This is a genomic window from Paracoccaceae bacterium Fryx2 (assembly GCA_032334235.1).
GTDB lineage: Bacteria > Pseudomonadota > Alphaproteobacteria > Rhodobacterales > Rhodobacteraceae > JAVSGI01.
The window spans coordinates 2,249,785-2,478,139 of record JAVSGI010000005.1; the positions used below are offsets into that span (position 1 = coordinate 2,249,785).

The following is a 228,355-nucleotide window of genomic DNA, read 5'->3' on the forward strand; positions in this document are numbered from 1 at the left end:
TCCGGCGGCGGAGCTGCGTGCGGCGGCGCGGCTGTTCGCGCGGGGCGGCAACGGGGCGATCTATTACGGGCTGGGGGTGACGGAGCACAGCCAGGGGTCAACCACGGTGATCGGCATTGCCAATCTGGCAATGCTGACCGGCAACCTCGGGCGGCCGGGTGTGGGCGTCAACCCGCTGCGCGGCCAGAACAACGTGCAGGGCGCCTGCGACATGGGGTCTTTCCCGCACGAGCTGCCGGGCTACCGCCATGTCAAGCACGACGAGGCGCGCGCGGTGTTCGAGGCGCTTTGGGGTGTCACGATCGACAGCGAGCCGGGGCTGCGCATTCCCAACATGCTGGATGCGGCGGTGGAGGGGTCTTTCAAGGGGCTTTACTGCCAGGGCGAGGACATCCTGCAATCGGACCCCGACACCAGGCATGTCGCCGCCGGGCTGGCCGCGATGGACTGCGTGATCGTGCACGACCTGTTCCTGAACGAGACGGCGAACTACGCGCATGTCTTCCTGCCCGGCTCGACCTTTCTGGAAAAGGACGGCACCTTCACCAACGCCGAACGCCGGATCAACCGGGTGCGGCGCGTGATGGCGCCGCGCAACGGCTATGGCGACTGGGAAGTGACGCAGATGCTGGCCAATGCGCTGGGGGCGGGCTGGACCTATACGCACCCCAGCCAGATCATGGACGAGATCGCGCTGCTGACGCCATCCTTCGCCGGGGTTTCCTATGAAAAGCTGGAGGAGGCGGGGTCGGTGCAGTGGCCGTGCGATGAAGAACATCCCGACGGCACGCCGCTGATGCATGTGGATGGTTTCATGCGCGGGCGCGGCAGGTTCATCCGCACCGAATATGTCGCGACGGACGAGAAGACCGGGCCGCGCTTCCCGCTGCTGCTGACCACGGGGCGGATTCTCAGCCAATACAACGTCGGCGCGCAGACGCGGCGGACGGCGAATGTGGTCTGGCACCCCGAGGATGTGCTGGAGATTCACCCGCACGACGCTGAAGTGCGCGGCGTGAAAGAGGGCGACTGGGTGCGGCTGGCCTCGCGCGCCGGAGAGACGACGCTGCACGCCAGGATCACCGACCGGGTGTCGCCGGGGGTGGTCTATACCACCTTCCACCATCCCGATACGCAGGCCAACGTGATCACCACCGACTATTCCGACTGGGCGACCAACTGCCCGGAATACAAGGTGACGGCGGTGCAGATCAGCCCGTCGAACGGGCCGTCCGACTGGCAGGAAAGCTATGCGGCGCAGGCGGCGCAGGCGCGGCGCATCCTGCCTGCGGCGGAATGAGGGTGACCGTGCATCGCGACATGCCGCTATGGAGCCATGGCGCTGGGGACGCCCGGCCGGGCCAGCGCTGCCTGCCCGAGGAGGTGGCGGTCGCGCTGTCCTACAACGGCAGCACGCAGGCGGTGATGATGGCGACCCCCGCGGATCTGGGAGATTTCGCCTATGGCTTTTCGCTGACCGAAGGCATCGCCCGGCCGGAGGAGATCGACAGCGTCACGGTGGTGGCGGCGCCGCGCGGCATCGACGTGCAGATCTGGTTGCGGGGCGATGCGGGCGCGCGGTTGCAGGCGCGGCGGCGGACCATGGCGGGGCCGGTGGGCTGCGGGCTTTGCGGCATCGACAGTCTGGAGGAGGCGACGCGCGATGCGGTGCCGCTGGCGCCCTCGGGGTTTCGCATGACGCCCGCGCAGGTGAAGGCGGCAGTGGCGGGGCTGACCGCGCACCAGCCGCTGCACGACGCGACCCGGGCCGCCCATGCGGCGGCGTTCTGGACGCCCGAGGCCGGGTTCGTCGCGGTGCGCGAGGATGTCGGGCGGCACAATGCGCTGGACAAGCTGGCGGGCGCGCTGATCCGGGGCGGGCTTGGGCAGGATGGCGCGGTGCTGGTGACAAGCCGGGTGTCGATCGACCTGGTGCAGAAATGCGCGGCAATCGGCGCGTCGGTTCTGATCGCGGTTTCCGCGCCAACAGTGGCGGCGGTCGACATGGCCGGGGCCGCCGGGATCACCCTGATCGCCCTGGCCCGGCCGGAGCGGTTCGACGTTTTTACCCATCCCGAACGCGTGGCCGGGGCCACGATGGAGACGCGACATGTCGCCTGACAAGCTGATCTACATGGCCAACCAGATTGCAACCTTCATGATCAGCAAGCCGCATGACGAGGCGGTGGCGGGGCTGGCCTCGCATGTCAACGACTACTGGGAACCCCGGATGCGGCGGCAGCTGTTCGACATTGTCGATGCCGGGGGGGCGGGGCTGGCGCCTCTGGTGATGGAAGCAGCGGCCACGATCAGGCGGCCGCAGGAGGCGTGATGCCCTGAAACGCCGGGCGGCGCTTCAGGGCCGTTCGTCAGGCCAGGTGGTCCACCCGGGCCAGATACTGCGCCAGCGTGCCCACGTCGCCCAGCCAGCGTGCCACAAGCTTCGGGTCGTGCGGGGCGGCGTGGACCCCGGCGGGAATCTCGCGGGCCAGCACCGCCTCGACCGCCAGCGACACCGGCACCGACACGAGCCGCGCCATCGCGGTGCCGCGCGCATCGCCCCAGGCGTCCATCGCCCAGGTCTGGTGCCAGACCGGCACGCCGTCCCGCTCGGCCTTCAGCGACACGAACAGCACCACCCGGTCGGGCTCGCCCTCGGCATAGGCGTGCTCGGCCCAGAAGCCTGTCGCCATTTCGGCCAGGCGGGCATCGCCGCCCGGGCCTTCCAGCGTCTCTATTTCTTCGAATACCGGGGTCCAGGCCTCGGACCAGCCGTTCAGGCGAATGGTGCCGCGCACGAAATCGCGCACCTTCCACGCGGGATCGAAGCGGTAGTCGGCCAGAAACGGCAGGCTGTCGCGGTTCGGGTAAACCTCGAAGGTTTCGGGCAGCGGCAGGGGCGCGGTGTAGGACGTGACCGCATCCCACGGCCGGGAGACGCGCAATTCGGCGTAATTGCGCAAGCTGCGCGAGGCGGAGCGCAGCGCCTTCAGCACGCCGAGCGGCGACCAGCTGAACTTGTAGCGGAAGGCGTTCGGCTCTTTCGGCACGCCGCCGCAGTAAGAGGTGAAGGACAGCACGTTGTCGGCATGGAAGGCCGGGCTGGCGCGGTAGGCCGCCACCAGATCATGCGCCATCAGGTGGTCGATGCCGGGGTCGAGCCCGACCTCGTTGACCGAGCGCAACCCCGCCGCGCGGAACGCCCCGTCCAGCGCACGCATTTCCGGCGCGATGTAGCTGGACGACACGAAGTGCGCGCCCTTTGCAAGGCAGGCCTGCGCGATGGCCACATGCTGATCGGCGGGCAGCATCGACACCGCCACGTCGCCAGGCTGCAGCGCCGCCGTCAGCGCGTCGAGCGTGTAGGCGCGGATGTCGGGGGTCAGGTCGCCCACCGCCTCGCGGGCCTTCTCGACCGTGCGGTTCCACACCGCGACGGTGTGACCGTCGGCGATCAGCCGCCGCAGCCCGGGCACCGAGGACAGGCCGGTGCCGCACCAATGGATGGTCATTGTCGTCTCCTTCAGAGCTTTTCGATATGGCGGTGGTATTCCGCTGCGGCGCGGCCCCAGACGCCAGATTGCAGGTCGGTCAGCGTGGCGAGCGAGGGCAGCAGCTGCGCCGCGTAATCCACGCTGCTTTCGACGGGCAGCAGCGAGGGCAGGTTGTCGATCGCCGTCACATCCAGCACGGGCGCGTCGTGGACGCGCAGTGCCGGGGCCTGCCAGTCGGTCGTGCGGTCATAGACCTTGATGGGCGAGAAATCCGAGGTCGGGTCGCAGGCGATGTCACCGATCACCGACAGGGCGCGCAGGCCGGTCGCCGCACTGGCGGGCACGAAGACCGGGCAGCCGGGGCTGGCGAGGATGCAGTTCAGGAAGATCTCGTGCTGCAAGACCTCGGGGAACGGGCCGCCGCTGGCGGTTTCGGCCATGTCCCATTTCGTCACCGCCACGCCCATCGCGGCGCAGAGGTCGGACGCGCCGGTGCCGACCCGGCCCAGCGCGCCGATCACGATGGCGCGGGGGCGGGCCCCGCCGATGGCGGCCAGTTCGGCGCCGAGATCGGCCAGCAGGGCCGCCTTGCCGGGGTATTTCGCAACCGGGCCGCAGATCGCGCCGTGGCGCTGCGCTGCCCAGCATTTCAGCGCCACCGCCGCCCCGGCATAGCCCGCCCAATAGCCGAACGCGGCCACCCTGCGGCCTTGCGGCGTCACCAGATATTCCAGATCGTAGAGCGTGCCGCCCCCGGCCTTGAAACGCCCAAGAAGCACCTGCCCGGCGGGCTGGCCCTTGTAGGCATGGCCGAACATGATGTGGCGGTGCTTCAGCGGCGTGCCGTCCTCGGGCAGCTCCTTCAAGCCGAAGATGATCGCGTCTTCGGGGGCGTCGGGCCACAGGTTCTCGGCGGCAATCGCGCAGCCCGCCGCGCGGTAACCGTCGATCGGGATGGCGCGGACCGAGCTTTCCTCGACCGTGACCCTGATGCCCGCCGCGATCAGGGTCGCAGCCCCTTCGGGCGTCAGGCCCGCGCGTTCCTCGTTCGGGCGCTGTTCGGCCCTGACCCACAGATGCGTCATGTCTTTGCTACTCCGTCAAGGCGCGATAGCCGCGCCGCTGTGCCTTGCCCTGCCAGCGTTCCGCCGCAAGGCAGGCATCGCGCAGGTTGGAAAACCAGACCAGCAACTGCCGCCCGCGCCGCCCCCGCCTGCCCCATTCGCGCAGCACGGAATATTCGCCGTAAAGGTTGTAGCTGATTTCGACCCGGTAGAAACGCGGGGCGGGGCGCTGGTCGCGCAACAGCAGGAAGTCGAGCATTTGCGGGCTCCGTCTGGTCTTTCGGCTCTCCAGATACCAGATAATGCGGCAAGGGACAGGGGGCGGATGATGCTGGGGCGCAGGGGAGTGATCGGAGCCGGACTGGCGGCGGGGCTGGCGGGGGTGCTGGCGGGGCTCGTGCTGTGGCGGCGGCCGGTCGCGGTGGCCGATACGGTGCTGCCGCCGCCGGGGGGGGCGTTGCGGGTCTATCACCTGGGGCACAGTCTGGTGGGGCGCGACATGCCGGCGATGCTGGCACAACTGGCGGGGCACGGGTTTGCCAGCCAGCTTGGCTGGGGGGCGAGCCTGCGCCAGCACTGGGGGGCAGAGCCGGTGCCGGGGTTCGAGGTGGAAAATGACCATGCCGACCATCTGCCCGCGCGTCAGGCGCTGGAATCGGGGGCGTTCGACGCCGTGGTGCTGACCGAGATGGTCGAGATCCGCGACGCGATCCGCTGGCATGACAGCGCGACCTATCTGGCGCATTGGGCGCAGGCGGCGCGGGCGGGCAACCCGGCGGTGCGGGTGTATCTTTACGAGACCTGGCACCGGCTCGACGACCCCGATGGCTGGCTGGAGCGGATCGACGCCGATCTGGAGCGGCACTGGGAGGAGGCGCTGCGGCGCCCGGCACAGGCGCGGGCCGGGGCGGTGCATCTGATCCCCGCCGGGCAGGTGCTGGCTGCCGTGGTGCGCGCGGCAGAGGCGGGGCAGGTGCCCGGCCTGACCGGGCGCGCCGACCTGTTCGCGCGGGCCGAGGGGGGCGTGGACCCGATCCACCTTGGCGACCTTGGCGCCTATCTTGTGGCGCTGGCGCATTATGCGGTGCTTTATCACCGCAGCCCGCTTGGCCTGCCGCATGTGCTGCGACGGGCCGATGGCAGCCCGGCGGAGGCCCTGCCCGACGCGGCGGTGCCCGTGGTGCAGGCGCTGGTCTGGCAGGTGGTCGGCCGCCATGCCGCCACCGGCCTTGCCCCGCGCCCGGGGCTCTGACACCTTGGCCGCGGCCATCCCGGAGACCGCATCATGTCGATCCTTGCGACCCTGACCCAGATCCTGTTCGTGGGGCACAGTCTGGTCGGGCCCGACCTGCCGCCGCTGCTGGAGGCTGCGTTCGACGCAAAAGGCGCGCATGTCAGGGTGCAGGCGCAGGTGATCAACGGCGCGCCGCTGCGCTATGGCTGGGATCACTCGGACGAAGGCGAGCGGCTGGACGCGCGGGCGGAGCTGGCGCTGGGGGCGACCGACGTGCTGGTGCTGACCGAGGCCGTTCCGCTGGCCGGGCATCTGGAATGGAACGATCCGGCCGGGCAGATGGTGAAGTTCGCCACGCTGGCCCACGACTCGAAGGCCGGGGTGCAGGTGTTCCTGTATGAGACCTGGCACAGCCTCGCCTCCGGCCCAGGTGCCGCGATCCCCGATGATCCGGGCGCTGCGGTGCCGTGGCGCGACCGGGTGGAGGCCGACCGCGTGCTGTGGCAGGGCATTGCCGACGCCGCCTCGGCCCGGCTGCCAGCGCCGGTGCGGCTGGTGCCTGCCGGGCAGGCGATGGGGCTGATGGCCGACGAGATCGCGGCGGGGCGGGTGCCGGGGCTGACCTCGATCCGCGACCTGTTTGCCGACGACATCCACCCCAACGGCAAGGGGTTGTATCTGTTGGCTATGGTGCATCTGGCGGCGATTACGGGGGAAAGCCCGCAGGGCCTTCCCTCCAAGCTGACCCGGGCGTGGCCCAGCCGCGATGCGATCCTGACCGACGATCAGGCGGCGGTGATGCAGCGCGTGGCCTGGGCAGCGGCAAAGGCGCAGCGCGCGCGGGAGGCGGGGCGGAGCGTTGCACCGGCTGCCCCCGTTGCCCCTGCCGTCCCTGCCCCGGCAGCAGCCACCGCCCCGCCCGTGATGACGCCGATCACCAGCCCCCGTCTGGCCCTTGGCCTTTCGGGCGTGAACGACTGGTCGGTGCAGCAGCCGTTTCTCGACGTGATGAAGACCGCCCGGCCCTTCGTCGGCCACCTGCCCGGCCAGTGGGGCGGGATGGAGGATGCGGCGCTGCGCAATGGCGGCTGGCTGGATGCCGACGGCTGGCCGCGCGCGATGCCGCCCGGCGTCACCGGGCTTTCGACGCTGATCCTGACGGAAATGCCCGCCGCGGCCACCAGTCTTGCCGGGCGCTACCGGCTGGCCTATCGCGGGCAGGGCGAAGTGGTGCTGGGAGGGCGGGCGCAGAACCAGATGGCAGCGCCAGGCGCCATCAGCTTCGATTACACCCCCGGCGAGGGGGCGGTGATCGTGACCGTCGCCGCGACCGACCCCGCCGACCCGATCCGCGCGATTTCGGTGGTGCGCGAGGACCGGCTCGACCTCTGGGCAACGGGCGCGATCTTCAACCCCGACTGGCTGGCGCGGATTCGCGGGGCACAGGGCCTGCGCTTCATGGACTGGATGGCGACCAACGATTCCACCCTCGCCCGGCTGAAGGATCGCCCGAAACCCGGCGATGCCACCTGGGCGCGCAATGGCGTGCCGGTCGAGGTGATGGTGGCGCTGGCCAACGACCTTCACGCCGACCCGTGGTTCACCCTGCCGCATCTGGCCGGGGATGCGCTGGTGCGCGCCTATGCCGAGACGGTGCGCGACAGCCTTTCGCCCGACCTTGTGGCGCATGTCGAATATTCCAACGAGGCGTGGAACTGGCAGTTCGCACAGGCGCGGTGGATGGAGGAACAGGGCCGCGCCCGCTGGGGGCGAGACAATACCTGGGTGCAGTTCTACGCCCTGCGCGCCGCCGAGGTGGCCGGGATCTGGGCGGAGGTCTATGGCGATCAGGCAAGGGCGCGGCTGGTGCGCGTGGTGGCGGTGCAGACTGGCTGGCTGGGGCTGGAGAAGTCGATCCTGCAGGCGCCGCTGGTGATCGCCGAAGGCCGCCCGGCCCCGGCCACCGGCTTCGATGCCTATGCGGTGACCGGCTATTTCTCGGCGCTGCTCGGCAGCGATGCCAAGGCGGCGATGGTGAAGGGCTGGCTGGCCGAAAGCCAGCCGGCGGCCGAGGCCGGCGCGCAGGGCCTGACCGGGGCGGAGCGCGACGCCCATCTGACGGCGCACCGCCACGATCTGGCGGTGACGCGGGCGGCACAGGAACTGGCCGACGGGTCGCTGTCGGGCGATGCCGAGGATTCGCTGGCCCGCCTGCTGGGCACCGTGCTGCCGCATCATGCGGCGGTGGCGAAGGCCAACGGCCTGCAACTGGTGATGTACGAGGGCGGCACGCATGTCGTGGGCTATGGCAGTCAGGTCGATGATGCCGAGTTGACCGCGTTCTTCCTGCACCTGAACTATGCGCCCGAAATGGCCGACCTTTACCGCAGGCTGATGCAGGGCTGGCGCGGCCTGACCGATGCGCCGTTCAATGCCTTTGTCGATGTCTATGCGCCGAACAAATGGGGCAGCTGGGGCGCGCTGCGCCATCTGGACGACGACAACCCGCGCTGGCAGGCACTGGCGCAAGGGTGCGAGCGATGCTGAGCGTGATCATCCCCGCCTCGAACGAGGAAGCCTGGATCGGGCGGTGCCTTGCCGCGCTGCTGGCGTCTGACCCGGTGCCGGGCGGGGCAGAGGCGGTGGTGGTCGCCAATGGCTGCCAGGATGCGACGGTGGAAGTGGCCCGGGGTTTTGCCGCGCAGGCGGCGGCGGCGGGCTGGGGCTTCGCGGTGCTCGACCGGGCACAGGGCGGCAAGCCCGCGGCGCTGAACGCGGGCGACCGGGCGGCGCAGGGCGACGCGCGCGCCTACCTCGATGCCGATGTGGTGGTCGGCCCCGGCCTTGCGGCACAACTCGCGCTGGCGCTGGCCCGGCCGGAGGCGGCCTATGCCACCGGCCGGGCGGTGATCCCGCGCCCGGCAAGCCGGGTCAGCCGCGCCTATGCCCGTTTCTGGCAGCGCCTGCCCTTCGCGCAGGGCGCGGCCCCGGGCCATGGCCTCTACGCGGTCAATGCGGCGGGGCGGGCGCGCTGGGGCGCCTTTCCGCCGGTGATCTCGGATGACACCTTCGTGCGGCTGCACTTCCGGCCAATGGAACGGCACCACTGCGCCGCCCCCTACGACTGGCCGATGATCGAGGGCTTCGGCCCGCTGGTCCGGGTGCGCCGCCGTCAGGATGCGGGCGTGGCCGAACTGGCGCGGCTTTACCCCGCGCTTGCCAGTCGCGCCGAGCGCACCCGCCCCACTCTGCCGCACCTTGCCCGCCTTGCCCTGCAAGACCCCGCGGGCTTTGCGACCTACGCCGCCGTGTCGCTGGCCGTGCGCCTGCCCGCAGCCAAGACCGGCTGGACCCGCGGGCGCTGACCTGCCCTTTCTTCTGTTCTCAAATATCCCCGCCGGAGGCTCCCGCCTCTCCGCCAGCCCGCCGCCTCAGGCACAGGGCCCCAGATCGGCCCAGCCGCAGCGCGCGGCCAGCAGGCGCGGGTCGTGCCCGGTGCCCACCGCCATCCCCGCCCGCACCCCGACCGACCGGCGGTCATGCCAGCGGTCGCGCAGCAGATGCAACCCGTGGCGGCTGATCTTGGTGATCGGGGTGCGCAGCGGCAGCGCCGCCGCCCATTTGCGCTGCATGAAGCGGTAGCATTCGGTGAAATCGGCACCCAGCGTCTCGTGATAGCGGTCGTTGTGGATGCAGGGCAGGCCCACGGCCCAGGCACCCTTGCCCGCCGCGCGGGCGGTCTGGGCGATGTCGGTGCCATACATGTGCCAGCCCGGCAGCGCCTCGTCGAACCGCAGGCCCGAGGCGCGGCGCAGCACGATCAGCATCTCGTCGAAGCCCTGCACCGCCGTGGGCGCCAGCGGCACCCGCCCGACGATCGCCCCCAGCGACGACGACCACACCGGCCCCAGATGCGCCCCGTCCACCCCGATGCCAAAGGCCCCGAGCAGGCCCCAATCGGGGTCAGCCGCCGCGACTTCGGCAATCCGGGCGGCAAGCAGCGCGTCCCAGCCTTGCGGCAGGTAAACATCGTGATGCGCGAACACGATGACCGGCGCCGAGGTCGCATCCAGTGCGCGGTTGTACGCGATGGCGGCCGAGGGCGCATCGGCCTCGACATGCAGCGGCGTGGTGCCAAGCAGCGGCGACAGCGCCAGATTGGCGGCAAGGATGGCGGGCGAATGGCTGGCGGCGGCAATGGCGATCTGGCTCATGCATGGTCCGATGCGGTGAAAAGGGCGGCGAGTTTCGCGGCCTCGCGGTCGATGTCGTGGCGCTGGAAGGCGCGGGCGCGGGCGGCGCGGCCCATCGCGGCCAGCCGGTCGGGCAGGGTGGCGGCCAGCGCGTCGATGGCCCCGGCCAGCGCGGCGGCATCGCCCGCAGGCACCAGCCAGCCGGTTTTCCCCGGCAGCACCAGTTCCGGCAGCCCGGCGATGGCGGTGGCGATCACCGGGCGGCCCGACGCCATCGCCTCCATCACCACCACCGGCAGCCCTTCGGCAAAGGACGGCAGCACCAGCGCGTGGGCCTGCGCCAGCGCCGCGCGCACTCCGGCCTCGTCCTGCCACCCCGCCAGCGTGACCTGCGCCCCCAGCCCTGCCGCCGAAATGGCGGCCTCCAGCGTGGGCCGCAACCCGCCGTCACCGACCAGCGTCAGGTGCAGGCCGGGGTGGCGGGGGGCGGCCAGCGCCAGCGCCTCGACCAGAAGGGCGAAGCCCTTCTGCGGCGCCAGCCGCCCGATGGCGACCAGGCGTGGGCCGTCTGCGGGAAAGGCGGCGGGTTCGGGGAAGCGGGCAGGCTGGATGCCGCAATGCACCACATGCAGGCGCGGCCAGAGGTCGGGCGTCACCCAGCGGCACATCTGGCTGCGCCCGAAGCTGGAGACCAGCACGCAGAACGCGGCACGGCGGGCCTTTTCGCCAAGGCTCAGGGCGACTGGGGCGTCGAACTCCTCGGGGCCGTGGGTGGTGAAGCTGTAGCGCGGCCCGCCCAGCGCGTGTGCCAGCATGGCGACGGTGGCGGAGTTGGTGCCGAAATGGGCGTGCAGATGGATGATGCCAAGGGCCTCGCAGCGCCGGGCGACATGCGCGGCCTCGGCCAGATAGACCAGATGGCGCAGCCGCCCGCCCCCGCGCACACCGCAGGCAAGCGCCAGCCGCAGCGCGCCCCACGTCCGGCCCGGTCCCCGCGTCATCCAGCCCAGCGCCGAGGACGCGAGCCGCAGCGGCGGGGTTTCCAGCACATGCTCGGTGCGCGCATCCTCGTCCAGATCTTCTGGATCGACCAGCGCCGCGCGGTCGGAGCGCATGGCGAAACGGTGGACCGTCAGGCCAAGCCGTTCCAGCGCCCGGATTTCCCGCCGGATGAAGCTGTGCGAGGCGCGGGGGTAGGTGTTCACGAGATAGGCGATCTGCACGCGGGCCCCCGGGGTGGTTCGGGGTGCAGAGTGCGCAGCGCCAGGGTTCGGCGCAAGGGGCAGCGGCGCGCGCGGCGGCGATTGACGCCCCGAAAGCCCCCGCCTAGTGTCGCGCGACAGAGGATGCCGCCATGACCGCCGCCCCCCTTCCCGACATGGCCCCGCGCCCCGGCCTGTTCGCCCGGGCGCTGCGCGGGTCGGCGATCACGGCGGGCAGCTATGCGCTGGCGCAGGCGCTGCGGCTGGCATCGAACCTGATCCTGACGCGGCTGCTGTTTCCCGAGGCGTTCGGGATGATGGCGCTGGTGTCGGTGTTTCTGGTCGGGCTGTCGATGTTTTCCGATGTCGGCATCGGCCCGGCCATCGCGCAGAACCGTCGCGGCGACGACCCTTCGTTTCTGAACACGGCATGGACGATTCAGGTGATCCGGGGGCTGTTGCTGTGGCTGGCGACCTGCGCCGTGGCGCTGCCTGCGGCGCGGTTCTACGATGCGCCGGAACTGGCGCTGCTGCTGCCCGCCGCCGGGGTGACGCTGCTGATTTCCGGCTTCAGCCCGACGCGGATCGACACGGCGAACCGGCATCTGCTGCTGGGGCGGGTGACGGCGCTTGATCTGGCAAGCCAGATCGTCGGGATGGTTGCCATGGTGGCGCTGGCGCTGGCGATGGGGTCGATATGGGCGCTGGTGCTGGGGGCGATTGTGGGGGCGGTGGCGCGGCTGGTGCTGATGCAGAGGTTTCTGCCCGGGCCGCGCAACCGCTTTGCCTGGGACGCGGCGGCGGGGGTCGAGCTGATCCGGTTCGGCAAGTGGATCTTCCTTTCCACCGCCTGCGGCTTTCTGCTGGCGCAGGGCGACAAGGCCATTCTCGGGGCTTACCTGCCGCTGGATGCGCTGGGGGTTTACAACATCGGCTATTTCCTTGCGTCGTTCCCGATGCTGCTGGGCGGGGCGGTGACCGGGCGCATCCTGATACCGCTCTACCGCGACCATCCGCCGGGCGCTTCGGCCGCCAATGCCGCACGGCTGCGCCGCCTGCGCCATGGCGTGTCGGGAACCGTGCTGGCGCTGCTGGCGGTGATGGCCTTTGCCGGGGTGCCGCTGGTCGGGCTGCTGTATGACGCGCGCTATGCGGGTGCCGGGGCCATCGTGGTGCTGATCGCCTGCGTGCAGATGCCTGCGGTGATCGGGATGACCTACGATCAGGCGGCACTGGCGGCCGGAGATTCGCGCAGCTACTTTCTGGTGATCGCGCTGAAGGCGGCGGTGCAGACGCTGGCCTTCCTGATCGGGGCCGAAACGGGCGGGCTGGCCGGGGCGCTGGTGGCGCAGGGGGTGGCGCTGGCGGCGGTGCATCCGGCGATCATCTGGCTGGCGCGGCGGCATGGCGTCTGGGATGGCGGGCATGATCTGGTCTGCGCGCTGGCGGTGCTGGTGCTGGGTGGGCTGGCGCTGTGGGTGAATCTTGGGGCTTTGCAGGCACTTGGCGGTTGATCTGGTGGCATTTCTGCAACCGGAGGCTTAAATCCGCCGAAAACTGCCTCAAGCTTTCATCAGTTGCAACTCGGCGCTGACAATGTTGCGAAATCATGGCATCGTTTTCCGGTAAATCGCGGCGGAGGCGGAGGCCCGGTGACATGCTGATTGGTTTGGTTCTGTCTGGTATTCTCTCCGGTCTGGCCGGACTTGCCTGGGCGGTGATGCAAGGGCATCCACTGCCGGTGATTCTGGCCTTCTACCCGCTGGCCGGGTTTTGCGGCACCGCAAGCTTTGTGCTGGTGGTCCTTTGGCTGGGCGGTCGCGCGGAAACGCGGTCGCACGTCGGGGTTCAGGGGCAGGGCTGACCCGCGATTGATTCCGCATCGTGAACAATGAACCGCAGCCTTCGGGCTGCGTTTGCGTTTGTCGGCAGGCATCTGCGGCAAGGCGCGACATGCCCGCGACACCGGCCCCGCACCGAATCGCCGGGGCCGCCCAAGTGCATGTTTCGCGGCCAGTTCAACGCACGGTTGTTAAAAAGGTAAAGGCTACGTTAACATTGGCGCGAGCCGCGAAAAACCGTTGGTTAATCGCAGGCAAACGTGCGACGGGCAAGCGCATGGCTGTCGCCAATGCGGCGCAAATGAAGGTAAAATAAGTCTTGGGGGCGTTCATTTCGAGTGAAGGTCATGCGGCCAGACAAAACGGATTCAGACGACGTTCCCGGCACCCGGGCGATGCCGAAATCCGGCATTGCCGCCCGGGCCGCCACCCGACCCGGGCAGCAGCCCCGGCGATTGTTCAGGGGTAACAGACAATGACCTTCAGTTACCCGGACTTTCTGACTGCGCAATCGGTGCCCGCCGATTGCCAGGATCCGAAGGCCAAGCCGGGCACCGCCCGGCAGCGGCGGCCGGGGCTTTACCGGCGGCTGTTCAAGCGCACGCTGGACCTTGGGCTGATCGTGCTGGCCGCGCCGGTCGTGGTGCTGCTGGTGGCGGGGCTGGCGGTGGCGGTGGCGCGTGACGGGGGCAACCCGTTCTATACCCAGACCCGGGTCGGCAAGGACGGGCGGCCCTTCCGCATGTGGAAGCTGCGCAGCATGGTCACCGATGCCGACACCCGGATGGTCGAGCATCTGGCCCGCGACCCTGCCGCCCGCGCCGAATGGGATGAAACCCAGAAGCTGAAACAGGACCCGCGCGTGACCCGGATGGGCACCTTCCTGCGCCGGGCCTCGCTTGACGAGCTGCCGCAGCTGTGGAACGTGCTGACCGGCGACATGAGCCTGGTCGGGCCGCGCCCGATGATGCCGAACCAGCGCGACCTTTATCCGGGCGACGCCTATTATGCGCTGCGGCCGGGGATCACCGGCTTCTGGCAGACAGCCGGACGCAACCGCACCACGTTCGAGGCGCGGGCCGGTTTCGATGCGGCCTACGAGGCCGACCTGACGCTGTGGACCGATGTGAAGATCCTGACGCGGACGGTCGGCGTCGTGGTGAAATGCACCGGCTATTAGGCGGGGCCTGCCCCGGGGTGGCCTGCAATCCCGGGCAATGCCGGCGGTTCAGGCAATCGCGACGGCGGCGGCGGCCATCACCAGCAGCAGCACGACCCCCCCGCCCAGCAGCACGAAAGAGCGCGGCAGGGCCTGCATCGGCTTCAGCCGGTCGGACAGCGCGGCCCCGCCGCCGCGCCGGGTCGGCGGCTGCCGGATCTCGGGGATCGCGATGACCGGGCGCAGGTCAAGCTGACGTTCCATCTGGGCCGGGGTCCGCACCACCGGGTTGAGCAGGTCGAGCACGAAGGCCAGCAGCAGCGCCATGACCACGCTCGCGACCGAGCCCGCCGCCGCGATCTTCCTGCCGTTGCCGCCTGCGGGATATTCGGGGATCAGGGCGCGTTCGAGCAGGGCGAAATGTTCTGCCTGCTGCTGGTCCTCCAGCCGCAGATTGGTTTCGGCCTCGACGCGGCGGCTGGTGATCAGGTCGTGCTGGGCCTGCAACTGTTGCAGCCGGCGGTCGAAACTGCCCAACCCGCGCTGGATCTCGGGCCGGCGCGCGATGGCGGCCAGCAGGGTTGCCTGACGGCCTTCCAGCGCGGCCTTCTGCTGGCCGACCACCGCGATCTGCGCCGAGAGGTTGGCCATCTGGCGGCGGTCGGTGGCGCGCAGCGGGTCGCGCGTCTCGATCGCGGCGCGCTCGCCGGTCAGTGCCACCAGCGTCTGGTCAAGCTCGCGCAGGTCGGTTTCAAGGCCGGCGAGTTCAGTGCGCCGTTCGGTGTCGGCTTCGGGCAGGGCATCGGCATTGGCGGCCTTGAAGGCGGCAATCTCGGCATCGAGCGCCGCCATGTCCTGCGAGAGGCGCAGGTCTTCCTCGATGAAGAAGCGCAGCGTTTCGCGCACCCGTTCGGCCGCCCCGGCGGTGCTGAGGTCGAGGATGCCCTGCGCGAAATCATTGGCGACGCGCGCCGCCTGTTCGGCATCGGCAAAGCTGGCCGTGACGATCAGGGCAGAAACGCTGGTCGGGGCGCCGTAGGGTTGCTGCCCCGCCGCCGCCACGCTTTGAAACCGGACGGCCGCCCGCAGCGCGGTGATGCGCTGGTCCTGGGTCAGGCCCGGCGCGTCGGAGAACAGGCCGTGGCGGCCGATCACCGCCAGCAGGTTTTCGCGCGTGGTCAGGCGCTGTTCCACCGCCTGCAGGATCTGCGCCGACCGCCCGCCGGAGGTCGCGGTTTCGCCGACGATGGGCGATTGCACCTGGATCACCGCGGCGGCCGAATAGACCTCGGGCTGCATCTTGCCCACGATCAGCGACAGCAGGATGCCGATGCCCGCAACCAGCCCGATCAGCCATCTGCGGCGCAGGATCAGGCCAAGAAGTTCCTCTAGCGATTGTATCTGGCCCATCGGCGGGGTCGGTCCTGTCGTTGTCGGTCGTGTCGTCCGGCTGCCGGTATCGCAGCCCTTTCTGGCCTATTTGCGGCCATATCGGTAACGGTCGTGGTTGCGGTCCTGCGAGCGGTTAAGCACGACGCCCATCAGCGGCGTGCGGGTTTCGAACAGGCGTTCGCAGGCGCGGATGTCTTCGGCGGTGGTGCGGGTGCCGTCGGCCACCAGCAGCACAGCATCCACCAGAGGAAGCATCGACAGCACGTCGTCGCCGGCCAGCGCGGGCGGCAGGTCATAGATCACCACGTCGGGGGCCAGGGTATGCATCATGCTGTCAAGCGCATCGGCGGTGGCGGGTTCCTGCAGCAGTTCCGCGGCGTCGGGCAGCGACTGCCCGTTCAGACCCAGCGCCAGCGTGCGCCCCACCCGGCGGAAATGCGATTCCAGCGGCTGTTCGCCGGTCAGGAACTCGCGGATCGCCGGGGCGTCGCTGATGCCGAGGATGTCGGCAAGGCCGGGGTGGCGCAGTTCGAGGTCGATCAGCGCGGTGCGGCTGGACGGCTTGCGCGCCAGGCTGAGCGCCAGGTTGGCCGCGACGAAGGACTTGCCGCAGCCATGGGTCGGAGAGGTGACGGCAATGCGTTTCCAGCCGCGCGCCGCCATTGCCTGCAGCAGGCGGGTGCGCAGGATGTCGAAGGCGGCGGCGGCGGAGTCGGTGCTGGCGTGGGTGAACAGACCGTTTCCGCCAAGCAGGTCCGGGTCGAGCGTGACCGGCGACAGCGATTCCCAGACCAGATCGGGGCTGGGTGCGGCAAAGCGGAAGGTGTCGGCCAGAGCCTCGCCGCTGGTCGGGGGCTCGGGCTTGGCGGGGGGGGGCGCGGTCTTCTGGCCGGGGCGGAACAGCGAGACGCCCCGTGGCCGCGTGGCCGGCCCCGGTTCCGGCTTGCTGTCGAAACTGTCACCATTCATTTGGGGCTGATCCATATGCAGGGCCCGAAGTGGTTTGGAAATCAATACGTTGATTTTGGCCATCCGGATACTCGGGCTCCTGCTGGGGCACGGCCCGCATGGGCCGTCAGGTAAACATGACCCGCCTCGCAGCAGGCTGACGCACAGGCTTTGCCCGACAGAGATGGGGCCGTTCTGGCCTCATCGCAATGGAATCGCCCGGGCCCCCGCCCAGCATGTTGGTGAATAACAGATAAACACCGCGAAAGGAAGCACGGCACCGTGATCGGCGGGGCGGTTGGGCGTGGCAAAGCCGCAGCGCCGACCCTATGCTGGCACCACCCTGCCCTTGCCGGACGATGCCCCGTGACCGATGCCCCCCTGCCCGCGATGAAGGATGCCGTGGTCGATGCCGTGGTGATCGGCCGCAACGAGGGGGGGCGGCTGGCGGCCTGCCTTGCGTCGCTGCAAGGGCGCGTGCGGCGGATCGTCTATGTCGATTCGGGGTCGGCCGATGGCAGCCCCGATCTGGCGTGCGCGGCGGGGGCCGAGGTGGTGGCGCTGGACATGGGCCGCCCCTTCACCGCGGCGCGGGCGCGCAATGCCGGGCTGGCGCTGCTGGCGGCGGACCCGCCGGATCTGGTGCAGATGGTCGATGGCGACTGCGCGCTGGATGCGGGCTGGCTGCCCGCCGCGCTGGCGGGTTTTGCCGCGCATCCGCGGGCGGTGGTGGTCTGCGGGCGGCGGCGCGAGCGGTTTCCCGGCGCCAGCGTCTACAACCGGCTGTGCGATGCGGAATGGGATACGCCGGTTGGTCCGGCGCTGGCCTGCGGCGGCGACGCGCTGATGCGGTTCGGCGCGGTGATGGCGGCGGGCGGCTACCGCGACGACCTGATCGCGGGCGAGGAGCCCGAACTGTGCCTGCGTCTGCGCCGGGCCGGCGGGCAGGTCTGGCGGCTGGATGCCGAGATGACGCTGCACGACGCGGGTCTGACCCGCTTTGGCCAGTGGTGGCGGCGCAGCCGGCGGGCGGGCCATGCCTTTGCCGAAGGGGCGGCGCTGCACGGGCGCGGGCCGGAACGGCACTGGGTCGCAGAGACGCGCCGCGCGCTGCTCTGGGGCGCGGGCGTGCCGCTGCTGGCGCTGGCCGCGGGGATGGTGCATCCGGCGGGGGTGCTGGTGCTGATGGTCTGGCCCGCGCAGGTGGTGCGGCTGGCGCTGCGCGACGGTGGCCGCGGCTTCGCATGGACCGCCGCCGGGTTCAGCGTGCTGGGCAAGCTGGCCGAGGCGAAGGGCGTGCTGGGCTACGGGCTGGGCCGGCTGCGGCGGAGACGGGCCGGGATCATCGAATACCGCTGATCAGCCCCGCAGCCGCAGGCGCAGCGCGGCGACCATCTGGCCCGGGATCACGGCGGCGCAGGCGGCATAGCGCGGCAGCAGCCGGGCGGGGTCGAGCGCCAGCCGCCACAGCCATTCCAGCGCCAGCCTGCGCATCCAGACCGGGGCGCGGCGCTGGCGTCCGGCCAGAAAATCGAGGCCGGCCCCGATCGAGACAAAACCGACATGCGGCGCGATGATCCGGGCGCGCGCGGCGAAAAGCTCCTGTTTCGGCGCGCCAAGGGCCAGAAGGCAAAGGCCGGCCCCGGCGGCGACCACCTCGGCCATGATCGCCTCGGCGGCCGGGCCTTCCGGGTCGAAGCCGAAAGGCGGCGACAGGGTCAGCACGATCCGCAGGCCCGGCACCAGCGTCTGAAGCCGCTGAGCCGCCGCGTGCAGCGCGTCGGGCGTGCTGCCCACCAGCGCCACCGCCACGCCGCCGCGCACCGCAAGCCGCGCCAGCGGCACCACCATGTCGGACCCCGGCACCAGCGCCACCGGGCGCCCCGCCAGCCGCGACAGCCAGATGATCGGATTGCCGTCGGCCACCACCAGATCCTGCGCGGCATAGGCGCGGCGGAACCTGTCGGACCGGGCCAGCTTGACCAGATGGTCGAGGTTGATGGTGGCAAGCGCAAAGCCCTGCCGCGCGGACAGCCGCGCCGCAACCACCGATTCGAGTGCTGCCCGGTCGGGCAGGTTGACGGCGATCACCTGATGGTCGAAGCGGAATTCCATGGCGCGCGGGTTCCTTGCGGCAAGGCTACTGGATACCACGGCTTTTTCGCGCGCGCGACCCAAAGAGGCAACTGGCCGGTGCGCGCACCCTTGCCTGCCCGAAAACAGATCGCTTCGGGCGCCGCCGGGGTCGGCACCGCATCGCAATTGCCTGAAACCGGGCCATGGATTGCCCGGACCGGAGGACCGTTTCGGAAGCATCGCGCCCCGGCCGACCTTGCCCGCTAATCGCGGCCCTCGGGTCCGGGCCGCCGCGATTGGCGATGGGGGTGCGGGCGTGGTAAGGCCCGTTACAGGAACCGGCGGGCTGCGGCGCGTCACAGCATGAAGGACAGGGCCGCTGATCACGCCGAACCTCTTTGCCTGGGTGATGCTGCTGGTCTGGCCGCTGGTGGCGATGGTGCTGTATCAGCGGCTGTCACCGGCGCGGGCGCTGATCTGGACGGTGCTGGGCGGCTATCTGCTGCTGCCGCCGCTGGCCGCGATCGACCTGCCGATGGTGCCCGATCTCGACAAGGCGTCGATTCCCAATCTTGCGGCGCTGGTTCTGGCGCTGTTTCTGCTGCGCGACCGGATTTCGTTTCTGCCCCAATCCTGGGCCGGGCGGCTGCTGATCGGGCTGTTCGTGCTGAGCCCGTTTGCCACCGTGCTGACCAATGGCGACCCGGTCCCGATCGTGGCCGGGGATCTGCCGGGGCTGCGGATCTATGACAGCGTGGCAGCGGTTGCCAATCAGGCGATTGCGCTGCTGCCGTTCTTTCTGGCGCGCCGCTATCTGGGCACGCCCGAGGCCATGCGCGCCATCGTGGTGGCGCTGGTGGTGGCGGGGCTGGCCTATTCGGTGCCGATGCTGATCGAGACCCGGCTGAGCCCGCAGATGAACGTCTGGGTCTACGGCTATTTCCAGCATGATTTCTTCCAGACCATCCGCTTTGGCGGCTATCGCCCGGTGGTGTTTCTGCCGCACGGGCTTTGGGCCGCGTTCTTCGCGCTGATGGCGTTTGCCTCGGCGCTGATCCTGTTCCGCATCGGGCCGGCAGAGGACCGGCCGCGCCTTGCCGCGGCGGCGCTTTACCTCGGGGTGGTGCTGGTGGCCTGCAAGAGCTTCGGGCCGTTTGCCTATGCGCTGGCGCTGGCGCCGGTGATCCTGCTGCTGGGGCAGCGGGTGCAACTGCTGCTGGCGGCGGCGCTGGCGCTGGTCGTCATCACCTATCCGCTGTTGCGGGGGGCGCATCTGGTGCCGCTGGACGGCATCCTGGCGGTGGCCAGCGACCTCAGCCCCGAGCGTGCCAGTTCGCTGGCCTTCCGCATCGGCAACGAGGAACTGCTGCTGGATCGGGCCAACCTGCGGCCGCTGTTCGGCTGGGGCGGCTATGGCCGCAACCTGATCCTCGACCCGGTAAGCGGGCAGGCGCGAACGATTGCCGATGGCAGCTGGATCATCGTGCTGGGGCTGCGCGGCTGGCTGGGCTACATCGCGGAATTCGGCCTGCTGGTGCTGCCGCTGCTGCTGCTGGGGCGCGAGGCGCTGGTGCAGCGCCGCGCGGCGTTCTCGCCGTTTCTGGCGGTGGTCGCGCTGATCTTCGCGGCCAACCTGCTGGATCTGTTGCCGAATGCGACGCTGATTCCCTTCACTTGGCTGATGGCGGGCGGGTTGCTGGGCCATGCCGAGGCGCTGGCGGCCGCCCGCCGCGCGGCGGGCGTGCCGATGCCCGCGCGGCCAAGCCGGACGATCCTTTAGCCATGCAGGGTTTTCGCCCCCGCGTTCTGGTTCTGGCCGAGGCCGCCAACCCCGAATGGGTCAGCGTGCCGCTGGTCGGCTGGTCGCTGGCCCATGCGCTGCGCGAGGTGGCAGAGGTCCACATCGTGACGCAGATCCGCAACCGCGACGCATTCCTGCGCGCCGGGATGATCGAGGGGCAGGATTTCACCGCCATCGATTCCGAGGCGCTGGCCCGCCCGATGTGGGCGCTGGCGCAAAGGCTGCGGATGGGCGAGGGCAAGGGCTGGACGGTGCTGCAGGCCATCGGCGCGCTGAGCTATCCCTATTTCGAGCGGCTGGTGTGGCGGCAGTTCGGCGCGGCGATTCGGGCCGGGGCCTATGACATCGTGCACCGCGTGACACCGCTGAGCCCCACGGTTTCCAGCCCGATTGCCGCGCGGTGCCGGACCGCCGGGGTGCCCTTCGTGCTGGGGCCGCTGAATGGCGGCGTGCCGTGGCCTGCGGGGTTTGATGCCGAGCGGCGGCGGGAACGGGAATGGCTGTCCTATGTGCGCGGCGCCTACCGGCTGCTGCCGGGGCGGCGGGCGACGATGGGGGCGGCGGCGATCCTGGTCGGCTCGCGCCACACCCTGTCGGAGATTCCGCCGCAGCACCGGGCGCGCTGCATCTGGCTGCCGGAAAACGGCATCGACCCCGCGCGGTTCTGGCGGCAGGCAACGCCCGCCCCCGGGCCGCTGCGGGCCTGTTTCATCGGGCGGATGGTGCCCTACAAGGGCCCCGACATGCTGCTGGAAGCGGCCGCGCATCTGCTGGCAGACGGGCGGATGACACTGGAGATGATCGGCGATGGCCCGATGCTGGCCGACCTGCGGGCGCAGGCGGCAGGCATCGGCGGGGCAGTGCGTTTTCACGGCTGGGTCGATCATGCAAGGGTGCAGGACATCGCGGCGGGCTGCGGGATGCTGGCCTTTCCGTCGATCCGCGAATTTGGCGGCGGCGTGGTGCTGGAGGCGATGGCGCTGGGTCTGGCCCCGCTGGTGGTCGATTACGCGGGGCCGGGCGAGTTGGTGGTGCCGGGAACCGGCTACACCGTGCCGATCGGGCCGCGTGCCGCCATCGTGGCGGCGGTCCGCGCCGAACTGGAACGCTGTGCCGCCGACCCCGCAGGGGTGGCAGCCACCGGGGCGCGGGCGCGGGCGCGGGTCGGGGCGCTGTTCACCTGGCCGCAGAAAGCCCGTCAGGTGGCCGGGGTCTATGCCTGGGTGCTGGGCAAGCAGCCCACCCGCCCCCATATGTTCGACGGGGCGACGCAGGCGGAACCGTTGGCGCGCCTTCCTTAATTTGGTCAGATATGGCAGGTAGCGGTCTAGCGCAGCCAAGCCCCCGTGAAGGTTACATGAGCGCCGATCCGATTCCCGCCGACACTTCCGAAACCGGCATCGCGATTGTCGGCATGGCCGTGCATGTGCCCGGCGCGGCCTCGGTGGGCGAATACTGGGCCAACCTGAAGGCCGGGGTGGAAAGCATCCGGCACCTGACCCCGGACGACCTGCTGGCCGCAGGCGAGGCCCCGGCCCGGATGCGCCAGCCCAACTATGTGCCCAGCGCCGCCCTGCTGGACGGTTTTGCCGATTTCGATGCCGAGTTCTTCGGGTTTTCGCCCAAGGATGCCGCGATCCTCGACCCCCAGCACCGCCAGTTCATGGAAGTGGCGTGGGAGGCGCTGGAAAACGCGGGCCACCCGCCCGAGGCGTTTCCCGGCGCCATCGGCGTCTGGGCAGGCTGCGGCATGGGCAGCTATTTCTACTTCAACCTCTGCTCCAACCCCGATCTGGTCGAAAACACCGGCATGTTCCTGCTGCGGCACACCGGCAACGACAAGGATTTCCTCGCGACCCGCGTCAGCCACATCTTCGACCTGCGCGGCCCCAGCATCAACGTGCAGACCGCCTGTTCCACCTCGCTGGTGGCGGTGCACTATGCGGCGCAGTCGCTGTTGTCGGGCGAATGCGACATGGCGCTGGCGGGCGGCGTCACGGTCGAATTGCCGCAGGGGCGGGGGTATCTGTTCACCGAGGGCGAAATATTGTCGCCCGACGGGCATTGCCACGCCTTCGATCACCGCGCGCAGGGCACGGTTTTCGGGTCGGGCGCGGGCTGCGTGGTGCTGCGCAGGCTGTCGGACGCGCTGCGCGACGGCGACCACATCTGGGCGGTGATCAAGGGCACGGCGGTCAACAACGACGGGGCGGCGAAGGCGGGCTATCTGGCGCCGTCGGTCGACGGGCAAGCCCGCGCGATTGCCGAGGCGCAGGCGGTTGCGGGCGTTACTGGCGAAACCATCGGCTATGTCGAATGCCACGGCACCGGCACCTATCTGGGCGACCCGATCGAGGTGGCGGCCCTGACGGCGGCTTTCCGCGAAACCACCGATGCGGTGGGGTTCTGCAAGATCGGCTCGGTCAAGACCAACATCGGCCATCTGGATGCGGCGGCGGGGGTGGCAAGTCTGGTCAAGGCGTCGCTGGCGCTGCACCACCGGCAGATCCCGGCCTCGCTGGGGTATGAATCGCCCAACCCCGCGATTGATTTCGAGACGAGCCCGTTCCGCGTCAACGACCGGCTGACGGAATGGGCGGGCACCCCGCGCCGCGCCGGGGTCAACAGCCTGGGCGTCGGCGGCACCAATGCCCATGCCGTGCTGCAGGAGGCCCCGGCGCGGGCGGCATCGGGTGACAGCGACTGGCCGTTCCAGATGCTCGTGCTTTCGGCCCGGTCGCGCGCGGCGCTGGATGCGGGGGCGCAACGGCTCTCGGCGCATCTGCGCGCCCACCCCGAACAGCCGCTGGCCGATGTGGCCTGGACGCTGAAACACGGCCGCCGCGCGTTTGAAAAACGCCGGGTGATCGTGGCACGCAGCCATACGCAAGCCGCCGACCTGCTGGAGGGGCAAGACCCGCGCCAGGTGTTCAGCCACGACCATCTGGGCGACGACCCCGAGGTGGTGTTCATGTTCCCCGGCGGCGGCGCGCAGTTCGCGGGCATGGCGCGCGACCTTTACGACACCGAACCCGAGTTCCGCGACTGGATGGACAGGGGTCTGGCGATCCTGCAACCGAAGCTCGACTACGACATCCGCGCGCTGTGGCTGGCCGCGCCGGGGGAGGAGGCCGCGGCGAACGAAAGGCTGCGGCAGCCTTCGGTGCAACTGCCGCTGATCATGATCGTGGAATATGCGCTGGCGAAGCTTTACCAGTCGTGGGGTGTGGTGCCTGCCGCGCTGGTCGGGCATTCGATGGGCGAGAATACCGCCGCCTGTCTGGCAGGGGTGCTGAGTTTCGAGGATTGCATCGGGCTGGTGCATCTGCGCGGGCAGTTGTTCGACAGCATCGCCCCCGGCGGGATGCTGGCCGTGCCGCTGACGGAAGGTGAGCTGCGCCCGCTGCTGACCGGCGATCTGGATCTGGCGTCGGTCAACGCGCCGGGGCTCTGCGTGGTATCCGGCCCCGATGCGGCGCTGGCGGGGCTGACGGAGGTGCTGGCGGCGCAGGGGGTGGACCCGCAGCGCGTGCCGATCGACATCGCTGCCCATTCGCGGATGCTGGAGCCGATCCTGCGCCAGTTCGGGGATTACCTGCGGTCGATCCGGCTGCACGCGCCGACGATCCCGATCATCTCGAACCGCAGCGGCGTGGCGCTGACGGCGGCCGAGGCGACCGACCCCGGATACTGGGTGGCGCATCTGCGCAATACCGTGATGTTCCGAAGCTGCATGGCGACGCTGGCCGCGACCCCCGGCCGGGTGTTCCTTGAGGTCGGGCCGGGGCGGGCGCTGTCGTCGCTGGCGCAGGCCAACGGCGTGCCGGGCGGGCAGGTGATCGCGGCGCTGCGCCACCCCGAACAGGAGATGGCGGATGATGCGTGGTTCATCGCCAGCATCGGCAGGCTCTGGGCCTGCGGCGTCGCGGTGGACTGGGCGCCGATCTGGGGCGATGCGGTGCGCCAGCGCGTGCCGCTGCCGACCTACGCCTTTCAGCGCAAGACCTACTTCATCGCGCCGGGCACGGCCCTGGCGCCGCAGGTGCAGGCCCCCCCGATGCGGTCGGACGACATGGCAACCTGGGGCTGGTTGCCGGAATGGCGGCCCCGCGCCGCCCCCGGTGCGCTGGATGTCGAGGCAGGGCTGCACGATCTGCCGCCGCAGACCTGGCTGATGTTCATGGATGAGGCCTGGCTGGCCGAGGCCTGCGCCGCACCGCTGCGCGCCGCCGGGCATCGGGTGATCACGGTGCGGGCGGGCGACGCCTTTGCGCGCGACGGGCAGGGCGGCTATCTGCTGGCCCCCGAGCAGGGCCGCGACGGCTATGACGCGCTGATCCGCGATCTGGTGGCGCTGGGGCACCTGCCGACCCGTGTGGCTCATTTCTGGCTGGTGACGGCCGGGGAAAGCCACCGACCGGGATCAAGCTTCTTTCACCGCAATGTCGAGCAGGGGTTCTATGCGCTGCTGTTCCTCGCGCAGGCGATGGCGGGCGAGAACCTGCCCGTGCCGCTGCACATCACCGCCGTGACCACCGGGGCGCAGCAGGTGCGGGGCGAGCCGTTGCCCTGCCCGGAAAAGGCCACCCTGCACGGCCCGGCGCTGGTGGTTCCGCACGAATTGCCGGGGGTGACCTGTGCCACGCTGGACGTGGTGTTGCCCGAGGCTCGCAAGGGGCGCGCCGATCTGGCGGCACTGGCGCAGCAGGTTCTGGAAGATCTGACCGCCACCCCCGCCAACAGCGTGGCCGCCCTGCGCGGCGGCAAGCGGCTGGAACGCGGGCTGCGGCGCGTGGTGCTGCCGTTGGCCGGGGACGTGGTGCCGCAGGGTGCGGTGGTGATGATCACCGGCGGCTTTGGCGGCATCGGGCTGACGCTGGCCGAAGACCTGATCCGCCGCAATGGCGCGAAGATCATCCTGATCACCCGCCGACCCTTGCCGGACCGCGCGGCATGGCCCGGCCATCTGGCGCGGCATGACCCGGTCTCGCGCCGCATCCTTGCGCTGCAACGGCTGGAGGCGCTGGGCGAGGTTCTGGTGGCCACCGCCGACGTATGCAACCTTCAGGAGATGCGCGCGGCGGTCGATGCAGGCACGCGGGCCTTCGGGCCGGTTCGCGTGGTGATCCATGCGGCCGGCGTGGTGGATGACGGCCCTCTGATGACCAAGACCCCCGCCGCGGTGGAGGAGGTGTTTGCCCCCAAGCTGCATGGCACGCAGGTGCTGGACCGGCTGTTCCCCGATGGCACGCTGGACCTTATGGTGCTGTTTTCCTCGACCTCGACCGTGACCGGGCCCGCGGGGCAGGTCGACTATGTGGCGGCAAACGAGTTCCTGAACGCCTGTTCGCTTTCGCGCAGCGGCGGCCGAACGCGGGTTCTGGCGCTGAACTGGGGCATCTGGGCCGATGTCGGCATGGCCGCCGAGGCGCTGGCCGACCGCACCGGCACCCGGCCGCCAGCCCCCCGTCAGCCGGTCACGGCGGCGCTGCTGGACGAGGCGACATTCGATCCGGTCGGCCACCGGCTCTACACCGCCCGGCTGGGGGTGGACCGCTGGATCCTCGGCGGGCACCGGCTGCGAGAGGGCGGGCAGGCGCTGCTGCCGGGCACCGGGTATGTGGAACTCGCGGCCGAGGCGCTGGCCGCCGAGGGCATCCCGCGGTTCGAGATCCGAGACCTGACCTTCTTCCGCCCGCTGGCGGTGGAAGATCCGCGCCCGTGCGACATCCGTGTGCGCCTGCGCCGCAGCGACGAAGGCTTCGGCTTCGAGGTGCAGAGTGCAACGCAGGCTGGTGGCCGCTCCGGGTGGCAGTTGCACGCGCAGGCAAGGCTGATGCCGCTGGCCGATGCCCCCGGCCGGATCGACGCAGGCGCGATTGCGGCGCGCTGCCCGCAGGGGACGGCAGACCCGCAGGGGCTGGTGTCGCCGCAAGAGGCGCATCTGGCCTTCGGGCCGCGCTGGCGGGTGCTGACCCGCGCGGCACTGGGTGTTGGCGAAGGCATTGCAGACCTCGCCTTGCCGCAGGCGTTCCGGGGCGATGCGGGCGAGGGCTGGCTGCTGCACCCGGCGATGCTGGACATTGCGACCGGCTGGGCGATGGGGCTGATCGCGGGTTACCTTCCGACGCATCTGTGGGTGCCGGTGTCCTATGACCGCATCAGGGTGTTCGCGCCGCTGCCCGCGCAGATCATCAGCCATGTCCGCAACGCCGGGGCCAACCGTGCCGAAGGGCCGGTCGCCAGTTTCGACGTGACGCTGGCCGATGCCACGGGCGCTGTCTGCGTGGAAATAGAGGGCTTCACCATCCGCAGGCTGGAGGGCGCGCTGTCCCGCGCCGCCGCGCCCGAACTGGAGTTCGACGACGGCCCTGCCAGCCGCCTGTCCTCGCCCGCCGAAGATCGGTTGCTGCACAATCTGGGTCAGGGCATTCGGGCAGGCGAAGGGGCCGAGGCGTTTCGCCGGGCGCTGGCCTGCGGGGGCCCGCAGGTCATCGTCTCGTCGCTCGATCTGCCGACGCTGATCGCGCAAGCCGCTGCGGCGGATGCCATTCGCCCGGACGGGCAAGGCTTCGCCCGCCCCGATCTCGACACCGCCTATGTCGCGCCGCGCAATGATGTGGAACGCACGCTGACCGGGTTCTGGCAAGACCTGCTGGGGGTGGAACAGGTCGGGGTGGAGGATGACTTCTTCGCGCTGGGCGGCCACAGCCTGATCGCGGTGCGGCTGTTTGCCATGGTGAAGAAGGCCTACCGCGTAGATTTCCCGATCTCGGTGCTGTTCGAGGCGCCGACCATCGCCCGCTGTGCGGCGATGATCGGGCAACGCATCGGCCCGGCGGAGGGCGCCGCACTGGCCCCTGTGCGGCGCTTCACCCATCTGGTCGCGATGCACGAACGCGAGGGCGGGCCGAAGACGCCGTTCTTCCTGGTGGCGGGCATGTTCGGCAACGTGCTGAACCTGCGTCATCTGGCCCAACTGCTGGGCGGCGACCGGCCGTTCTATGGCTTGCAGGCGCGCGGGCTTTATGGCGACGCGGCCCCGCACACCACGCTGCCCGAGGCGGCGGCGGATTGCATCGCGGAACTGCGGCAGGTGCAGCCGCAGGGGCCCTACCTTCTGGGCGGCTTTTCCGGCGGCGGCCTGACGGCGTGGGAAATGGCGCGGCAACTGGAAGACTCGGGAGAACAGGTGGCGCAGCTGGTGCTGCTCGACACCCCGATCCCGGTGCGCCCCGCGCTGAGCCGCATCGACAAGGCGCTGATCCGGCTGGCGCAATTGCGCGCGCAGGGGCCGCGGTTCGTGCTGGACTGGGCACGCGACAAGCGCGCGTGGCGCAGGCTTCAGGCGGCGGGCGCGCCGGAGCAGGCCGAAGGCGCCTTCCACAATGCGGCGATCGAGGCCGCGTTCCGCGCTGCGATGCCGGGCTACACCCTGCCGCAGCGCGCCGGGCCGACCACGCTGTTCCGCCCGCCGCTGGACCGGCGCTGGCAAGTCTCGGGCGGGCGCTGGGTCAGCCGGGCGCGGGAATATGTGTTCCCCGACAACGACCTGACCCGCTTCGCCCCCGCCCTTGAGGTGATCGAGGTGCCGGGCGACCATGACAGCATGGTGCTGGAGCCCAACGTCCGGGTGCTGGCCGCCCGCCTGCGCCCGGTGATCGCGGCGGCAGAGGCGGTGCCGGAAGCGTTGGCCCCGGCGTGGCATCCTGCAACGGCGGCGGAGTAGCGCGATGGGCCCGACCCTGCTGACCGTCATCCTGAACTGGCGCACGCCTGACATGACGCTGCAGGCCGCCGAGGCGGCGCTGCGCGAGATGGCGGGCATCCCCGGCGCGCTGACCATCGTCGACAACGACTCGGGTGACGGGTCGTTCGAGAGAATGGCGGCCGAGGTTGCCCGGCGCGGCTGGAAGGGCGGGCCGCACCGGGTGCGGGTGCTGCAATCGGGGCGCAACGGCGGCTTTGGCGCGGGCAACAACGTGGGTATTCTGGCGGGCCTGCCCGGGGGCGCGCGGCCCGATCTGGTGTATATCCTGAACTCCGATGCCTTCCCGGATGCGGGTGCGATACGGGCGCTGCGCGACCATCTGATGGCCCATCCCGGCACCGGCTTTGCGGGCAGCTACCTGCACGGCCCGGATGGCGAGCCGCACCGCACCGCGTTCCGCTTTCCGTCGATCGCGTCGGAACTGGAAGGGGCGGCGCGCTTTGGCCTGATCAGCCGGCTGCTGCACCGCCATGTCGTGGCGCAGCCGATTCCGCAGGCGACGACCCGGGTCGACTGGCTGGCGGGGGCCAGCCTGATGATGCGTCAGGACGTGCTGGACCGGATCGGGCTGTTCGATGAAACCTTTTTTCTTTATTTCGAGGAAACCGATCTTTGCCGCCGCGCCGCCAAGGCGGGCTGGCCGACCGACTATGTGCGCAACAGCATCGTGACCCATATCGGCTCGGTGTCCACCGGGATGAAGACATGGGGCCGCACGCCGGCATTCTGGTTCGACAGCCGACTGCACTATTTCACCAAGACCCATGGCAAAGCCTATGCCGCCGCCGCCACCGCCGCGCATCTGCTGGGCGGCGCTGTGTGGCAGGCCAAACGGCTGGTGCAGCGCCATCGCCGGATCGATCCGCCGCACTTTCTTTCAGACCTGATCCTGCACTACCTTGATGCGGCGCGTCAGGGTTTGACCGGGGGCCCTGCCCCCCGGGCCGGAACAAACCGCCCATAGGGGCCCCGTGCCGTCAGCCCCCTGACGGATAGGAGCGTAGATGAAACCGTTTTCCAGTATCGTCATCGGCAATGAATCGCTGCTGATCCAGTGCAGCGAGATCCTGCTGTCACGCGGCCATGCCATCGCCGCCGTGATCACCCGCAACCCCGACGTTGCCGTCTGGGCGCGGGGGCGCGGGCTGCGGGTCGCGCCGGTGGGGGCGACGCTGGAGGATGTGACGGTGGACTGGTTGCTTTCCATCGCCAACCTGTCGCTGATCCCCGAGGCGCTGCTGGCGCGGGCCACGCAAGGCGCGGTGAACTTCCACGACGGCCCGTTGCCGCGACATGCCGGGTTGAACGCGCCGGTCTGGGCTATTCTGAACGGCGAGGCGCAGCACGGCATCACCTGGCACATGATTGAGGGCGGCATCGACGAGGGCGACATTCTGGAGCAGCGCCTGTTCGACATCGCGCCAACCGACACCGCGCTGACCCTCAACACCCGCTGTTTCGAGGCGGCAATCGACAGTTTCCCCGCCCTGCTGGCCGCGCTGGAAACCGGGGCGCCGCACCGCCGCAAACAGGACCTGACGCAGCGCAGCCTGCACAGCCGCGCCAACCGCCCGGCTGCCGCAGGGCGGATAGACTTTGCCCAGCCGGTGGCGCGCGTGCTGGCGCTGGTGCGGGCGCTGGACCATGGCGGCTATTTCAACCCCCTGACCTGCCCCAAGATCGCCGCGGGCGACCGCGTGCTGCTGGTCGGCGCGGCCGAGGCTGCGGCGGGCTCCGCCGCCCCCGGCACGGTGCTGGAGGCGACCGAGGCGGGGCTGGTGGTGGCCTGCGCCGATGGCGCCGTTCGGCTGGCGCGGATCACCGATCAGGCGGGGGCGGCGGTCTGCCCGAAGTCGCTGGGCGTGGCGTCGCTGCCCCTGCTGACCGCCGACGAAGCGCAGGCGCTGACCGCCGCGCTTGCCGCCGTGGCCCCCGGCGAGGGCGCGCTGCGCCGGGCGCTGGCCGCGCTGGAGCCCTGCGAAGTGCCCGAGGCCACCGCCGCTGCCGTGCCGCTCTGGGCGCAGGTGCCGCTGGCGTTGCCGCCCGGCCTTGCGGGCGACCGCACGCTGGCGCTGCTGGCGCTGGGGGCGGTGCGGCTGTCGGGCAAGCCGCTCGGCGATCTGGCCTATGCCGATGCCGCCGTCCCCGCCCCGCTGGGCATCCTCAGCGGCTGGGTGCCGCTGCGGGCGGGCACCGATGGCACGCTGGCCGGGGCGGAAGCCGCCGTGACCGCAGCCCTTGCGAAAGCCCGGAAGACCCCCGCCTTCCCGCTCGACCTCGTCGCCCGCGACCGTGCGCTGACCGGGCTGGCAACGCCGCAGGTCGGCCTGTCGGAGAACGCCCCCCTGCCCGGCACCGTGCTGACCCTGACCCCCGGCGTGCTGCACTACGACAGCGCACGCCTGTCCGCTGCCGCCGCCGCCGCCCATGCCGCCCGGCTGTCGGTTTTCCTGCACGCCGCAATCGCCGCCCCGGAAACCCCGGCAACCACGCTGCCGATCCTGCCCAACGCCGAGCGCGACCAGGTGTTGCACCAGTGGAACGCCACGGCGCAGGCTCATGACCGCAGCCTCTGCGTGCATCAGGCGTTCGAGCAGCAGGCCGCCCGCACCCCCCACGCCACCGCGCTGGTGTTCGAGGGCGAAAGCCTGACCTATGCCCAGTTGAACACCCGCGCCAACCGGGCGGCGCATGTGCTGATGGGCATGGGGGTCGGCCCCGGCGTGCTGGTCGGCCTGTGCACCCGGCGCGGCCTTGATCTGCTGGTCGGCGCGCTGGCGATCCAGAAAGCCGGGGGCGCCTATGTCCCGATGGACCCGACCTACCCCGCCGAGCGCATCGCGCTGTTCCTGGAAGATTCCGCCTGCCCGGTGCTGGTGACCCAGACCGCGCTGGAAGACATCCTGCCCGAGCATGGCGCAGATGTGCTGCTGATCGACAGCGTCCCCCGGCTGGCCACGGCGCCCGAAACCAACCCCGAGTCCGGCGTCACCCCCGAAGACCTCGCCTACATGATCTATACTTCCGGCTCGACCGGGCGGCCCAAGGGAGTGATGGTCGAACATCGAAACGTGATGAGCTTCTTCGCAGGGATGGACCAGCGCATCGGCCCAGCGCCCGGCGTCTGGCTGGCCGTCACCAGCCTGTCGTTCGACATTTCGGTGCTGGAGCTGTTCTGGACACTGGCGCGCGGCTTCAAGGTGGTGCTGACCAGCGACGAGGATCGCGCGCTGGTCTCGGGCGGGCGGATCGACACGGCGCAGAAGATGGATTTCTCGCTGTATTACTGGGGCAACGACGACGGCGCCGGTCCGAAGAAATACGAGCTGCTGCTGGAAGGCGCGCGCTTTGCCGATACCCACGGCTTCTGCGCGGTCTGGACGCCGGAACGCCATTTCCACGCCTTCGGCGGCCCCTACCCGAACCCCTCGGTCACCGGGGCGGCGGTGGCGGCGGTGACGAAGAACATCGGCGTGCGTGCGGGCTCCTGCGTGCTGCCGCTGCACCATCCGGCGCGTGTGGCCGAGGAATGGGCGGTGATCGACAACCTGACCAACGGCCGCGCCGGTCTTGGCATCGCCTCGGGCTGGCACCCCGACGACTTCGTGCTGCGCCCGGAAAACGCGCCGCCGAACAACCGCGCCGCGATGTTCGCGGCCATCGAACAGCTGCGCCGACTGTGGCGCGGCGAGACGGTCGAGTTTCCCACCGACGGCGGCAAGACCTTCGGCGTGCTGACCCAGCCGCGCCCGGTTTCGCGCGACCTGCCGATCTGGGTGACCACCGCAGGCAACCCCGACACCTGGCGCGAGGCGGGCGAGATCGGGGCGCATGTGCTGACCCACCTCCTGGGCCAGTCGATCGACGAGGTCGGCGACAAGATCAGGCTCTACCACGCCGCCCTGCGCAAGGCCGGGCATGACCCGGCAGACTTCACCGTGTCGCTGATGCTGCACACCTATGTGGCGCGCGACCGCGAACAGGCCCGCGCCACCGCCATCGGCCCGATGAAGGCCTATCTTGGTGCTGCGGCGGGTCTTGTGAAGCAATACGCCTGGGCCTTCCCCGCCTTCAAGAAACCGCAGGGCGTCGCCAACCCGATGGATATCGACCTGCGCACCCTGACGGGCGACGAGGTCGCGGGCATCCTCGATTTCGCCTTCCACCGCTATTTCGAGGATTCCGGCCTGTTCGGCACTGTCAAGGACGCGCTGGCCCGGGTGGAGCAACTGAAGCGCATCGGCGTCACCGAGATCGCCTGCCTGATCGACTATGGCATCGCCCCCGAACAGGTGATGGAGGCGCTCTACCCGCTGGCCGAGGTGCTGCGCCAGTCCAACGCCGCGGCGGGGCCCGCCGCCGACGATCATTCCATCGCGGCGCAGATCATCCGCCATGGCGTGACGCATCTGCAATGCACCCCGTCGATGGCGCGGATGATCGCGATGAACGACGAATCCCGCCGGGCGCTGGCGGGGGTGCAGACCCTGCTGATCGGCGGCGAGGCGCTGCCGGGCGCGCTGGTGGCCGATCTGGCGCGGGCAACCAGGGCCCGCATCCTGAACATGTATGGTCCGACCGAAACCACCATCTGGTCCGCCACCGAACCCGCCGTGCCGGGCGACGGCGTGGTGCCGATCGGCCGCCCGGTCGCCAACACCCAGGCCTATGTGCTCGACGCCGCGCTGCAACCCCTGCCCGTCGGCACGCCGGGCGAGTTGTGGATCGGCGGCGAGGGCGTGACGCGCGGCTACTGGCGGCGCCCGGATCTTACGGCCGAACGCTTCCGGCCCAATCCCTTCGCCCCCGGCCGGATCTACCGCACGGGCGACCTCGTGCGCTGGCAAGCGGATGGGCGGCTCGACTTCCTTGGCCGCACCGACCATCAGGTCAAGCTGCGCGGCTACCGGATCGAACTGGGCGAGATCGAGGCGGCGCTGGATGCCCAGCCCGGCGTCACCGCCTCGGTGGTGCTGGCGCGCGAGGACAGCCCCGGCGACCTGCGGCTTGTGGCCTACCTGACCGGCACCGCCATCGAGACGGCGCTGCGCGGGGCGCTGGCGGCGCAGTTGCCCGACCACCTGATCCCGGCGCATTTCGTCACGCTCGACGCCTTCCCGCTGACGCCGAACCGCAAGATCGACCGCAAGGCGCTGCCCCCGCCGGGAATCAAGGCCGCGCCGGAGGCGTTCGTCACGCCCGACTCCGGCCTGCAGGCGCAGATTGCCGCGATCTGGAGCCATGTGCTGGGCGTGCCGAAGATCGGCGCGAAGGACAATTTCTTTGCGCTGGGCGGCCATTCGCTGCTGGCGGTGCAGGCGCACCGCGAGATGCGCGAGAAGCTGGGCCTGCCGAAGCTGTCGATCACCGACATCTTCCGGTTCCCGACGCTGGCGGCGCTTGCCGCGCATCTGGACGTGGCCCCCAAAGCCGATCCCGATGGCAACGCCCGCGCCGATGCCCGCACCGACGCCATGGCTCGCCGCCGCGCCCTGCGCAGCGGCAGGATCGGCGCCTGACCCCCACCGGCGGTGCCCGCAAAGCACCGCCGGTCCCCATTCATCTTGGCAAAAATATCCCCGCCGGAGGCTCCGCCCGCGACGCCGCCCCGCCCTGTCAGGACCAGACCACATCCCCCAGAAAGATATAGCCCGCGCCGTAGATCGTCTTGATCAGCGTCGGGTTCTTCGGGTCTTCGCCCAGCTTGGTGCGCAACCGCGAGATACGCACGTCCATCGCCCGGTCGAAGCTTTCGCCCGCAGCCCCGCCCAGCGACTCCTGCATCTGCGCCCGCGAGATCAGCCGCTTCGGCGCTTCCAGAAACAGCCGCAGCACCTCGCCCTCGGCGTGCGAGAACGGCACTTCCGTGCCATCGGCCGCGATCAGCACATAGCGGTCGAACTGCGCCACCCAGCCGGCAAAGCGCGCCACCTGCGCCTGGCGTTCCACCCCGGTGCGGCCCTTGCGCAGCCGGGCGCGGACGCGGGCCACCACCTCGGCCGGATCGAACGGCTTGATGATGTAGTCGTCGGCGCCAAGCTCCAGCCCGGTCACCCGGTCCTGCACCTGCGCCCGGCCCGAGATGATGATGATCGCCGCCCCGGATTCCAGCGCCAGCCGGTGCACCAGCGCCAGCCCGTCGCGGTCGGGCAGGCCAAGGTCGACCAGGCAGACATCGGGCGTCACCCGCTTCAGCGACGCCTCGAACTCGGTGGCGCGCCCGTAGCTGGTGGTGCGGAAGCCTGCCTCCTCCAGCGCGTCGGACAGCAGGCGGCGGATCTCGGGTTCATCGTCCAGAATGGCGACATGGGGCGGTTTCATGCGGCGCCCTGCCCCAGAAAGGCGGCAAGGGCACCGGCGTCGAACGGCTTGGTCAGCACGGTGAAGCGGGCGGCGGCGCGGGCGCGCAGGCGGTGCGCGGGCGGCAGCGAGGTCATCAGGCAGACCCGCAGCGGCGGCACCCGTTCGGCCAGCCGCTCTGCCAGATCGACGCCCGAAAGCCTGCCCGGCAGCCCGATGTCGGACAGCACGACCGACAGCCCCGGCAGATCGGCCAGCGCCGCCGCCTCGTCGGCGCTGGCGGCCTCGATCACCGCGTGGCCCATGTCGCGCAGCATCCCGCGCACGGTCTCGCGGATCTCGGCGCTGTCCTCCACCAGCAGCACCAGTTCCGGCGCGGTCGGCGGTTCCACGCGGCGCAGCGGCAGGCGCAGCGTGACCAGCGCGCCGCCGCCCGCACGGTTCTCCAGCCGCACCGTGCCGCCGCAGAGCGTGATCTGGTCATAGACCATCGACAGCCCCAGCCCCGAGCCCTCGCCGCCCTTGGTGGTGAAGAACGGGTCCAGCCCCTGCTGCAAAGCCGCCGCGCTGAACCCCGGGCCGTCATCGGTCACGCTGATTTCCAGCCAGGTGTCGCGCACGGGCCGCGCCGCGACGCGGATGGTGCCGCCCGTCGGCCCCAGCGCATCGCGGGCGTTCAGGATCAGGTTCACCAGCGCATCCTGCATCCCGCCCGCATCAAGCAGGATCGGTGCATCGAGCCGTTCCAGCGCGATCTCCAGCCTTGTGGCGTCAGGCAGGGTGGGCCCCGCCAGAACGCGCAGATCGGACAGGAACGACGCCAGATCGGTGGACACGGGGCGCAACTCGCGCCGGCCGGATATGCTGGCGATGCGGTCCAGCAGCACCCCTCCGCGCCGGGCGGCGGCCAGCGTTGCCGCCACCAGCGCCGGTCCGCCATCGGGCAGGGCCAGCCGTTCCAGCCGCCCCTGCAGGCCGAGGATGATCGTCAGCAGGTTGGCGAAATCATGCGCAAGTCCCGAGGTCAGCTGCGCCGCCAGTTCGCGCTTGCGGGTCTGGGTCAGGGCGGCGCGGGCCTGCGTCTCGCCGGTCACGTCCATCGACAGGATGTAGACGCCGCCGATTTCGCCCCCCGCCCGGTTCCCCGCCTGATCCGGCGTCTGATCCCCCGTCTGATCCGGCGTAAAGGCGGCGCGGATGCGGCGGCCGGACTCGTCGTCGGTGAATTCGAACACGCTGGCCTCGCCCTCCAGCGCCTGCGCGAGGTAGGGCGCGATCTTGTCGAAGGTGCCATCGCCCAGCGCCTCGCGCCCGGTCAGGCCAAGGATGTTGCGCGGCCGCCCCGGCAGCACCGAGGTCAGCCGGCGGTTGGAATAGGTGTAGCGCAGGTCGCGGTTCACATGCGCGATATGGGCGGGCATCATCTCGGTGGTCAGGCGGGTGCGGGCCTCCATCTCGGTCAGCTCGCGCTTGGCCTCCTCCAGCGCCGCGTTGGTCGCGGCCAGCGCGCGGTTGGCCTGGCCAAGCCGTTCGGCATGGGCCAGCAGGTCTTCCGACAACTCCTCGGACCGGGCGCGGAGCAGTTGTTCCTGCAGCTTGATCTCGGTGATGTCGGTATAGACCGTGACCCAGCCGCCCTGCGGCAGCGGCGAGCCTTCGACGGAAATCCAGCGGTTGCCGGGGCGCGGCCGTTCCATGTAGTGCGGCTGGAAGGCGCGGGCGGCCTGCACCCGGGCCCGCACGGCGGCCTCGGGGTCGTCAACCGGGCCATATTCGCCGCGCGCCACCAGAAAGCGGACGGTGTCTTCGAACGAGGCGCCGGGGCTTACCAGCGCCTGCGGAAAGTCGAACATGTCCTGAAACCGCCGGTTGCACACCGCAAGCCGCAAATCGCTGTCATAGATCGACAGCGCCTGCTGGATCAGGTTCAGCCCGGCCTGCATCAGGCCGGTGCGCGGATCGTCGGTCTGCGGCATGAGGCACCTCTGACCCCATGGCTAGCACCCCGGGGGCAGGGCGCGAAAGGCCCAAGCGCCCGCTGTTACAATTCGAAAGGATTGCGAAAAAGTCACGCAAGCTTTGCCCGTCACCGCTAGGGTTGCAAAGGCAGGCGGTCGAAGAATCGCCAAGGCCTTGCCGCAACGCGCGGCGAAGGGAGGATGACGATGGCCACCGATACCCAGGCATTGCCTGAACCCGTTTCCATACCCGCCTTGCTGGCGCGCAATGCCGTGCGATTCCCCGAGATGTCCGCCTACCGCGAAAAGGAATTCGGCATCTGGCAAAGCTGGACCTGGGCGCAGGCGGCCGAGGAAATCCGCGCGATGGCGCTGGGGTTCATGGCGCTGGGTCTGGGGCGGGGCGAGCATGTGGCGATAATCGGCCGCAACCGGCCGCAGCTTTACTGGTCGATGGTGGCGGCGCAGATGTGCGGCGCGGTGCCGGTGCCCCTGTATCAGGACGCCGTGGCGGAAGAGATGGCCTATGTGCTGGACCATTGCGGCGCGCGTTTCGTGGTCTGCGGCGATCAGGAACAGGTCGACAAGGTGATCGAGGTCGAAGACCGCATCCACCACATCGAGCAGGTGGTCTATGTCGACAAGCGCGGGATGCGCAAATACGACCATTCCCGCCTGAACGCGATGGCCGACGTGACCGCCGAAGGCCGCGCCGGGCATTTCCGCTTCGATGCCGAACTTGACATCCGCACGGCCGAACTGGGGTGGGATAGCACCTGCGTCATGCTTTACACCTCGGGCACCACGGGCAAGCCCAAGGGTGTGGTGCTCTCCAACCGCAACATCATCGAAACCTCGAAGAACTCGGCCGAATTCGACCATCTGCGGGCGGGGGACGAGGTGCTGGCCTATCTGCCGATGGCCTGGGTCGGCGATTTCATCTTTTCCATCGGGCAGGCGATGTGGGCCGGGTTCTGCGTCAACTGCCCCGAAAGCCCGGCCACGATGATGACCGACCTGCGCGAGATAGGGCCGACCTATTTCTTTGCCCCGCCCCGGGTGTTCGAGGGGCAACTGACCACGGTGATGATCCGCATGGAAGATGCGGGCCGGGTGAAGAAGGCGCTGTTTCACCGTTTCATGGCGGTGGCGCGCCGGGTGGGGCCCGCGTTGCTGGACGGCAAGCCGGTGTCGGGGGCCGACCGGCTGGCCTATGCACTGGGCGACCTGCTGGTCTATGGCCCGCTGAAGAACACACTGGGCTTCAGCCGCATCCGGGTCGGCTATACCGCGGGCGAGGCGATCGGGCCCGAGATCTTCGATTTCTACCGCAGCCTCGGGATCAACCTCAAACAGCTCTACGGCCAGACCGAGGCGAGCGTGTTCATCACCCAGCAGCCCGACGGGCAGGTGCGGTCCGACACCGTCGGCGTGCCAAGCCCGGGGGTCGAGGTGAAGATCGCCGACAGCGGCGAGGTGTTCTACCGCAGCCCCGGCACCTTCGTCGCCTATTACAAGAACCCCGAAAGCACCGCATCGACCAAGGATGCCGAAGGCTGGGTCGCCACCGGCGACGCGGGGTTCTTTGAACCCGGCACCGGGCACCTGCGCATCATCGACCGGGCAAAGGATGTGGGCAAGATGGCCGATGGCCGCCTGTTCGCCCCGAAATACGTCGAGAACAAGCTGAAATTCTACCCGAATATCCTGGAGGCCGTGGTGTTCGGCGCGGGGCGGACCATGTGCACCGCCTTCATCAACATCGACCTCGCTGCGGTCGGCAACTGGGCAGAACGCAACAACATCGCCTATGCCAGCTATCAGGAGCTGGCGGGCCACCCGCAGGTCTATGACATGATCCGCGGCCATGTCGAGGCGGTCAACAAGTCGGTTGCCGCCGACCCGATCCTGTCGGGCTGCCAGATCCACCGCTTCCTGATCCTGCACAAGGAGCTTGACGCCGATGACGGCGAGATGACCCGCACCCGCAAGGTCCGCCGCAAGGTGATCGAGGACAAGTTCGCCGACCTGATCGACGCGCTGAACGACGGGCGCGACAGCGTCTACACCGAAACCGAAGTCACCTACGAGGATGGCCGCAAGGGTGCCATCAAGGCCACCCTGCGGCTGGAGAATGCCGCCGTGGTGCCGGTATCGGGGCAAAGGATGGCCGCCGCATGAACACCCTGCCGCCCGACAGCTACCTGACACCCGACGGCCGCACCATCGGCCCGGTGATGATGGAAATGCGCAACATCACCCTGCGCTTCGGCGGGGTCAAGGCGATCACCGACATCAGTTTCGACATCCGCGAGGGCGAGATACGGGCGATCATCGGGCCGAACGGCGCCGGGAAATCGTCGATGCTGAACGTGATGTCGGGGTTCTATGTCCCGCAGGAGGGCGAGGTCTGGTTTCGCGGCCAGCGCCGCGCGCCGATGCGCCCCTATCAGGTCGCCCGCCAGGGCATCGCCCGCACCTTCCAGAACATCGCCCTGTTCGAAGGCATGTCGGTGCTCGACAACATCATGACCGGCCGGCTGACGCTGATGCACACCGGCCTGCTGCATCAGGCGCTGTGGTGGGGCCGCGCGCAGGCCGAAGAATCGGCGCACCGCGAGAAGGTCGAGAAGATCATCGACTTCCTTGAGATCCAGCATATCCGCAAGACACCGGTCGGCCGCCTGCCCTACGGGCTGAAAAAGCGGGTCGAACTGGCCCGCGCGCTGGCGGCCGAACCGAAACTGCTGCTGCTCGATGAACCGATGGCGGGCATGAACGTCGAGGAGAAGGAAGACATGAGCCGCTTCATCCTGGATGTGAACGACGAATTCGGCACCACCATAGCCCTGATCGAACATGACATGGGCGTGGTGATGGACCTGTCGGACCGCGTGGTGGTGATGGATTACGGCAAGAAGATCGGCGACGGCACCCCCGACGAGGTGCGCGGCAACCAGGCGGTGATCGACGCCTATCTGGGGGTGGCGCATGACTGACGGGCAACGGGCACACGGCGACAGGGCACGGGGGATGCGACATGCCTGACCAGTTTTTCTACGCGCTGGAGGTTTCGCTCAACGGCCTGATGGCCGGGGTGATGTATTCGCTGGTGGCGCTGGGCTTCGTTCTGATCTTCAAGGCATCGGGCATCTTCAACTATGCGCAGGGTGTTTTGGCGCTGTTCGCGGCGCTGACGCTGGTGGGGTTGCAGCGCGGTCAGGTGCCGTTCGCGCATCTGATCAACGCGGTGTTCGGCACCAATCTGCACAGCTTCGGCTGGCAGTTGCCCGCACTGGTTGCCATCGCGCTGACGGCGGCGGTGATGGTGCTGCTGGCGGTGCTGGTGGAACGCTACATCCTGAAGCACCTGGTCAATCAGCAGCCGATCATCCTGTTCATGGCGACCATTGGCCTCGCCTATTTCCTGGAGGGTTTCGGTGACGTGCTGTGGGGGGCGGACATCAAGAAGATGGATGTCGGCCTGCCGCAGGGCATTTCGGAAACCATCGAGACGGTGACCTACGACCTGTTCGGCTACGGCTTCTTCATCGACCGGCTGGATATCGTGGCGGCGCTGGTGGCGGCGCTGCTGGTGATCAGCCTGACGCTGTTTTCGCAATACACTAAGTATGGCCGCGCCTTGCGGGCAGTGGCCGACGATCATCAGGCGGCGCTGTCGGTCGGGATTTCCCTGCGCTTCGTCTGGGTGCTGGTCTGGTCGATCGCGGGTTTCGTGGCGCTGGTGGCGGGCATCATGTGGGGCACCAAGTCGGGCGTGCAGTTCAGTCTCAGCCTGATCGCGCTGAAGGCGCTGCCGGTGCTGATGCTGGGCGGCTTCACCTCGATCCCCGGCGCGATTGTCGGCGGGCTGATCATCGGCATGGGCGAAAAGCTGTTCGAGTTCTTTGTCGGCCCGCTGGTCGGCGGGGCCACCGAAAACTGGTTCGCCTACGTTCTGGCATTGCTGTTCCTCGTGTTCCGGCCGCAGGGCCTGTTCGGCGAGAAGATCATCGAGAGGGTATGATGTCCCGTTCCCCGCATCGTGAAATCCGGAACCTTGAATTCATGTTGACACAAACAATCCCCGCCCCGTCTACTGCCAGTTCAGTCAGCGCCACTGGCGCTGCCGTCTGGGAGGAGACGCACGATGAAGAAATTCTGTGCCATTGCATGTACAATGGGCTTTTCGGCATTCTGGGTATTCGGCGGGCTGGCGGTGCTGGCGCTGGTCAACGGGCATCCGGTGGGGGCGACCGGTTTGCTGCTGGCCGGCATCGGGCTGGCGGTGGGGGTGATCATGCGCCGCAAGGTGGTGGACATGACGCAGGACATTCCGCTGGGCACCCGCGTGGTCCAGAAGGAAGGCACCTGAGCCATTCGGCGGCCGGGGCGCAGGCCGCTCCGTCCGCCCTGACCGGCGAAAGGGGCTGAGCGATGCTTTACCGCGAGGGCGGCGACTTCAAGACCACCTACGCCGAAGACAACCAGACCTTTCCGATAAAGTTCGACCGGCTGCGCTATTACGCGGTGCTGGTGGTGGCCTTCGGGGTCATTCCGTTCTTCATCAATGACTACTGGGCCAATGCGGTCTTCGTGCCCTTCCTGATCTATGCCATCGCGGCGATCGGCCTGAACATCCTGACCGGCTATTGCGGGCAGGTGTCGCTGGGCACGGGCGGCTTCATGGCCGTGGGGGCCTATGCGGTCTACAAGCTGATGACCTCGTTCCCCGAGGTCAGCATCGCGATCCACGTCCTGCTGGCGGGTCTGATCACCGCGGCGGTGGGCGTGCTGTTCGGCCTGCCCAGCCTTCGGATCAAGGGCTTCTATCTGGCGGTGGCGACGCTGGCGGCGCAGTTCTTCCTGGTGTGGCTGTTCAACAAGGTGCCGTGGTTCTACAACTATTCGGCCTCGGGCCAGATCACGGCACCCGAGCGCACCATCCTGGGCGTGGCGATCACCGGGGCCAACACCAGCGCCGCCGCGAAATACCTGTTCTGCGCCGCGATCCTGTTCGTGCTGGCGTGGCTGGCGCGCAACCTGACGCGCGGCACCATCGGGCGCAAATGGATGGCGATCCGCGACATGGACATCGCGGCCGAGATCATCGGGGTCAACCCGCTGACCACCAAGCTGTCGGCCTTCGCGGTGTCGTCGTTCTTCATCGGGGTGGCCGGGGCGCTGTTCTTCGCGGTCTATCTGGGGGCCGCCGAAGTGGGCGAGGCGTTCGGCATCCAGAAAAGCTTCCTCATCCTGTTCATGGTGATCATCGGCGGGCTGGGCAGCATCTTCGGCAGCTTTGCCGGGGCGGCGTTTCTGGTGCTGCTGCCGGTGTTCCTGAAGAACGTGCTGGTCGGCCTTCTGGGCTGGCCCACCGATCTGGCCGCCCATATCGAGCTGATGATCGTGGGCGGGCTGATCGTCGGCTTCCTGATCGCGGAACCGCACGGGCTGGCGCAACTGTGGCGCGTGGCCAAGGAAAAACTACGGCTCTGGCCCTTCCCGCACTAGGGGCCGCCCAACCACAAGACCGGGCAACCCGGCAGACATTCACACCCTTGGGAGGAGACCAAGCATGAAGAATACCTTCGCAACGCTGGCCGTGCTGGCCATGACCACCGGACTTGCCGCGCCCGCGCTGGCAGACCTGGTGGTGCCGAACCTCAGCTATCGCACCGGCCCCTATGCACCGGGCGGCATTCCCTACGCCGACGGCTTTGCCGACTATTTCACCCTGCTGAACGAGCGCGACGGCGGCATCGGCGGCGAGAAGGTCAGCGTTCCGGAATGCGAAACCGCCTACAACACCGAAAAGGGCGTGGAATGCTATGAGGCGACCAAGGGCAGCGGGGCGCTGGTCTACAACCCGCTTTCCACCGGCATCACCTACCAGTTGATCCCCAAGGTCAGCGCCGACAAGATACCGCTTTACACCCCCGGCTACGGCCGCACCTCGGCCGCCAACGGCAAGGTGTTCGAGTGGGTGTTCAACTACCCCGCAAACTACTGGGACGCCGCCTCGGTGGCGGTGAAATACCTGCTGGAACAGAACGGTGGCAGCCTTGAGGGCAAGAAGATCGCGCTGGTCTATCACAACTCGGCCTATGGCAAGGAACCGATCCGCACCCTGACCGAACTTTCCAGGAAGCACGGCTTCACGCTGGCCGAACTGCCCGTGGACCATCCGGGGCAGGAACAGAAAAGCCAATGGCTGCAGATCCGCCGCGACAAACCGGATTACGTGCTGATGTATGGCTGGGGCGTGATGAATGCCGTGGCGATCCAGGAGGCCGCCAACATCCGCTTCCCGATGGAGAATTTCATCGGCATCTGGTGGTCGGGCGCCGACCATGACGTGCTGCCCGCAGGCGATGGCGCCAATGGCTACAAGTCGCTGGCGATGCACGGCACCGGCATGGATTACCCGGTCTATGCCGACCTCAAGCAGTATGTCCACGATGCCGGCAAATCGGCAGGGGCGGGCGATCAGGTCGGCGGCGTGCTTTACTCGCGCGGCATGTATGCGGCGCTGGTGATCTCCGAGGCGATCCGCAAGGCGCAGGAACTGGCGGGAACCTCTGCCATCACCGCGGCACAGATGCGCGACGGCATGGAGGCGCTGGAAATCACCGAGGAGCGGATGGTCGAGCTTGGCCTGCCGGCCTTCGGGCAGCCGTTCACTGCCACCTGCGAAGATCACGGCGGCCCCGGGGCGGCGATGGTGCAGCAATGGGATGCGACGGCCAAGAAATGGACGCTGCTGACCGGCTTCATCGCGCCCGATGACGAAGTTCTGGACCCACTGGTGGCCGAGGATTCCGCGGCCTATGCCGCCGAAGCCGGAATCACCGAACGCTGCAACTGAGGCGACGAAGACCCCGGACAGGCTCCGGGGTCTTCCCCAACAAAGGTCAGCCCCATGCCCGACACGTCCGAGACCCTGCTTGAGGTCAACAACATCGAGGTGATCTACAACCACGTCATCCTGGTGCTGAAGGGCGTCAGCCTCAAGGTGGCGCGCGGCGGCATCACCGCCCTGCTGGGCGGCAACGGTGCCGGCAAGACCACCACGCTGAAAGCCGTTTCCAACCTGCTGCATTCCGAACGCGGCGAGGTGACCAAGGGCAGCATCACCTATCGCGGCGAGCGGGTCGAGGGGCTGGGGCCATCGGAAATGGTGCGCAAGGGCGTGATCCAGGTGATGGAGGGGCGGCATTGCTTCGAACACCTGACGGTCGAGGAAAACCTGCTGACCGGGGCCTATACCCGCACCCAGGGCGCCGCCGCCATCGCAGCCGATCTGGAGATGGTCTACACCTACTTCCCCCGCCTGCGCGAACGGCGCAAGTCTCAGGCGGGCTATACCTCGGGTGGCGAACAGCAGATGACCGCGATCGGCCGCGCGCTGATGAGCCGACCCGAGATGATCCTGCTCGACGAGCCGTCGATGGGTCTGGCGCCGCAACTGGTGGAGCAGATCTTCGAGATCGTCCGCGCGGTGAACGAAAAGGAGGGCGTGACCTTCCTGCTGGCCGAGCAGAACACCAACGTCGCCCTGCGCTTCGCCCATCAGGGCTACATTCTGGAATCCGGGCGTGTGGTGATGGAAGGGTCGGCGCAGGATCTGCGCGAGAACCCCGACGTCAAGGAATTCTATCTGGGCATGTCGGACAAGGGCCGCAAAAGCTTTCGCGACGTGCGCAGCTATCGCCGCCGCAAACGGTGGCTGGCATGAGGGGGGATACCGACGTGACCCATTTCGACGCGCTGGAAACCCGGTCCGCCGACCAACGCGCCGCCGATCTGGCGCGCGACCTGCCCGCGCTGATCGCCCACGCCAAGTCCGCGCCCGCGCTGGCCGTCACGCTGTGCGGGGTCGATGCGGCCGAGGTGACAGACCGCGCGGCGCTGGCCCGACTGCCGGTGATCCGCAAGGCCGACCTTGGGGCCGCGCAGAAGGCGCATCCGCCGCTGGGCGGCTTTCTGCCGCTGCGGGGGGCGTATGAGCACATCTTCCAGTCGCCCGGCCCGATCTACGAGATCGGCCGCACCACGCCCGACTGGTGGCGCATCGGCCGCTTTCTGCACGGCCTGGGTGTCGGCCCGGACGACATCGTGCAGAACTGCTTCGGCTATCACCTGACCCCGGCGGGGATGATATTCGAATCCGGCGCGCGGGCGGTGGGGGCGGCCGTGCTGCCTGCGGGAACCGGACAGACCGACCTTCAGGTGCGCGCCGCAGCCGACATCGGGTGTTCGGTTTATGCTGGCACGCCCGATTATCTGAAGGTCATTCTCGACCGCGCGGCCGAACTGGGCGAGCGGTTGCAGTTCACCCGCGCCGCCGTCAGCGGCGGCGCACTGTTCCCCAGCCTGCGCCGCGACTATGCCGACCGCGGCATCAATTGCCTGCAATGCTATGCCACCGCCGACCTTGGCAACATCGCCTACGAATCGCAGGCGCAGGACGGGATGATTGTCGACGAGGGCGTGATCGTCGAGATCGTGCGCCCCGGCACCGGCGACCCGGTGCCCGACGGCGAGGTGGGCGAGGTGCTGGTGACCAGCCTGAACCGCGACTATCCGCTGATCCGCTTTGCCACCGGCGACCTCAGCGCCGTGCTGCCGGGCACCAGCCCTTGCGGGCGCAGCAACATGCGGATCAGGGGATGGATGGGCCGCGCCGACCAGACAACCAAGATCAAGGGCATGTTCGTGCGCCCCGAACAGGTCGCGGCCTTCGTCGCCCGCCATGCCGATGTCAGCCGCGCCCGCGTCATCGCCTCGCGCGAGGGCGAGAGGGACGCGATGCTGGTGCAGATCGAGACATGGTCCGGCAATTCGGCACTCTACGAGGGAACGTTACTCGAAACCCTGAAACTCCGTGGTAAGGTCGAACTCGTTCCGCCGGGGTCGCTGCCGAACGACGGCAAGGTGATCGAGGATCGCCGCAGCTACGACTGACCCGGCCCAAAGACAGGGATCAGTGACATGCGTGCAATCGGATGGCGGCTTACGGGCACGGCGGGGATGCTGGCGCTGCTGGCAACCATGGCGGCGGCGGAGGACCGCGCGCTGGTGATCGGCAACCGCAACTACGACGATGCCGCCGACATTGCCGAGGCCGACGCCGCGCTGAAGGCGGTCCCTGCCCTGCAGGCGGCGGGGTTCACCGTCACCTCGGGCGCCGACCTGCCCAGCGCCGCGATGCGCGACCTGCTGTCGGCTTTGCTGGCCGGGCTGAAACCGGGCGACCGGCTGGTGATCGTGCTGTCGGGGCATTTTGCGCAGTCGTCGGGGCAGGCGTTCTTCCTTGGCACCGAAAGCAGCCTGCCCGATCTGGCAACGGTTGCGGCGGTGTCGCTGCCGCTGGCCTCGGTGCTGGAGGTGGCGGCGATGGCCCCCGGCGGCGCGGTCGTGCTGCTGGGCACCGAGACGCGCCGCCTGCCGCTCGGGCCGGGGCTTGACCCGGGACCGGGCGCGCCGCCTGTGCCGCAGGGGGTCACGCTGGTCCAGGGCGACGCCGGTCGCATCGCCGGTTTCGCCACCCGCGCGCTGGGGCAGCGCGGCGTGCCGATGGCCTCGCTGCTGGATGGCAGCCCCGCCCTGACGGCGGATGGCTACCTCTCGCCGCTGACCCCGTTCCGCCCGGCCGATGCAGCCAGCCCCCCGGTCGCGCCGCCCCCGGTGGCCCCGGCGCTGAATGCCGAAGACGCCTTCTGGCAGGCCACCCGGGCGATCAACACCGTGGATGCCTATGCCGCCTACCTGACCCGCTACCCGCAAGGCGCGCACGCCGCCGAGGCCCGTGCCGAGTCTGCCCGCATCCGCGCCGAGCCGGGGCGGCAGGCGCGGCTGGCCGAAGATGCGCTGGCCCTGACGCGCGACCAGCGCCGCACCATCCAGCGCGCGCTGGCGCTGCTGGAGTTCGACCCCAAGGGGATCGACGGGCTGTTCGGCGCAGGCTCGCGCACCGCGATTGCCGGCTGGCAGACCCGCAACGGCGTGCCCGCCAGCGGCTTCCTGACCCGCGACCAGATCGTGCAACTGACTGCCCAGGCCGACCGCCGTGCCGCCGAGCTTGAAGCCGCCGCCGCCGCGCGCCGTGCCGAGCAGGAACGCGAAGACCGGCTGTTCTGGGATCAGACCGGCGCGGCGGGCGACGAGGCAGGCTTGCGCGCCTACCTCAAACGGTTCCCCGACGGGCTGTTCGCCGATCTGGCCACCAGCCGCCTGACCGCGATCGAGGATGCGCGGCGCCAGCAGGCCGCCGCCCAGGACCGCGCCGCGTGGGACCGTGCGACGGCAGGCAACACCATCGCCGGTTACCGCGACTACCTTGCCGCCTTCCCCAAGGGTGCCTTCGCCGCCGAAGCTCAGGCCCGGATCGACACCCTGACCGACGAGGCCGAGGCCGGCCCCGACCGCGCCCGATACGAGGCGACCGAGGCCGCGCTTGGCCTGAACGATCTGGCCCGCAGCCTGATCGAACGGCGGCTTGACGCGCTGAACCTGAACCCCGGCCCGGTCGATGGCGTGTTCGACAACCAGACCCGCCGCGCCATCCGCCGCTTCCAGCGGGAACGGGGCGCCGACGCGACCGGCTATCTGGATCAGGTGACCACCGTGGCGCTGCTGTCGGGCGTTCTGCCGGGAAACTGACCCGCTATTTCGACGCGAAGATCCGGTAATAGGCCCAGTCTGGCAGGATCTGCGCCACGCGGAACAGCCAGGCGAAAGGAACCGGAAAGCTGGACGAAAACCGCTCGCTGTCCATCAGCCGCAGCATGTGGGCGGCGGCGGTGGCGGGTTCCATGATCTGGGGCATGGTGAAATCGTTCTTGTCGGTCAGGCGGGTGCGGATGAAGCCGGGGTTGGCAAGCTGCACCCTGATACCGCTGCCGCGCAGATCGGCGTAAAGGGTTTCGGCCAGCACCATGGTGCCCGCCTTGGCTGCGGCATAGCCCACCGCGCCGGGCAGGCCGCGAAAGCCCGACAGCGACCCGGTGATGACGACATGGCCGCGCCCCCGCGCCACCATGCCGGGCAGCACGGCGCCGACCACCCGGGCGCAGCCGGTGAAGTTCACGTCGCACATCGCCTCGACCTTGTCGGCGTCCCACTCCTGCGCCGTCATCGGCCAGTAGACGCCGGCCAGAAACACCACCCCGTCAATCTCGCCCAGTTCCGCCGCCGCCGCGCGGACCGAGGCGCTGTCGGCCACGTCGACCGTCACCGCCCGCGCCTGGCCGGGCAGCGTGGCCACCGCCGCCGCCAGCCCCTCGGCCGACCGGGCCGACAGGATCAGCTCTGCCCCCGCCGCACTCAGTTTCTGCGCCAGCGCCAGCCCCAGCCCTTCCGAAGCGCCCACCAGCCAGTAGCGTTTTCCTGTGTAGCGGGTCATGCCGTCGCCTCCGTTCCTGCCGCGACCGGCCGCATCGTCGCCACCAGTTCGGCCACCTTGATGCCGAACTTGCGGAACTGGCTGCGGTTCATGATCGTGCCGTTTTCCATCAGATACATCCAGTCGGTGACATCCAGCACATGCCCGCCCGCGTTCGGCTCCAGCCGGATGCGGTAGCGCAGGCGCAGGGCCGGACCTTCGGCCTGCCCGGTGCCGGCGCCGACCAGATCGGGTGCCTCGGCCTGCACCGCACCGTCGTTGCCAAGGCGCAGCGTCCAGCAGCGGTCTTGCGTGGCGCCGCTGTCATAGCGGAAATGCTCGCTCAGGGTGCCGGTGTTGCCTTCCCAGCGCCCCTCCATCGTCGCCACGAAGCGCGAGGCAACGCGGCCCAGCGGCCCGTAGATCACGCCTTCGCACAGGATCGGGCCGTTCAGATGGGCGCGCAGGTCAAAACGCGGCGCCTTGCCCGCGAAATCGGCGGGCTTTTGCGACAGGAAGCCGATGCTGCGCGCCGAAAGCGCCAGCAGGAAAAGCGTCAGCGCCATGCCAAGGGCAAGGACGAGGATATGCGACATGTATCAGGTCTCCGGAACCGGGGTGCGGGCCAACAGCGCGATGGCCAGCAGTTTCAGGGCGCAGGGCAGCAGGGCGTAAAGCATCGTCAGTGTGGCAAGGGCGGATTCGGGGTTGGCGGCGCCGGGGGTGAAGCCGCGCGCCTGCAGCAGCGGCAGCGCCGCCACGGCGGCAAAGGCCAGCGCCAGTTTCGACGCGAAGGACCACAGCCCGAAGGCAGCGGCCGGCGGCGCCCCCTGCCGCGCCAGATGGCGGGCAAAGATCGCGGGCAGCAGCGTCATGTCGGCCCCCAGCGCCGCCCCCGAGGCGGCACAGATCAGCGCGAAGGGCACCACGTCCCCCGCACCCAGCGTCGCGGTGAAGGCGAATGCCGCGACCGCCAGCACCATGCCGGCCATCAGCACCGCCTTGGCACCGAACCGGGTGGCCGCCCGGCCCCACAGCGGCGCCGAAGCCGCAGCCGACAGGAAGAACAGCAGCAGCAGCGGGCCCTCAAGCCCGGGCGCCACCAGCCGACTTTCGACATAGAACAGGAACAGCGTCGAGGTCACCGCAACGGGTGCCGCATTGACCAGCGCCAGAAACAGCAGCCGCCGCGCCACCGGGTCGCGCAGCACGACGCCAAAGCCGAAGGTCGGCGCGGCGGCCCCGCGCCACTCGCGGCGCATCGCCACCGCCGCCACCAGCGCGACCCCGGCAAAGCCCAGTGCAAAGGCGGCAAACGGCCGGTCGGTCGCTGCCGCCAGCGCCACCGGCGCCACGGCGGCAAGCGAGACGCCCAGAAGCGCCCCGCCCTCGCGCCAGCCCGCCAGCCGCATGTGCCCGCCCGGGCCCAGCGTGGCGGCCTTGGCCACGCCTTCGGCATAAAAGGTAATGGTCAGGAAGGAAAACGCCGAAAACAGCACGATCAGCGTCAGCGCGAACCAGGCCAGCGGCGCGATCGGCGGCACCGGCGTGAACAGAGCCAGCATCGCCCCCGCCATCAGCGCCACCGCCCCCGCCACCATCGCCCCGCGCCGGGCGCGCGTCGCCTCGGCCAGCCAGCCCAGCGCCGGGTCCTGCACCACGTCGATCAGCCGCAGCGCGAACAGCACGGCACCCAAGGATGCCAGCGACACGCCATGGTCATCGACATAAACCTTGGGCGCATGGATGTAGATCGGCAGCCCCGCCGCCGCGATCAGCGCCGCAAACAGCGCCCAGGGCAGCAGCGGGGCCCGGACCGTCACTTGGACACTTCGTCCAGCGGCGGCACCGGGCGGCTGCGGTAGCGCGCGCCCTTGATCGCCAGCTTCAGCGCCTGCCAGTGAATCAGCGCCAGCACCCGGCGCGACCCGAACGGCCGCCGCAGGCAGGCGCGCAGGATCGCCATGTTGGTCAGCGGACGGCGCGTGCCGGTCAGCGTTGCCATCAAGCCGCCCTCGCCGTTGGAATAGTCGATCCAGACCCCGACCCGGTCGGGCCGGATGTCGAAGCGGAAGGTATAGCCGCCCTCGATCGGCTGGAACGGCGAAACATGCATCAGCTTGGTGGCCGCCAGCGTGTCTTCGCGCGTGATCGGGGCATGGTTGGGCAGGTGGCACAGGTAGGAATGGCGGTCGCCGAAGGTGTTGGTCACCTCGGCGATCACCGACCGCAGGGCGCCCGCCTCGTCATGGCACAGCCAGAAGCTGACCGGGTTGAACACATGCCCCAGCACGCGCGGCTGTGCCAGCAGCAGCACCTGCGCCGGGGGCGGCAGATCATGCGCCGCCAGGACGTCGCGCACCCATTGCACGCCCCGCCCCTGCCCCCGCAGCCCGCCATGATCGCTATCGTGAAGCGAGGTCAGATTGCCCCGATTCATCGAAAACAGCGATGGCCCGGCGGCGTCTTCGGGGTCGAGCAGCACATAATCGACACTGTAACGGAAGGTGTTGGTCACCGCCCCCTTGCGGCCGTGCCAGGTCTCGCCCCGGACATGCTCGACCGCGCTCATGCCACAACCCCGCTGCGGGCGCGCATCGCGGTGACCACGTCGACGGCGCTGGCAAAGCCGTCCTCGTGGAAGCCGTCGCGCATCCAGGCGCCGCAGAACCAGGTGCTGCGCGCGCCGTTGAAGCCCCGCACCGCCTCGCGAGCGCCTTGCGCCGCCAGATCGTAGACCGGGTGGTGAAAGGTCACCACGTCATGGATCTTGTCTTCGCGGATCGGGCGGTTCGAGTTCAGCGTGACGAACAGCGGGTCATCCTGCGGGATCGGTTGCAGCGAGTTCATCCAGTAGGTCAGGTCGATCCGCGCGGGCGGCGGCCCCTCGGGTTCGACATAGACCCAGCTTGCCCAGGCCGCTTTCAGTTTCGGCATGATCGCGGTATCCGAATGCAGCACCGCCTGGTTCTCCTGATACCGCGCCGCGCCCAGCGCCGCCTGTTCCTGCGGCGTCGGGTCGGCCAGCAACCGCAGCGTCACGTCGGAATGGGTGGCAAAGATAACCTCGTCGAACGCCTCCCATTCGCCGCCCGCAGCGCGGACCTCGACGCCGGTTTCAAGGCGGCGCACGGCGGCAACCGGGGTCGCGGTGCGGATCTCGACGCCCTGCGCCACCATCGCCGCCTGCATCCGCCGGACGTATTCGATCGACCCGCCCTGCACGGTATACCACTGATGCTGGCCGGTATGGCTCAGCAGTGCGTGGTTGTCGAAAAAGGTGATCAGCGCCTGCGCCGGGAAATCGAGGATGCCCTGCGTCGGTGTGGACCAGATCGCCCCCGACAGCGGCAGGATGTAACAATCGCGGAAGCAGTCGCCGGTGCCCAGATCGCGCAGCAGCTCGCCAACCGTCAGGCCGGGGTTCTGCGCCGCCTGCCGGGCGCGGGCGTTGAAGCGCAGCACGTCGCGCAGCATCCCCAGAAAGCGCGGGTTCACGATGTTGCGCCGCTGCGCGAAGATGGTGTTCAGCGACTTGAAGCTGTATTCCAGACGCCCGCCGTCGATCGAGGCGCCAAAGCTCATGTCGCTTTTCACGGTCGGCACGCCCAGCCTGTCGAACAGGCCGACCAGATGGGGGTAGTTCACATGGTTGAACACGATGAAACCGGTATCGACCGGCTGATCGCCGCGCTTGCCTGCCAGCACGGTGCGGGCATGGCCGCCCAGCCGCGCCTCGGACTCGAACAGCACCACAGCATGATCGGTCGCCAGTTGCCAGGCCGCCGCCATGCCGGAGATACCGGCCCCGATGACGGCAACGCGCCGGGACGCATGGTTTGGCATGTCAAAAGACATATGAAGGCAACTCCTGTACTTTGAAGGGATACGCAAGACGCATAAAGGCGGATCACGCCCGGCGCGACAACTTTCCTTTTGTCGCAGTTGATCCAGATGTCACTCTGCGGCGTAAATTGTCCATGATGCTGGATCACACCTTCATGGAAAAACCTGATGCGCCGCTCCACGGGCAAGCCTATGCTATGGCTGCCATGTCAATGTGGCATCAAAGGGGTGGGCCTGTCGTGACAGGATCCGAAGGCAAGTCTTCAGCGGAAACCGATTGGGCGGAAATGCTGTTGCGCGTGCGCGACAATCAGGACAAGGCCGCGTTTGCCGCCCTTTTCCGGCATTTCGCGCCGCGGGTGAAGGGGTTCCTGATGAAATCGGGTGCCAGTGCCGCGCTGGCCGAAGAATGCGCGCAGGACGTGATGGCGACGCTGTGGCAGAAGGCGCATCTTTTCGACCCGTCGCGCGCCTCGGTCGCGACATGGGTGTTCACGATCGCCCGAAATCGCCGGATCGACGCATTGCGCAAGTCGCGCAGGCCCGAACCGGAAGATCTGCCCTGGGGCCCCGAGGCCGAACCAGACCAGCAGGATGCGCTGGAACTTGCGCAGGAAAGCGCCCGACTCGGGGCGGCGCTGGCGCTGCTGCCCGACAAGCAGCGCGCCCTGATCGAGCGTGCCTATTATGGTGATCTCTCCCATTCCGAGATCGCCGCCGAAACCGGGTTGCCGCTGGGCACCATTAAATCACGTATCAGACTGGCGCTGGAACGTTTGCGCCACCAGATGAGTTGAGGCTCCGCATGACGATTCGCCACCACATATCCGACTCCCTGCTGATGGCCTATGCCGCAGGCACGCTGCCCGAGGCTTTCGGGCTTGTTCTGGCCACCCATGTCTCGCTCTGCGACGACTGCCGGGCGCGTCTGGGCGCGTTCGAGGCGCTGGGCGGCGCGGTGATCGACGACGGAACCGGGGTCGGGCTGTCGGATGGCAGCCTTGCCGCCACGCTGGCCCGGCTTGACCGCAAGCCGCCGACCCTGCGCAAGCCGCAGCGCCGTGGCCTGTTTCCCGCACCCTTGGCCGACTACATCGGCGGCGATCTTTCGGCGGTGAAGTGGCGCCCGCTGGGGCTTGGGGTGCGGCAGGCGATCCTGCCGACCGACAGCACCGCCTCGGCGCGCCTGCTGTATATCCCGGCCGGAGAGTCGGTGCCCGACCACGGCCACCGCGGCACCGAACTGACGCTGGTGCTGCAAGGCGCGTTCAGCGACACCACCGACCGTTTCGGCCCCGGCGATCTGGAGATTGCCGACGAAGACCTGAACCATCAGCCGGTGGCCGAGGGCGATGTTGACTGCATCTGCCTTGCCGCCACCGACGCGCCGCTGCGCTTCAGCCGTCTGATGCCGCGTCTGGCCCAGCCGTTCTTCCGGATCTGACAGCCCTGCTTCCGGATCTAGACCGCAAGGCCAACCGCAAGCACGCGCCCCGTGACCCGCACCTCTGTGCGGGTCATCACCAGATCGTGCCGCCCCAGCGCCCGCCCCGCCACCAGGGCCGGGGCCATCGCGAAAAGGCACAACAGACCGCCCGCCGGTTCGGCCATCCCGTCCTGCACGACGCACACCCGTGGCAAGGGCAGGCGGCGCGCCGTCATGACGTTGAAATCCTGCGATGCGGCCGTAACCCCCATGGCCGCCAGCACCACATCGCCGGGAAAGGCCACCGGGCGCAGCGGGTCGGCGCGCAGGTGCAGCGCCCCCACAAGATCGAAACCCGGCCCGTCGATCACCGTGAGGTTTCGCTCCACCCCCGGAAGCAGCGAGAACGGCCCGTCCTCGGCCACCGTCGCCAGCGACAGCCGCCACAGCATCCCGTCCGGCCCGTCTTCGCGCCAAAGCTCGACCGTCTGTCCGCGCCCGTTGGCCCAGGGCATCACCCGGTATCCGGCAGGCGTCAGATGCCTCATTCGGCCGCCTTGGCGATGGCCGGAACACCATCGCCCTGCGCAAGTTCCTCGAAGTCGAAATTGTCCAGCCGACGCGCCCGCCGCGCCGCCTTGTCGCGCGAAATCTTGATGTCCTCGATGTCGCGCACCGCCTGGCCGAAATGGCGGTCCAGGCTTTCGACCCGCCCATCCAGCCGTTCCAGATCGCGGTAAAGCTCGCCCAGTTCGCGCCTTATCGCCCCGGCCTGCTCGCGCATCCGCGCATCTTTCAGCACGGCGCGCATGGTGTTCAGCGTCGCCATGCAGGTGGTGGGCGACACGATCCAGACCTTCAGCGCAAAGCCTTCGCGCACCAGTTCGGGAAAGTTGCCGTGCAACTCGGCATAGACGGCTTCCGAGGGCAGGAACATCAGCGCCCCGTCCGCCGTCTCGCCCTCGATCACATACCTTTCGGCAATGGCGCGGATATGGCTGCGCACCGCGATCTTCATCATGCGCTGTGCCTCGATGGTCTGGCTTTGATTTTCGGCGCGGCGCAGCGCCTCGTAGGCTTCCAGCGGAAACTTGGCGTCGATGGCAATCGGCCCCGGCGGGTTGGGCAGGTGCACAAGACAATCGGCCCGCCTGCCGTTGGAAAGCGTGGCCTGCATCGTGTAGGCATCGGTCGGCAGCGCCTTCTGCACGATGTCGTGCAACTGAATCTCGCCAAACGCCCCGCGCGTCTGCTTGTTCGACAGGATGTCCTGCAGGCTCAGCACGTTGCCCGAGAGTTTCTCGATATTGGCCTGCGCGCGGTCGATGGTTTCCAGCCGTTGCTGCAGGTCGCCCAGACTGCGGGCGGTGCGCAGCGAAGAGCCTTGCAGGCTTTCGCCCATCGCGCGCTGCACTTCGGCCAGCCGCTGCTCCATCACCTGCAACATCGCGCCCTGGCTGACCGCCTGGGTTTCCGAGACATGGTGCAGCCCGCCCGCCAGCCGTTCCTGCCCATCCGACAGCATCTGCACCCGCTGGCCCAGCCAGCCAAGCTCCTGCATCAGGGGGGCATGGGTCCGCCCCGCCGCGCGCAGGATCAGCAAGAGCAGCAGCACCAGAACGGCAAGCACGCCGCCCGTGCCCAGCATCAGCGGGTCATCCCACGCAAGTTCCCATGCCCCGACCCGGATCATCGGCGGCCGAACAGCCGTTCGATATCGGCCAGTTGCAGTTCGACGTAGGTCGGCCGCCCGTGGTTGCACTGGCCCGACAGCGGGGTATCCTCCATCTCGCGCAACAGGGCGTTCATCTCCTCGGCACGCATCTGGCGGCCCGAGCGGACGGAGCCGTGGCAGGCCATCCGGCTTAGCACCGCGTCCATCCGCGCCTGCACCCGCTGGCTGTCGCCCAGATCGTCCAGATCATCCAGAACGTCGCGCAGCAGGGCGGCAGCGTCGATCCGGCCGAGGATCGCCGGGGTTTCACGCACCGCCACCGCCCCGCCGCCGAAGGGTTCGATCACCAGCCCCAGCGCCTTCAGCGGCTCTGCCATTTCCAGCAGCCTTGCGGCCTCCAGCGGCGAAAGCTCGACGATTTCCGGGATCAGCAGCGCCTGCGCCGCGATGCCCGCCCCGTCGCGCTGCCGCTTCAGGCGTTCATAGACCAGCCGTTCGTGGGCCGCGTGCTGATCGACGATCACCATGCCGCGCTCGGTCTGGGCGATGATGTAGTTCTCGTGAATCTGCGCCCGGGCTGCCCCCAGTGGCCGGGCGGTATCTTCCGCCAGCACAGGCTCCACGCGTGCCGACGCTTCGGCAAAGCCGGTCGCCAGCGGCGCCTGAAACTGGAACGCCCGCGTCAGCGCGGCGCCCGACGGCCGGTCCATCTGATAGACCCGCGCCTCGGGCTGGAACGCCGCCAGCGTCTCGCCCGCCACGGTGGTGGAGGCGCGGTGTCCCGCCTGCGCCAATGCCTGCCGCAAGGCCGACACGATCAGCCCGCGCGCCAGCGCCGGTTCGCGGAACCGCACTTCCGATTTCGCCGGATGCACGTTCACGTCGACCCGTTCGCCCGGGCAGATCAGGTTCAGCACCGCCGCCGGATGCCGGTCGCGGCTCAGCACGTCCATGTAGGCGGCGCGCAGGGCACCGAACAGCATCCGGTCCAGCACCGGGCGGCCATTGACAAACAGGAACTGCGCCACCGAAGACCCGCGCGAATAGGTCGGCAGTGCCGCATAGCCGGTCAGCCGCAGCCCGTCATGTTCGGCGTCGATCCGCAGCGCATTCTGCGCGAAATCGGCCCCCAGCACCACCGACAGCCGCCCGTGCAGCGCGTCGAAGAAATCGCCCTGCCCGGGGTCGGCGCGAAACACCACCCGCGCCTCGCCGCCAGACACGTCGCGCAGGGTGAAGCCCGCGTGCGGTTCGGCCATCGCCAGCCGCTTGACCACATCGGCAATCGCCTGCGCCTCGGCCCGGTCGGAGCGCATGAACTTCAGCCGGGCGGGGGTGGCGTAGAACAGGTCGCGCAACTCGACCACCGTGCCGCGCGTCAGCGCCGCCGGGCGCACCGGGTCCATCCGCCCGCCGGAAACGGCAAGGCTTGCAGCCTCGGCCCCGGCGGCGCGCGAAGTCAGCACCAGCCGTCCCACCGCGCCAAGGCTGGGCAGCGCCTCGCCGCGAAAGCCGAAGCTGTGGATGTTCAGAAGGTCCGATCCGTCGATCTTCGACGTGGCGTGCCTGGCCAGCGCCAGCGGCAGGTCGTCGGGCGTCATGCCGCAGCCGTCATCTGTCACCCGGATCAGCGTCTTGCCGCCATCGGCATAATCGACGGCGATCCGCGAAGCCCCGGCATCCAGCGCGTTTTCCACCAGTTCCTTGACGGCAGAGGCCGGGCGTTCGACCACCTCGCCCGCCGCGATCCGGTTGATCGCGGCCTCGTCAAGTTGCCGGATCACCGGGCGTTCGGGGCTTATCTTGGGGGCATCAAGCATCATGCCACCATTGCTAGCATGGCCCGACAGATTCGGCCACAGGCTTGGGTGGCGTCAGTTGCCCGGCTCAAGCCCGGTCGGCTGGCCCACCACCACGAAATGCAGGCTCTCGGGCAAGAGCAGCCGCTTGGCCACCCGCGCCACATCGTCCAGCGTCACCGCCTCGATCTGCGCGTTGCGGGTGGTGGCATAGTCGATCGACAGACCTTGCATCTGCATCCCCACAAGGATGTTGGCAATCGGCCCGTTGCCATCGAAGCGCAGCGGGTAAGACCCGGTGAGATAGGTCTTGGTCGCGGCCAGTTCCGCCTCGGTCACGCCTTCGGTGGCAAGCTTCGCCCATTCGGCCTGCACGATGCCGATGGCCTCGGCGGCCTTGGCGTTGTCGGCCGAAAACTGACCCATCATCGTTTCGGCATGGTCCATTGGCGCAAGATAGGTCGATACGCCATAGGTCAGCCCGCGCTTCTCGCGCACCTCGGTCATCAGGCGGGCCGAGAAGCGGCCGCCGCCCAGGATCTCGTTCAGGATGAAGGCGGCGAAGAAGTCGGGATCGTCGCGCTCGATGCCCTGATGCCCGAACACCACGACCGATTGCGGCGTCGGGAAATCCTGCACCGTCACGCCGCCGCCCAGTTGCCACTCGGCCCGACCGGGCAGCGCAGCGCCGCTGGCGGGCAGATCGCCCAGCAGCCGGTCCAGCAGCAGCCCCAGATCTTCGGCCGTGATGTCGCCCACCGCCGCCACATAAAGCTGATCGCGCACCAGCGCACCCTTGTAGGCCGCGAGGATATCGTCGCGGGTCAGGGCTGCGACCGATTCCAGCGAGCCGTCGCCCGAACTGCCGTAGGGGTGCGCCCCAAAAGCCGCCGCATCGAACACCTGCCCCGCCAGCGCCTGCGGGTCTTTCGCATCGGACCGGATGCCCGACAGCACCTGCCCGCGCACCCGCTCCAGCGCATCGGGGTCGAAGCGCGGGGTCAGCAGGGCGGAGCGCAGCAATTCCACCGCCTTGTCGCGGTTTTCGGTCAGCATCCGGGTTGAAACCGAAAGCGCGTCGGTGCTGGCGCGAAAGCGGAAATCGGCGGCCAGATCGTCGCGCGCCTCGGCAAAGCCCTGCGCGTCCAGATCGTCGGCGCCTTCCTCCAGCAGCGCGGTCATCAGGTTCACCGCGCCGCGCTTGCCCGGCGCATCGAGCGATGTGCCGCCGCGAAAGCGGATCTCCAGCGCGGCAAAGGGAATCTCGTGCGCCTCGACCAGCCAGGCCGTGATGCCGCCGGGCGAGGTGACGGACTGGATTGGCACTTCCGCCCGCAGGGGCAGCGCCAGACAGATCAGCGCGAACGCCAGACGCAGCATCATTGCCCCACCTCTTCTTCCTTCGTCAGCCAGGCGGTCACGGCGTTGCGCCGCTGCAGCACGTCTTTCGCCGCCGCCATCACGTCCTCGGGCGTCACCGCCTGCAGCACGTCGGGCCAGGCCTGCACATCCTCCACCGTCAGCCCGGTGGTCAATGCCTCGCCATAGCGGCGGGCCAGCCGGTTCACGTCATCGCGGGCATAGATTTCCGAGGCGGTGAGTTGCGACTTGATGCGGGCGAAGGCCGCCGGGTCGACGCCGTCCTTCAGGAACTGCGCGATCACCGCATCCATCGCATCTTCGGCCTCTTGCAACGACACCCCCGGCACCGGCACGATGGCCAGCCCGAAGGTCGATTGGTCCAGCGCCGTGCCGTCATAGGACGCAGAGGTGAAAATGGCTTTCGCGTCACCGAACTGCAGCGCCCTGGCAAGCACCGAGGTCGTCCCCGACCCGCCGAGCAGTTCGGCAAGGAAGGTCAGCGCCGCCGCCTGATCCTGCGCGCCCGCCTTGCGCTGCGGCGCCAGATAGCTGCGGTAGACATAGGGCTGCGCCACCCGGGCATCGGCCATCTCCAGCCGCCGTTCCGCCAGTTGCGGCGGCTCGGTCGGGCGCTGGCGGGGGGCAAGGCCGGGGGTCGGCTCCAACGGGCCGTAATGCGTCTCGGCCATGGCGCGCACCGCGTCGGGAGTCACGTCGCCCGCCACCACCAGCACGGCGTTGTTGGGCGCATAGAAGGTCTGGTAGAAGGCCAGCGCATCGTCGCGCGACAGCTTCTCCATCTCGTGCCGCCAGCCGATAATCGGGGTGCCGTAGGGATGGTTCAGGAACTGCGCCGCCCGCACCTGCTCGCCCAGCAGGGCGCCGGGGTCGTTGTCGGTGCGCTGGCTGCGTTCTTCCAGGATCACGTCGCGCTCGGTCGCAACGTCGCTTTCCAGCAGTTCCAGATCGCGCATCCGTTCGGCCTCAAGCGACATCATCAGGTCGAGCCGGTCGGCAGCGACGCGCTGGAAATAGGCGGTGTAATCCCACGAGGTGAAGGCGTTGTCGCTGCCGCCCTGCGCCTCGACCGTGGCGGAAAGCTCGCCCGGCGCCAGATCGTCGGTGCCCTTGAACATCAGGTGTTCCAGAAAATGCGCGATGCCGGAATGGCCGGCCGGTTCATCGGCCGCGCCGACGCGATACCACACCATATGCACCACCACTGGTGCGCGGTGATCCTCGATCACCACGACCTCTAGCCCGTTGGACAGGGTGAAATCGGTCACCGTATCGGCAAACGCTGCCTGCGACAGCGCGAAGGCCGTCAGGGTGCATAGGCCAAGCCTGCGCAATGCCATGGAATTCCTCCGCCAGAGATCAGTCGAAACTAACCGCCCGTCCCGGCAGATCAAGCCCGGCCAACGGCCTTGTGATGGGCCTAGTTCGTCACCGGTGGCGGGGCCGAGGGGTTGCCCGCCCCCGCACGGCGCCAGCGTTCAAGCTCGGCGTGCTGGTCCAGCGACATCGGCGCATAGGCCTTGAAGTAGACGTTCACGTTGAACAGCCGCTCCAGCAGCCGCCCGTCATTCCTGCGCCGGTATTCCAGATCTTCCGCCGCCAGCACCGACCGGATATCCGCCGCACGGCCATAGCGCGAAGCTGCTGCCACGACCGCACCATCCGCGGCCGCCATGCCGCGCCCGGCCTGCGGCTTGCCGCCCAGCGCCACGATGGCATCGTCGAACGGCGTGGGGTCGGTGCGGCTGGCCCCGCCCGGCGTGGGTGTCGGCAGGTCGGTCATGTTTGCGGGCAATTCCAGCGCCTTTGGCGGCAGGATGCCGAACTCGTCCGGCCCCTGGGTCGCAGACCGCAGGTGCATCAGCTTGGGATCCCCCGAGGAACAGGCCCCCAGCGCGATCATCGCCAGTGACGCGACCGCCAAGGCCCCCCGTGATGCCCGCATTCTTTTGCCTCCTTCAGCCTTACATCCCGTCTTTAGCGCAAAGCCCGGGGCGCGTCACGGGGTCTTTCTGCGCGGCGCGCGCCCCCCTTTGCCAGGCGTCTTCCCGCTGTCGGCAAACAGCACCAGCCCGACGGCACCGACGAAGATCGCGATGTCGGCCACGTTGAAGGCATAGGGATTCTCGAAGCCGCAGCACGACATGTTGAGGAAATCGGCCACAGCGCCGAACGGCACTCCCTCGACCTTGCCCGCCAGAAAGCCGTAGACCACGCGGTCCACCACATTGCCCAGCGCGCCCCCGATCAGCAGCCCGGCCGAAACCTGCACCAGCCGCGACGCCTGCCCCTGCGCCACCCAGCGCCAGACCCAGACCGATATGCCAAGCGCCACGGCGATCAGCACCCAGCGCACCACCTCGGACCCCGACGCGAACAGCCCGAAGTTCACCCCCCGGTTCCACGCCATGCGGAAGGTAAGGTAGGGCGGCCACACGTCGATCTGGCCCCGCGTTGCAAGGCCAAGCCCCCAGACCACCGCCAACTTGCTGACCTGATCCAGCAGGAAGACCACCACCGCCGTGATCGCGACCCGCCGCATGTCAGTGCCGGAAATGGCGCTGGCCGGTGAAGACCATCGCCAGCCCCGCCGCATCGGCGGCCGCAATCACCTCGTCGTCGCGCATCGAGCCGCCGGGCTGGATGATCGCCGTGGCCCCGGCCTCGGCCGCCGCCAGCAGCCCGTCGGCAAAGGGGAAGAACGCATCCGACGCCACCACCGCGCCGTGGGTCAGGGGTTGGGGCAGGCCCAGCACCTCGGCCATGTCCTGGCTCTTGCGGGCGGCGATGCGGGTGCTGTCGACCCGGCTCATCTGCCCGGCGCCGACGCCGACGGTCGCGCCGTCCTTGACATAGACGATGGCATTCGACTTCACATGCTTGGCCACCGTCCAGGCAAACAGCAGGTCGGCCATTTCCGCCTCGGTTGGCGCGCGTTTCGTCACCACCTTCAGGTCGCTGGCCGCGACATGGCCGTTGTCGCGGTCCTGCACCAGAAAGCCGCCCGCCACCTGCCGGAAGGCCAGCCCGCCCGACTTGGGGTCGGGCAGCCCGGTGGTGGTCAGCAGCCGCAGGTTCTTCTTGCGGGCAAAGACCGCCATCGCCGCGGCATCCGCGCCGGGGGCGATCACCACTTCGGTGAAGATTTCCGCGATCAGTTCGGCGGTCGGCCCGTCCAGCGCCATGTTCAGCGCGACGATTCCGCCGAAGGCCGAGGTCCGGTCGCAGTCATGCGCCCGGGCATAGGCTTCGGCCAGCGTCGCCCCCCGCGCCACGCCGCAGGGGTTGGCGTGCTTGACGATGACACAGGCCGGCCCCTCGGCCGGATCGAACTCGGCCACAAGCTCGAAGGCGGCATCGGTGTCGTTGATGTTGTTGTAGGAAAGCTCCTTGCCCTGCCACTGCTTCGCTGTGGCAACCCCGGTGCGCCCCGAGCCATCCAGATAGAACGCCGCCCCCTGATGCGGGTTCTCGCCGTAGCGCAGGCTCTGCGCCAGGGTGCCCGCAAATGCCCGCCTGCGCGGCGCGGGTTCCTTCAGCGCATCGGCCATCCAGGTCGACACCGCCGCATCATAGGCGGCCGTGCGGCCATAGGCGGAAAGCGCCAGCTTCTGGCGGAAGGCCAGCGTCGTTGCCCCCTGCCGCGCCGCCATTTCGGCCAGCAGTGCGGGATAATCCGCCGGGTCGGTGACCACGTTGACGAAGCGGTGGTTCTTGGCCGCCGCCCGGATCATCGCCGGGCCGCCGATGTCGATGTTCTCGATGCAGTCGTCGTAAGAGCCGCCGCGCGCCACCGTCGCCTCGAACGGATAGAGGTTGACCACCAGCAGGTCGATCGGCTCGATGCCATGCGCGGCCATCGCCAGCAGATGTTCGTCGTCATCGCGCAGCGCCAGCAGGCCGCCATGCACCATCGGGTGCAGCGTCTTGACGCGGCCATCCATCATCTCGGGAAACCCGGTCACCTGCGACACGTCCTTCACCCGCAGGCCCGCCGTGCGCAGCGTGTGCGCGGTGCCGCCGGTGGAGATCAACTCGACCCCCGCCGCCGCCAGCGCACGCGCCAGATCCAGCAATCCCGATTTGTCAGAGACCGACAGAAGCGCGCGGCCGATGGGCACAAGGTTCGTCATGGGCAAATTCTCCAGATCAGGCGCGGAATGGGGCATCATCCCGGTCAAGGTCGCGAATGGCCAGCGGAGTATCCTGTGCTTTCGCCAAGGTCCAGCCGATCCGCGCCTCAAAGTCCTGCACGACGCCGCTCAGCACGATCTGCCGCGTCGCGCGCGGCTTCAGACGGCCCTTTTCCAGGTAAACCGAAGGGTCCAGCGTCAATATGCCCGCGCCGTCATGCCGGAACACCCAGATTTCGCCGCTTTTCAAGGCAAGCGACACCGCGGCCCCGCCCATGTCGAGCGCGGCATCGACATCGGGGTGCAGATGAAACCTTATGGCAAAGCGCACCCCGGCCAGTTTTGTTCGGGTCATCACCGCCTCGAAGCGGTGCCGCTCGGCCGGGCTTACGGCTGACAGCCGGTCCACCCCCACCAGCTTGCGCCCGTCGGCGGCCAGCATCAGGTCGCGGGCATGGGTCAGCCCGTGGGTCGGGGACCAGCCGTCGTGCGCCAGGTTCCACTGCGTGCCGCCCCCTCCGGCAGATGGTCGCGCCACGATCACCCGCGCCCGGTCCACCAGCACATCGCGCGACGCCCCCGCACCAAGGCGCGACGACGAGAACCCCTCGATTGCCAGCGTCGAATGCGACGGCGTCGCCCGCCCCGCCCGGTGCCACTCCGGCCCGAAGGGCGCACCCGACCCGCAGCACACGATCAGCGGCCGCCGCCCCGAGGTCAGCTCGAACGCCAGCGTCGAGGCATGGGCCAACGCACCGGCCCGCCCGCCCGGCGGCGCCTCGGCATCGACGATGACCGAGGTGCGCCCGCCCGACATCCGCGCGAACCCCATCGCCAGCCCCGAGGCCACCAGCGCCCTGACCCCGGCATGGGACAGCGCATGATCCAGCCGCCCCTCCAGCCCGCGCCCGCCGCCGTGAAACCGCGCCAGCCCGCCATCGGCATGGCGCAGTGCCCGCAGCGTTGGCGCGATGCGCTCGATCGCCGCCATATGTGCCTCGGGCACCCGCCGCCCGGCCTCGCCCAGCGCCTGCGCGGCCCAGGTCAGCAGGGTGAAAACCTCCAGCAACCCCTCGGGGTTGCGGGTCGGCAGGCCCCCGGCCACGTCGATCTCGGCAGCACATTCCCGCGCCAGCGCCGCCACGGCCGGGCCGATGCGCCCCTCCATCCCGGTCAGCGCCAGCCCGGCATGGATCAGCCCTGTCAGCGCCTCGAAGCGCGGCAGGCCGGGGGCCGCCCCTTTCCAGCGCCGCGACAGGAACACCGTCTGGCGCGACAGCGTGCCGTAGAAGGCCAGCGCCTCGTCCCGCTCGCGCCCGTTCAGCAGGAAGATCGCATGGTTGATCCAGCGGATCAGCCGCCGTCCGGTCAGATCGGGCGTCCAGCCCGGCCCGGTGCCACGCCCGAAGCGCGCGACCCAGTCGCGCGTCCACCCCTGCGCCCGCGTCCGCGCCGCGCCGTCGCCCACCGCAGCCAGATCATCGAGCCAGCCGAAGCCATGCGCCTCGGCCGCCCCCGCCGCGTCGGTCAGCGCCAGATCCCAGGGTGATGCACCCGGCGCCTCGATCAGCGTGCCCGCGAACATGAAATTCCCGGCGATCAACTGCTTGCCCCGGGAAAACAGGCCGATGCTGCGCGGCTCGGGCTGGCTGATGAACCCGGTCGCGGGCCGTGCAAAGGCAGACCGGCGCGCTTCCAGCCGGTTCATGAACCGCGTCCGCCGCGCCTCTAACCCCTCGCCATGGGTCACGCCCGTCCTGCCTCGCTTGCTGAGCCCCGCCTTCGCCCGGTTCGGGGTCGTTGGCCCGGACCATAACGGCGGCGCGGCATACTGTCACCGCAAAACGCCCCGCCGCCCCTTGCCATTCATCTTGGCTGAAGTATCCCCGCCGGAGGCTCAGCCTTCCCCGCCAACCCGCAGCCGGGCGATGAAGAACCCGTCCATCCCGCCGCGGTCCGCCCAGTAGTCCGGCCGCAGCCGCAACCCGCCCGCCGCCGTCACCCAGCCCGGCTCCACCCCGGCAAGCGCAGGCCGGTCCACCACCAGCCCCGGATGCCGCCGCAAGGCCGCATCAAGCTGCGCCTCGCCCTCGGCGGGCAGCAGCGAGCAGGTGCAGAACACCAGCCGCCCGCCGGGGCGCAGCCAGCCCAGCGCCCGGTCGATCAGCCGCGCCTGAAGCTCGACCAGCACCGCCAGATCGCTGCCGTCCTTGATGAACGGCAGATCGGGGTGCCGCCTTATCGTTCCGGTCGCCGAACAGGGCGCATCGAGCAGGATGGCGTCGAATGCCGCCTCCGGTTCCCAAACCAGCGCGTCGGCCACCACGATTTCGGCGGCCAGACCGGTCCGCGCCAGATTTTCCCGCAGCAGCGCCAGACGCGGGCCCGAGATGTCGAGCGCGGTGACAGATGCCCCCGCCGCCGCCAGTTGCAGCGCCTTGCCGCCCGGCGCGGCGCACAGGTCCAGCACCCGCTCGCCCGCCACCGGGGCCAAGAGCTTCACCGCCAGCGCCGCGGCGGCGTCCTGCACCCACCACGCGCCCTCGGCAAACCCCGGCAGGGCAGAGACCTGCCCCGCCCCCGCCATCCGCAGGCTACCGGTCGGCAACGGCACCGCCCCCGGAATCTCCACGCCATCGCCCCGCAGCGTCAGATCGACCGGCGGCACCTGCGCCTGCACGGCCTCCATCGCCACCACCGCCTCGCGCCCGTATGCATCGACCAGCGGCTTGCGCAGCCAGAACGGCATCCGCTGCGGGGGCAGGCCCGCGAACAGCCCGGCCCCGTCGCCCAGCTTGCGCAGCACCGCGTTCACCAGCCCGGCGAAATGCACCGTCCGCCGCCCGCGCCGCACCTGATCGACCGCCGCATTCACCACGCCATGCGGTGCCGCATGTTCGACCGCAAGTTCCACCACCGCCAGCCGCAGCACGTTGCGCACGGTTTCCGGCGGTTCCTTGCGCAGATGCGGTGCCAGCACCCGGTCGGCCTGTTCCAGATGCCGCAGCACCGCCAGCGCCAGCCGCTGCGCCCGCGCCCGGTCCGATGGCGTCAGCCCGGCCAGCGGCCCCTGCGGCTCGGCCAGCAGTTGCGACAGCATCGCGCCCTCGTCCAGCACCGCATCCAGCAGTGCCACCGCCGCCATCCGTGCCGCCAGCCCTTCGCCCGCCATTCCCCGCCCCACCTTGTTCCCGATCAGGCGCGGCGTATATCATGGGGCACCGCTGCACAAGGAAAGCCCCGATGCCCGAACCAGACCTGCCGCCCGCCGCCCTGCGCGCCCTGGCCGAAGCCGAGGAACGCCGCAAGACCGCCGCAGAGGCGCTTCCCAGGGAGCTTGGCGGCCGCAACGGGCCCGACCCGGTGCGCTATGGCGACTGGGAAAAGAAGGGCCTCGCCATCGACTTCTGACCCTAGCGCAGTTTCAGGTCGGCCGTATCGCCCCGACCTTCATCCGCGATGAAGCGCAGCGTGTCGCCCTTGCGCTGCACCACCTGACAATTCTGCGCCAGCAAGCGGCTGCCGAACGCCATCTCGCGGCAGAAATACCCGCCCGCCCAGTTCCATGCCCCGGTGACCGGCCGCCCGAACGCACGCCCCGATATTCCGCCCTCTGGCGTCACCGTCAGGCTGATCCCGAACTGCGTCAGCGCCTTGCCGGACACCAGCCGGACGAAATCAGCCCGTTCGCGCACGGGGGCAAAGCCGTCCGCCGCCACCGGCGCTGGCAGCAACAGGCACAGACACACCGCAACACCCGCCCTGATCATGGCACTCTCCACCGCTTTGACGAAACGATACGCAGCGCGGCGCGCGGCAGATGCCCCGGCGGGTAACACAACCCCGTGACTGCGCTAAAGCCCCAGCACATCCACCATGTCATATTCGCCGGGCCTGGCCCCCTGCCCCCACAGCGCCGCCCGCAACGCCCCGCGTGCGAATATCGCCCGGTCGGTGGCGATGTGGCGCAGCACGATGCGCTCGCCCTCGCCCGCGAAGATCACGTCATGCTCGCCCACGATGTCCCCCCCCGGATCGCCGAGAACCCGATCGCCCCGGCCCCGCGCGGCCCGGTGATGCCGTCGCGGCCCGATTCGCGCACCGCCGCCAGATCGACGCCGCGCCCCTCGGCCGCCGCCTGCCCCAGCATCAGCGCCGTGCCGGAAGGGGCATCGACCTTCCTGCGGTGATGCGCCTCGACCACCTCCACATCCCAATCGGCATCCAGCGCCTGCGCCACCTTTTTCGTCAACTGCACCAGCAGGTTGACGCCAAGGCTCATGTTCCCGGCCCGCACGATCACGGCGTGGTGCGCGGCCCATGAAATCCGTTCCAGGTGTGCAGGCTCCAGCCCGGTCGTGCCGATCACATGCACCGCCCGCGCCTGCGCCGCGAGGCCCGCAAAGGCCACCGTCGCCTCGGGGGCGGTGAAGTCGATCACGGCCTGCGCATGGGCAAAGGCCTCCAGCGGGTCGTCGGTGACCCGCACGCCGATCGCCGCCCCGCCCATCGCCTCGCCCGCATCGCGGCCGACCCAAGCGTTGCCCGGCCGCTCGACACAGCCCACCAGCCGCGCCTTGCCTGACGCCAGAACCGTGCGGATCAGCATCTGCCCCATGCGGCCGGAGGCCCCCGTGATCACGATACCCGGCAGATCGGTCATGGCATTCTCCCCCATTTCCCGCCCCGTTTAGCGTCATCCGCAAGCCTGCGCAAAGCCCGCCGTTGCAGGAACGCCCGAAACCCCCTAAATAGCCGCCATGGCAAAGAACCCCTCCCCCAGCACCGCCCTGCGCCAGTTGCGCGTCGGTGAAATGATCCGCCGCACGTTGTCCGATGTGCTGAACCGGGCCGAGATCCACGATCCCGACCTGAACCGCATGTCGATCACCGTGGGCGAGGTGCGGCTGTCGACAGACCTGAAGATCGCCACCGTGCATGTGATGCCGCTGGGCGGCGTCGATGTCGAGGGTGCCATCGCGGCGCTGGTGCGCAACAAATACGAGCTGCGCCGCCGTGTCGCCAAGGACATGACGCTGAAATACGCCCCCGACCTGCGCTTCCGCCCCGACGAGACCTTTTCGCGGCTGGATGAAACCCGCCGCCTGTTCGCGGATGAGACGGTGCAGCGCGACATCGCGGCCAAGCCGGAAGATGACGGGGATGCGGTTTAAGGCGCTGTTCGCGCTGGCCGTCGCCCTGCTGCCGCAACTGGCGCAGGCCGATGGCTGCCGCGACATGGTGCATGACGGGCAAGGCTACACTGTGTGCGAAACCACGGCGGTTGGCGACGTGGCGCTGTTCCACACCACCCCCGATGGCACGCCCTACGGCAGCTTCGCCCGGATCGACGCCGAACTCGCGACCCGCGGCAAACGGCTCGGCTTTGCGATGAATGCCGGCATGTATCACCCCGACCGCGCGCCGGTCGGCCTGCTGGTCGAGGGCGGCACCGCGCGCGGACGGCTGGTCACGGCGGCCGGCCCCGGCAACTTCGGCCTGCTGCCCAACGGCGTGTTCTGCGTCACCGACCGCTTTGCCGTGATCGAATCGCGCCGCTTCGCCGCCGACCCGCCCGCCTGCCGCGAGGCCAGCCAGTCCGGCCCGATGCTGGTGATCGACGGCGCGCTGCACCCGCGTTTTCTGGTCGATTCCGACTCGCGCTATGTCCGCAACGGCGTCGGCGTCAGTGCCGACGGGCGGCGCGCGGTGTTCGCCATCTCGCAGGGCGCGGTGACGTTCCACCAGTTCGGCCGCCTGTTCCGCGACGGGCTGGCCCTGCCGAACGCGCTCTACTTCGACGGCAGCATCTCGCGGCTTTACGCGCCAGAGCTTCGCCGCAACGACATCGGCTTTCCGATGGGGCCGATCGTCGGGCTGGTTGTGCCCAACTGACCGACGGTTGACGCGCCCCGCCGCAGCCGATAGCACGCGGCTTTCGCAGCAACGGGGGTCATCATGGGGCGCAAGCGCAAGGGCCGGGCGGTATCGGGCTGGCTGGTGGTCGACAAGCCCGCAGGCATCACCTCCACCGCCATCGTCAACAAGGTGCGCTGGGCGTTCGAGGCGCAGAAGGCAGGACACGCGGGCACGCTCGACCCCGCCGCCACCGGCGTGCTGGCCGTGGCGCTGGGCGAGGCGACCAAGACCGTTCCTTTCATCACCGACGCGCTGAAATGCTACCGCTTCACCGTGACCTTCGGCGCCGCGACCACCACCGATGACGCCGAGGGTCTGGTGATCGCCACCTCCGCCAGCCGCCCCACCGATGCCGAGATCGAGGCGGCACTGGCCGCCTTCCGCGGCGAGATCATGCAGACCCCGCCGCAGTTTTCCGCCGTCAAGATCGACGGCGAGCGCGCCTATGATCTGGCGCGCGACGGCGAGACCTTCGACATCGCCGCCCGCCCGCTGTGGGTCGAAAGCCTGACGCTGATCGCGCGCCCCGATGCCGACCATGCGGAACTGGAAATGGTCTGCGGCAAGGGCGGCTACGTCCGCGCCATCGCCCGCGATCTGGGGCAGGCGCTGGGCTGCCTTGGCCATGTGCAGCAGTTGCGCCGCACCTGGTCGGGCCCGTTCGATGCCGACAAGGGCATCAGCCTGGAAACCATCGAGGAACTGGCCCGGACCGAGGCGCTCGACGCCCACCTCCTGCCGCTGGAGCTTGGCCTGACCGACCTGCCCGAACTGCCCGCCACCCCCGAAGGCGCCGCCCGCCTGCGCAACGGCAACCCCGGCATGGTAATCGCCTCCACCGCCGAATATGGCGACGAGGCCTGGGCCAGCTATCAGGGCCGCGCCATCGCGGTCGGCATCTACAAGGCGGGCGAGTTGCACCCCAGCCGCGTGTTCAACGACTGAACCCGGCCCGACAACAGACCGGGGGCCAGCCCCCGGACCCCCGGGATATTTGGACCAAGGTGAAATGGGCAAGGAATGGCGCTCTTTTCCTTTCTTCTTTTTCCAAATATCCCCGCCGGAGGCTCCCACCTCTCAACCCGCGCCGCAGGGTCAGAATGATCACCCGTACCCATATCAAGGGCGACGCCCCCTCCACCGCGGTCTATTCCGACTGCGAACGCTATCGCTACCTGCTGACCCGGACGTGGGAGCCGCAAGGACGCAGGGCGCTGTTCGTGATGCTCAACCCCTCGACCGCGACCGAATTCCAGAACGACCCGACGGTGGAACGCTGCGAACGACGGGCGCGGGCGCTGGGGTTCGGGGCCTTCCGCGTGACCAACATCTTCGCCTGGCGCGACACCGATCCAAAGAAGATGCGCGCCGCCGCAGACCCGGTCGGGCCGGGCAATGACGCGGCAATCGTCGGCAGCGCGGGCTGGGCCGACTTGATCCTCTGCGCCTGGGGTGCCCATGGCGCGCATCTGGGGCGGGGGCAGGCGGTGGCGGGCCTGCTGCGCGCCACGGGGCGGCCGCTGCACCACCTCGGGCTGAACCAGGACGGGCAGCCGCGCCATCCGCTGTATATCGGCTATGACCGCCAGCCCGAACCCTGGGCATGACGGGCTTGCATCCTGCGCCATCCTGCCGCAGCCTGTTGGAGAAAGGCAGGACCGCATGACCACGATCCCCGGCTTTACCCGCACGCCCGTCGCGACCAACGGCATCACCCTGTCGGTGCAGCAGGCCGGGCGCGGCGCGGCGCTGGTGCTTCTGCACGGCTATCCGCAGAACGGCATGTGCTGGAGCAGGGTCGCCCCCGCGCTGGCCGAATGTTTCCACGTCATCATCCCCGACCTGCGCGGCTATGGCGAAAGCGATGCCCCGCCCGACGATGCCGACCACACCGCCTATTCCAAGCGCGAGATGGCGCGCGACATCGTCGGGTTGCTGGATGCGCTGGGCATCGACCGGGCGATGGTGCTGGGCCATGACCGGGGCGCGCGCGTCACCTACCGGCTGGCGCTGGATCACCCCGACCGGGTCAGCCGGGTCGGCATCATCGAGATCGCGCCGACCTCGGAATACTGGGCTGCGTGGAACGCCCGGATGGCGATGGCCGCCTATCACTGGACCTTCCTTGCCCAGCCCGCCCCGCTGCCGGAACGGATGATCACCGCCGATCCGGTAGCCTATGTCGACTGGACGCTGGCAAGCTGGACCGCGTCGAAGACGCTGGCACCCTTTCCGGCGCAGGCCTTGGCGGCCTATCGCAAGCAGGCGCAAGACCCGGCCCGGATCGCCGCGATGTGCGCCGACTACCGCGCCGGGGCCACCACCGACCGGCGGATCGACGAGGAGGACAGGGCCGAAAACCGGCGCATCGCCGCCCCGCTGTGCTTTCTGTGGGGGCGGCACGGCTTTCCGGCGCGCACCGACGACCCGGCGGCCATCTGGCGGCGCTGGGCCGAAACCGTGACCGATGCCGCCTGCGAGTCGGGCCATTTCGTCATGGAAGAAGCGCCCGAGTCGGTGCTTGCGACCTTCCTGCCGTTCTTCGTGGCCGACCGGCCCTAGACCGGCAGCGCCGCCGTCAGCCGGATCGTTGCGGCGGTCAGGCCCGCCCCGCCCTGCACCAGCGCCAGCGGCAGCCCGTCAAGCAGCACCATGACATCCTCGGCATCCCCTGCCGGTTCCAGCGTGATCTGCGGGTCGGGATGCGCGGCCGGGTCATAGACCACCATGATCTCGTCCTCGGCTGCGTCGTAGTCATGGATATGGGCGAAATCGCCCGTTCCGAGCCAGTCGTTCAGCACGAAGAGGTCGGCCCCGTCGCCGCCCGCCGCATGGTCGCCGTCGCCCGCCACCAGCCTGTCATTCCCGGCGCCGCCGTTCAGGAAATCTATCTGACCATCGGCCACACCGCTGTCCAGCGTGTCAGCACCGTCACCGCCATCGAGCGTGTCGCTGCCGGTCCCGCCCAGCAGCATGTCATCGCCAAAGCCGCCGGTCAGCCAGTCGTCGCCCGCACCACCGATCAGCGTGTCGTTGCCGTCGCCGCCCAGCAGTTCATCGGCCCCGGCGCCGCCGTCGATCAGGTCAGCCCCTTCATGGCCGAAAAGCCGGTCATCGCCGTCATTGCCGGTCAGCCAGTCGTCGCCATCCTCGCCATGCAGCACGTCGCTGCCGGCACCGCCCACCAGCGTGTCGGAACCTGCGCCGCCGAACAGCTGGTCATCGCCGTCGCCACCGTCGATCAGGTCATCGCCGCCACGGCCGCCCAGCTGGTCGGCCCCGGCCCCGCCGGTCAGGGTGTCATCGGCTTCCCTGCCGGTCAGAATGTCATCGCCCGCGCCGCCCGCGAGGAGGACCGGTTCATCCTCGGGGTCGGGAATGTCGTCGGACACGGCGGGGTTGTCGTCTTCGAATTCCAGCCCCGGGTCGGCGGATTCGTCGCCGGCCCAGTGCCCGTCAAGCCAGTCCAGCATGCTGCCGCCGCTGCCGGACCCGCCAGCCGCATCTTCCGGCGGGGCATCCTCCGCTTCTTCGCCGCCTTCCGGGCTCGCCCGGTTCAAGGCCGTATCGGCCACGACCCCTGCGAACCATGCCCCCAGCAACCCCAGCAATCCCAACACGGCAACACCCCCGATCCACACCATTGACCCGGCAGTCGCCCCGTTAACCACAAATGGGCCTAACCGACTGCAATACCGTGACTTTATGCCAGACATCATGGCATGAAAGCGGCAGGACTGCCAGCGTTTAGCGGCGTTTCGATCAAATGTCGCACGATCTGCCCGCCCGCTGCCGGGGCAAACGGGAAATGCCGCTTCCCTTTTCGGCCAATTTCCCCTATACGCGCGCATCTGCCGCAGTTGGCGGAGCCTGCACAAGGGCCCTGCTGGACGACATCCCGGCTCGTGCCGTCACACTCAACTCCAAGGAGATTCCGATGTCGATCACCGTCGAAGAAAAAGCCCGCCTGATCAGCGAATACGCGACCAAGGAAAAGGACACCGGCTCGCCCGAAGTCCAGGTCGCCATCCTGTCCTCGCGGATTGCCACGCTGACCGAACACTTCAAGACCCACAAGAAGGACAACCATTCCCGCCGTGGGTTGCTGATGATGGTGGCACAGCGCCGCAAGCTGCTGGACTATCTCAAGGGCAAGGACGAAGGCCGCTACACCGCGCTGATCGCGCGTCTGGGCCTGCGTCGCTGACGACACGCCGCGCCTCCGGGGGAAACCCCGGGGGCGCGACAGCATTTCGACTGTCTTTTCACCCCCGGAATGACCGGGGAACGGCCCTTGCCACCGGGCTCCATGGTGCGGGTAGCGGAAAAGAGACGGGGCCACGGGCAATACGGCCCGTACGCAATCAGGCCGGGTGGAGGGTCCTCCGGCCAACATAGGAACGCAGATGTTCAACGTTACGAAAAAATCCATCCAGTGGGGCGACGAGACGCTGACGCTGGAAACGGGCAAGGTCGCCCGTCAGGCCGACGGTTCGGTGATCGCCACTCTGGGCGAAACCAGCGTCATGGCCAACGTCACCTTCGCGAAGTCGGCCAAACCGGGGCAGGATTTCTTCCCCCTGACCGTGCATTATCAGGAACGCTACTACGCGGCCGGCAAAGTGCCCGGCGGCTTCTTCAAGCGCGAGGCGCGTCCTTCCGAGAAAGAAACCCTGACCTCGCGGCTGATCGACCGTCCGATCCGCCCGCTGTTCGTCGATGGGTTCAAGAACGAGGTTCTGCTGATCGTCACCGTGCTGTCGCACGATCTGGTCAATGAACCCGACATTCTTGCCATGATCGCGGCCTCGGCCGCGCTGACCATTTCCGGCGTGCCCTTCATGGGCCCGATCGCCGCTGCCCGCGTCGGCTTCACCCAGGGCGCCTATGTCCTGAACCCCGATGTCGAAGACATGCAGAAGCTGCGCGACAACCCGGCCCAGCGGCTGGATCTGGTCGTGGCCGGCACCAAAGACGCCGTGATGATGGTGGAATCCGAAGCCTATGAGCTTTCGGAAGACGAGATGCTGGGCGCGGTGAAGTTCGGCCATGACGCGATGCAGCCGGTGATCGACCTGATCCTCGACTTCGCGGAAGATTGCGCGAAAGAGCCGTTCGACTTCCAGCCCGCCGACTATTCGGGCCTTTACGCATCGGTCAAGGCTGCGGGCGAGACCGCGATGCGGGCCGCCTTCGCGATCAAGGACAAGCAGGCGCGCACCAACGCCATCGACGCCGTCCGCGACACCGTGAAAGCCGCCCTGTCGGCCGAAGACCTTGCCAACGAAAATCTGGGCTCCTGCTTCAAGAAGCTGGAATCCTCGATCCTGCGCGGCGACATCATCAACGGCGGCGCGCGCATCGACGGGCGGGATACGAAAACCGTCCGCCCGATCGTGTCGGAAACCGGCATCCTGCCGCGGACCCACGGCTCGGCGCTGTTCACCCGCGGCGAAACCCAGGGCCTCGTGATCACCACGCTGGGCACTGGCGAGGATGAGCAGATCATCGACGCGCTGCACGGCAATTCGCGTTCGAACTTCCTGCTGCACTACAACTTCCCGCCCTACTCGGTCGGTGAAGTCGGCCGCTTCGGCCCCCCCGGCCGCCGCGAGATCGGCCACGGCAAGCTGGCATGGCGCGCCTTGCAAGCCGTGCTGCCCGCCGCGACCGACTTCCCCTACACCATCCGCGTCGTGTCCGAGATCACCGAATCCAACGGTTCCTCGTCGATGGCTTCCGTCTGCGGCGGCTCGCTGTCGATGATGGATGCTGGCGTGCCGCTGAAGGCTCCGGTCGCTGGCGTGGCGATGGGCCTGATCCTGGAAGACGACGGCCGCTATGCCGTGCTGACTGACATCCTTGGCGACGAGGATCACCTCGGCGACATGGACTTCAAGGTGGCCGGCACGGCGAACGGCATCACCTCGCTGCAGATGGACATCAAGATTGCGGGCATCACCCCCGCGATCATGGAACAGGCGCTGGCGCAGGCGAAAGACGGCCGCCTGCACATCCTGGGCGAGATGGCCAAGGCGCTGACCCAGGCGCAGGCCTTCAGCGAATACGCCCCCAAGATCGAAACGCTGACCATCCCGACCGACAAGATCCGTGAAGTGATCGGCTCGGGCGGCAAGGTCATCCGCGAGATCGTGGAACTGTCGGGCGCCAAGGTCGACATCAACGACGACGGCATGATCAAGATCGCCTCGAACGACGCGAACGCGATCAAGCGCGCCTACGACATGATCTGGTCGATCGTGGCCGAGCCGGAAGAAGGCAAGGTCTACACCGGCCGCGTGGTGAAGCTGGTCGATTTCGGCGCCTTCGTGAACTTCTTCGGCAAGCGCGACGGTCTGGTGCATGTGTCGCAGATCGCGTCCAAGCGCCTGCAGCACCCGAACGAATACCTGAAGGAAGGCCAGGAAGTGAAAGTCAAGCTGCTGGGCTTCGATGATCGCGGCAAGGTCCGGCTCGGCATGAAGATGGTCGATCAGGAAACCGGGCTGGAGATCAGCGAAAAAGCGCAAAGCGAAGCCGAAGCGTAAGGCCTCGCACCGCACATCCTGGGGCCCCGGCGGTAACGCCGGGGCCTTTTTGCATCACCATTGCATCACCCGGTCGCAGCCTTCGCCTTCGGCACTGGCCCGAATCGAAGATTCATCAAATCCTGTTGTCTCATCTTGACCGAAGGTTGGCCCAATGCCCTTTTCCCTTGCCCCCACCCGCCGCCAGTTCGTGACGACCGGCCTTGCCGCGCTGGCCGCCACGCCGCTTGTCGGCCGCCCGCTTGCCGCTGCTGCCCCCGAAGGGTGGGTGCTGCCCGAAGAACACCTGCCGCGCATCGTCCGCCTCGGCACCAGGCTTGACCCTTTCGAGCTGCACGTGGACCCCAACAGCTTCGCGCTTTACTGGACACTGGAAGGCGACAAGGCGATCCGCTTTGCCGTGGGCGTGGGGCGCGGCGACCTTTACCTGCCGGGCGTGTTTCACGTCGGCGCCAAGAAGGAATGGCCAAGCTGGACGCCGACCAGGGAAATGATCGCCCGCGACCCCGGCCACTACGCGAAATACGCCGACGGGATGCCGGGCGGGCCAACCAACCCGCTGGGCGCCCGCGCGATCTACCTGTTCGACGAGGTGCGCGGCGATACCTTCCTGCGCATCCACGGCACGCCCGAACCGTGGACGGTCGGCTCTGCCGTCTCGAACGGTTGCGTCCGGCTGGTCAACGAACATGTGTCGGCGCTTTACGACATGGTCCCGCTGGGGGCCCGCGTCGTTCTGCACACCAAGCGCGCCGCCTGAATCCGGACCTGCCGCCAACGCCGGCACTGGCCGACGAACCCGCATCAGGCCGACGGCACACAGGATGGGCCTTTGCGCCATGCAGCGTCGCAACCGGGCTGGCGTCAGGGTCGGGCCCTGCTAGACTTGGCCGTCACGCGGGGCCCCGGCGCCGTCAGGCAAACCCGCCGCCCGCCCGAGCAGGATCAGCACCATGATTGAAAAACGCGACTTCTACATCAACGGCCGCTGGGTCGCCCCGGTCACGCCGCAGGATTGCGTGGTGATCGACCCGTCGACCGAAGACCCCTGCGCCGTGATCAGCCTCGGGTCGGCCGCCGATGCCGACGCCGCCGTTGCCGCCGCCCATGCCGCCTTTCCCGCATGGGCCGCCACGCCGCCCGCCACCCGCGCCGGATTCGTGCGCGCGATCCTTGCGCAACATGAAGCCCGCGCCGACGAAATGGCCGCCGCGATCAGCCTCGAAATGGGCGCCCCGATCGACATGGCGCGCGACAGCCAGGCGCCCTGCCTGCCGTGGCACCTGAAGAATTTCCTCACCGCCTTCGAGCAGATCGAGTGGGTCCGCCCGCTTGGCCCGCACGCCCCGAACGACCGCATCGCGCTGGAACCGATCGGCGTCGTCGGGCTGATCACGCCGTGGAACTGGCCGATGAACCAGGTCACCCTCAAGGTGATTCCGGCGCTGCTGGCGGGCTGCACCTGCGTGCTGAAACCTTCGGAAGAATCGCCGCTGTCGTCGCTGCTGTTCGCGGAATTCGTGCATGACGCAGGGTTGCCCGCGGGCGTCTTCAATCTGGTGAACGGCGACGGCGCGGGGGTCGGCACCCGGCTCTCCAGCCACCCCGATGTCGAGATGATCTCCTTCACCGGCTCCACCCGGGCGGGCAAGGCGATTTCGGCGGCGGCGGCGCAAACGCTGAAGCGGGTGGCGCTGGAACTGGGCGGCAAGGGCGCCAACCTGATCTTCGCCGATGCCGACGACAGGGCGGTGGAACGCGGCGTGCGCCACATGATGAACAACTCTGGCCAGTCGTGCAACGCGCCGTCGCGGATGCTGGTCGAACGCCCGGCCTACGACCGCGCGGTGACCATCGCGGCCGAGGTTGCCGCGTCGATCCGGGTCGGCTCGGCGCATGAACCCGGCCGCCACATCGGCCCGGTGGTGAACAAGCGCCAGTGGGACCAGATTCAGGGCTACATCCAGACCGGCATCGACGAGGGCGCGCGTCTGGTGGCGGGCGGGCCGGGTCTGCCCGATGGCTTCAACCGTGGCTTCTATGTCAAGCCCACGGTCTTTGCCGATGTCGTGCCCGGCATGACCATCGAGGCCGAGGAGATCTTCGGCCCGGTGCTCTGCATCCTGCCCTTCGACACCGAGGCCGAGGCGGTAGCCATCGCCAACAACACTCCCTACGGCCTGACCAACTACGTCCAGTCCGCCGACGGCCCCCGCCGCAACCGCCTCGCCCGCGCCCTGCGCTCCGGCATGGTCGAGATGAACGGCAAGTCACGCAGCGCAGGCGCACCGTTCGGCGGCGTGAAATCCTCGGGCCGCGCCCGCGAGGGCGGCACCTGGGGCATCGAGGAGTTTCTCGAGGTCAAGGCGATTTCCGGGTGGGACAGCGCCGCCGGGTAGCTGCCCTGCCTCGCGCCTTCATGCTTGCAACGCCTGACTTCAGGCTGCAGGTCGGGCGTTGAGACAAAATCCTTGCAAAGGATTTTGCAAGGATTTTCCCGGAAAATCCTTGGTCGCGCCGCCCGCCGCTTCTGCCATGGTCGGCGGCGGGTGCCTCCGGCGGGGATATTTATGCAAAGATGAACGGGGGTCAGAACGGGCAGGGGGAGGAGTAGGTGATGCTCTTGCCGCTTTCGGGGTGACGGATGCGCAGGCTTTCGGCATGAAGCATCAACCGGGGGAATTCGCGGGCCGGGCCTTCGGCATAAAGCGGATCACCAAGGATCGGGTGGCCGGTCTCGGCCATGTGGACCCGCAACTGGTGGCTGCGCCCGGTCTGCGGCATCAGCCGCACCCGGGTTTCCCTGGGCAGGTATTTCACCACCCGCCAGTCGGTGACCGCAGCGCGGCCGGTCTCGTGGTTGACGTGCTGGCGCGGGCGGTTGGGCCAGTCGACGGTCAGCGGCAGGTCGACCCTGCCCTCCGTCGGTTCAAGCCGACCCCAGAGACGGGCGAGGTAGATCTTCCGGGTCTGGCGTTTCTCGAACTGCTGGCCGAGGGCTGCCTGCGCGCTGCGGGTCAGGGCGAAGACCATGACGCCAGAGGTGTCAAGGTCCAGGCGGTGCACCAGCAGTATCTCGGGAAAGACGCCGCGAAGGCGCTCGATCAGGCAATCGGCCTTTTCCTCGCCCTTGCCGGGCACCGACAGCAAGCCCGCGGGCTTGTCCACCAGCACGAGCTGCGCGTCGTGATGGATCAGCCGCAGGGGCACATCGGGTGGGGTATAGGTAAACTCGGTCATGCGCGGGGCATAGCGCAAGCCGGGGCGGCGGCCAAGGCGCAGGTTTCGCCGCCGAGCGAGCGGGGCAGGGTGCGGGTCGCAACGAAGGCCGAGGAACCGTCGTCGGCTTTCAGCGGGGGTCGTGTCGCGGAAGTGGTGGAAACCGGATGGCGGCGCAGTCTCCAGGAGAGTTGGCACCACCCGACCGGCGGCGACCGCCAGAGAGACGGAGGGTCGTCCTGCCATCGGTCCGAAGGCCGGCCCGAGCGCCTTGACTGCGGTTTCCGACAGCAGGGCCCTTCAGCCACCGCCCGACGCGCCGGGGTCAGGCCCGATCAGGGACCGAATGCGGGCGAGCGTCCGCCCGACGATCGAAACGATCTTCGGAAAGGAGTCTGCCGGATTGCGCGGCCACATGCGCGGCGGTCGCGGCGACGGGAGGGCCAGGGACCATCGTCACGGGCACCGCGAGCGGCCGCTGACCGGCGCGGTTGGCACGAGGACGGTGCGCTTGCCGCGCGCCCGTATCGGGACCGAGGACGGCTAGGCGGCCGAATGGCGGTCGAAGGCCGCCACGACCGCGCGGATACGAAACGCGCCAGATCATGCTGTCCTGCGGGGAAACCGTGCCCCGCTGCTCTGGGCGCTGCCGGCCTCGGGCCTGATCCACAAGCGAAATGTTGACTGCGTGCGAGGAGGCCCCGCCAGGAAATCTCCACCACAACACGGCCCCGGCGGGTGGCGCCATGGACTGGCGTTCAGTCGAGCACCAGTTTCGCGGCAAGGCCGCCGAACAGCAGCGCGGCGAGTTTGTTGAGGGCACCCATCCGCGCGCCCAGCGCCCGCCCGGCGTAACCCGCCAGCACGCCGTAACCCGCCGTCACCAGGGCACCGGTAAAGGCGAACAGGCAGCCCAACGCGACGATCTGCTGCCAGACCGGTCCGAGCGCGGGATCGATGAACTGCGGCAGGAAGGCCAGGATGAACAGCACCGGCTTCGGGTTCAGCACGTTCGACAGGATGCCGCGCCGGAAGGCACGGGCGGCCGACGGGGTGCCGCTGCCGGGCGCCAGCGTGCCCCCGGCACGCCAGGATTTCACCGCCAGCCAGAGCAGATATCCGGCCCCGATCCAGCGGACCGCATCAAGCGCGGCGGGGTGGGCGGCGATCAGGGCCGAGACCCCGAGGGCGGCGAGGGTGATGTGCCAGAGCACGCCGACCCCCGCCCCGAACCCCGCCATCGCGCCGACCCTGGGGCCGCCCTGGATGCCGCAGGCCGTGGCGAAGATCATGTCGGCGCCGGGGGCGAAATTGACGACGAGCCCGCCGACGAGAAAGGCGAAGAACTGTTGCGGCGGCATGGCGAGCAGGAGGTCGATCATCGGGCATCCCGGAAAAAGATGCTGCAACATCTGCGGTGGCGGATGAAAGTGCAAGCGCGGGTTTCGGGTGTGGCGGCGGGAGGCGAGCGGCGGGAGGCGAGCGGCGGGCCGCGACCGGACTTCTTTCACGCGTGAAAATCGGTTCAAGCCATTGCTTTGCCGATAATTTATTGGGGGCATCAAGGTTCTGTAAACCTTTTGCCGCCGTTCCTGACAGGGCGGGGCGGCAGGCCCTTGGCGGCGGGGGTGGCGGCGGCACCGGGAGCCCAAAATCCTTTGAAGGATTTTGCAAGAGTTTTTGCGAAACTCTTGGGTCGGGGTGGCGGGCGGCGCGGGCGGATGGCCGGCGGCCGTGTCGGCCTGGGGGTCAAGCGCCCGGCGATTGCGGCAGGCCGTCGTCGATCCGGTAATGGTCGCCCTTGTCGGCGGTGAAGATGTGGTTGGCGAGGCGGCCGCCGGTCGGGCCGTCGATCGCCCCGGCCTCGGCCGAGAAGGCGCCGTCGGCCGCCCGGAAATACAGGCTGGAGCCGCAGGCGGTGCAGAAGCCGCGTCGGCCGCCGTTCGGGCTGGCGCATTCGGCCAGGGCGTCGCGTGACTCCCATGTCAATTGCGCCTCTTCGGCGTCGAACGAGGCGGAGAAATGGCCCGAGGTCTTGCGGCACTGGCTGCAATGGCAGGCAGTGATGGTGCCCGCCGGACCCGGCAGTGAAAAGCGGTTGGCCCGGCAGAGGCAGGCCGCGTGCAGGGTTTCGGGCTTCGCGGCGGGCGGCGGCGGCGGGCCTTCGGGGGCGTAATAGTCGCCCGCGTCTTCGGTGAAGATGTGTTCGACGCCGTGCAGCCCGGTGGGGGCGTCGAGCGCAGCGGGGGCGAAGCTGATGCGGTCTTCGCCGTCGGGCTGCCAGAACAGGGACGCGCCGCACTTGCCGCAGAAGCCTCGGCGGGCGGTGGGCGAGGCGCGGAACCATCGCAGCCCCGCGTCACGGGTCAGGCGGAAGGCGCCGAGCGGCACCGAGCTGGCGGCCCAGAAATGACCGGAAGTCTTGCGGCATTGCGTGCAGTGGCAGGCGACGACCGGGCGCAGCGGGCCGGTGACCTGAAACGCGACCGCGCCACAAAGGCAGCTGCCGGGGATGGAATCATCCTGCATGGCGGAAGGTTTCGGCCAGAATGGCGGCAAGCTCTGCCGCGTCGTGGTCGGTGAAGGCGGCGGGGGTGTTGCTGTCGAGATCGAGCACGCCCAGCAGGCGGCCCTCGCCGTTCAGCACCGGCAGCACCAGTTCGGACCGGGTGGTGGAGGCGCAGGCGATATGGTCGGGGAAGGCATCGACATCGGGGACGACGAGCGCGGTGCGCGTGCGCGCCACGGCGCCGCAGACGCCGCGTGCGAAGGGAATCACCAGGCAGCCGTGGCCCCCCTGATAGGGGCCGATCTTCAACAGATCGGGCGCCGTGACGCGGTAGAACCCGGTCCAGTCCGACAGAGGGTGGCTGTGATGCAACTCGCACGCGACGGTGGCCATCAGGGCGACGGTATCGGTTTCGCCGTGGCAGAGGGCGGCGATCCGGGCGGCGAGGTCGGGGTAGTCGGGTTGGGGCTGGGCGGGTTGGGGATGGTCGGGTTGGGTCTGATCGGGGGGCATGGAAGGGCTTTCTGGCGGGAAGGCCGGGGGGCTTTCTGCCCCCGGACCCCCCGAGGATATTTGGGCAAAGGAGAAAGGGAAAGGGTTCCGGGACCAATTCGGTTTGTTCTGGTTCCGACAGGCTCCGGGCTCAGGGTCTTTCGATCGCGATGGCTGTGCCTTCGCCGCCGCCGATGCAGATGGTGGCGATGCCGCGTTTCAGGCCGCGGCTCTCCAGCGCGTGCAGCAGGGTGACGATGATGCGCGCGCCGCTGGCGCCGATGGGGTGGCCCAGCGCGCAGGCGCCGCCGTTGACGTTCACGCGGTCGTGGGGGAGGGCGAGATCCTGGATGAAGGCCATCGGGACGACGGCGAAGGCCTCGTTCACCTCCCACAGGTCGACGCTGGCGGCGGGCCAGCCGAGGCGGTCCAGCAGCTTGCGGGCGGCCGGGATCGGGGCGGTGGGAAAGCGGGCCGGGGCCTGGGCGTGGCTGGCGTGGCCTGCGATCCGGGCGCGGACCGTCAGGCCGGACGCTGCGGCCGTGGCGGCCGAGGCAAGCACCAGCGCCGCCGCCCCGTCGGAGATCGAGGAGGAATTGGCGGCCGTGACCGTGCCGCCCGCGCGGAAGGCGGGTTTCAGGCCGGGGATCTTTTCGGGCCGTGCGGTGGCGGGCTGTTCGTCGGTGGTGACGGTCGTCTCTCCGGCACGGGTCTTGACGGTGACGGGGGCGATTTCGGCGGCAAAGGCCCCCGAGGCCTGGGCGTCGAGCGCGCGTTGCAGCGAGGCCAGCGCGTAGGCATCCTGCGCTTCGCGGCTGAAGCCGAATTCGGCGGCGCAATCTTCGGCAAAGGTGCCCATCAGGCGGCCCTTGTCATAGGCATCCTCCAGCCCGTCGAGGAACATGTGGTCGAGCGCCTGGGCATGGCCGAGCCGCGCGCCGCCGCGCAGTCTGGGCAGCAGGTAGGGCGCGTTGGTCATGCTTTCCATGCCGCCCGCCACCAGCAGCCCGGTGGCCCCCAGCGCGATCCGGTCATGTGCCAGCATTGCCGCCATCATGCCCGAGCCGCACATCTTGTTCAGCGTGGTGGCGGGGACGCCTTCGCCAAGGCCGGCGGCAAAGCCCGCCTGCCGCGCGGGGGCCTGCCCCTGGCCTGCGGGCAGCACGCAGCCCATCAGCAGTTCTTCGACCTGCGCCGCATCGAGCGGCCCCAATGCGGCGCGAATCGCCGCACCGCCGAGATCGGCCGCCGGAAGCCCGGCGAACACGCCCTGAAACCCGCCCATTGCCGTGCGCGACGCGCCCACGATCACCACATCCTGCATCCCGTTTCCTTTGCTGTGACGGTTACCGGATGGTAACGCCTGCGCCCTACTCTGCAAAGCCATGGTCAGACAGAGGACGGGAAACATGCAACTTGTGGCAGAGCCGCGCGGCGACATCCTGATCGTGCGCGCGATGGAGGACCGGATCGACGCGGCGGGGGCCATCCAGTTCAAGGACCGGATGCGCGAGATTACCCAGCATCCCGCCCCACGGGTGATCCTGGACCTTTCGCGCGTGGCGTTCCTCGACAGTTCGGGGCTGGGGGCGGTGGTCGCGGTGATGAAGCTGCTGGGGCCGGTGCGGAAGCTGGAACTGGCAGGGCTCTCGCCGACGGTGGAAAAGGTGTTCCGGCTGACGCGGATGGATTCGGTCTTTACCATCCACCCCGCCGTGCCGGAGGGGCTGCGGGATGCCGTCTGAACCGGCAGCGGGCGGAGGCCGGGCGGGTGGACGGGGGGGCATGGCACCCGGCGGCACCGGCGGGGCGCAGGAGGGGCCGACCCGGATCGTCATCCCGTCTGACCCTCTGGCCGTGCGGGCGGCGCTGCGGACGCTGTTCGACACCCTGCTGCTGCGCACCATGCCGGAGGACGACCGCAGCACCGCGCAGATCGTGCTGGCCGAGGCTCTGAACAACATCGTCGAACATGCCTATGCCAACAGCCATGGCGAGATCGAGGTGACGCTGTCATTGCAGCCGACCGGGCTGGATTGCCGGATCGTCGATTTCGGTCATCCGATGCCGGGCGGACACCCGCCGGACGGGTCGTTGCCGCCGATCGGGCCGGAGGACACGTTGCCGGAAGGCGGCTTTGGCTGGCACCTGATTCGCAGCCTGTCGCGCGATCTGAACTACGACCGGGTCGATGGCTGCAACCGGCTGAGCTTTCGGCTGGACACCGGGCGCTCCGGGGCCTGATGCTTGGGGCGGGCGGCCGCTGGCGCGTGGCTGAGGTGGGCGGAGGGGCGGCGCCCGGGTTCGGTTCGGCGCTGTCCCGCGCGTGGGGGCGGCCTCCGTGGCGGGTTGGCGCTGGTTGTCGGCGGAAGGCGCGGGTTTCGACGGACCACGATTTCCGGGCGAGGGGCGCTGGCGGGTGGGTGACCGGGGCGAGATATTGCTGGCGGGTGGCTGACCTGGGCCGCTGGAGCCTGGCTGATGGGGGCGGAGAATCGGTGCCCCGGGGGCGGTTCCGGTTCGGCGCTGTCCTGCGTGTGGGGCGGCTTTCGTGGCAGGTTGGCGCTGGTGGTGGCGGAAGGCGCGGCCTCGGGGTGATCACGCCTTCCGGGGCGGGCGTCAGAATGTCAGGGCAAAGTGGTCGCCCATGTCGGGCTGGTCGCCGGTGATCTTCGACTTCACCAGTTCGAAGGCAAAGCCGAGGGCGCCCGAGGTCAGCCAGACCTCGCCCGACTTCGGGACCATCCTGACCAGACGGATGTCGGGATCGTCGATGCTGTCGAACCAGCTGCCGGCGATCGGGTTCCAGAGCTCCTCGAGCTTGGCACGGTCGGTCACCAACGTGGCAGAACCCTCGATGCGGGCATGGATGTTGCTTTCGCCGGTCACGATCAGCGATGCATCGGCCTCGCCGCGGGTCACTTCATCGACAATGCCGGTACCCTGCGCGGTGATGAACCAGATGGCCCCGTCGGCCTTGCGGGCGTAGGGCGACATCGGCACGTGGCGGGCATTGCCTACGGCCAGCATGGCGGAGTGCACGCCTTCCATTTCTTTCCAGAACTTTTCGACCGACATGGGAAACCTCTTTCGCAGACACGGGGACCAAGCCGCCAGAACGGTCATGCAGTCACAACGCCGGGGCGGCGGGCGGGTTCCTCTGCCCGCAGCGATGATCGGTTTCGGGCCGGCTGGCGCAGGCATGGGGCTGCCCGTTCCGATGCGCCGGAGGGAAGGCCCCGCCCGCCGGTCTGCCCCCGCCGACCCGCGGCGCGCGCCCCGGGAAGGCACGCACGCGCCCCCGGTCGTGCTGCATGGTCTGTTGAAAGAGGCCGGCCATGCGGGCCATGGGCCGGGCCGGTGCGGCACCGCGCCATCGACAGGGCGATGCCGTGCGTTCTGGCAATGGGGTGGGCGCGGCGGGGTTGCGGGCCGACCCGCCGGGCGCGGCGAACCTGCCGGGAGATGGGAAGCGGCTTCCTTCCCGAAGGCGTGGCGGGGCGACGTGGCGGGGCAGGATGCAGGGCCGACACGCAAGTGCTTGGAAATCGGGGGCGCGCCCCATAGGATCGCGTCGAAACCAGGGAGACATAGAATGCGCGACTTCCAGCTACCCGGCCGGTCGGCCGTTTTTGCCAGCAACGGCATGTGCGCCACGTCGCATCCGCTGGCGGCCAAGGTCGCCATCGACACGTTGCAGGCGGGCGGCAATGCGGTCGATGCCGCGATTGCGGGTGCCGTGCTGCTGGGAATCTGCGAGCCGCAGATGACCGGGATCGGCGGCGACTGTTTCGTGCTGCTGAAACCGGCGGGGGAGGAGCGGGTCGTGGCGCTGAACGGGTCGGGGCGCGCGCCCGCGGGCCTTTCGGCGGCGGCGATGCGCGAGCGGGGCCTGGCGGCGGTGCCGCTTTATGCCCCCGAGGCGGTGACGGTGCCGGGGGCGGTTGACGCCTTCTGCCGGCTGTCGGCAGACTGGGGGCGGCTGGGGCTGGCCGCTGCGCTGGCCCCGGCGATCCGCTATGCCGACGAGGGCGTGCCGGTGGCACCGCGCACCGCGTTCGACTGGGCGGCCGCGGCCCCGCAATTGCAGGGCGATGCGCGCCGCTGCTACCTGCTGGACGGGCAGGCCCCCACCCCCGGCCAGACCTTCCGCGCCCCCGGCCAGGCCGAGGTGCTGCGGCGCATCGCGGCAGAGGGCCGCGCCGGGTTCTACGGGGGCGAGGTAGCGGAAGACATGGTGGCCTCGCTTCAGGCGCTGGGCGGCAGCCACACGATGGAGGATTTCGCGGCCACCGCCTGCACCTACACCGATCCGGTCGCGGGGACCTACCGGGGGATCGAGCTGGTCGAGCATCCGCCGAACGGTCAGGGCGCGACCGCGATCCTGATGCTGAACATCCTGGCAGAGTTCGACCTGGCGTCGCTGGACCCGTTCGGTGCCGACCGGGCGCATCTGGAGGCCGAGGCGGCCAAGCTGGCCTATGATGCGCGCAACCGCATCATCGCCGACGCCGACCACACGACTCGGATCGCGCACATGCTGGCGCCCGAAACCGCGCGGCGTCTGGCGGCGCTGATCGACCCGCAGCGCGCGATGGCTGCGGCGGCACAGCTGACAGAGGCCGTGCACCGCGACACCATCTATCTGACGGTGGTGGACCGTGACCGGATGGCGGTTTCGCTGATCTATTCGGTCTATCACGCCTTCGGGTCGGGCCTTGCCTCGGCGAAGTTCGGGGTGAACTTCCAGAACCGCGGTGCGGGATTCGTTCTGACCGAAGGGCACCCGAACGAGGCGGCGGGCGGCAAGCGGCCGATGCACACCATCATTCCGGGGATGCTGCGCCAGAACGGCCGGGTGACGATGCCGTTCGGCGTGATGGGCGGGGCCTACCAGCCCTGCGGCCATGCGCGCTTCGTGACCAACATGGTGGACTTCGGGCTGGACCCGCAGGCCGCCATCGACGCGCCGCGCTGCTTTGCCGGGCCCGAGGGCATGAAGGTCGAACGCGGCTATGCCCCGGCGGTGGCTGCGCGGCTGGCCGAGATGGGCCATGCGGTGGCAGAACCCGAAGAACCGATCGGCGGGGCACAGGCGATCCTGATCGAGGATACGGGCGTGTTGCAGGGGGCATCGGACCCGCGCAAGGACGGCTGCGCGCTGGGCTACTAGGGCCGTTCGGGGTGGGCGCCGCTCAGTTCAGCTGGAACTGCAACGGGTAGCGCCCATCCTCGAAATCGCCGAACAGGTCGCCGAGGTCGGGGTGGTCGACCGGCTCGCCGGTGTCGTCGGGCACAAGGTTCTGTTCCGAGACGTAGGCGACGTAATAGCTTTGGTCGTTTTCGGCCAGCAGGTGGTAGAATGGCTGGTCCTTCGACGGGCGGCTTTCCTCGGGGATGGCGTGATACCATTCCTCGGTATTGGAAAACATGGCATCGACATCGAACACCACGCCCCGGAAGGGGTGCTTGCGATGGCGCAGCACCTGCCCGAGGTGGTATTTGGCCTGGCTCTTGAGCATCATGTCGAGTCCCCCGAGCATGGTTGATAATATGTTGTGACGGGTCTTGTCCATCTGACAGGTTGTCGTCGCGGCGAAACAGTCTGTGACGCCGGGGCCGACAGTCTGTCAACCCGGGAACGCGTGCCGCGAAGGCACGCTCTCGGAGTTCTGATCGCCGGACCGTCCCTGCCCCATTTCCCCGGCCGTGGTTTTGCCCTAACGTGGCGGAAAACAAACGTACGAGGGGCGAATGAGCAGACTTCTCCGTGCGTCGATCCTGTTGTTGTTCCTCGCATCCTGCGGGGGTGGCAATTTTTCGGCGCCTCGTGATCTGGACAACGCGTGCAGCATCGTGCGCGAACGCCCGACCTATTTCCGCGCAATGAAATCGACCGAGCGGAAATGGGGCATCCCGGTGCATGTTCAGATGGCTACGATTCATCAGGAATCGAAATTCATCGGAAACGCCCGCACGCCGCACCGCTTTGCGCTGGGCATCATCCCGATGGGGCGGCAAAGCTCGGCCTATGGCTACAGCCAGGCGCTGGACGGGACGTGGGAGGAATACCAGGAAGAGGAACGCCGCCGCAGCGCCAAGCGCGACCGGATCGAGGATGCCACCGATTTCATGGGCTGGTACATGAACGCGTCGACAGAGCGGCTGGGCATCGCGCGCACCGATGCGCGCAACCAGTATCTGGCCTATCACGAAGGGCGCACCGGCTTTGCCAACGGCAGCTACAACGCGAAAAGCTGGCTGGTGGATGTGGCCGACAAGGTGGCGGCCCGGTCGGAAAGATACCGAGCGCAACTGGGCTCCTGCGGCCGCTAGGCCGCAGGCCGGTCACGTCACCCGCCGACCGCAGGCCGGTCACTTCACCCGCTTGTCGGTCTCGTTGGTGATGCTGAAAAGCGACGGCGGCAGGTCGCCGCCCTTGGTCATGTCGCCCAGGATCACCGTGGTCTGGCCGCCCGCGTCGTCGGTGATCACCCATTGCCGCAGCTCGGTCGGGTTGGCGGTGAACACCAGTTCGATCGTGCCGTATTCGGGGAACTCGGGGTCTTGCGCCATGACGCGGGTGGTGGTGCCATCCTCGCGGTGCCCCACGACCATCTTCGCCCGACCAAGATCGACCCTAGCGTCGAGGATCAGGTTCAACGGCGTGCGCTTCAGCGGGTATTGTTCCGGCGGCTGGTTCGACTTGGCGTCGAAGATCGCCACCTGACCGCCGCCCGCCATCACCAGACTGCGGTCGGGCGGGGCGTATTCGAACCGCACCCGGCCCGGGCGCTTGATGAACAGCCGGCCGGTGGTGATGGTGCCGTCGGCGTTCACCTGCGTGAAGTCGGCCTGCGCCGTGGTCAGCCCGTTCAGGTAACCCGACAGGGCCGACAGGGGGATCTTCTCGGCCGCTGCGGGCAGCGCGAGGGCGAGGGCGGCCACCGGGGCCAGAAGGAAGCGGAACATTTTCATCCCCTGAACATAAGCCTTCCCGCGCCGCGCCGCACCCCCGCCCGCATCACAAGGCAGCGATGCCCCGAACATTGTTGCCCGTCACTGTTCCGGCAGCAGGATCTCGCGCTTGCCGACGTGGTTGGCGGTGGTGACGACGTGGTTTTCCTCCATCTGTTCCACCAGCCGCGCGGCCTTGTTGTAGCCGATGCCCAGCTTGCGCTGGATGTAGGAGGTCGAGCACTTGCGGTCCTTGGCCACCACGGCCACCGCCTGATCGTAAAGCGAATCGTCGGCACTGTCGCCGCCAAGCCCCAGCACCAGGTCGATGTCGTCGGCCTTGTCGTCATCGACGCCTTCGACGACACCCGACATGTAGGTGGGCGGGCCGTAGGATTTCAGGTGGTTCACGATTTCCTCGACCTCTTCATCGCTGACGAAGGGGCCGTGAATCCGGGTGATCTTGGCGCCGCCCGCCATGTAGAGCATGTCGCCCATTCCCAGAAGCTGCTCGGCCCCCTGTTCGCCCAGGATGGTGCGGCTGTCGATCTTTGAGGTGACCTGAAAGCTGATCCGGGTCGGGAAGTTGGCCTTGATGGTGCCGGTGATCACATCGACCGAAGGCCGCTGCGTCGCCATGATAAGGTGGATGCCGGAGGCGCGGGCCATCTGCGCCAGCCGCTGGATGCAGGCCTCGATTTCCTTGCCCGCGACCATCATCAGGTCGGCCATCTCGTCCACCACCACCACGATGTAGGGAATGGTGACGGGCTGGAACTCGTCGGTCTCGAACACGGGTTCGCCGGTGTCGTCGTCAAAGCCGGTCTGGATGGTGCGCTTGAACAGCTCGCCGCGCGCAATCGCCTCGCGCACCCGGCCGTTGTAGCCTTCGATGTTGCGCACACCCATGCGCGACATCTTGCGGTAGCGTTCCTCCATTTCGGCCACGACCCATTTCAGGGCGACAACCGCCTTCTTCGGGTCGGTGACCACCGGCGACAGCAGGTGCGGGATGCCGTCATAGACGGAAAGTTCCAGCATCTTGGGGTCGATCATGATCAGGCGGCATTCCTCGGGCGACAGCTTGTAGAGCAGCGACAGGATCATGGTGTTGATCGCGACCGACTTGCCCGAGCCGGTGGTCCCGGCGATCAGCAGGTGGGGCATCTTGGCGAGGTTGGCGACAATGGGTTCGCCGCCGATGTCCTTGCCCAGCGCCAGCGGCAGGCGCATGGCAGAATCACCGAAGTCGCGGGCGGACAGGATCTCGCGCAGCACCACCTTTTCGCGGGTGACGTTGGGCAGTTCGATCCCGATCACGGTGCGGCCCGGCACGGTGGACACGCGCGCCGACAGCGCCGACATGGACCGCGCAATGTCGTCGGCAAGGCCGATCACCCGGCTGGCCTTCAGCCCCGGAGCGGGCTCAAGTTCATACATCGTGACCACCGGACCGGGGCGGACGCTGACGATTTCGCCCTTCACCCCGTAGTCATCCAGCACGTTTTCCAGCATCCGGGCGTTTTCTTCCAGCGCCTCTTCGGAAAGCTGGTGGCGCTGGATCGTGGCCGGGTTCGACAGCAGGTTGAGCGGCGGCAGTTCGTAGGCGGGCACCGGTGCCGGTTCCTCGAACTTGAGCCGCGGTTGCGCCTCTTGCGCGGCCTTGCGCGACAGGGGCACGGGCTTGCGCGCGGCAGTCTGCACGACGCGCCGGGGTTCCGCGGCCAGCATCGGGCGCGGCAGGACCGGGGTCGGGTCGTAGTCGGGTTCGTCTTCCTCGATGCCGTAGGGCGGGCCGACATCGGCGCGGTAGCTGTCGTCGATGTCGGTCAGGTCGGCGGCGTCGGCCACGTCTTCGGTCAGACCTTCGTCATCCTCGTCGGCCCAGACCTGCGGCTGCGGCGCGCGCAGGGGCGGTTGCGCCACACGCGACAGCACCGCACCCGTGGCCTGAAGGGCGGCCAGCGGCGGGGTGGCGGCGCGGGTGGCGGTCAGCACCGGGGTCATGCTGCGCGGGGCCGCAACCGGGGCCGGGGCGACCACGGGCGGTTCGGGCGGCAGTGCCATGGGCACGCCGCGCCGCGTGTCGGCAATCAGCGGCTGCGGGCCGCGCAGCCGGGCCACGGGGGGTTCGCGCCGCGCCACGGCGGCCTGGATGACCGACATCGGCGTGGCAAGGGCCGAGCCATTGCGCACGCGCGACCGGATCACGTCGTTGATGCGGGCCTTGATGCGGTCTTCGCTGGGCAGGTTGGCGTCATAGGCGTGGGCCGACAGACCGGGCTCTACCAGTTCGGGTTCCACGACGCGGCGCATCAGGCCCGGCATCCGGGCCAGCAGGCCAAGCTTTTCGCGCGGCGCGGGCTGGGGGTCCGCGTCGGGGTAGCGCGGCTCGGCGCGCAGGTTGACGGGGCGGCCAAAGCCTGCCGGATCGGGGGCCGCCGGGGCGGCAACCGGGGGTTCGGCGGCCCGGCGCAGGACGCTGCGGCGGGGCTCGGCCACGACGGGGGCGGGGGCTGGGGCGGCGGCGCGGTTGCCTGCGCGGCTGGCGGGGGCGGCGGCAAAGCCGGGCGCCGGCTCGAACGCCGGGGCCGAGGTGCGGGCGGCCCGCGCCTCAAGCGCCGCGATGGCGCGGGTGCGCAGCCCGTCCTGCAAGGTGGCGGCGGCGCGGGCGGTGCCAGTGGCCCCTTGCCCCGCGAGTTTCATCGCAGCGGCATAGGTGACGACCAGCCCGACCAGCAGAAACCGCCCGATGCCGCGCAGCTCGCGGCCGTCGAAGCCGGTGACGAACAGCCCCATCGCCACCAGCGCCGCGCCCGACATCAGCGACATGATCTTCAGCCCGAACCCGGCCTGCACCGGGGCCACGCCCAGCGCAGCCCCCAGCACGGTGTCGCCGAACAGCCCGCCGAGGCCAAAGGAATGCGGCCACGCCGCCCCCGGCACATGGGTTGCGGCATAGACCGAGGCCAGCGCCACCGCGATCACGGCAAAGACCACCCGGCTCAGCGCACGGTCCTCGCCGCGGTGCGTGACATAGCGCACGCCCCAGGCGGCCAGCACGACCGGAATGCCCCAGACCCCCTTGCCGCCGATGATCATCAGCGTCGAGGCCACCGCCGCGCCGAACCGGCCGAGCAGGTTCTGCGCTTCCTGATCGGTCGCCACCATCCAGCCCGGATCGTCGGGGGTATAGCTGCCCAGCAGCAGCGCAAAGCACAGCGCCAGCGCCAGCAGCCCCATGCCCAGCAGCTCGCGCCCCCGGCGTTCAAGCACCGCCTGCATGTTCTGGTCCAGAAGCGGATCGCGCTGCCTGATCTGATAGGATGCCATGTCTTGCCGTCCTCACCCGTATAGGCAGTCGCGAAGCCGGATCAGCCCGCGCTGCATTTCGTCTTTTGGGGCCACCAGGGCGACCCTTATGTATCCCGCGCCGGGGTTGTCGCCCGCGACATCGCGCGAAAGGTAGGCGCCGGGCAGCACCCGCACCCCCGTCTCGCGCCACAGTTTCAGGGCCGCCGCCTCGCCGTCAGGCACCGGCAGCCACAGGAAGAACCCGCCCTCGGGGGCAAGATAGCCCTGCATCCCGGCAAACACCCGGTCGGCCAGATCGAACTTTTCCTGATAGAGCGCGCGGCTGGCCGCCACATGCGCCTCGTCGTTCCACGCTGCCTCCGACACGCGCTGGATCGGCAGCGGCAGGGGCGCCCCGGCAAAGGCGCGCAGTTGGCGGATGCGGGCGATGCCTTCGGGACCGCCCGCCACGAAGCCCGAGCGCAGGCCGGGCAGGTTCGACCGTTTCGACAGCGAGTGGAAGGTATAGACCCGCTCGGGGTCCGCCCCCCGCGCCGCCGCCACCTGCAATACCCCGGTCGGCGCGGTTCGGCGCCAGATGTCGGAATAGCATTCGTCTGCGAACACCGCGAAATCGTGCTTTTCCGCCAGCGCCAGCAGGTCGGCCCAGTAGTCGGCCGAGGCCACCGCCCCCTGCGGGTTGCCGGGCGAGCAGAGGTAGGCAATCGCCACCCGGTCGAGCAGCGCAGGGTCGAGCGACGCATAGTCGGGCAGAAAGCCCGTCGCGGCGGTGGCGGGCACATAGACCGGCTCGGCCCCCATCGCCAGCGCCGCCACGGCATAGACCTGATAGAACGGGTTCGGCATCAGCACCACCGGGCGCTGGCCATGCTTTTCCTCGACGCAGAGCGCCACGGCCGCATTGAACAGCCCCTCGCGGGTGCCGTTCAGCACCATGATCCGGTCCTGACCGACCTCGACGCCATAGCGCCGCCCCAGCCAGCCGGAAATCGCCGCCAGCAGTTCCGGCGTGCCGTCGTTCGGCGGATAGACCGCGAAACCGTCCAGATTCGCCGCCAGCACCGGGCCGACGAAATCGGGCATCGGGTGGCGCGGCTCGCCTATCGTCATCGAAATGGCCTCGCCGCCGGGCGCGTGCGCGTCCAGCAGCTTCCGCAGGCGCGGAAATGCGTAATCAGGCAAGTTCGAAAACCGCTCGGGAAACACCATTGACTGCCTCATCATCGGGGTCGTTTCGCCCCGTTTTGTCCACGATAGTCGGTCCCTGCCGCCCGGTCCAGAAAAACGCAGCATGAATCGAGACTTGGGGCGGACGATTGTGGCTTTTGGGCCCTCAGCCCAGCGCGCGCTCTGCCGCGACACCCAGCCGCAGCAGCCGCTCCTCCGCCCCCGGTGCCGCCATCAGGCTGATGCCGCACGAAGGCTGCCCGGTCGGCAGGGTCAGCACGCAAAGCCCGAACATGTTGCCGACCCGGGTGTTGCGCAATGCCAGCAGGTTTTCGGTGACATGGTAATCGTCATCCGCCAGAAGCCGCGCCGCATCCGGCGGCAGAATCGGAGAGGTCGGCAGGATCACCGCGTCATATGCGGCGGTCTTTTCCGCCCAGATCGCGCGCAGCGCGTGCAGCCTGCGCCAGCCCGCCACATGGTCGCAGGCCCGCACGCTCGCACCCGAGCGGAATCGCTCAAGGATGCGGGGGAACATCAGGTCGGGGGCGGCCTCGATGGTGGGTGCCCAGATCCCGTAAGCCTCGGCGGTGAACAGAATCCCGGCCAGCGCCATGGCTTCGGTGACCTCGGGCACCGTGCCCCGCTCGACCCGCGCCCCCGCCGCCGCCAGCCGCGCCACCGCATCGTCAAAGCCCCGGGCCGGGCCGTCGCGCAGATCGTCCAGCGCTACGGTTTCCAGCACCAGAAGCCGCGCCCCCGCCAGCGTTGCCCCGCCCAGATCGGCCGCCCGCCCGCCTTCCAGCGCCGCCAGCAGCAGCGCGCAATCCTCGACCGAACGCGCCAGCGGGCCGACGGTATCGAACGTCTCGCACAGCGGCACCACGCCCTTCAGCGATACCCGGCCCGCCGTGGTCTTCAGCCCGACAAGGTCGTTCCACGCCGCGGGAATCCGCACCGACCCGCCGGTGTCGGACCCGATCGCCGCCGGGGCCAGCCCGAAGGCCACCGATGCCGCCGCCCCCGACGACGACCCGCCGGGCACGGCCTTCGGGTCGTTGACGCAGGGCGGCGTGGCGGTCACCGGGTTCAGCCCCAGCCCCGAGAAGGCCAGTTCCGACATGTGGGTCTTGCCCAGACACACCAGCCCCTGCGCGGTGGCGGTCTCCAGCACCTCGGCATCGCGGTCGGGCACCCGGCCCTTCAGCAGCGCCGACCCGGCCTCGGTCGCGGCGCCCGCCGCGTCGAACAGGTCCTTCCACGACAGCGGCACCCCGTCCAGAAGCCCGATCCGCGTGCCCGCCTTGGCCCGCCCCGCAGCCGCCATCGCCATCGACCGTGCCCGGCGCGGCGTGGTGCGGGCATAGATCCGGGCGGCGTCGGGGTGGGCGGCGATGGCGTCGAGAAACGCCTCGGTCAGTTCCACCGGGTGGATCTTTCCGGCCCCGATGCCGCGCCCCAGATCGCCCGCCGTCATCCACAGCCAGTTGCCGCCCATCACCATCCCCTTTGCCGTTTGCCAGACGGTAGCGGCCCCGGCCCTTATGGACAATCCCGCAGACAAGGCCATATTGAGGCTCATGAAACATGATGCAGACATCCTGATTGCCGGGGGCGGCCTGAACGGCCCGGCGCTGGCGCTGGCACTGGCGCAGGGCGGCCTGTCGGTCACGGTGATCGATTCCCGCCCCGCCCCGGCCCGCGCCGAAACCGGCTTCGACGGCCGCGCCTATGCGCTGGCCATCGCCTCCAAGCGGCTGCTGACAGTGCTGGGCATCTGGCGCGCCGTCGCTGAAAGATCGCAGCCGATCCTCCAGATCAAGGCCAGCGACGGGCGGGCGGGTCAGGGGCCCGCGCCGTTCTTCCTGACCTTCGACGCGGCGGAAATCGAGGAAGGCCCGATGGGCTTCATGCTGGAGGACCGCTACCTTTACGGCGCCTTCCTTGCCGCGATGCAGGCCGAACCGCGCATCACCCTGCTGTCGGGCGAAACCGTGGTGGCGCAAGAGGTGGCGGCTGGCGGCGTCAGCATCACGCTGGCCTCGGGCCGGGTGCTGACCGGTCGGCTGCTGGTCGGCTGCGACGGGCGCAGCAGCGGCGTGGCCCAGCGCGCGGGCATCAAGCGCACCGGCTGGGGCTATGGGCAGACTGCTCTTGTCACCGCCGTGGCGCATGAAAAGCCGCATCACGGCATCGCGCACCAGTTCTTCATGCCGGCCGGGCCGCTGGCCATCCTGCCGCTGCCCGGCAACTTCTGTTCCATCGTGTGGAGCGAATCCGATACGACCGCCGCCGCGATCCAGGCGCTGCCCGACGATCAGTATCTGGCGGCGCTGCGCCCACGCTTCGGCGACTTCCTGGGCGAGATTTCCCTGGCCGGCGCGCGCTTCACCTATCCGCTGAACCTCACACTGGCCAACAGCTTCGTGGCTCCCCGCCTCGCACTGGTGGGCGATGCGGCGCATGGCGTCCACCCCATCGCGGGGCAGGGGCTGAACCTTGGCCTGCGCGACGTGGGTGCGCTGGCGCAGGTGGTGATAGAGGCGGCGCGGCGCGGCGAAGACATCGGCGCGGTGGATGTGCTCGACCGTTACCAGCAGTGGCGCCGGTTCGACGCCACGGCGCTGGCGCTGGGGATGGATACCGTCAACCGGCTGTTTTCCAACGACAACCCGATCCTGCGCGCCGGGCGTGACCTCGGCCTTGGCCTGGTGAACGCCGTCCCCGGCCTGCGCCGCCGCTTCATTCGCCAGGCGGCCGGGCTGACCGGCGACCTGCCCAGACTGCTGGCGGGCCAGCAGATCTGACCCGCAATCCCGGCGCCCCTGCCGGTTTCTTCTTGGAAAAAATACCCACGCAGCCGCCTTCCCCGCAGTGCCGCCTCAGTCCAGCTGGCGGGCTTCCGACACCACCATGATCGGAATCCCGTCGCGGATCGGGAAGGCCAGTCCCGCCGCCTTCGACACCAGTTCGTGACGCTCGGCATCGTAGCTCAGCATGGCCTCGGTCAACGGGCAGACCAGAGCTTCCAGCATCCGGCGGTCGATGACGGTCGTTCCCGCCACCGTCGGCGCGGCCACGGTCAGGGCGGGAACGTTCGGGTCGGTCATTGCATCATCTCTTCACCAGAGCCGCCGCGCAGCGCGAATTCGATCAGCGTCACCAGCGTCTCGCGCCGAGTCGAAAGCGAGGGCGCTTCCAGCAGCGCCTGCTTGTCCTCGGGTTCGAACGGGCACAGCATCGACAGCGAGTTGATCAGCAGTTCGACCTCGGCCTCCTTCAGGCTGCCCCAGTCGGTCGAAAGTTCCATCGCTTCGAAATAGCGTCCCAACTGGTCGAGGAACATGGCGCGGCGAAAGCCGGGGTCTTCCTCGGCCCCGCCCAGATCGCGTCCGAACGGCGCCCAGTCCACCGTGCAGCGGCGATAGGGCGAAAAGCCCTGGACCTCGGTCAGCACCCGGAAGCGCGAGATGCCCGACAGCGTGACCATGTAGCGCCCGTCCTCGGTCTCGGAAAAACCGGTCAGCCGTCCGGCGCAGCCGATCGCCTGCAGGCGCTTTTCGCCCGACCCCGGCACGTCGCGCGGCTGGATCATGCCGATCAGCCGCCCGCGGGTTTTCATGGCATCCTCAAGCATCTGCAGGTAGCGCGGCTCGAAGATGTGCAACGGCAACCGCGCCCGGGGCAGCAGCAGCGCGCCGGGCAGCGGAAAGACGGGAATCGTGTCGGGGAGGTCTGCGGCTTTCATCATGGGCCACAACCTAGCGTGCGGAACGCATCAGGCAAATATCATCGACGACAAGCGGCGGCGTCCTTTCAGCACGATGGGGTCCTGGGGCTTCAGCGCCTCGAAGATGGTGAAAAGCTGGGTCCGGGCCGCACCGTCGTTCCACTCGCGGTCGCGGCGGAACAGCTCAAGCAGGGTGTCCACCGCCTCCTCGACCTTGCCCGCGGCGTGAAGCGCCAGCGCCAGGTCGAACCGGGCCTGCTGGTTGTCCGGCTCGGCCTCGACGGCGGCGCGCAGCTCGGCCTCGGGGCCGGCCTTTGCGGCCTGCCGCGCCAGTTCGATCTGGGCCCGCGCGGCTTCGATTTCCTTGGCCCTGGCGATCGCGGCAGGTGCGGCGTCGGCAAAGGCCTGTGCCTGATCAACGTCGCCCAGCGCCAGATGCGCCCGGATCAAGCCGCCATAGGCCACCGCATTCGCCGGGTCTTCGCCCAGAATCGCGGCAAAGGTCTCGGCGGCATCGACCGCCGCGCCTTCGGCCAGCATCGCCTCGGCCACTTCAAGCGCCTCGGCCAGCCCGCCGTCCCCGGCCAGCGCCGCGATCTTGTCGACGAACTTCTTCACCTCCGACGGCGGCAGCGCACCCTGGAAGCCGTCAACCGGCTGGCCGTTGAAGAACGCATAGACGGTGGGAATCGACTGGATGCGCAGTTGCGCGGCAATCGCCTGCGCCTTGTCGACGTCGATCTTGACCATCCGCACCTTGCCGCCCGCCGCCTTGACGGCCGCTTCCAGCGCCGGCCCCAGCGTCTTGCACGGCCCGCACCACGGCGCCCAGAAATCGACGATCACCGGCACTTCGCGGCTGGCGTCGATCACGTCGATCATGAAGGTGGCCTCGGTGCCGTCCTTGATCAGATCGCCCGCAGGCGCAGCGGCCTTCGTCGCCGCCTTGTCCCCAAATCCGAACATCGCATTCCCTTTCAGGCTGAAACTTCGCCCCTATATGCGCATCCGCCGCGCAAAGGCCAAGGGGCAATGACGCGCCGCCCCCGGTCATTCATCTTGGCAAAAATATCCCCGCCGGAGGCTCCGCCGCTGAGGCAGCCCCCCGCCGCCGGGCGTCACAGATCGAAGGTCGAGAACACCGGCACATGGTCCGACGGCTGCACCCAGCCGCGCGCCGGGCGCAGGATGCGGCTGGAATGGGCGGCGCCCGCAATGTCGGGCGTGGCCCAGATGTGGTCGAGCCTGCGGCCCTTGTCGGCGCTGTCCCAGTCGGCCGCGCGATAGGACCACCAGCTGTACAGCAGCCCCTGCGGAATGTCCTGCCGGGTGATGTCGACCCAGGCCCCGGCCTCCATCACCGCGTGCAGGTGATCGACCTCGATGGGCGTGTGCGACACGATCTTCAGCAGCGCCTTGTGGCTCCAGACATCATCCTCGCGCGGGGCGATGTTCAGGTCGCCCACCAGTATCGCGCGGTCGGGCTTTTCCCAGCGGCACCAGTCGCGCATCTGGGTCAGGTAATCCAGCTTCTGGCCGAACTTGGCATTCAGTTCGCGGTCGGGGATGTCGCCGCCGGCCGGCACATAGCAGTTGTGGATCGTCACGCCGTTTTCCAGCCTTGCGGCAACATGGCGGGCATGGCCGAGCTCGGCAAAGTCGCGCTCGCCCGCATCCATGATCGGGCGCTTCGACAGGATCGCGACGCCGTTGTAACCCTTCTGCCCGCGCGCCACCATGTAGCGGTAGCCCAGCGCCGTGAACTGATCGACCGGGATCTTGTCGAGCGGGCATTTGCATTCCTGCAGGCACAGGATGTCGGGGCTTTCCTCGGCCAGCAGGCGCAGCACCAGCCCCTCGCGCAGGCGAATGGAATTGATGTTCCAGGTGGCGATGGTCAGGGTCATGGGGTGCGTCCTCGTGCCGGTCGCGCCGACCCTAGGGGGCCGGACGCCGCCGCTCAACCCGTGCCAGGCCGCAGGCAAGAAAAAACCCGGCCAAGTATGGCCGGGCAGGTCCAACAGGGAGGTGATGCTAGGAAAACACCAGATCGGCAGGATTGGAACTGATCTGAATCAGGAAACGATGATTCATATATACCTGTGGTTGAAAAGCCACGAGCGGCGACCGGCGAAAAGCGCCAGATACGGAAAAAAAGGCCGGGCACAAGGCCCGGCCAGGTCCAACAGGGAGGAGGGCACTGTCATGACCCCGACAGTGCAAGGGGAACCCTTGGTGCCACGCTCAGCCTTGATCCTTAGTATACCTTTAATTCCGGCAACACCTGGACCTTAGGCTACCAACCGGTAGCCGCCGCTTTCGGTGACCAGCAGCCGGGCGTTCGACGGATCGGGCTCGATCTTCTGGCGCAGGCGGTAGATGTGGGTTTCCAGCGTGTGCGTGGTGACCCCGGCGTTGTAGCCCCAGACCTCGTGGAGCAGCACGTCGCGCGCCACCACCCCTTGCGAGGCACGGTAAAGAAACTTCAGGATGTTGGTTTCCTTTTCCGTCAGGCGGATCTTCTTTTCCTTCTCGTCGATCAGCATTTTCTGGGCCGGCTTGAAGGTGTAGGGTCCAAGCTGGAACACCGCGTCTTCCGATTGTTCATGGGTGCGCAACTGCGCCCTGATCCGCGCCAGCAGCACCGGGAACTTGAACGGCTTGGTCACGTAGTCGTTGGCGCCCGCATCCAGCCCCAGAATGGTGTCGGCATCCGAATCATGCCCGGTCAGCATCAGTATCGGGCACTTGACCCCGACCTTGCGCATCCGGCGGCACAACTCGCGCCCGTCGGTGTCCGGCAGGCCGACATCCAGGATCACCAGATCATAAAGCGCGGCCTTCGCCTTCTCCATGCCCTCGGCGCCGGTGGCGGCCTCGAACACGTCGAAGTCCTCGGTCATCACCAACTGTTCGCTCAGCGCCTCGCGCAGATCGTCGTCATCGTCCACCAGCAGGATTTTCCGAAGCGATGCCATTGGTTTGCCTCCGTTGATACCAATCCAGATGCGCGCTGTTCACCGATCCGGCAAGACTTGCGACAGTTTCCTCACGCGGACGTGTCGTATCGGGGGGATATGTTTCAATTTGCTTCAGCACGGAATATGGATGGGCGGAAAGGACGCCGCATGACCCTTGCCCCCAGCATCGTCGAACGCCTGACCCGCGCGCGGGGCGATCTGCGCATGGGGGTGCCGGTGGTGCTGACCGATGCCGGGGCGGCTGCGCTGGTGGTGGCGGTCGAATCGCTGTCGGCCCCGCGTCTGGCCGACCTGCGCCGCCTTGGCGCGCCGGAACTGGCGCTGACGGCACGGCGGGCCGAAACGCTGAAGGCGCGGGCCTATGACGGCGATCTGGCGCGAATCGCGGTGCCGAAGGATGCCGGTCTCGACTGGCTGCAGGCGCTGGCCGACCCGGCCGACGATCTGGCGGTGCCGATGAAGGGGCCGCTGCGTTCCTTGCGCGACGGGGCAGCCGACCTGCACCGCGCCGCGATCCTGCTGGCGAAATCGGCGCATCTGCTGCCCGCCGCACTGGTCCTTCCGGTGGCCGACGGGCCGGGGCTGGCGCTGGCGCAGAACCTGACGCTGATCGCGCTGGCCGAGGCCGCGCCCGAATTGCTGCGCGCCTCGCCGCTGCATCAGGTGGTGTCGGCGCGCCTGCCGATGGCGGCCTCGACCGCCGGGCGGGTGCATGTCTTCCGCCCCGAGGATGGCGGCGAGGAGCATTACGCCATCGAGATCGGCCGCCCCGACCGCGCAAGGCCCGTGCTCGCCCGGCTGCATTCGGCCTGCTTTACCGGCGACGTGCTGGGCAGCCTGAAATGCGACTGCGGCCCGCAATTGCGCGCGGCGCTGGCGCAGATGGGGGCCGAAGGCGCGGGCGTGCTGCTTTACCTCAATCAGGAGGGGCGCGGGATCGGGCTGGCCAACAAGCTGCGCGCCTATTCTTTGCAGGATCAGGGGTTTGACACCGTGCAGGCCAACCACCGGCTGGGGTTCGAGGATGACGAGCGCGACTTCCGCCTTGGTGCCGCGATCCTGCGCCGCATGGGGTTCGGCGCGGTGCGTCTGCTGACCAACAACCCGCGCAAGATCGCGATGATGCAGGCCAACGGCATCACCGTCACCGAACGGGTGCCGCTGCATGTCGGGCAGACGGCGCAGAACGCGGGCTACCTTGCCACCAAGGCCGCCAAGTCGGGGCATCTGCCATGACCCGCGCCGACATCGTGGTGACCCGCTGGGGCGCGCGCTTCATGGGCCGCCGCTTCGCGTGCAGCATCGGGCGGGGCGGCATCCGCCTGCCCAAGCGCGAGGGCGACGGGGTGACGCCCGCAGGCACGCACCGGATTGTCGGGATGCTCTACCGCCCCGACCGGCTGGCCGCCGCCACCCTGCCGGGCTGGGCGCTGCCGGTCGGGCCGGGCGACCTGTGGTCGGACGACCCGGCGGACCCGGATTACAACCTGATGGTCCGCCGCCCGCACCCCTTCGGCCATGAACGCCTGCGCCGCGCCGACCCGCTTTACGACCTGATCCTGATCACCGACTGGAACTGGCCCGAGGCCACGCCCGGCCATGGCTCGGCAATTTTTGTCCACACATGGCGCAAGCCTCGCCACCCCACGGCGGGATGCGTCGCCTTCGCGCGGGCCGACCTGTTGTGGATCGCCCGGCGCATCCGGCCGGAAACCCGGCTGATCATCGGCTGAAGTGGCTTCCCAAACCGCTTTGGGCCTTCTATCCTGCGGCAAATACGGAGACTGCCATGCCACGCCCAGCCACCCGCCCCGGGGACGAGATTTTTGACCTGCGGCTGGCCCGCAGCGCGCCCGACCTGTGGCCGATGCTCGACGAACTTTACGGCACGCGGGCCGACTACCCGGCCTTCCGCAAGGCGCTGCTGAAGGCGCTGCGCGACGGGTGGGATGCGCGACCCGCCGACCTGCGCCATCTGGACCTGAAGCGCGATCTGGAGCCCGACTGGTTCCTGCGCCCCGGCATGGCGGGCTATGTCTTCTACATCGACCGTTTCAACGGCACCCTTCAGGGCGTGCTGGACAGGCTCGATTACCTCGAAGACCTCGGGGTCACGCTGGTCCACCTGATGCCCTGCCTGAAACCCCGCCCCGGCGACAGCGACGGCGGCTATTCGGTGATGGACTACCGCACCATCAACCCCGCCTTCGGCACCATGGCCGATTTCGAGACCGTGGCCGCCGCCCTGCGCGAACGCGGCATCAGCCTGTGCGTCGATCTGGTGCTGAACCACACCGCCAAGGAACATGGCTGGGCGAAGAAGGCGGCGAAGGGCAACCCGAAGTATCAGGACCACTACCTGATGTTCGACGACGACACCCTGCCGAAGCAATACGAGAAAACGCTGGTCGAGGTGTTCCCCGCCAATGCGCCGGGCAGCTTCACCCACTACCCGGAAATGGGCAAATGGGTCTGGACCACCTTCAACGAGCACCAGTGGGATCTGAACTGGGCCAACCCGCAGGTGTTTCTGGAAATCGTCGGCATCATGCTGCATCTGGCGAACAAGGGCGTCGACGTGCTGCGGCTGGATGCGGTGGCCTTCCTGTGGAAACGCCTCGGCACCCGCTGCCAGTCGGAGCCGGAGGTTCACATTATCCTGCAGGCCCTGCGCGCCTGTTCGCGCATCGCGGCCCCCTCGGTGATCCACCTGGAGGAAGCCATCGTCGCGCCGGCCGAAATGCTGCCCTACCTCGGGCGCGGGCGGCATGACGGGCGCGAGGGCAACCTTGCCTACCACAACAGCCTGATGGTGCAGTTCTGGTCGGCACTCGCCACCCGCGACACCCTGCTGATGACCCATGTGCTTGCCAGCCATTTTCCACAACGCCTGAACAACGCGACCTATGCCACCTACATCCGCTGCCATGACGACATCGGCTGGGCGGTGACCGACGAGGATGCGGCCGCGGTCGGCCTGTCCGGCCCGGCGCACCGGGCGTTCCTGTCGGCGTTCTACGAGGGCCGCTTTCCCGGCAGCTTTGCCCGGGGCGTGCCGTTTCAGTCCAACCCGGCGACCGGCGACCAGCGCATCTCGGGCAGCCTCGCCTCGCTGGCGGGGCTGGAGGCGGCGGCGGGCGATGCCATTGCGGTCGCGACCGCGCTGCACCGGATCATGCTGGGCCACGCGCTGATCGCCGCCTTCGGGGGCATCCCCCTGATCTACATGGGCGACGAACTGGCCACGCTGAATGATCCGGGCTACCGCGACCGGCCCGACCACGCGGACGACAGCCGATGGATTCACCGCCCCCGGATGGATTGGGCGGTGGCCGAGGCACGCAATGCGGTCGAGGACAGCCCGGCCGCGCGCATCTTCCACGGCACGAAACACATCCTCGCCCGGCGCAGGGCGACCCCGGCGCTGCATGGCGCGGTGCCGACGGTGATTGCCGATACCGCCAACCCGGGCCTTTTCGCCTTCACCCGCCCGGCGCCCACCGGCACGGTGCTGTGCCTGTTCAACTTCACCGAAGACTGGCAAAGCGTGCCCGAGACCTGGGCCCGCGCGCAGGGTGCAAGCCTGATGCACGACGCCCTGTCCGACCTGCCGGTGACGCCGCATGGCGGGCGGATCGTGCTGCCGCCGCACGCAAGGCTGTGGCTGACCTGAGTCTAGCCGTAGTTGCGGGCACCAAAGATCGCGCTGCCAACGCGGACATGCGTCGCCCCGGCGGCAATCGCCGCCTCGAAGTCGCTGCTCATGCCCATCGACAGGCCCGCCAGCCCGTTGCGCGCCGCCAGTCCGGCAAGTGCCGCGAAATGCGGGCTGCTGTCTTCCCCCTCGGGCGGGATGCACATCAGCCCGGCCAGCGGCAGGTCGAGCGCGCGGCAGGTGGCGATGAAGCCATCGGCATCGTCGGGCAGCACGCCCGCCTTCTGCGGCTCGGCCCCGGTGTTGACCTGCACGAACAGCGCGGGGCAGGTGCCGCGATCCTGCGCCAGCCGCGCCAGCCTTTCGGCCAGCGACCGCCGGTCCAGTGTGTGGATCGCGTCGAACAGGTCCAGCGCCGCCTTGGCCTTGTTGGTCTGCAACGGCCCGATCATGTGGACTGCAACCGGCCCGAACCGTGCCCGCAGATCGGGCCATTTCGCCGCAGCCTCCTGCACATAGTTCTCGCCGAACAGCCGATGCCCGGCCTCCAGGACCGCCTCCACCCGCTCCAGCGGCTGCACTTTCGAGACGGCGATCAGCTGCACCGTCCCCGGCGCACGGCCGGCAGCAGCCTCGGCGGCGGCGATGCGGGACTGGATAGACTCAAGCGACATCGTCAGGCCCGATTCCCAGTGCCTCGTAAAGCTCGTCAAGCTCGCCCGGATACCTTTGCCACGATTTCATCGAACTGGCATAGATCGGCTGGCGCACCTGAAAGACGCTCAGCGTTTCGACCCGGCGGGTGTTCTGGTGGAAGTTCAGGCAGCTTTCCTCCCACTCCATTCCGCAAGCCGCGATCAGCGCGCGCGACTGCGCTTCGGGTTCCGCCACCAGCGCCTCGTACCGCACCTCGTAGAAACGCCCCGGCATCCGGGCGCGCCAGAAGTCGATCAGTTCCACGAACAGCCGGTAATAAAGGCCCAGATCGCGCAGGTTGTAGGCGTAAAGGTGGGTGCCTTCCAGAAACACGTTCTTGTAGATCGACAGCAGCGTGTCGCGCGGGTCGCGGCGCACCACCACAAAGCGCGCGGCGGGCAATGCCTGCGCAAGCACCCCCATGAAGGCATAGGTCTGGATCGACTTGTCGCTGATCTGGATCGCCTGCGGGAATCGGGTGCGCAGCGCGGCCTCGTAGCGGTGGCCCAGATCGACGATCTCGGCGGCGGGAACCTGCCCGATCGGGGTGAAATTGCCGCGCCCGTCGCCGCACAGCGTCCTGAACGCCTCGCGCGCACCCACGCCGATCTCGCCCGCGCCGGTGACGCGGCTGTGGCTGGCGATGATCTGTTCGACCAGCGTGGTGCCGGACCGCGGCATCCCGGTGACAAAGATCGGCGCATAATCCGTCGCCCCCGGCAGCGGCTCTGGCAGGGTGAAGCCGTCGAAAGCCCGCATGATGCCCTCGATCTCGCGCCGCAGGGTGGCGATGTCGAACGGATGTGCCTTGCGCATCAGCGCGTTGGCGGTGTGCAGGTAGGGCATCACCCGGTCGTGGCGCTTGTTGTCCTCCATCACCTTCGACAGGGCGAAACCGAAGCCCATCCGCGCCTCGTCCGACAGGCCGGGGGCGTCGATCCGCGTTTCCATCTCTGCCACCATCGGGTCGTCGAGCCCGATCTTCTTGGCGGTCAGGAACAGCCGGTACACGTCGCCCGCATCGGGATCGACCGTTATGGCGTGGCGAAACAGCGCCTCGGCGGCATCGAACTTGCCCTGCCCCTGCAACAGCAGCGCCTTGCGCACCAGGAGTTGCAGATGGTCGGGCGCCAGCGCCAAGCCGCGGTCGTACCAGTCCAGCGCCGCGTCTTCCTCGCCCTGCGCCGCCATCAGCTGGCCCAGCAGCAGCAGGGTTTCCGGCCGCCGGGGGTCAACGTCCAGCGCCGCCCGCAGCGCGGATTCGGCCGAGGCATAGCTGCGCGCGGCCAGCAGTTGCCGCCCCAGCATCACCTGCGCCTCGGCAAGCTTGGGGTCAGCCTCGACCGCGCGTTTCAGGGCGGCGACGGCGGCGATCTTGTCGCCCTTGTCGAGCCACAGCTTGCCCAGGTTCCTGTGCGCCAGCGCCAGTTTGGGCGACAGCGCGACGCTGCGTTCCAGCGCCGTCTGCGCCGCATCCAGCCGCCCCAGCGCCAGCAGCGCATGGCCGAGGTTGTTCTGCGCCTCGGCCCAGTCGGGCGCGAGCCGGGTGGCGATGCCGAACGCCTCTGCCGCCGATTCGGGCTTGCCGAGGTTCATCCGGGCATTGCCCAGCACGTCGGCCACCAATGCGGCATCGGGCGCGCGGGTCAGTATCGCGGCGGCGCGGGCTTCCGCCTCGGCCATCCTGCCTGCGTTGAACAGATCGAGCAGCGCCTTCACCTCGGCCGGGGCGGCGCGGCCGATGCCGGGGGCCTTGCGGGCGGGCGTGCCGGTCAGCCGGTCCTGCAGGGCGATCAGCAGTTTCGGCGGCAGTTTCAGCGCCTTGGCGCGGGCCAGCAGATGCCGGGTCAGCGCGGGGTCGGCGGCCAGTGCCGCGGCCTCGGCCCAGCCCTGCCAGATCGCGGCCTCGGCCGGTTTCAGGCCGGCCGCGCGTTCGAAATGCGCGGCGGCGCCCGGCCCGTCGCGCCCGGTCAGCGCAATGCGGCCAAGCTGGAAATGCACTTCGGCAATGTCGGGCTTGACCGTCAGGATCCGGCGGTAGGTTTCCGCCGCCTCTGCCACCTGCCCCTTGCCCTGCTGCGCCAGGGCATCCTGATAAAGCCGGGTGATCTGCTGCGGGCTGAGCGGAAGCATGGGCGGCACCTTCTTTTCTTGCCGCAGCCGCGGCGGGCTGTTCTTGCCGCAGCGGGGCGGGCTGTTCCTGCCGCAGCGGGGCGGACCTTCGGCGCGGCCTAGCATGGGGCGCGCGTCTCTTTCAACCGGCGGCGGGCAGGCGGAAATGAAAAGAGCGGGCAAATGCCCGCTCTCTCCACAGAACTTGCGTTCAGATCAGAACGACAGGCCGAGACCGACCGAGAACTGGTTCTGGTCGCCAGCAGTGTCAGCGTCCACGTCGGAGCCGAAGCCCGCCATGACAACCGCGCCGCCGCCCAGATCGTAGTTCACAGCCAGACCGAAGCCATCCTGGTCAGCGCCGACATCCGGGGTGAACTTGCCGTAGTTGACTTCCATCGACAGAGCGCCGGTGGCGTAGCCGAGCATCACGCCCATGTGATCGCCGTCGTCGCCGGCGAGCGGGCCGTCGAACTGCGCGTAGGTCGCACCCGCACGGAAGCCTTGCGCCATCGTCGCCATGGCGCTGACACCGACCACGTCGAAGTCGCCGTTGGACTGGTAACCGAAGCCGGCTTTCACAGCGGAGCCGCCCAGATCGCCGGACCATGCAAGGCCGAGGCCCATGGCAGCGTCGCCCGAAGCAGGGGTATCGGTGTCGTCAAGTTCTGCCGAGACGGCAACCGCGAAGTCGCCGAAGGCATATTCGTAACGGGCAACCTGACCGTCATAGATGCCGTCGAGGCCGCTGTTGGTGTTGAAGCCGCTGTTGGTGTTGAAGCCGCTGTTGGTGTTGAAGCCGACGTGGGTGGTGTGGTCGTCGGCCAGCGTGGTCAGGGTCGACATTTCGATCATGGCCCAGTCGAAGGCACCGTCGGTGTCGCCGAGGGTGACCTTGCCGAACGCACCCGACACGAACACCGACGAGTCGTTCTCGCCCGACAGGATGCGGGCTTCGCCGCCGCCGGTTGCGTCGATCGAGTCGCCGTTCAGTTCGTCGAGGTCGATCGTCGCGCCGAAGGTCAGGCCGCTGTCGGTTTCGCCGGACAGGGTGAACTTGACGTCGATGTCATTCCAGAACTGGGTTTCGATTTCGGAGCCGCCGAAGATCCCGATTTCGGCATAGCCCGACAGAGCAACTTCAGCCGAGGCGGCGCCAGCAAAGGCGACCATGGCCGTGGTAGCAAGAAGAATCTTTTTCATCGTTTTCCCTCGTTGTATCAAAGGTGCTGCCCAATTCAGGGGAATCCGAATTGGGTATGCCTCTGTTTCCATCCTTGGGGCCTCGAATGCAATCGACACGAGGCAGGGCGCCGGAAAGACGTAACCGATGGTGCAGCAATGCCACAGTCGCGGCGCCACCCGGTTTGCCGCCGGAACCGGCACCGGAGCGGGCCCCGGCCGCTTCCCCGCCGGGCCGCAAAAGGCTGCGGACGGAAAAGCCTTGTTCGGCCCATAAGGCTCCGCTAGACAACGGATTACGAGAAACGGGGGACCTGATGACCTTGAACCGCCTCGCGCGCGCCGCCCTGACAGGTGGCCTTGTGTTGACGCTTTCGGCCTGCGGCGGCGGTTTTGCCATCGGCGACAGCGGCCTGTTCGGCCGCCGCCAGAGCGTGGGCCTGCCGTCCGAGGCGCAGGTGCAAAGCCGCCAGGCCGCCGAGGCCCAGCGCGCCGCGGTCGCAAGGCTGGAAGACAACGGCAACAGACGCTCCACCGTCTGGGACCTGTTCTCGAACTCGGCCGACCCCAACACCACGGTCGAGGTGAACAAGTATCTCTGGAACGCCTCGCTCGACGTGCTGAACTTCCTGCCGATTGAATCGGTGGACCCGTTCACCGGGGTGATCGTCACCGGCTTCGGCACGCCCCCCGGCGGCGGCGGTTCCTACCGCGCCACGGTCTATGTGCAGGATCCGGCGCTTGACGCGCGCTCGCTGAAGGTCAGCCTGGTGTCGCGCGGCGGCGGGGCCGTGTCGCCCGAAACCTCGCGCGCGGTGGAAGACGCCATTCTGACCCGTGCGCGCCAGTTGCGCATCCGCGACAGCAAGCTCTGACGGCCGGCGCCGGGGCTCTGCCCCGGACCCCGGGATATTTTGGCCAAGATGAAACGGCGCCGGGCTGGACCTTGGGCTGCGGCTCGGTGTAATCCGGCCCGGTATCGCATGAACATGAGGCCGCAATGTCCCGCTATGATCCCGCCGTCACCGAAGCCGCATGGCAGGCCGCCTGGGATGCGGCGGGGGTGTTCACCGCGAAGCGCGACCCGCTGAAGCCGAAATACTACGTGCTGGAAATGTTCCCCTACCCCTCGGGGCGCATCCACATGGGGCATGTGCGCAACTATACCATGGGCGACGTGGTGGCGCGGCAGAAGGCGGCCAGCGGCTACAGCGTGCTGCACCCGATGGGTTGGGACGCCTTCGGGATGCCCGCCGAGAATGCCGCGATGGAACGCGGCGGCCACCCGAAAGACTGGACCTACGGCAATATCGCCGACATGCGTGCGCAGATGAAGCCGCTGGGCCTTTCCATCGACTGGAGCCGCGAGTTTGCCACCTGCGACCCGGAATACTACGGCCAGCAGCAGGCGATGTTCATCGACATGATGGCGGCCGGGCTGGTCTACCGCAAGAATGCCGTGGTGAACTGGGATCCGGTCGACATGACGGTGCTGGCCAACGAACAGGTGATCGACGGGCGCGGCTGGCGCTCGAACGCGGTGGTGGAACGGCGCGAGCTGACGCAATGGTTCTTCCGCATCTCGGATTATTCCGAGGAGCTGCTGAACGCGCTGGATGGCCTGAAAGACTGGCCCGAGAAGGTGCGGCTGATGCAGGCCAACTGGATCGGCAAGTCGCGCGGGCTGCAATTCGCGTTCGAGACCGTGGGCGCGCCTGAAGGGTTCGAGACGCTGGAGGTCTATACCACCCGCCCCGACACCCTGCTGGGCGCCAGCTTCGCCGCGATTTCCGCCGATCACCCGCTGGCAAGGGCGCTGGAATCCGAACCGGAGGTGGCGGCCTTCGTGGCGAAATGCCGCTCTGGCGGCACCTCGGCCGAGGAGATCGAGACCGCCGAGAAGATCGGCTATGACACCGGCATCCGCGTGAAGCATCCGCTTGATCCGGCACGGGAGTTGCCGGTCTGGATCGCCAACTTCATCCTGATGGATTACGGCACCGGCGCGATCTTCGGCTGCCCGGCGCATGACCAGCGCGACTTCGATTTCGCCAGCAAATACGCCTTGCCGATCCCGCCGGTGTTCTGCGCCGAAGGGGCGGAGGAATCCGTGCTGGCCGAAGCCTACGTCCCGATGAAATCGGAGCGCGTGCGCTACCTGCGCGGCTTTGCCGGGGCGCCGGTGCAGACCGGCGAAGAGGCCGTGGCCGCCGCGATCGCCCATGCCGAGGCCAAGGGCTATGGCCGCGGCGTCACCAACTACCGGCTGCGCGACTGGGGCATCTCGCGCCAGCGCTACTGGGGCTGCCCGATTCCGGTGATCCACTGCCCGGCCTGCGGCGTGGTGCCGGAGGCGAAGGCAAACCTGCCGGTGCGCCTGCCCGACGACGTGACCTTCGACGTGCCCGGCAACCCGCTGGACCGCCACCCGACCTGGCGCGACTGCACCTGCCCCAAGTGCGGGGCGGCGGCGCGGCGGGAAACCGACACGATGGACACCTTCGTCGATTCGTCCTGGTATTACGCCCGCTTCACCGCGCCCCACGCCCCGACGCCGACCGATGCCGCGGACGCCGACTACTGGATGAACGTCGACCAATACATCGGCGGCATCGAGCACGCGATCCTGCACCTGCTCTATTCCCGCTTCTTCGCCCGGGCGATGTACAAGACCGGCCATCTGCCGCTGAAGGCGATCGAGCCCTTCAACGCCCTGTTCACCCAGGGCATGGTGACGCACGAGACATACTCCATCGTCGACAAGGTTTCAGGCCGCGTCAAATGGCTGAATCCGGATGAGGTAGAAGCTTCTGCCGATGAAGATGGGCGCCGCAAGTACAGGCTAAAAGCAGAGGTAGGGAGGGTTCGAATCTCCGGCCAATCTGTATCGATGGTGCTTAGGGACAGCGAAGGAAAGGTCTTATCTCGCGATAGTTCCGAAGCTGATCATGCGAGCGAAGATATAGTTGTAGTCGGCCCTTCGATTAAAATGTCGAAATCCAAGAAGAACGTGGTCGATCCGGTCAGCATCATCCAGGCCTTCGGCGCCGATACCGCACGCTGGTTCGTGATGTCCGACAGCCCGCCCGAACGCGATGTCGAATGGACGGCCAGCGGTGCCGAGGCGGCGTTCCGCCATCTCGGCCGGGTCTGGCGGCTGGCCGACGAGATCAGCCGCGCCGACACCCCCGCCACCGCCGAGGATGCCGCCCTTGCCCGCGCCACCGCCCGAGCCATCGCCGAGGTGACGCAGGGCATCGAGGGCTTCGCCTTCAACAAGGCGGTCGCCAAGCTTTACGAATTCACCAACACCCTGTCGCGCAGCACGGCGGGGGCGCAGGCGAAACGGCAGGCAATGCAGACCATGGCGGTGCTGATGCAGCCCATGGTGCCGCATCTGGCCGAGGATGTCTGGGCGATGCTGGGCGGCGCGGGGCTGGTGGCGCAAGCTGCATGGCCGGTGGCCGACCCTGCCCTGCTGGTGGAAGACAGCGTGACCCTGCCGATCCAGATCAACGGCAAGCGCCGGGCCGAGATCACCGTGCCGAAAGACATGCCCGCAGCCGAGGTCGAACGGCTGGTGCTGGCGGATGCCGACGTGATCCGCTTCCTTGGCGGGGCCGCGCCGAAAAAGCTGATCGTGGTTCCGGGGCGCATCGTCAATGTCGTCGCCTGACCGCCGCACCCTGCTGGTGATGCTGGCCGCCCTTGGCGGTTGCGGCTTCACCCCGGCCTACGCGCCGAGTGGCCCGGCGGCGGGGTTGCAGGGTGCCATCCGCGCCGCCGACCCCACCGACCGCAACGCCTTCGATCTGGTCGACCGGCTGGAAGAGCGGCTGGGCCGTCCGCAGGCGCCGCGCTTTGCGCTGACCTACCGCATAGAAACCGATGCCATCGGCGTCGGCATCACGCCGGAAAACGCCACCATCCGCTACAACCTCACCGGCTCGGTGGACTGGGTGCTGACCGAAAACGCCACCGGCAAGCGGCTGGCGGGCGGGCGGGTGGACAGCTTCACCTCATACTCCGCTACCGGCTCCACCGTGGCGGGCCTTGCCGCCGAGGAAGACGCCGCGACCCGCCTGATGCGCATCCTGGCCGACCAGATCGTGTCGCGGCTGCTTGCCACCTCTGCCACCTGGGCTGCCGGATGATCCTGAAGGGGGTCGAGGCCGGGCGCTACTTCGCCAAGCCCGATCCGGCGCGGGCGGGCCTCCTGATCTGCGGGCAGGACGCGATGCGCGTGGCGTTGCGCCGGCAAGAGGTGATCGCGGCGCTGATCGGCCCCGAAGGCCCCGCCGAAATGCGCCTGACCCGCATCGCGGCGGGCGATCTGCGCCGCGACGGCGCGCTGCTGCTGGATGCGATCCGCGAACAGGGCTTCTTCCCCGGCCCGCGCGTCGCGTTTCTGGAGGATGCGACCGACACGCTGGCCCCCCTCGTCGATCTGGCGCTGAAAGACTGGCGCAAGGGCGATGCGACCATTCTGGTGACGGCCGGCAACCTCACCGCCAAGTCGGCGCTGCGCAAGGCGTTCGAGGGTCACCCCAACGCCTTCGCCGCCGTGCTTTACGACGAGCCGCCCAGCCGCGAGGAAATCGAATCATCGCTGGCGAGGGCGGGCCTTGCCCATATCGAACGCCCCGCGATGGCCGACCTGACCGCCCTTGCGCGCGATCTTGACCCCGGCGATTTTCGCCAGACCCTTGAAAAGATTGCGCTCTACAAGTTCGGTGACGCCACGCCGCTGACCTCGGAAGACGTGGCCGCCTGCGCCCCGGCGTCGATCGAGGCCGAGGTCGACGACGTTCTGCACGCCGTGGCCGACGGCAACAGCGCGGCAATCGGCCCGCTGATGCGGCGGCTGCAGGGGCAGGGCGTGCTGCCGGTGACGCTGTGCATCGGCGCGCTGCGCCATTTCCGCAGCTTGCACATGGCGGCGGCCGACCCCGGCGGCCCGGCGGCGGGCATCGCGCGGATGCGCCCACCGATCTTCGGCCCGCGCCGCGACCGGATGCTGCAACAGGCGCAAAGCCTTGGCCTGCGCAATCTGGAAACCGCGCTGGCGCTGCTGGTCGAGACTGACCTCACGCTGCGCTCCACCAGCCGGGCGCCGGCCATGGCGGTGATGGAACGCGCGCTGATCCGGCTGGCGATGGTGCGGCGCTGAAGCGTGATGCGGAAACGGGGCATCCGGTTTTCCTCGTCAATCACGCGACCGCCTGAACGCTAGCGCAGATCGCGGGCGTCGCGCCACATGCTCAGCGGCAGCAGCACATTCGGCGCATGGCGCATCAGGGCGTGCAGCGGAATCGGCGCAACCGGCCCGCAAGGCACCGGCAGGTCGCCGGCCTCTGCCCCCGCGGCCCAGTCGGCCAGCACCACGCCCAGTTGCGTCGACATCGCGATGCCGCGCCCGTTGCAGGCGATGCCCGCCATCAGCCCCGGCGCGGGCGTCATCAGGTGCGGCAGGAAATCGGGCATCACCGCCGCCATCCCCGACCAGCCATGGCGCAGCGGCGGCAGGTCCGGCAGCCCCAGCATCCGCGCCATACGGCGGTGAATCGCAACCGGCACCCGCCGCGCCGCGCCGGGGCCGAGGATGTGCATCCCGCCCGTGATCAGCCGGTTTTCGGCGTCGAAGCGGAAGGTGAACAGGTTGCGCCGGGTGTCCGACACGCATTGCCCGCCGGGCAGCAGCCGGTCGCGCACCGCCGCAGGCAGGGGGTCGGTCGCGATCTGGAACACCCGCAGCGGAAAGAAACTTTGCGCCAGACCCGGCACCAGCCCGCCGGCATGGGCATTGGTCGCCAGCACCACCCGCGCCGCCCGCACCTGCGCATGGGGCAGGCTCGCCCGCCAGCCGCCGTCCGTCGCGGCCAGCGCGCCCACCGGGCTGTCCTCGAACAGCCGCACGCCCGCCGCCACCGCCGCCCGCGCCAGCCCGCGCGCAAAGGCCACCGGGTTCAACACCCCGCCGGAACGGTCGATCCAGCCGCCCAGATACCCCGGAACCCCGGTCAGCGCCGTCACCTGCGCGGCGTCCAGCGCCTCGGCCGGACGCCCCAGCGCGGCCCACTGCCGGGCGCGCGATTGCGTGCGGGCCAGGGCCTCGGGCGCATGGGCGGGTTGAATCCAGCCGCTTTGCACCGCGTCGCAGGCGATGCCGTGCCGCGCGACCAGCCCGAACACCAGATCGGCGCTGCCCGCCGCAAAGGCGTTCAGCCGCGCCCCCCGGTCGGGCCCCAGCCGCGCCACCACCGCCTCGGGGTCCACCTTGGCGAAGTTCGGCACCACGAAGCCCGCGTTGCGCCCCGTCGCCCCCCAGGCCACCCGCTGCGCCTCGACCAGCACCACGCGCAGGCCGCGTTCAGCGGCATGAAGCGCGGTGGAAAGCCCAGTGAAACCACCGCCCACCACCAGCAGATCGGCCTCGATCTCGCCCAGCGGCGCATCGCCGGGCGGCAGCGGCGCGCTGACACCATGCCACAACGTTGCGGGGTCCGGCTGCCTCATCGCCTGCGCCCCCCGAAAAAGCCCTGCGGCCGCCACACCAGGATCAGGCACAGCATCACCCCGATCGCCACGATCTGCAGCGCGGCACTGCGCGCCTGCCAGTCGCCCGGCACCAGCGCCGAGGTTGCCGCCCCCGACCCGACCCAGATCGCCCAAACCACCACCGCCCCCAGCAGCGCCCCACGGTTCGACCCCGACCCGCCGACCATCAGCATCGCCCAGACCTGAAAGGTCAGCGTCGGCAAGTAGCTGTCGGGCGAGATGAAGCCGATGAAATGCGCCTGCACCGCCCCCGCCAGCCCCATCACCGCGCCCCCGGCGGCAAAGGCCTGCACCCGGTAGGACCGCGCGCTTTTCCCCAGGCTGACCGCTGCCCGCTCATCCTCGCGCAGCGCCCGCAGCACCCGGCCCCACGGGCTGCGCGACAGATGCTCCAGCGCCAGATAGGTCGCCAGCGTCACCCCCGCCACGACCCCGAGGTTGAGGAAGTTGAACAGCACCGGCTGATCCGCCACCCCGGCAAAGGGCCGCGGAATGAAAGCCACGCCGAACGGCCCGCCCGTCACGCCTTGCGCGTTCAGCGCCACCAGCTGCACCACCACGGCCACCCCGAAGGTGGTGATCGCCAGATAATCCGCCTTCAGCCGCAAGGTGGCAAAGCCGGTCAGCGCCGCCGCCAGCCCCGCCAGCGCCATCGCCCCCAGCCAGCCCGCCGCAATCGGCAAGCCGAAGCCGCCGAGCCGGTCGGCCACCTCGGGCGTTGTCAGAACCGCCGAGGTATAGGCCCCGATCGCCACGAACCCCGCGATGCCGACGTTGAACAGCCCCGTCAGCCCCCATTGCAGGTTCAGCCCCAGCGTGATGATCCCGAAGATCAGCGCGGTGGACAGGAAGAACGCGCCATAGCCCAGAAGATCGATCATCGCTCCGCCACCCCGAACAACCCCTGCGGCCGTGCCAGCAGCACCGCCATCAGGATCACGAACGCCACCGCCGCCCGCCATTCCGCGCCGATGAACTGCACCGCCACCGCCTCGGATAGCCCGATGATCAGCCCGCCCAGCACCGCGCCGGGCACCGACCCGATCCCGCCCAGAATCGCGGCGGCAAACATCGGCAGCAGCATGTCCAGCCCCATCAGCGGCCTTATCTGCACCAGAATCCCCACCATGATGCCCGCCGCACAGGCCAGCGCCCCGCCCAGCATCCAGGTCGCGCGCACCACGCGGGCCACATCCACCCCCACCACCCGCGCCAGCGCCGGGTTCTGGCTGACGGCCCGCATCTCACGCCCGGTCTGGCTGCGGGTGATGAACAGGTGCATCGCCGTCACCAGTGCCGCCGTCACCCCCAGCAGCACCGCCTGATCGGGCGTGATGCGGATGCCCGCCCCCACCGGCACCGCCATCTGGATCGCCCGGCTGAAATACTCCGGGCGCGAGGTGAACAGGAACTCCAGCAGGCTGCGCAGCGCCATCGACGCGCCGAAACTGGCCATCACCACGATGATCGCCTGCCCCCGGTCGCGCAGCCGCGCAAACAGCAGCCAGTCCAGCGCCAGCGCCATGCCGCCGGTCAGCGCCATCGCCGCCAGCCCCGCCACGATCAGCGGCCAGCCGAAAGACAGCGCGCCGATGGGCGCCGTCGCCCCCGCCACCGCGCCGATGCCCCCCACCAGCACCAGCGTGCCATAGGCGCCCCAGGCCATGAAGTCGCCATGTGCGAAATTGGAAAACCGCAGGATCGAATAGGTCAGCGTGACGCCAATCGCCCCCAGCCCGATCATCGACCCGGCAATCAGCCCGTCCAGCAGGAATTGCAGGTTCATGACGCCTCCTTGCGGTGCCCGAGGTAAAGTTCGGCAATCAGCGGGTCGTCCCACAGGGTCGAAGCCACCCCTTCATGCGCCACCCGGCCCTCGACCAGCACATAGGCCCGGTCTCCGATGCCCAGTGCTGCCCGCGCATTCTGTTCCACCAGCACGATGGTCAGCCCGGCGGCACGAATCTCGGCCAGCCGGGCAAACACCATCGCCACGAACTTCGGTGACAGCCCGGCCGAGGGTTCATCCAGCATCAGCACGCGCGGATGCACGATCAGCGCCCGCGCCACCGCCAGCATCTGCCGCTGCCCGCCCGACAGGCTGCCCGCCATCAGCCGCCGCTGGCGGGCAAGGTCGGGGAACAGGGTGAACATCTCGTCGATCCGGCCCGCCACCTCGGCGCGCGGCAGCACCCCGCCCGAAACGCGCAGATTGTCCTGCACCGTCATCAGCGGAAACACGTTCTCGGTCTGCGGCACGAAGGCCAGCCCCTGCCGCACCATGCGGTGCGCCGGGGTGGCGGTGATGTCGGCGCCACCCAGCAGCACCTGCCCGCCGGTCACCGGGACCAAACCGGCAATCGCCTTGATCAGGCTGGATTTCCCGGCTCCATTGGGGCCGAGGATGACAACGATCTCCTGTTCCATGGCTTGGATCGTCGCCCCGCGCACGATGGACAGGCCGGGTTCATACCCCGCCACCAGCCCCCTGACCTCCAGCAGCGCATTCATGCCGCACCGCCGAGATAGGCTTCGATCACCCTCGGGTCGCGCGCCACATGATCGGGCGTGCCCTCGCACAGCAGGCTGCCCCCGGCCATCACCAGCACCCGCCCGCACAGCCGCGTCACCATGTCGATGTTGTGCTCGATCAGCAGGAAGGTCACGCCGCCCGCGTTGATCGCCCTGATGCGGTCGATGATCACCTCCAGCAGCGTGGCGTTCACCCCGGCCGCCGGCTCATCCAGCAGGATCACCGCCGGGTCCGCCATCATCACCCGCGCCAGTTCCAGAAGCTTGCGCTGTCCGCCCGACAGCACGCGCGCAGGTTCCCCCGCCAGCCGCCCCAGCGCCACCAGATCCAGCAGCCCCCGCGCCTTGTCGCGCGCGTCGCGTTCCTCGGCGGCGATGCGGCGCACCCTGGTGAAGTTTGCCCAGAACCGCTCGCCGGTCTGGCCCTGCCGCGCGATCAGCATGTTGTCCATCAGCGAGAGTTCGGGAAACGGGCGCGGAATCTGGAACGTCCGCCCCAGCCCGCGCGTCACCCGGCGGTGCGCCGCTTCGCCCGCGACCTCGGCCCCCTGCAAGCGGATCGACCCGGTCGTGGGCACCACCGACCCCGCCAGCAGATCGAACATCGTGGTCTTGCCTGCACCGTTCGGCCCGATCAGCCCGACAATCTCGCCCGCCTGAACCGCCAGCGACATGCCGTCCACCGCCCGCACGCCGCCGAACCGCTTGGTCACATCGCGCGTTTCCAGAACCGGCGGGGGCATGGACACCTCTTGTAAGTTGATCTGTGATCACACTTGATTTGATCACGATATGCAGGCTTAATATTCAAAGCAAGATGATTCCGCCGCAAGGGCAGCACCGCGCAATGAACGACAAGACAGGCATCACTCTGGCCCCGGTGGGCCGCGAAACCGTGCAGGACCGGGTCTATTCCGAACTGCGCCGCGCCCTGATCGGCGGGCTGTTCGCCCCGTCGCAGGTGCTGACCATCCGCAGCCTGGCCGACGCGCTGATGACCTCCACCATGCCGGTGCGCGAGGCGCTGGGCCGCCTGATCACCGAACAGGCGCTGGAGGCGCTGCCCAACCGCACCATCCGCGTGCCGCCCATCACGCTGGCCCGGATCGACGACCTCTTGCGCGCCCGCGCCCTGATCGAGGGCGAGGCGGTGGTGCTGGCGACCCCGCGCATGACCCCCCGCCTGCTGACCACGATCCGCGAGATCATGGCCGAATGGGAAAGCCTGCGCATCGGCGGCAACCCGGCCTCGGTCAACCGCGAGGTCACGCTGAACCAGGCGTTCCACTTCGCCATCTACCGCGCCTGCGGGTCCGACGTGCTGATCCCGATGATCGAAAGCCTTTGGCTGCAATCGGGCCCCTGCACCCGCGCCGCGATCTTCGCATTTTCCGACGCGGGCGAAAAGGACGCGGGGCGCTTCCACGTCGCCATCCTTGCCGCGCTGGAGGCCGGCGACGCTGCCGCCGCCCGCGCAGCCCTGGTGGCCGACATCAGCCGCCCGTTCGCCTTCCTGCGCGACAAACTCAACGCCGAAGGGGCCACCCCATGAAGTTCCGCATCTCCGAACCCCGCTCCGGCCTGTCGGTGCTGGCCGAACTGCTGCCCGCCAAGGCCCCCGACAACGCCGCCTTCCTGTCGCGCTATCTCGAAACCCCGCGCACGGTGCCCGGCCTTCATGCCATGTGGACAGGCCCCGAAATCTCCTGCCCTGTCCCACCCGCGCATCTGGCGGGGGCCGGCTGGGCGCAGGCCCTTCCGCCCGAAAACGCCACCCTGCACCCGCAGCCCGGCGACGTGGTGCTGGCCTATGTTCCGGCCCGCGTCTGGGGGGGCAACCCCGACCCGATCTACGACATCGGCCTGTTTTACGGCCCCGGCGCGCGGATGTTCTTCCCGATCGGCTGGCTCGCCGGGTCGGTGGTGGCGCAGGTGGTCCCCGAAGACCGCGCCGCCCTTGCCGCCGCCTGCGGCCGCATCCGCCAGACCGGCGCCTGCGAGATCACCTTCACGCAGGAGGGCGCCGCATGACCGACGACTTCGAGCTTTACGACCTGCGCGTGGAAATCGTCGCCCCGCCCGGCGCAAAGCTCTACTGCGGCAAGGCGGGCGACTGGTTCGAGCTGCGCGGCGAACAGCTGCACCTGCCGCCGGGGCAAGGCTTCTCGATCTACTCGCTGGCGGCGCTCCTGCCGCTCTTGCCCGCCAAGCAGCGCATGACCCACCCGCACGACTGGATGACCTCGGATGCCGAGGTCGCCTGCCCCGACCCGAACTGCCCGTCCCGCCTGCGCATCACCCGCATCGGCACGCGCCGCTTCAGCCATGCCGAAACCACCGCCGTCCCCCTGCCGGAAGGGCCCGCCCCATGACCGTCCCCACCATCGAGCTGCGCCCCGGCTACCACATCTCGCGTGTCATCCGCGGCGGCTGGCAACTGGCCGGCGGGCACGGCCCGGTTGACCGCGCCGAAACCATTGCCGACATGGCGGCCTTCTACGAGGCGGGCATCGTCACCTTCGACTGCGCCGACATCTACACCGGGGTCGAGGATCTGATCGGCCAGTTCCGCATCCGCCACGGCGCCGCCGCGCTGGACCGGCTGCGCGTGCAGACCAAGCTGGTGCCCGATCTGGCAGACCTTGCCACCCTGACCCGCGACTCGGTCCGCCGCATCATCGACACCTCGCTGAGGCGGCTTCACATGGACCGGCTCGACCTCGTGCAGTTCCACTGGTGGGATTACGCGGTGCCGCGCTACCTCGAGGCGCTCGGCTGGCTCGATGACCTGCGGCGCGAGGGCAAGGTGCTGCACATCGGCGCCACCAATTTCGACACGCCGCGCACGCTGGAAATCCTTCAGGCGGGCATCCCGCTGGTGTCGATGCAGGTGCAATACAGCCTGATCGACGCCCGCCCGGAACGCGCCCTGGTGCAGGCGGCGCTGGCGCATGACATGCACATCTTCGCCTTCGGGTCGGTCGCGGGCGGCTTTCTGGGCGACCGCTGGCTGGGCCAGCCCGAACCGACAGGCCCGCTGGAAAACCGCTCGCTGACGAAATACAAGCTGATCATCGACGATTTCGGCGGCTGGGCGCTGTTCCAGACCCTGCTGCGCTGCCTGCGCACCATTGCCGACCGGCACGGCTGCGACGTGGCGACCGTGGCCAGCGCCGCGATGCTGTCGCGCCCTGCGGTGGCGGCGGTGATCGTCGGCGCGCGCAACCGCAGCCATCTGGCGCAGAACGTGGCCATCGCGAACCTCGCCCTGACCGCGCAGGACCATGCCCAGATCGCCGCCGTGCTGGCGCGGGGCCAGACCCCGGAAGGCGACACCTTCACGCTGGAACGCGACCGCCACGGGCGCCACGGCCAGATCATGAAATACAACCTCAACAAAGCGTCCTGACCGGCCGCCAATTCCGCCGGACAGACTGACCCGGCGGCCCCGACAACAGGCCCCCTCAACAGATAGGTTCCCAGATGAAGACATCCCTGATTGCCATGCTCTCGGCACTGGCGCTGACCCCGATCGCGGCCAATGCCTGCGACATCACCATCGGCCTCGTGCTGGAACTGACCGGCCCGGCGGGCGAATACGGTCAGGCCGGCGCGAAATCGGTCGAAATGGCGTTCCGCGACCTGAACGACGCGGGCGGCGTTGCGGGCTGCATGTTGAAAACCGACACCCGCGACAGCCAGACGCAAGGCAACGTCGCGGTCGATGCGGCAACGCAACTGGTGCAGGTCGGCAAGGTGCCCGCCATCATCGGCGGCATCATCTCGCCGATGTCGATCCCGATCCTGACCTCGGTCACCGGCCCGGCGAAGATATTGCAGGTCTCGCCCGCCTCGTCGTCACCGACGCTGACCGCGCTGGGGCGCGAAGGCAAGACCGGCGGCATCTTCTTCCGCACCATCACCTCGGACGCGCTGCAAGGCGTGGCGGCGGCGAAATACGCGCTGGACCAGGGGATGAAGAAGATCGTCATCATCCACCAGAACAACGACTTCGGGGTGAATCTGGTCCGGGAGTTCACCGCCCCCTACACCGCGCTGGGTGGCGAGGTGATCTCTGTCACCCCCTACAACGCCAAGCAGTCGAGCTATGCCTCGGAAGTCACCGCCGCGATGGCGGGCGAACCGGATGCGCTCTACCTGATCTCCGATCCGGTCGATGGCGCCACCGTGGCGCGGACCTGGATCAGCCAGGGCGGCGTGCAGAAATTCCTGCTGAACGACGGGATGAACAGCGACGACTTCATCGCCTCGGTCGGGGCAGAGTATCTGGGCCAGGCCTACGGCACCTCGTCGGGCACCAACCCGACCCCTTCGACCGAGTATTTCAATGCCAACTATCAGGCGTTCTCGGGCATCGACCCGGCAGCCCCGGCGGCCGACCGGTCCTATGACGCGGGCGCGCTGGTCGGTCTGGCCATCGCCATCGCGGGCGGCCCCGATGCCGCAAGGCTGCCCGACGCGCTGCGCCGCGCGGTCGATCCGGCGGGCGAGGTGATCCATGCCGGCAAGGACGAATTCACCCGCGCGCTGGGGCTGATCGCGGAAGGCAAGGCGATCCGCTACGAAGGCGTGATCGGCCCGGTGAACTTCGACGAGTATGGCGACATTTCCGGCCCGTTCCGGCTGTGGCAGATCGTCGATGGCAAGGTGACCACGGTGGGCGAAATGACCCCCGCCGATGTCGATGCCATCAAGGCGCAGACCAACTGACGCCCCGCCGCCGGGGGCGATGCCCCCCCGGCGGCACCACGCAAGGTTGACAGCCCCGCCCCGCCCCCCGATCCTGCGCGCATGGCCTTCACCCTGCGACAGTTGCAGTTCTTCATCGCCGCCGCCGAACAGGGCTCGGTGTCGCGGGCGGCACGGGTGCTGTCGATCTCGCAATCCTCGGTGACCGAGGCGATCCGCGCGCTGGAGGATGACCTTGGCGTGAGCCTGTTCGACCGCCAGGCCCGTGGCATCGACATCACCCACCGCGGCTCGGCCTTCCTGCGCCATGCCCGCCAGATCCTCGCCGACGTTGCCACCGCCCGGATGGCGTTTCAGGATGATGTCGAACCCGCCACGGGCCGGCTGTCGCTGGGGGTGACCTCGCTGGTGGCGGGCTATGTGCTGTCGGACATCCTGTCCCGCTTCCGCCGCGCCCATCCGCAGGTCGAGCTGAACGTGATCGAGGACAACGGCGAGTATCTGCAGCACCTGCTGATTGGCGGCGAGCTGGACGTGGCGGTGCTGCTGACCTCGTCGGTGCGCGACCGCATGGCGCTGCATGTCGAGACGCTGCTGGTCTCGCCCTACCGGCTGTGGCTGCCGCTGGGCCACCCCCTTGCCCAGCAGGAGGCGATCGCGCTGGACGAACTGGCGGGCACGCCGCTGATCCAGCTGATGGTGGACGAGATCGAGGAAAGCACCCGCCGCCTGATGGCCGCCCTCGCGGTGAAGCCGCAGATCGCCTTCCGCACAAGGTCGGTCGAGGCGGTGCGGTCGCTGGTCGCCACCGGGGCCGGCCTCGCGATCCTGCCCAGCCTCGTCTACCGGCCCTGGTCGCTGGAGGGCGACCGGATCGAGATCCGCGACGTGTCGGGCGACCTGCCGACGGTGCAGGTCGGCCTCGCCTGGCGCCGCGGCGCACCGCTGAGCCCGCCCGCGCTGAACTTCATCCGCTCGGCGCAAAGTGCCATTCCGACGCGGTGAGCCGGCCGCCGCCGCCGGGGCCATCGAGACCCCGGCGGCGGCTTGGGTCACGATGCCCGGCGCCGGGTTGGCGGAGAGGCAGGGGGGGGTATTTGGGCCAAGAAGAAACCGGGGGCGGTGGTATCGGGTAAACCGATGGCTTCGTTCTGCGTTTTGATATTGCGAAGCCTTGTGCAGTCGCCCTACCGTTCGGGCAAGCCGGAAAACCGGTCCTTGCGTGTTGCGCGGGATGAACCAACGGGGAGTGTGAGAATGAAGACCATGAAACTGCTGGGCACCACCGCCCTTGCGCTGCTGACCGGCCTGGCCCCGGTGGCGGCCCAGATCACCGAGATCGGCGCGCTGGAGGGGCAGGTGAACATCGTCGCCTGGCCCGGCTACATCGAGCGCGGCGAGACCGACAAGGCCTTCGACTGGGTGACGAAGTTCGAGGCCGACACCGGCTGCAAGGTCAAGGTCAAGACGGCCGGCACCTCGGACGAGATGGTGGCGCTGATGAACGAGGGCGGCTTCGATCTGGTCACCGCCTCGGGCGACGCCAGCCTGCGGCTGGTCGCGGGCAAGCGGGTGCAGCCGATCAACGTGGACCTGATCCCGTCCTGGTCGGCGGTGGACGACCGGCTGAAGGACGCGGGCTGGCACACGGTCGACGGCGTGCACTACGGCGTGCCCTACATGTGGGGCCCCAACGTGCTGATGTACAATACCGAGGTCTTCCCGGAACCGCCGACCTCGTGGAACGTGGTGTTCGAGGAAATGACGCTGCCCGACGGCAAGTCGAACAAGGGCCGGGTGCAAGCCTATGACGGCCCGATCCATGTGGCCGACGCGGCGCAATACCTGATGACCCACAAGCCCGAGCTTGGCATCACCTCGCCCTACGAGTTGAACGACGCACAGTACAAGGCCGCGCTCGACCTCTTGCGGGTGCAGCGCACGCTGGTCAGCCGCTACTGGCACGATGCCTTCATCCAGATGGACGATTTCAAGAACGAGGGCGTGGTGGCCTCGGGCACCTGGCCGTTCCAGGTCAACCTGCTGAAGGCCGACGGCTTCCCCGTGGCCTCGGTGATCCCGGCCGAAGGCGCCACAGGCTGGGCCGACACCACGATGCTGCATGTCGATGCCGCCCACCCGAACTGCGCCTACAAGTGGATGGAACATTCGCTGTCGTCGAACCTGCAATCCGATCTCGGCGTGTGGTTCGGCGCCAACCCCAGCGTGCCCGCCGCCTGCACCGACGGGCGCGGGCTGCTGACCGCAGAGCTTTGCACCGCCAACGGGATGGACGATTTCGCCAAGATCCGATTCTGGACGACCCCGGTCTCGAAATGCGCCCAGGGCGAGTGCGTGCCCTATTACCGCTGGGTGTCGGACTACATCGGCGTGATCGGCGGGCGGTAACGCCGCCCCGCTCCCGGCCGCTGCAACGGCCAGACTGCCGCCAGAACGGCGGGGTGCCCGACCGGGCGCACCCCGCCGACCGCCGGAAGGCTGCGCCCCTGCGCCGCCTGCGGCCCTTTCAGGACTTGATGCATGACTCCCGCCGTCGAATTCGCTGCTGTCTCGCGCCATTTCGGCCCCATCCGGGCGGTGGATCACCTTGATCTGACCATCGCGGAAGGGTCGTTCTTCGCCATGCTCGGGCCGTCCGGCTCGGGCAAGACCACCTGCCTGCGGCTGATCTCGGGGTTCGAGAAGCCGACCCATGGCGCGATCCGCATCTTCGGGCAGGATGTGTCGAACACCCCGCCGAACCGGCGCAACGTCAACACGGTGTTTCAGGACTATGCGCTGTTTCCGCACATGAACGTGCGCGACAACGTGGCTTATGGCCTGATGGTCAAGGGCATGGGCCGCGCGCCGCGCCATGCACGGGCCGAGGAAATGCTGGCGCTGGTGCATCTCGACACCTACGGCGACCGCAAGCCCGGCCAGCTTTCGGGCGGGCAGCGGCAGCGGGTGGCGCTGGCCCGCGCGCTGGTCAACGAACCCCGGGTGCTGCTGCTCGACGAGCCGCTGGGCGCGCTCGACCTCAAGCTGCGCGAGGCGATGCAGGACGAGCTGAAGGCCCTGCAGCGCCGCCTCGGGCTGACCTTCGTCTTCGTGACCCATGACCAGAGCGAGGCGCTGAGCATGGCCGACAACCTCGCAGTGTTCAACCACGGCCGCATCGCCCAGATCGGCACGCCCGCCGAGGTCTACGCCCGCCCCGCCACCCGCTTCGTCGCCGATTTCGTCGGCTCGTCGAACGTGCTGCCGCCCGCGCTGACGCAATCGCTGGGCGGGCCGCCCCGTTGGTCCTCGCTGCGCCCCGAGGCTCTGCGGCTCGTTGCACCCGAAGGCGCGGCGCTGGCCGGGCCGGTCGCGGCGCTGCGCTTTCTGGGCGCGGGCACGCGGGTGCAGGTCGAAGTGCCGGGGGCCGAGATCGGCGTGCTGGTGGCGGCAGGTGCCCCGCTGCCGGAACCGGGCGCCATGGTCGGCCTCGCCTTCGATCCCGCCGCCCTGCACGTGATGGCCGAGGCATGAGCGGCCCCTGCCTCAAGGCGCGCGCCGCCAGTGCCGCAATCCGCGACAGCGCCGGCCGAGGTGGCTCGATGCCACCGAGGCCGGCTCCTCCGGCCCGGGGGCGGCGATGACCGACGTGCGCATCATCCTGGCCGCACGGGGCCCTGGCGGACATCGCTGTCGATCCCGCCGCGCTGAATGGAAGGGCCGAGCCATGACCCGCCTGTCCCGCAGCCGAAGCCGCCGCCCTCGGTGGCATCGAGCCACCTCGGCCGGCGCTGTCGCGGTTCGCGGCGCCTGCGGGGTGCGGCGATGAGCGACGCGCGCGCCATCCTGCCCGAGCGCGGCCCCGGCGACCGGCTGACTGCCCTGTTCTGGCGGCGGCCCGGCGTGCTGCTGGCGCTGCTGATCACCCCGCCGCTGTTGTGGCTGGGGGTGGTCTATCTCGGGTCGCTGGCGGCGCTGCTGCTGCAAAGCTTCTACTCGATCGACGAATTCTCGGGAATGATCGTCGAGGAATTCACCCTCAAGACCTATGGCGAGCTGTTCCGCCCGTCCAATTTCGACATCATACTGCGGACCCTTCTGATGTCGGCTGCGGTCACGCTGGGGGCGGCGGTGATGGCCTTTCCCATCGCCTATTACGCCGCGCGATATGCCCGAGGCCGCTGGAAGGCGGTGTTCTATCTCGGGATCATGCTGCCCCTGTGGTCGTCCTATCTGGTCAAGGTCTATGCGTGGAAGCTGATCCTCGCGCGCGAGGGCATCATCACCTGGGCCGCCGATGCCATCGGCGCGGGCGTGGTGATCGACGCGGTGTTGTCGCTGCCCGGCGTCGGGGGCAATTCGCTCTCCACCAGTTTCATCGGCACCTGGTCGGTGTTCATCTATGTCTGGCTGCCCTACATGATCCTGCCGATGCAGGCCGCGCTGGAGCGGGTGCCGGTCTCGATGCTGGAGGCTTCGGCCGACCTTGGCGCCAGCCGGGCGCAGACCTTCCGCACGGTGGTGCTGCCGCTGGCGATGCCGGGGGTGATTGCCGGGTCGATCTTCACCTTTTCGCTGACGATGGGCGATTACATCATCCCGCAGATCATCGGCACCTCGGCCAATTTCATCGGCATGGCGGTGTATCAGTTGCAGGGCACCGCCGGCAACCTGCCGCTGGCCGCCGCCTTCGCGGTGGTTCCGATCCTGATCATGCTGGCCTATCTGGCGATGGCAAAACGGATGGGAGCGTTCGATGCCCTCTGACCGCCGCGCCCCCCTGTCGCTGACGCTGGCCGCCATCGGGGGGCTTTTGTTCCTGCACCTGCCGATCCTGCTGATCTTCCTCTACGCCTTCACCACCGAGGAGCGGACCTACCAGTTCCCCCCGCCCGGCCTGACGCTGAAGTGGTTCGGCGTCGCCTGGGCGCGCGAGGACATCTGGCCGCCGCTGCTGCTGTCGCTCAAGGTGGCGGCGATGTCCACCGCGCTGGCGCTGGTGCTGGGCACGCTGGTCGCCGCCGCCATGGCGCGGACCCGGTTCTTCGGGCGCGAGCAGATTTCGCTGCTGATCATCCTGCCGATCGCGCTTCCCGGCGTGATCACCGGCATGTCGCTGCGCTCGGCCTTTTCCATCATGGACATCCCGTTTTCCACCCTGACCATCATCCTCGGCCATGCCACCTTCTGCATCGTCATCGTCTACAACAACGCCGTCGCCCGCTTCCGCCGCCTGTCGGGCGCGGTTGTCGAGGCCTCGGCCGACCTTGGCGCCAACGGCTTCCAGACCTTCCGCTACATCCTCTTGCCCAACCTCGGCTCGGCGCTGCTGGCAGGCGGGATGCTCGCCTTCGCGCTGTCCTTCGACGAGGTGATCGTGACCACCTTCACCGCGGGCCAGCAATCCACCCTGCCGATCTGGATGCTGAACGAACTGGTGCGCCCGCGGCAGCGCCCGGTGACCAACGTGGTCGCCATCGTGGTCTTCGTGGCCACCTTCCTGCCGATCCTGATCGCCTACACCCTGACCCGCGGCGGTTCCGAAACCGCTGGCGGCGGCAAATGAACGGAGCCTGCCATGACCGACACTGACCTCATGATCGCCAACCGCTTCGAGCCCGGCGAGGATGCCGCCGAGCCGATCCTGAACCCGCGCACCGGCGCCCTGATCCTCGATGTGGCCGAAGCCTCCGCCGACCAGATCGACCGCGCGGTCGCCGCCGCGCGCCGCGCCTTCGACGGCTGGTCGCGCAGCACCCCCGCCACCCGCTCCGCCGCCCTGCTGCGCATCGCAGACCGCATCGAGGCCGAGGCCGAAGCCTTCGCCGCGCTGGAGGCGCTGAACTGCGGCAAGCCGATCGGCGCCGCGCTGAACGACGAGATTCCCGCCATCGTCGATTGCTACCGCTTCTTCGCGGGTGCGGTGCGCTGCCAGACCGGCGCGCTGGCGGGCGAATACCTTGCCGGGCACACCTCGATGATCCGGCGCGATGCGGTGGGGGTGATAGCCTCCATCGCCCCATGGAACTACCCGCTGATGATGATGGCCTGGAAGATCGCGCCCGCCATCGGTGCGGGCAACACCGTGGTCTTCAAGCCCTCGGAACAGACGCCGCTGACCGCGCTGAAAATGGCCCGCATCCTTGCCGAAGAACTGCCCGAAGGCGTGGTCAACGTGATCACCGGGCGCGGCCACACCGTCGGCTCCACCCTGATCAACCATCCCGGGGTGGACATGATCAGCCTGACCGGCGACGTGGCGACCGGCAAGAAGATGCTCGACGCCGCAGCGAAATCTGTGAAACGCACCCACCTTGAACTGGGCGGCAAGGCCCCGGTCATCGTGTTCGACGATGCCGACATCTCGGAAGTCGTCGAGGGCCTGCGCGCCTTCGGCTTCTACAACGCGGGGCAGGACTGCACCGCCGCCTGCCGCATCTACGCCGGGCGCAAGGTCTATGACCGGCTGGTGGCCGACCTGACCACCGCCGTCGCCTCGATCCGGCTCGGCAACGCCGACGATGCCACCAACGAGATCGGCCCGCTGATCAGCCTGCGCCAGCGCGACCGGGTTGCCAGCTTCGTCAACCGCGCCCGCGACCTGCCCCATGTCGAAATCACCACCGGCGGCGCCGCGATGGACGACGGCTTCTACTACCAGCCGACCGTGGTCGCCGGCGCCCGGCAATCCGACGAGATCGTGCGTCGCGAGGTGTTCGGCCCGGTCGTCTCGGTCACCCCCTTCTCCGACGTGGAAGAGGCCGTCACCTGGGCCAATGATTCCGACTATGGCCTCGCCTCGTCGGTCTGGACGCGCGACGTCGGCCGCGCCATGGCGACCGCCGCTCGCCTGCGTTACGGCTGCACCTGGGTGAACACCCATTTCATGCTGGTCAACGAAATGCCGCACGGCGGGCTGAAGCAGTCCGGCTACGGCAAGGACATGTCGTCCTACGCGCTGGAAGATTACTCGGTGGTGCGGCACGTCATGGTCAGGCACGGCTGACACGGCAGCGGCGTCATGGAATAAAAGGGCGGGGAACACCCCGCCCTTTCCTGCACTTGCGGATTTCGCGGAGAATGGGCGCTGATTTCGCGCGATCGTGGGCACGCGTTTCGCGCCATTCTGGGCAGTCATTTCACGGGATCGTGGGCAGGCTGGCCGACGCTTTCATGGAGTCAGGCTTGAACGATTTGGTCAAGCTTTTTTGTGACGGCGGAGCGCCTGCGCAGGCTTTCACCTGAGAGGGTGAGGCGGTGTGCGTTGTGAACGAGGCGGTCGAGGATGGCATCTGCGAGCGTTGGGTCGCCGATGGCTTCGTGCCACTGGTCAACGGGGAGTTGGCTTGTGACGATGGTGGAAGCGCGGCCGTGGCGGTCTTCGAGGATTTCCAGCAGGTCACGGCGCTCCGGGGCGGTGAGGACGGCGAGGCCCCAATCGTCAATGATCAGCACATCCATGCGGGCGATGGTTTTGAGGATGCGTTCATGGCGGCCATCGCCACGGGCCAGAGCAAGGGCCTCGAACATGCGCGGCGCACGTTGATAGAGGACGGGCCGCCCATCCCGGCACGCCTTGTGGCCAAGGGCGCAGGCGATCCAGCTTTTGCCCAAACCGGTCGGCCCGGTTATCAGCAGGTTCTCGTGCCGGGCGATCCAGCCGCCATCGGCAAGATGCGCCATGACACTGCGGTCAAGACCACGTGGGCTGCGCAGGTCCAGATCCTCGACGCTGGCATCTTGGCGCAGAGCCGCAAACTTGAGCCGGGAGGCCAGTTTCTTGGTGTCGCGCTCTGCAGCCTCGCGGTCGACCAGCAGGCCGAGACGCTCTTCGAACGAGAGGGCGTCGAAGGCGGTTGACCTGCGTTGTTCTTCGAGCGCCGATGCAATGCCGGTCAGGCCGAGCGCCAACAGTCGGTCGTGGGTGGGATGGGTCAGCATTTTAGTCCTTTCTCAATGGTAATAGCTGCCGCCACGAATGTTGGCGTGCTGGAGGGGGGCGACCTCTTCGGAGCCTTCCAGGAAGGCGCGATCGAGGCCGGTCTTGAGGATCGAACGAATGGAGGTGACGGTGCGGGCCCGGATGGTCACACCCCGCTGGCAGGCCGCATCAACGCGCTCCGGCCCATAGGTTTTGACCAAGGCCAGCACACCCAGGCAGGTGCGGAACCCCTGTTCAGGATGGGGGCGGTCAGCCATCACCATCTCGCAAAAGGCGGCGACGGCGGGGCCGGTCTTGGTTGCCTGCGCCAGCATTCTGGCCGGGGTCCATTCGGCAAAGCGACGATGGGCCGATGGCATATGGTCGGCCACGGTGACATGGCTGCGCCGCCCCGGGGTGCGCACGTGGCTCGCAACCCTCTGACCACGATGGAATATCTCGACCGTCTGGCCGCTTGTGCGAACATCGACCTCTTGTTTGATCAGCGCGAAGGGCACGGAATACCATGAGCTGTCGACCTCAACGTGATAGTCGGGTGCCACGCGGGCGCGCTTCCAGCGGGCGAAGACATAAGGTTCGGGCGGTAGGGGCTGAAGATTGGGCCGATCCAAAGTGGCAAACAGATCGGCGCGGCTGGCGCCATAGCCGCGCATCACGCGCATGTTCAACTCGTCCAGCAGCCGCCGGATCGCCACGTTCAACTCGGCCAATGAGAAGAACCGGTGGTTCCGCAGCCGCGCCAGAATCCAGCGTTGTGCCACTTGGACAGCCACTTCCACCTTCGCCTTGTCCCGGGGTTTGCGCGGCCGGGCGGGCAGAACGGCGGTGCCATAATGCGCCGCCATCTCGGCATAGGTCCGGTTCAGCCCCGGATCAAACCGGTCTGCCTTGATCACGGCGGACTTCAGATTGTCCGGAACCACCGCCTTTGGCACGCCGCCCAGAAAGGCGAACATCCGGATATGCGCGAGGATCCAATCTTCCAACCCCTCCGATGCCACCGCCTCGGCATAGGTGTGATTCGATGCCCCCATTGCCGCCACGAACAGCTTCATGGCCCGCGCTTCGCCGGTCGTGGGGTCGATCACGTCGATGGTGTCGCCGGCAAAGTCGACGAACACCTTCTCGCCGCCCACATGTGTCTGGCGCATCGTCGGGCGCACCCGACCCTTCCAAGCCTCGTAATGCGTGCAAAACCAAGTATAGGCAAAACCCCCGGGGTGCGCGGCACGGTATTCTTCCCAGAGCAGCATCCGCGTCACCCCAGGGCGGCGCAACTCGCGGTCAATCTCCGCCCAGTCGGGCACAAGCCGCTCCGCGTCCGGCACCGTGGGCGGGGCTGGAAACAAAAGAAGTTCAAGGCTGTCGTCATCGATCCCCTCCGGCAAGGGCCACGTGAGCCCGGCATGACGCGCCCGTTGGGTGTAGCTTCCGACGCTCCCCTTGCTCAGACCGAGGGAAGCGGCAATGGACCGCTCGCTCAGGCCTTGCCCAAGCTTCAATCGCAAAACATCTCGTATCCGGCGCATGTTCAATCGTCCTGTCGGCATCAAGCCACCCCTTCATTCCTGAAGGCGCAACTATCCTCAATTTGCCGACCAGACCTGCCCGCGATCCCGCGAAATCAGTGCCCAGCTTCACGCGAAATGACTGCCCATGATCCCGTGAAATCGATGCCCACCATCAAGCGAAACACGCACCTGCACTGGCAAAAAGGCCACTCGGTACGTCTCGCACTCTACAACGGGGTCACTCGATAACTGGTATCACTCGTATCAAGGCAACTCAGTAAATCAGGGAGTCATACAGCCCGTAGGCCGCCTGACGTGTCTGCAAGGCCCGCGATGCGCCGGTGTCGCGGGCATAGGCGCTGATCGCGGCATAGGTGCCGGGGCCGAACGACCCGTCGATGCCGCTGCGGTAATACCCCTGCTGCGCCAGCCGACGCTGGATCGCAGCGCGCTGCGACCAGGAATAGCTGTTGAACGCCTGCGCGGCAGGGGTCTGATAGATGCTGCTGCTCGCCACCGGGGCCGGATGCCGATACTGCGGCTGCGGCTGCGGATAGTAGCGCGGCTGCGGTGCCGCGTAATACTGCGGCTGCGGGGCGGGCTGATAGCGCGGCGCGGCGGAATACTGCTGCGGCGCCCTGTTGTAGCGCGAGTTGTCGTAGATCTGCTTGATGATCAGCGCCGCAGCGGCGCCTTGAACGAAGTTGCGCTCGTTGTCGCCGAAGGCATGGGCGGGGGCCGCCATCGTGGCGGCAACGGCAAGCGCGGTGATGGCAGCGACGGCAGTTCTTTTGACAGCGGGCAGCATGTCGTGTCCTTTCAGGTGGAATCTTCTGGCCTCACCCTGGCCCCCTGCCGCGATGTCATGCAATTTCACCCTGCTGCTATCCGATAACAACACGCGCCCGTGATTGTTCCGCGCCTGCGGGTGGTTTTCTGCGGCCGGATTCGCGGGCAACAGCCCCGGCCCGTCAGGGGCCAGGGCGCAGCCGCAAACCCTTGCGCCGAAGGGGATTCAGCGCAGAAGGCGCAGCCGCTGACCGCGCCCGAGGGAGTTTGCCCCAGACCCGCCCCGGCCGCCGGCCCCGCCGCTCACCGATCGGCGATGCCGAACAGGTGCCGGAACACCGTGCCGCCCAGAAACCGGTTCATGCCGACGAAATACGCGATCATCAGCACGAACAGCGCAAAGGCCGGCAGGCCGGTCAGCAGAAAGCCGCCCTCTGTCCTGCCCCCGGTCAGCCCGGCAATCCCGTAGCCGCCCGCGACGAACACCAGCAGAAAGTCCAGCACGCCCGCAATCACCCGCTTCCACAGCGGCCCCTTCCCCCTGTCCGTTTCCATCGCCCTCTCCCTCGTCGGCACCGGGCGAGATGGCCCCGCATCCGCCGGATCGCGGCATCATCCCGCCGCCGCCGCCGCATTGCAACGTTGCCAGCCGCCGCCACAGCCGGCACTGGAACCGGTAAAATGCTAACCTTTCCAACAACATGCCGGGCCAGCGCCAAACCTGCGGCAATGTGCCCCGACCCGTGCGCCGCCCCCAGCCCCCCGTCCCGGCCCCCGCCCCGGCCCGGCACTCCGCGTAGCCCGGCGGCCGGGGTCGGCAAAGGGATCAGGCTGTCCGCCATCCGCATTCCTTCGGGTGCAGAAAATGCGCTGCGGCGGCACGCCACCGATTCGCGCCGCCCTACCGCCAGCCGTGCGGCCTGCGGGCGGTCCGGCCGCTCCGGCGCGGATAGATCCCCTCGCCCGGCGAAACCCTGAACGATTCGTTAACGCAGCAAAAGTTATCGTTCTCAATCATATACATAAATCAGTTTTCACGCGTGAAAATCCGCCGCGTGCCGCCCCGCCCACAGCCCGGTCGCCAGACACCCGGTCAGCAGATATCCCCCGGTCGGCGCCTCCCAGTCCAGCATCTCGCCGCAGACGAACACCCCCGGCAGCGCCTTCAGCTCCAGCCCCGCCGTCACCGATACCCGCGCCACGCCGCCCGCAACCGAGATCGCCTCGTCCATCGGCCGCGGCCCGTCCAGCGGCACCGGCAGCGCCTTCACGGCCAGCCCCGGCGGCATCCCCCGCCCGAATTCCTGCACCAGCCCGACCGAAACCGCCGCCAGCCCCAGCTTGCGCAGCCGGTTCGCAACCGTCTCTCCCGGCCGCATCCGGGCCAGACGGGCGGCGACCTCCTCCTCCGACAGGTCGGGCAGCAGATCCAGCACCAGCCCCGCCCCCTCGCGCAGATCGCGCGACACCGCGTAGATCCCGCCCCCCTCGATCCCGCGTGCGGAAATCACGAACTCCCCCCGCTCCCGCCTCCCCGCCACGCACAGCGCCGCCCCCTTCACCGGCACCCCGAAGAACCGCGCCATATGCGGCGACCACGCGACCTTGAAGCCGACATTGGCGCCGCGGAACGGCACGACCTCCACCCCCCGCCCGGCCAGCCACGGCACCCACGCCGCGTCCGACCCCAGCCGGGCCCAGCTTGCCCCGCCCAGCGCCAGCACCGTCACCCCCGGCCGCAGCACCTGCCGCCCCTCCGGCGTCTCGAACGCCAGCCCGTCCCCTTCAAACCCGGCCCAGCGCCAGCGGGTCCGCAACGCCACCCCCTGCCCCGCCAGCCGCCCCAGCCAGGCCCGCAGCAAAGGCGAGCCCTTCATCGCCACCGGAAACACCCGCCCCGACGATCCGGTGAACACCTCCTGCCCCAGCCCGCGGCACCAGTCCTGCACCGCCTGCGGCCCGAACTCGGCCAGCATGGGCGCCATCCAGTCGCTGTCATACTGCGCGGCGAACGCGGCCGCTTCCTGCGCGCGGGTGATGTTCAGCCCGCTCTTCCCCGCCATCAGGAACTTGCGCGCGGGGCTCGCCTTCGCCTCGCAGACCAGAACCCGCCGCCCCGCCGCGACCAGCGCCCCGGCGGCCATCAGCCCGGCCGGCCCAGCCCCGATCACCAGCGCGTCCATGCCGTGCTGACCAGGCAATGCCATCCCCAGTTCCGGTTGCCGATCCATGCCCTTCCCCACCTCCGAGATGCCGCCCGTTCCAGACCGGAACCACCGCCACTTTTCATTCTTCTGTTTCTCAAATATCCCCGCCGGAGGCTCCCCGCCCATCCGCAGGAGCTTCCGGCGGGGATATTCGAGAAAAGAAGAAAGCACGTCAGCCCTTGGGGCGCAGCCGGTCCAGCAGGGCCGAGTGCAGGCCGGGGGCGGCGGCGAGCACGCCTGCCGATTGCGGGTGCGGCGCATTGTAGCTCAGCGGTGCGCCCTCGCGGTCGGTCACGCGGGCGCCGGCGCGGCGCGCGATCAGGTCGCCGGCCGCGATGTCCCATTCCCAGGCGTCGCGCAGGGTCAGCATTCCGTCATGCCGCCCTTCGGCCACAAGGCAAAGCCGGTAGGCGAGCGAGGCGCGGAAGCTGCGCTTCAGGTCGGGCACGCCGCCGGGCCAGTGCTCGGGGGCGAGGTTGGGGTGGGTGGCCAGCAGCGTGGCGCCGTCGATGCCGGGCCTGGCGCTGGCCTGGATCTGCTGGCCGTCGCGCAGGGCGGGGCCGCCTTCGGTCGCGGTATACAGGCGGTCGAGCGCGGGCAGGTAGACCACCGCCGCCACGATGCGGCCGCCCTCGGCCACGGCCAGCGAGTGGGCGAAGGTATCCTCGCCCGCGATGAAGGCGCGGGTGCCGTCGATCGGGTCGATGATGAAGACCCGCGCGCGGTCCTGCCGGGCGGGGCTGTCTTCGCTTTCCTCGGAGAGCCAGCCGTAATCGGGGCGGGCGGCGCGCAGGCGCTGGGCCAGCATGTCGTTCACCGCGAGGTCGGCCTCGGTCACCGGGCCCGCGTCGGCGGCCTTGTGCCAGACCTTCGGGCCCTGCTTCCAGTGCCGCATCGCGATGCGCCCCGCGGCCAGCGCCGCCTCGGTCAGCAGGGCGAGGTCACGCGCCGGCAAGGGTCATGCCTTCCACCAGCAGGCTGGGCACGCGGGTGCCAAGGTGGGCACGCGCGTCGTTGGCGGGGGTGATGTGCATCAGCATGGCGCGCAGGTTGCCCGCGATGGTGCATTCGTTGACCGGGCCGGTGATCTCGCCGTTCTCGACCCAGAAGCCGCTGGCGCCGCGGGAATAGTCGCCGGTGGTCGGGTTGATCGACGATCCGATCAGCGAGGTGACCCAGAGCCCGGTGCCCATGCCCGCGATCAGGTCTGCACGGCTGGCGCTGCCCTGCGTCAGGTCGATGTTGGAGGTCGAGGGCGAGGGCGGCGAGGAGGTGCCGCGCGAGGCGGAGGCGGTGCTTGCCATGCCAAGCTTGCGCGCGGTCGCAAGGTCCAGCGTCCAGCCGGTCAGCACCCCGTCCTGCACGATGGCGCGGCGGCGGGTGGCAAGCCCTTCGGCATCGAACGGGCGCGAGCCGCCGATGCGGGGGCGCAGCGGGTCTTCGATCACCGACAGGCCGGAGGGCAGCACCTGCTGGCCCAAGGCGTCGCGCAGCCAGCTTGACCCGCGCGCCACCGAGGCGCCGTTCACCGCCGACAACAGGTGCCCGATCAGCGACGAGGCGATGCGTTCGTCGAACAGCACCGGATAGCTGCCGGTCACGGGTTTGCGTGCCCCGGCGCGGGACAGGGCACGCTCGGCGGCCAGTTCGCCCACGCTTTCGGCGGTGGGCAGGTCGGCGTGGTGGATGCGCGATTCCCCGGCCCAGTCACGCTCCATCCCGGTGCCAGTGCCGGTGAAGGCCACGGCGGACACCGAGCGCGAGGTGCGGGCGTAGCCGCCGGAAAAACCGTTGGAGGCGGCGAGGTGGACGCGGCGCAGCGAATGGGCGGCGCTGGCCTCGACCTGGGTGATGCCGGGGCGAGCCATGGCGGCGGTCTCGGCGCGGCGGGCGTCGTCTTCCAGTGCGGCGGCGGCGGGTTCGGCGCCGGGGTCGCAGAGGTCGAGCGCGGCCAGATCCCAGCCCTGCGCCAGCTGCTCGGGGTCGGCAAGGCCGGCGAAGGGGTCTTGCGGCGCCTCGCGCGCCATAGCCACGGCGCGCTCGGCCACCGCCGCGATGGTGGCGGGCGAGGTGTCGGACACCGAGACGCAGGCCTGCCGCCCGCCCATCAGCACCCGCAGCCCAAGCTCGATGCTTTCGGCGCGTTCGGCCTGTTCCAGCCGCCCGGCGCGGATGTCGACCGAGACCGAGGCGCCATCGACCGCAATCGCATCGGCACTTTCGGCCCCGGCACGGCGGGCGGCGTCGAGCAGGGCCTGGGTCAGGGATTCGAGGCGATCTGTCATGGGCTCTCCTTGCCGGGATGCGGCGGATGGTCGGCGGGCGCACCGAGCGGCATCGTTCTTCGACAAATTCATGTTTCCGCGGCGAGATTCAAGGTGTCGCCGTGTCTGCAGGTGAACACAATGCGAGCCGCCAGCAAAAGGGCCGCCCCCGGAGCGGAGGGCGACCCGATGGCGGTGCGCGGATTTGCGGCCTATTTCAACTGCATTCCGTTGGCGAAGAAACTCTTGTCCTTGAATTCCAGCGTCGAGGTCATGGTGTCGGGCTGGCCCTCTACCATCTTGGCAAACATGCCCAGCATCATCCGCGCGCCCATGATCTGATCTTCGGGGATCAGGCCCATCGAGGCCAGATTGTCGAGCAGCGCATTGCCGCCCGTCAGCTTCATCTCGATGGTGCCGGTCGGGGCGGGCATTCCTGCATAGGTGGCCAGATCGCCATTGTCGAAGGTCAGCGCGCCGGACCCGGTCAGCTCTGCCCCGGTGGCCTTGACCTGAAGGCTGTTGACCTTCAGCGCGTGCAGTTCGCCCGGAGGGGCGTCGCCCAGGGCCGCCATCTGCGCGGTGTCCATCAGGTCGACCGTCAGTCTGGCGGTGCCGGTGGTATCGAGGATCACGGTCAGCGGGTCGCGCGGCAGGGTGCCGGCCGGGTCGAACATGCCCCAGACATCGCCCGGAAGCGACAGGTCCACCAGCCGGGTCAGCAGCGCGAAATCGGTCGGGGTGTCGGATTTCGAGATCGGCATCAGCAGGTTGAACGCGGCATCGGCATAGGTGACCACCAGTTCCGGGAAGGGGATGGTGGAGCCCGAGAGCGCCATCGACGCGCCCTTGACGCCGCCGCCGTAGTTCATCCGGGTCTTGTCCATCGCGAAGGTGAAGCTGCCGCCTTCGACGCTGGATTTGCTGGCCATCCGGTCGGCGGCGTCGGCAAAGTCGAAGTCATAGCTGGCCGCGCCGTAGGTGAAGCCGCCTTCGGTGGCAAAGCCCGCCGCCAGCGCGGCCGGCATGTCGGCCATGTCGGTCGCGGTGCCCATCGTGCCCGAGGAGGTGCCCGCCAGATCGGCCACATCGACCGTCAGGTTGAAGGTGCCGCCCTCTTCGGGGTCGGTGAAGCCCGCGACGACGCCGATGGCGGCGGCCGAGAAGCTGCTGCTCAGCGCCTTGGCGACCTCACCGGTCAGGATGTAGTTGCCCGCCATGCCGGTCAGCGTCAGGTCGAAGGCCGCGTTGATCTTTTCGGCATCGACGCCGTCGATTTCCGTCAGGCTGATGCCGATGGTCGGCGCGTTGAAATCATAGCGGGTTTCGGTGGCCGACCCGCCTGCGATCATCACCAGCCCGGGATGGCTGACGGTCAGTTCGATCTCGGTCGGCTTGGTGACGGCAGGGGTTTCAGGGGTGGTTTCAGGGGTGGCTGCGGTGCTGCTGTCCGTGGTCTCGACGATCATCGACACCGGATACTCGTCGGACATGACGATCTCGACCCGGCCGTCGCCCATGTCGCGGAAGGTCACGTCGTCGATGGTCAGATCGAAGCTGGCACCCTCTTGTTGCGAGGAGATGTTCAGCCCGGTGACCCGCAGCGCATCTCCCGACCGCACGGCGCTTTCTGCCGTCATTTCCTGCCCGTAATGGACACCCATCGCTTGCCAGTTCGACCAGACCTCTTCGGGCGTCACATCGGCCAGCGCCGAATTGCCGGCAACAAGGGCGACAAGGGCGGTGCTGCCTGAAAATTTCCAGTCTCTCATAACGTGGCCTTCCTGATGGCAAATGATGGCGCAGCATCCGCCCTGAGGTTTTCGGGGTCAAGGGATTCCGTGCCGGGCGGCGGCAGGCAAACGGCTTTGTCATCCGCGCCACCGCTTTTCCGCCGAAGCGCCGGGTTCAGTTTGCAGTTGTGCGCGGTGCGGGCCCGTGCTGATGTGGCGGCGGTTCGGTCTTGCGGAGGGTTGCATGAAGCCGGTCATGTTTGAAAACAACGGTATGGGAACCGTCGGCGGCTTTGCGGCCCGCGGCGCGCGGACTGTCGGCTGCCCGGCGGCGGTGCGCCATGTCTGATCACGCGGGCGAGACGGCGGGCGCGGCGGCGGGCGGGACGGCGGGCGGGACGGCGGGCGGGACGGCGGGCGAGACGGCGGGCGGGCTGATCCGGGTCGGCGTGGTGGGCGGGTTGTGGACGGTGACGCTGAACCGGCCCGACAAGGCCAATTCGCTGACGCGGGCAATGCTGGAAGGGCTGGACGACGTAGTGGCGCGCGCGGGGGCCGAGGGCGCGCGGGCACTGGTGCTGACCGGGGTCGGGCGGGTGTTTTCGGCCGGGGCCGACCTGGACGAGGCACGGGCGGGGCTGGCCACCGATGGTGTCTGGGAACGCCTGTCGGGGCGGCTGGCCGCCCTGCCCGCGCTGACGATCTGCGCGCTGAACGGCACGCTGGCGGGCGGGGCGATGGGCATGGCGCTGGCCTGCGACCTGCGGCTGGCGGTGCCGGGGGCGAAGGTGTTCTACCCGGTGATGAAGCTGGGCTTCCTGCCGCAACCATCGGACCCGGCGCGACTGGTGGCGCTGGTGGGCCCGGCGCGGGCCAGCCAGATCCTGATGGCGGGGGCGAAGGTGCCGGTGGAGGAAGCACAGGGCTGGGGGCTGATCGACCGCGTGGTGTCGCCCGACATGCTGCTGGCCGAGGCTGCGGCGCTGGCGGCGGATGCGCTGGGGGCCAGTGCGGCGCATGTGGCGGGGATCAAGGGACTGATCCGGCGCTGAGCGCGGCCGGCGGCGGGTTGGCCGGGATGCCGGACGCTCCGCGGGGGATATTTGGGCAAAGATGAAATGGGGTCGGGCGGTCTGGTGGCCGCAATGGCCGCGCTTGACGCGCGGCCATGGGCATTGTGATTACACCTTGGGTTTGCGCGGCGGGGTGAACCGCTTGCTGGTGTCCTTGGCGTCGATCCGCACCGGGGCGGGCTTGGCCTTGGCAAAGGCGGGCTTGCCGAAGGTCTTGCCCGCCGGGCGATCGGCACCGGCGTGCGACTTGAACCCGGCAGACCGGGCCGGGCCGTCGGACGGGCCGTGGCTCTTGAACCCGGCCGAACGCGGCGCGGCGCCCTCGGGCTTGTCTTTCCAGCGCGGCTTGGCGGCCGCATCGCCTTCGGTGCGGGGGGCGTAGGGTTTCTTGTCGCCGTCCTCGCGCTTGACATAGGTCTTGCGCGGGGCGTCGGCGCGGGCGGCGTAGGGTTTCTTGTCGCCATCGTCACGCTTGGCGTAAGGCTTTGGCGCATAGGGCTTCTTGTCGCCGTCCTCGCGCTTGGCGTAGGGCTTGGCGGCATAGGGCTTCTTGTCGCCGTCCTCGCGCTTGACGTAGGGCTTGGCGGCATAGGGCTTTGCGCCCTCCTCGCGCCTGGCATAGGGCTTGCGCGGGGCGTCGTCGCTGGCGACGTAGGGGCGCGGCGCGTCATCGACCGGCGACCACGGCTTCTTCGCCGGTTCGTCGCGTTTCACATAAGCCGGGCGCGGAGCCTCGGCCGCAGAATCGGGCTCGCGCTTGACGTAGGGCTTGCGCGGGGTTTCCACGTTGCCGTCGTCATCCAGCCGCACCGGGCGCGGCACGTAGGCGGGCTTTTCGCGGACCGGTCGGGGGGTTTCTTCGGCATCGACCGGGGCCGGGCGCGGCGCGGGGGCGCGGCGTTCCGGGGAAGGACGGTCGGAGGCGGGCTTGCGCGGGCTGCGTTCGGGGCGGTCCATCGACGGCTCGCCCTGCATCCGCAGCATGGTCACGCCGGATTCCAGATCCATGCCCTGACCGAACTTCGACGCGACCGAGGCGCCGATCTGCACGAAGGTTTCGTTTTCCTGCACGCGGATCGCGCCGATCTCGTTCTTGGTGATGTCGCCCGCGTCGCAGATCTTGGGAAGTAGCCAGCGCGCCTCGGCGCGGCCTGAACGGCCGACCGAGATGGTGAACCACACCGAGTCACCAAACTCTGCGCGCTCGCGTGCGGCGGGCTGGCTGCCGGGTGTGGTGTCTTGCAGCACCTCGGGGGCCGAGCGGCCTTCGCGCCACAGCCGCACGAAGGCGGCGGCGGCCTGTTCGGGGCCGAACTGGTCCAGCAGGGCCTTGACCATCGCGGCATCGTCGCCGATCGGGGCCTGCAGCGCCGGGTGGTCAAGCAGGCGCATGTCGTCCTTGGCCGAGACTTCATCGGCCGAGGGGGCCTTGGCCCATTCGGCCACGACCTTGGCGCCTTGCAGCAGGCGCTGCGCCTTCTTGAATTCGGCCGGCGTCACGATCAGCGCCGAGACGCCCTTGGACCCGGCCCGCCCGGTGCGGCCCGAGCGGTGCAGCAGCACCTCGGAGTTCGACGGCAGGTCGGCGTGGATCACCAGATCCAGCCCCGGAAGGTCGATGCCGCGCGCCGCGACATCGGTTGCGATGCAGACGCGGGCGCGGCCGTCGCGCAAGGCCTGCAGCGCGTGGGTGCGTTCCTGCTGGGAAAGCTCGCCCGACAGCGCCACGACCTGAAAGCCGCGGTTGCCCATGCGGGCGAGAAGGTGATTCACATTGACGCGGGTCTTGCAGAACACGATGGCGGCGCGGGATTCGTAGAAGCGCAGCAGGTTGAAGATCGCGTGTTCGCGGTCGCGGGCCGAGACGTTCAGGGCGCGGTATTCGATGTCGACATGCTGGCGCGCCTCGCCCTGGGTCTGGACGCGCAGCGCGTCGCGCTGGAAATCCTTGGCCAGTTCGGCAATGGCTTTCGGCACGGTGGCGGAAAACATCAGGGTGCGGCGCTCGGCAGGGGCGGCCTGCAGGATGAATTCCAGATCCTCGCGGAAGCCGAGGTCGAGCATCTCGTCGGCCTCGTCCAGCACCGCGGCGCGCAGGCCCGACAGATCAAGGCTGCGGCGTTCGATGTGGTCGCGGAGGCGGCCCGGGGTGCCGACCACGATATGCGCGCCACGGTCGAGCGCGCGCTTTTCGGTGCGGTAGTCCATGCCGCCGACGCAGGTCGCGATGATCGCGCCGGTTTCGGAATAAAGCCAGTCAAGCTCGCGCGCCACTTGCAGCGCCAGTTCGCGGGTCGGCGCGATGATCAGCGCCATCGGCACGTCGGCAAACAGCAGCCGGTCGGCGCCGGCCAGCAATTCGTCGGCAATCGCCATCCCGAAGGCCACGGTCTTGCCCGAGCCGGTCTGGGCCGACACCAGAAGGTCGCGCCCGGCCACGCCATCGGCCAGCATCGCGTCCTGCACGGGGGTCAGGGATTCATAGCCCCGGGTGGTAAGGGCTGCGGCCAAGGGCGCAGCAATGCCCATCGTTTCGATCATGTGTTCTGCCTAAGAAAGGGGGGCACGCCGAGGTGCCCGTTGAGCGGCGCCCAATTCCCCTTCGCGGCCGGGCCTCCCTGCCCCGCCCCCCGGAATCTCGGAGCCAAGCGCGGCTGATACAGGCAATGGAACGGTTTGTATAGGAAAAAGGCCGTCAGCCCAGCGCACGGTCCAGCGCGGCATCAAGCGGGGCCCAGTCGTCCAGCACCAGCCGCACCGGCAGGGTCAGCACCTTGGGGCGAAAGGCGTCGGGCAGGCGGACGGCGTCCTTCTCGGTGGTGACAAGCTGGGCGCGCAGAACGGTCGCCTCGGTTTCCAGCCGCAGCAGCAGGCGGGTGGACAGCGGTTCGTGATCGTCGAGCGCCACGGTGCGGACCAGCGTCGCCCCCTCGCCGCGCAGGGTGGCGAAGAACTTCTCGGGGTGGCCGATGCCGGCGAAGGCCAGCAGCCGCTCGCCTGCCCAGTCCATCCCCATGGCCACCGGCGCAAGGCGGCCGGTCAGGTGCGGCACCGGGCTGAAAAGGCCCGCGGCAAAGGCCGCCTGTGCCGCCGGATGGCCGATCGACAGCAGGAAATCGGCGCGGGCAAGGCCGGTGGCGACCGGTTCGCGCAGCGGGCCTGCGGGCAGGCAGCGGCGATTGCCGAACCCGAGCACGGCATCGACCACCACGATCGACAGGGTTTTCTCGACTGCCGGATTCTGGAACCCGTCATCCAGCAGGATCACTTGCGCCCCCGCAGCCTCGGCCGCCTGGACCCCGGCCGCCCGGTCGCGCGCCACCCACGCCGGGGTGAAGGCGGCCAGCAGCAGGGGCTCGTCACCGACATCGGCCGCCTTGTGGCGCGCCGGGTCCACCCGCAGCGGGCCGGGCAGGCGGCCGCCGTGGCCGCGCGACACCACATGCGCGGTGAGGCCGCGCGCCGCCAGACGTTCGATCAGCGCGATGGCGGTCGGCGTCTTGCCGGTGCCGCCTGCGTTCAGGTTGCCGATGCAGATCACCGGCACGGCAGCGCGGTAGCCGGGCGCCCGCAGCCGGAGCGCCGTGGCCGCTGCATAAAGCGCGCCAAGCGGGGCCAGCAGCCGCGCCGAAATCGCGGGGCGGTCGGGCGGGGTGAACCAGAAGCCGGGGGCGCTCATCAGGCCCTCCCGTCCATCAGGTGGCGGATCAGGGCCAGCGCGCGCTGCGTCGCCTCTGCCCCGGCGGAGGTGACACCCCAGGCCGCCTGCGCCAGCCGCGCCGCCCGGTCGGGCGACAGAAGATCCGAAAGCGCCTCGGACAGATCGCCCGGCGAGGCGACCGGGCGCACCGCCCGCGCCGCCCCCAGACGCCCGAACAGCCCGCCGAACGCCCCGACACGCGGGCCGTGGATGATGGCTGACCCCAGCGCCGCCGGTTCCATCGGGCTGCGCAGGCAGCCCTGCGCATTCAGGCTGCCGCCAAGGAAGGTGATCGGGGCCAGCCGATACCACAGCCCGAATTCCGCCGTGGTGTCAGCGATGTAGACGGTGGTTTCGGCGTCGGGTTCCTGATCGGCGGCGCGGCGGGCCACGACCCAGCCTTCCTCCGCCTCCATCCGCGCCGACAGGGCAAGCGCGCGCGCCGGGTCTTGCGGCACCACGATCAGCAGCAGCCGGTGCGCCATCCGCAGCGCGGCGCGATGCGCCTCCAGCACCGCCGTTTCCTCGTCTTCGGGCAGGCTGGCCGCCAGCCAGACCGGGCGCGAGGCCAGAAGGCGGGTCAGGGCGGCGCGCTCGGCCTCGGTGCAGGGCAGCGCGGCGCTGGGTTCCTCCATCCGGCCGGTGGTTTCGGCCTTTGCCCCGGCGCGGCGGAAGGCGCGTGCGGCCGGTTCGTCCAGCGCCTGCACCATATGGAATTGCGACAGGGTGCTGCGCATCAGGCCGGGATACCAGCCGTCGCGTTCGCGCAGCAGATAGGGCGCGCGGCCATCCAGCAGGATCAGCGGCACGCCGGCGTCCTGCGCTTCGTGCAGCAGGGCGGGGCGCAGCTCGCCTTCCGACATCACGCCGATCTCGGGGCGCCAGTGGTCAAGGAAGGCCCGCGCCTCGGCCGGGGTTTCGTCGGGCGGAAGCTGCCAGATCACCCCCCTGGCCCCCGGCGGCTGCGGGCAGGTGAGCAGCACCGCCAGACCATCCTCGGCCATCAGTCGCCGCGCCAGTTCGACCATGGTTCGGGCGGCATCGGCATTGGGCGCGTGCAGCCATGCCAGCCTGCCGCCTGGACGGGCGGGGCGCTGCACGGGCGCTGCCCCGTCGGCGTGGTCGCGCCGCGGGGCCGCCAGATTGTAGAGGGTCAGCCCGATGGAATGTGCCATGACGGCGCGGGTCTCAGGCCCCAAGCTCCTCGGTTGACGAGCCCGATTCGGCCTCGTCGCGCAGGCGGTGGATATGCGCGATGTAATAGCGCATGTGGGCATCATCTACGGTGCGCTGCGCCGCGGCCTTCCAGGCGCTGAACGCCGTGGCATAATCGGGGAACATGCCGACGACATGGATGGCTTTCACATCCTTGAAGACGTTTTTCGTCGGATCGACAAGTTCGCCACCAAACACAAGGTGAAGACGCTGGGCCATGGGTGCATTTCCTGCTGCAAAGGTTGGCGCACCCTAGACGATGCGCGCGGCGGGTCAAGCGAAGGCGGGCGTCAGGGCGCGTCGCCCAGCACTTCGGCCTGATGTTCGCCCAGTTTCGGGGCGGCGCGGTCCAAGGCCATATCGGCCCCGGAAAACCGGAAGGGCGAGCGGACGCCGGGCAGGCCCTGCACCTCGATCCGCAACCCGCGCGCAATGATCTGGGGGTCGGCAAACACCTCGGCCAGATCGTTGATCGGGCCTGCGGGCACGCCTTCGGCCTCGCAGGCGGCCAGCAGGTCGGCCTTGCTGCGCAGGCTGGTGGCGGCGGTCAGCCGGTCGGTCATCGCGGCGCGGTTGGCGATGCGGTCGGCGTTGGTGGCGAAACCGGGGGCGGTGGCCATGTCGGGCAGGCCAAGCAGCGCGCAGAGGCGGCGGTATTGCCCGTCGTTGCCGGTCGCGATGATGATCCAGCCATCGGCGCAATCGAACACCGCATAGGGGGCCAGGTTGGGGTGGGCATTGCCCATCTTCTGCGGCGCGGTGCCGGTGACGAGGTAGTTCATCGCCTGATTGGCCATGACCGAGGCTGCCACGTCCATCAGCGCCATGTCGATCTGCTGGCCCTGCCCGGTGACGGTGCGCTGGTGCAGCGCGGCAAGGATCGCGGTGGCGGCATAGACGCCGGTGAAGATGTCGGTCACCGCGACGCCGACCTTCTGCGGCTGGCCGTCGGGTTCGCCGGTCACGCTCATCAGCCCGGCCATGCCCTGGATGATGAAATCATAGCCCGCGCGATGGGCATAGGGGCCGGTCTGCCCGAAGCCGGTGATCGAGCAATAGACCAGCCGCGGGTTCACCGCCGCCAGCCCCGCATAGTCCAGCCCGTATTTCGCCAGCCCGCCGACCTTGAAGTTCTCGATCACCACATCGGCGTCGGCCACCAGACGGCGCACGGTTTCCTGCCCCTCGGGGGTGCGGAAATCGACGGTGACCGAGCGTTTGCCCCGGTTGGTCGCGTGGAAATAGGCGGCCGAGCGGTCGCCGTCACGCTCGATGAACGGCGGGCCCCAGCGGCGGGTGTCGTCGCCTTCCGGGGCCTCGACCTTGATCACGTCGGCACCCAGATCGGCCAGCGTCTGCCCGGCCCAGGGTCCGGCCAGAATCCGCGCCAGTTCGATCACGCGGATGCCGTGCAGCGGGGCCGCCATGGTCACTTGGCCAGTTCGGCGTCAAGCAGGGTTTTCAGCTCGCCGTAGCTCATGTTCGGGTGCAGCGTGCCGTTGATCACCAGCGCGGGCGTGCCCTCGATCTTGTCGGCGGTGGCGTTGGCCTGGAAGGCCGCGACCATCGCCTGCGCCATGGCATTGTCTTCAAGGCAGGCGGAAATCGTCGCATCCTCCATGCCCGCCTTGCGGCCGATCTTCTTCAGGTTTTCGACCACCACGGCAGAATCGTCAGAGGCCGCCCATTCCTGCTGCGTTTCGAACAGCATCCCCGCGATTCCGAAATAGCGCATCTCGCCGCCGCAGCGCGCCACGATCGAGGCCCAGAGGCCATAACGGTCGAAATAGACCTCGCGGAAGACGAACTTGATCTTGCCGGTGTCGATGTAATCGGCCTTCAGCGGCTTGAACACCGCCTGATGAAAGGTCGCGCAATGCGGGCAGGTGTAGGAGGCGTATTCGGTCACCGTGACCTTTGCATCGGGGTTGCCCAGCACCAGTTCGGGCACCTCGGGCACCGCGGCGTCGGCGGGCGGGGTTTCCTGCGCCTGCGCGGCGCCCATGGGCAAAAGCGATGTCTCGGCCTGCTGCGACCGGCTGCCGGTGAACCAGAGCCCGAAGGCAGCCACCGCGCAAACGGCCACGGCCGCGATCCCGAATTTCCTGATCATGTTCTGCCTCATTGTGCCTTGTGGCGAGTTAAGAAGTTTTGCGCCAGCGTTTCAAGGGCTGAGCGCAGCCCGTCGTCCTGCACGCCGCCCGCGACCTCGGCGGCCCGGGCCTTGATGGCCGGGTCGGGGGGCGGGGTCTGCGTGGGCGCGGGGGCGAAGCCGGCCTGCCCTTCGGCAAAGCCGGTTGGGGCGGTTTGCGTCAGGATGACGCGCGAAATGGCGTTGTAGCCGTAGCAGGCATTCACCCGGTCTTTGACGGCGGGAAGCTGCATCTGCACCATCGGCGCCTCGGCCGAGCGGGTCAGCAGGGTCAGCGTTGCGCCGAAACCTTCGCGGGCATAGCCGATCCTGACCGGACGCGTGCTGCGCGCCAGATCCTCGCCCACGATCTCGGCCCATTGCGTCAGCAGGCGCATGACCGCGAAGCCGCGCTTTTCGCCCGCCGTGCGGATACGGTCCTTCAGCAGCCCCGAGGCCGGTTCAAAGCCGCCCATCCGGCGGGCTGGGGGCGAATGGGGCGTTCCTGGGGCGCGGGCCATCTGGTTTCATCCTTGCTTGGCGCTAATGTAAGCGGCAGCGGGCGGGTGCTGCCAGAGGAATGGCACCGGAAGGGGCATAAAGATTGCGTGACGAAGGAAGCATGGCGGGCGCGGCGCTGCTGGAATGGTATGACCGGCACGCCCGCGCGATGCCGTGGCGCACCGGCCCGGCGGACCGGCAGGCGGGGGTGCGCCCCGACCCCTACCGCGTCTGGCTGTCGGAGGTGATGCTGCAACAGACCACCGTCGCTGCGGTGCGCGACTATTTCCACCGCTTCACCGCGCGCTGGCCGACCGTGGCCGCGCTGGCCGCGGCCGAGGATGCCGAGGTGATGGCCGAATGGGCGGGCCTTGGCTACTACGCCCGCGCCCGCAACCTGCTGAAATGCGCCCGCGCCGTGGTCTCCGACCATGGCGGCCGCTTCCCCGGAACCCGCGACGGGTTGCTGGGCCTGCCCGGCATCGGCCCCTATACCGCCGGCGCGGTGGCCGCGATTGCCTATGACGAGGCTGCGGTGGTGGTGGATGGCAACGTCGAACGGGTGATCGCGCGGCTTTACCGGGTCGAGGTGCCCCTGCCGCAGGCCAAGCCGGCACTGACCCGCCTTGCCGCGGCGCTGACGCCCGATCTACGCCCCGGCGACCATGCTCAGGCGATGATGGACCTTGGCGCCACGATCTGCACCCCGCGCAACCCGGTCTGCGGCCTTTGCCCGCTGAACGCTTTCTGCGTCGCGTTCAGGGCGGGGGTGCAGGCCGACCTGCCGCGCAAGGCCCCAAAGCCGGACAAGCCGCACCGGGCCGGGCACGTCTGGATCGCGCGGCGCAGCGACGGGGCGTGGCTGGTGGAACGACGGCCCGACCGGGGGCTGCTGGGCGGGATGCTGGGCTGGCCCGGCACCGGGTGGGATGGCGCGGGCGGCCCCGCCCCGCTGGCCGCCGACTGGCAGGCGGCGGGCGAGGCGCGCCATACCTTCACCCATTTTCATTTGACATTGCAGGTCTGGCGGGCCGATGTGCCGCAGGGCGCCAACCCCGAGCGCGGCCACTTCCTGCCCGGCGACGCGTTCCGCCCCGGCGACCTGCCGACCGTGATGCGCAAGGCGCTTTCTGCGGCACATGCAGCACTCGGTCACAGTTGAGCGCAACCGAACATGCACCTACCGTCCGCCCCGGAAACGTGAGGGCACGAAGGAACAATAACCGATGGCCACAATACCCTCGGCGCAGGTTGCGCAACTGAAATCGGCCCTGCCGTTCTGGCTGTCGCTCGGGATGATCCCCTTGGCGCTGATTGGCGCGACGGTCGGCGGCTGGACCGTGGTGATGCTGCCGGTCTACGGCTGGATCATGGTGACGCTGCTCGACGCCATTCTGGGCCGCAACGAAGACAACCCCGACACCGATACGCCCGAGGCCGACCTGTTCTGGTATCGGCTGGTCACGATGATCTGGTTTCCGATCCAGTTCGTCACGATTTACGGCATGATCTGGTGGGTGACGCACACCGACCACCTGTCGACGCTGGAAACCATCGTGCTGTTTTTCGGCGTGGGGGTGATTTCGGGCACGGTCGGCATCGTCTACTCGCATGAACTTCTGCACCAGCGGAACAGGCTGGAACGCTGGCTGGGCGACCTGCTGCTGGCGACGGTGCTTTACAGCCATTTCCGCACCGAGCACCTGCTGGTGCATCACCGCCATGTCGGCACCCCGCGCGACGCGGTGACGGCCCGCTACAACGAGGGTTTCCACCGCTATTTCTACCGGGTGCTGCGCGATACCCCGCGCTCGTCCTGGAAGGCCGAAACCCAGATGCTGGCCCGCGCCGGGCGCAGCCCCTGGCACCCCGGCAACCCGTTCTGGCGCTATGCCATTCTCCAGGCGGCGGCGCTGGCGCTGGCGCTTTACATCGGCGGCTGGGCCGGGCTGGCGCTGTTCCTCTTCCAGGCGTTCATCGCGGTGTGGCAGTTGGAGCTGACCAATTACATCGAGCATTACGGGCTGACCCGGCGGCATCTGGGCGAGGGGAAGTATGAACATGTGCTGCCGCGCCACAGCTGGAACGCCTCGCAGCGCGCCTCGAACTGGCTGCTGATCAACCTGCAACGCCATTCCGACCACCACTACAAACCCGACCGCCGCTTCCCGCTGCTGCAGACCTATTCCGAGGATGACGCACCGCAACTGCCGTTCGGCTATCCGACGATGACGACGCTGGCGATGGTGCCGCCGCTGTGGCGGCGCTACATGAACCCCAAGGTCCGGGCGTGGCGGCGGAAATACTACCCGGACATCACCGACTGGGCACCCTACAACAAGGCGCTGAACCCCGAACCCGGCCTGCTGGCCTGACCGGCCGCCGCGCCATCATCCGATGTGGAAGTTGATGGCGCGGCACGCCGACAGGACAGGCTCCAGAAACCCTTCGCGCGGGTCGGGGCGGGTGTCTGGCGGCACCAGGCTGGTGCCGTAGCTTTCGGCCAGCGCGCGCAGGTCGGCCGCCGCCGCATCGTCGCGGCCGGTGATCCAGATCGAGCCCGCGACATAGCTGCAATCATAATCCTCGGCGCGCTGCCCGAAATAGTCGTAGGGCGCGATCAGGATGGTGCCGGGCCGGGCCTGCGCGATGATCCGGCGTTCCAGCCGTTCCAGCAGGGCGGCATCATCCATCGGCTGATAGAAGTAGATCACGTCGTAGGCCGCATAGCTCTGGAAGGTCAGGGCATCGTCGAGGATGATCCGGCAGCGCGCGGCATTGGTCACCCTCAGGATCTGCGAGGCGGCATCGGCATAGCCGGGGTCGTATTCCAGCCCGTCGGGCCGGTCGAACACCTGGGCGGCCAGCAGCAACGTGATCCCGATGCCGCAGCCGACATCCAGAAAGCGCAGCGGCCCGGCCCGGCCCTGCGCCATCGCCACCCGCCTGGCGGCATGGGCATGTTCCAGAAACACCGAGGTGTTCAGCGGGATGTCGGGATAGCAGCCATAGTCGCGCGCCTCGGCATTCTGCGTCAGCGGGTTCAGCAGGCGATGCAGCGAGCGATGGACCCGGTTCAGCGCGTCCAGCTGCTGCGAGGCCATGTCCCACAGCGGCGGCGGAGGGGCATAGAGCGGCTGGCCGTGGTCTTCGGCGATGCGGACAAGCTGGTCCGCCAGCAGGTTCATCATCCGGAGCCGCCAGCCGACCCCCTCGAAAAAGCGGGGCAGCGGGAGGTCGGGCTTTCCGGGGGTCGGGGCGACCAGCACCGGCGGCACGGCCGGGCCGGGCTGGGCGTGGACGAACTGCATGCACTGCATGTTGTAGAAGTTGAAGACCGACCCGAGCTTGCGTCGCAGGTCGGTCATGCCGGCGATCCGTTCCAGAAGGGCCGCGCGCTGTGCCTGCGTCGCGGGGCGCACGATCAGCCGGGCACAGTCCTGGGCGCGCTGGGCCAGTTGTTCTTCTATCCGGTTCGCAGCGGCGCGGTATTCTTCAAGGTCTTCGGCCATTCATCCACCCTGGCACGGCTTTTTCCGGCGACGCTAGCATGGAATCGGCCGGTCACGCAGCAAGTTGTGCATCAAGGTGAAAAAGCCCCGCCATGCGCGCCGCACGGCGGGGAGTCGTGCCGCGGGCGGGCCGCGGCAGGCAATGCGGTCGGTAAAGCGGGGGTCAGTGCGGCAGGCCGGCCTGATCGGCCTCCATCTCGGCACGGATCTGCTGGCGCAGGATGTCGATGGGAATCAGCTTGCCGTCGCGCTTGAAGTGCCAGTAGGTCCAGCCGTTGCAGCTTGGCGCGCCTTCCAGATGCGCGCCGACCTGATGGATCGAGCCCTTCACCTCGGTGCCGACCAGCGTGCCGTCGGCGCGCACCTTGGCAATGCCCCCGCGCGGCGAAAACAGTTCCTCGCCCGGGCGCAACATGCCGCGTTCGACCACCTGCCCGAAGGGCACGCGCGGCTCGGCGCGCTTCGAGCCGGTGATTTCCAGCGCCGATGCGTCGAAGCGGCGCACCCTCTCCATCCGTTCGGCGGCGACGCGGCGATAGGCCTCCTCGCGCTCGATCCCGATGAAGTCGCGGCCCAGCATCTTGGCCACCGCCCCTGTCGTGCCGGTGCCGAAGAACGGGTCGAGCACCACGTCGCCGGGGTTGGTGCTGGCCACCATCACGCGGTGCAGCAGGCTTTCGGGTTTCTGCGTCGGATGCGCCTTGTCGCCCGCCGCATCCTTGATGCGCTCGTGCCCGGTGCAGATCGGCAGCACCCAGTCGGACCGCATCTGCACGCCTTCGTTCAGCGCCTTCAGCGCCTCGTAGTTGAAGGTGTATTTCGCCGCCTCGTCGCGGCTGGCCCAGATCAGGGTTTCATGCGCGTTAGTCAGCCGCTTGCCCTTGAAGTTCGGCATCGGGTTCGACTTGCGCCACACCACGTCGTTCAGGATCCAGTAGCCCTGATCCTGCAAGGCCGCGCCGACGCGGAAGATGTTGTGATAGCTGCCGATCACCCAGATCGCCCCGTTGGGCTTCAGCAGGCGCCGTGCGGCGGCCAGCCAGTCGCGGGTGAAGCGGTCATAGGCGGCGAAACTGGCGAACTGGTCCCAGTGGTCGTTGACCGCATCGACCTTGCTGTTGTCGGGGCGATGCAGGTCGCCCCGCAGTTGCAGGTTGTAGGGCGGGTCTGCGAAGATCAGATCGACGCTGCCTTCGGGCAGGCCGTTCATCACCTCGATGCAGTCGCCCGCAAGGATCTGGTTCAGCGGAAGCGTTGCCGCTTCTGCCGGTCTGGTCTTGGTCGCCATGTGCTGCCTCTGTCCCCGGCTTTTTGTGCCGATTTGTTCAGGACAGGATGAGTCATTGGCGATTCGCCGTCAAATTCTTTTTTGAATCAAGGGCTTAATGATCTTCTTGATACAAGATGTTGTGGACGGGGCGGAACGAACGCCTATGGTGTGGGGTCACCCCAAGATCTTGCAGCGCGGCCAGATGCGCTTTGGTCGGATAACCCGCGTTTTGCGCCCAGCCGTAACCCGGATGCTGTTGCGCCAAATCCACCATGATCCGGTCACGCGCCACCTTGGCCAGGATCGAGGCTGCGGCAATCGACACACACCGTGCGTCACCCTTTACAAGCGCGCTTGCCCGGCAGGTCAGCCCGCGCGGGATCAGATGGCCGTCGATCAGCGCATGGTCGGCAACGCAGGGCAGGCCCGCCACCGCCCGCTCCATCGCCAGATGGCTGGCGCGCAGGATGTTCAGCGCGTCGATTTCGGCAACCGAGGCATGGGCGATGCAGGTCTGGGCCTGCGACATGATCAGGTCGAACAGCGCTTCGCGCTGGCGGGCGCTCAGTTTCTTGCTGTCGTTCAGCCCGGGCGGAATGCTTCCGGGAAACAGCCGCACGGCGGCAGCCGTCACCGGCCCGGCCAGCGGCCCGCGCCCGGCCTCGTCGACACCGATGACAAAAACCGCCCCCCCGGCAAGGGCGGCGGCTTCATGGGCAAAGTCGGGGGCTGGGTCGGGGGCTGGGTCGGGGTGCGATGACATGCGCAGAGGAAACCCGATCCGGCCGCAAATGGAAAGAGGGGGAAGCTGCTCACCCTTCCCCCTCAGGTGCGGGGCACGACGCCCCGGCCGCGCCGACGCCTAGCGCCAGCGCCGCTGTTCGATGCGGAACCCTGCGTTCAGCAGGCAGTTCTGCGCATAGACCCGGGTGCTGCGGCCGCGGATATACACGCCGCGGCCGCAATTGGCCGGCAACCGGGCCCTGACGCCGTTGTTGCGCAGGCAGGGCTCGGGATAGACCACGCTGCTGCGATAGCCGTCGATCTGCATGGCGCAGACGGCGGGCAGGGACGGGGCATGGCCGTGCCAGTAGGGCGGCGGGGCGGGATGGACCGGCGGCTTGGGGTAGGGATGGTGCGGATAGGGGGGCGGCAGGACGGGATGCCCGATCGGCGGGCGGGGCTGCGGCTGGTAGGGGAACGGGTTCGGCGGCGGGGGCCGGTGATCGTCGCGGTCGCTGATCGCCGTGCCGATGATCGCGATAGCCGCAAAGGCCGCAAGCGCCTTGGCCAGATCGTCGTTGTCGGCATGGGCCGGCAGGGTTGTCCCGGCCATCAGGCCAAGGGCGGTGGACACCGCGACCAGCGTTGTGGTCATCCGCCGGAAGATCGACGGCCGGTTCTGGGGCATCCGGCGGCGGGATGCCAGAACGGTTTCGGCCAGGATCTCGGAAGGTCTGGGGGCTGTGGACATTTCAGCTTCCTTTCGGGGTGTCGGCCGACACGACCACCGTGCCGGGCTTGATGCGCCAACCCTCGCCCCGCCCCGCCGGGACAGGCAATATCGCCACCCCGTCATGCGATAGCAGCCCGCCACGGCCCGCTTGTTATTGAATATCAGCGGCCCGCGGCGCAGGGTGCACAGGTTCCGACCCACCGGCCAGATCACTGGAGCCCCGCATGAAACCCCTTGCCCCCACCGCCGCCCTTGCCCTTGCCGCAGTGCTGATGCTGGCGGCCCCGGCGCGGGCCGACTGCTATGCCGACTACAAGGCCAAGCAGGATTCCCCCCTGCGCCTGCACTATGGCGTGGCTCAGGTGCCCGACGGGGCCTGTGCCGGGCGGGGTGCCGCCGCCGCCAACGCCCTGGCACCCCGGCTTGCAGCAGCGGGCTGGACTCTGCTCAACATCCTGTCCACCTTCGGCCCCGAGGGTCTGGAAGAAAGGAAAGCCAGTGCCGGAGACTATTTCCTCCGCTTCTGACAGCCTGCGGGCGGGCAACCGGGTGGTCGCGGGCGGCATTGCCGCCATCGTGCTGATCCTGCTCGGGGCGGCGATCTTCCTGTTCCTGAACCTGCCCGACGCCAACGCCTTCAACGCCCGGGTCGAGCGCATCTTCGTCGAGAACGACGACCTGCGCGCCGGAGCCGAGATCAAGCTGCTGGAGATTCTGGCGCAATCGGGCACCTCGTTTTCCGACGTGCTGGCCAGCTACCGCATGGTGATCTTCGTGCTGCTGGTCTTTGCCACGGCGCTGTTGCTGGCGGCACTGGTGTTCCTTGTCACCATCATCGCGCTGAACCGCCGCATCTCGGCGATCCAGCGATCCGGCATCCAGGTTTCCAGCCTGCTGATCAGCCGCGAAAGCCGCGCGGTCTATATCAACGACATGGAGTTTGCCCTGACCGAGGCCGCGATCGAAACCCTGTCGGTTCTGGCCGAGGCGCGGATGGATGACGAGGTGATGACCGGCGCCCAGATCGAAGGCGTGATCTCGGGGCGCGACCCGTCGGACTGCGACGAGGCGGCGGGGGCGACCCGCGTCAAGCGGCTGCGCGACACGCTGGGCAACCAGCTGGTCAGCGAGTTGCTGGTCAAGACCATCGCCCGGCGCGGCTATGTGCTGGCGGTGGGCAAGGATGTCATTCGCATGATGTGCGCGGGATTTTTCGTAGAAAAATCGCGCATCCTGCACCGGGTCATTGCCACGGGCGAAAAGTCGCAGGAAACTGGGCCTTCGGGACTTGCTTTTTGCGGGTCCAAGTCATATTCATCTTTATGAATATTATTCCCCGCTGCCCAGCGAAGGACACATCATGCGATTCTCCCTCCCGGCCGCCCTGCTGACCCTGCTGCTGCCGCTTGCCCTGCACGCCGAACCCCTCGCCCCGGTGACCGTGACCGAGTGGAAGGCCGTCTATGGCCGGATCGAGGCGCGCGACCGCATTCCCGCCCGCGCCCGGCTGGGCGGCACGCTGGTGCGGCTGCTGGTGGCCGAGGGTGACGAGGTCACCGCCGGCCAGGTGCTGGGCGAGGTGGTCGATGCCAAGATCGGCTTCCAGCTTTCCGCCATCGACGCGACGCTGCAATCGCTGGATGCCCAGCTTGCCAATGCGCAGACCGAACTGACCCGCGGCGAGGATCTGCTGGCGCGCGGCGTCACCACCGCGCAGCGGCTGGATGCGCTGCGCACCCAGGTCGACGTGCTGAACGGCCAGATCGCCGCCACCCGCGCCGACCGTCAGGTGATCGAGCAGCAGGCGCTCGAAGGCACCGTGCTGTCGCCCATCGCGGGCCGCGTGCTGGATGTGCCGGTCGCAACCGGCGCCGTGCTGATGGCGGGCGAGGTGGTGGCAAGCATCGGCGGCGGCGGCTTCTATTTGCGCATCGCGGTGCCCGAACGCCACGCCGCCTTTCTGGAGCAGGGTGCGCCCATCGGGATCGAAACAGCCACGGGGGTTGCCACCGGCACGCTGGCCCGCATCTATCCGCTGATCGAGAACGGCCGCGTCGTGGCCGATGTCGAGGTGCCGGACCTTCCCGATGCCTTTGTCGATGCCCGCGTGCTGGTGCGCGTGCCGGTCGCCACGCGGCAGGCCCTGCTGGTGCCACGCGATGCCGTCACCACCCTGTCCGGTCTCGATTTCGTCGAAACCGAAAGCACGGCCGGCCCGGTGGCGCGCGCCGTCGTGCTGGGGCAGGGCCACGACCGCGACGGCCGCGCGATGGTCGAGGTTCTGTCGGGCCTGCAAGCGGGCGACGTGGTGATCGGCCATGAGTGAAGGACCGAAGAAGGCCCTTGGCCTCGCGGGCGGCCTGACCCGCGCCTTCATCGCCTCGGCGCTGACCCCGCTGTTCATTCTGGCCGCGCTGGCGGTGGGCCTCGTCGCGCTGGCCTCGCTGCCGCGCGAGGAAGAGCCGCAGATTTCCGTGCCCTTGGTCGACATCCACATCCAGGCCCCCGGCCTGCGCGCCGAGGATGCGGTGAAGCTGATCACCGAACCTCTGGAAGGCATCGTCAAGGGCATCGACGGGGTCGAGCACATCTATTCCCAGACCCGCGACGACAGCGCGATGGTCACCGCGCGCTTTCTGGTCGGCACCTCGTCCGATGCTGCGATCCTGCGGGTGCATGACAAGATCCGCGCCAACCTGGACCGGATTCCGGTCGGCATCCCCGAGCCGCTGATCTTCGGGCGCGGGATCGACGACGTCGCCATCGTTTCGCTGACCCTGTCACCGAAACCCGGCAGCACCGGCATTACCGCCAACGACCTGACCCGCATCGCCCGCGAGCTGCGCACCGAGGTTGCCAAGACCGCAGATGTCGGCCTTACCTACATCGTGGGCGAAGCACCCGAGGCGATCCGCATCGCGCCCGACCCGGAACGGCTGGCGCTCTACGGCGTGACGCTGCAACAGCTTGCGGGCAAGGTTTCGGCCGCCAACCGCTCGCTGACCACCGGCACGCTGCGCGACGCCGGCGACTCGGTCGCGCTGATTGCCGGTGAAACCCTGACGGCCCCGGCGCAGATCGCCAACCTCTTGCTGACCACGCGCGACGGGCGACCGGTCTATGTCGCAGACGTGGCCGATGTGGCTTTCGTCGCAGATACGTCCGACCTGCTGATGGCCTCGGTCTCCAGGGCCGAGGACGGCACGATTCTCCGCGCCCCCGCCGTGACGCTGGCCGTTGCCAAGCGCGCCGGGTCGAATGCCGTCGTCGTTTCCGAGGCGATCCTGCACCGGATCGAGGCGCTGAAGGGCAGCCTGATCCCCGACAGCATCGCGGTCGACATCACCCGCAATTACGGCGAAACGGCCAACGAAAAGGCCAACGAGCTGCTGTTCCACCTCGGCCTTGCCACCGTGTCGATCGTGGCACTGGTGCTGCTGGCAATCGGCTGGCGCGAAAGCATCGTGGTGGCCATCGTCATCCCGGTGACGATCCTGCTGACGCTGTTTGCCGCCTGGATCATGGGCTACACCCTGAACCGCGTCAGCCTGTTCGCGCTGATCTTTTCCATCGGCATCCTGGTCGATGATGCCATCGTGGTGATCGAGAACATCGCGCGGCACTGGGGCATGGGCGACAAGCGCCCCCGCGCCGAGGCGGCAATCGACGCCGTGGCCGAGGTCGGCAACCCGACCATAGTCGCCACGCTGACCGTGGTCGCGGCGCTGTTGCCGATGCTGTTCGTCTCGGGCCTGATGGGCCCCTACATGAGCCCGATCCCGGCCAACGCCTCTGCCGCGATGATCTTCTCGTTCTTCGTGGCGGTGATCATCACGCCCTGGCTGATGCTGAAGATCGCGGGCGGCGCCAAGCTGGCACATGGCGACGGCCACGGCGCTGAACCGGGCGGCCGTCTGGGGCGGATCTACACCGCCGTGGCGCGGCCGCTGCTTTCCAGCAAGGGCGTCAGCCTCGCGTTCCTCCTGATCACGGCGGTGCTGTCGTTCGGGTCGCTGACGGCGCTTTATACCAAGGATGTCACGGTCAAGCTCTTGCCGTTCGACAACAAGTCGGAACTCTCGGTGGTGATCGACCTGCCCGAAGGCGCCACGGTCGAGGCGACCGACCGTGTCGCGCAGGAGGTGGCCGCCGTGGCGCTGGGCCTGCCGGAGGTCACGCTGGTGCAGACCCATGCGGGCACCGCCGCCCCCTTCAACTTCAACGGGCTGGTACGCCATTCCTACCTGCGGGCAGAGCCGCAACTGGGCGAGGTGCAGATCACCCTCGCGCCGAAGGCCGAGCGTGACCGCGCGAGCCATGACATCGCGCTCGACCTGCGTCTGGCACTGAACGCGCTTGACCTGCCGCCGGGCACCAGCCTGAAAACCGTCGAGCCGCCACCCGGCCCGCCGGTGCTGGCCACCCTGCTGGCCGAGATCTACGGCCCCGACGCCGAAACCCGGCGCGCGGCGGCGGCGAAGGTGCGGCAGGCGTTCGAGGCGGTGCCGTTCATCGTCGATGTCGATGACAGTTTCGGCACCCAGCCCCGCCGCCTGCGCGCCACCGTCTCGACCGACGATCTGGAATTCTTCTCGGTCGAGGAATCCGACGTGTTCGACACCATCGAGATCCTGAACGGTGGCCGGACGGTCGGCTATTCGCACCGCGGCGACGGGCGCCACCCGATCCCGATCCGGATCGAGCGGCCCAAGGGCGACCGGGTGATGGACGAACGCTTCCTCTCCACTCCCATTCCGGCCAACGTGCTGCCCGGCGCGCGCGGCGTGGTGGAACTGGGCGACGTGATCCGCGTGGCGGAAGAGCGCGCCTCCTACCCGGTGTTCCGCCGCAATGGCCGCGACGCCGAAATGGTCATGGCAGAGTTGGCGGGCGATTTCGAGGCGCCGCTTTACGGGATGCTGGCGGTCGAGGCCGAACTAGACAAGATGGAGTGGGAACCCGGCACCAAGCCGGTGATCAGCCTGAACGGCCAGCCCGAGGATGAAACGGTCACCACCCTGCTGTGGGATGGCGAATGGGAGGTGACGTTTGTCACCTTCCGCGACATGGGGGCGGCCTTCGGCGTGGCGCTCTTGGGAATCTACATCCTGGTGGTGGCGCAGTTCGGCTCGTTCCGCCTGCCGCTGGTGATCCTGACGCCGATCCCGCTGACCTTCCTTGGCATCGTGTTCGGCCACTGGCTGTTCGGAGCGCCTTTCTCGGCCACCTCGATGATCGGCTTCATCGCGCTGGCGGGAATAATCGTGCGCAACTCGATCCTGCTGGTCGATTTCATCCGGCACGCCGACCCGGCCCGCCCGCCGCTTGACGTGCTGATCGAGGCCGGGGCGATCCGGTTCAAGCCGATCCTGCTGACGGCGATTGCCGCGATGATCGGGGCGGTGGTGATCCTGGCCGACCCGATCTTCCAGGGGCTGGCGATCTCGCTGCTGTTCGGGCTGCTGAGTTCCACGCTGCTGACCGTGCTGGTGATCCCGGCGATCTACCGCGTGTTCAAGACCTGAGCCTCTGCCGCCACGTCGGCGCGCGACTTGCGCCCGCGTTCGGTGGCCGATTTCAGCTGGCCGCAGGCCGCCATGATGTCCTCGCCGCGCGGGGTGCGGATCGGGCTGGCATAGCCTGCGTTATAGATGATGTCGGCAAAGGCATGGATGCGGTTGCCGCTTGACCGCTTGTAGGGCGCGCCCGGCCATTCGTTGAACGGGATCAGGTTGATCTTGGCCGGGATGCCCCGGATCAGCTCCACCAGACGGTGCGCGTCTTCCTTGCTGTCGTTCACCCCGTCGAGCATGACGTATTCGAAGGTGATGCGTTCGGAGTTGGTCAGGCCGGGGTAGTCGCGCAGCGCATCCAGCAACGCCGCGATGTTCCATTTCTTGTTGATCGGCACCAGCCTGTCGCGCACCTCATCAGTGGTGGCGTGGAAGCTGACGGCCAGCAGGCAGCCGATTTCCCGCGCGGTGCGGGCAATTTCCGGCACCACGCCCGAGGTCGACAGGGTGATGCGCCGGCGCCCAAGGGCGATGCCCTCGTTGTCCATCACGATCTTCATCGCGTCGCGCACGTTGTCGAAATTGTAAAGCGGCTCGCCCATGCCCATCAGCACCACGTTGCTGATCAGCCGGGTTTCATCCTTGGGCGCGCCCTGCACCGGCCATTCGCCCAGATCGTCGCGCGCCAGCATCACCTGCCCGACAATCTCGCTCGCCGTCAGGTTGCGCACCAGCTTCTGCGTGCCGGTGTGGCAGAAGGAACAGGTCAGCGTGCAGCCGACCTGGCTTGAAATGCACAGGGTGCCACGGTTTTCCTCGGGGATGTAGACGGTCTCGACCTCGTGCCCGCCCGCGATGCGCACCAGATACTTGCGGGTGCCGTCGGCGCTGATCTGCCGTGTCACGACCTCGGGCAGCGTGATCACGAAGTTCTCGGCCAGCAGCGCGCGGAAGTCCTTGGCAAGGTTGGTCATGCCCGCGAAATCGCGGATGCCCCAGTGGTAGACCCATTGCCAGATCTGCCCGACCCGCATCTTCGCCTGCCGCTCCGGCGTGCCTGCCGCGATCAGGGCGGCGTGCAACTGGTCGCGCGTCAGCCCGACGATGTTCACCGGGCCGCCCTCGGACAGCTTGCGCGGTATCGTCAGCACGTCTTGCGTGATCGGGGCATCGGGGGCCATCGCGGGGAATCCTTGCAGGTGAGCGCGTCATATAGGCGATCTGCGCGCCTTTGCCAAACCCCCGCTGTTTTCAGACCGAAACCGAGCCCCGCACCGCCTCGCGCCCCAGTTCCGCCTTGGTGCCCGCCAGATCGACCGCGCCGCGTTTCAGCACATAAAAACGGTCGGCGAGGCCGTAGGCGAATTCGAAATACTGCTCGACCAGAATGATCGCCATGTCGCCCTTGGCGCGCAGGTGTTCGATCACCCGGCCGATCTGCTGGATGATGTTGGGCTGGATGCCCTCGGTCGGCTCGTCCAGCAGCAAAAGCTTGGGCTTCATGATCATGGCGCGGGCGATGGCAAGCTGCTGCTGCTGCCCGCCCGACAGATCGCCGCCACGGCGGTGGCCCATGTCTTTCAGCACCGGGAACAGGTCATAGATATCCTCCGGCACGACATGCTCGGCGCGGGGCAGGCAGGCAAAGCCGGTTTCCAGATTCTCGCGCACCGTCAGCAGCGGAAAGATCATCCGGCCCTGCGGCACGAAGCCCAGGCCCCGCCGCGCCATGCCCTGCGGCGGCAGTTTGGGGAGGTCTTCGCCATCGAAAGTCACCCGCCCGCCCGAGCGCGGATGCGCCCCGGCGATGGCCTTCAAGAGGCTGGTCTTGCCGACGCCATTGGTGCCCATGATGCAGGTCACCTCGCCCGCCCGCGCCTCCATGTCGATGCCGTAGAGGATTTGCGACCCGCCGTAGTGCAGCGTCAGACCTTCGGTTTTCAGCATCAACCCCGCCCCAGATAAACGTCGATCACTTCCGGCGTGCGGGTCACATGATCAAGCGAGCCTTCGGCCAGCACCGCGCCTTCGTGCAGCACGGTGACCCGGCAGTTCAGGCGGCGCACGAATTCCATGTCATGTTCCACCACCACCACGGCGCGGGTCTTTGCCATGTCGACCAAGAGCCGCGTGGTGTGCTCGCGTTCGGCCAGCGTCATGCCGGCCGCGGGTTCATCGACCAGCAGCAGCCGCGGTTCCTGCGCCAGCAGCATCCCGATTTCCAGCCATTGCTTCTGGCCGTGGCTCAGTTCGCCCGACTTGCGGTCCAGCGCGTCGGCCAGACCGACCTCCTCGGCCAGCGCCTGCACGCGTCCGTGATCTGCGGGCGTGGCGCGCCAGAACAGCACCCGCCACGGCGCGCGCGCCGCCCGGAGCGCCATCATCAGGTTGTCGGCAACCGACTGATCCTCGAACACCGTCGGGCGCTGGAACTTGCGGCCGACCCCGGCGCGGGCGATCTGCGCCTCGGACATGTTCAGCAGCGAGACCGAGCGTTCGCCGAAGGTCACGGTGCCCTTGTCGGGCCGGGTCTTGCCGGTCACGATATCCATGAAGGTGGTCTTGCCCGCGCCGTTCGGCCCGATCACCGCGCGCAATTCCTGCGCGCCGATGCTGAAGGACAGGTTGTTGATGGCGCGAAAGCCGTCGAAGCTGACGCTGACGCCCGAAACCTCGAGCAGGGCGGTCATTCGACGGCCTCCTTTTCCTGCAACGCCCCGGCGTCGGGACCAAGGGGCGCGCCCTTGCGGTCGGGGCTGCGCAGGCCCGACAGCGCATCGACCAGCCCGGCCAGCCCCTTCGGCGCGTAAAGCGTGACCAGCACGAACGACAGGCCGAGCACGATCTGCCACCAGTCCACCCACTTCACGACGTAGAAACCAAGGTTGAGGTCGGGCGCCCGCCCCCCGGTGAACCAGCTTGACAGCAGGCTGACGAACACCGCCCCCACCACCGCGCCATAAAGCCGCCCGCGCCCGCCGATCGCCACCCAGACAGCAAGATAGATCGAGGCGATCGGCGCCATTTCCGCCGGGTTGATGATGCCCGCCTGCGGGTAGTAAAGCGCGCCTGCGATGGCGGCGATGATCGCCGTCAGGGTGAAGATGAACAGCTTGTAGCCCTCGACCGAATAGCCGAGAAACCGCACCCGCTGTTCATCGTCGCGGATGGCGCGGATCACCGAGCCGAACTTGCCCGACACGACGAAGGCCGAGAGCATGTAGCCCAGCGCCAGCGCCAGCGCCGAGGCCCAGAAGAACCAGACCGACAGCACGTCCTGCCCCACCGCATCGGCGCCGGGGATGTTCTGCAGCCCCGACAGCCCGTTGTTGCCGCGCAACCCGGAGTCGTTCTGGAAGAGGTAAAGCGCCAGCGCCAGCGTCATCGCCTGCGTCAGGATTGACAGGTAAACCCCGGTGACCCGGCTGCGGAACGCAAGCCAGCCGAACACCGCCGCCAGCACCCCCGGCACCAGCACCACCAGCGCCAGCTGCGCGGGCAGAGAGCCCGCAAAGGCCCAGACCGCCGGAATCTCGGACCCGCCGACCACGCCGAAGATCTGGGTGCCGATGCCGGTGCGGATTTCTTCCGGCGTGGCGGGCAGGCCGCCGCCCGACAGCGCCTGCACCACGATGCCTTCGGTGCGGGCATACATCAGCCACATGCCGATCATGTAGCCCCCCAGCCCGAAGAAGGCGAAATGGCCCAGGCTGAGGATGCCCGCGTAGCCCCAGACCAGATCCATCGCCAGCGCGATCAGGCAGAGGCACAGCGTCTTGCCCAGCGTCTTGATGAACGAGGTGGAAAGGAACGAGACGCCATAGGCCTCGGACAGCAGGGTGACGGCGAGGGTGAAGATCGCGAGGATTGCGAGAAAGACCAGCACCGAGGGGTTGCGGGACAGGAAGCCTTGGGTCATGCGCGCCTCCAAGGGCAGGACCGGGGGGCCAGCCCCCCGGACCCCCCGGGATATTTGGGCCAAGATGAAGGGGGAAGGCAGGTCACGGTCAATCTCCCGCCGCGCGGCCCTTGAGGGCGATGATGCCCCTTGGGCGGAACTGGATGAACAGGATGATGAACAGGATCATGTAGGTCTGCGCGGCAAGGGTGTTGGAGGGGTTGAACCACTCGATGCCCTTCTGCAGGAAGCCGATCAGCGCCGCCCCGGCCAGCGCGCCCCAGATGTTGCCGACGCCGCCCACCACCACCGTCATGAAGCTCTGCACGATGTAGTCGGAGCCGAGTTCGGAGGTGACCTTGGCGAAGAGGCCGATGGCGACGCCCGCGACGCCCGCGATGCCGGAGCCGAGGCCGAAGGTCAGCATGTTGATGCGGTCGGGGTTGATGCCCATGCTGGCGGCCATCGACGGGTTCTGCGTTACGGCGCGGACCTCGAGCCCGATGCGGGTGCGCTTCATGATGAACAGTAAGACCGCAAGGAAGACCAGCGCCAGCACGAAGATCGCGATGCGGATGTAGCTGATCGACACCACGTCGTTGAAGGTCAGCGCGCCATCAAGCCAGCCCGGCGAGGTCAGCGGGCGGGCCTGGGTGCCGAAGATGTTCTTGGCGAGTTGCTGCAGCGCGATGGAGATGCCGAAGGTGGCCAGCAGGGTTTCCAGCGGGCGCTTGTAGAGGTGGCGGATCACCAGCCGTTCCATCGCCACACCGGCCGCAAAGGTGACGATGAAGGCCGCGGGCAGCGCGACGAGGATCGAGATCGTGTAGTCGGCGATCAGTTGCTGCACCACATAGCCGGTGTAGGCGCCCATCATGATGAATTCGCCATGCGCCATGTTGATCACCCGCATCACCCCGAAGGTGATGGCAAGCCCGATGGCGGCGAGGAAGTAGATCGAGGCCAGCGACAGCGCATCGAGCGCGAGGTCGGCCGCCTGCATGGCACCCACGGCCATGCCGATACGGTCCAGCGCGGCGCGGGCGGCATCGGTTACGGCCGGGTCGGGCTCGGTGTAGACATCGAGGAAGCGGTGCGCGGCCAGCGCGGCGGCGACCTCGTCATCGGTGGCGGCGGTGGGGACGGTGCCCGCCGCCTCCAGTGCCGTATAGGCGCGGTCGCGGGCGGGCTGGCTGCCCAGTTCCGCCACCGGGATGCCGGCCACCGCGCCGTCGCGGATGTTGGCGATCAGGGCGCTGCGCTGTGCCTCGGGCGTCAGGCGGGCGGGGGCGAGGTTGGCGGCGACCAGCAGGGCGTAGGCTTCGACAGGCGGAATGTCGGTGCCGGGGGTCAGGGTGGCCGCGATGTTGGCACCTTCGGGGGCGTCGCCCGCCACGGCGATGCGGGTGGTGGCCAGCAGCGGGTTCAGCGCGGCGCGCAGGTCAAGCCCGAGGTCGGCGCCGAAGCTTTCGATGGCCGCCACCCGCGCCGCATTGTCGGGATCGAAGCGCAGGGTCAGCAGGCGTTCCAGCCGGGCCTTGCGCGCGGCAAGACCGGGGTCGGGCTCGGAAGCGACCGAGGCGCGCAGCGGGGCAAGGTGGGCTGCGTCTGGGTCGCGGGCGATCGAGGTCAGCGCCTCGGCCCGGCGTGCCATGACGGGATCGGAAAGCTGGAACTGCACCAGTGCCGTGGCGATCAGGCCGCGCACGCCGGCATTGGGTTTCAGGTCGGTGATGTCGGATTTTGCGGCCGTCCCGGCTGCGGTGCCCGCCAGATCGGTCAGCGCCCAGCCCTCGGCGTCGGGCGCCAGCAGGAAGAACGCGCCATCTGACTTGCGGATGCCGAGGGACTTGGCCACCCACGCCTCCAGCACCTTCTGCGCCACCGGGTCGCCGCTGTCGGCAAGCGCCGCGATCACGGGGCCGATGGTCTGGCGCGAGGATTTCTCGATCAGGGCGCGGTTTTCGGCCAGCAGGGCCGCCGCCTCTTGCGCGCGGGCCGGGCCGTGCAGGGTGAAGCACAGGAAAAGGAGGATCAGGATCAGGCGCATGAGTCCCCCATGGGTTGGCGGGAAGGGGCCGGGGCGGCCCCTTCCGGTCAGATCAGTAGTTGGACTTGATCTGGACGCAGGTCTTGGTCTCGGTGTTGTACATGCCGCAATCCAGCGTCGCCCAGTCCGACTCCAGCACCTTCGATTCCGGCAGGAAATCGGTCCAGGCGTCGCCCGGAACGGGTTCGGTCTGGCTGATGATGTCGAACTGTCCATCGGCCTGAATCTCGCCGATCAGCACCGGCTTGGTCAGGTGGTGGTTGGGCAGCATCTTGGCGGTGCCACCGGTCAGGTTCGGCACTTCAAGGCCATACATCGCGCTGCGCACGGCGTCGACATCGGTGGTCCCGGCCTTCTCGACCGCCTGCACCCACATGTTGAAGCCGATCACATGGGCTTCCATCGGGTCGTTGGTCACGCGCTTTTCACCGGCGAAGGCTTTCCACTTCTTGATGAATTCGGCGTTGATCGGGGTATCGGCCGACTGGAAGTAGTTCCACGCCGCAAGGTGGCCGACGAGGTTCGAGGTATCCAGCCCCGACAGTTCCTCTTCGCCCACCGAGAAGGCGACAACCGGGATGTCATCTGCCGAGATGCCCGCGGCGGCCAGTTCCTTGTAGAAGCCGATGTTGGCATCGCCGTTGATGGTGGAGATCACACCGACCTTCTTGCCGTCGGCACCCAGCGCCACCACGTCAGCCACGATCTTCGACCAGTCGGAATGGCCGAACGGCGTGTAGTTCACGAAGATGTCTTCCTTGGCGATGCCCTTGGACACGAGGTAGGCTTCAAGGATGTTGTTCGTGGTGCGCGGATAGACATAGTCGGTGCCCAGCAGCGCGAACTTCTGCACGCCAAGCTCGTCAAGGAAATAGTCGGTCGCCGGAATCGCCTGCTGGTTTGGTGCGGCCCCGGTGTAGAACACGTTCTTCGAGCTTTCCTCGCCCTCGTACTGCACCGGGTAGAACAGCAGGCCGTTCAGTTCCTCGATCACCGGCAGCACCGACTTGCGGCTGACGCTCGTCCAGCAGCCGAACATCACGTCCACATTCGACACCGTCATCAGCTCGCGCGCCTTTTCCGCGAACAGCGGCCAGTCTGAGGCCGGGTCGACCACCACCGCCTCAAGCTGCTTGCCCAGCACGCCGCCCTTGGCGTTCTGCTCGGCGATCAGCATCAGCATGGTGTCCTTCAGCGTGGTTTCCGAGATTGCCATCGTGCCCGACAGCGAATGCAGCACGCCGACCTTGATCGTCTCGTCCTGCGCCTGGGCCGCGGTGGCAAGCGTCAGCCCCAGGGCCGCGCCGGTCATGTATCCCCTGAATGCGTTCATGTTTTCCCTCTCCTGAAGCCGCCTGTCCGCGTTGGCATCCGGGTTTTTCTGGCAGCGTGCGTGGTTGCAACCGGTGCGGGGTCGTGACCCTCGCCCCTGCAGCAGAACCGTGCCGCCACATTGCGGCAAGCAGGCAGAGGGTCAGGGTGCGGCGGCCATCCGGCTGTCCGGAAAAATGCCGAAAATTTTCGCGGCTATCCGGAAAATGACGGAAAATTGTGCGCTTCGACGGAATCGGGCGATTCGCGGCCTGTCAGCCGAGCCTGTGCACCTGTGCGCCGGGGCAAACGCGGGTCGCAAGGTCGCACAGGTGGCGGTGGTGCGTCAGGTAGATCACCTGCCCCACCTCTGCCATGCCCGCCAGCAGGGCAAAGGCTTCGGCAGAGCGGTCGTCGTCGAAGGTTTCCATGATGTCGTCGGCGATGAAGGGCACCGGCGGGCGGGCGCGGGCAAATTCGTGATACCCCGCCACCCGCAGCGCCAGATAAAGCTGGAATCGCGTGCCCTTTGACAGTTCGCGCGCCAGTTTCGAGCCACCGCCCCCGGCCACGGCCACCAGCACGTCACGGTTGTCCTCGGGCTGGGTGGCAAGGCCGGTGTAGGCGCCCCGGCTGATGGTGCGGAAGGCATCCGACGCGCGGCGCAGCATGGCCGAGCGATGGCTGTCGCGGTAGGCGCGCAGCGCGTGGTCCACGGCAAGGATGCCAAGGCGCTGGCGCAGGTGGCGCTCGGCCTCGTCCGCGATCGACAGGATCACGGTCTGGCGCCCCTCGTCCAGCCGGGCCACGGCATCGTCGCCGCCGATGGCGTCAAGCTGGCGCCGCACCTCGGCCCGCGCGGCAAAGGCGTGCTGCGCGGCGGTGGCGCAGGCGGCGGTCTCTGAGGCCAGCCGGGCCTGGTCAAGCTCAAGCGCGGCGGGGTCGGCACCCGCCAGATCGGCCAGCGCCGCCGCCAGATCGTCGGTCCGCAGGGCGGCGCGGATGTCCTGTTCCAGTGCGCCGCACTGGCCGCGCAGATCGTCGCGGCGGCGGCACGCGGCCAGCGCCTCGTGCAGCGGTGCGGCGCCGCCGACGCCGAAGAACCCCGCCATCTCGTCGATCCGCGTGACCAGCGCGGCGCTGCGGGCAGACAGATCGGCCTGCCGGGCAAGGGCGGCCTGCAGGTCCGCCCCGGACCGGGCCAGCGCCTTTGCGGTATCCAGTGCCGCGGCGCGCCGCGCCACAATCTGCGCCCACAGCGCCGCGGGCTCGCCCCCCGGAAGCGCCAGCGCCGCCGCAAGGGCCAGCACCGCCCGCCCGAACGCATCGCGGTTTGCCGCCATCTTGGCCACGCGGTCGGCCAGGCTGTCGCGCATCGCCACCGCGCGGTCGAGCGCGTCGAGCACCGTCAGCGTTTCGGCCGCCGCAGCCACGCCGGGGGCGGCCTCTGCCAGCCAGGTGTCGGCGCAGGCTGCGACCCAGGCATCGGCCCAGTCGCGGTCGGCGGTTTCGGCATCGGCCATTGCCTGCTGGCGCCGGGCTAGGTCGCGCCGGGCAAGGGCTGCGGCCTCCTGCCCGGCGGCATGGCGGGCCCCGGCGTCGGCCAGTGCCTGCGCCTGCGCGAACAGCAGGTCGAACGGGGCCGGGGCCACGCCCAGCGCCGCAGCCAGCGCCAGTGCGTCGCGGGAAAGATCGGCAAGGGCCGCGTCATGCTCTGCCGCGGCGCGGCCGAGGGCGGTCAGGGCGTCCAGCGCCTGATCGCGAAGGGCCAGCCAGTCGCGCAAGGCCGCCGGAGTCATGTCGGCGGGCAGGTCGGGCGCCAGGCGCGCCAAGGCTTCGGCCAACTGGGTGGCAACCTCGGCGCGGGCGGCCAGCGCCCGGTCCTGCGCCGCCTCGGCCGTCGCGATCTCGGCGCGCAGCACGGCCAGCGCCTCGCGCGCCTGCGCGGCGCGGCTGGCCTCGGCCCCGGCGGCGGCCTGCTTTCCGGTGATCAGGTCATCACGGCGCAGCGCGGTCTCGAAGGCATCGGCCGAGGCGTCGGTCAGCGCCTGCCGGTGCGCCGCCCAAAGCCGTTCGCGCAGGGCCCTTGCGGCAGCGGGGTCGGGCAGGTCGGCGTCGGTCGCCGTCAAAGCCTGCACCCCCGCCTCCAGCCGCGCCGCCTCGGCGCGCAGCCGCGCCAGCATCGCCCCGGCTTCGGCCAGCGCCCGCTCTGCCGCCTCGGCCTGCTGCGCCCAGCGGGTCAGGCGGTCCGTGGCCGGTCGCTCCATCGCGGGCAGGTCGGCGGCGGCACCCGCCCAGGGCCGCAGCGCCGCCAGCCTCGGGGCCAGCGCCGCCTCGGCCAGCGCCACCTGCCGCGCCGCCTGCCGCAGCGCCTGTGCCGGATCGCGCGCCCGCAGCCCCGCCACCAGCAGCGTCAGCGCGCCGGACGCCACCGCATCGCCCGCACCCACCAGCGCCGCCTCTGCCTCGGCCAGCCGGTCCCGCGCCGCCGCCGCTTCCGCCACCGCCGCCCCCAGCCGCGCCTCGACGCCCGACCGCGCGCCGATCAGCCCGCGCAGCGCCCCCACCGTCGCCGCAGGCAGCACCAGCGCGCCCGGATCGCGCCCTGGCTGGCCCAGCCGGTGCAGCAGACCCGCCACCGCCTGCCCCGCCGCCGCGGCCTCGTCGCGCCGCTTCGGCAGGTCGCGCTCGGCCTCAAGGTGGCCGGGCAGCAGCGCCTCGGCAGCCTCGATCTGCGGCAGCAGCGCCAGCAGTCCCTCGTCGGGCACCAGCCCGGCCCGCAGCGCCTCCAGCCCCGCCACGTCAAACGCCGCCTGTTCCAGCAGCGCCTGCGTCGCCGCCTGATCCTGCGCCAGACCGGGCAGGGCCTCGGCCCAGCCGGGTGGCGGCTCGGGCATGTCGGCCAGCGGTGCCAGATCCGCCTGCAGGCCGCGCAGGCGGGCAAGGCCGGGCAGCACCGCAAGCACGCGGCGCACCGCATCAAGCTGCACCTGCGCCGCCGCCTGTGCCGACTGCGCCGCCTGCCAGTCGGCCTCGGCCTGTGCCAGCGCCTGCGCCAGCCTCGCATGGTCTGTCGCCTGAGTATCCAGCCCCTTGCGCTGATCCTCCAGCGCCACAAGCCTGGCCTTGAGTGCGGCGAGCGCGGTCTTGCTGGCGCGCGGCCGGTGAAAGACTTCGGCCTGCTGGCGCGCCCGGTCGAGCGCGGCGCCCAGCCCCGACAGCCCGGCACTGGCGGCAAACAGCAACTGCCCCAGATCGCCCTGGCTGGCCAGAATGCTTTCGCCGCCCGCCTCCAGCGTCTCGTCATCCAGCGAGAACATCGCCTGGTAGCCGCCCCGGTCGATCCCGCCCAGCGCCGCCTGCACCACCGCCTCGGGCAGCACCGCGCCAGAGGCATCCTGCAACGCCCCCTGCTTGCGCTTCAGCCGCACCAGTTCCTGCACCTGCCCGCCCAGATCGAGCGCCGCCCCGATCCGCATCGTCGGGTAATCGTGCAGGAACTTGTAGGGGCTGCGGTCGGGGATGCCATAGAGCAGGTCGAGCCAGGCACAGAACAGCGTCGATTTCCCGGCCTCGTTCGGGCCGTAGACGATGTGCAGGTCGGGCGTGCCGGGGGTGGCGCCGAAATCCACCACCCGGTCGGTGAACTTGCCGTAGCGCGTCAGGTCAAGCCGGTTGATCCGCATCCCGCCCCCCGTGCAATGCGGCCAGCACCTCGGCCGCCCCGGCCTGCATCAGGTCGGCGCGCGCGGCCGCGATGCGGTCCGGGTCATCGCCCGGCACGGCCGCCAGACCGGGCGGCAGCGCCCGCAGCAGATCGGCGGGCAGGGCGCGCAACTCGCGCGGGAGGGCGCGCAGCAGCTCGTCGGTGACCTCGGCCCCGGCCTGCACCAGCCCGGCGTCGCGCGGATCGATCAGCGCCGCCAGATCGGCCAGCGCATCGCCCACCACCGCCCTTTCGCCCGCCTCGGTCAGGTTTTCCAGCTTGTCGATCCAGACCGAGCCGAGGCTTTCGGCCACCGCCACCGCCTCGTTGCCCATCAGGTCGCCGTCGCGCAGCAGCCGCCAGGCCAGCGGCGTCCGCCCGGTCAGCATCGGGCGCAACACCAGCTGGTCTGCCGCGTGATCGCGCCGCGCGGCGCGGACCGCCTGACCCAGCGCCGCGACCAGATCGGGCCAGCCTTCCAGCCCGTCCACCGCCACCGGCACCCGCTCGAACCGCACCGCCGCCGTGTCGCGAGTCTCGGTCAGCACGCGGCCATCGTCGGTCACCGTCACCAGCGTGACCGATTTCGCCCCCGCCTCGCCGATGTCGCGGCCCTGCGGCATTCCCGGCATCACCACCGTGCAGCGCCCGGGATATTCGGCCCGCACATGCACATGCCCCAGCGCCCAGTAGTCGAAGCCCGAGGCTTGCAGGTCGGCCAGCGCGCAGGGGGCGTAAACGTCATGCCCTGCCGCGCCGCCCAGGCTGGTGTGCATCATCCCGATGTTCACCGCCCCCGGCACCGGCGGCCTGAACTTGCCCAGCAGGCTGTCGGGCGCCTGCGGGCGGGCAAAGCTGATGCCGTGAATCGCCACCGGGCGGCCGCCGGTTTCCACCATCCGCACCTCGGCCCGCGCACCGAACACCGTGACCGACGGCGGAAACACCAGCTCGGCCGTGATCCTGGACATGGCGTCGTGGTTGCCGCGGATAAGCCAGGTCGCAACCCCCGCCGCCTCCAGCCGCGCCAGCTGCGCCAGCAGGAACCGCGCGGTCTTCATCGAAGTCTGCGCCCCGTCGTAAAGGTCGCCCGCGATCAGCAGCGCATCAACCGCCTCGGCCAGACAGAGGTCGATGATCCGCACGAAGGCGGCACGGGTGGCGGTGCCCACCGCCTCCGACAGCGCGGTGTCGCGCAGCGCCAGCGATTTCAGCGGCGAATCCAGATGGATGTCGGCGGTATGGATGAAACGGAAGGGCAAGCGCCAGACCTCGGGCCGAAGGGGCCGACCCGCACTGTCACCCGCGCCGGGGCCGAATGTCAAAGCGGTTTGCCGCGACCCCTGCGCACGGCCCCGGGTGCAGACAGGCAAAAGGCGGCCCGCAGGCCGCCCCGTTCCCGCCCGATGGTCAGGCAGTCATGCCGACTTACTTGCAGCGTTTCTCGGCCTCGTCCATCGCGGCGGTGAAGCCGCGCAGGCTGAACGTGTCCTTGGTCTGGGTGCCCTTGCCCGACCGGGCCGACAGCACCGCCGTCGTGCCCTTCTTCATCGAGGCGAGCAGCGCCGCGTCGTCGCCGGTGCTCGCGGGCCATGCCCATTCGCCTTCGGTGAACAGCTCGTAGGTCGTGTTGTCGATCGCCACCGAAACGGTGGACCCCGGCGCGAACGGGTAGCCGCCCGAGAACGAGATCTCGCCCTTGGCCCCGGCACCGGGGCGGAAGGTCACGAACAGCAGGATGTCGCCGCGGCGCACCGAGACGGTCTTGCCGTCACGGGTGTTCACGGTTTCCTTGGGGCTCGATACGCCCCAGCACTCGGTTGCCTTGGCCGCGCCCTTCGGTTCGGTGAACACGCTCCAGTCGGTCTTGGTGGCGACGCGATTGGTCGATTCCTGCGCGATAGCCCCGGTTGCTGCCAGTGCGATGATTGCGCCGCCAAGGGCGCGCGCCAGAATGGATGTCATATTTTCACAGCCTCCAGCTGCCTTCTGCCTCTGCCCGACCACTGTCGCTTGCAGCGCGACCTTTTCCTGTAGCGCAGGGCAATTCAACTCGATATCCCCTCCATAACGCAAAACCGGCATGCCTTGAAAGCCCCATGGGCATAAAATCGCGCATGTGTGAGAGGGGACAGCATGGCACAGGCGATTCCGATGGTCGAAGCATGGCGCGGCGGGATGCTGGAAAGCAGCCATTCCGGCCACGCGGTGATCTGCGACGCGGCAGGGCATATCGTCGAATCCTGGGGCGACCCCGAGGCGGTGATCTTCCCGCGCTCATCGTGCAAGATGCTGCAGGCGCTGCCGCTGCTGGAAAGCGGCGCGGGGGCCGGGCTGTCGGATGCGCAGGTGGCGCTGGCCTGCGCCAGCCATCAGGGTGCCGCGCTGCACACGGGCATGGTGACACGCTGGCTGGCCGATCTGGGGATGACCGACGCCGACCTGCGCTGCGGATCGCACGAACCCTATGACCGCGACGAACGCGACCGCCTGATCCGCGCGTTCGAGGCGCCCTGCCAGATCCACAACAACTGCTCGGGCAAACACGCGGGCTTCCTGACGCTGGCGCGGCATCTGGGTGCGGGGCCGGAATACGTGCGGCTTGACCATCCGGTGCAGCGCGCCGTGAAGGCCGCCTTCGAGGAGGTAACGCGCGAGCAAAGCCCCGGCCACGGCATCGACGGCTGTTCCGCGCCGAACTTCGCCACCTCGCTGCATGGTCTGGCCCGTGCCATGGCGTTCTTTGCCGCCGCCCCGGACGATGGCGACGCCCGCGCCCGCGCCGCCCACCGCCTGACCCGCGCGATGGCCGCCCACCCCGACCTGGTGGCGGGCGAAGGCCGGGCCTGCACCGAGCTGATGCGCGCCATGGGCGGCCGCGTCGCGATCAAGACCGGGGCCGAGGCGGTTTTCGTCGCCATCCTGCCCGAACAGCGGCTTGGAATCGCGCTGAAGATCACCGATGGCGCCACGCGCGCCGCCGAAGCGGCGATTGCCGGGCTGCTGGTGCGCCTTGGAGTGCTGGACGCCGACCACCCCGCCACCCGCAAGCGGCTGAATGCGGTGCAGCGCAACTGGAACGGGCTGGAAACCGGCATGTTGCGGCTGGCGCCCGGTTTCCTGCCGGGCTGAGCGCACGCAAGAACCCCTGCCCGCCGGGGTTTCCCTCGGCGGCAGGGGCCTTTTGGTGCGCAGCAAGTGCGTCCGGCGACCCGAACTGGGTGGGGGCGAAAGATCGTGCCGCCGGACGTTCGTTACTCGCTACCCCTTTCTTTTCGCCGGCGATCCGGGCGGGGCCTGGGCGCTGCTGCGGCGGTTGCGGGGTGTTTTCGCGGCAGGAATGCGGCAGGGGATGCAGGCTTGCTTTGCCGGATTCCGGCGGTAAGCTTGTCCGATGATCGCGCCGACCCCGTTCCCTCTTTCCGCCACGCTGCACGAGCAGGTCAGCTTCGACCGGCGCGAGCTGGGTCTGATCCTGTCGCTCTACGGCCGCATGGTGGCTTGCGGCGAATGGCGCGACTACGGCATTTCTTGCCTGCGCGAATATGCGGTGTTCTCGGTGTTCCGCCGGTCGGCCGAAAACCCGCTCTACCGGATCGAGAAGCACCCGAAGCTGCGCGTCCGGCAGGGGATCTATGTGGTGCTGGGCATGGATGGCCAGGTGCTGCGCCGCGGGCATGATCTTGCCGTGGTGCTGCGGGTGCTGGAACGCAAGCTGATCGGCCCGGTGGACTGACCTCAGGGGCGGCGGCGTGCGATCACCGGGCCGTCGCCCCCGGCGGCGATGCGGGCAATGGCGGCCTTGGTATTCTCGACCACCACGGCCATGAAGGCGCTCGTGGCGTGAATCATGAAATCGGCATTCATCGCCATCGCGACATGGCCCTTCCAGAACAGCAGGTCGCCGCGCTTCAGCACCGCCTTGTCGGCCAGCGGCGCGCCAAGCGCCTGTTGCAGATCGCTGTCCGACGGGCAGGGCGTGCCGCAGGCCAGCAGGGACGCCTGCACCAGACCGGAACAATCCAGCCCCGCCCGGCTGTTGCCGCCCCAGAGATACGGCGTGCCGAGGAAGACCTGCGCGATGGCAACCGGGTCGGCGTGCCACTGGCCCAGCGGGCGCAGGTGCCGGGTCGGCACATAGCCCGCCGTGGTCTGGCTGAACCGCGGGCCTTCCGCCAGAACCGTCAGCCGCGCGCCAAGCGTCAGGGCGCCGAACTGCGGCGCCCGGATGTCCGGCGCGGGGTAAAGGTGGCTGGCGGGCGCGGCGAGCCAATGGGTGGGCGTCGTGGCGGGACCCAGCGCCGCCTCGGGCAGATAGCCGCAATGGCCGTCCTTGACCGACTGGCCGAAGGCATGGCCTTCGTGCCGGTCGATCACCAGAAACCCGTCGCCCAGCAGCAGCTGCCGGTCGCGCGGCCCGCCCGGCTCCACCCGCAGATCGACCAGCGGGCGGATCACGCTGGCAGCCTCGCCTGTCGTGAAGCGGGGGGCATCGACTTGCCCGCGCAGGCTTTCCAGCGCGGCGCGGGCATTGGCGGGGGTCAGGCGGCGATCCATGCTCACAACCCCAGCATCTGCGGCAGCGCCTGCAGGACAGCCCGCGCCCCCTGCCCCACGCCGCCCTTGGGCCGGGCCGGAGCCTCTACGGGCGTATGGCCATAGATGTCGAAATGCAGATAGCGCGGGCAGGTGACGAAGCGGCGCAGGAACAGTGCCGCCGTGATCGACCCGGCAAAGCCGCCCGAGGGCGCGTTGTCGAGATCGGCGATGCCGGGTTCGATCATCGGTTCATACGGCGTCCAGAACGGCAGCCGCCAGACCGGATCACGCACCGCCGTCGCTGCCGCCTGCAACGCCTGCGCCACGCCCTCGTCATCGGTGTAGAACGGCGCCAGATCCGGCCCGACCGCCACCCGGGCCGAGCCGGTCAGCGTCGCCATGGAAATCAGCAGGTCGGGGCCTTCCTCGTCGGCAAAGGCCAGCGCGTCGCCCAGCACCAGCCGCCCCTCGGCATCGGTGTCGTTGACCTCGACCGTCAGGCCCTTGCGCGAGGTCAGGATATCGCGCGGCCGCATCGCGCGCCCCGAAATGGCATTCTCGACCGCTGGCACCAGCACGCGCAGCCGCACCGGCAGCCCCAGCGTCATGATCATCTGCGCCAGCCCCAGCACGGTGGCTGCCCCGCCCATGTCCTTCTTCATCAGGTGCATTCCCGATGTCGGCTTGATGTTCAGCCCGCCGGTGTCGAAGCACACGCCCTTGCCGACCAGCGTGAGGCGCGGCCCCGCGCGACCCCAGCGCATGTCGAGAAGGCGCGGCGCGCGGTCTGACGCGCGGCCAACCGCATGGATCATCGGAAGGTTCTGCGCCAGAAGGTCGTCGCCGCGCACCACGGTCGCTTGCGCGCCATGCCGGTCGGCAAGCGCCAGGAACGCGGCCTCCAGCTCGGCGGGGCCCATGTCGGAGGCGGGCGTGTTGATCAGATCGCGCGTCAGCCATTCCCCCGCCGCGATGGCCAGCAGCCGCGCCGCATCGCAGCCTTCAGGCGCCTTCAGCCGTGGCAGAACGGTCTTGGCCGCGCGGTAGCGGTCGAACCGATACTGCGCCAGCAGCCAGCCCAGCGCGGCTTCGTCCCGGTCCTCGGGCGCAAGGTCATGCTCCAGATGCCAGTCGCCCGCAGGCAGCAGCGCCACGGCCCGCGCCAGCCCGAACCGCCCACGCGACCGCGCCTTGGCGGCGCCGCGCCCCACCACGGCCCCCGCCACGCCGCCCTCGGGTGTCGGCAGCAGCCGCACCTCGCCCAGGCCCGCCTCGAACCCCGAACCGGTCAGCCAGCCTGCCACCGCCTGCGGCTGCCCCGCCAGCCAGTCGCCCAGCCCTTCTGCGGCAACGACATGCAGCGGGCGCGAGGCTTCGGCGGGATCGGCGAATTCAGGGGGCATGACAGGTTCCGGGCAAGGCTGCGTTGCCGCGAAGCCTAGCCTTTCCACCGCCGCCCGCAAGGGCCGATGCGAACCTGCCCGCCACGCTAAAGCGACTGGTCGAGCAGATCCTTGTCCGACGCGAGCGAGCGTTCCGCCACCCGCAACAGCCGCGCCCAGACCGCCGCGAACGCCGTGGCATCGCTGCTTTCCAGGCAAAGCCGCACATCGCCCGCCACCAGCCCGAGACTGACCATCCCCAGATGTTCCGACATCCGCTGCAACCGGCGCAACTGGCGTGCCAGATCGGTCAGGTCATGCGCGCGCACCTGCTGCGCCAGCCCCGCCATCGTCAGCGCCAGCTCGGCCAGCGCCCGCGTCACCACCTGTTCGGCCGCCGAGGTGCCCATCCCGCGATACATCGCGGCGATCGGTTCCGCATCCTGGCGCACCCTGTCTTTCGGTCGAAGGACCGTTACCGTGCCTGTCATTTCACCACACCTTCCACGTCTCACCCGAAGCCGACCCTGCGCCGCCATGTTGAACAAAAGGTTGCCCGCGCTGGAAGAAACCTCTCGAATTTTCCCGATCCCGCGCTTAGGAAGGGCGGCGACCCGAACGGAGACTGTCGATGGACCAGGCCAAACCCCTGCCCGCATATCTGGTGCACCGCTATCTTGGCTGGCGGGCCACGACCTATCAGGACAACAAGGCCTGGTATCGCCGCCTGGCCAGCAGCGGGCAGCATCCGCGCGCGATGGTCATCTCCTGCTGCGACAGCCGGGTTCACGTCACCTCGATCTTCGGGGCGGACGAGGGCGAGTTCTTCATCCACCGCAACGTCGCCAACCTGGTGCCGCCGTTCAACCCGGACGGCGAGTATCACGGCACCTCGGCGGCGGTCGAATACGCGGTCACGGCGCTGGGGGTGGCGCATATCGTGGTGCTGGGGCATTCCAACTGCGGCGGGGTCAAGGGCTGCCACGACATGTGCTGCGGGCAGGCGCCGGAGCTGGAGCTGCGGTCGAGCTTTGTCGGGCGCTGGATGGACATCCTGCGGCCGGGATACGACCGGGTGGCGCATCTTCCGCCCGAAACCCGGCCCCGGGCGCTGGAGAAGGAGGCGGTGGTGGTCAGCCTGGAAAACCTGATGACCTTCCCCTTCGTGCGCGACGCGGTCACCGAGGAAAAGCTGACCCTGCACGGCTTGTGGACCGATACCGGCGAGGGCGGGCTGGAACAGTATGACCCGGCGCAGGGCTTTGTCGGGGTGTGAGTTTCACGCGTGAAAATCCGTGCATGACATTGGTTTTGCACGATTTTTCTGCCTCCGTTAACCCAATTGCAAGAGTTTGCGCCGCCCCGCGGGGCGGGGTTTTGCGTTTGCCTGCACGCAAGGCGCCGGTTAACCATTGCGCAACCATGGCGTGGGCTCGTGGAGCGCGGGCAGCGGGGCGGGCGTGAATGACCAATCACCTGTATTACGGCGACAATCTGGCGGTGCTGCGCGACAGCATCCGCGATGCCTCGGTCGACCTGATCTACCTTGACCCGCCGTTCAATTCCAACGCCAGCTACAACGTGCTGTTCAAGGGGCCATCGGGCAGCGAAAGCGCGGCGCAGATCGAGGCTTTCGACGACACCTGGCACTGGAACGACAGCGCAGAGGCGGCGTGATGCGGTCGGATCCGCATCAGCCCAGTTTTGCCTTTGCTGCGAAGGGAACGACTAGCGGAAGTACATTTGATTGGGAGTGGTTTGCGTAGGTTTCCCATGTCGGCGTGTATTCGTCCGACTGATTTCCCCATACAGTCCAACCGACACGCGGACCCCGCGCGAACATTTCCAGTCTCGGTCCGTTACTGCAACCTTCGATGAGCTGGTATTGCTCGTCCGGTTTTCGGCTATGCTCGCGCTTTTGCGACGAAATGATATTCTCTTGGGTTCTGCCGAGTTGCATGGTTCGGGCATTTTTCCCCCTTACCCCGAACAACAATACCTCAGTGACATTTCGGAAGTAAAAGCCCACACCACGACGGTCTGGGCCGCCATCTTTTCGTATCTTGTACCAGATAATATTGCTTTTATAGCTGAAACCCCAATTTTCCATAACCTTCAGGCCATCCGGCAGCAGCGCGTTCGGCACCCACAGGTACAAGTGCGCCGTATCTGCTACAATGGCCTCAACCGGAAGATCGCAGATCTCGCGGAGATTCATAGTCGGGTATCGTGACAATCTTTTGTGTTCGGGAGCCATTTTTCCCGTTCTGTTCTGAAACTGCCACGGCGGGTCAGCCAGAACGGTGCGGTATTTTGTCTTACCCGCTCTCTCCAGAAGATCATCAGCTGCAGTGATCATTACAGATCCTCCACGAATAGGGACTTCTTGATTCCGAAAACCAGTATCGGGCAGCCTGCGCCACCGCCACCTTCGATTCTTGGCAGCAACTTGGACATATGGGTCGTGGAGTTTCCATAGGATGATCCTCGCCCAAGCTGGTTAAAAATGTCTTGAAGTTCGTCAGCACGCGTTATGATGATACCGACACTTACGGCCCGCAAATCGAACAGCAGGCGGAAGTTGTTAAGATCTCTGTCGAAAAAAGGATCCTTGTTGTTCCATTCGATCTCGAGTGCCACGCAGTTCTTGAAACAGTCAATTTTATGGGTCGGGGAATCGAGTCTGGCACCATCGACCTCGAAAGCTGTTTGAAACTGTTTCTCTACCCAGCCGCGTTCCAAGAGAAACGCATCAATGAATCCAGAAAGCTTGGATTTGTTTCCGCCCCCAATCGTGACCCAGGACTTCTTCAGACGGAAGGCAGAAAGCAGGTCCAGTAAGTCCTGCCATTCAGAAGGGTAGTCTTGAGACAGGATAGCACTGGCGTGGCGCCATTCGTGGCATTCGTAGTTTTCTGCGACGAACAATGGAAGGCGATCGCTCAACATCTCGTACCTCCCGGGAGAAGCACTAGCTTAGGTAGTGGGGACTCCATGTGCAAGTCACTTTCAGAAGCCTGACCGCCCGGCGCGACGACACGTTCCGGAGCGCGGCGCGCGAGGAGGGCCGGGGGGCACAGGGGGCGCTTGACCTGTGGCCGCCGCCGGGGCTGACCCCGGCGGCCGCGCGGCTCAACCCTTCTTGAGGCAGCGGTTGCCCAGCACTTCGGCGATCTGCACGGCGTTCAGGGCGGCGCCCTTGCGCAGGTTGTCGGACACGCACCACAGGTTCAGGCCGTTGTCGATCGTGCTGTCCTGACGGATGCGCGAAATGTAGGTGGCATAGTCGCCCACGCATTCGACCGGGGTGATGTAGCCGCCGTTTTCGCGCTTGTCGATCACCATGACGCCGGGGGATTCGCGCAGGATGTCGCGGGCCTCGTGTTCGTCAAGGAAATCCTCGAACTCGATGTTGATCGATTCCGAATGGCCGACGAAGACCGGGACACGGACGCAGGTCGCGGTGACCTTGATGTTCTTGTCGAGGATCTTCTTGGTTTCCGCGACCATCTTCCATTCTTCCTTGGTCGAGCCGTCGTCAAGGAACACGTCGATGTGCGGGATCACGTTGAAGGCGATCTGCTTGGTGAACTTTTTCGGCGCGACTTCCTGACCGGGGACGTAGATGCCCTTGGTCTGGTTCCACAGCTCGTCGATGCCTTCCTTGCCGGCGCCCGAAACCGACTGGTAGGTGGAGACCACCACGCGCTTGATGCGGGCACGGTCGTGCAGCGGCTTCAGCGCCACGACCATCTGCGCGGTGGAGCAGTTGGGGTTGGCGATGATCATCTTGTTCTTGTAGTCGTGGATCGCGTCGGCGTTCACTTCCGGCACGATCAGCGGGATCGCCGGGTCGTAGCGGTAGAGCGACGAGTTGTCGATCACCACGCAGCCGGCGGCGGCGGCGCGGGGGGCGTAGATCTTCGTCGCTTCTGACCCCACGGCGAACAGCGCGATGTCCCAGCCGGTGAAGTCGAAGGTGTCGAGGTCGCGGGTCTTGACGGTCTTGTCGCCAAAGCTGATCTCGGTGCCCAGCGACTTGCGGCTTGCCAGCGCGGCAATCTCGTCCACCGGGAACTCGCGCTCGGCGAGGATGTTCAGCATTTCGCGGCCCACGTTGCCCGTGGCGCCGGCGACGACGACTTTGTAGCCCATCGGACCCTCCTTCACGTCGGAATGACGCGGTTCCTTAGCGCAACGGGGGGCGGGGGGAAAGGGCTATCGGTGCAGGGTGAAGCGGGGGTCGGTGGCGAGCAGGCCTTCGGTGAAGGCACGCTCGGCCGCGAAATCGTGCGGGGTCTGGTCGGCGCGGCGGCGGCCCGAGAGCGACTGGCTGGCGAAGAAGTCGAAGCCGTGGAGCGCGATGGCGGCGGCGGAGGAGCGGGCCAGGAGGTCGATCAGCATCAGGCCGGTGGTGGGGGGGCGCCGAGGGTGGCGCGGAGGCGGTGGAAGTCGGGCAGCGGGTGCAGGTGGAAGCCGGGGGAGGTGGCGACGGCGAAGGGCAGGCGCTTGCGCTTGTGCGACATCCACAGGATGCGGGCGGGGGCGAGCCGGGCGAGGTCGGCGGCGGGGATCGACGTGGCAAGGGCCAGGATGTCGGTGCGGCGGCCGTGGCTTTGCGGCGCGGGCATCGGGGCGCGGTTGATGCGGATCACGAGGTCGGCGGCGTCGATGGCGGCCCCCTCGCGCCGGTCCGACAGGCTGCGGGCGTTGCCGACGATGGCGACGGATTTTCCCGCAAGGCTGGCGAGCAGGGCGGCTTGCGGTTGCGACAGCGCCTGAAGCGAGGCTTCGCGGCGCAGGGTGCGGGCGAGGAGGAAGCCGAGGCGGGTCATGTGCGGCGGGGGGTGGCGCTTGCGGTGGCGGCGGAGCCTCCGGCGGGGATATTTGAGAACAGAAGAAGGGGGGCGGGGGTTGACTGGCGCGGGGCGGGGGCGGGGGCCTCCGGCGGGGATATTCGGGAACAGGCGCAGGGGTGGGTCATGCGGGGGTGTCCCCTGGCTGAAGGCGTTGCACCCGGGGATGGCGGAGGAGCCTCCGGCGGGGATATTTGAGAACAGAAGAAGGGGAAGAGGGTCGGTTGCGGCCCGTGGATGGGGGAGGGGTGGTCATGCGGGGGTGTCCAGCAGGCGGCGGTAGAGGGTGATCAGGGCGGCGGCTTCATCCTCGATGCGGAAGCCTGCGCAGACGTGGGCGCGGGCGGCGGCGCGCAGGGTGGAGCCCAAGCCGGGGTCGGACAGCAGGCGGGCGGTGGCGGCGGCGAGGGCGGCGGGGTCGCCGGGGGTGACCAGATCGCCGGTGATGCCGGGCAGCACCAGTTCCGGAAACGCGCCGACGCGGGTCGCCAGCACGGGGACGCCACAGGCCATCGCCTCCAGCGGGGTGAGGCCGAAACCTTCCCAGCGCTGGGGTGCGATGTAGAGGTCGAGCACGCGATACCAGTCGGGCATGGCATCCACCGGGACTTCGGGCACGAAGCGGATGCGGTCTTGAAGGCCGGCGGCGGCCACTCTGGCTTGCAGCGCCTCGGCCATTGCCTGATGCGCCGGAGTGGCGCGGCCCATCACCAGCGCCACGGCCTGCGGGGTGGCGGGCAGCAGCGACAGCATCGCGGTGACGAAATCGCCGGTGCCCTTCTGGTCGCGGATGCGGCCGTAGCAGCCGATCAGCAGCGCGTCTTCCGGCAGGCCGAGGGTGCGGCGCAGGGCGGCGGGGTCATCGGCCGGGCGGAAGGTGGCGGTGTCGATGCCGTGCAGGATCACCGTTGCCGGGCGGTCGAGATAGCCCGCCGTCCGGCGCGAGGTGGCAACCAGCGCATCCATTTGCGCGATCAGCCAGCGGGTGTATCCAGTGTGGTGCCGTTGCGAGGCGGAGGTGAACAGCAGCCGCAGGCGGCGGCGCAGGAAGTGGCGCAGGAAAAGGCCCAGCAGCATTTCGGTGTTGCGCCGTGCGTGCCAGACCCGCCAGCGGTCGCGCGGCAGGAATGCCATGCGCCACAGCGGCAGATGCGGCAGGGCGGCGGGCAGGCCCGGGCCGGTGGCGACGATGCCGATCGCGCGGGCCTGCACCGGCACGAGGCGGGCGATGGTGGCCGTGACGCCGGACAGGCGGCGCTTGAGGTTCGGTGCGATGACCTCGATCTGGGAAATGGGGGTGGGCATCGGAACCTCCGGTCTGCCCGTGACTAGCGCAGAACGGGGCGGCGGGGAAGGCGGTCAGTCGGTGCGGTCTTTCGACCAGAGGTAGGTCAGCGACCCGGCCAGCAGCAGGAGCGCCAGCAGGCCGAAAAGCGCGGCATAGGGCGCCTCGGGCGGCACGGGGCTGATGGCGGCGTGCAGGCGGCCCATGCCGATCTGTGCCACGCCGATGGTGCCGATGCCGAACAGGTTCAGAAGCGTGACGCCGCGCCCCACCAGATGCGGCGGGAAGAAGGCGCGGCCGTGGGCCATGATCATCGGGAAGGTGGCGCCGAAGAAGCCGACGCCCGCCAGCAGCGCGACCGTCAGCCAGCCTCCCGCCGCGGGCAGGGCCCAGAGGGCGGCAAGGCAGGCCGCCGCCGCCATGTTGCCGCCGAACACCAGCCATTTGCGCGTGCCCAGCACCCGGTCGAGCGGGCCGTAGGCGAAGTTGCCCGCCACCATCGCAAGGCCCATCACCAGCGTCACCTGCCCGATGCCGGCCGCGCCGGCGCCGAACACGTCGGTGTAGTAGGGGCCGACCCACAGCCCGCGCAGCGCGGCGGCGGGCATGTAGTTCACCGACATCATCGCGAGGATCGGCCAGATCAGCGGCATCCGCAGCAGGTCGAGCAGCGACCCCTTGGGGCCGCCCGTCACCCGCACGGGGTCGCGCACCAGCGCCGCGATGCCCAGCGCCAGCACCCCCGACAAGAGCGCCAGCGCCAGCAGCGTCTCGCGCCAGCCGAAGGTCTGCACCGCCCATGCCAGCGGCATCGAGCCCGCGATGTTGCCAAGCGAGCCGATGCCCAGCGTGGCGCCCGCCAGCGTTCCGAAAACCACCGGCGAATACTGCCGCGCGAAGATGTAGTAGCTGGCCATCAGCACCGGCGAGCAGCCGATGCCGATCAGCGCCATGGCAAGCGTGATCGCCCCCGGCCCCTGCGCCAGCCCGAACACCAGCGCGCCCCCGGCCCCGCCAAGCCCGAACAGCACCGCCGCCGTCAGCCGTGGGCCGACCCGGTCGAGCGCCCAGCCGACCGGAAGCTGCATGGCGGCGAAGGTCAGGAACCACACGCCCGAGGCCATCGCCAGATCCTCGGCGGTGGCGCCAAGCTCGGTCTTCAGCAGCGGGGTCAGCACCGCGAGGAAGGCGCGGTAGAACTGGCTGAGCACATAGGCCAGCACGAGGCTGGCAATTCCGGCTTTCATGATGGTCCCCCCGTTCGCGGGCGGACATTGGCGCGGCGGAGCGGCGGGGGCAAGGGGGATTGCCCGGTTTTCAGGCGGTTTGCAAAGCGAGCGGGCGCTCGCGGATCGGAAGGTGGACCACCGCCGAGAAGGCGCCGACGCCGACGCCGATCCACCACACCATCGTGTAGTCGCCGGTCAGGTCATACATCCTGCCGCCGAGCCAGACGCCCATGAAGCTGCCGATCTGGTGGCTGAGGAAGACGAAGCCGTAAAGGGTGCCCATGTAGCGCAGCCCGTAGATATGCGCGACGAGGCCCGAGGTCAGGGGCACGGTCGCCAGCCACAGCGCCCCCATGAACAGCGAGAACAGGAGCACGGTCGCGGGGGTCATCGGCGTCAGGATGAAGGCGGCCGAGACCAGCGTGCGGGCGATGTAGATGCCGGTCAGCAGGTACTTCTTGGAATACTTGCGCCCCAGCCAGCCAGCCGTGACGGTGCCCGCGATGTTGGCAAGGCCGATCACCGCGATCGACACCGCGCCCAGCGCCGAGGTGGTCTTGATGCCCATCGCGGCCAGCGGGCCGGTGGGGTCGATGGCGCCGCACATCTCGGTCACGAAGGCGGGGAAGTGGGCGGTGATGAAGGCAAGCTGATAGCCGCAGGAAAAGAAGCCGACGAAGATCAGGATGAAGGACGGGTCGCGGAAGGCGCGGATCAGGACGGTGCCGAGCGATTCCTCAAGCTCGGCCCGTGTGGCGAGGGTGGGAGTGCGCAGGAAGGGCAGCGCGAACAGGGTGGACAGCACGACGGCGGCGAAGATCAGGAACACGGTCTGCCAGGGGAAGATTTGCAGCAGCGCCTCGGCCACCGGGGCGCCGAACACCTGCCCCGCGGAGCCTGCGGCGGTGGCGATGCCCAGTGCCAGGCTGCGGTTGTCGGCGCTGGCGGCGCGGCCGACCACGGCGAGGATCACCCCGAAGCCGGTGCCCGCGATGCCGAAGCCGACGAGGATTTCCAGCAACTGGTGCTGGCCCGGTGTGATGGCATAGCTGGAAAGCACGAGGCCCGCCGCATAGGTGAAGGCCCCGGCGATGATGGCGCGGCGGTCGCCGAAACGTTCGGCCAAAGCGCCGAAGATCGGTTGGCCGATGCCCCAGGCGAGGTTCTGGATGGCGATGGCCATGCTGAACTCGGACCGGGCCCAGTTGAACTCCTCGGCAATCGGGATCTGGAACACGCCGAAGCTGGCACGCACGGCAAAGGACAGCATCAGGATGACGCAGCCCGCCACGAGGACGGGGGTGAAGACGGGGGCTTTGGTCATGGCAGGCTCCGGTTCGCGGTTGCACGGTGTGGCGGGCGCGGTGCCGGGTCAATGGGGATTTTGTGATGTGCAGGATACCGGATTTTGATGGCGGGAGGGCGGAAGGGGCGGAGCCTCCGGCGAGGATATTTGAGAACAGAAGAAGGGGCCGGGTTGTGTCGGGCGCGGCACTCGACCATGCTGCGCTGCAACAACGGATGGGGTGCGGGATGCGGGAATGGTGGCGGGGGTCGGTGACCTATCAGGTGTATCCGCGGTCATTCCAGGACAGCGACGGCGACGGGATCGGCGATCTGCGCGGGATCACGGCGCGGCTGGAGCATGTCGCGGGGCTGGGGGTCGATGCGGTCTGGCTGTCGCCGGTGTTCCGGTCACCGATGGCCGACATGGGGTACGACGTGTCGGACTATACCGACATCGACCCGCTGTTCGGCACGCTGGAGGATTTCGACGCGCTGCTGGTGCAGGCCCATGCGCTGGGGCTGCGGGTGATCATCGACCAGGTGCTGAGCCATTCGTCGGCGGAGCATCCGTTCTTTCGGGAAAGCCGGGCTGACCGGGTGAACCCCAAGGCCGACTGGTATGTCTGGGCCGACCCGCGCCCGGACGGCACGCCGCCGAACAACTGGGTGTCGGTGTTCGGCGGGTCGGCATGGGAGTGGGACGCGCGGCGGCGGCAGTATTACCTGCACAACTTTCTGGCCAGCCAGCCGGATTTCAACTTTCACAACCCGGAGGTGCAGGACTGGCTGCTGGGCGTCATGCGCTTCTGGCTGGACCGGGGGGTGGACGGGTTCCGGCTGGATACGGTGAACTTCTATTTCCATGATGCGAGGCTGCGGTCGAACGGGCCGGAGCCGCGGGCGGAAAACCTGCCTGCCGTGAACCCCTATGACATGCAGGACCATATTCATTCCAAGACGCAGCCCGAGAATCTGGCGTTTCTGGAGCGGATGCGGGCGCTGCTGGATGAATACGACGACCGCGCGATGGTGGGCGAGGTCGGCGAGGGGCCTGCCCGCGCCTTGCGGGTGATGGCCGAATATACCGCCGCGGGGCGGCTGCACATGGCCTATTCGTTCGACCTGCTGGGCAACGATTTCACCGCCGCGCATTTCCGCAGCAGGGTGGAGGGGTTTTTCAAGGCCGCCCCCGATGGCTGCCCGTGCTGGGCCTTTTCCAACCACGACGTGATCCGGCATGTGACGCGCTGGACGGCGTTCGGCACGCAGGACGATCTGGCGCGGCAGGCGGCGGCGTTGCTGCTGAGCCTGCAGGGGTCGGTGTGCCTCTATCAGGGCGAGGAACTGGGGCAGACCGAGACCGACATCGCATATCACGAACTCACCGACCCGCCGGGCTTCACCTTCTGGCCCGACTACAAGGGCCGCGACGGTTGCCGGACGCCGATGGTCTGGGATGCCACGCCGCAGGGCGGCTTTACCGAAGGGGTGCCGTGGCTGCCGGTGAAGCCGCCGCAACTGGCGCGCAACGTGGCGGGGCAGATCGGGGTCGCCGGGTCGGTGCTGGAAACCTGTCGCGCGATGCTGGCCTTCCGGCGGGGCAGTGCCTTGCAGGACGGGCAGAGCCGGTTCTTCGACCTGCCCGAGCCGCTGCTGGCCTTCGTGCGGGAGGCGGCGGACGCGGCGGTGCTTTGTGTGTTCAACCTGTCGCCCGAGCCTGCCGTGGTGCAGGTGGCCGGGGTGGCGGGGCTGACGGGGCTGGCGCAGGCGGCGGTGCTGGATGGCGGCACGCTGGCGCTGGGGGCGAACGGCTTTGCGTTTCTGGCGGTCAGCGGCGCGGTGACGGTTGCGTGAGCCGGGTCACAGGATGACGTGCGGTTCGGGCTGGCCGCGACCGATGCCGGGGGCGGCGAAGGTCTGGCCCGCCAGCGGGTAACGCTCCAGCGCCTCGGGCGACATGCCCTGCCGGGCGGTGGTGCAGTAGAGCGTGGCAAGATCCGCGCCACCGAACGCGGGGCAGGAGGTGTGGGGTGCCGCAAAGGGCACGCTGCGCAGCAGGCGGCCGTCGGGGGCATAGGCCGCGACCCGCCCTGCCCCCCACAGCGCCAGCCACAGGGTGCCCGCGGCATCGACCACCGCGCCATCGGGGTTCAGCCGTTCGGCGGCAAGGTCGAGAAACACCTGCGGGTCGCCCTGCGGCCAGCCGTCGGGATCGAGCGCCACGCGCATCACCTGCCGCAGTTCGGTATCGCAGAAATGCGCGTGCCGACCGTCGGGCGTGAAGCAGATGGCGTTCGAGATGGTGATCGAGGCAAACAGGCGGCGCAGTTCGCCCTTGTAGAAGCGGTAGATCGCGCCCTGCCCTTCTTCGGCCTTCTTGCCCATCGTGCCGATCCAGAAACCGCCCTGCAGATCGGCGCGGCCGTCGTTGGGCCGGGTGCCGGGCCGGTCCGCCTCCAGCGGGCAGAGATCCTGCCGTGCGCCGGTTTCGACGTTGAAGCGGAACAGTGCGGTTTCCGAGGCGATCAGCAGGTGGTCGTGGTCGATCCAGCCCGCCGCCGAGACGTTTTCGGCAAAGGCCCATGCGCGCGGGCCGGTGGCGTCGCGCGACAGCAGTCGGTTGCCGGTGATGTCGAACCAGAAAAGCTGGCGGCGGGTCGGGTGCCAGAGCGGGCCCTCGCCCAGGGTGCATTGGCGGGAATCGAAAACCGGGGTCATGTGAGGACCTCGTCACAGGCTTGCACCAGGGTGGCGGCGCGGGCGGCGATCTCGGCCACGCCCATGCCGGGGGAATAGAGCGCGGCGCCGACGCCGAAGCCGCTGGCCCCGGCGGCGACCCATTGCGCGAAGTTGGCGGGGCCGGCGCCGCCCACGGCATAGACCGGCGTGGCGGGGGGGAGAACGGCGCGGATGGCCTTCAGCCCATCCGGGCCGATCAGGCTGGCGGGAAACAGCTTCAGCCCGTCGGCACCGGCGTGCAGGGCGGCGAAGCATTCGGTGGGCGTCATGACGCCCGGCCAGCTTTGCAGGCCGTGCGCCCTGGTGGCGGCGATTACCGCCGGGTCGCAGTTGGGCGACACCACCAGCGTGCCGCCGACATCCGCCAGCCGGGCGACCTGATCGGGGGTCAGCACGGTGCCCGCGCCGATGGTGGCTTGGCTGCCGAAGGCGCGCACCATTGCCGCGATCGAGGCGAAGGGGTCGGGCGAGTTGAGCGGCACCTCGATGGTGGTGATGCCCGCCGCAATCAGGGCTTCAGCGACCGGCACGGCCTCGGGAGGGGTCAGGCCGCGCAGGATGGCGATCAGCGGGCGGGTCATCGGCGCTCCAGTGCGGTGGCAAGGCCCGCGATGACGCAGGCGGCGGCGGGCCAGGTGCGGCTGGGGGTGCCTTGCAGGGTCAGGGCGGTGGCGTAGGTGGTGCAAAGCGGCTCGGCCCCGACCAGGATCACCTGCTGGCCCAGCCACCACGGGCGGGCGGCGGCAAGCTCGATCCCGATCAGCAGGCCCGACAGGCGGGCCCGGGCAGCGGCGGGCGAAAGGCCCGACAGCAGGCTTTCGGCGCGCAGGGCGAACAGGCGGGCGGCAATGCTGGCGGGATGCGACTGCGCGTCGGACAGGGCGGCGGCGAAGGCGCCCGCGTCCCAGCCGTCGCCTGGCATGGCGTGGCGCAGCACGGAACCCTGCGACAGCAGCGCGAACAGCTCGCCCGTCATGAAGGTCTGGAAGCCCACAACCTCGCCCGCGCTGATCTGCGCCCATTTGCAATGGGTGCCGGGCAGGCAGATCACCCCGTCGAACGCCGGATGCAGGGCAAGGGCGCCCGCGATCTGGGTTTCCTCGCCGCGCATCACGTCGGCCGGGCGTTGCTGGGAAAGGCCGGGAACAAGGCGCAGGTGCAGGCGCGGGTCTTTGGTCGGCACCGGGATCAGGCGGGCGGGGTCGAGCGGGGCGCAGGGCACCGGGCGGTAGGGGGCCTCGACCCAGCCCTGGCGGCTGCCGACCATGCCGCACGCGAGGACGGGCGTCGGGCGGGTCAGCCAGGGGCCGACCAGGCGCAGCAGGGCGGGTTCGAACTCGGCCGGGGAAAGGCGGGACATGCCATCGTCGGAGGACGCCTCGGCCAATGTGACGCCATCGCACGTCAGGGCGAAGGCGCGAAGGCGGGTCGTGCCCCAGTCGATCGCGATCCAGTCGGGGGAAGCGGCGGTCATCCGGTCACCACCACGCCGCCGTCGATCACCAGAGCCTGGCCGGTCATCATCCTGGAGGCGGCAGAGGCGAGGAAAAGCACGCCGCCGGTGATGTCATCGGGCACCAGCGTGTCGGTCAGGCACTGGCGGGCGAGGTGGGCCCGGAGCGCCTCGGGGGTGACCCAGAGATCCTTCTGCTTTTGCGTCATCACCCAGCCGGGGGTCAGGGTGTTGACCCGGACGCGGTCGGGGCCGAACTCGCGGGCAAGGCTGCGGGTCAGGCCGTTGATGCCGGAGTTGGCGGTGGTGTAGGCCGGGTAGCCCGCGTTGCCCATCATGTAGCTGATCGAGGAGAAGTTGATGATCGACCCGCCGCCCGCCGCCTGCATCCCGGGAATCACCGCCTGCGCCGCGAAGAAACAGGCCCTGAGGTTGATCGCCATCGATCTGTCCCAATAGTCGGGCGTCACGTCGAGGGTGGCGTGGCGCTGGTCGTTGGCGGCGTTGTTGACCAGCACGGTGACCGGGCCATGCGCGGCTGCGGCCCCTGCAATAGCGGCTTGCAGGGCGGGCGTGTCGGTGATGTCGCAGGGGATGAACAGCGGGCGGTTGCCGGTGCTGGCGGCCATCTCGTCGCAGAACGCGGTGGCGTCGGAGCGCTGCACGAAGGCGACGCGCGCGCCCTGACGCAGGAACGCCTCGGTCAGCGCGGCGCCGATGCCGGACCCGCCGCCGGTGATGAACACCGATGCGTCGGCAAGGTCGGGGTAGCGGGGCGGATGGGACATGGATGGGGCCTTGGCGCTGGGCGTGGCGGAAGGGGCGGAGCCTCCGGCGGGGATATTTGAGAACAGAAGAAGGGCAAGGGGCGTGGGTGGATGCGGCAAACCATGCGGCCCGGTGGCGGGACCTGTCAACTGCACGCGACGCGGCGGTGCCGACGGCAGGCCGGGGGCAATGCGCCCGAGGGGCCGCGCCGGGCTTCGGACAGCCGGGTGGTTCGGTGGGCGGAGAGGGATTTTTCGTAGAAAAATCGTGGCGGGTCAGTCGGCGAAGTGGCGGGTGCCGCGCGATCGGGCCAGGGCGATCTGGTGCTGGCGCTCGCGGAAGCGGGCGCGGTCGGCGTCGCCGTGTTCGCTGAGGCAGCGCGGGCAGGAGACGCCTTCCTCGTAATCGGGGCTGGCGCGGTCCTCGGGGGTGACGGGGCGGCGGCAGGCGTGGCAAAGGGCGTTCTCGCCCGGTTGCAGCCCGTGGCCGACCGAGACGCGGGCGTCGAACACGAAGCATTCGCCCTGCCACAGGCTTTCCCCGGCAGGCACGTCTTCGAGGTATTTCAGGATGCCGCCCTGCAGGTGGAACACGTCTTCCACCCCCTGCCCCAGCAGCCAGTTGGTCGATTTCTCGCAGCGGATGCCGCCGGTGCAGAACATCGCGATGCGCTTGTTGTGGAAGCGGTCCTTGTTGGCCTGCCACCAGGCGGGAAAGTCGCGGAAGGCGCGGGTGCCGGGGTCGACGGCGCCCTGAAACGTGCCGATGGCTACCTCGTAGTCGTTGCGGGTGTCGATCACCGCCACGTCGGGGGCGGAAATCAGCGCGTTCCAGTCGGCGGGGGCGACGTAGTGGCCGACGCGGGCGCGCGGATCGACATCGGGCTGGCCCATCGTCACGATCTCGCGCTTCAGGCGGACCTTCATGCGGCCGAAGGGCATGGTGGCGGCGGGGCTTTCCTTCCACATGAGGCCGGCGCAGCCCGGCAGGGCGCGCAGATGCGCCAGCACCGCGTCTATGCCGCCCCGGTTGCCCGCGATGGTGCCGTTGATGCCCTCGCCCGCCAGCAAAAGCGAGCCCTTGACGCCCTGCGACTGGCACAGCGCCAGAAGCGGCGCGCGCAGCGCGTCGGGGTCGGGGAAGCGGGTGAAGTGGTAGAGCGCGGCGACGGTCAGCATGGCTGGCTGATTGGCCCCGACGGGGCGGAAATGCAAGCCCCTGCCGCCCGGCCCGCCCGCGCTGTTGACGCAGGGCCATTGACGCAACATCCTGCGGGTCTTACCCACAGTCATGAAACTGTGAAGGAAGACGCCGATGCGACCCGCGACCGAAGCCCTGATCGTGATCGACGTGCAGAACGATTTCTGCCCCGGCGGGGCGCTGGAGGTCGCGGGCGGCGATGGGATCATCCCGCGGATCAACGCATTTCTGGGCGGTTTTGCCGTCAAGGTGCTGACGCAGGACTGGCATCCGGCCGACCATGCCTCTTTCGCGGCCAACCATCCGGGGGCGGCGGCGTTCTCGGTCTTGCCGATGGCTTACGGGCCGCAGGTGCTGTGGCCGGTGCATTGCGTGCAGGGCACGCGCGGGGCGGCGTTTCATGACGACCTGATGACCGACGCCGCCGACATGGTGATCCGCAAGGGGTTTCGCCCGGAGATCGACAGCTATTCGGCGTTCTTCGAGAATGACCGAACGACGCCGACCGGGCTGGAGGGCTATCTGCGCAGCCGGGGGGTCACGGCGGTGACGCTGGCGGGCCTCGCCACCGATTTCTGCGTGGCTTATTCGGCGCTGGATGCCGCGCGGCTGGGCTTTGCGGTGACGGTGGTCGAAGGGGCCTGCCGGGCGATCGACCTTGACGGCTCGCTGGCCGTGGCGCGCGACCAGATGCGCGCCGCCGGCGTGACGCTGGACGCCTGAGATGGTCGATATCGCAACCCGCGTGCACAACCACAAATGGAAGATCGACCCCATCGTCCGGTCGTTGCTGGATACCGATTTCTACAAGCTTCTGATGTGCCAGTCGGTGTTCCGCAACAAGCCCGACACGCAGGTGACATTCAGCCTGATCAACCGCACGAAAAGCATCCGGCTGGCCGACCTGATCGACGAGGGCGAGTTGCGCGAGCAGCTTGACAATATCCGCACCCTGCGGCTGAGCCGGGGCGAAAGCACCTTCCTGCGCGGCAACACCTTCTACGGCAAGCGCCAGATGTTCCGCCCCGACTTCATGGAGTGGTTCGAGCGGCTGCAACTGCCGCCCTACCATCTGGAAAAGCGCGACGGTCAGTATGAGTTGACCTTCGAGGGGTCGTGGCCCGAAGTGATGATGTGGGAGATTCCGGCGCTGGCGACGCTGATGGAGCTGCGTTCGCGCGCGGTGATGAACAGCATGGGGCGGTTCGAGCTGCAGGTGCTCTACGCCCGCGCCATGACCAAGCTGTGGGACAAGATCGGACGGCTGCGCGCGATAGACACGCTGCGCATTTCCGATTTCGGCACGCGGCGCAGGCATTCCTTCCTGTGGCAGGACTGGTGCGTGCAGGCGATGATCGAAGGGCTGGGGGCCAAGTTCGCCGGCACCTCGAACTGCCTGATCGCGATGCGGCGCGAGGTCGAGGCGATCGGCACCAACGCGCACGAACTGCCGATGGTCTATTCGGCGTTGGCCAATTCGGATGCGGAACTGGCGCGCGCGCCCTATCAGGTGCTGGCCGACTGGCACGAGGAGCATGACGGAAATCTGCGGATCATCCTGCCCGACACCTATGGCACGCAGGGCTTCCTGGACCGCGCGCCGGACTGGCTGACCACCTGGACCGGGATCAGGATCGACAGCGGCGACCCGGCGACGGCGGGCGAGACTGCGATTCGGTGGTGGACCGACCGGGGCGAAGACCCGCGCAGCAAGCTGGTGATCTTTTCCGACGGGCTCGACATCGGGAAGATCGAAGAACTGCACCTCCGCTTTGCCGGGCGGGTGAAGGTGTCGTTCGGCTGGGGCACCATGCTGACCAACGATTTCCGCGGGCTGGCGGCGGGCGATGCGCTGGCGCCGTTCTCGCTGGTGTGCAAGGCGGTTTCGGCCAACGGGCGGCCGACGGTCAAGCTGTCCGACAACCCGAACAAGGCGATGGGGCCCGCCGACGAGATTGCCCGCTACAAGCGGGTGTTCGGCATCGGCAAGCAGGTGGCGCAGGAGGTGCTGGTCTAGGCCAGCATCCAGTCTGCAACCATCACCGCCCGCGCGATATGGCTGCGGTGGATCGGGTCGTCGTGGGCAAGGCGCGGTGCCGTCCAGCCGACCGATGCGAGGGTGCGGGCCAGCGTGAACCAGTCCACCAGCTCGGCATCGACCGGGCGCAGGGTGGTGTAACCCGCGATAAGCGCCTGCCGGATGGCAGGGTAGTGCGGTTCATAGAGGTTCTGCGACAGCACGGTGCCCAGATCGTAGGGGCGGAAGCCGAGGCCGGAATCGTCGAAGTCGATCAGGGTCAGCGCGTCGCCCCGCACCAGCACGTTCTCGCGCAGCACGTCGGCATGGATCGGGCCGAAATCGGTCGCGGCATGGGCGGTCAGCACATCATGCAGGGCAGAGCGGGCGGCGCGCAGGGTGGCGGCCTCGGGCGCGGTCAGCGCCGGATGTTCCCAGAAGCGGCCCCAGAATGGTGCTTCCCCCACAAGCCCCTCGATATCCCAGCGCGGGCGGCTGAAATCTGCTGGAAGATCCAGCCCGTCGGTCGCGGTGTGAACTTCGGCCACAAGGCAGCCCAGTGCGTGGTGCCGGGCGGCCTGTTCGGCGGCGGTGCCGGGCAGCGGGCAGCCGGCCTCGCCCAGCGGCGCGCCTTCCACCCAGGCCAGCGCCGAGGCCATCTGGCCCCCGGGCAGTTGCACCAGCAGATCGCCCGATCCGGCCGCCAGCGGCGCCGCCACCGCCACCCCGGCCCGCGCCAGCGCGTCGCACCACCACAGTTCCGACCGGATCGCCGCCGCACCCTGATAGCCCGGCCGGTGCAGCCGCAGCGCGGCGCGGCGCCCGCCGGGCAGCGCCATGGAATAGACCGCATTCTCGCGCGCCCGGATCAGGCGCAGGTCGGTGCCGCCCCAATGAGCTGCGGCCTGTGCGGCCAGCGTCATGCGGGCACCGGCGTGGTGCGCAGGGCAGCCTCGAGCGCGTCCATCAGCAGGTCGGCATGGTCGATCCCGAAGGGCATCGGCGGGCGGATCTTCAGCGCGTTGCCGTGCCGCCCGATGCGGTTCAACAGGAAGCCACGCGCCACCATCGCCTCGACCAGATCGTCGACGAATGCCGTCGCGGGCGTCATCGCCGCGTCGGTGACGAACTCGGCAGCGAAGAACAGCCCCGCGCCGCGCACCTCGGCCAACAGCGGATGGCGCAGGGCGTGCATCCGGTCCATAACATGCGCGCTGGTGGCGGCGGCGTTTTGTTGCAGGCCTTCGTCGGCGATCACGTCCAGCACCGCCAGACAGGCCGCCGCCGACACCGGATTGCCGCCGAAGGTGTTGAAATAGCCGAACGCCTGCCGGAAGGCCGCCATCACCTCGGGCCGCGCCAACACGGCGGCGACCGGGTGGCCGTTGGCCATCGGCTTGCCGACCGTCACCACGTCGGGGGCAAAGCCGAGCGCGTCGTGCCCCCAGAAATGGCTGCCGACCCGGCCGAAGCCGGGCTGCACCTCGTCGGCCAGCACCAGCCCGCCCGCGGCGCGAATCACCGCCACCGTGGGGTCTAGGAAACCCGCAGGCAGCGCGGGTAGCCCTTCGTTGGCAAACACCGGGCACAGCATCATGCCCGAAAAGCCGTGGCCCGCCGCCTCCAGTTCGGCAATCGCGCGGGAAATGTTGGCGGCGAAGGCGTCCGCCTGCCCCGCCAGCGTGCCCCCGACCGGGCGCAGGCTGTCGGGGGCGGGCACCAGCCGGACATGGCCGGGATAGCCGCCGATCGGCGGGCGGCGGGTCGAGAGCGCCGAGACCGCCGCGGTGTTGCCGTGATAGGTGTTGTCGGTGGCGATGATGCCGGTCTTGCCGGTGACCGCCTGCGCCATGCGCAGCGCGATGTCGTTCGCCTCCGACCCGGTGCAGACCATGATCGCCTGAGACAGGCCGTGCCCCAGCGTGGCGGTCAGCCGCTCGATGTAGTCCAGCACGCCGTCATGCAGATAGCGGGTGTGGGTGTTCAGCGTGCCCGCCTGCGCGCAGATCGCCTGAACCACGCGCGGGTGGCAATGCCCGACATGGGGCACGTTGTTGTAGCAATCAAGGTAGCGCCGCCCGGCGGCATCCCAGAGCCACACCCCCTCGCCGCGCACCACATGCACCGGGTTGCGGTAGAAGGTGGGCACGTTCGGCCCCATCAGCCGGGCGCGGCGGTCCAGCATGTCTTGCGTATCGGGGGTCATTCGTCCTCCACCACCTTGCCACGGCCGGCCTTGATCTCGCCGCGCACCGCCTTGGCCACCAGCCGCCGCCGCTGGCTGCCCAGCGTGGGGCGCGTCGCCACCCGGCGCTTGGGTGCCACCACGGCCTCGCGGATCAGCTCGACCAGCCGTTCCTGCGCCAGTTCGCGGTTGCGCGCCTGGCTGCGGGTTTCCTCGGCGCGGATCACGATGGCGCCCTCGTTGGTCCAGCGCCGCCCGGCCAGCCGCTTCAGCCGCGCCTTGACCGGCGCGCTCAGGTTCGGGCTGCGCTCGGCCTCGAAGCGCAGTTCCACCGCGGTTTCGACCTTGTTCACGTTCTGCCCGCCCGGCCCGGAAGACCGCGAGAAATTCTCGCTCAGTTCCCAGTCTTCCAGGCTGATGGTGTCGGTGATGCGCAACATGGCGGCAACCTAGCGGTTTTTCCGGGGAACGGAACGCCTCCCATTTCATCTTGGCAAAAATATCCCCGCCGGAGGCTCCGCCGGCGTGGCGCGGAACCGCCGCCGCAGAAAGAGAAAAGGTCGCCACGATGGGCGACCTTTTCCGAGTTGCAAGGAGATGAGCCAGTTAGGACATTGGCCCAATCAACGGTCAATTTCCAGAGGGCTGCCCCTGGGGAACGCTCCCGCTGACTGTCCCGACGCGTCTCTCCAATATCACTCTAGACACTGGATCACCTCCTTTCAAATGGTTGCCGATATGGGTAAGTTGGCACAGATTTTGTGTTTGTCAAAAGATTTTACGCAACCCGTGCGGTCAACTTTGCGACAATCAGGCGGAACGGCAACAACGCCACGATTGCCAGTGCCAGCTTGACCCCCCAGTCGGCCACCGCCAGCGACACCCAGAGCGGCGCAAGCGGCCCAAGACCCAGCAAAGGCAGGGCTTCGCCCGCCCAGGACACGTCGTTGCCCGGCTCCAGCACGGTCAGCGTCGCGGAAAATGCGATGCTGAAAAACAGGGCAGTGTCGAGCGTGGCGCCGAACAGGGTCGAGATCAGCGGCGCGCGCCACCACGAACCGGCACGCATCCGGTCGAACACAGCCACATCAAGCAGTTGCGCGGCAAGGAACGCGGTGCCCGAGGCCAGTGCGATGCGCAGCGTGACCAGGGGGCCGAACTCGCCGATGATTTGCGTGCCGATCAGCGAGCAGGCCACGCCGACGGCGAACCCCGCCAGCACCACGCGGCGGGCGGCGGGGGCGCCATACAGGCGGTTGGTCAGGTCGGTGACCAGAAAGGCGAAGGGATAGGTGAAGGCGCCCCAGGTCAGCCAGGGGCCGGCCAGGAACTGCACGAGGATGTTGGAGGCCAGCACGATGGCGGCCATGGCAAGGATGCCGGGGATCAGATGTCGGGTCATTTCTCATTCCGTTTTGACAAGGTCGCGGAGACTTGGCCCCTGAAGGGACGCGGCGGCTTAGCGCCGCCGGGGCGGCGGTGTCAATCGGTAACGCGGTATTCGACCAGTTCGGTGCGCAGGAACAGGCTGAAATTGTCGTCGGCAATCATCGTCAGCCGCAGCGCGCCCGCGGCGTCGCGCCAGACCGACAGCCCCTCAAGGTTCTGGTGCCGCCCGGCGGGGGTTTCCAGCAGCAATTCCTCGGCAGCGATGCCCTGCGGCCCCAGCGTGAAGCGCCGCACCCGGCTGGCAAAGCCCATCAGCCCGCGGAACTGGCGTTCCAGCAGGTAGAGCCTGCCGTCGGGGCCGAAGTCGGCGGCCACCGGCAGGAAAGATCCGACGCGGGGAATCGTGAACGGCTGATCCCAGTTGCCGTTGCGGAAGCGGTAGACCGGGAAGGGCTGCCCGTCGCCCCCCGAGCGTTCGGGCAGGGTGTAAAGGCTGCCCTGCGCGTCGATCGCCAGCGCCTCCAGTGCCGAGTTGCGCTGAAACCGGGCAAAGCCCGTCGGGGTTGGCAGGTTTTCGGCCGACCCCGAAAGGCTTGCATAGCGCAGCACCCGCGCCACCCCCTCGAAAGAGATGTAGGCGGTGCCGTCGGGGGCGATGGCCAGACCTTCGCTGTCGGACCGGGCTGCGGCAATCGGGGCTTCCTCCCGCCCCTTCAAGAGCCGCATCGGGGCGGCCTCGACCGAGGCGATGCGGCCCTGCGCGTCGCGGATCAGGCGACCCTCGGTCCAGGCGCCACGGTCGGACAGGGCGACGAAGCGGCTGCCGTCCGCCATGACCTCTATCGCCGAAAAGCCGCCGAAGCGGTCGGCGCTGCTGTGCCAGACGTAGCTGCCGAACAGACCGGCGGGCACCAGGGGGCCAGCGCTGCTGTCCAGCGCCAGTGCCAGCAGCATCCCCGCGATCAGCGCGAGGCGAGAACGGCGGCGCATTGCTGGGGCAGATCTGCCATGGTGAATTCGCGCGGGGTCTTGGCGCGCGGGGCGGGGGTCTTGGGCTTTTTCGACGGTTTCGGCGGGTTGAGGTAGTCGGTCACCCACCAGGCCAGCGTGTCGTCGCAGCCGTTGCCGCCGTTGGAAAGGTCGGCCACCGTCGGCGTCTGGGTATCGCACAGCCGCGCCCCCCTGGGGCATTTCAGGCGCACATGGAAATGCGTGTCATGCCCGGCCACCGGGCGGATCTTCTGCAACCACGCCTTGTCCTTCGCGGTGGCGGTCCGGCACATCTCTATCTTGACGGCGGCGGCGACGAAGATGCGGTCCACCCGCGGGTCGGACGCGGCGGCGCGCATCAGGGCGTGGTGCCGCGCCGTCCAGTTCGACGTGACCGACCGCTGGTCGGCCGAGCGCACCGGGATCGAGCTGATCTTTTCACGCTCGGCACGGCTCAGGTTCAGCCGTTGCGGCGGCAGCATCCAGACATCGGCATCCAGCCCGATCTGGTGGCTGGCGTGGCCCGAGGTCATCGGCCCGCCGCGCGGCTGGCTGATGTCGCCGATGTAAAGCCCGGCCCAGCCGATCTGCGTCGCCGCAACGCTGAGCCCCTGAAGATAGTCGATCATCACCGGCTGGCCGTAGTTGCGGTTGCGCGACAGGCGCATGGCCTGCCATGTCGGCCCGGTTTCGGGCAGTTGCACCAGACCTGCGGCGCAGCCCCGGGCATAGCTGCCGATCGGCATCGGGTCTTGCCGGCTGGGGGCATCCTTGGCGCCGAACAGCTGGTTCGCCAGCGCCTGTGCCGCGGCAGGCACCGGCAGGGCAAGCCCGGCAAGCAGGGCAAGAAGGCAGAGAACGCGGGTCATGTCTTACCGTTCGCCATTGGGTTTCACCCAGAGTAGCAGAACGAGACCCACAAGGAACAGGGCGATCAGCGGCGTGATGCCGAGTTGTTGACTGCCGGTGATGTCGGTCACCACCCCGATCGACAGGGGCGCGATGAACGAGGTGGCCTTGCCCGCAAGCGCGTAAAGCCCGAAACTTTCGGTGATCTTTCCGGGGTCGGACTGGCGGACCATCATCGTCCGGCTGGCGGTTTGCAGGGCACCCCCCGCCGCGCCGATCATGCCGCCCAGCACATAGAAGGCAATGTCGGGCAGGCGGCTTTCCGCCCCCACCGGCAGCCCGAACACCGAGGTGCGCGAAACATAGATGATCCCCACCGCCACCAGCGTCAGCACGATGACGCAGAAGACGATCACCGGCTTCGGGCCGAACCGGCTGTCGGCCTTGCCGCCGAGCCAGGCGAACAGCGCGCCGGTGATGGTGCCGAGGATGCCGAACAGGCCCACATCGGTCACCGACCAGCCCAGCACCCCGGCCGCGTAGATGCCGCCGAAGATATACATGCCGTTCAGCGCGTCGCGGTAGAACATCGACGAGGCGAGGTAGGCGAACAGGCTGGATCGTTGCGGCAGGCCGCGCAGGGTGGCGCGCAGTTCGGGTATGGCGCTTGCGGCGGCGGCGCGGATGCCCATCGCGTTCGGGCGCCTCGGCTCGCGCACCCACAGGAAGAACGGGATCATGAACAGCGCATACCAGAGCGCGGTCAAGGGCCCGACCGACCTTGTGCCCTCGCGCATCTCGGGGTCGAGCCCGAGGATCGGCGCGATGCCGATGAGGGTGGTTCCGGTGGCCTGTTCGGCCAGCAGCGTCAGCATCAGGATCAGGGAAACCATGCCGCCCAGATAGCCGAACGCCCAGCCGGTGCCGGAAATGCGGCCGATCTCCTTTTCCGAGCCCAGATCGGGCAGCATCGCGTTGGTGAAGGTGGTGGCAAACTCCATCCCCACCATGCCCAGCGCGAAGGACAGCATGACGAAGATCAGGTTCACGTCACCGGGGGCCGCAAACCACAGCCCCGCCGCCCCCAGCACATAGCACAGCGAGAACAGCCAGATGAACGCCATCCGCCCGCCCGCCTTGTCGGCAATCGCCCCCAGCAGCGGCGAGAGCAGCGCGATCACCAGACCGGCCCCGCCGACGCCGTAGCCCCACACCGCCTGCGCCGTGCCGCCATCGCCCAGGATGTCGGCCATGTAGGGTGCGAAGATGAAGGTCAGCAGCAGGGTGTTGTAGGGCTGGCTGGCCCAGTCGAAGAAATACCAGCCCCAGATCCGTTTGCGCGCGCCCGTCATGCCATCCCCCGCTGTTTTGCGCGATCAAGCCCGAAATGCCGCGGCCATGCAAGCACGCCGCGGGGGTGCGGCGCCGGCGCAGCGGGGCTGGACGGGCCTCAGCGCAGCGGCGGCCAGGGGCGCTCTGCGTCGCCCGCGATCCAGGCCTGCACCCAGCCGGGCAGGGCCGGGCTTTCGGGCGGCTGGCCGAGGGCGGCCATCACCTGTTCGGGCGGCACGATCCCCGACTTCGACGTGACGGCAGACCGCAGCAGCATGTGGCTGGTGCAGTCGCCGCCCTTCCACATGCTCTGTTCCATGTAGATGAAGCGGGCATCCCAGCCGATGCAGCGGCTGTGCATCTCGACCCGGTCCCACAGGCGGACCCGTCGGCGGTAGCGGGTGGTGTTGCCTGCCACCGTCATGCCCCAGCCTTTGGCTTTCAATGCGGCGTGCAACCCGGTGCGCTGGCCCAGCGGAATCCGGCCCAGGTCGTAAAGCGTCAGGGTGCGGCCGTTGTTCAGCTCCAGCCACGGGTCAAGATCCTGCGGCCAGCAGCGGTGGTGGCTGACGTGGGTGCCAAGAACCGGCAACGCCGGGGCGCTGCGGAACTTCCACAGCTCCTTGAACATGCGGGCATAGGGATACATCTCGGGCTCCTTTGCCCCCCGGTGCCGCAGTGCGGCACTCGGGTCAAGCGGAACGCTGCGGAAACGGTTGCCCTTTGGCCTGTGCGGCGATACCTGTGCACCATCCCATGTGCCCGGAGCCGCCGACATGACCTCTGTCCTGCAAATCCTGCTGCTGATCCTTGACGTTCTCCAGTTCATCATCCTTGCCCACATCATCATGAGCTGGCTGATCAATTTTTCGGTGCTTAACCTGCGCCAGCCGCTGGTGGCGCAGATCTGGGACGGGCTGAACCGCCTGCTGGAGCCGGTCTATTCCCGCGTGCGGTCGATCCTGCCGTCGATGGGCGGCATCGACCTTGCGCCGCTGCTGGTGCTGCTGGCGGTCTATGCCCTGCGCATCGTGCTGATGAACAACGCGGCGGCTTTCGCTTAGCCGGGCCTTGGCCGGGGCCTCCGGGCCCGACGATCTTCACGCTTTCTTCAGCTTGTCCGGTGAAAACCGGACAAGTTTAATGATTCTCGAAACACGCAGGCCCATGGCACAACCGGCACTACCGCGCGACCTGTTGGCTTCGGTCTTCGGCTTTTCCGAGTTCCGCCCGGGGCAGGAGGAGATTGTCGATGCCGTGCTGGCCGGGCGCAACTGTCTGGCCATCATGCCGACCGGGGGCGGGAAGTCGCTGTGCTTCCAGTTGCCCGCGCTGTGCAGCCCCGGCGTGACGGTGGTGATCTCGCCGCTGATCGCGCTGATGCGCGACCAGGTGCGGGCGCTCAGGGCGGCGGGGGTCGAGGCGGGGGCGCTGACCTCGGGCAACACCGACGAGGAAACCGGCGACGTGTTCGCGGCACTGGATGCCGGGCGGCTGAAACTGCTTTACATGGCGCCGGAACGGCTGGCCTCGCCCGGCACGCTGCCCTTGCTGCGGCGCATCAGGACCGGCCTGATTGCGGTGGACGAGGCGCATTGCGTCAGCCAGTGGGGCCACGACTTCCGCCCCGACTATCTGCGCATCGGTGAACTGCGCCGCGCGCTGGGGGTGCCGCTGGCCGCCTTTACCGCCACCGCCGACGAGGAAACCCGGACAGAGATCATCGCGCGCCTGTTCGACGGCGAGGCCCCCGCCACCTTCCTGCGCGGTTTCGACCGGCCGAACATCCATCTGGCCTTTGCGGTGAAGGACAATCCGCGCACCCAGATCCTCAAGTTCGCGGCGGCGCGGCGCGGGCAATCGGGCATCGTCTACTGCGGCACGCGGGCCAAGACGGAAACGCTGGCGCAGGCGCTGGGCGAGGCCGGGCATCTGGCCTGCCACTATCACGGCGGGATGGAGGCGGAGGAACGGCGCCGCGTCGAGATCCGGTTTCAGCGCGAAGACGGGCTGATCGTGGTGGCGACCATCGCCTTCGGCATGGGCATCGACAAGCCCGACATCCGCTGGGTGGCCCATGCCGACCTGCCGAAGTCGATCGAGGGCTACTATCAGGAAATCGGCCGCGCCGGGCGCGACGGGGCGGCGGCGGAAACCCTGACGCTCTACGGGCAGGACGACATCCGCCTGCGGCGCAGCCAGATCGACGAAAGTCCCGCCCCCGCCGACCGCCGCGCCGCCGACCATGCCCGGCTGAATGCCCTGCTGGGTCTGGCCGAGGCGATGGGCTGCCGCCGCAAGGTCTTGCTGGGCTATTTCGGCGAGGTGTCGGCGCCTTGCGGCAACTGCGACCTCTGCGACCGCCCGGCCGATGTGTTCGACGGCACCGAGGCGGTGCGCAAGGCGCTGTCGGCCATCCTGCGCACCGGCGAATGGTTCGGGGCCGGGCACCTGATCGACATCCTGACCGGCAACGCCACCGCCAAGGTGCGCGAGCGCGGCCACGACCAGTTGCCGACCTTCGCGGTGGGGCGCGACCTGTCGAAACCGGCCTGGGGCGCGGTGTTCCGCCAGATGATGGGGCGCGATCTGGTGCGCCCCGACCCCGAACGCCACGGCGCGCTGCGCATGACCGATGCCGCCCGGCCCATATTGCGCGGCCAGGAGGCGGTTTCGCTGCGCCGCGACACGATTGCCAGTGCCGGGTCGGGGCCGGTGGTGAAATCGCTGGTGGCAGAGGCCGATGCGGGGCTGATGTCGGCGCTCAAGGCAAAGCGGCGGGCGCTGGCCGAGGCGGCCTCGGTGCCCGCCTATGTGGTCTTCCCCGACCGGACGCTGGCCGAAATGGCCGAACGCCGCCCCGCCTCGCTGGACGAGATGGCGCGGATTTCCGGCGTGGGGGCCAAGAAGCTGGAAAGCTACGGTGCTGCGTTTCTGGCGGTGATCAACGGCGCGGCCGAGGGGGTGCATCCGGCGCGGGCGCGGCTGGCGGGGCGCGATGCGGGGGCGGTGTTCGACCGGCTGGCCGAAACGCAGCTTCGGCTGGCGCGCGGCGAGGATGGCACCGGCAAGCCGCTGAGCCTGTCGCAGAACGTGCTGCGCCGCATTGCCGAGGCGCGGCCCTCGACCCTGTCCGATCTGGACCGGGTCGGCGATCTCGGGCCGCAGAAGATCGAACGCTTCGGCGCCGCGTTTCTGGCGGCAATTCACGAAGGCTGAGGAGGCTGGCGATGCTGACCGTGATTTCCCCCGCCAAGCGGCTGGACGAGGCGCCCCTTGCCGGGGCCGAGATTACGCGGCCCGCCTTCGGAGCCGAGGCGCTGGAACTGGCCGCCGTGGCGCGCGGGTTGACGGTGGCCGACCTGCGGCGGCTGATGGGTATTTCGGAACCGCTGGCGCGGCTGAACCGCGACCGCTTTGCCGGGTTCGCGGCGCAGGCGGAAAAGCCCGCGATGCGGCTGTTCGCGGGCGACACCTATGCCGGGCTGGAGGCCCGGACGCTGGACACTGACGCGCTGCGCTGGGCCCAGGGTCGGCTGCGCATCCTGTCGGGGCTTTACGGGCTGCTGCGGCCGCTGGACGCGATCCGGCCGCACCGGCTTGAAATGGGCAGCAGGCTGGCGAACCCGCGCGGGCCGGACCTTTACGCCTTCTGGGGCGACCGCATCGCGCGGGCGCTGGATGCGCAGGCCGATGCGGTGGGCGCGCGGGTGCTGGTGAACTGCGCCTCGGCCGAATATTTCGGCGCGGTGGACCGGGCGGCGCTGCGGCTGCGGGTCGTGACGCCGGTGTTTCTGGAGGACCGCGAGGGCGAGCCCAGGATCGTCAGCTTCTGGGCCAAGAAGGCGCGGGGGGCGATGGCGCGCTTCATCGCGGAGCACCGGCTGACCGACCCCGCCGACCTGCGCGACTTCGCGGCCGGCGGCTATCGCTATGACGCCGCCCTGTCGGACGGCGACCGGCCGGTGTTCCTGCGCCCGGCTCTGGTGCAGACCGCCTGAGGAGCGGGGGTGACGGCCGGGGGCTCACGCCTCGGCCTCGGCCTGCACCGGCTGGGCGTCGGTCGGGCAGAAGTCGGCCAGCGCCTCGATGATCGCGGTCTTGCGCAGCGGTTTGGTCATGTAGCGGTCGATCCCGGCGGCGAGGATGTCATCGGCGTCGCCGTCCATCGCGTGCGCGGTCAGGGCCACGATCGGCACGTGCCGGCCGGTGTGCGCCTCCAGGCTGCGGATGGCGCGGGCGGCCTCGCACCCGTCCATTTCCGGCATCGAGATGTCCATGAAGATCATGTCGGGCCGCAAGGACTGGAACAGGTCGACCGCCTCGCGGCCATTGCCCGCAAAGGTCAGCTCGATGTCGAGATCCTTGACCATCTTGCGGAAAACCAGCTGGTTGGTGCGGTTGTCTTCGGCCGCCAGCACCCGCATCAGCCGACCTCGCGCGGGCGCTTCGGGTTCCGCCGGCGGGGCGGGTGGGGCAGGCACCGACAGGGCCTGCAGGCGGCGGTAGAGATCGGACCGCAGCAGGGGTTTCTGCAACACGGCGGTCAGGGCCGCCGCCCCGGGCCCTTCGCGCGCGCCGGTGGAGTTCGACGACAGCAACACGATCGGCATGGTGAACCCATCGGCGCGCACCTTGGCGGCCAGCGCCACGCCGTCCATCTCGGGCATGTCGTGGTCGGTCAGCAGCACGTCGAAGTCGCCATCCTGCGCCAGCACGGCCAGGGCTTCCGCCCCAGACCGGCAGAGGGTGACCCTGATGCCGCAGGTCGACAACTGGCGTTCGAGGATGGTGCGGTTGATGAACTGGTCATCGACCACCAGCGCGCGGTCCAGCGTCACCGGCACCTGCGGCTGAACCGCATCCTCGGCCACCGGCAGCGACAGCCGGAAGCCGAAGCACGAACCCTTGCCCGGCTCGCTGTCTACCCAGACCGCCCCCTCCATCCGTTCGATCAGGCGCTGGGTGATCGCGAGGCCAAGGCCGGTGCCCTCGAACTTGCGGTTGGTTTCGCTTTCCACCTGATTGAATTCGCCGAAGATGTGGTCAAGGTGTTCGGGCGCGATGCCGATGCCGGTATCCTCGACCGAAACGTGCAACTGCTGGCTGCCGGGCTGTGTCTCGATGCCGACGACGCGGATCAGCACATGGCCTTCATCGGTGAACTTGACCGCGTTGCCGATCAGGTTGGTCAGCACCTGACGCAGCCGCCCGGGGTCGCCGATATAGCGGGTGGGCAGGAACAGATCGAAATCGACCATCAGGTCCAGCCCCTTGGCGCGGGCGCGGGGTTGCAGCAGCATGGCAACCTCGTGGATCGTGCGTTCCAGATCGAAAGGTTCGGGGTGCAGCGTCAGGCGTTCGGCCTCGATCTTGGAATAGTCGAGAATGTCGTTGATGATCACCAGCAGCGCCTCGCCCGAGGAGCGGATGGTTTCCGCGAACAGGCGCTGGTCTTCGGTCAGGGTGCTGTCGCACAGCAGTTCGGCCATGCCGACGACGCCGTTCATCGGCGTGCGGATCTCGTGGCTCATGTTGGCGAGGAAGGCGGATTTGGCGCGGTTGGCGGCCTCGGCCGCCAGGCGTGCAGCCTCAAGTGCGGCCTGCTGTTCCTTCTGGGCGGTGATGTCGACGCGCAGGCCGACCCGGCCGCCATCGGGCGTTTCCTTCTCGATCACCCGCAGCCAGCGGCCGTCGGTCATCTGCTGTTCGAAATCGTCGCTTTTCGCCTTGCGGCGCTCCAGACGCTCGGCGATCCATTCATCCTCGATCCCCACCGCATCGGCATAGGCGCCCCGTTCCAGCCCGTAGCGCAGGATCGATTCGTAGCTGGCCCCCTGCACCAGTGCCTCGGCGCTTTCGGGGTAAAGATCGCGGTAGCGTTGATTGCAGGTCATCAGCCTGTCCCCTCGGTCAAAAAGCACGAATCCGTCCGGGATCGCCTCGATCGCGGCCCAGATTCGCATCTGTTCAGTGATGTCGAGCGCGAGGCAGACCATGTCGCCGTCGCGGGATCGGTGATCGACCAGCCGCACCCAGGTGCCGCTGGCAAACTGCACCACGACAGGCTCGATCGGGTCGTCATCCCAGCGGGCCAGCATTTGCGCCGACCAGTCGGCAACGCTGCGTGCGCCGATGTCGACCAGGCCGGTATCGCCCGAAATCTGCAGGATTTCCTCGTAGCCGATGCCGGGGGCGACCTTTGTGCTGTCAAACATCGACAGGTAGGCGCGGTTGGCCGCCACCAGCCTGCGCTTTGTGTCGAACACGGCGAAGCCGTCGCGGATGGTGTTGATCGAATCCCACAGCCGCCGTTCGGCCATCACCGCTGCGGTGTGGGCGCGGTCGAGGTCCGTCAGGAAGCGCGAGTTCTGGCCCTTGAGCTCCTGCGCCTCGGACAGGGCGGCGTGGACGACGTGGCGCTGTTCGACGATCTGGTCGGACAGGGCGCGGGCGTGCAGCGACAGCTTTTCATTGGCCGCGAAAAGTTCTCTGCTCTTGTGTTCGAGCAGGCGTTCGGCGGCCAGCCGCGCGCGCCGTTCCTTGGCCAGCCTTTCTGCCATTTCCATGCCCCGATGCGCCCCGCCGCCTGCCTGTCACCCCGGTGAAAGCCTGTGCTTCTGCCCCGGCTGATCCGCACCTTCGGACAACAAGATGAAGCAAGTCTTAATGGAACAAAGCGCAAACCTGGCCGAGAATCCTTGCCATGCCGGTTTCCGGCGTGCCAGTCTCCTGCCGTCCCCTGGGAGGAATTTTCATGCGTGTCCTGTCGTTCGGCCGTCTGGCGAGTGTGGTCGGTATCGTGTGTCTTGCGCTGTCGGGGGCGGCCGTGGCGCAGGATCTGGTGCCCGCAAAGCGGATCGCGCTGAGCCAGGACACCGACTATCCGGGGGGCGACATCGCCACCATGCTCGACACCACGCTGGAGGCTTGCGAGAAGGCCTGCCTGTCGAACCGGCTCTGCACCGCGTTCACCTTCAACACCCGCAACGGGTCGTGCTTTCCGAAGTCGGCGGCCGGAGAAGGGACGTTCTTTCAGGGGGCGTTCTCGGGCCGGGTGCTGACCGCCGAACCGGGAATCGAGGCGCGCGCGCGGGAGCGGCGGGCCGATTTGCGCTTCCTGCCCGACTGGGACATTGCGGCCGCTACGGAACAGGCCGCCGGGCTGGGCAACCAGCACACCACGGGGGCGTGGAGCGCGGAGGAGCATCTGGCCTCGGCCAGCCAGTCGGAAGCGGAAGGCAATTTCGACATGGCGGCGCAGTTCACAGGGGCCGCGCTGAACCTGTCGGATGACGCGGGAACCTGGGTCGAGTATGCGCGCCGCCTGTTCGAGGCGGGCAACCGGAACACGCAACAGCAGCGCGCCTTCCACGACCGGGCGTTTTGGGCCTCGGTGAACGGCTATCTGCGGGCCGAGGCGCCGGGGCTGCGCCACACCGCGCTGGTGCAGATGGGGCTGGCGCTGGAGCGGATCGACCGCGGGCGCGACACGGTGCAGGCCTACCGGCTGGCGCAATCGCTGCAGGCGCGCGACGATACCGGCGCTCTGCTGGATGCGGCGGTGGGCAAATACGGCTTCCGCATCACCGAACACGAGGTGCAGTCCGATTCCGCCCGCCCGCGGATCTGCGCGACGTTCTCCGAAGATCTGGCCACGGCGGGCGTCGATTACGGCAGTTTCGTGCAGATGCCGGAAACGGGCATGACGGTCACCGCAGGCGGCTGTCGGCAGTTGTGCGTCGAGGGGCTGAGCCATGGCGCCCGCTACACCGTGACCTTCCGCGAGGGGCTGCCTGCGGCCGACGGGCAGAGCATGGCAAAATCGGTGCCGATCACCGCCTATGTCCGCGACCGCAGCCCCGGCGTGCGCTTTCCGGGGCGGGCTTACGTGCTGCCGAAATCGGGCAGCGCCGCCCTGCCGGTGGAAACCGTGAACGCCGAGAAGCTGGAACTGACGCTTTACGCCGTGTCGGACCGCAACCTGCTGCGATCCTTGCAGAACGACTATTTCGGCACGCCGATGCCGGAGTATCAGGAGGGGTCTTTCTCGGGCGAGGTCGGCTCGCAAATCTGGACAGGCACCGCCACGGTGGGGATGGAGGTCAACCGCGACGTGACCACCCGCCTGCCGCTGGACGAGGCGATTGCCGGGCTGCCTGCCGGGATCTATGCGCTGAAGGCCGCCGTGCCGGGGGTGGACCCCTATGTGGTCGGCGCGGCGTGGCAGTGGTTCGTGATTTCCGACCTTGGCACCACCACGATGAGCGGCGTTGACGGGCTGCATGTCTTCGTGCGCTCGCTGGGCACGGCGGCGGCGAAGCCGGGGGTTTCGGTCGAGTTGCTGTCGCGCGCCAACGCGGTGCTGGGCACGGCGGTGACCGATGAAATGGGGTATGCGCGGTTCGAGCCGGGCCTGACGCGCGGCACCGGCGGGGCCTCGCCCGCGCTGGTGGTGCTGCGCGAGGGGGAAAGCGACATCGCCTTCCTGTCGCTGACCGACCCCGAGTTCGACCTGTCGGATCGCGGCGTCGAAGGGCGCGAGCCTGCGCCGCCGGTCGATGTGTTCCTGACGACCGACCGGGGCGCCTATCGCGCGGGCGAGACGGTCTATGCCACGGCACTGGCGCGTGATGCAAAGGCGGCGGCGCTGCCGGGCCTGCCGCTGACCGCCGTGCTGAAGCGCCCGGATGGCGTGGAATATTCGCGCGCACTGGTGGCCGATGGCGGGGCGGGCGGGCATGTCTTTGCGCTGCCCGTCGCCGGGTCGGCGCCGCGCGGCGTCTGGCGGCTGGAAGTGCTGGCCGATCTTGCGGCCGAACCGCTGGCGGCGCGCACGTTTCTGGTCGAGGATTTCCTGCCTGAACGGATCGACTTCGACCTGACGCTGGCCGATGGCCCGCTGCGCCCCGGCGCTGTAGCACCGCTGACGGTCGATGCGCGCTACCTGTTCGGCGCGCCGGGGGCCGACCTTGCGATCGAGGGCGAGGTGCTGGTGCGCGAGGCCAAGGATCTGGCAGCCTGGCCCGGCTATGTCTTCGGGCGGCAGGACGAGCCGTTCAACGCGCGGATGGAGTCGCTGCCCGGCGGGGTGCGCACCGATGCCTCCGGGCAGGCGGTGCTGGACATGGCGCTGCCTGCGGTCGAAGCCGCCGACCGGCCGCTGGAAGCACGGGTGACGGTGCGGGTTGCCGAAGGCTCCGGCCGCCCGGTGGAACGGCAGGTGGTGCGGGCCCTGACCCCCGCCGCGCCGATGATCGGGGTGAAGCCACTGTTCGACGGCGTGGTGGCCGAGGGTGCCGAGGCGCGCTTTGCGCTGGTCGGGGTGGGCGCGGACGAGGCCGCCGCGCCGATGGCGGTGACGTGGGAGCTGACGCGGATCGAGACCCGCTACCAGTGGTATCAGAGCTTCGGTAACTGGAACTGGGAACCCGTGGTCAGCAGCAGTTTCGTGACCGAAGGCACGGCGACGCTGGGCGCGGGCCCGGTGGAGATTGCGGCCCCGGTGCAATGGGGCGAGTATCGACTTACGGTGACCCGCAGCGACGGTGCTGCGGCCGAAACCACGACGCGGTTCCATGCGGGCTGGTATGCACCCGCCGATACCACCGCGACGCCCGACACGCTGGAACTTTCGCTCGACCGACCGGCCTACAAGGCGGGCGACACGGCGGTGCTGCGGATCGTGCCGCGCGCGGCGGGCACGGCGCTGGTGACGGTGCTTTCCAACCGGCTGGTTGCGATGCAGGCGGTCGAGGTGACCGAGGGCGAGAACCTGATCTCGCTGCCCGTCACCGACGACTGGGGCGCGGGGGTCTATGTCACCGCCTCGGTGCTGCGGCCGATGGACGTGGCGGCGGGGCGCAACCCGGCGCGGGCGCTGGGGCTGACCCATGCAGCGGTCGATCCGGGCGCGCGCAAGCTGGTGGCAACGGTGGAAACCGCGCCCGAGGCCGCACCACGCGGGCCGATGGAGGTGGCGGTGAAGGTCGAGGGCATCGCGGCGGGCGACACCGCCTATGCGACGATTGCGGCGGTGGATGTCGGCATCCTGAACCTGACCGGTTTTGAGAGCCCCGATCCCACGGGGCACTATTTCGGCCAGCGCAAGCTTGGGATCGGCATCCGCGACGTTTACGGGCGGCTGATCGACGGGCTGAACGGGGTGCAGGGCGTGGTGCGCTCGGGCGGCGATGCCGGGGCCGGGGCGCGGTTGCAGGCACCGCCGCCGACCGAGGAACTGGTGGCCTATTTCACCGGGCCGGTGCAGGTGGGGGCCGATGGCTATGCCCGCGCCAGCTTCGATCTGCCATCGTTCAACGGCACGGTTCGGGTGATGGCGGTGATCTGGTCCGACACGGCGGTGGGTCAGGCCGAGGCGGACGTGCTGGTGCGCGACCCGGTGGTGGTGACCGCCAGCCTGCCGCGCTTCCTGTCGCCGGGCGACGAAAGCCGCCTGCTGCTGGAAATCGTTCATGCCAGCGGGCCTTCCGGGCGGATGGGGCTGGATGTCACGGCCAATGGCGTGACACTCGGCTCCGTGCCCTCGGGCTTCGATCTGGGCGACAAGGCGAAGGCGGTGTTTGCGGTGCCGCTGACCGCCGGTGCGGTGGGGGTGCAAAGCGTCGATGTGGCGCTGACCACGCCGGACGGCAAGCAACTGAAGAAGCGCCTGCAGATTCCGGTTCAGGTCAACGACCCCGAACTGGCGCGGACCAGCCGGTTTAAACTGGCGCCGGGGCAGAGCTTTACCTTCGACGCCAACGTGTTTGCGGGGCTGGCCCCCGGGTCGGGCAGCGCCACGCTGGCGATCGGGCCGTTAGCCCGGCTGAATGCGCCGGGTCTGCTGGCCGCCTTGGACCGCTACCCTTACGGCTGCACCGAACAGATCACCTCGAAGGCGATGCCGCTGTTGTATTTCGACCAGGTGGCGCAGGCGATGCAGCTTGGCGGGGCTGATAACATCGCGCAGCGGATCAATGAGGCGGTGGCCGAGATCCTGACCAACCAGACCTCGGAAGGGGCGTTCGGGATGTGGCGTCCGGAATCCGGCGACATGTGGCTGGATGCCTATGTCACCGACTTCCTGTCGCGCGCCCGGGCGCAGGGCCATGCGGTGCCGGACGGGGCCTTCCGGCAGGCGCTGGACAACCTGCGCAACCAGGTGAACTACACCGCCGATTTCGACAGCGGCGGCGAAGGGCTGTCCTATGCGCTGATGGTGCTGGCACGCGAGGGTGCGGCGGCAGTGGGCGATCTGCGCTACTATGCCGATGTGAAGGGCGATGCCTTCAGCACGCCGGTGGCACAGGCCCAGCTTGGCGCGGCGCTGGCCTCCTATGGCGACCAGACGCGGGCGGATGCGATGTTCCGCCGGGCCGGGGCCAAGCTGACGGCGCTGCCGGGTGCAGAGACCGATCAGGTGTTCCGCATCGACTATGGCACCCACTACCGCGACGCGGCGGCGGTTCTGACGCTGGCGGCAGAGGCCGGGTCACAGGCGGTTGACCGGGCGGTGCTGACCGACCGGATCGCCGCGCGCGGCACCGGGCTGTCCACGCAGGAGGCGACCTGGGCCCTGCTGGCGACCAACGCGCTGATCGACCGGCCGGGCACCGAGGGACTGACCATCGACGGCGCCGCCCCGAACGGCCCGCTGGTGCGGGTGCTGGAGGCGCAGGCGGCCTCGGTTCCGGTGGTGGTGGCCAATGGCGGCACGGCGCCGACCACGCTGACGGTCACGACCTACGGCGTGCCGTCGGAACCCGAACCGGCGGGCGGCAACGGCTATGCCATCACCCGCAGCTACTACACGCTGGAGGGCGAGCCCGCGACGGTTGACAGCGTGAAGGCCGGCACCCGGCTGGTGACGGTGCTGGAGGTGACGCCTTTCGGCAGCGGCGAGGCGCGGCTGATGGTGGCCGACCCGCTGCCCGCCGGGTTCGAGATCGACAACCCGAACCTGATCAAGGGCGGGTCGATCTCGGCGCTGGACTGGCTGGGGCTGGAGGAGGATGTGGCGCACAGCGAGTTCCGTCAGGACCGTTTCCTGACCGCCGTGAACCGCACTGACTCCACACCGTTCAGGCTGGCCTATGTGGTGCGGGCGGTTTCGCCGGGGGTGTTCCACCATCCGGCGGCTTCGGTCGAGGACATGTACCGCCCTGACTTCCGTGCCCGCACGGATGCCGGACGCATCACGATCAACGAGTGATGCGCGCCCGCTGGCTTTTGTCGCTGGCCGCTGCCCTTTGGGTGGCGGCCGTGGTGCGCGATGCGGGGGAGGAATGGGTGCTGGCGACGGTGTTGCCGCCCTTGGCCGTGGAAACGTCGGTCGAGGTGGTGGACCGCAACGGCGCCCTGCTGCGCGCCTATACCGTGGCCAACGGTCGCTGGCGGCTGGCGCTGGAGCCGGGCGCGGTGGATGCGGGGTACCTGGCGATGCTGGTCGGCTACGAGGACCGGCGGTTTCATGACCACGGCGGGGTCGATCTGCGCGCGATGGCGCGGGCGGTGGCGCAGGCGGTGTGGCATGGCCGGGTGATCTCGGGCGGGTCAACCCTGACGATGCAGGTCGCGCGGCTGCTGGAGGAAAGCGGCACCGGCAAGGTGGCGGGCAAGCTGCGCCAGATCCGGGTGGCGCTGGCGCTGGAGCGGCGGTTGGGCAAGGACCAGATCTTGCAGCTTTACCTGCATCTGGCGCCCTATGGCGGCAATCTGGAAGGGCTGCGGGCGGCGACCCTGTCGTATTTCGGCAAGGAGCCGTGGCGGCTGACCACCGCCGAGGCGGCGCTGATGGTGGCCATTCCGCAATCGCCCGAGGCGCGCAGGCCCGACCGCGCGCCGGGGTCGGCCTTGGCGGCGCGGGGCCGCGTGCTGGGGCGGGCGGTGCAGGACGGGGCGCTGGCCGCCGATCAGGCGCTGGCGGCGGGAAGCGAGGCCGTGCCGCAGGCGCGCCGGCCGTTCCCCGCGCTGGCGCCGCATCTGGCCGACCGCGTGCGCAGGGACGCGCCGGGCGCGGGGCGGGTGCAGGTGACGCTGGACCGGGGTTTGCAGCGGCAACTGGAGGCGCTGGCTGCCGAGGCCGTGGCCGGTCAGGGCGACCGGTTGCAGGTGGCTATCGTGGTGGCCGACCACCGCTCGGGCGAGATTCTCGCCTCGGTCGGGTCGGCGGCATACCGGGCGGATGCGCGGCAGGGGTTCGTGGACATGACGCGGGCGCTGCGCTCGCCGGGCTCGACGCTGAAGCCGCTGGTCTATGCGCTGGCCTTTGACGAGGGGCTGGCGCATCCCGAAACGCTGATCGAGGACCGGGCCACCGACTTCAACGGCTATGCGCCGCAGAACTTCGACCGGATCTTCCGCGGCACGGTGCGGGTGCGCGAGGCGCTGCAACTGTCGCTGAACCTGCCGGTGGTGGCGCTGACCGAGGCTTTGGGGCCTGCGCGCCTGCTGGCAGCGATGGAGCGCGCCGGGATGCGGGCCGAGGTGCCGGGCGGCCAGCCGGGGCTGGCGGTGGCGCTGGGCGGCGTGGGGGTCACGCTGGAGGACATGGTGCAGCTATACGCGGCGCTGGCGCGGGGCGGCGTGGCGCTGCCGCTGCGGGTGACGGGCGAGGGGGGCGAAGGCGCGCGGGTGGTTTCGGCCGTGGCGGCGTGGCAGGTGGGTGACATCCTTGCCGGGCTGGCCCCGCCGCCGGGGGCGCCTGCCAACCGGCTGGCCTACAAGACTGGCACCAGCTACGGCCACCGCGACGCCTGGGCGATCGGCTATGACGGGGCGCATGTGGTGGGGGTCTGGATGGGCCGGGCCGATGGCACGCCGGTGCCGGGGGCGTTTGGCGGCGATCTGGCGGCGCCGGTGCTGTTTCGGGCCTTCGCCCGGGTGACGCCCGCGCTGGTGCCGCAGCCCCCTGCCCCGCCCGCGACCCTGCTGGTGTCGAACGCCGCGCTGCCGCAGCCGCTGCAACGCTTCCGGTCGCGCAACGCGGCGTTTCAGGTCGCGGCGGACGCGCCGGTGGTGGCCTTTCCCCCCGACGGGGCCGAGGTGGAACTGCTGCCCGAGGGGCTGCTGGTCCGGGTGCGCGGCGGGGCGGCGCCGTTCACCTGGCTGGCGGACGGCGTGCCGCTGGTGGTGGCGCTGCGCGGGCGCGAGGCGGTGCTGCCGATGCCGGGGCCGGGCTTCGTGCAGTTGTCGGTGGTCGACGCGCAGGGAAGGTCGGCCCGCGCCTTCGTGCGGCTGCACTAGCCGCGCGGGCGGAACCGGGGTTTCACACCCCCCCTGCCCGGCCATGGGCCGGGCGTTCTGCGCTGAAAACCTTCCACCGGAAGGTTTTCCGGGCGCGCATCACCGTGGGGTATTTGGACCAAGAAGAAGCGCAGTGGAGGTCAGATCCGCTCGATCGCCAGCGCGATGCCCTGGCCGCCGCCGATGCACATGGTGATCAGGGCGCGGCGGGTGCCGGTGCGTTCCAGCTCGTGAAGCGCCTTGACCACCAGCAGCGCGCCGGTGGCGCCGACCGGGTGGCCCAGCGCGATGGCGCCGCCGTTGGGGTTGACGCGTGCGGGGTCGAAGCCGAGGGTGGCGCTGACGGCAAGGGCCTGGGCGGCGAAAGCCTCGTTCGATTCGATCACGTCGAAGTCGGCAACGGTCAGGCCGGTACGGGCCAAGAGCGCCTCGACGGCGGGAATCGGGCCAAGGCCCATCACCTCGGGGCGCACGCCGGCAATGGCGTAGCCGGTGATGCGGGCGCGCGGGGTCAGGCCCTGGCGGTCGGCGGCATCGGCGCGGGCGAGGACAAGGGCCGCGGCGCCGTCGTTGATGCCGCTGGCGTTGCCCGCGGTGACGCTGCCGGTCTTGAGGAAGGCCGGGCGCAGGCCCGCCAGCGCGTCGAGGCTGGTGGCTTTCGGATGTTCGTCCTGGGCGAACGACACCGCGCCCTTGCGCGAGGCGATCTCGACCGGGACGATCTGGCTGGAAAAGCGGCCCTCGGCTATGGCGCGGGCGGCGCGGGTCTGGGATTCGAGCGCGAAGGCGTCCTGGGCCTCGCGGGTGATGCCGTGCCCGGCTGCGACGTTCTCCGCCGTGACGCCCATGTGGCCGGTGCCGAACGGGCAGGTCAGCGCGCCGGTCATCATGTCGACGGCCCCGGTGTCGCCCATCTTCTGGCCGAAACGGGCGGTGGTCAGGGCGTAGGGGGCGCGGCTCATGCATTCGGCACCGCCGGCCAGCGCGAAGTCGGCGTCGCCGAGCATCAGCGACTGGGTGGCCGAAACGATGGCCTGCGCGCCCGACCCGCACAGCCGGTTGACGTTCATCGCCGGGGCGGTTTCGGGCACGCCGGCCTGCATCGCGGCAACGCGCGACAGGTACATGTCGCGCGGCTCGGTGTTGATGACGTGGCCGAACACGGTCTGGCCGATGGCGGCGCCGGGCAGGCCCGCACGCTCCAGCGCCGCCTTCGCGGCGACGGTGGCAAGCTCGATCGGGCTCACGCCGGACAGCGCGCCGCCAAAGGTGCCGATGGCGGTGCGGGCGGCAGAGAGGATAACGATGTTGGTCATTTGGAAACCTCGGGTTTGTGACTGTCGGGGGCTGCGGCGGCGAAGGCCGGGTTGAAATGCAAGGTGTCAAGGATTGCCGGGATACGCGAGAAGGACGCAACGTCCACCCGCCGGTGCCGGGCGTTGCCTGCCTGCGGCACCGGGCAGATGTCGGCAAGGCTGACGATCCTGCCGCGGCGGAAGCGGCCGGTGGCGGGTTCGTCGAGCATCCGGTCCGGCGCCTTCCGGCCGCGGGTGCTGGGATGCTGCATCCGGCCTTCGCCCGTGACCGCCGTGCCCGGGGCCGCGGCGGCGCGGGTCCGGGTGCGGCCAGCCGGATCGGGAAGCCCGCGCAGCGCGTCTTGCGCAGGTGCTCCGGGATGGCGGGCGATTGCGTCAGGGTCAGCCCGGCGACCGGCAAAGCCGCGCCTGCCGGACGAAGCGGCGACCGCAGGCTGGCAGGGCAGAAACGCGGCTAGGTCGAAACTGCTCAAGGTATGGCTCCGGGAAATCGGGCTTTCTGCATTGGTGCAGGAAAGGCAGGCGGCGCGCAAGCCTGTGGGGGCGGTTGACAGTGGCCGCAGGCCGGGCGATGGCGGCGCCTGCAGATCGGGGGCGGATGATGCGGCAACTGGTGGGAACGAACGCAGGCTTGCTGGTCGTGGGGCTGCTGAGCTTCGTGCTGATGGGGGCGGGGCAGTCGATGTATGGCCCCGCGCTGCCAGCCTTTGCCCGGATGTTCGCGCTTGGCGGCAACGAGGTGGCGCTGCTGGTGTCGGCGCATTGGGTGGGGGCGGCCGTCGGGGTGACGGCCATGTTCCTGCGCGCCGACAAGGTGACGCCGCGGCTGATGCTGGCGCTGATGGCGCTGGGGGCCGGCATGGTGGCATCGGGGTTGCACTGGGGGCTGGTGCTGCTGGGCGCGGTGGTGTTCGGCGCGGGCTACGGAGGCTCGACGACGATCTACAACCGCCGCTTCCTGATGCGCTTTGGCGCGCGCGGCCCGGCGATGCTGAGCCTTCTGAACGCGGTGTTCGGCATCGGGGCGATTGGCGCGCCGCTGGCCTTCGTGGCACTGGGCAGCGACACGCGGCTGGCCTACGGGCTGGTGGCGGTGCTGACGGGGCTGGCGGTGCTGGGAGCGGGCGCGGCCGGCCCCGCCGAGCCTGCCACGGCAACCGCCGGGAGGTTTTCCTTCCGGCCGGGCATCCTGACGTTCGGGGCACTGGCGATCGGGGTCGAGGCCAGTCTGATCGGGCTGGGGCCGGTGGCGCTGATTGCGGCGGGCGAGACCGAGGCGCGGGCGGCGGAACTGCTGTCGCTGTTCTTCGTCGCGTTTCTGGCGGCACGGCTGGGGCTGGTCTGGGTGTCGGGCGCGCTGGCGCCTTTCACACTGTTCACGCTGGCGCTGGGGCTGGCGGGGGGGCTGGCGCTGGGGGCGGCGATGGTGGACGCGGCACTGTTCTTCGTGGCGCTGGGGGTCTGTGCCGGCATGTTCTTCCCGGCGTTCTACGTCTGCGCCTCGGTGCGGATGGGGGATGATGCGCGCGTGTCGGCCACCATCATCGCGGCCGGGCTGGCGGGGGGCATCGTCTGCCCGCTGCTGCTGGGGGTGCTAATGGCGCGGTTCGGCGACGCGGTGTTCTTCTGGGTGATCGCCGGGATGACGCTGGCGGCCTTTGTGGCGGGGGTGCTGGCGCTGGGCCGGATGAACCGGCCCGAACCGGCGCCGGGGCGCGAAGCCTGATCCCTTCGCCGTGCGCGCGGTGCAGGATCGGCGGCCGGGAAAGCCTGACGAAGGTATTCGACGCCATGCCGGGGGTGAAGTAGGGTCGGCACGCAGGCACATGTTGGAGGCGGGGCAAGAGATGCTGTTGAGATCATGGGTGGAAAGCGCAAACTTCGCGACCACCGACTTTCCGTTGAACAACCTGCCCTGCGGGGTGTTCTCGGTCGGGCACGACGCGCCGCGCTGTGGCGTGGCGATCGGCGACATGGTGCTGGACGTGACGGTGCTGGAGGAGGAAGACCTTCTGGTCGTGGCCGACCAGCCGGTGTTCGACGTGCCGTTCTGGAACGACTTCATGGAGCTTGGCCCTGACGCTTGGGCGGATTTTCGTGCGCAGGTGACGGGGTTTCTTGCCGAAGGCGCAGCGAAGCGGTTCCTGCTGGAGGATTACCTGCTGCCCATGGCGGAGGTGCAGATGCACCTGCCGTTCCTGGTGGCGGAGTTCACCGATTTCTTCTCGGGGCGAAACCATGCGGTCAACGTCGGCGCGTTGTTGCGCGACCCGGAAAACGCGCTGCCGCCGAACTGGCTGCATCTGCCGATCGGGTATAACGGGCGGGCGTCGTCGGTTGTGGTTTCGGGCACTGACCTGCGCCGCCCGCTGGGCCAGCTGAAGCATGCGGGCGCGGATGTGCCGCATCTTGGCCCCTCGAAGCGGTTCGATTTCGAGCTGGAACTGGGCGCGGTGGTGGGGCAGGCCAGTGCGGGCATGGTGTCGGTGGCAGAGGCCGATGCGATGATCTTCGGCTATGTGCTGCTGAACGACTGGTCGGCGCGCGACATCCAGGCGTGGGAATCCCAGCCGCTGGGGCCGTTTCAGGCCAAGGCGACGGCCACCACCATCAGCCCGTGGATCGTGATGGCGGCGGCGTTGCAGCCGTTCCGCGTGGCCGGGCCGGTGCGCGAGGTGCCGCTGCTGCCCTATCTGCGCGAACCGGGGCCGATGCTTTACGACATCGCGCTGGAGGCGGCGCTGACGCCGGAGGGCGGGGACGAGACCGTGCTGGCGCGGACAAACCATGCCGAGATGTATTACTCGGCGGCGCAGCAGCTCTGCCACCACACCACGTCGGGCTGCCCGATGACGGTGGGCGACCTGCTGGGGTCGGGCACCATCTCGGGTGCCGGGAAGGACCAGCAGGGCAGCCTGCTGGAACTGAGCCGGGGCGGCAAGGAGCCAGTGGCGATTGCCGGGGGCAGCCGCTGTTTCATCGAGGATGGCGATACCGTGACCCTGCGCGGCGCGGCGCTGGGCGAAGGCTACCGCATCGGCTTCGGGACGTGCAGCGGGCGGGTTCTGCCTGCGCCAGAGGTGCCGGACTGGGCAAGATGACCGGTCTGCGCGGCGGATGACGCTGCGAAACGGCTAGGGCCGCAGCGGCACGCGGCCGGTTTCGGTCAGGTGGAACACCTCGCGCCCTTCCAGCACCACGGCCGACAGCGGCCCGCCGTAGGCCGCGCCGCTGTCGAGATTCAGGCGGTTGCCGTAATGGGTCGGCCGGTCGATGGCGGTGTGGCCGTGCACGATCAGCGCGCCGTGGTCGCGGGTGTCGGAGAGGAACGGCTCGCGGATCCAGACGAGGTCGGTTTCGCTTTGCCGCTCCAGCGGGATGCCGGGGCGGATGCCCGCGTGGACGAAGACCGCCGCACCGCGCCGGAAAGAGGTCGGCAGGGTTTCGAGAAAGGCGCGGTGGCTGGCAGGCACCACCGCCTGCGCATCGGCCAGCACCGGGGCCAGCGGGCGTTCGCCCGCGTTCGCCACGCCATAGGAGGCCAGCGTCGTGACCCCGCCGATCCGGGGATGCAGGTAGCCGAGTTCGGGACGCAGGCCGGGATCATGTGCCTTGAGGTCAGTCAGGTAGAGCGTGAACATCCGGTCGTGGTTGCCTTTCAGCACCACCCAGTTTTCGCCCGCGGCGATGCCCGCCCGCAGGTATTCGACCACGCCGCAGCTGTCGGGGCCGCGATCGACCAGATCACCGACATGGATGATCGGCGCGTCGGCATCGCCGATGGCGGCGCGGTCGGCGGCGATGCGCGCGTGCAGGGACTTCAGCTTGTCGAGATGGCCGTGGATGTCGCCGATGGCATAGCTGCGCATGTCCGGTCCGCCTGAAGGGGAAGGCCGGGGGCGCTGCCCCCGGACCTCCGGGATATTTGGGCCAATGTGAAAGGGCAAGAGGTGTCGGCCCCCTGCCCCTCAGTATCGCGGTCAGGACCGCGACGGATCAGGCAACGTCGAATTGCAGCGGTTTGACCTGCTGGAACATGCCGGTGCCTTCGAGCGTTTCGACCACTTTCGGGTCGATCGCCTGATCGAGGTAGAGGATCGCGATGGCCTCTTGCCCGATCCCGGAGCGGCCGAGGGTGAAGTTGGCGATGTTGACGCCGTTCTTGCCCATCGTCATGCCCAGAAGGCCGATGATGCCCGGCACGTCCTCGTTGGTGGTGTAGAGCATGTGTTCGCCGATTTCGGCGTCGATGTTGATGCCCTTGATCTGGATGAAGCGCGGCTTGCCGTCGGAGAACACGGTGCCCGCGATCGAGCGTTCGCGCAGGTCGGAGACCACGGTGAGCTTGATGTAGGCGTCGAAGGTGCCGGTCTTTTCCTGCCGGGTGGTCGAGATCTGGATGCCGCGTTCCTTGGCGATGATGGGTGCCGAAACCATGTTCACATCCGGGTTGGTGGCCTGCATCACCCCGGCGATGGTGGCGCAGTTCAGCGCCGCGAGGTTCATGTTGGCCACCGTGCCGTCGTAAAGCACGTTGATCGCCTTGATCGGCTCGTCGGTCATCTGGCCGACGAACGACCCGAGGTGGCTGGCGAGCTTCAGCCAGGGGCCCATCACGGCCGCCTCTTCAGCGGTGACAGAGGGCATGTTGAGCGCGTTCTGCACCGCCCCGGTCAGCAGGTAATCCGACATCTGCTCGGCAACCTGGAGGGCGACGTTTTCCTGCGCCTCGGTGGTGGAGGCGCCGAGGTGCGGCGTGACCACCACGTTGGGCAGGTTGAACAGCGGCGAATCGGTGGCGGGTTCGACCGCGAACACGTCGAAGGCGGCGCCGGCGACATGGCCGGAGTTAAGCGCCTCGGCCAGGGCCGCCTCGTCCACCAGACCGCCGCGGGCGCAGTTGATGATGCGAACACCCTTTTTCGTCTTTGCGAGGTTTTCGGCCGACAGGATGTTGCGGGTCTTGTCGGTGAGCGGGACGTGCAGGGTGATGAAATCGGCTCGGTGCAGCAGCTCGTCAAGCTCGACCTTGGTGACGCCCAGCGTTTTCGCGCGTTCCTCGGACAGGAAGGGGTCGTAGGCCACGACCTTCATGTGCAGCCCGACAGCCCGGTTGCACACAATGCCGCCGATGTTGCCCGCGCCGATCACGCCGAGGGTCTTGTTGAAAAGCTCCACCCCCATGAAGCGCGATTTTTCCCATTTGCCGGCATGGGTGGAGGCGTTGGCCTCGGGCAGTTGGCGCGCGACGGCGAACATCATGGCGATGGCATGTTCGGCGGTGGTGATCGAGTTGCCGAACGGCGTGTTCATCACGATCACGCCTTTTTTCGAGGCGGCCGGGATGTCGACGTTGTCGACCCCGATGCCCGCGCGGCCGATCACCTTGAGGTTGGTCGCCAGCGCCAGCAGCTTTTCGGTAACCTTGGTGGCCGACCGGATGGCAAGGCCGTCATACTGGCCGATGATTTCGGCCAGCTTTTCCTTGTCCTTGCCGAGTTTCGGCATGTAGTCGACCTCGACCCCGCGGTCGCGGAAGATCTGGACGGCGGTTTCGGAAAGTTCGTCGGAAACGAGAACGCGGGGGGCCATGGCGGGCTCCTGTCAATGAGGGATGGGGATCGGTCGCGGGAAACGGGGCGGGGTTTGGCCCCGCCCGCAGGTCAGGCGACCCTGGCCAGTTCGGCGATTTCGGCGTGGAACGCGTAGGCGATCCACGGCATCAGGGCTTCGACATCGGACGCTTCGACCGTCGAGCCGCACCAGATGCGCAGGCCGGGAGGCGCGTCGCGGTAAGCGCCGACATCCAGGGCAACGCCCGCCTTTTCCAGCCGCTTGGCCACGGCCTTGGCGAAGGCGGCGCCGTCGGTGATGCGCGGGTCGGTGAACTTCAGGCAGACCGAGGTGGTGGAGGCGGTGGCGGGATCGACCGCGAGGTTGGCGATCCAGTCGTTGGCAGCCACGAAGGCCGCGACGACCGCGGTATTGGCCTCGGCGCGAGCGACCAGGGCGGGCAGCCCGCCGATGGCCTTCGCCCAGTCGAGCGCCACGAGGTAGTCTTCCACCGCCAGCATCGACGGCGTGTTGATGGTCTCGCCTTCAAAGATGCCTTCGATCAGTTTGCCCTTCGCGGTCAGCCGGAAAATCTTGGGCAGCGGCCAGGCGGGGGTGTAGCTTTCCAGCCGTTCCACCGCGCGGGGGCCAAGGATCAGCATGCCGTGCGCGCCCTCGCCACCCAGCACCTTCTGCCAGGAGAAGGTGACGACATCGAGCTTGTCCCACGGCAGGTCCATCGCAAAGGCGGCCGAGGTCGCGTCGCAGATGGTCAGGCCGGCGCGGTTGGCCGGAATGGCATCGCCATTGGCCAGACGCACGCCCGAGGTGGTGCCGTTCCAGGTGAAGACCACGTCCTTGTCGAAATCGACCTCTGCCAGATCGACGACCTCGCCATAGGCGGCCTTGCGCACCGTGGCGTCGAGTTTGAGCTGCTTCACCGCGTCGGTGACCCAGCCTTCGCCAAAGCTCTCCCAGGCCAGCATTTCCACCGGGCGTTGCCCCAGCAGCGACCACATCGCCATTTCGACCGCGCCGGTGTCGGACCCCGGCACGATGCCGATGCGATAGCCTGCGGGCACGCCGAGAATCTCGCGCGTCAGGTCGATGGCGCGTTTCAGCTTGGCCTTGCCGACCGAGGCGCGGTGCGACCGGCCGAGCGGCGCGTCCGACAGCATGTCCAGCGAATATTGGGGGATCTTGGCGCAGGGGCCAGAGGAAAAGCGCGGATTTGCCGGGCGCGTGGCCGGTGCTTGCAGATCAGACATGGTATCCTTCCAGATAAATGCCCCCCGGTGGGGAGGGGTGTCCCACCGATGGGTCTAAGCGCGGCGGCGGGGTGGCACAAGCCGGAAAATCATCGTAAAGCGCCGCATCGCTGTGCGAAAGCGACGCAGCGTTCCCAGACCGGAGCCGCCATGTTCATTGCCACCCTGCTGACCGACCCCGCCCGTCCCACGCTTGACCGCACCACGGTCGAGTCTCTGCGCAATGCCTGGGGCGGGGGCGAGGCGGTGTGGCTTGACCCCGGCGTGGCGGCGGAGTTTGCCGTGGCGGCCATGCCCGCGAACCGCTGGGAGGCGTGGCAGGGCTTGCAGGGGCTGGGCGTCGATCTGGTGGTGCAGGCGGCGGCGGGGCGGGCCAAGCGGCTGCTGCTTGCCGACATGGACAGCACGATGATCCGGCAGGAATGCATCGACGAACTGGCCGACGAGGCCGGGGTCGGGGCGCATGTCGCGGGCATCACGGCGCGGGCGATGAACGGCGAGTTGCCGTTCGAGGCGGCGCTGCGCGAACGTGTGGCGCTGCTGAAAGGGCTGCCGGAGGCAGTTATCGAACGGGTGTTCGCCAATCGCATCACGATGATGCCCGGCGGGCGGGAACTGGTGGCGACGATGAAGGCGCAGGGAAGTTACGCCGCGCTGGTGTCGGGCGGCTTCACCGCCTTCACCCGGCCGGTGGCGGCGGCGCTGGGGTTTGACGAGAACCGGGCGAACGTGCTGCACATCGCGGGCGGGGTGCTGACCGGGACGGTGGCGGAACCCATTCTCGGCCGCGAAGCCAAGGTGCAGGCGCTGGAGGAGATTTCCGCCCGGCTGGGAATCCTGGAAGCTGACGTGCTGGCGGTGGGGGATGGGGCGAACGATCTGGGGATGCTGGGGCGCGCCGGGGCCGGGGTGGCGCTGCACGCCAAGCCCAGCGTCGCGGCACAGTGCGACATCCGCATAAACCACGGCGACCTGACGGCGCTGCTGTTCATCCAGGGCTACAGCCGCGCGGAATTCGCCGCGGCCTGAACATGGCCCTCCGGTGCGGGCCGCGCCGACGAGACCGCCGGCGGCCTGTCGACCGGCCGCGCCCTGCCCGGCCGACCCGGCCGGCCCCGGGGCCGGCGACATTCCTACTGCCCCCAGCCCGCCGCCTGCATTTTCCGTAACCTGCTGGCGGTGCGTTCGAATTCGAACGAGCCGGTGCCTTCGATATACAGACGTTCCGGCTGGTCGGCGGCGGAACAGACCAGCCGCACCCGGCCCTCGTAAAGCGCGTCGATCAGGGTGACGAAGCGTTTCGCCTCGTTGTAGTTCGAGGCGCAAAGCTGCGGAATGTCTTCCAGTATCAGCACCCGCACCGCCGCGGCGATCGCCAGATAATCGGCCGGCCCCAGCGGGCGCGCGCACAGATCCCAGAACGAGGCGCGCCCCACCCCGTTGGCGAAACGCGGCAGCGTGATCTCGCGGCCGTTGACCGGCAGGTGCAGCGGCTGGCCGGGTGCCCCGCCGGTCAGATCTGCCCAGATCGCGGTGATGGCGGGGCCAGACTTGCCCGCCGGGGTGAAATAGACCTGCGCCCCTTCCAGCCGGTGCTGGCGATAATCGGTCGGGCTTTCCAGTTCCCGAACGATCATTCGTTCACGCAGCAGCGCAATGAACGGCAGGAACAGAGCGCGGTTCAGCCCGTCCTTGTACAGATCCTCGGGCGGGCGGTTCGAGGTGGTGACGATCACCACGCCCGCCGCCAGAAGCCGCTCGAACAGCCGCCCCACGATCATTGCATCGGTGATGTCGTTGATCTGCATCTCGTCGAAGGCCAGCAGGCGCACGTCGCGGATCACGCTGTCGGCAAAGGGGGCTAGCGCATCCTCCACCCCCTTCTTGCGGGCGGCGTGCATGGCGCGGTGGACCTCTTGCATGAAGGCATGGAAATGCACGCGGCGCTTGGCGGCAATGGCGGTGGCGTCGGTGAACAGGTCCATCAGCATCGACTTGCCGCGCCCGACCCCGCCCCAGAGGTAAAGCCCCTTCGGCGGGGTCACGGGGCGGGAAAACAGGCCGGCAAAGCGCCCGGTGCGCCGTTCCGGCTGCGCCTCCAGCCAGGCGCGCAGGTCTTCCAGCGCCACGAGGACGCCGTGCTGCGCGGGGTCGGGGCGCAGGTCGCCGGTTGCAACGCGGGTCTCGTAGATTTCGGTCAGGGTCTGGCGCATGGCGTCCCATAGCGCGCCCGGCCGGGGGAGAAAAGCCCGCGCCGCCGCCCGAGCATTGGCATTCCGGGCGGTTCTGGCTATGGTCCGGCAGCGCCCGGCCGGGGCGCGTGCCCGGAAAGCTTGCCCATGACCCTGCAACCCCCCCACCCCTCCCTTGTCATGCTCAGCGGCCAGCGCGTGCTGCGAACGGAAGCCGAGGCGCTGCTGCTGCTGGCCAACCATCTGCCGCCCGATTTCGAGGCAGCGGTGCGGCTGATCTTTGCCGCCACGGGCCGGGTGATCGTGTCGGGCATCGGCAAGTCGGGCCACATCGGGCGCAAGATCGCGGCCACGCTGTCATCGACCGGGACGCCCGCCTATTTCCTGCACGGGGCCGAGGCGAGCCACGGCGACCTTGGCCTGATCGCCGCCGATGACGTGTGCATCCTGATTTCAAACTCGGGCGAGACGGCGGAACTGCGCGACGTGATCGCCCATACCCGCCGCTTCAAGGTGCCGCTGGTCGCGATTTCCAAAAGGGCCGAGAGCACCCTGATGCAGGCTGCCGACCTGCGCCTGCTGCTGCCCGACGCACCCGAAGCCTGCCCGATCGGCATGGCCCCCACCACCTCGACCACGCTGACGCTGGCGCTGGGCGATGCGCTGGCGGTGGCGCTGATGGAGCTGCGCGGCTTCAAGCCAGAGGATTTCAAGGTGTTCCACCCCGGCGGCAAGCTGGGGGCGCAGATGATGCAGGTGGCGGCCCTGATGCACAAGCGCGACAGCCTGCCGCTGGTCAACGTGGGCGCCAGCATGAGCGAGACGCTGCTGGAAATGACCTCGAAGGGCTTCGGCGTGACGGCGGTGGAGGACGGCGGGCGGCTGGTCGGCGTGGTGTCTGATGGCGACCTGCGGCGCAACATGGCCGACCTGATGACCCGCACCGCCGGACAGGTGGCGACGCGCCATCCGGTGACGGTGCGCTCCGACGCGCTGGCCGCCTCGGCGCTGGCGATCATGAATGACCGCAAGATCAATGCGCTGGTGGTGATGGACGGCGACGACCTGCCGCTGGGCATCCTGCATATCCACGATTGCCTGCGCGCGGGCGTGGCCTGAGACACGAAGGGACTTCACGATGACACAAAGGATCGTCACGGTCGGCGACATTCCCGTGGGGGGGCTGAACCCCTTCATGCTGATCACCGGCCCCTGCCAGCTGGAAAGCCTGGATCACGCCCGGATGATGGCCGGCCGCATCGCTGAAGCCTGTGCCCCGACCGGCACGCGCTTCGTGTTCAAGGCAAGCTATGACAAGGCCAACCGTTCCTCGATTGGCACCGAGCGGGGGCTGGGCATCGAGAAGGGGCTGGAGATTCTGGGCCGCATCCGCGAGGAATTCGGCTGCCCGGTGCTGACCGACGTGCACGAGGCCAACCAGTGCGCCACCGCCGCCACGGTCTGCGACGTGCTGCAGATACCGGCGTTCCTGTGCCGCCAGACCGACCTTCTGCTGGCGGCGGGCGAAACCGGGCGGGTGATCAACGTCAAGAAGGGCCAGTTCCTGGCACCGTGGGACATGGGCAACGTGGCCGCCAAGATCGCCAGCACCGGCAACCAGAACATCCTGCTGTGCGAACGCGGCACCTCGTTCGGCTACAACACGCTGGTCACCGATTTCCGCGGGCTGCCGACCATGGCCGCCACCGGCTACCCCGTGGTGTTCGACGCCACCCACTCGGTGCAGCAGCCCGGCGGGCTGGGCGGATCGTCGGGCGGGCAGCGCGAGTTCGCGCCGGTGCTGGCGCGGGCGGCCTGTGCGGTCGGCATCTCGGCCCTGTTCATCGAGACGCATCAGGACCCGGATCACGCCCCATCGGACGGGCCGAACATGATTCCCATCGACCAGATGGCCGGGCTGATCGCCACGCTGCGCGCCTTTGACGGGCTGGCGAAGGCCACCGGTGTCATGGGGGCGTGATGGGCACGGGTCTGCAAGGCTGCGGCAAACAGTCCTCTGACACTGTGCCGCGCATGATCATTGCCAGACGCGGGCAAGATTGCGATGATGCCGGAAACAGACGGTAACGCCGGTCGCGGATCGGCAACCGGAAGGACCGGAGGCTGCCATGGCGCTTGTGTCGTTGCTGCGGAATCTGACCTTGCGGGTGCTGGTGCTCGGCATTCTGGGTCTTGCCCTGCCGATGGCCGCCACCGCCCAGTCTAACCCGTTCGAGGGCGGCTGGACGCTGCAACCCGAGGCGTCGTCGCTGCGTTTCCAGTCGGTCAAGAACTTGACCAAGATCGAATCCAGCGGCTTCGTCACCTTCACCGGCGCCATCGAGCCTTCGGGGGCGGCCAGGATCACCGTGCTGCTCGACTCGGTCGATACCAAGATCGACCTGCGCAACGTGCGGATGCGGTTCCTGCTGTTCGAGACCTTCCAGTTCCCCGAAGCGATGATCGAAACCACCATCGACCCGGCCTGGGTGACAGATCTGGAAACCGTGCGGCGCAAGACCGTGCTGTTGCCCTACACGCTGAGCCTGCATGGCGTGACCAAGGCGTTCGAGGCCGAAGTGACCCTGACGCTGATCGACGCCAATCTGGTGGCGGTATCCACAGCCGCGCCGATTCCGGTGGCGACATCGGATTTCGCGCTCGACGATGGCGTGCGCAAGCTGGAGGAGGCGGCGACGGTGGCCATCGTGCCGTCGGCCACCGTCAGCTTCGATTTCATCTTCGCACGCAACGGCACGGCGGCGGCGACCCCTGCTCCTGTCCTCGAACAGCCCGCCGCCGTGGCGCTGGAAGCGGCGGGCGATTTCGACCCCGAAGCCTGCAAGGGCCGGTTCGAAGTCCTGTCACGCTCGGGCAACATCTACTTCCGCGCAGGCTCTGCCCGGCTCGACCCCCAAAGCGCGCCGCTTCTGGACAGTCTGGCCGACATCATCGCGCGCTGTCCCGGCATGACCATCGAAGTGTCGGGCCACACCGATGCCGACGGCAGCGAGGCCACCAACCAGCGCCTGTCGCAGCAGCGCGCGGAATCGGTTGCGGCCTATCTGGCGTCGAAAGGCATCGAGCCAGGACACATGGTCTCGGTCGGGTATGGCGAGGCACGCCCGGTTGCGGGCAATGACACGGCGGAAAACAAGGCGCGCAACCGCCGGATCGAATTTGCGGTGGTCAATGGATGATGTGAAGATGACGATGCGTGCGGCATTGCTTGTCCTGCTGGCCTGGGCCGCCCCTGCACTGGCAGAGCCGCGCTTCGCACTGGTGATCGGCAATGGCGCCTATCAGGCGGTGGCACCGCTCGACAATGCCGTGGCCGATGCGCAACTGATGGCCGGCACGCTGGAACGCAAGGGATTCACCGTCACCCTGCTGATCGACACCGGACAGGCAGACCTGAAACGCGGCATCGGTCAGTTCGGCCGCCAGCTGCGCGAGGCGGGGGCGGATGCGACCGGACTGTTCTACTATGCCGGGCATGGCGTGCAGTCGTTCGGGGCGAACTACCTGCTGCCGGTCGATGCCAGCCTGACCGATGCCGCCGACCTGGGGCTGGTGGGCGTGCCCGCCGATGCGATCCTGCGGCAGATGTATTCGGCCCGCAACAAGACCAACATCGTGATCCTGGATGCCTGCCGCAACAACCCCTTCGCCGCGATCCCCGATCTGGGCGACAACGGGCTGGCGGAAATGAAGGCGCCGACCGGCACATACCTCGCCTATTCCACCGCGCCCGGCGCCGTGGCGCTGGACGGGGCCGACGGCAACAGCCCCTTCACCCGGGCACTGGCCGCCGAGATCGACAGCCCCGGCGCCCCGATCGAACAGGTGTTCAAGCAGACCCGCGTCGCCGTGCTGGCCGCCACCAACGGGTTGCAGACGCCGTGGGACACCTCGTCGCTGACAGCGTCGTTCAGCTTTACCCCCGCGGTCGTGCTGTCGCCCGAAGAACTGGCCGCGCGGCAGCTCTGGGATTCCGTGCGCGAAAGCCGCGACCCGGTGCAGATCATGCTGTTCCTGCGCGGCTAGCCGGGGCTATTCCGCGACGGTCGAGATGAAGAAATACACCCATTCGCCCTTGAAGTCCGGCGTGGCGGCGCGCTGACGGGCCACCTCGGCGCGCAGGGCCGCAAGGTAGGGCTCGGCCGGTTCGACCATCGGGCGCGGGGTGTCGAACAGCGGGGCAGAGGTGGCGAAGGCCACGGCGATTTCCTGCCCGAAGGGCGGCGCGATCGTCAGGTTCAGCGCGGGCACGCCGGGGCTTTCCTTTCCGACGGTCAGCACCGCCTGCGGCGGCACCAGACGCTGCGGCACGACCTCGTTCGGTTGCAGGTGGATCACGTTGCCTGCCGCATCGAAGTACAGGGGCGGGGCTGGGTGGCAGGGTCCGGGCGTCGGGGCGTTGCGTCGGCACGCTGTCGGCGGCGGAAGCCGATGGTGGCAGCGGGTCGGCGGGCAGGTCTGCCGGGGGCAGGTTCGTGGCGGCGGCGGGCATCGGGGCGGCCGTGGCGGATGGCGGCGCACCTGCCACCAGCCGCGCGGGCATGGGGGGCGGAACCGCAAGGGCTACGCCCGCAGGCAGTTCGTCGGCAGTGATGGCAGGCGGCGGAGGTTCGGCCACAACCCGTTGTGGCGCCGGGGGCGATGCGCTCAGGGGGGCCGCGGCGGGAGCTTCGGCCCTCAGCGGTTTCGGCTGCGGCAATACCGCGGCGAGGGTCGCGGCCGGGGGTGGCACCGCGTCAACCGCCGGGGGTTCGGGTGCGGGCATCTGCGCCGCAGCGGGCAGAGGCAGGGGGGCGGCAGGCGCCGCGGGCGAGGCGAGCGCGGGCAACGGCGGGGTGCGGGGGGCCGTGGCGGGGGTGGCGGGCGGTGGACCCAGCGGGGCGGCGGCAGCGGCCCGCGGCCGCAGCGCCGTGGCCTGCGAGACCGGAATGGCGCCTTCCGCAACCGCAGCGCCTGTGGGCGTTTCGCGGGCGGCGGGCTCGGACGGGGGCGGCACGGCGGCGGCAATGCTGCCCGGGACCTGCTGGGCCGCGAAATCGAGCCTCGCTTCGGGCATCGGCTGGGGCGGGAAGGGCTGCGGCTGCACCGCCACCAGCAGCACCGCCACCAGCCCGCCATGAGCGGCCAGCGACATGGCCCCTGCCACCGGCCAGACCGCGCCGCCCCGGTCTCGCCCGCCCCGGTCTGGCCCGCCCCGGTCCGCGCCATCCTCGGCAGACAGCGCGGCCATCACCCGCCCTCCGGCATGACAACCAGCACGATATCGCGCGCGCCCAGCGCCTCGATCTCGGCCACCAACGGCAGCAGGTGGCGCAACGGTCCGGCATGATGTGCGTTGATGCGGATCAGCAGGCCAGGGTCTGCCTTCAGCGCATCCGCGACCCCCGACACCAGAGCGTCGCGGTCCAGCGCCACGCCGTCCAGCGCCAGATCGCCGGCTTGCGAGACGGAAACCGTGGCCCCGCCACCCGGCATCACGCTGCCGCGCGACGCCACGGGGGGCAGCACCTCGAACGGCGCGGTCGCGTCCATCCGCCCGATCAGCAGAAAGAACACCAGCAGGAAGAACACCACGTCGATCAGCGCGATGATGGTTTCGGGGGCCCGGCGCTGCGGGCGGCGGCGCAGTTTCATGGGGCCGCCTCCAGCCGCAGCAGGCGCAGGCGCGTCACGCCGGCGCGGGTCACGGTATCGAGCAGGGTCACCAGCGCCTGCGCGTCGGCCTGACCCGAGGGCAGCACAAGCACCGACGTGTCAGGCGCCTGCGCCATCCGGGCGGACAGCAGCACCACCAGCGCCCCGGCATCCAGCGGCCGACCCTGCACCCTCGCCACGCCGTCGGGTCCAAGGCGGATCAAAAACGTCCCGCCCGGCATGCCCGGGGCGGCCGCAGGGGCGGCGGCCCTTTCGGCCACCGGCACCATGCGCAGGTCAAGGAAGGTCGAGGTGACCATGAAGAAGATCAGCATGATCATCAGCACGTCGATCATCGACACCAGCGAGATCGGGTTGGGCGGGGCTGTCGGGCGGCGCAGCTTCATCGTCCCCCCTCGGGCGCGTCAGCGCCGCGCTTCCTCCAGCGTGAACAGCCGGCCCACGGCGGCCTCGATCAGCAG

Annotated in this window: 197 protein-coding genes and 3 pseudogenes (2 of these 200 running past the window's edge); 86 read left to right on the forward strand and 114 right to left on the reverse strand. The window is 68.8% G+C overall.

The window, feature by feature from the left end; genetic code table 11:
• The 3 genes in view from fdhF to RNZ50_20195 are tightly spaced (at most 20 nt apart) and all read left to right on the forward strand, a layout consistent with a single transcriptional unit that may run on beyond the window.
• Positions 1–1,300, forward strand: partial view of a formate dehydrogenase subunit alpha gene (fdhF, locus tag RNZ50_20185; GenBank protein MDT8857312.1) — the end only. Its footprint begins 1,577 nt before the window's first position; 1,300 of the gene's 2,877 nt are visible here — the last part of the coding sequence; its start codon lies beyond the left edge, outside the window; it ends in the stop codon at positions 1,298–1,300.
• A 20-nt stretch (positions 1,301–1,320) separates the two neighbouring features.
• Entirely contained in the window at positions 1,321–2,121 is an 801-nt protein-coding gene (gene fdhD, locus RNZ50_20190; protein MDT8857313.1) for a formate dehydrogenase accessory sulfurtransferase FdhD, read from the forward strand.
• A complete protein-coding gene (locus RNZ50_20195) occupies positions 2,111–2,332 on the forward strand; it encodes a formate dehydrogenase subunit delta (GenBank protein ID MDT8857314.1) in 222 nt (73 codons plus the stop codon). The genes fdhD and RNZ50_20195 overlap by 11 nt, the downstream gene beginning before the upstream one ends.
• Before the next feature lie 37 nt (positions 2,333–2,369).
• On the opposite strand, the gene RNZ50_20200 is transcribed toward RNZ50_20195, so the two are convergent.
• From RNZ50_20200 to RNZ50_20210, 3 genes are read right to left on the reverse strand one after another with little or no spacing between them, the layout of a single operon-like run.
• Positions 2,370–3,512, reverse strand: a complete 1,143-nt coding sequence (locus RNZ50_20200) for a saccharopine dehydrogenase NADP-binding domain-containing protein (GenBank protein MDT8857315.1) — start codon at positions 3,510–3,512, stop codon at positions 2,370–2,372.
• Between the two features lie 11 nt (positions 3,513–3,523).
• Positions 3,524–4,579, reverse strand: a complete 1,056-nt coding sequence (locus RNZ50_20205) for a saccharopine dehydrogenase (protein ID MDT8857316.1) — start codon at positions 4,577–4,579, stop codon at positions 3,524–3,526.
• Positions 4,580–4,586: 7 nt separating this feature from the next.
• A complete protein-coding gene (locus RNZ50_20210) occupies positions 4,587–4,817 on the reverse strand; it encodes a WGR domain-containing protein (protein MDT8857317.1) in 231 nt (76 codons plus the stop codon).
• A 69-nt stretch (positions 4,818–4,886) separates the two neighbouring features.
• Between RNZ50_20210 and RNZ50_20215 the strand changes: the two genes are divergently transcribed.
• The 3 genes from RNZ50_20215 to RNZ50_20225 are packed head-to-tail and all read left to right on the forward strand — an operon-like array spanning position 4,887 to position 9,157.
• Entirely contained in the window at positions 4,887–5,810 is a 924-nt protein-coding gene (locus RNZ50_20215) for a hypothetical protein (protein ID MDT8857318.1), read from the forward strand.
• Between the two features lie 33 nt (positions 5,811–5,843).
• On the forward strand, positions 5,844–8,339 hold the full coding sequence (locus RNZ50_20220; protein MDT8857319.1) for a hypothetical protein: 2,496 nt from the start codon (positions 5,844–5,846) through the stop codon (positions 8,337–8,339).
• Entirely contained in the window at positions 8,333–9,157 is an 825-nt protein-coding gene (locus tag RNZ50_20225) for a glycosyltransferase (GenBank protein MDT8857320.1), read from the forward strand. Before RNZ50_20220 ends, RNZ50_20225 begins: the two co-directional genes overlap by 7 nt.
• 66 nt (positions 9,158–9,223) lie before the next feature.
• Here the strand turns inward: RNZ50_20225 and RNZ50_20230 are convergent, their stop codons facing one another.
• Both RNZ50_20230 and RNZ50_20235 read right to left on the reverse strand, forming a co-directional pair.
• Positions 9,224–10,006, reverse strand: coding sequence for a hypothetical protein (locus RNZ50_20230; protein MDT8857321.1), 783 nt, complete (start codon positions 10,004–10,006; stop codon positions 9,224–9,226).
• Positions 10,003–11,208, reverse strand: a complete 1,206-nt coding sequence (locus RNZ50_20235; protein ID MDT8857322.1) for a glycosyltransferase — start codon at positions 11,206–11,208, stop codon at positions 10,003–10,005. Before RNZ50_20235 ends, RNZ50_20230 begins: the two co-directional genes overlap by 4 nt.
• A gap of 131 nt (positions 11,209–11,339) precedes the next feature.
• Between RNZ50_20235 and RNZ50_20240 the strand changes: the two genes are divergently transcribed.
• The 3 genes from RNZ50_20240 (at position 11,340) to RNZ50_20250 (ending at position 14,208) form a co-directional block, all read left to right on the forward strand.
• On the forward strand, positions 11,340–12,701 hold the full coding sequence (locus RNZ50_20240) for an oligosaccharide flippase family protein (GenBank protein ID MDT8857323.1): 1,362 nt from the start codon (positions 11,340–11,342) through the stop codon (positions 12,699–12,701).
• A 95-nt stretch (positions 12,702–12,796) separates the two neighbouring features.
• The gene (locus tag RNZ50_20245) at positions 12,797–13,051 is read left to right on the forward strand and encodes a hypothetical protein (GenBank protein ID MDT8857324.1); all 255 of its coding nucleotides are present in this window, start codon (positions 12,797–12,799) and stop codon (positions 13,049–13,051) included.
• A 452-nt stretch (positions 13,052–13,503) separates the two neighbouring features.
• On the forward strand, positions 13,504–14,208 hold the full coding sequence (locus tag RNZ50_20250; GenBank protein MDT8857325.1) for a sugar transferase: 705 nt from the start codon (positions 13,504–13,506) through the stop codon (positions 14,206–14,208).
• A 48-nt stretch (positions 14,209–14,256) separates the two neighbouring features.
• Here the strand turns inward: RNZ50_20250 and RNZ50_20255 are convergent, their stop codons facing one another.
• Both RNZ50_20255 and RNZ50_20260 read right to left on the reverse strand, forming a co-directional pair.
• Positions 14,257–15,597 (reverse strand): Wzz/FepE/Etk N-terminal domain-containing protein, encoded by a 1,341-nt coding sequence (locus tag RNZ50_20255; GenBank protein ID MDT8857326.1) that lies wholly within the window; start codon positions 15,595–15,597, stop codon positions 14,257–14,259.
• 66 nt (positions 15,598–15,663) lie between these two features.
• Entirely contained in the window at positions 15,664–16,563 is a 900-nt protein-coding gene (locus tag RNZ50_20260; GenBank protein ID MDT8857327.1) for a CpsD/CapB family tyrosine-protein kinase, read from the reverse strand.
• A gap of 354 nt (positions 16,564–16,917) precedes the next feature.
• Here RNZ50_20260 and RNZ50_20265 point away from each other — a divergent pair, with 354 nt between their 5' ends.
• The gene (locus RNZ50_20265; protein MDT8857328.1) at positions 16,918–17,886 is read left to right on the forward strand and encodes a glycosyltransferase; all 969 of its coding nucleotides are present in this window, start codon (positions 16,918–16,920) and stop codon (positions 17,884–17,886) included.
• Here the strand turns inward: RNZ50_20265 and RNZ50_20270 are convergent, their stop codons facing one another.
• Complete coding sequence (locus RNZ50_20270) at positions 17,887–18,642, reverse strand: WecB/TagA/CpsF family glycosyltransferase (protein MDT8857329.1); 756 nt, start codon at positions 18,640–18,642, stop codon at positions 17,887–17,889.
• 370 nt (positions 18,643–19,012) lie between these two features.
• On the opposite strand from RNZ50_20270, the gene RNZ50_20275 reads away from it, so the two are divergent.
• From RNZ50_20275 to RNZ50_20295, 5 genes are read left to right on the forward strand one after another with little or no spacing between them, the layout of a single operon-like run.
• Positions 19,013–20,383 (forward strand): hypothetical protein, encoded by a 1,371-nt coding sequence (locus RNZ50_20275; protein ID MDT8857330.1) that lies wholly within the window; start codon positions 19,013–19,015, stop codon positions 20,381–20,383.
• A gap of 2 nt (positions 20,384–20,385) precedes the next feature.
• Positions 20,386–21,705: a glycosyltransferase family 4 protein gene (locus RNZ50_20280; GenBank protein ID MDT8857331.1), complete on the forward strand. Its 1,320-nt coding sequence runs from the start codon at positions 20,386–20,388 to the stop codon at positions 21,703–21,705.
• Positions 21,706–21,761: 56 nt separating this feature from the next.
• On the forward strand, positions 21,762–28,133 hold the full coding sequence (locus tag RNZ50_20285; GenBank protein ID MDT8857332.1) for an SDR family NAD(P)-dependent oxidoreductase: 6,372 nt from the start codon (positions 21,762–21,764) through the stop codon (positions 28,131–28,133).
• Positions 28,134–28,137: 4 nt separating this feature from the next.
• On the forward strand, positions 28,138–29,139 hold the full coding sequence (locus RNZ50_20290; protein MDT8857333.1) for a glycosyltransferase family 2 protein: 1,002 nt from the start codon (positions 28,138–28,140) through the stop codon (positions 29,137–29,139).
• 40 nt (positions 29,140–29,179) lie between these two features.
• Positions 29,180–33,694, forward strand: coding sequence for an LLM class flavin-dependent oxidoreductase (locus RNZ50_20295; GenBank protein MDT8857334.1), 4,515 nt, complete (start codon positions 29,180–29,182; stop codon positions 33,692–33,694).
• Between the two features lie 97 nt (positions 33,695–33,791).
• Here RNZ50_20295 and RNZ50_20300 read toward each other — a convergent pair whose 3' ends face one another.
• Both RNZ50_20300 and RNZ50_20305 read right to left on the reverse strand, forming a co-directional pair.
• Complete coding sequence (locus tag RNZ50_20300) at positions 33,792–34,496, reverse strand: response regulator transcription factor (protein MDT8857335.1); 705 nt, start codon at positions 34,494–34,496, stop codon at positions 33,792–33,794.
• Positions 34,493–36,451, reverse strand: a complete 1,959-nt coding sequence (locus tag RNZ50_20305) for a PAS-domain containing protein (GenBank protein MDT8857336.1) — start codon at positions 36,449–36,451, stop codon at positions 34,493–34,495. The genes RNZ50_20300 and RNZ50_20305 overlap by 4 nt, the downstream gene beginning before the upstream one ends.
• Positions 36,452–36,640: 189 nt before the next feature.
• On the opposite strand from RNZ50_20305, the gene RNZ50_20310 reads away from it, so the two are divergent.
• The 9 genes from RNZ50_20310 to RNZ50_20350 all read left to right on the forward strand — a co-directional run bounded on the left by RNZ50_20310 (position 36,641) and on the right by RNZ50_20350 (position 47,098).
• On the forward strand, positions 36,641–38,614 hold the full coding sequence (locus RNZ50_20310; GenBank protein MDT8857337.1) for a long-chain fatty acid--CoA ligase: 1,974 nt from the start codon (positions 36,641–36,643) through the stop codon (positions 38,612–38,614).
• Positions 38,611–39,432 (forward strand): ABC transporter ATP-binding protein, encoded by an 822-nt coding sequence (locus tag RNZ50_20315; protein MDT8857338.1) that lies wholly within the window; start codon positions 38,611–38,613, stop codon positions 39,430–39,432. Before RNZ50_20310 ends, RNZ50_20315 begins: the two co-directional genes overlap by 4 nt.
• 41 nt (positions 39,433–39,473) lie before the next feature.
• A complete protein-coding gene (locus RNZ50_20320) occupies positions 39,474–40,460 on the forward strand; it encodes a branched-chain amino acid ABC transporter permease (protein ID MDT8857339.1) in 987 nt (328 codons plus the stop codon).
• A gap of 123 nt (positions 40,461–40,583) precedes the next feature.
• A complete protein-coding gene (locus RNZ50_20325; protein MDT8857340.1) occupies positions 40,584–40,808 on the forward strand; it encodes a hypothetical protein in 225 nt (74 codons plus the stop codon).
• A gap of 62 nt (positions 40,809–40,870) precedes the next feature.
• Positions 40,871–41,947 (forward strand): branched-chain amino acid ABC transporter permease, encoded by a 1,077-nt coding sequence (locus tag RNZ50_20330; GenBank protein ID MDT8857341.1) that lies wholly within the window; start codon positions 40,871–40,873, stop codon positions 41,945–41,947.
• Positions 41,948–42,011: 64 nt separating this feature from the next.
• Positions 42,012–43,301 carry an ABC transporter substrate-binding protein gene (locus tag RNZ50_20335; protein ID MDT8857342.1) on the forward strand — a complete coding sequence of 430 codons (1,290 nt, stop codon included), beginning with the start codon at positions 42,012–42,014 and terminating at the stop codon, positions 43,299–43,301.
• A 54-nt stretch (positions 43,302–43,355) separates the two neighbouring features.
• Positions 43,356–44,171, forward strand: a complete 816-nt coding sequence (locus RNZ50_20340) for an ABC transporter ATP-binding protein (protein ID MDT8857343.1) — start codon at positions 43,356–43,358, stop codon at positions 44,169–44,171.
• Between the two features lie 14 nt (positions 44,172–44,185).
• A complete protein-coding gene (locus RNZ50_20345; GenBank protein ID MDT8857344.1) occupies positions 44,186–45,400 on the forward strand; it encodes a phenylacetate--CoA ligase family protein in 1,215 nt (404 codons plus the stop codon).
• A gap of 27 nt (positions 45,401–45,427) precedes the next feature.
• On the forward strand, positions 45,428–47,098 hold the full coding sequence (locus tag RNZ50_20350; GenBank protein ID MDT8857345.1) for a peptidoglycan-binding protein: 1,671 nt from the start codon (positions 45,428–45,430) through the stop codon (positions 47,096–47,098).
• Positions 47,099–47,102: 4 nt separating this feature from the next.
• Here the strand turns inward: RNZ50_20350 and RNZ50_20355 are convergent, their stop codons facing one another.
• The 5 genes from RNZ50_20355 to RNZ50_20375 are packed head-to-tail and all read right to left on the reverse strand — an operon-like array spanning position 47,103 to position 51,677.
• Complete coding sequence (locus RNZ50_20355; protein MDT8857346.1) at positions 47,103–47,840, reverse strand: SDR family NAD(P)-dependent oxidoreductase; 738 nt, start codon at positions 47,838–47,840, stop codon at positions 47,103–47,105.
• The gene (locus RNZ50_20360) at positions 47,837–48,415 is read right to left on the reverse strand and encodes a DUF3833 domain-containing protein (protein MDT8857347.1); all 579 of its coding nucleotides are present in this window, start codon (positions 48,413–48,415) and stop codon (positions 47,837–47,839) included. Before RNZ50_20360 ends, RNZ50_20355 begins: the two co-directional genes overlap by 4 nt.
• Positions 48,416–48,418: 3 nt before the next feature.
• Positions 48,419–49,642 carry an MFS transporter gene (locus RNZ50_20365; protein ID MDT8857348.1) on the reverse strand — a complete coding sequence of 408 codons (1,224 nt, stop codon included), beginning with the start codon at positions 49,640–49,642 and terminating at the stop codon, positions 48,419–48,421.
• Complete coding sequence (locus RNZ50_20370; protein ID MDT8857349.1) at positions 49,639–50,391, reverse strand: DUF1365 domain-containing protein; 753 nt, start codon at positions 50,389–50,391, stop codon at positions 49,639–49,641. Before RNZ50_20370 ends, RNZ50_20365 begins: the two co-directional genes overlap by 4 nt.
• Entirely contained in the window at positions 50,388–51,677 is a 1,290-nt protein-coding gene (locus tag RNZ50_20375) for an FAD-dependent oxidoreductase (GenBank protein ID MDT8857350.1), read from the reverse strand. The genes RNZ50_20370 and RNZ50_20375 overlap by 4 nt, the downstream gene beginning before the upstream one ends.
• Before the next feature lie 200 nt (positions 51,678–51,877).
• On the opposite strand from RNZ50_20375, the gene RNZ50_20380 reads away from it, so the two are divergent.
• Together RNZ50_20380 and RNZ50_20385 are read left to right on the forward strand one after the other, a co-directional pair.
• The gene (locus tag RNZ50_20380) at positions 51,878–52,462 is read left to right on the forward strand and encodes a sigma-70 family RNA polymerase sigma factor (protein ID MDT8857351.1); all 585 of its coding nucleotides are present in this window, start codon (positions 51,878–51,880) and stop codon (positions 52,460–52,462) included.
• Positions 52,463–52,470: 8 nt separating this feature from the next.
• Positions 52,471–53,109, forward strand: a complete 639-nt coding sequence (locus tag RNZ50_20385; protein ID MDT8857352.1) for a ChrR family anti-sigma-E factor — start codon at positions 52,471–52,473, stop codon at positions 53,107–53,109.
• A gap of 17 nt (positions 53,110–53,126) precedes the next feature.
• On the opposite strand, the gene RNZ50_20390 is transcribed toward RNZ50_20385, so the two are convergent.
• From RNZ50_20390 to RNZ50_20435, 10 genes are all read right to left on the reverse strand, one after another.
• Positions 53,127–53,639 carry a HutD family protein gene (locus RNZ50_20390; GenBank protein ID MDT8857353.1) on the reverse strand — a complete coding sequence of 171 codons (513 nt, stop codon included), beginning with the start codon at positions 53,637–53,639 and terminating at the stop codon, positions 53,127–53,129.
• Positions 53,636–54,784: a DNA recombination protein RmuC gene (gene rmuC, locus RNZ50_20395; GenBank protein ID MDT8857354.1), complete on the reverse strand. Its 1,149-nt coding sequence runs from the start codon at positions 54,782–54,784 to the stop codon at positions 53,636–53,638. Before rmuC ends, RNZ50_20390 begins: the two co-directional genes overlap by 4 nt.
• Positions 54,781–56,589, reverse strand: a complete 1,809-nt coding sequence (gene mutL / locus RNZ50_20400) for a DNA mismatch repair endonuclease MutL (protein MDT8857355.1) — start codon at positions 56,587–56,589, stop codon at positions 54,781–54,783. The genes rmuC and mutL overlap by 4 nt, the downstream gene beginning before the upstream one ends.
• Before the next feature lie 51 nt (positions 56,590–56,640).
• Positions 56,641–57,948: a pitrilysin family protein gene (locus tag RNZ50_20405; GenBank protein ID MDT8857356.1), complete on the reverse strand. Its 1,308-nt coding sequence runs from the start codon at positions 57,946–57,948 to the stop codon at positions 56,641–56,643.
• Complete coding sequence (locus RNZ50_20410; protein MDT8857357.1) at positions 57,945–59,285, reverse strand: pitrilysin family protein; 1,341 nt, start codon at positions 59,283–59,285, stop codon at positions 57,945–57,947. Before RNZ50_20410 ends, RNZ50_20405 begins: the two co-directional genes overlap by 4 nt.
• An 80-nt stretch (positions 59,286–59,365) precedes the next feature.
• On the reverse strand, positions 59,366–59,890 hold the full coding sequence (locus RNZ50_20415) for a DUF3035 domain-containing protein (protein MDT8857358.1): 525 nt from the start codon (positions 59,888–59,890) through the stop codon (positions 59,366–59,368).
• Positions 59,891–59,944: 54 nt separating this feature from the next.
• Complete coding sequence (locus RNZ50_20420) at positions 59,945–60,487, reverse strand: signal peptidase II (protein ID MDT8857359.1); 543 nt, start codon at positions 60,485–60,487, stop codon at positions 59,945–59,947.
• A 1-nt stretch (position 60,488) separates the two neighbouring features.
• Positions 60,489–62,078: a bifunctional phosphoribosylaminoimidazolecarboxamide formyltransferase/IMP cyclohydrolase gene (purH, locus tag RNZ50_20425; GenBank protein MDT8857360.1), complete on the reverse strand. Its 1,590-nt coding sequence runs from the start codon at positions 62,076–62,078 to the stop codon at positions 60,489–60,491.
• A gap of 16 nt (positions 62,079–62,094) precedes the next feature.
• The gene (locus RNZ50_20430; protein ID MDT8857361.1) at positions 62,095–63,786 is read right to left on the reverse strand and encodes a heparinase II/III family protein; all 1,692 of its coding nucleotides are present in this window, start codon (positions 63,784–63,786) and stop codon (positions 62,095–62,097) included.
• 189 nt (positions 63,787–63,975) lie between these two features.
• Positions 63,976–65,250: a transcription antitermination factor NusB gene (locus RNZ50_20435; GenBank protein MDT8857362.1), complete on the reverse strand. Its 1,275-nt coding sequence runs from the start codon at positions 65,248–65,250 to the stop codon at positions 63,976–63,978.
• Positions 65,251–65,321: 71 nt separating this feature from the next.
• On the opposite strand from RNZ50_20435, the gene RNZ50_20440 reads away from it, so the two are divergent.
• Positions 65,322–65,489, forward strand: coding sequence for a DUF1674 domain-containing protein (locus RNZ50_20440; protein ID MDT8857363.1), 168 nt, complete (start codon positions 65,322–65,324; stop codon positions 65,487–65,489).
• A 2-nt stretch (positions 65,490–65,491) separates the two neighbouring features.
• On the opposite strand, the gene RNZ50_20445 is transcribed toward RNZ50_20440, so the two are convergent.
• Both RNZ50_20445 and dapB read right to left on the reverse strand, forming a co-directional pair.
• Entirely contained in the window at positions 65,492–65,848 is a 357-nt protein-coding gene (locus RNZ50_20445) for a dihydrodipicolinate reductase (GenBank protein ID MDT8857364.1), read from the reverse strand.
• A gap of 84 nt (positions 65,849–65,932) precedes the next feature.
• Positions 65,933–66,741: pseudogene (gene dapB / locus RNZ50_20450) on the reverse strand (4-hydroxy-tetrahydrodipicolinate reductase).
• Positions 66,742–66,838: 97 nt separating this feature from the next.
• On the opposite strand from dapB, the gene rbfA reads away from it, so the two are divergent.
• From rbfA to RNZ50_20475, 5 genes are all read left to right on the forward strand, one after another.
• Positions 66,839–67,252, forward strand: a complete 414-nt coding sequence (gene rbfA / locus RNZ50_20455; protein ID MDT8857365.1) for a 30S ribosome-binding factor RbfA — start codon at positions 66,839–66,841, stop codon at positions 67,250–67,252.
• On the forward strand, positions 67,242–67,973 hold the full coding sequence (locus RNZ50_20460; GenBank protein MDT8857366.1) for a phosphodiester glycosidase family protein: 732 nt from the start codon (positions 67,242–67,244) through the stop codon (positions 67,971–67,973). Before rbfA ends, RNZ50_20460 begins: the two co-directional genes overlap by 11 nt.
• Positions 67,974–68,036: 63 nt before the next feature.
• Entirely contained in the window at positions 68,037–68,942 is a 906-nt protein-coding gene (truB, locus tag RNZ50_20465; protein ID MDT8857367.1) for a tRNA pseudouridine(55) synthase TruB, read from the forward strand.
• A 155-nt stretch (positions 68,943–69,097) separates the two neighbouring features.
• Positions 69,098–69,604 carry a DUF1643 domain-containing protein gene (locus RNZ50_20470; protein MDT8857368.1) on the forward strand — a complete coding sequence of 169 codons (507 nt, stop codon included), beginning with the start codon at positions 69,098–69,100 and terminating at the stop codon, positions 69,602–69,604.
• Positions 69,605–69,659: 55 nt separating this feature from the next.
• Positions 69,660–70,559 (forward strand): alpha/beta hydrolase, encoded by a 900-nt coding sequence (locus RNZ50_20475; protein ID MDT8857369.1) that lies wholly within the window; start codon positions 69,660–69,662, stop codon positions 70,557–70,559.
• On the opposite strand, the gene RNZ50_20480 is transcribed toward RNZ50_20475, so the two are convergent.
• Positions 70,556–71,617: a calcium-binding protein gene (locus RNZ50_20480; GenBank protein MDT8857370.1), complete on the reverse strand. Its 1,062-nt coding sequence runs from the start codon at positions 71,615–71,617 to the stop codon at positions 70,556–70,558. The two genes, RNZ50_20475 and RNZ50_20480, sit on opposite strands and share 4 nt — an antisense overlap.
• Before the next feature lie 317 nt (positions 71,618–71,934).
• On the opposite strand from RNZ50_20480, the gene rpsO reads away from it, so the two are divergent.
• The 4 genes from rpsO (at position 71,935) to RNZ50_20500 (ending at position 76,944) form a co-directional block, all read left to right on the forward strand.
• Positions 71,935–72,204, forward strand: coding sequence for a 30S ribosomal protein S15 (rpsO, locus tag RNZ50_20485; GenBank protein ID MDT8857371.1), 270 nt, complete (start codon positions 71,935–71,937; stop codon positions 72,202–72,204).
• A 199-nt stretch (positions 72,205–72,403) separates the two neighbouring features.
• The gene (gene pnp / locus RNZ50_20490) at positions 72,404–74,545 is read left to right on the forward strand and encodes a polyribonucleotide nucleotidyltransferase (GenBank protein MDT8857372.1); all 2,142 of its coding nucleotides are present in this window, start codon (positions 72,404–72,406) and stop codon (positions 74,543–74,545) included.
• 154 nt (positions 74,546–74,699) lie between these two features.
• Entirely contained in the window at positions 74,700–75,305 is a 606-nt protein-coding gene (locus RNZ50_20495) for a L,D-transpeptidase (protein ID MDT8857373.1), read from the forward strand.
• Between the two features lie 193 nt (positions 75,306–75,498).
• A complete protein-coding gene (locus RNZ50_20500) occupies positions 75,499–76,944 on the forward strand; it encodes an aldehyde dehydrogenase family protein (GenBank protein MDT8857374.1) in 1,446 nt (481 codons plus the stop codon).
• 190 nt (positions 76,945–77,134) lie between these two features.
• Here RNZ50_20500 and RNZ50_20505 read toward each other — a convergent pair whose 3' ends face one another.
• From RNZ50_20505 to RNZ50_20525, 5 genes are all read right to left on the reverse strand, one after another.
• A complete protein-coding gene (locus RNZ50_20505) occupies positions 77,135–77,785 on the reverse strand; it encodes a pseudouridine synthase (GenBank protein ID MDT8857375.1) in 651 nt (216 codons plus the stop codon).
• A 737-nt stretch (positions 77,786–78,522) separates the two neighbouring features.
• Positions 78,523–79,146: a LysE family translocator gene (locus tag RNZ50_20510; protein MDT8857376.1), complete on the reverse strand. Its 624-nt coding sequence runs from the start codon at positions 79,144–79,146 to the stop codon at positions 78,523–78,525.
• Between the two features lie 367 nt (positions 79,147–79,513).
• The gene (locus RNZ50_20515) at positions 79,514–80,293 is read right to left on the reverse strand and encodes a GFA family protein (GenBank protein ID MDT8857377.1); all 780 of its coding nucleotides are present in this window, start codon (positions 80,291–80,293) and stop codon (positions 79,514–79,516) included.
• Complete coding sequence (locus tag RNZ50_20520; protein MDT8857378.1) at positions 80,283–80,786, reverse strand: GAF domain-containing protein; 504 nt, start codon at positions 80,784–80,786, stop codon at positions 80,283–80,285. The genes RNZ50_20515 and RNZ50_20520 overlap by 11 nt, the downstream gene beginning before the upstream one ends.
• A gap of 130 nt (positions 80,787–80,916) precedes the next feature.
• Positions 80,917–82,089 carry an acetyl-CoA C-acyltransferase gene (locus RNZ50_20525; protein MDT8857379.1) on the reverse strand — a complete coding sequence of 391 codons (1,173 nt, stop codon included), beginning with the start codon at positions 82,087–82,089 and terminating at the stop codon, positions 80,917–80,919.
• An 85-nt stretch (positions 82,090–82,174) separates the two neighbouring features.
• On the opposite strand from RNZ50_20525, the gene RNZ50_20530 reads away from it, so the two are divergent.
• Together RNZ50_20530 and RNZ50_20535 are read left to right on the forward strand one after the other, a co-directional pair.
• A complete protein-coding gene (locus RNZ50_20530; protein ID MDT8857380.1) occupies positions 82,175–82,510 on the forward strand; it encodes an STAS domain-containing protein in 336 nt (111 codons plus the stop codon).
• A 40-nt stretch (positions 82,511–82,550) separates the two neighbouring features.
• Positions 82,551–83,009 (forward strand): ATP-binding protein, encoded by a 459-nt coding sequence (locus tag RNZ50_20535; protein MDT8857381.1) that lies wholly within the window; start codon positions 82,551–82,553, stop codon positions 83,007–83,009.
• A 375-nt stretch (positions 83,010–83,384) separates the two neighbouring features.
• On the opposite strand, the gene RNZ50_20540 is transcribed toward RNZ50_20535, so the two are convergent.
• Positions 83,385–83,843 (reverse strand): pyridoxamine 5'-phosphate oxidase family protein, encoded by a 459-nt coding sequence (locus RNZ50_20540; protein ID MDT8857382.1) that lies wholly within the window; start codon positions 83,841–83,843, stop codon positions 83,385–83,387.
• A 517-nt stretch (positions 83,844–84,360) separates the two neighbouring features.
• Here RNZ50_20540 and RNZ50_20545 point away from each other — a divergent pair.
• Complete coding sequence (locus RNZ50_20545) at positions 84,361–85,938, forward strand: gamma-glutamyltransferase family protein (GenBank protein ID MDT8857383.1); 1,578 nt, start codon at positions 84,361–84,363, stop codon at positions 85,936–85,938.
• 22 nt (positions 85,939–85,960) lie between these two features.
• Here RNZ50_20545 and hspQ read toward each other — a convergent pair whose 3' ends face one another.
• Positions 85,961–86,287 carry a heat shock protein HspQ gene (gene hspQ, locus RNZ50_20550; GenBank protein ID MDT8857384.1) on the reverse strand — a complete coding sequence of 109 codons (327 nt, stop codon included), beginning with the start codon at positions 86,285–86,287 and terminating at the stop codon, positions 85,961–85,963.
• Between the two features lie 232 nt (positions 86,288–86,519).
• On the opposite strand from hspQ, the gene RNZ50_20555 reads away from it, so the two are divergent.
• Entirely contained in the window at positions 86,520–87,101 is a 582-nt protein-coding gene (locus RNZ50_20555) for a lytic transglycosylase (protein ID MDT8857385.1), read from the forward strand.
• A gap of 39 nt (positions 87,102–87,140) precedes the next feature.
• On the opposite strand, the gene RNZ50_20560 is transcribed toward RNZ50_20555, so the two are convergent.
• From RNZ50_20560 to RNZ50_20575, 4 genes are all read right to left on the reverse strand, one after another.
• On the reverse strand, positions 87,141–87,743 hold the full coding sequence (locus RNZ50_20560; GenBank protein ID MDT8857386.1) for an outer membrane lipoprotein carrier protein LolA: 603 nt from the start codon (positions 87,741–87,743) through the stop codon (positions 87,141–87,143).
• A gap of 81 nt (positions 87,744–87,824) precedes the next feature.
• The gene (locus RNZ50_20565; protein ID MDT8857387.1) at positions 87,825–91,055 is read right to left on the reverse strand and encodes a DNA translocase FtsK; all 3,231 of its coding nucleotides are present in this window, start codon (positions 91,053–91,055) and stop codon (positions 87,825–87,827) included.
• Positions 91,056–91,067: 12 nt separating this feature from the next.
• Positions 91,068–92,246: an aminotransferase class I/II-fold pyridoxal phosphate-dependent enzyme gene (locus RNZ50_20570; GenBank protein MDT8857388.1), complete on the reverse strand. Its 1,179-nt coding sequence runs from the start codon at positions 92,244–92,246 to the stop codon at positions 91,068–91,070.
• Positions 92,247–92,370: 124 nt separating this feature from the next.
• Complete coding sequence (locus tag RNZ50_20575; protein MDT8857389.1) at positions 92,371–93,702, reverse strand: amidase family protein; 1,332 nt, start codon at positions 93,700–93,702, stop codon at positions 92,371–92,373.
• Between the two features lie 82 nt (positions 93,703–93,784).
• Here RNZ50_20575 and RNZ50_20580 point away from each other — a divergent pair, with 82 nt between their 5' ends.
• Positions 93,785–95,011 carry an FAD-dependent monooxygenase gene (locus RNZ50_20580; GenBank protein MDT8857390.1) on the forward strand — a complete coding sequence of 409 codons (1,227 nt, stop codon included), beginning with the start codon at positions 93,785–93,787 and terminating at the stop codon, positions 95,009–95,011.
• Between the two features lie 75 nt (positions 95,012–95,086).
• Here RNZ50_20580 and RNZ50_20585 read toward each other — a convergent pair whose 3' ends face one another.
• From RNZ50_20585 to RNZ50_20605, 5 genes are all read right to left on the reverse strand, one after another.
• Positions 95,087–95,269 (reverse strand): Trm112 family protein, encoded by a 183-nt coding sequence (locus tag RNZ50_20585; GenBank protein ID MDT8857391.1) that lies wholly within the window; start codon positions 95,267–95,269, stop codon positions 95,087–95,089.
• A 41-nt stretch (positions 95,270–95,310) separates the two neighbouring features.
• Positions 95,311–95,955, reverse strand: a complete 645-nt coding sequence (locus tag RNZ50_20590) for an LON peptidase substrate-binding domain-containing protein (GenBank protein MDT8857392.1) — start codon at positions 95,953–95,955, stop codon at positions 95,311–95,313.
• Between the two features lie 27 nt (positions 95,956–95,982).
• Positions 95,983–96,900 (reverse strand): co-chaperone YbbN, encoded by a 918-nt coding sequence (locus tag RNZ50_20595; protein ID MDT8857393.1) that lies wholly within the window; start codon positions 96,898–96,900, stop codon positions 95,983–95,985.
• A gap of 152 nt (positions 96,901–97,052) precedes the next feature.
• Positions 97,053–97,841, reverse strand: coding sequence for an exodeoxyribonuclease III (locus RNZ50_20600; GenBank protein ID MDT8857394.1), 789 nt, complete (start codon positions 97,839–97,841; stop codon positions 97,053–97,055).
• 384 nt (positions 97,842–98,225) lie between these two features.
• Positions 98,226–98,912: a response regulator transcription factor gene (locus RNZ50_20605; GenBank protein ID MDT8857395.1), complete on the reverse strand. Its 687-nt coding sequence runs from the start codon at positions 98,910–98,912 to the stop codon at positions 98,226–98,228.
• A gap of 150 nt (positions 98,913–99,062) precedes the next feature.
• Here RNZ50_20605 and ribA point away from each other — a divergent pair, with 150 nt between their 5' ends.
• From ribA to RNZ50_20620, 3 genes are read left to right on the forward strand one after another with little or no spacing between them, the layout of a single operon-like run.
• Positions 99,063–100,151: a GTP cyclohydrolase II gene (ribA, locus tag RNZ50_20610; protein MDT8857396.1), complete on the forward strand. Its 1,089-nt coding sequence runs from the start codon at positions 99,063–99,065 to the stop codon at positions 100,149–100,151.
• Entirely contained in the window at positions 100,148–100,648 is a 501-nt protein-coding gene (locus RNZ50_20615) for a L,D-transpeptidase family protein (protein ID MDT8857397.1), read from the forward strand. Before ribA ends, RNZ50_20615 begins: the two co-directional genes overlap by 4 nt.
• 56 nt (positions 100,649–100,704) lie before the next feature.
• Entirely contained in the window at positions 100,705–102,588 is a 1,884-nt protein-coding gene (locus RNZ50_20620) for an amylosucrase (protein MDT8857398.1), read from the forward strand.
• Positions 102,589–102,590: 2 nt separating this feature from the next.
• Here RNZ50_20620 and RNZ50_20625 read toward each other — a convergent pair whose 3' ends face one another.
• From RNZ50_20625 to RNZ50_20635, 3 genes are all read right to left on the reverse strand, one after another.
• Complete coding sequence (locus tag RNZ50_20625; protein MDT8857399.1) at positions 102,591–103,244, reverse strand: YggS family pyridoxal phosphate-dependent enzyme; 654 nt, start codon at positions 103,242–103,244, stop codon at positions 102,591–102,593.
• Positions 103,234–105,399, reverse strand: a complete 2,166-nt coding sequence (locus RNZ50_20630; protein ID MDT8857400.1) for a sulfotransferase — start codon at positions 105,397–105,399, stop codon at positions 103,234–103,236. The genes RNZ50_20625 and RNZ50_20630 overlap by 11 nt, the downstream gene beginning before the upstream one ends.
• Before the next feature lie 195 nt (positions 105,400–105,594).
• On the reverse strand, positions 105,595–106,581 hold the full coding sequence (locus tag RNZ50_20635; GenBank protein MDT8857401.1) for a porin: 987 nt from the start codon (positions 106,579–106,581) through the stop codon (positions 105,595–105,597).
• Between the two features lie 296 nt (positions 106,582–106,877).
• On the opposite strand from RNZ50_20635, the gene RNZ50_20640 reads away from it, so the two are divergent.
• The 4 genes from RNZ50_20640 (at position 106,878) to RNZ50_20655 (ending at position 111,730) form a co-directional block, all read left to right on the forward strand.
• Complete coding sequence (locus RNZ50_20640; protein MDT8857402.1) at positions 106,878–107,435, forward strand: DUF3576 domain-containing protein; 558 nt, start codon at positions 106,878–106,880, stop codon at positions 107,433–107,435.
• A 125-nt stretch (positions 107,436–107,560) separates the two neighbouring features.
• The gene (gene leuS / locus RNZ50_20645) at positions 107,561–110,236 is read left to right on the forward strand and encodes a leucine--tRNA ligase (GenBank protein ID MDT8857403.1); all 2,676 of its coding nucleotides are present in this window, start codon (positions 107,561–107,563) and stop codon (positions 110,234–110,236) included.
• A complete protein-coding gene (gene lptE, locus RNZ50_20650; protein MDT8857404.1) occupies positions 110,223–110,714 on the forward strand; it encodes an LPS assembly lipoprotein LptE in 492 nt (163 codons plus the stop codon). The genes leuS and lptE overlap by 14 nt, the downstream gene beginning before the upstream one ends.
• Positions 110,711–111,730: a DNA polymerase III subunit delta gene (locus RNZ50_20655; GenBank protein ID MDT8857405.1), complete on the forward strand. Its 1,020-nt coding sequence runs from the start codon at positions 110,711–110,713 to the stop codon at positions 111,728–111,730. Before lptE ends, RNZ50_20655 begins: the two co-directional genes overlap by 4 nt.
• A gap of 59 nt (positions 111,731–111,789) precedes the next feature.
• Here the strand turns inward: RNZ50_20655 and RNZ50_20660 are convergent, their stop codons facing one another.
• The 5 genes from RNZ50_20660 to RNZ50_20680 are packed head-to-tail and all read right to left on the reverse strand — an operon-like array spanning position 111,790 to position 116,393.
• Entirely contained in the window at positions 111,790–113,076 is a 1,287-nt protein-coding gene (locus RNZ50_20660; protein ID MDT8857406.1) for an FAD-binding oxidoreductase, read from the reverse strand.
• Positions 113,073–113,999 (reverse strand): branched-chain amino acid ABC transporter permease, encoded by a 927-nt coding sequence (locus RNZ50_20665; GenBank protein ID MDT8857407.1) that lies wholly within the window; start codon positions 113,997–113,999, stop codon positions 113,073–113,075. Before RNZ50_20665 ends, RNZ50_20660 begins: the two co-directional genes overlap by 4 nt.
• Positions 113,996–114,904 carry a branched-chain amino acid ABC transporter permease gene (locus RNZ50_20670; GenBank protein MDT8857408.1) on the reverse strand — a complete coding sequence of 303 codons (909 nt, stop codon included), beginning with the start codon at positions 114,902–114,904 and terminating at the stop codon, positions 113,996–113,998. Before RNZ50_20670 ends, RNZ50_20665 begins: the two co-directional genes overlap by 4 nt.
• Positions 114,901–115,629 (reverse strand): ABC transporter ATP-binding protein, encoded by a 729-nt coding sequence (locus RNZ50_20675; GenBank protein MDT8857409.1) that lies wholly within the window; start codon positions 115,627–115,629, stop codon positions 114,901–114,903. Before RNZ50_20675 ends, RNZ50_20670 begins: the two co-directional genes overlap by 4 nt.
• Positions 115,626–116,393 carry an ABC transporter ATP-binding protein gene (locus RNZ50_20680; GenBank protein ID MDT8857410.1) on the reverse strand — a complete coding sequence of 256 codons (768 nt, stop codon included), beginning with the start codon at positions 116,391–116,393 and terminating at the stop codon, positions 115,626–115,628. The genes RNZ50_20675 and RNZ50_20680 overlap by 4 nt, the downstream gene beginning before the upstream one ends.
• A gap of 104 nt (positions 116,394–116,497) precedes the next feature.
• Here RNZ50_20680 and RNZ50_20685 point away from each other — a divergent pair, with 104 nt between their 5' ends.
• The 11 genes from RNZ50_20685 to RNZ50_20735 all read left to right on the forward strand — a co-directional run bounded on the left by RNZ50_20685 (position 116,498) and on the right by RNZ50_20735 (position 127,366).
• Positions 116,498–117,202, forward strand: coding sequence for a GntR family transcriptional regulator (locus RNZ50_20685; GenBank protein MDT8857411.1), 705 nt, complete (start codon positions 116,498–116,500; stop codon positions 117,200–117,202).
• Positions 117,199–117,681, forward strand: a complete 483-nt coding sequence (locus RNZ50_20690; GenBank protein ID MDT8857412.1) for a DUF3830 family protein — start codon at positions 117,199–117,201, stop codon at positions 117,679–117,681. The genes RNZ50_20685 and RNZ50_20690 overlap by 4 nt, the downstream gene beginning before the upstream one ends.
• The gene (locus RNZ50_20695; GenBank protein MDT8857413.1) at positions 117,678–118,022 is read left to right on the forward strand and encodes a TIGR04076 family protein; all 345 of its coding nucleotides are present in this window, start codon (positions 117,678–117,680) and stop codon (positions 118,020–118,022) included. Before RNZ50_20690 ends, RNZ50_20695 begins: the two co-directional genes overlap by 4 nt.
• The gene (locus tag RNZ50_20700) at positions 118,019–119,059 is read left to right on the forward strand and encodes an aldo/keto reductase (GenBank protein ID MDT8857414.1); all 1,041 of its coding nucleotides are present in this window, start codon (positions 118,019–118,021) and stop codon (positions 119,057–119,059) included. The genes RNZ50_20695 and RNZ50_20700 overlap by 4 nt, the downstream gene beginning before the upstream one ends.
• A gap of 74 nt (positions 119,060–119,133) precedes the next feature.
• The gene (locus tag RNZ50_20705; GenBank protein ID MDT8857415.1) at positions 119,134–120,381 is read left to right on the forward strand and encodes an ABC transporter substrate-binding protein; all 1,248 of its coding nucleotides are present in this window, start codon (positions 119,134–119,136) and stop codon (positions 120,379–120,381) included.
• An 81-nt stretch (positions 120,382–120,462) separates the two neighbouring features.
• Positions 120,463–121,365 carry a LysR family transcriptional regulator gene (locus RNZ50_20710; GenBank protein MDT8857416.1) on the forward strand — a complete coding sequence of 301 codons (903 nt, stop codon included), beginning with the start codon at positions 120,463–120,465 and terminating at the stop codon, positions 121,363–121,365.
• Positions 121,366–121,617: 252 nt separating this feature from the next.
• Positions 121,618–122,769 (forward strand): ABC transporter substrate-binding protein, encoded by a 1,152-nt coding sequence (locus RNZ50_20715; GenBank protein ID MDT8857417.1) that lies wholly within the window; start codon positions 121,618–121,620, stop codon positions 122,767–122,769.
• A 132-nt stretch (positions 122,770–122,901) separates the two neighbouring features.
• Positions 122,902–123,894, forward strand: coding sequence for an ABC transporter ATP-binding protein (locus RNZ50_20720; protein MDT8857418.1), 993 nt, complete (start codon positions 122,902–122,904; stop codon positions 123,892–123,894).
• 291 nt (positions 123,895–124,185) lie between these two features.
• Positions 124,186–125,127: an ABC transporter permease gene (locus RNZ50_20725; GenBank protein ID MDT8857419.1), complete on the forward strand. Its 942-nt coding sequence runs from the start codon at positions 124,186–124,188 to the stop codon at positions 125,125–125,127.
• Positions 125,117–125,926, forward strand: a complete 810-nt coding sequence (locus RNZ50_20730) for an ABC transporter permease (protein MDT8857420.1) — start codon at positions 125,117–125,119, stop codon at positions 125,924–125,926. Before RNZ50_20725 ends, RNZ50_20730 begins: the two co-directional genes overlap by 11 nt.
• 12 nt (positions 125,927–125,938) lie before the next feature.
• Positions 125,939–127,366: a gamma-aminobutyraldehyde dehydrogenase gene (locus tag RNZ50_20735; GenBank protein MDT8857421.1), complete on the forward strand. Its 1,428-nt coding sequence runs from the start codon at positions 125,939–125,941 to the stop codon at positions 127,364–127,366.
• 173 nt (positions 127,367–127,539) lie between these two features.
• Here the strand turns inward: RNZ50_20735 and istB are convergent, their stop codons facing one another.
• The 8 genes from istB to RNZ50_20775 form a co-directional block, all read right to left on the reverse strand.
• Positions 127,540–128,301: an IS21-like element helper ATPase IstB gene (gene istB / locus RNZ50_20740; protein ID MDT8857422.1), complete on the reverse strand. Its 762-nt coding sequence runs from the start codon at positions 128,299–128,301 to the stop codon at positions 127,540–127,542.
• Positions 128,302–128,313: 12 nt separating this feature from the next.
• Positions 128,314–129,852 (reverse strand): IS21 family transposase, encoded by a 1,539-nt coding sequence (gene istA / locus RNZ50_20745; protein MDT8857423.1) that lies wholly within the window; start codon positions 129,850–129,852, stop codon positions 128,314–128,316.
• A 235-nt stretch (positions 129,853–130,087) separates the two neighbouring features.
• Positions 130,088–130,621 carry a peptidoglycan-binding protein gene (locus RNZ50_20750; GenBank protein MDT8857424.1) on the reverse strand — a complete coding sequence of 178 codons (534 nt, stop codon included), beginning with the start codon at positions 130,619–130,621 and terminating at the stop codon, positions 130,088–130,090.
• Positions 130,622–130,905: 284 nt separating this feature from the next.
• Positions 130,906–131,157 (reverse strand): RDD family protein, encoded by a 252-nt coding sequence (locus tag RNZ50_20755; protein MDT8857425.1) that lies wholly within the window; start codon positions 131,155–131,157, stop codon positions 130,906–130,908.
• 479 nt (positions 131,158–131,636) lie between these two features.
• Positions 131,637–132,785 carry a TIGR03862 family flavoprotein gene (locus tag RNZ50_20760; GenBank protein MDT8857426.1) on the reverse strand — a complete coding sequence of 383 codons (1,149 nt, stop codon included), beginning with the start codon at positions 132,783–132,785 and terminating at the stop codon, positions 131,637–131,639.
• A gap of 196 nt (positions 132,786–132,981) precedes the next feature.
• A complete protein-coding gene (locus tag RNZ50_20765; protein ID MDT8857427.1) occupies positions 132,982–133,764 on the reverse strand; it encodes a 3'(2'),5'-bisphosphate nucleotidase CysQ in 783 nt (260 codons plus the stop codon).
• Complete coding sequence (locus RNZ50_20770) at positions 133,751–135,094, reverse strand: TldD/PmbA family protein (GenBank protein MDT8857428.1); 1,344 nt, start codon at positions 135,092–135,094, stop codon at positions 133,751–133,753. Before RNZ50_20770 ends, RNZ50_20765 begins: the two co-directional genes overlap by 14 nt.
• Before the next feature lie 191 nt (positions 135,095–135,285).
• Positions 135,286–136,845: a DUF2125 domain-containing protein gene (locus RNZ50_20775; protein MDT8857429.1), complete on the reverse strand. Its 1,560-nt coding sequence runs from the start codon at positions 136,843–136,845 to the stop codon at positions 135,286–135,288.
• A gap of 395 nt (positions 136,846–137,240) precedes the next feature.
• Here RNZ50_20775 and RNZ50_20780 point away from each other — a divergent pair, with 395 nt between their 5' ends.
• Positions 137,241–137,858, forward strand: coding sequence for an enoyl-CoA hydratase/isomerase family protein (locus RNZ50_20780; GenBank protein ID MDT8857430.1), 618 nt, complete (start codon positions 137,241–137,243; stop codon positions 137,856–137,858).
• A gap of 129 nt (positions 137,859–137,987) precedes the next feature.
• On the opposite strand, the gene RNZ50_20785 is transcribed toward RNZ50_20780, so the two are convergent.
• From RNZ50_20785 to RNZ50_20815, 7 genes are all read right to left on the reverse strand, one after another.
• Positions 137,988–140,420 (reverse strand): DEAD/DEAH box helicase, encoded by a 2,433-nt coding sequence (locus RNZ50_20785; protein ID MDT8857431.1) that lies wholly within the window; start codon positions 140,418–140,420, stop codon positions 137,988–137,990.
• Positions 140,421–140,574: 154 nt separating this feature from the next.
• Complete coding sequence (gene lpxK / locus RNZ50_20790; protein MDT8857432.1) at positions 140,575–141,558, reverse strand: tetraacyldisaccharide 4'-kinase; 984 nt, start codon at positions 141,556–141,558, stop codon at positions 140,575–140,577.
• Positions 141,558–142,754: a glycosyltransferase N-terminal domain-containing protein gene (locus RNZ50_20795; GenBank protein MDT8857433.1), complete on the reverse strand. Its 1,197-nt coding sequence runs from the start codon at positions 142,752–142,754 to the stop codon at positions 141,558–141,560. Before RNZ50_20795 ends, lpxK begins: the two co-directional genes overlap by 1 nt.
• Positions 142,755–142,767: 13 nt before the next feature.
• Positions 142,768–143,013: a DUF4170 domain-containing protein gene (locus RNZ50_20800; protein ID MDT8857434.1), complete on the reverse strand. Its 246-nt coding sequence runs from the start codon at positions 143,011–143,013 to the stop codon at positions 142,768–142,770.
• A 71-nt stretch (positions 143,014–143,084) separates the two neighbouring features.
• Positions 143,085–144,221 carry a CaiB/BaiF CoA-transferase family protein gene (locus RNZ50_20805; GenBank protein MDT8857435.1) on the reverse strand — a complete coding sequence of 379 codons (1,137 nt, stop codon included), beginning with the start codon at positions 144,219–144,221 and terminating at the stop codon, positions 143,085–143,087.
• Between the two features lie 2 nt (positions 144,222–144,223).
• Positions 144,224–144,907: a DsbA family protein gene (locus RNZ50_20810; protein ID MDT8857436.1), complete on the reverse strand. Its 684-nt coding sequence runs from the start codon at positions 144,905–144,907 to the stop codon at positions 144,224–144,226.
• A gap of 8 nt (positions 144,908–144,915) precedes the next feature.
• Positions 144,916–145,446, reverse strand: coding sequence for a DUF721 domain-containing protein (locus RNZ50_20815; protein MDT8857437.1), 531 nt, complete (start codon positions 145,444–145,446; stop codon positions 144,916–144,918).
• Positions 145,447–145,547: 101 nt separating this feature from the next.
• On the opposite strand from RNZ50_20815, the gene mutY reads away from it, so the two are divergent.
• Positions 145,548–146,588 carry an A/G-specific adenine glycosylase gene (gene mutY, locus RNZ50_20820; GenBank protein ID MDT8857438.1) on the forward strand — a complete coding sequence of 347 codons (1,041 nt, stop codon included), beginning with the start codon at positions 145,548–145,550 and terminating at the stop codon, positions 146,586–146,588.
• Positions 146,589–146,652: 64 nt separating this feature from the next.
• On the forward strand, positions 146,653–147,801 hold the full coding sequence (locus RNZ50_20825) for an alkane 1-monooxygenase (protein ID MDT8857439.1): 1,149 nt from the start codon (positions 146,653–146,655) through the stop codon (positions 147,799–147,801).
• Positions 147,802–147,816: 15 nt separating this feature from the next.
• On the opposite strand, the gene RNZ50_20830 is transcribed toward RNZ50_20825, so the two are convergent.
• The 4 genes from RNZ50_20830 to RNZ50_20845 form a co-directional block, all read right to left on the reverse strand.
• Positions 147,817–148,938, reverse strand: a complete 1,122-nt coding sequence (locus RNZ50_20830; GenBank protein MDT8857440.1) for a class I SAM-dependent methyltransferase — start codon at positions 148,936–148,938, stop codon at positions 147,817–147,819.
• Positions 148,939–149,101: 163 nt separating this feature from the next.
• Positions 149,102–150,226, reverse strand: a complete 1,125-nt coding sequence (locus RNZ50_20835) for a site-specific DNA-methyltransferase (GenBank protein ID MDT8857441.1) — start codon at positions 150,224–150,226, stop codon at positions 149,102–149,104.
• A gap of 94 nt (positions 150,227–150,320) precedes the next feature.
• A complete protein-coding gene (locus tag RNZ50_20840) occupies positions 150,321–150,971 on the reverse strand; it encodes a ribonuclease HII (GenBank protein ID MDT8857442.1) in 651 nt (216 codons plus the stop codon).
• A 99-nt stretch (positions 150,972–151,070) separates the two neighbouring features.
• Positions 151,071–151,682, reverse strand: a complete 612-nt coding sequence (locus tag RNZ50_20845; protein MDT8857443.1) for a hypothetical protein — start codon at positions 151,680–151,682, stop codon at positions 151,071–151,073.
• Positions 151,683–151,888: 206 nt separating this feature from the next.
• Here RNZ50_20845 and RNZ50_20850 point away from each other — a divergent pair, with 206 nt between their 5' ends.
• The 4 genes and pseudogenes from RNZ50_20850 to RNZ50_20865 all read left to right on the forward strand — a co-directional run bounded on the left by RNZ50_20850 (position 151,889) and on the right by RNZ50_20865 (position 157,189).
• Positions 151,889–152,191, forward strand: a complete 303-nt coding sequence (locus RNZ50_20850; protein ID MDT8857444.1) for a hypothetical protein — start codon at positions 151,889–151,891, stop codon at positions 152,189–152,191.
• Positions 152,163–152,864 (forward strand): annotated as a pseudogene (locus RNZ50_20855) (hypothetical protein). The gene RNZ50_20850 and the pseudogene RNZ50_20855 overlap by 29 nt, the downstream one beginning before the upstream one ends.
• Before the next feature lie 160 nt (positions 152,865–153,024).
• Positions 153,025–153,990 carry an efflux RND transporter periplasmic adaptor subunit gene (locus RNZ50_20860; GenBank protein ID MDT8857445.1) on the forward strand — a complete coding sequence of 322 codons (966 nt, stop codon included), beginning with the start codon at positions 153,025–153,027 and terminating at the stop codon, positions 153,988–153,990.
• Complete coding sequence (locus tag RNZ50_20865; protein MDT8857446.1) at positions 153,983–157,189, forward strand: efflux RND transporter permease subunit; 3,207 nt, start codon at positions 153,983–153,985, stop codon at positions 157,187–157,189. Before RNZ50_20860 ends, RNZ50_20865 begins: the two co-directional genes overlap by 8 nt.
• Here the strand turns inward: RNZ50_20865 and rlmN are convergent.
• The 9 genes from rlmN to RNZ50_20910 form a co-directional block, all read right to left on the reverse strand.
• Positions 157,168–158,358, reverse strand: a complete 1,191-nt coding sequence (gene rlmN, locus RNZ50_20870) for a 23S rRNA (adenine(2503)-C(2))-methyltransferase RlmN (protein MDT8857447.1) — start codon at positions 158,356–158,358, stop codon at positions 157,168–157,170. The genes RNZ50_20865 and rlmN overlap by 22 nt on opposite strands.
• A gap of 70 nt (positions 158,359–158,428) precedes the next feature.
• Positions 158,429–159,124, reverse strand: coding sequence for an urea ABC transporter ATP-binding subunit UrtE (urtE, locus tag RNZ50_20875; GenBank protein ID MDT8857448.1), 696 nt, complete (start codon positions 159,122–159,124; stop codon positions 158,429–158,431).
• Positions 159,124–159,867: an urea ABC transporter ATP-binding protein UrtD gene (gene urtD, locus RNZ50_20880; GenBank protein MDT8857449.1), complete on the reverse strand. Its 744-nt coding sequence runs from the start codon at positions 159,865–159,867 to the stop codon at positions 159,124–159,126. The genes urtE and urtD overlap by 1 nt, the downstream gene beginning before the upstream one ends.
• On the reverse strand, positions 159,864–161,096 hold the full coding sequence (gene urtC, locus RNZ50_20885) for an urea ABC transporter permease subunit UrtC (protein MDT8857450.1): 1,233 nt from the start codon (positions 161,094–161,096) through the stop codon (positions 159,864–159,866). The genes urtD and urtC overlap by 4 nt, the downstream gene beginning before the upstream one ends.
• 88 nt (positions 161,097–161,184) lie before the next feature.
• Positions 161,185–163,125, reverse strand: a complete 1,941-nt coding sequence (gene urtB, locus RNZ50_20890; GenBank protein MDT8857451.1) for an urea ABC transporter permease subunit UrtB — start codon at positions 163,123–163,125, stop codon at positions 161,185–161,187.
• 52 nt (positions 163,126–163,177) lie between these two features.
• The gene (gene urtA, locus RNZ50_20895; GenBank protein MDT8857452.1) at positions 163,178–164,458 is read right to left on the reverse strand and encodes an urea ABC transporter substrate-binding protein; all 1,281 of its coding nucleotides are present in this window, start codon (positions 164,456–164,458) and stop codon (positions 163,178–163,180) included.
• A gap of 253 nt (positions 164,459–164,711) precedes the next feature.
• Positions 164,712–168,122 carry an AAA family ATPase gene (locus tag RNZ50_20900; GenBank protein ID MDT8857453.1) on the reverse strand — a complete coding sequence of 1,137 codons (3,411 nt, stop codon included), beginning with the start codon at positions 168,120–168,122 and terminating at the stop codon, positions 164,712–164,714.
• Positions 168,103–169,404, reverse strand: coding sequence for a DNA repair exonuclease (locus RNZ50_20905; protein MDT8857454.1), 1,302 nt, complete (start codon positions 169,402–169,404; stop codon positions 168,103–168,105). The genes RNZ50_20900 and RNZ50_20905 overlap by 20 nt, the downstream gene beginning before the upstream one ends.
• 166 nt (positions 169,405–169,570) lie before the next feature.
• Complete coding sequence (locus tag RNZ50_20910) at positions 169,571–170,107, reverse strand: invasion associated locus B family protein (protein MDT8857455.1); 537 nt, start codon at positions 170,105–170,107, stop codon at positions 169,571–169,573.
• A 171-nt stretch (positions 170,108–170,278) separates the two neighbouring features.
• On the opposite strand from RNZ50_20910, the gene RNZ50_20915 reads away from it, so the two are divergent.
• Positions 170,279–171,274: an asparaginase gene (locus RNZ50_20915; protein MDT8857456.1), complete on the forward strand. Its 996-nt coding sequence runs from the start codon at positions 170,279–170,281 to the stop codon at positions 171,272–171,274.
• A 262-nt stretch (positions 171,275–171,536) separates the two neighbouring features.
• The gene (locus tag RNZ50_20920; protein MDT8857457.1) at positions 171,537–171,878 is read left to right on the forward strand and encodes a DUF2794 domain-containing protein; all 342 of its coding nucleotides are present in this window, start codon (positions 171,537–171,539) and stop codon (positions 171,876–171,878) included.
• A gap of 2 nt (positions 171,879–171,880) precedes the next feature.
• Here the strand turns inward: RNZ50_20920 and RNZ50_20925 are convergent, their stop codons facing one another.
• The 3 genes from RNZ50_20925 to RNZ50_20935 form a co-directional block, all read right to left on the reverse strand.
• Positions 171,881–172,699 (reverse strand): NlpC/P60 family protein, encoded by an 819-nt coding sequence (locus RNZ50_20925; protein ID MDT8857458.1) that lies wholly within the window; start codon positions 172,697–172,699, stop codon positions 171,881–171,883.
• A gap of 2 nt (positions 172,700–172,701) precedes the next feature.
• Positions 172,702–174,084 carry a leucyl aminopeptidase family protein gene (locus RNZ50_20930; protein ID MDT8857459.1) on the reverse strand — a complete coding sequence of 461 codons (1,383 nt, stop codon included), beginning with the start codon at positions 174,082–174,084 and terminating at the stop codon, positions 172,702–172,704.
• Between the two features lie 86 nt (positions 174,085–174,170).
• The gene (locus tag RNZ50_20935) at positions 174,171–174,554 is read right to left on the reverse strand and encodes a hypothetical protein (GenBank protein MDT8857460.1); all 384 of its coding nucleotides are present in this window, start codon (positions 174,552–174,554) and stop codon (positions 174,171–174,173) included.
• Positions 174,555–174,694: 140 nt separating this feature from the next.
• Between RNZ50_20935 and RNZ50_20940 the strand changes: the two genes are divergently transcribed.
• Complete coding sequence (locus RNZ50_20940; protein MDT8857461.1) at positions 174,695–175,339, forward strand: carbonic anhydrase; 645 nt, start codon at positions 174,695–174,697, stop codon at positions 175,337–175,339.
• A 188-nt stretch (positions 175,340–175,527) separates the two neighbouring features.
• Positions 175,528–175,740 (forward strand): modification methylase, encoded by a 213-nt coding sequence (locus tag RNZ50_20945; GenBank protein MDT8857462.1) that lies wholly within the window; start codon positions 175,528–175,530, stop codon positions 175,738–175,740.
• Positions 175,741–175,756: 16 nt separating this feature from the next.
• On the opposite strand, the gene RNZ50_20950 is transcribed toward RNZ50_20945, so the two are convergent.
• The 7 genes and pseudogenes from RNZ50_20950 to RNZ50_20980 form a co-directional block, all read right to left on the reverse strand.
• A complete protein-coding gene (locus RNZ50_20950; GenBank protein ID MDT8857463.1) occupies positions 175,757–176,422 on the reverse strand; it encodes an MT-A70 family methyltransferase in 666 nt (221 codons plus the stop codon).
• Positions 176,422–177,012: a BglII/BstYI family type II restriction endonuclease gene (locus tag RNZ50_20955; protein MDT8857464.1), complete on the reverse strand. Its 591-nt coding sequence runs from the start codon at positions 177,010–177,012 to the stop codon at positions 176,422–176,424. Before RNZ50_20955 ends, RNZ50_20950 begins: the two co-directional genes overlap by 1 nt.
• Before the next feature lie 183 nt (positions 177,013–177,195).
• On the reverse strand, positions 177,196–178,218 hold the full coding sequence (locus RNZ50_20960) for an aspartate-semialdehyde dehydrogenase (GenBank protein MDT8857465.1): 1,023 nt from the start codon (positions 178,216–178,218) through the stop codon (positions 177,196–177,198).
• Between the two features lie 63 nt (positions 178,219–178,281).
• Positions 178,282–178,898 (reverse strand): annotated as a pseudogene (locus tag RNZ50_20965) (glycosyltransferase family 29 protein).
• A gap of 273 nt (positions 178,899–179,171) precedes the next feature.
• The gene (locus tag RNZ50_20970) at positions 179,172–180,224 is read right to left on the reverse strand and encodes a glycosyltransferase family 4 protein (protein MDT8857466.1); all 1,053 of its coding nucleotides are present in this window, start codon (positions 180,222–180,224) and stop codon (positions 179,172–179,174) included.
• 54 nt (positions 180,225–180,278) lie between these two features.
• Complete coding sequence (locus RNZ50_20975; GenBank protein MDT8857467.1) at positions 180,279–181,451, reverse strand: MFS transporter; 1,173 nt, start codon at positions 181,449–181,451, stop codon at positions 180,279–180,281.
• Between the two features lie 70 nt (positions 181,452–181,521).
• Positions 181,522–182,757 (reverse strand): MFS transporter, encoded by a 1,236-nt coding sequence (locus tag RNZ50_20980; protein MDT8857468.1) that lies wholly within the window; start codon positions 182,755–182,757, stop codon positions 181,522–181,524.
• A 209-nt stretch (positions 182,758–182,966) separates the two neighbouring features.
• Between RNZ50_20980 and RNZ50_20985 the strand changes: the two genes are divergently transcribed.
• Complete coding sequence (locus tag RNZ50_20985) at positions 182,967–184,574, forward strand: alpha glucosidase (GenBank protein ID MDT8857469.1); 1,608 nt, start codon at positions 182,967–182,969, stop codon at positions 184,572–184,574.
• A 6-nt stretch (positions 184,575–184,580) separates the two neighbouring features.
• Here the strand turns inward: RNZ50_20985 and RNZ50_20990 are convergent, their stop codons facing one another.
• The 5 genes from RNZ50_20990 to RNZ50_21010 form a co-directional block, all read right to left on the reverse strand.
• On the reverse strand, positions 184,581–185,438 hold the full coding sequence (locus RNZ50_20990) for an SMP-30/gluconolactonase/LRE family protein (protein MDT8857470.1): 858 nt from the start codon (positions 185,436–185,438) through the stop codon (positions 184,581–184,583).
• On the reverse strand, positions 185,435–186,040 hold the full coding sequence (locus RNZ50_20995) for a 2-dehydro-3-deoxy-6-phosphogalactonate aldolase (GenBank protein MDT8857471.1): 606 nt from the start codon (positions 186,038–186,040) through the stop codon (positions 185,435–185,437). Before RNZ50_20995 ends, RNZ50_20990 begins: the two co-directional genes overlap by 4 nt.
• Complete coding sequence (locus RNZ50_21000) at positions 186,037–186,933, reverse strand: 2-dehydro-3-deoxygalactonokinase (protein MDT8857472.1); 897 nt, start codon at positions 186,931–186,933, stop codon at positions 186,037–186,039. Before RNZ50_21000 ends, RNZ50_20995 begins: the two co-directional genes overlap by 4 nt.
• Positions 186,930–187,700 (reverse strand): SDR family oxidoreductase, encoded by a 771-nt coding sequence (locus tag RNZ50_21005; GenBank protein MDT8857473.1) that lies wholly within the window; start codon positions 187,698–187,700, stop codon positions 186,930–186,932. Before RNZ50_21005 ends, RNZ50_21000 begins: the two co-directional genes overlap by 4 nt.
• Before the next feature lie 255 nt (positions 187,701–187,955).
• Complete coding sequence (locus tag RNZ50_21010; protein MDT8857474.1) at positions 187,956–188,858, reverse strand: rhodanese-related sulfurtransferase; 903 nt, start codon at positions 188,856–188,858, stop codon at positions 187,956–187,958.
• 136 nt (positions 188,859–188,994) lie between these two features.
• Between RNZ50_21010 and pncA the strand changes: the two genes are divergently transcribed.
• Both pncA and pncB read left to right on the forward strand, forming a co-directional pair.
• Complete coding sequence (pncA, locus tag RNZ50_21015) at positions 188,995–189,603, forward strand: bifunctional nicotinamidase/pyrazinamidase (GenBank protein MDT8857475.1); 609 nt, start codon at positions 188,995–188,997, stop codon at positions 189,601–189,603.
• A 1-nt stretch (position 189,604) separates the two neighbouring features.
• Positions 189,605–190,897, forward strand: a complete 1,293-nt coding sequence (pncB, locus tag RNZ50_21020; protein MDT8857476.1) for a nicotinate phosphoribosyltransferase — start codon at positions 189,605–189,607, stop codon at positions 190,895–190,897.
• Here the strand turns inward: pncB and RNZ50_21025 are convergent.
• From RNZ50_21025 to RNZ50_21060, 8 genes are all read right to left on the reverse strand, one after another.
• Positions 190,894–191,820 (reverse strand): phosphotransferase, encoded by a 927-nt coding sequence (locus RNZ50_21025; GenBank protein ID MDT8857477.1) that lies wholly within the window; start codon positions 191,818–191,820, stop codon positions 190,894–190,896. The two genes, pncB and RNZ50_21025, sit on opposite strands and share 4 nt — an antisense overlap.
• Complete coding sequence (locus RNZ50_21030; GenBank protein MDT8857478.1) at positions 191,817–193,103, reverse strand: aspartate aminotransferase family protein; 1,287 nt, start codon at positions 193,101–193,103, stop codon at positions 191,817–191,819. The genes RNZ50_21025 and RNZ50_21030 overlap by 4 nt, the downstream gene beginning before the upstream one ends.
• A complete protein-coding gene (gene arfB / locus RNZ50_21035; GenBank protein ID MDT8857479.1) occupies positions 193,100–193,522 on the reverse strand; it encodes an alternative ribosome rescue aminoacyl-tRNA hydrolase ArfB in 423 nt (140 codons plus the stop codon). Before arfB ends, RNZ50_21030 begins: the two co-directional genes overlap by 4 nt.
• Positions 193,523–193,860: 338 nt before the next feature.
• On the reverse strand, positions 193,861–194,484 hold the full coding sequence (locus tag RNZ50_21040; protein ID MDT8857480.1) for a queuosine precursor transporter: 624 nt from the start codon (positions 194,482–194,484) through the stop codon (positions 193,861–193,863).
• Positions 194,485–194,564: 80 nt separating this feature from the next.
• Positions 194,565–195,461 (reverse strand): esterase-like activity of phytase family protein, encoded by an 897-nt coding sequence (locus RNZ50_21045; protein MDT8857481.1) that lies wholly within the window; start codon positions 195,459–195,461, stop codon positions 194,565–194,567.
• Positions 195,434–196,330: a penicillin-insensitive murein endopeptidase gene (gene mepA, locus RNZ50_21050; protein ID MDT8857482.1), complete on the reverse strand. Its 897-nt coding sequence runs from the start codon at positions 196,328–196,330 to the stop codon at positions 195,434–195,436. The genes RNZ50_21045 and mepA overlap by 28 nt, the downstream gene beginning before the upstream one ends.
• A gap of 3 nt (positions 196,331–196,333) precedes the next feature.
• Positions 196,334–197,662, reverse strand: a complete 1,329-nt coding sequence (locus RNZ50_21055) for an MFS transporter (GenBank protein MDT8857483.1) — start codon at positions 197,660–197,662, stop codon at positions 196,334–196,336.
• 98 nt (positions 197,663–197,760) lie between these two features.
• Positions 197,761–198,291 carry an acyl-CoA thioesterase gene (locus RNZ50_21060; protein MDT8857484.1) on the reverse strand — a complete coding sequence of 177 codons (531 nt, stop codon included), beginning with the start codon at positions 198,289–198,291 and terminating at the stop codon, positions 197,761–197,763.
• Positions 198,292–198,418: 127 nt separating this feature from the next.
• On the opposite strand from RNZ50_21060, the gene RNZ50_21065 reads away from it, so the two are divergent.
• The 3 genes from RNZ50_21065 to yaaA all read left to right on the forward strand — a co-directional run bounded on the left by RNZ50_21065 (position 198,419) and on the right by yaaA (position 201,643).
• A complete protein-coding gene (locus RNZ50_21065) occupies positions 198,419–198,706 on the forward strand; it encodes a YggT family protein (protein ID MDT8857485.1) in 288 nt (95 codons plus the stop codon).
• Positions 198,707–198,809: 103 nt separating this feature from the next.
• Entirely contained in the window at positions 198,810–200,861 is a 2,052-nt protein-coding gene (recQ, locus tag RNZ50_21070) for a DNA helicase RecQ (GenBank protein MDT8857486.1), read from the forward strand.
• Positions 200,862–200,872: 11 nt separating this feature from the next.
• Positions 200,873–201,643, forward strand: a complete 771-nt coding sequence (yaaA, locus tag RNZ50_21075; protein MDT8857487.1) for a peroxide stress protein YaaA — start codon at positions 200,873–200,875, stop codon at positions 201,641–201,643.
• A 24-nt stretch (positions 201,644–201,667) separates the two neighbouring features.
• Here the strand turns inward: yaaA and RNZ50_21080 are convergent, their stop codons facing one another.
• On the reverse strand, positions 201,668–204,211 hold the full coding sequence (locus RNZ50_21080) for a response regulator (GenBank protein MDT8857488.1): 2,544 nt from the start codon (positions 204,209–204,211) through the stop codon (positions 201,668–201,670).
• 188 nt (positions 204,212–204,399) lie between these two features.
• On the opposite strand from RNZ50_21080, the gene RNZ50_21085 reads away from it, so the two are divergent.
• Positions 204,400–209,856, forward strand: a complete 5,457-nt coding sequence (locus RNZ50_21085; protein ID MDT8857489.1) for an alpha-2-macroglobulin family protein — start codon at positions 204,400–204,402, stop codon at positions 209,854–209,856.
• On the forward strand, positions 209,853–211,889 hold the full coding sequence (gene pbpC, locus RNZ50_21090) for a penicillin-binding protein 1C (protein MDT8857490.1): 2,037 nt from the start codon (positions 209,853–209,855) through the stop codon (positions 211,887–211,889). The genes RNZ50_21085 and pbpC overlap by 4 nt, the downstream gene beginning before the upstream one ends.
• Before the next feature lie 140 nt (positions 211,890–212,029).
• Here the strand turns inward: pbpC and RNZ50_21095 are convergent, their stop codons facing one another.
• The gene (locus RNZ50_21095) at positions 212,030–213,205 is read right to left on the reverse strand and encodes an acetyl-CoA C-acyltransferase family protein (protein ID MDT8857491.1); all 1,176 of its coding nucleotides are present in this window, start codon (positions 213,203–213,205) and stop codon (positions 212,030–212,032) included.
• A complete protein-coding gene (locus tag RNZ50_21100; protein MDT8857492.1) occupies positions 213,202–213,678 on the reverse strand; it encodes a hypothetical protein in 477 nt (158 codons plus the stop codon). Before RNZ50_21100 ends, RNZ50_21095 begins: the two co-directional genes overlap by 4 nt.
• 128 nt (positions 213,679–213,806) lie before the next feature.
• Between RNZ50_21100 and RNZ50_21105 the strand changes: the two genes are divergently transcribed.
• Both RNZ50_21105 and fahA read left to right on the forward strand, forming a co-directional pair.
• Positions 213,807–214,931: a hypothetical protein gene (locus tag RNZ50_21105; protein MDT8857493.1), complete on the forward strand. Its 1,125-nt coding sequence runs from the start codon at positions 213,807–213,809 to the stop codon at positions 214,929–214,931.
• A gap of 121 nt (positions 214,932–215,052) precedes the next feature.
• Positions 215,053–216,306 carry a fumarylacetoacetase gene (gene fahA / locus RNZ50_21110; protein MDT8857494.1) on the forward strand — a complete coding sequence of 418 codons (1,254 nt, stop codon included), beginning with the start codon at positions 215,053–215,055 and terminating at the stop codon, positions 216,304–216,306.
• 33 nt (positions 216,307–216,339) lie between these two features.
• On the opposite strand, the gene RNZ50_21115 is transcribed toward fahA, so the two are convergent.
• The 3 genes from RNZ50_21115 to RNZ50_21125 form a co-directional block, all read right to left on the reverse strand.
• Positions 216,340–217,074 carry a metallophosphoesterase gene (locus RNZ50_21115; GenBank protein MDT8857495.1) on the reverse strand — a complete coding sequence of 245 codons (735 nt, stop codon included), beginning with the start codon at positions 217,072–217,074 and terminating at the stop codon, positions 216,340–216,342.
• Between the two features lie 127 nt (positions 217,075–217,201).
• A complete protein-coding gene (serA, locus tag RNZ50_21120; GenBank protein MDT8857496.1) occupies positions 217,202–218,797 on the reverse strand; it encodes a phosphoglycerate dehydrogenase in 1,596 nt (531 codons plus the stop codon).
• A gap of 71 nt (positions 218,798–218,868) precedes the next feature.
• Positions 218,869–220,026: a phosphoserine transaminase gene (locus tag RNZ50_21125; protein ID MDT8857497.1), complete on the reverse strand. Its 1,158-nt coding sequence runs from the start codon at positions 220,024–220,026 to the stop codon at positions 218,869–218,871.
• Positions 220,027–220,176: 150 nt separating this feature from the next.
• Between RNZ50_21125 and serB the strand changes: the two genes are divergently transcribed.
• A complete protein-coding gene (gene serB / locus RNZ50_21130) occupies positions 220,177–221,055 on the forward strand; it encodes a phosphoserine phosphatase SerB (protein ID MDT8857498.1) in 879 nt (292 codons plus the stop codon).
• A gap of 104 nt (positions 221,056–221,159) precedes the next feature.
• On the opposite strand, the gene zapE is transcribed toward serB, so the two are convergent.
• On the reverse strand, positions 221,160–222,239 hold the full coding sequence (gene zapE, locus RNZ50_21135) for a cell division protein ZapE (protein MDT8857499.1): 1,080 nt from the start codon (positions 222,237–222,239) through the stop codon (positions 221,160–221,162).
• A 126-nt stretch (positions 222,240–222,365) separates the two neighbouring features.
• On the opposite strand from zapE, the gene RNZ50_21140 reads away from it, so the two are divergent.
• The 4 genes from RNZ50_21140 (at position 222,366) to RNZ50_21155 (ending at position 226,265) form a co-directional block, all read left to right on the forward strand.
• Entirely contained in the window at positions 222,366–223,337 is a 972-nt protein-coding gene (locus tag RNZ50_21140) for a KpsF/GutQ family sugar-phosphate isomerase (protein ID MDT8857500.1), read from the forward strand.
• 19 nt (positions 223,338–223,356) lie between these two features.
• Positions 223,357–224,199, forward strand: coding sequence for a 3-deoxy-8-phosphooctulonate synthase (gene kdsA / locus RNZ50_21145; GenBank protein ID MDT8857501.1), 843 nt, complete (start codon positions 223,357–223,359; stop codon positions 224,197–224,199).
• A gap of 148 nt (positions 224,200–224,347) precedes the next feature.
• Positions 224,348–225,418 carry an OmpA family protein gene (locus RNZ50_21150; GenBank protein MDT8857502.1) on the forward strand — a complete coding sequence of 357 codons (1,071 nt, stop codon included), beginning with the start codon at positions 224,348–224,350 and terminating at the stop codon, positions 225,416–225,418.
• A 7-nt stretch (positions 225,419–225,425) separates the two neighbouring features.
• Positions 225,426–226,265, forward strand: coding sequence for a caspase family protein (locus tag RNZ50_21155; GenBank protein ID MDT8857503.1), 840 nt, complete (start codon positions 225,426–225,428; stop codon positions 226,263–226,265).
• A gap of 6 nt (positions 226,266–226,271) precedes the next feature.
• On the opposite strand, the gene RNZ50_21160 is transcribed toward RNZ50_21155, so the two are convergent.
• The gene (locus tag RNZ50_21160; protein ID MDT8857504.1) at positions 226,272–226,577 is read right to left on the reverse strand and encodes a hypothetical protein; all 306 of its coding nucleotides are present in this window, start codon (positions 226,575–226,577) and stop codon (positions 226,272–226,274) included.
• Positions 226,578–227,167: 590 nt separating this feature from the next.
• On the opposite strand from RNZ50_21160, the gene RNZ50_21165 reads away from it, so the two are divergent.
• Positions 227,168–227,359 (forward strand): hypothetical protein, encoded by a 192-nt coding sequence (locus tag RNZ50_21165; GenBank protein ID MDT8857505.1) that lies wholly within the window; start codon positions 227,168–227,170, stop codon positions 227,357–227,359.
• A 109-nt stretch (positions 227,360–227,468) separates the two neighbouring features.
• Here RNZ50_21165 and RNZ50_21170 read toward each other — a convergent pair whose 3' ends face one another.
• The 3 genes in view from RNZ50_21170 to RNZ50_21180 are tightly spaced (at most 18 nt apart) and all read right to left on the reverse strand, a layout consistent with a single transcriptional unit that may run on beyond the window.
• A complete protein-coding gene (locus tag RNZ50_21170) occupies positions 227,469–227,873 on the reverse strand; it encodes a biopolymer transporter ExbD (protein ID MDT8857506.1) in 405 nt (134 codons plus the stop codon).
• Positions 227,870–228,280 (reverse strand): biopolymer transporter ExbD, encoded by a 411-nt coding sequence (locus tag RNZ50_21175; protein MDT8857507.1) that lies wholly within the window; start codon positions 228,278–228,280, stop codon positions 227,870–227,872. Before RNZ50_21175 ends, RNZ50_21170 begins: the two co-directional genes overlap by 4 nt.
• Positions 228,281–228,298: 18 nt before the next feature.
• Positions 228,299–228,355: the final stretch of a MotA/TolQ/ExbB proton channel family protein gene (locus RNZ50_21180; GenBank protein MDT8857508.1), read on the reverse strand. Its footprint extends 564 nt past the window's final position; only the last 57 of its 621 coding nucleotides appear in the window; the start codon falls outside the window, past its right edge; its stop codon occupies positions 228,299–228,301.

Coding starts and splice junctions, on each gene's coding strand:
- fdhD (MDT8857313.1), top strand. CDS start 1,321: ATGCCGCTATGGAGCCATGGCGCTGGGGACGCCCGGCCGGGCCAGCGC.
- RNZ50_20195 (MDT8857314.1), top strand. CDS start 2,111: ATGTCGCCTGACAAGCTGATCTACATGGCCAACCAGATTGCAACCTTC.
- RNZ50_20200 (MDT8857315.1), bottom strand. CDS start 3,512: ATGACCATCCATTGGTGCGGCACCGGCCTGTCCTCGGTGCCCGGGCTG.
- RNZ50_20205 (MDT8857316.1), bottom strand. CDS start 4,579: ATGACGCATCTGTGGGTCAGGGCCGAACAGCGCCCGAACGAGGAACGC.
- RNZ50_20210 (MDT8857317.1), bottom strand. CDS start 4,817: ATGCTCGACTTCCTGCTGTTGCGCGACCAGCGCCCCGCCCCGCGTTTC.
- RNZ50_20215 (MDT8857318.1), top strand. CDS start 4,887: ATGCTGGGGCGCAGGGGAGTGATCGGAGCCGGACTGGCGGCGGGGCTG.
- RNZ50_20220 (MDT8857319.1), top strand. CDS start 5,844: ATGTCGATCCTTGCGACCCTGACCCAGATCCTGTTCGTGGGGCACAGT.
- RNZ50_20225 (MDT8857320.1), top strand. CDS start 8,333: ATGCTGAGCGTGATCATCCCCGCCTCGAACGAGGAAGCCTGGATCGGG.
- RNZ50_20230 (MDT8857321.1), bottom strand. CDS start 10,006: ATGAGCCAGATCGCCATTGCCGCCGCCAGCCATTCGCCCGCCATCCTT.
- RNZ50_20240 (MDT8857323.1), top strand. CDS start 11,340: ATGACCGCCGCCCCCCTTCCCGACATGGCCCCGCGCCCCGGCCTGTTC.
- RNZ50_20245 (MDT8857324.1), top strand. CDS start 12,797: ATGGCATCGTTTTCCGGTAAATCGCGGCGGAGGCGGAGGCCCGGTGAC.
- RNZ50_20250 (MDT8857325.1), top strand. CDS start 13,504: ATGACCTTCAGTTACCCGGACTTTCTGACTGCGCAATCGGTGCCCGCC.
- RNZ50_20255 (MDT8857326.1), bottom strand. CDS start 15,597: ATGGGCCAGATACAATCGCTAGAGGAACTTCTTGGCCTGATCCTGCGC.
- RNZ50_20260 (MDT8857327.1), bottom strand. CDS start 16,563: ATGGATCAGCCCCAAATGAATGGTGACAGTTTCGACAGCAAGCCGGAA.
- RNZ50_20265 (MDT8857328.1), top strand. CDS start 16,918: ATGAAGGATGCCGTGGTCGATGCCGTGGTGATCGGCCGCAACGAGGGG.
- RNZ50_20270 (MDT8857329.1), bottom strand. CDS start 18,642: ATGGAATTCCGCTTCGACCATCAGGTGATCGCCGTCAACCTGCCCGAC.
- RNZ50_20275 (MDT8857330.1), top strand. CDS start 19,013: ATGCTGCTGGTCTGGCCGCTGGTGGCGATGGTGCTGTATCAGCGGCTG.
- RNZ50_20280 (MDT8857331.1), top strand. CDS start 20,386: ATGCAGGGTTTTCGCCCCCGCGTTCTGGTTCTGGCCGAGGCCGCCAAC.
- RNZ50_20285 (MDT8857332.1), top strand. CDS start 21,762: ATGAGCGCCGATCCGATTCCCGCCGACACTTCCGAAACCGGCATCGCG.
- RNZ50_20290 (MDT8857333.1), top strand. CDS start 28,138: ATGGGCCCGACCCTGCTGACCGTCATCCTGAACTGGCGCACGCCTGAC.
- RNZ50_20295 (MDT8857334.1), top strand. CDS start 29,180: ATGAAACCGTTTTCCAGTATCGTCATCGGCAATGAATCGCTGCTGATC.
- RNZ50_20300 (MDT8857335.1), bottom strand. CDS start 34,496: ATGAAACCGCCCCATGTCGCCATTCTGGACGATGAACCCGAGATCCGC.
- RNZ50_20305 (MDT8857336.1), bottom strand. CDS start 36,451: ATGCCGCAGACCGACGATCCGCGCACCGGCCTGATGCAGGCCGGGCTG.
- RNZ50_20310 (MDT8857337.1), top strand. CDS start 36,641: ATGGCCACCGATACCCAGGCATTGCCTGAACCCGTTTCCATACCCGCC.
- RNZ50_20315 (MDT8857338.1), top strand. CDS start 38,611: ATGAACACCCTGCCGCCCGACAGCTACCTGACACCCGACGGCCGCACC.
- RNZ50_20320 (MDT8857339.1), top strand. CDS start 39,474: ATGCCTGACCAGTTTTTCTACGCGCTGGAGGTTTCGCTCAACGGCCTG.
- RNZ50_20325 (MDT8857340.1), top strand. CDS start 40,584: ATGAAGAAATTCTGTGCCATTGCATGTACAATGGGCTTTTCGGCATTC.
- RNZ50_20330 (MDT8857341.1), top strand. CDS start 40,871: ATGCTTTACCGCGAGGGCGGCGACTTCAAGACCACCTACGCCGAAGAC.
- RNZ50_20335 (MDT8857342.1), top strand. CDS start 42,012: ATGAAGAATACCTTCGCAACGCTGGCCGTGCTGGCCATGACCACCGGA.
- RNZ50_20340 (MDT8857343.1), top strand. CDS start 43,356: ATGCCCGACACGTCCGAGACCCTGCTTGAGGTCAACAACATCGAGGTG.
- RNZ50_20350 (MDT8857345.1), top strand. CDS start 45,428: ATGCGTGCAATCGGATGGCGGCTTACGGGCACGGCGGGGATGCTGGCG.
- RNZ50_20355 (MDT8857346.1), bottom strand. CDS start 47,840: ATGACCCGCTACACAGGAAAACGCTACTGGCTGGTGGGCGCTTCGGAA.
- RNZ50_20360 (MDT8857347.1), bottom strand. CDS start 48,415: ATGTCGCATATCCTCGTCCTTGCCCTTGGCATGGCGCTGACGCTTTTC.
- RNZ50_20370 (MDT8857349.1), bottom strand. CDS start 50,391: ATGAGCGCGGTCGAGCATGTCCGGGGCGAGACCTGGCACGGCCGCAAG.
- RNZ50_20375 (MDT8857350.1), bottom strand. CDS start 51,677: ATGTCTTTTGACATGCCAAACCATGCGTCCCGGCGCGTTGCCGTCATC.
- RNZ50_20380 (MDT8857351.1), top strand. CDS start 51,878: ATGTGGCATCAAAGGGGTGGGCCTGTCGTGACAGGATCCGAAGGCAAG.
- RNZ50_20385 (MDT8857352.1), top strand. CDS start 52,471: ATGACGATTCGCCACCACATATCCGACTCCCTGCTGATGGCCTATGCC.
- RNZ50_20390 (MDT8857353.1), bottom strand. CDS start 53,639: ATGAGGCATCTGACGCCTGCCGGATACCGGGTGATGCCCTGGGCCAAC.
- rmuC (MDT8857354.1), bottom strand. CDS start 54,784: ATGATCCGGGTCGGGGCATGGGAACTTGCGTGGGATGACCCGCTGATG.
- mutL (MDT8857355.1), bottom strand. CDS start 56,589: ATGATGCTTGATGCCCCCAAGATAAGCCCCGAACGCCCGGTGATCCGG.
- RNZ50_20405 (MDT8857356.1), bottom strand. CDS start 57,948: ATGATGCTGCGTCTGGCGTTCGCGCTGATCTGTCTGGCGCTGCCCCTG.
- RNZ50_20410 (MDT8857357.1), bottom strand. CDS start 59,285: ATGGCATTGCGCAGGCTTGGCCTATGCACCCTGACGGCCTTCGCGCTG.
- RNZ50_20415 (MDT8857358.1), bottom strand. CDS start 59,890: ATGCGGGCATCACGGGGGGCCTTGGCGGTCGCGTCACTGGCGATGATC.
- RNZ50_20420 (MDT8857359.1), bottom strand. CDS start 60,487: ATGCGGCGGGTCGCGATCACGGCGGTGGTGGTCTTCCTGCTGGATCAG.
- purH (MDT8857360.1), bottom strand. CDS start 62,078: ATGACGAACCTTGTGCCCATCGGCCGCGCGCTTCTGTCGGTCTCTGAC.
- RNZ50_20430 (MDT8857361.1), bottom strand. CDS start 63,786: ATGAACCGGCTGGAAGCGCGCCGGTCTGCCTTTGCACGGCCCGCGACC.
- RNZ50_20435 (MDT8857362.1), bottom strand. CDS start 65,250: ATGGCGGGCGAAGGGCTGGCGGCACGGATGGCGGCGGTGGCACTGCTG.
- RNZ50_20440 (MDT8857363.1), top strand. CDS start 65,322: ATGCCCGAACCAGACCTGCCGCCCGCCGCCCTGCGCGCCCTGGCCGAA.
- RNZ50_20445 (MDT8857364.1), bottom strand. CDS start 65,848: ATGATCAGGGCGGGTGTTGCGGTGTGTCTGTGCCTGTTGCTGCCAGCG.
- rbfA (MDT8857365.1), top strand. CDS start 66,839: ATGGCAAAGAACCCCTCCCCCAGCACCGCCCTGCGCCAGTTGCGCGTC.
- RNZ50_20460 (MDT8857366.1), top strand. CDS start 67,242: ATGCGGTTTAAGGCGCTGTTCGCGCTGGCCGTCGCCCTGCTGCCGCAA.
- truB (MDT8857367.1), top strand. CDS start 68,037: ATGGGGCGCAAGCGCAAGGGCCGGGCGGTATCGGGCTGGCTGGTGGTC.
- RNZ50_20470 (MDT8857368.1), top strand. CDS start 69,098: ATGATCACCCGTACCCATATCAAGGGCGACGCCCCCTCCACCGCGGTC.
- RNZ50_20475 (MDT8857369.1), top strand. CDS start 69,660: ATGACCACGATCCCCGGCTTTACCCGCACGCCCGTCGCGACCAACGGC.
- rpsO (MDT8857371.1), top strand. CDS start 71,935: ATGTCGATCACCGTCGAAGAAAAAGCCCGCCTGATCAGCGAATACGCG.
- pnp (MDT8857372.1), top strand. CDS start 72,404: ATGTTCAACGTTACGAAAAAATCCATCCAGTGGGGCGACGAGACGCTG.
- RNZ50_20495 (MDT8857373.1), top strand. CDS start 74,700: ATGCCCTTTTCCCTTGCCCCCACCCGCCGCCAGTTCGTGACGACCGGC.
- RNZ50_20500 (MDT8857374.1), top strand. CDS start 75,499: ATGATTGAAAAACGCGACTTCTACATCAACGGCCGCTGGGTCGCCCCG.
- RNZ50_20505 (MDT8857375.1), bottom strand. CDS start 77,785: ATGACCGAGTTTACCTATACCCCACCCGATGTGCCCCTGCGGCTGATC.
- RNZ50_20510 (MDT8857376.1), bottom strand. CDS start 79,146: ATGATCGACCTCCTGCTCGCCATGCCGCCGCAACAGTTCTTCGCCTTT.
- RNZ50_20515 (MDT8857377.1), bottom strand. CDS start 80,293: ATGCAGGATGATTCCATCCCCGGCAGCTGCCTTTGTGGCGCGGTCGCG.
- RNZ50_20520 (MDT8857378.1), bottom strand. CDS start 80,786: ATGCCCCCCGATCAGACCCAACCCGACCATCCCCAACCCGCCCAGCCC.
- RNZ50_20525 (MDT8857379.1), bottom strand. CDS start 82,089: ATGCAGGATGTGGTGATCGTGGGCGCGTCGCGCACGGCAATGGGCGGG.
- RNZ50_20530 (MDT8857380.1), top strand. CDS start 82,175: ATGCAACTTGTGGCAGAGCCGCGCGGCGACATCCTGATCGTGCGCGCG.
- RNZ50_20535 (MDT8857381.1), top strand. CDS start 82,551: ATGGCACCCGGCGGCACCGGCGGGGCGCAGGAGGGGCCGACCCGGATC.
- RNZ50_20540 (MDT8857382.1), bottom strand. CDS start 83,843: ATGTCGGTCGAAAAGTTCTGGAAAGAAATGGAAGGCGTGCACTCCGCC.
- RNZ50_20545 (MDT8857383.1), top strand. CDS start 84,361: ATGCGCGACTTCCAGCTACCCGGCCGGTCGGCCGTTTTTGCCAGCAAC.
- hspQ (MDT8857384.1), bottom strand. CDS start 86,287: ATGCTCAAGAGCCAGGCCAAATACCACCTCGGGCAGGTGCTGCGCCAT.
- RNZ50_20555 (MDT8857385.1), top strand. CDS start 86,520: ATGAGCAGACTTCTCCGTGCGTCGATCCTGTTGTTGTTCCTCGCATCC.
- RNZ50_20560 (MDT8857386.1), bottom strand. CDS start 87,743: ATGAAAATGTTCCGCTTCCTTCTGGCCCCGGTGGCCGCCCTCGCCCTC.
- RNZ50_20565 (MDT8857387.1), bottom strand. CDS start 91,055: ATGGCATCCTATCAGATCAGGCAGCGCGATCCGCTTCTGGACCAGAAC.
- RNZ50_20570 (MDT8857388.1), bottom strand. CDS start 92,246: ATGGTGTTTCCCGAGCGGTTTTCGAACTTGCCTGATTACGCATTTCCG.
- RNZ50_20575 (MDT8857389.1), bottom strand. CDS start 93,702: ATGGGCGGCAACTGGCTGTGGATGACGGCGGGCGATCTGGGGCGCGGC.
- RNZ50_20580 (MDT8857390.1), top strand. CDS start 93,785: ATGAAACATGATGCAGACATCCTGATTGCCGGGGGCGGCCTGAACGGC.
- RNZ50_20590 (MDT8857392.1), bottom strand. CDS start 95,955: ATGATGAAAGCCGCAGACCTCCCCGACACGATTCCCGTCTTTCCGCTG.
- RNZ50_20595 (MDT8857393.1), bottom strand. CDS start 96,900: ATGTTCGGATTTGGGGACAAGGCGGCGACGAAGGCCGCTGCGCCTGCG.
- RNZ50_20600 (MDT8857394.1), bottom strand. CDS start 97,841: ATGACCCTGACCATCGCCACCTGGAACATCAATTCCATTCGCCTGCGC.
- RNZ50_20605 (MDT8857395.1), bottom strand. CDS start 98,912: ATGGCATCGCTTCGGAAAATCCTGCTGGTGGACGATGACGACGATCTG.
- ribA (MDT8857396.1), top strand. CDS start 99,063: ATGACCCTTGCCCCCAGCATCGTCGAACGCCTGACCCGCGCGCGGGGC.
- RNZ50_20615 (MDT8857397.1), top strand. CDS start 100,148: ATGACCCGCGCCGACATCGTGGTGACCCGCTGGGGCGCGCGCTTCATG.
- RNZ50_20620 (MDT8857398.1), top strand. CDS start 100,705: ATGCCACGCCCAGCCACCCGCCCCGGGGACGAGATTTTTGACCTGCGG.
- RNZ50_20625 (MDT8857399.1), bottom strand. CDS start 103,244: ATGTCGCTTGAGTCTATCCAGTCCCGCATCGCCGCCGCCGAGGCTGCT.
- RNZ50_20630 (MDT8857400.1), bottom strand. CDS start 105,399: ATGCTTCCGCTCAGCCCGCAGCAGATCACCCGGCTTTATCAGGATGCC.
- RNZ50_20635 (MDT8857401.1), bottom strand. CDS start 106,581: ATGAAAAAGATTCTTCTTGCTACCACGGCCATGGTCGCCTTTGCTGGC.
- RNZ50_20640 (MDT8857402.1), top strand. CDS start 106,878: ATGACCTTGAACCGCCTCGCGCGCGCCGCCCTGACAGGTGGCCTTGTG.
- leuS (MDT8857403.1), top strand. CDS start 107,561: ATGTCCCGCTATGATCCCGCCGTCACCGAAGCCGCATGGCAGGCCGCC.
- lptE (MDT8857404.1), top strand. CDS start 110,223: ATGTCGTCGCCTGACCGCCGCACCCTGCTGGTGATGCTGGCCGCCCTT.
- RNZ50_20655 (MDT8857405.1), top strand. CDS start 110,711: ATGATCCTGAAGGGGGTCGAGGCCGGGCGCTACTTCGCCAAGCCCGAT.
- RNZ50_20660 (MDT8857406.1), bottom strand. CDS start 113,076: ATGAGGCAGCCGGACCCCGCAACGTTGTGGCATGGTGTCAGCGCGCCG.
- RNZ50_20665 (MDT8857407.1), bottom strand. CDS start 113,999: ATGATCGATCTTCTGGGCTATGGCGCGTTCTTCCTGTCCACCGCGCTG.
- RNZ50_20670 (MDT8857408.1), bottom strand. CDS start 114,904: ATGAACCTGCAATTCCTGCTGGACGGGCTGATTGCCGGGTCGATGATC.
- RNZ50_20675 (MDT8857409.1), bottom strand. CDS start 115,629: ATGAATGCGCTGCTGGAGGTCAGGGGGCTGGTGGCGGGGTATGAACCC.
- RNZ50_20680 (MDT8857410.1), bottom strand. CDS start 116,393: ATGCCCCCGCCGGTTCTGGAAACGCGCGATGTGACCAAGCGGTTCGGC.
- RNZ50_20685 (MDT8857411.1), top strand. CDS start 116,498: ATGAACGACAAGACAGGCATCACTCTGGCCCCGGTGGGCCGCGAAACC.
- RNZ50_20690 (MDT8857412.1), top strand. CDS start 117,199: ATGAAGTTCCGCATCTCCGAACCCCGCTCCGGCCTGTCGGTGCTGGCC.
- RNZ50_20695 (MDT8857413.1), top strand. CDS start 117,678: ATGACCGACGACTTCGAGCTTTACGACCTGCGCGTGGAAATCGTCGCC.
- RNZ50_20700 (MDT8857414.1), top strand. CDS start 118,019: ATGACCGTCCCCACCATCGAGCTGCGCCCCGGCTACCACATCTCGCGT.
- RNZ50_20705 (MDT8857415.1), top strand. CDS start 119,134: ATGAAGACATCCCTGATTGCCATGCTCTCGGCACTGGCGCTGACCCCG.
- RNZ50_20710 (MDT8857416.1), top strand. CDS start 120,463: ATGGCCTTCACCCTGCGACAGTTGCAGTTCTTCATCGCCGCCGCCGAA.
- RNZ50_20715 (MDT8857417.1), top strand. CDS start 121,618: ATGAAGACCATGAAACTGCTGGGCACCACCGCCCTTGCGCTGCTGACC.
- RNZ50_20720 (MDT8857418.1), top strand. CDS start 122,902: ATGACTCCCGCCGTCGAATTCGCTGCTGTCTCGCGCCATTTCGGCCCC.
- RNZ50_20725 (MDT8857419.1), top strand. CDS start 124,186: ATGAGCGACGCGCGCGCCATCCTGCCCGAGCGCGGCCCCGGCGACCGG.
- RNZ50_20730 (MDT8857420.1), top strand. CDS start 125,117: ATGCCCTCTGACCGCCGCGCCCCCCTGTCGCTGACGCTGGCCGCCATC.
- RNZ50_20735 (MDT8857421.1), top strand. CDS start 125,939: ATGACCGACACTGACCTCATGATCGCCAACCGCTTCGAGCCCGGCGAG.
- istB (MDT8857422.1), bottom strand. CDS start 128,301: ATGCTGACCCATCCCACCCACGACCGACTGTTGGCGCTCGGCCTGACC.
- istA (MDT8857423.1), bottom strand. CDS start 129,852: ATGCCGACAGGACGATTGAACATGCGCCGGATACGAGATGTTTTGCGA.
- RNZ50_20750 (MDT8857424.1), bottom strand. CDS start 130,621: ATGCTGCCCGCTGTCAAAAGAACTGCCGTCGCTGCCATCACCGCGCTT.
- RNZ50_20755 (MDT8857425.1), bottom strand. CDS start 131,157: ATGGAAACGGACAGGGGGAAGGGGCCGCTGTGGAAGCGGGTGATTGCG.
- RNZ50_20760 (MDT8857426.1), bottom strand. CDS start 132,785: ATGGACGCGCTGGTGATCGGGGCTGGGCCGGCCGGGCTGATGGCCGCC.
- RNZ50_20770 (MDT8857428.1), bottom strand. CDS start 135,094: ATGACAGATCGCCTCGAATCCCTGACCCAGGCCCTGCTCGACGCCGCC.
- RNZ50_20775 (MDT8857429.1), bottom strand. CDS start 136,845: ATGAGAGACTGGAAATTTTCAGGCAGCACCGCCCTTGTCGCCCTTGTT.
- RNZ50_20785 (MDT8857431.1), bottom strand. CDS start 140,420: ATGATCGAAACGATGGGCATTGCTGCGCCCTTGGCCGCAGCCCTTACC.
- lpxK (MDT8857432.1), bottom strand. CDS start 141,558: ATGAGCGCCCCCGGCTTCTGGTTCACCCCGCCCGACCGCCCCGCGATT.
- RNZ50_20795 (MDT8857433.1), bottom strand. CDS start 142,754: ATGGCACATTCCATCGGGCTGACCCTCTACAATCTGGCGGCCCCGCGG.
- RNZ50_20800 (MDT8857434.1), bottom strand. CDS start 143,013: ATGGCCCAGCGTCTTCACCTTGTGTTTGGTGGCGAACTTGTCGATCCG.
- RNZ50_20805 (MDT8857435.1), bottom strand. CDS start 144,221: ATGGCGGCCCCGCTGCACGGCATCCGCGTGATCGAACTGGCGCGGATT.
- RNZ50_20810 (MDT8857436.1), bottom strand. CDS start 144,907: ATGATCAGGAAATTCGGGATCGCGGCCGTGGCCGTTTGCGCGGTGGCT.
- RNZ50_20815 (MDT8857437.1), bottom strand. CDS start 145,446: ATGGCCCGCGCCCCAGGAACGCCCCATTCGCCCCCAGCCCGCCGGATG.
- mutY (MDT8857438.1), top strand. CDS start 145,548: ATGGCGGGCGCGGCGCTGCTGGAATGGTATGACCGGCACGCCCGCGCG.
- RNZ50_20825 (MDT8857439.1), top strand. CDS start 146,653: ATGGCCACAATACCCTCGGCGCAGGTTGCGCAACTGAAATCGGCCCTG.
- RNZ50_20830 (MDT8857440.1), bottom strand. CDS start 148,938: ATGGCCGAAGACCTTGAAGAATACCGCGCCGCTGCGAACCGGATAGAA.
- RNZ50_20835 (MDT8857441.1), bottom strand. CDS start 150,226: ATGGCGACCAAGACCAGACCGGCAGAAGCGGCAACGCTTCCGCTGAAC.
- RNZ50_20840 (MDT8857442.1), bottom strand. CDS start 150,971: ATGTCATCGCACCCCGACCCAGCCCCCGACCCAGCCCCCGACTTTGCC.
- RNZ50_20845 (MDT8857443.1), bottom strand. CDS start 151,682: ATGTCCACAGCCCCCAGACCTTCCGAGATCCTGGCCGAAACCGTTCTG.
- RNZ50_20850 (MDT8857444.1), top strand. CDS start 151,889: ATGAAACCCCTTGCCCCCACCGCCGCCCTTGCCCTTGCCGCAGTGCTG.
- RNZ50_20860 (MDT8857445.1), top strand. CDS start 153,025: ATGCGATTCTCCCTCCCGGCCGCCCTGCTGACCCTGCTGCTGCCGCTT.
- RNZ50_20865 (MDT8857446.1), top strand. CDS start 153,983: ATGAGTGAAGGACCGAAGAAGGCCCTTGGCCTCGCGGGCGGCCTGACC.
- rlmN (MDT8857447.1), bottom strand. CDS start 158,358: ATGGCCCCCGATGCCCCGATCACGCAAGACGTGCTGACGATACCGCGC.
- urtE (MDT8857448.1), bottom strand. CDS start 159,124: ATGCTGAAAACCGAAGGTCTGACGCTGCACTACGGCGGGTCGCAAATC.
- urtD (MDT8857449.1), bottom strand. CDS start 159,867: ATGACCGCCCTGCTCGAGGTTTCGGGCGTCAGCGTCAGCTTCGACGGC.
- urtC (MDT8857450.1), bottom strand. CDS start 161,096: ATGACCCAAGGCTTCCTGTCCCGCAACCCCTCGGTGCTGGTCTTTCTC.
- urtB (MDT8857451.1), bottom strand. CDS start 163,125: ATGCGCCTGATCCTGATCCTCCTTTTCCTGTGCTTCACCCTGCACGGC.
- urtA (MDT8857452.1), bottom strand. CDS start 164,458: ATGAACGCATTCAGGGGATACATGACCGGCGCGGCCCTGGGGCTGACG.
- RNZ50_20900 (MDT8857453.1), bottom strand. CDS start 168,122: ATGCGGATCAACCGGCTTGACCTGACGCGCTACGGCAAGTTCACCGAC.
- RNZ50_20910 (MDT8857455.1), bottom strand. CDS start 170,107: ATGACATCCATTCTGGCGCGCGCCCTTGGCGGCGCAATCATCGCACTG.
- RNZ50_20915 (MDT8857456.1), top strand. CDS start 170,279: ATGGCACAGGCGATTCCGATGGTCGAAGCATGGCGCGGCGGGATGCTG.
- RNZ50_20920 (MDT8857457.1), top strand. CDS start 171,537: ATGATCGCGCCGACCCCGTTCCCTCTTTCCGCCACGCTGCACGAGCAG.
- RNZ50_20925 (MDT8857458.1), bottom strand. CDS start 172,699: ATGGATCGCCGCCTGACCCCCGCCAATGCCCGCGCCGCGCTGGAAAGC.
- RNZ50_20930 (MDT8857459.1), bottom strand. CDS start 174,084: ATGCCCCCTGAATTCGCCGATCCCGCCGAAGCCTCGCGCCCGCTGCAT.
- RNZ50_20935 (MDT8857460.1), bottom strand. CDS start 174,554: ATGACAGGCACGGTAACGGTCCTTCGACCGAAAGACAGGGTGCGCCAG.
- RNZ50_20940 (MDT8857461.1), top strand. CDS start 174,695: ATGGACCAGGCCAAACCCCTGCCCGCATATCTGGTGCACCGCTATCTT.
- RNZ50_20945 (MDT8857462.1), top strand. CDS start 175,528: ATGACCAATCACCTGTATTACGGCGACAATCTGGCGGTGCTGCGCGAC.
- RNZ50_20950 (MDT8857463.1), bottom strand. CDS start 176,422: ATGATCACTGCAGCTGATGATCTTCTGGAGAGAGCGGGTAAGACAAAA.
- RNZ50_20955 (MDT8857464.1), bottom strand. CDS start 177,012: ATGTTGAGCGATCGCCTTCCATTGTTCGTCGCAGAAAACTACGAATGC.
- RNZ50_20960 (MDT8857465.1), bottom strand. CDS start 178,218: ATGGGCTACAAAGTCGTCGTCGCCGGCGCCACGGGCAACGTGGGCCGC.
- RNZ50_20970 (MDT8857466.1), bottom strand. CDS start 180,224: ATGCCCACCCCCATTTCCCAGATCGAGGTCATCGCACCGAACCTCAAG.
- RNZ50_20975 (MDT8857467.1), bottom strand. CDS start 181,451: ATGAAAGCCGGAATTGCCAGCCTCGTGCTGGCCTATGTGCTCAGCCAG.
- RNZ50_20980 (MDT8857468.1), bottom strand. CDS start 182,757: ATGACCAAAGCCCCCGTCTTCACCCCCGTCCTCGTGGCGGGCTGCGTC.
- RNZ50_20985 (MDT8857469.1), top strand. CDS start 182,967: ATGCGGGAATGGTGGCGGGGGTCGGTGACCTATCAGGTGTATCCGCGG.
- RNZ50_20990 (MDT8857470.1), bottom strand. CDS start 185,438: ATGACCCCGGTTTTCGATTCCCGCCAATGCACCCTGGGCGAGGGCCCG.
- RNZ50_20995 (MDT8857471.1), bottom strand. CDS start 186,040: ATGACCCGCCCGCTGATCGCCATCCTGCGCGGCCTGACCCCTCCCGAG.
- RNZ50_21000 (MDT8857472.1), bottom strand. CDS start 186,933: ATGACCGCCGCTTCCCCCGACTGGATCGCGATCGACTGGGGCACGACC.
- RNZ50_21005 (MDT8857473.1), bottom strand. CDS start 187,700: ATGTCCCATCCGCCCCGCTACCCCGACCTTGCCGACGCATCGGTGTTC.
- RNZ50_21010 (MDT8857474.1), bottom strand. CDS start 188,858: ATGCTGACCGTCGCCGCGCTCTACCACTTCACCCGCTTCCCCGACCCC.
- pncA (MDT8857475.1), top strand. CDS start 188,995: ATGCGACCCGCGACCGAAGCCCTGATCGTGATCGACGTGCAGAACGAT.
- pncB (MDT8857476.1), top strand. CDS start 189,605: ATGGTCGATATCGCAACCCGCGTGCACAACCACAAATGGAAGATCGAC.
- RNZ50_21025 (MDT8857477.1), bottom strand. CDS start 191,820: ATGACGCTGGCCGCACAGGCCGCAGCTCATTGGGGCGGCACCGACCTG.
- RNZ50_21030 (MDT8857478.1), bottom strand. CDS start 193,103: ATGACCCCCGATACGCAAGACATGCTGGACCGCCGCGCCCGGCTGATG.
- arfB (MDT8857479.1), bottom strand. CDS start 193,522: ATGTTGCGCATCACCGACACCATCAGCCTGGAAGACTGGGAACTGAGC.
- RNZ50_21040 (MDT8857480.1), bottom strand. CDS start 194,484: ATGACCCGACATCTGATCCCCGGCATCCTTGCCATGGCCGCCATCGTG.
- RNZ50_21045 (MDT8857481.1), bottom strand. CDS start 195,461: ATGCGCCGCCGTTCTCGCCTCGCGCTGATCGCGGGGATGCTGCTGGCA.
- mepA (MDT8857482.1), bottom strand. CDS start 196,330: ATGACCCGCGTTCTCTGCCTTCTTGCCCTGCTTGCCGGGCTTGCCCTG.
- RNZ50_21055 (MDT8857483.1), bottom strand. CDS start 197,662: ATGACGGGCGCGCGCAAACGGATCTGGGGCTGGTATTTCTTCGACTGG.
- RNZ50_21060 (MDT8857484.1), bottom strand. CDS start 198,291: ATGTATCCCTATGCCCGCATGTTCAAGGAGCTGTGGAAGTTCCGCAGC.
- RNZ50_21065 (MDT8857485.1), top strand. CDS start 198,419: ATGACCTCTGTCCTGCAAATCCTGCTGCTGATCCTTGACGTTCTCCAG.
- recQ (MDT8857486.1), top strand. CDS start 198,810: ATGGCACAACCGGCACTACCGCGCGACCTGTTGGCTTCGGTCTTCGGC.
- yaaA (MDT8857487.1), top strand. CDS start 200,873: ATGCTGACCGTGATTTCCCCCGCCAAGCGGCTGGACGAGGCGCCCCTT.
- RNZ50_21080 (MDT8857488.1), bottom strand. CDS start 204,211: ATGGAAATGGCAGAAAGGCTGGCCAAGGAACGGCGCGCGCGGCTGGCC.
- RNZ50_21085 (MDT8857489.1), top strand. CDS start 204,400: ATGCGTGTCCTGTCGTTCGGCCGTCTGGCGAGTGTGGTCGGTATCGTG.
- RNZ50_21095 (MDT8857491.1), bottom strand. CDS start 213,205: ATGACCAACATCGTTATCCTCTCTGCCGCCCGCACCGCCATCGGCACC.
- RNZ50_21105 (MDT8857493.1), top strand. CDS start 213,807: ATGCGGCAACTGGTGGGAACGAACGCAGGCTTGCTGGTCGTGGGGCTG.
- fahA (MDT8857494.1), top strand. CDS start 215,053: ATGCTGTTGAGATCATGGGTGGAAAGCGCAAACTTCGCGACCACCGAC.
- RNZ50_21115 (MDT8857495.1), bottom strand. CDS start 217,074: ATGCGCAGCTATGCCATCGGCGACATCCACGGCCATCTCGACAAGCTG.
- serA (MDT8857496.1), bottom strand. CDS start 218,797: ATGGCCCCCCGCGTTCTCGTTTCCGACGAACTTTCCGAAACCGCCGTC.
- RNZ50_21125 (MDT8857497.1), bottom strand. CDS start 220,026: ATGTCTGATCTGCAAGCACCGGCCACGCGCCCGGCAAATCCGCGCTTT.
- serB (MDT8857498.1), top strand. CDS start 220,177: ATGTTCATTGCCACCCTGCTGACCGACCCCGCCCGTCCCACGCTTGAC.
- zapE (MDT8857499.1), bottom strand. CDS start 222,239: ATGCGCCAGACCCTGACCGAAATCTACGAGACCCGCGTTGCAACCGGC.
- RNZ50_21140 (MDT8857500.1), top strand. CDS start 222,366: ATGACCCTGCAACCCCCCCACCCCTCCCTTGTCATGCTCAGCGGCCAG.
- kdsA (MDT8857501.1), top strand. CDS start 223,357: ATGACACAAAGGATCGTCACGGTCGGCGACATTCCCGTGGGGGGGCTG.
- RNZ50_21150 (MDT8857502.1), top strand. CDS start 224,348: ATGGCGCTTGTGTCGTTGCTGCGGAATCTGACCTTGCGGGTGCTGGTG.
- RNZ50_21155 (MDT8857503.1), top strand. CDS start 225,426: ATGACGATGCGTGCGGCATTGCTTGTCCTGCTGGCCTGGGCCGCCCCT.
- RNZ50_21165 (MDT8857505.1), top strand. CDS start 227,168: ATGGCGCCTTCCGCAACCGCAGCGCCTGTGGGCGTTTCGCGGGCGGCG.
- RNZ50_21170 (MDT8857506.1), bottom strand. CDS start 227,873: ATGAAACTGCGCCGCCGCCCGCAGCGCCGGGCCCCCGAAACCATCATC.
- RNZ50_21175 (MDT8857507.1), bottom strand. CDS start 228,280: ATGAAGCTGCGCCGCCCGACAGCCCCGCCCAACCCGATCTCGCTGGTG.